The following is a 222,518-nucleotide window of genomic DNA, read 5'->3' as shown; positions in this document are numbered from 1 at the left end:
GGCGATGCAGCGCGTGCTGCTCACCGCCACCGCCGAGGGCCTGGCGACGTCGTTCCTGTCCCAGCCGTTCGAAACGCCGCGGACGCGGGAGGCGCTCGACCATCTCTTCGCCGGGCTCGGGCAGCCGCACACCCTGCTGCGCATCGGCTACGGCTACCCCACCCGGCTCACCGCCCGTCGCCCGGTGGGGGAAGTGCTGACCCACCGGACCGGGCCGGACGTGCCGGCGAGCTGACGGGTCAGGCGTGCTGCCCGCGCAGCACGTCCTGGAAGGTCACCATGCCGACCACGTGCCCGCCTTCGACGACCGGCGCCGACCGGACCCCGGCGTCGGTCATCAACCGCGCCAGCTCGCGCACGTCGGTACCGGCGGACACGGCCACACCGGACGTCCGCATGACCGCCCCCGCGGTGCGTGCCCGGCTGTCGAGGATCACGCCGGTGTCCGGGTCGCCGGCCGGCTCGGGTGCCCGCAGGATGTCCGCTTCGGACAGCAGACCGAGCAGCCGCCCGTCCGGGTCGACCACCGGCATCGTCGTGAACCCGTGCGAGGTCATCATCTTCGCGGCTTCGTCGAGCGTCGCCGAGGGCGACAAGGCGAACGTCGGGGTGGTCATGATGTCGCGTGCGCGCATGGCCCGTGCTCCGTTTCCTTCGGGTGCCCCGACGATCTCGCTCTCCTCTTCCGCCGCACAGGGTCCTAAGTCCCCGGCACGCCCGCCGACGGGCTCGAGGCCGGGGCCCAAGGCCTCTTCGGGCCGGCCCCGGAATCGAAGATGCTTGACGGGGAAACGACTCCCGGCGCTGAAAGGGCAGGAACCATGAGCACGTCGTCGAACCCGCTCGCGCGGATGTGGCACACCGTCCTGCCCCGGCGTGGTTCGGTGGCCCGCGGCTCCGACCGCTTCCAGGCCGGCCTGCTGGTCTTCGTGGTGCTGCTCGTGCTCGCGGCGCTGCCGGTGGCCGCCAGCTTCGGCTCGGAAACCTATGCGCGGCAACAAGGACAGTCCGCACAACAGCTGGGGGAGCGCACCATGGTGACCGCGACCCTGCTCGCCGACGGCCCGGCCATCACGGTGAACTCCCGCGCCGGTGTCGCCGGCAGCGGCGAACCCACCGACGCGACCTGGACGCTCCCGGACGGAACCCGCCGCGTCGGCGAGGTCGTCGCCGACCAGGGCACGGTCAAGGGCGACACGCTGGCCGTCTGGGTGGACCGGGACGGCTCCGTGGTGGACCCGCCGCTCAGCGGCGCCGGTGTGGTCATCGACGCCGTCGGTGTCGGGCTCGGCCTGTGGCTCGCCACGCTGACGCTGCTGGCGGCCGGCTACCGGCTCGCCGTGTTCTCCCTGAACCGCGCCCGGTTCGCCCGGTGGCAGCAGGAGTGGTTCCAGGAGCAGGACCGCAAGACCCGTTCTTGAGACAGAGGAAGGTGAAACCGAAATGACCACGGCAAACCAGGGCGACATCGTCGTCGGTGTCGACCATTCGGCGGTCAGCGTGGCCGCCCTGCGCTGGGCGGCGGCGGAAGCCGCGGAAAGCGGCCGTCAGGTCGTCGCGCTGCGGGCTTGGACGTTCGAGCCGGTCTACGACCTCGGCGCGGCGGTCGCCGGGACGCCGCAGACGGTCGCCGAACGGGAGCGGAAGCAGCTCGACGACGTCCTCGGCGAGGTGCGGACCGAGCACCCGGGCGTCGTCATCCGGGCCGAGCTGGTCGAGCACTCGGCCACGGTGGCGCTGGAGGAGGCGTCGAAGACCGCGGCGATGCTCGTGCTCGGCAGCCACGGCCGCGGCCGGCTGCTGAAGCTGCTCGTCGGCTCGGTCGCCGAGCACTGCCTGCGCGAAGCGAGCTGCCCCGTGGTGGTGATCCCGGCGCGGACCGTTCCGGAGCCGGAAAAGGAGAAGGCTCCGGCCGCGGAGCCCGTGGGCACCTACTACCCCGGGCCGCTGCTGTGAAGGAGATCAAGATGCCCAGTCGCCGCAAGGTGGGTTCGGTCATGACGACCGACGTCGCCACCGTCGGGCCGGACACGCCGTTCAAGGCTGTCGCCGTCCTGCTGGCCTCGTGGAACATCAGCGGTGCGCCGGTCGTGGACGAAGACGGACAGGTGCTCGGTGTCGTGTCGCAGGGTGACCTGCTCGAGCACGAGGCCCCGCACGGTCTGCTCAAGCCCGGCTCGCGCCAGGCGAAGCGGAAGGCCGGGGCGGCGTTCGTCGCCGACCTGATGACCAGCCCGGCGGTGGTCGTGCGGACCGGTGACGACGTCGCCGTCGCCGCGAAACTGCTGGAGGAGCACCACTTCCACCGCTTGCCCGTCGTGGACGACGCCGGGAAGCTGGTCGGCGTCGTCTCCCGGTCGGACCTGCTGCGGGTGTTCTTGCGCACCGACCAGGAGATCCGTGACGAGGTCCGTGACGAGGTGCTCCTGCGTGACATGGCACTCGACCCGTCCGCGCTGTACATCGCGGTGCACAACGGCATCGTGACGCTCAACGGCACGGTCGAGCGGGAGAGCATGGTCCCGGTGATCGTCGCGCTGATCCGCCGGGTCGACGGCGTGGTCGAGGTGCGGCAAACCCTGCGAGGGCACTTCGACGACCGCGGTGTGTCGCCGATGCCGCCGGGGCAGGTCGGGGTGCTGAGCCCGCACAAGCCGCACAACTGAAGCTCCGCGGCGAAAGGGGCCACCGTCCGAACCGGACGGTGGCCCCTTCGACGTGCTCAGCTGCGGAACAGCGCGACCTTCAGCGCATTGCTGTCCTGCGGGTGGGCGAAGACGTCATAGGCCTCGTCCATCTCGTCCAGGCCGAACCGATGGGTGACGAACCGGCTCGTCTCCAGCCGGCCGGCCGCGAGCATGCGCAGCAGCATCGGTGTGCTGGACGTGTCGACCAGCCCGGTCGTGATCGTGACGTTCTTGATCCACAGTTCCTCGAGGTGCAGGGTGGCCGGCGCGCCGTGCACGCCGACGTTCGCGACGTGCCCGCCCGGGCGGACCAGCTTCGTGCACAGCTCGAACGTCTCCGGGACACCGACCGCCTCGATCGCGACGTCGGCGCCGAGCCCGCCGCTCGCCTCGGCCACCGCGGCCGCCGCTTCGTGCGGCCGCACCATCAGGTCGGCGCCGAACGACTTCGCCGCGTCGAGGCGGGCCGGTTCCTTGTCGACCACGATGATCGTGCTGGGGGAGAACAGCTGGGCGTTGGTGATCGCGGCCAGCCCGATCGGCCCGGCGCCGACGATCACCGCGATGTCGCCCGGCTTGACGCCGCCGTTGCGGACGCCGACCTCGTACGACGTCGGCACGATGTCGGCCAGCATGAGCGCGGACTCGTCACTGACCCCGGACGGCAGCACGTACGTCGACGTGTCGGCGAACGGGACGCGCGCGTATTCGGCCTGGACTCCGTCGGTCGTGTGCCCGAGGATCCAGCCACCGCCGCCGAGGCACTGGCCGTAGGAGGCGGTCCGGCAGTACTCGCACCGGCCGCACGCGGAGATGCAGGAAACCAGGACCCGGTCGCCGGGCTTGACGGCGGTGACGGCGGACCCGGCCGCGACGATCGTGCCGACCGCTTCGTGGCCGAGGATCCGGCCGCGCTCGACCTCCGGGACGTCACCCTTGAGGATGTGCAGGTCGGTGCCGCAGATGGTGACCGCGTCGACCCGGATGATCGCGTCGGTCGGGGCCGTGAGCTCGGGGTCGGCGTGGTCGGTCCAGCTGCGCCGGCCGGGGCCGTCGTACACGAGTGCCTTCATTTGGTCTCCTTCGTCGTCGGGACAGCCGAAAGGGCGCCCGCCGGTCGGCGGGCGCCCGTGGAACGGATCGCTTTCAGCGCAGCCACTTGCGGTCGCCGACGAGCTCGGCCCAGCGGCGGCCGAGTCCCCACGTGTTCCCGGCCGACGCGGCGGCCAGCGCGATGAGGATCAGCGCGTAGATGATGTGGTAGTCGACGATCGGGTTAGTCGAGTGCGTCGCCTCGCCGGTGCTCATGCTCTGCGCGAACGGCCATTCGGCGGCCCACATCATGAGCATCATCAGCGAGCCCGCGGCCGCGCTCAGGCGCAGCCCGATGCCCGCGATGACAGCGATGCCGACACCGGCCAGGCCGAGCATGAACAGCGTGTCGGCCCACCAGGTGCCGGCCCACGCGTGGAACATGGACTCGAACGGGCCGACGTGGACGCCGCTCAGGAAGCCCTTGGTCGGCGACCCGCCGCTGATCCAGGCGCCCTTCGCCGGGGTCGCGTAACCCAAGCCGAACAGCTTGTCCAGGAACGCCCACAGGAACACGAATCCGGTGACGACCCGCAGGGCGGCCAATGACCTCCCGGCGATCGTGGGCCCGGCGACGAAATCGGGGATCGGCGCCGGCTCGGTGACCCGGTGACCCTGGTTGGTCTTCTTCTCGTCCGGTCGGATGGACATGGGGAAACCTCCGTTCTTTTCGGTGCTGCGGTCAGTTTGTTCCGGTACCCCGACGGTTTCTGGGGCCGAAGGTCCCCGGCTGGGAGGCCCTTGGGCGCCGGTTGACAGGGACCGCGGGAAGAGGACCGAAGTCCTCCTGGGCGAGGGCCGAAGCCTCGCGCCGCCGACGGCTTCGGTCGGTTGACTTTCCAGCGTCGAAGGGAGAATCGGATGAGCGGCACGGAAATCGTGGTCGGCATCGACGGCTCGGCCGGAGCACTCACGGCGGTCCGGTGGGCGGCTCGCGTCGCACGGGAGCGGAATTTCGGCCTTCGGCTGGTCCGTGCCCTTCCGGGACTTCCCGCGCCCTACCCGAGGGCCGATCTGGTACACAAGCAGCTGCTGGAAGCGGCCGCAGGGCAGAGCCGGGCTTTGCTGGCCGAGGCTCGTGACGCTGTTCCGGATGTGCGCGTGAAGACGGTGTTGCGGCCCGAACTACCGGCCGACGCCCTGGTCGCCGAGTCCGAAGACGCGGCGATGCTCGTGCTGGGCACGCCGGGATTGCGGCCGCTGGGCCGGATCCTGCTCGGGTCGGTCACCGTGGCACTCACCGCGCACGCGCACTGCCCGGTGGCCCTGGTCCGCCCGCACGCAGGTGAAGAAGAGCCGCCCACCGAAGGACCGGTGGTGGTCGGCATCGACGGCAGCTCGGCCAGCGAGGAGGCCATCGCGACCGCGTTCGAGGAGGCGTCTTGGCGGGGCGGCCGGTTGATCGCGGTGCACTGCCGTCACGACGGCTGGTGGGACGGAGGCGAGTCGGCCGAGCAGTACGGGCATGAGCTGCTGGCCCAGCGGCTGGCCGGCTGGCAGGAGAAGTATCCGGACGTCGTGGTCGAGCGTGAGGTCGTGACCGGGCGCCCGGCTGAGCGGTTGCTCGACTTCGCCGACCGCGCGCAGTTGCTGGTGGCCGGCAGCCGCGGCCGGGGCGGGTTCGGCGGCTTGGCCCTCGGTTCGACGAGCCAGGCGTTGATGTCCTACGCGCTGTGCCCGGTGGTCGTGGTCCGGCCTCGGGTGAAGTAGCGCAGCGGATCGACGAAGGGGCGAAAGACCTCCTGCCCGGTGACCGTCGCCCGCGGCGCCCGACCGCACGGCATTCCTACTGTGAGCCAAAGCCTTTCGACGGAGGTGTGCCATGCGCGGTCCGCTGGTGTCCGACCTGATGACCTGGCCCGTGGTGTCCGCCGGACCCGGGACGCCGTTCAAGGAGCTGGTCTCGCTGCTGGCCGAGCACGCCATCGCGACGATCCCGGTCATCGACGAGCACCGGCGGCCGATCGGGTTGGTCGGTGAGGCGGATCTGCTGGCCCACCACAGCCGGGACGCGCACCGGCCGGAGCCGGTGTTCCGGAAGCGCCGGGTGTGGACCAAGGCCCAGGGGCTGACCGCGCGCGAGCTGATGACCCGCCGCGTGCCGACGGTCGCCAAGGAGGAGCCGGTGACCGGCGCGGCTCGCCGGCTGGTCGAGACGAACCTGCGGTGCCTGTACGTGGTCGACGGCTCGGGGAGGCTGGTCGGCGTCCTCGCGCGGCGGGACGTCCTGCGCGCCTTCCTGCGGCCCGACGACGAGATCAAGGAGACCGTCGAGCGGGAGGTGCTGCGGCGGTCGATCTGGGCCGACCCCGCGACGGTCGCCGTTCAGGTCGACGACGGCGTCGTGACGTTGAGCGGGGTGATCGACCGGCGCAGCGAAGTGGAGCGTGCCGAGTGGCTGACCGGGTCGGTGCCCGGCGTCGTCGCGGTGCGGAACCGCCTGAAGTACGCCCAAGACGACGGCGCGGCCGCCGAGTTGCACTGACAGGAGTGAAGTGATGAAACGCATTGTCATCCTGGGTGGCGGAACCGGGGGTACCCTCGCGGCGAACCGCCTGCGCCGCGACTACGGCGACGGCGCGGAAATCACCGTCGTCGACCGGGACGACCACCACGTGTACCAGCCGGGGCTGCTGTTCGTGCCGTTCGGCATGGCCGACGCCGAGGACCTGGTCCGCTCGCGCCCGCGGCAGCTGGCCGACGGGATCGGCTACCACCGCAGCGAGGTCGAGCGGGTCGACATCGACGCCGACCGTGTCCACCTGGCCGACGGCACCGTGCTCCGCTACGACGTCCTCGTGATCGCCACCGGCGCCCGGCTCATGCCGGAAGAGACCGAAGGGCTGACCGGCCCGGGCTGGCGTTCGCACGTCGACACGTTCTACGACCTCGACGGTGCGGTCGGCCTCGCTTCGGCGCTCGCGGCGTTCGACGGCGGCCGACTCGTGGTGAACGTGATCGACCTGCCCGTGAAGTGCCCGGTCGCGCCGCTGGAGTTCTGCTTCCTCGCCGACTGGTTCTTCACCGAGCGCGGCATCCGCGACCGGGTCGAACTGACCTACGTGACGCCGCTCGACGCCGCGTTCACCAAGCCGGTGGCCGCGCGGACGCTCGCCGGGATCCTGGAGGCCAAGGGCGTCGAGCTGGTCACCGAGTTCACCACCGGCGAGGTCGACGGCACCGGCAACCGGCTGGTGTCCTTCGACGGCCGCGAGATCGCCTTCGACCAGGCGGTGGTCGTCCCGCTGCACGGCGGGGCGTCCTATGTGGACCGGTCACCGGGGCTGGGCGACGAGCTCGGGTTCGTCCGCGCCGACGAGCACACCCTGCGCTCCAAGGTGAAGGACAACATCTTCGTCCTCGGTGACGCCGCCTCCGTGCCGACGTCGAAGGCCGGCTCGGTCACGCACTTCGAAGGCGAGGTGCTGGCCCGCAACGTCGGCCAGTTCCTGGACGGCAGGCCGCTGGACGCGAGCTTCGACGGGCACACGAACTGCTTCATCGAAAGCGGGTTCGGCAAGGCCCTGCTCATCGACTTCAACTACGAAACCGAACCGCTGCCCGGCCACTACCCGGCCGAAGCGGGGCTGCCGCTGCTCAAGGAGTCGCGGCTCAACCACCTCGGGAAGCTGATGTTCTCGTGGCTGTACTGGCACAGCCTGCTTCCCGGCCGGGACCTGCCCGGCGTGTCGAGCGCGATGCCGCGTGCCGGCAAGCGCTTCCCGGAACCCGCCGAACGATAGGAATCCCATGTCCACGAAGGTGTACGCGGGTACGGAAGTGCCCGTGAACGACGAAGGTTTCTTCACCGACCCCGCGTTGTGGCGTGAGGAGATGGCGCCGGAGATCGCGGCCGAGGCCGGTGTCGGCGAGCTGGGCGAACGGCACTGGCAGGTGCTGAAGTTCGTCCGCGCCGAGTTCGCCGAGAAGGGGACCGGCCCGACGGTCCGCGTCCTCGGGAAGACATCCGGGGTCGCGGTCAAGGAGCTCTACCAGCTGTTCCCGAAAGGGCCGGCGAAGCTGGCGGCCCGCATCGCCGGGATCCCGAAGCCACGCGGCTGCATCTGAGAGGCGCATCATGACCGACAAGATCGAAAAGATCTCCATCATCGTGTCGAAAGGTTCCTTGGAGGGGATCTACCCGGCGCTGATCATGGCGAACGGCGCCCGGGCCGAGGGCATCGAGGCGAACCTGTTCTTCACCTTCTTCGGTCTGGACGCGATCCACAAAGCCCGCCACGAGCACATCAAGCTCGCCACGGTCGGCAACCCGGGCCTGCACCTGGCGACGTGGGCGGGCGGCCTGCCCGGCCTGTCGTCGGTGATGACGCACTACATGGCGCGCAAGATGGAGGCGCTCGACATCCCGTCGATCCCGGAGTTCGTCGAGATGATCGCCGACACCGGGGCCGGGCTCTACGCGTGCCAGGCGTCGGTCGACCTGTTCGGGATGGAGAAGTCCGACTTCATCGACCAGGTGAACGGGATCATCACGGTCGGCGAGTTCTACGACCTCGCGGCGGGTGGCCAGATCATCTTCACGTGACCGGGTGATGGGGACGGGTGCCCGCCGGGCCGTACCACCGGCGGGCACCCGGCGCACTACGCCAGCGAGCGCCCGATCAGCTCCACCAGCTCCACCGTGCGGGTCGCGTAGCCCCACTCGTTGTCGTACCAGCCGAACACCTTCGCCAGGTGCGAATCGGCCTTCGTCAGCTCCGCGTCGAACACGCACGACGCCGGGTCGCCGATGATGTCGCGGGACACGACGGGCGCTTCGGTGTACCGCAGGATGCCCTTGAGGTCGCCGTCGGCGGCCTCGGCGAACGCGTGGTTGACCTGCTCCGCGGTCACCGGGCGCTCGAGCTCGACCGTCAGGTCGGTCAGCGAGCCGTCTTCTACCGGGACGCGCACGGCGACGCCGTCGAGCTTGCCGGCCAGCTCCGGGAGCACCAGCCCGATCGCCTTCGCGGCGCCGGTGCTGGTGGGCACCACGTTGACCGCCGCGGACCGGGCGCGGCGCGGGTCCTTGTGCGGGCGGTCGAGCAGCGCCTGGTCGCCGGTGTAGCTGTGGATCGTGGTGAGCAGCCCGCGCCGGATGCCGAACGTCGTGTGCAGCACCTTGACCATCGGTGCGACGCAGTTGGTCGTGCAGGAGGCGTTCGAGATGATGTGGTGCTTCGCGGGGTCGTAGTCGTCTTCGTTGACCCCGAGCACGATCGTCGCGTCGACGTCCTTGCCGGGCGCGGAGATCACGACCTTCTTCGCGCCCGCGGCCAGGTGGACGCCCGCGGCTTCGCGGGTGCGGAACTTGCCGGTCGACTCGACGACGACGTCGACGCCGTACTCGCCCCACGGCAGTTCGGCGGGGTCCGCGGTGGAGGTCACCTGGATCAGGTGGTCGCCCACGCGCAGGGCTTCGCCGTCGACGACCTCGACCGGGATGCGCAGCCGGCCGTAGGTGGAGTCGTACGCGAGCAGGTGCGCCAGCATCTCCGGCGACGTGATGTCGTTGACCGCGACCACTTCGATGGGGCTGTCCGGCGTTTCCAGCACGCACCGGAGGATGTCCCGCCCGATCCTGCCGAAGCCGTTGATCCCGAGCCGTACCGTCATGGGGTTCTCCCTGTCTTCGTCTGGTCATCCGATGGTCGGCCGCCGGGGTGTGCCGGTCGTAGGGCCCAAGTTCCCCAGCGGGAGAGCCGAACTTCCCCGGCCGGTGACCTTCGGCCCTAGGACCGCGTACCGGGACCGGCTTCCCTGGAGGGGGCGAAAGGGGACTGCCGATGGCGGCCGCAATCCGCGTGCTCGACCGCGCCGGGCTCGACCGGCTGGTCGAGGTGCTGCAGGGGGAGGGCTACCGGGTCGTCGGCCCGGTGGTCCGCGACGACGCGATCGTGCTGGCCGAGCTGGGATCGGCGGCCGAGCTTCCGGCGGGCTGGGGCGTGGAGACCGCGCCCGGCCGGTACCGGCTGCGCCGCCGGGCGGACGCCGCGGTGTTCGGCCATTCGGCGGGACCCCAGTCGTGGAAACGCTTCCTGTACCCGCCCCACCGGGCGCTGTGGCACAGCGGCCCCGACGGCGAGTACGTCCCGGCGGAAGAAGACGTGCCGCGGTACGCGTTCCTCGGCGTCCGTGCCTGCGACCTGGCCGCGATCTCGGTGCTCGGCACCGTCCTGGCCGTGAGTAGGTCGTTCGAGCGACGGCGGCAGGGACTGTTCACCATCGCGGCGAACTGCACCGAACCCGGCGAGGTGTGCTTCTGCGCTTCGATGGGCACCGGGCCGGGCGCGACCGCCGGGTACGACCTCGCCCTCACCGAGCGGCTCGACGACGACGGTCACCGGTTCGTCGTCGACGTCGGGTCGGCCGAAGGCGGCCGGATCCTCGAGCTGGTCGCCACCCGCGAAGCGGCGGACGGCGAAGTAGCCGCCGCGCGAGCGGACGTCGAGGTCGCCGCGGCGAAGATGGGCCGCGCGATGCCGCCGGGTGACCTGAGGACACTGCTGCGGGACTCGCGCGAGTCCCCGGTCTGGCCGGAGATCGCGAGCCGGTGTCTGACCTGCGGCAACTGCACGATGGTCTGCCCGACCTGCTTCTGCACGACGACCGAGGACGTCACGGACGTGACCGGCGAGCACGCCGGGCGGGCCGAGCGCTGGGCGTCCTGCTTCGAGCTCGACTTCTCCTACGTGCACGGCGGCAGCGTGCGCGAATCGGGGGACAGCCGGTACCGGCAGTGGATGAGCCACAAGCTGAGCACCTGGCACGACCAGTTCGGCACGTCAGGCTGCGTCGGCTGCGGGCACTGCATCGCCTGGTGCCCGGCCGGGATCGACATCACCGCCGAAGCCGCTCGGCTCGCGGGGGAAGGAGCCGGCCGTGTCGGCGGTTGACCGCTTCACCGCGTTGCCCCCGTTCTCGCGCCTGACGCCCGCGGAGACCGCCCAGCTGACCCGCGCCACGCGCGAAGTCGCGTTCGCCGCGGGCGAGTGGCTGTGCGAGGAAGGCCGCCCGGCCGACCGGCTCTGGGTGCTCGAGAGCGGCCGGGTCGAGGTCGGCACCGCGGTGCCCGGCCGCGGCGACGTCGTCGTGCAGACGCTCGGGGCGGGCGAGCTGCTCGGCTGGTCGTGGCTCGTCCCGCCGTACCGCTGGGACTTCGGGGCCCGCGCGGTCACCACGGTGACGGCCGCCGAGCTGGACGGGCACCTCCTGCGCGACCTCGCCGACGAGGACCCGGTGTTCGGCTACGCCCTGACCCGCGCGATGGCCGAGGTGCTGGCGCACCGGCTGCGCGGCACCCGGGCCCGCCTGCTCGACCTCTACCGGAGTGGTCGTGACTGAGCCGATGCTGCCGGTGCCGTACCGGGTCGAGCGGCGCACGCCGCAGACCCGGGACACCGCGACGTTGCGGCTCGTTCCCACCGGTGGCGGCCTGCCGAGGTTCCGGCCCGGGCAGTTCACGATGCTCTACGCCCGCGGTGTCGGCGAGGTCGCCATCTCGATCAGCGGCGATCCGTGCACCGAGGACGGTGTGCTGGAACAGACGATCCGGGACGTCGGCGCGGTGAGCCACGCCCTGCACGACGCCGGGCCGGGCACCGTGCTGGGCGTGCGCGGGCCGTTCGGGCGCGGGTGGGACGTCGAGTCGGCCCGCGGCCGGGACGTCGTGATCGTCGCCGGGGGAGTCGGGCTGGCGCCGTTGCGCCCGGTCGTGCTGGCGGTGCTCGCCGACCGGGCCGCCTATGGCCGCGTGGTCCTGGTCGCCGGGGCCCGCACGCCCGGCGACTTCCTCTACCGCGACGAGTTCGCCGCGTGGGAAACCTCGCTCGAAGTCCGCCGGACCGTCGACCAGCCCGCCGAGGGCTGGACGGGCGAGGTCGGCTTCGTCACCGAGCCGCTGGCCCGGGTGAAGCCGGTAGCCGGCCGGACGACGGCGTTCCTCTGCGGCCCGGAGCCGATGATGCGCTTCAGCGCCCGGGTGCTGCTGGGCGACGGGCTCGCGCCGGAAGACATCCGCGTCTCGCTGGAACGGAACATGCAGTGCGGCACGGCCCTGTGCGGGCACTGCCAGCTGGGCCCGCTGCTGCTCTGCCGCGACGGCCCGGTCGTGTCCTACGCCGAGGCCGAACCCCTCCTCCTGGTCCGGGAGCTGTGACATGAGCCTGCCCACCCTCGCCGTCTGGAAGTTCGCCTCCTGCGACGGCTGCCAGCTCACGCTGCTCGATTGCGAGGACGAGCTCCTGGACCTCGCCGGTCGCGTGAAGATCGCCTACTTCACCGAAGCGACCAGTGCGGTGCTGCCCGGTCCCTACGACGTCTCGCTCGTCGAAGGCTCGATCACGACACCCGCGGACGAACGGCGGATCCGGGAGGTCCGCGAGAAGTCCCGGGTGCTCATCACGATCGGCGCGTGCGCGACCAGCGGGGGCATCCAGGCCCTGCGGAACTTCGGGGACGTCGCCGAGTTCGCCGCGTCGGTCTACGCGAGCCCGGAGTACCTGTCCACCTTGGACACTTCGACCCCGATCAGCGCGCACGTGCCGGTGGACTTCGAGCTGCGCGGCTGTCCGATCGACCGCGGCCAGCTGCTGGAGACGCTCACCGCGTTCCTCGCCGGGCGCACGCCCGACCTGCCGGACACCAGCGTGTGCACCGAATGCAAGCGCCGCGGCCTCACCTGCGTCACGGTCGCCGACGGCACACCGTGCCTCGGCCCGGTCACCCACGCGGGGTGCGGTGCGCTGTGCCCGGCGCACCGCCGGGGGTGCTTCGGGTGCTTCGGGCCGATGGCGAAACCGAACACCGCCGCCCTCCTGCCGATCCTGCGGACCTGCGGAATGGGTGAGGACGCCATCGGCCGCGTCTTCGCCACGTTCAACGCGGCCGCGCCCGACTTCGCCGCGGTCTCCCGGGAGCGGCGGTGACCGCGCGCCGGCTGGCCGTCAACGCGATCGCCCGCGTCGAAGGCGAAGGCGCGCTGCGGCTCGTCGTCGAGGACGGCCGAGTGCGCACCGCCGAGCTGAACATCTACGAACCGCCCCGGTTCTTCGAAGCGTTGCTGCGCGGCCGGTCCTGGACCGAGCCACCGGACATCACGTCCCGGATCTGCGGCATCTGCCCGGTCGCCTACCAGACGAGCGTGTGCAACGCGCTGGAGGCGGCGTGCGGGGTCGAGCTGACCGGGCCGCTCGCGGACCTCCGGCGCCTGGTGTACTGCGGCGAGTGGATCTCGAGCCACGCCCTGCACATCCACCTGCTGCACGCGCCGGACTTCCTCGGCTACCCGGACGGCATCGCGATGGCGGCCGGGCACCGCGGCGCCCTCGAACGCGGCCTGGCGCTCAAGAAGACCGGCAACGCGCTGATGGAACTGCTCGGCGGCCGGGCGATCCACCCGGTGAACGTGCGGGTGGGCGGGTTCTACTCGGTACCCTCGCGGGCTGATCTCGCTCCGATGCGCGAGCGGCTGCTGGGCGCGCTGGACCAGGCTCGTGGCGTGGTGCGGTGGGTGTCCGGGTTCGACTTCCCCGACTTCGAGACCGACCACGACCTGCTTTCGGCGAGCGAGCCCGGGCGGTACCCGATCGACCGCGGGACCGTCGTCACGAGCACCGGGGAGACCTTCACCGCGGCGGAGTTCCCCGACCACGTCGTCGAGCGGCAGGTGCCGCACTCCACCGCGCTGCACGCGAGTCTCGACGGCCGCCGGTACCTGACCGGCCCGCTCGCCCGGTACTCGCTCAACTCGGCGCTGCTCGGCCCGGCGGCGCGCGAAGCGGGCGCCGAGGCGGGGCTGGGCGCGGAATGCCGCAACCCGTTCCGGTCCATCGTGGTCCGGGCCGTCGAAGTCGTGTACGCGGTCGAGGAAGCACTGCGGCTGATCGACGGCTACGAGCGGCCCGACCGGCCGTGCGCCGAGGTCGTCCCGCACGCGGGCACCGGGCACGGCGTCAGCGAGGCACCGCGCGGGCTGCTGTACCACCGGTACACCCTCGACGAAGCCGGGCTGGTCACCGCGGCGGCGATCGTGCCGCCGACGTCGCAGAACCAGGCGGCGATCGAGGACGACCTGTGCCGGCTCGCGAGCACCCGGCTCGGCCTCGGCGACGACGCGCTCGCGCTGTTCTGCGAGCGGGCGATCCGCAACCACGACCCCTGCATCTCCTGCGCCACCCACTTCCTCGACCTGACGGTCGTCCGGCGATGACGGACGTGGTGCTCGGGCTGGGCAACCCACTGTGCGGCGACGACGGAATCGGCCCGGCCGTCGTCGCCGCCCTCCCGCCCCTGCCCGGGGTGCGGGCCGTGCCGCGGATCGCGGACCCGGCGGACCTGGTCGAGGCCTGGGCGGGTGCTGGGCTCGCGGTGCTCGTCGATGCCGTGCGCGGTCCCTTCGCGGCGGGCGAGATCATCCGGTTCGCCGGCGAGGGCGGCTGGCCCGGCGGTGCCGGGCGGGGCGGCCACACCCTCGACGTCGCGGCGGCCGCGCGGCTGGGCGCGGTGCTCGGCCGGCTGCCGCGGCGGCTCGTGGTGCTCGGCGTCACGGGGCGGGATTTCGGTGCGGGACAGGGGCTTTCGGCCCCGGTCGCCGCGGTGCTTCCGGCCGCGGTGCGGGCCGTGCTCGCGGAAGGCCTTTGGTCCTCGCAGGTCGGGTAGAACTCCTGCTTCGCTGCACGTCCCGGGCGAGTTCGCTGGAAGCCGGAGGGGACTGTGACCGAACGGAGCAGCGATGACGGAAGCAACCGCGAAGAGCCGGATCGTGGTCGGCGTCGACGGGTCGGATGCGGGCACGGCAGCTCTCGTCTGGGCGGCCGGGCAAGCGGCGGCCACCGGCGCCGAACTGGACGTCATGACGGTGTGGATGCACGACGAGATGCTCGACGAGGCGTCGGTGAACCGCAGTCTCGAAGAGGCCAGGCGGGTGCACTTCCACGAACTCGAGAAGCTGGTCGCCGCGGTGACCAAGGACCTCACCGGCGTGACCGCGCGGTGCTCGGTGCCGGACGGTGATCCCGCCGGGATCCTGGTCGACCGGGCGAAGGACGCGACCATGCTGGTGGTCGGCTCGCACGGCAAGGGCAAGCTGCGCGCGGCACTCGCCGGCTCGGTGAGCAGCGCCTGCCTGCGGCACGCGACCTGCCCGGTGGCCGTGATCCCGCCGCCGGCCCGGACGGCGGAAAGGCCGCTGGGCCGGCGGCTGGCCGAGGTCACCCCGGGAAAGGCCTGACCCCGCCGTGACCGCCACCGCCGAGCGACCCGCCGACCTGTCGTCCGCCGAGCCGGCCGGGACGCCGTTGCTGCGCGTCCGGGGCGTCACCAAGCGGTTCGGCCCGGTGCAGGCCCTGGCCGGAGTCGACCTGGACATCCCGGCCGGGCAGGTGACCGCGCTGGTCGGCGACAACGGCGCGGGCAAGTCCGTGCTGATCAAGTGCATCGCCGGGATCCACGTGCCGGACGCCGGGGAGTTCATGTGGCAGGGCCGGGAAGTGCGCATCCGCAGCCCGCGCGACGCCGCCGCGCTCGGGATCGAGACCGTCTACCAGGACCTCGCGCTCCGCGACAACCTGGACGTTGTGCAGAACATGTTCCTGGGCCGGGAAAAGCTGCACCACGTGACCCTCGACGAGGACGCCATGGAGCTGGCCGCGAAGGAGACCCTGCACAGCCTGGGCGTGACGACGGTGACGTCGGTCCGCCAGCCCGTCGGGTCGTTGTCCGGCGGTCAGCGGCAGGCGGTGGCGATCGCCAAGGCCGTGCTGTGGCACTCGAAGCTGGTGATCATGGACGAGCCGACCGCGGCGCTGGGAGTGCAGCAGACCGAGGTCGTGCTGCAGCTCGTCGGCCGGCTGGCCGATCGCGGCCTCGGGGTGGTCGTCGTGTCGCACAACATGAACGACGTCTTCGACGTGGCCGACCGCATCGCGGTGCTGTACCTCGGCCGGCTGGCGGGCGTGTTCGCCACCGGCGAGCTGACCAAGGAAACGGTCGTCGACCTGATGACCGCGGGCCGCTCCGACCGCTGGGGCGACCCGACCCGAACGAAGGGAGTCGCGTCATGACCGGCTGGCTGATCGTCGCCGCGGTCGTCATCGTCGTGCTGGCGCTGTCGATCCGGATCGTCAAGCAGTACGAGAAGGGGGTGCTGTTCCGGCTGGGCCGGGTCGTCGGGGTCCGCGAGCCGGGGCTGCGGTTCATCATCCCGGTGGTCGACGTGCTGCGCCGGGTGTCCCTGCGCATCGTCACGATGCCGATCCAGTCGCAGGGCATCATCACGCGCGACAACGTGAGCGTCGACGTCTCGGCGGTCGCCTACTTCCGCGTCGTGGACGCGACGAAGTCGGTGGTCGCGATCGAGAACGTCCACGCGGCGATCGACCAGATCGCCCAGACGACGCTGCGGAAGGTCGTCGGCCAGCACACCCTCGACGAGACGCTGGCGGAGACCGACAAGATCAACTCCGACATCCGGCAGATCCTCGACGTGACGACCTCCGATTGGGGCGTCGACGTGACCCTGGTGGAGCTGAAGGACATCCAGCTGCCGGAGACGATGAAGCGGGCCATGGCCAAGCAGGCCGAGGCCGAGCGGGAGAAGCGAGCCAAGATCATCAACGCGGAAGGCGAAGCCCAGGCCGCGGCGGCGCTCGGCGCGGCATCGGACACGATGATGGCGCACCCGCTGGCGTTGCAGCTGCGCAACCTGCAGACGCTGATGGAGATCGGCGTCGACCACAACAGCACGGTGGTGTTCCCGGCACCGCTGATGAGCACGATCGGCGAGCTGGGCACGTTCCTGGCCCGCGAGGCGGCCGCGGCCGTTCCCGCTTCCGCCGCGGGCGACGTCGCCGCCAGGGTGGTGCCCAACGGCGAACCCACGGTTCCGGCACCCCGCTGACCCTGTGGTGCGCGAGTCGGTCGTCTCGAGGAGCTCGGAGTTCCTGGAGACGACCGACACGCGTAGGCGTTGATCCGGTCGAAGCCGCCGGCCCACGGCGTGTCGTCCCGCGCGAGACCGCGCATCGCGAGCGAAGACGCGATGCCGAAGCCCCCCGTCACGAGCGCGTAGCCGCGGAACCGGCCGGGGTAGGCGACGGCCGAGAGGACCATGTAGCAGTCGTACCGCGAGGCGGGAGAGGGGGTCTCCGGCGGCGTACACCGCGACCGCGGCGGCCACCGCCGGGACCAGGAAGCGATCGCTCACCGAGCCAGCCAGCGGGTCGCCCCGCGCAGGCCGAATGCCATCGCGTCCCAGCCCGTGCCCGTGAGCACCGGCAACCCGGCGCGGAACCGGCCGCGCACGTAGGTGCCGAAGGCCTTCTTGGCCACGCGCCAGGCCGCCGACGTGCCGACGCGGTAGGCGTCGAGCCGCTCCGGGTCGACGACCACCGGGTGGGCCGGGTCGCCGGTGACGGACAGGGGCACCTGAGCGAAGGCGGCTTTGTCGAACATCTCCAGCACGCCGACGCTCACCGGCTCGAACCCGGGGCCCGGCAGGTGCACGCCGATGTCGGCCGCGATCTGGCGGCCCACCGCCTGCGCCTGCAGCAGCGCCAGGAAGTCCTGCTTGACCGGGAAGTCACCGGCGTCACCCGGGGCGTACACGTTCGGGTACCCGAGCACTTGGCGCGTGCTCTCCTCGCAGACGAGGAACCCGCGCTCGTCGGCCGGGAGTCCGTCGAAGCGCTGGGCCGCGACGTGCGGCGGGTACGCCACGAGCAGGGTGAACTCCTGCGCGGTGCCGTCGGTGTAGGCGATCTCGAGCTCGCCGATCTTGTCGGGTGACCTGCCCGTGTGGCCTTCGATGCCGCGCTTGGCGAACTCCGCGGCCACGACGTCGTGCAGCTTGGGCCCGAACGCCGATGCGTAGCTGTGCTCGGCCGTGGTGAACGCGAGCTGGACGTTGTCGCGGACCTCGCGGCGGCGCAGCCACGTGTCGAGCATCAACGCGATCTCGTACAGCGGTTCGGCGCCCCTGGTGCCCGGCGGCACCAGGAAGAGGACCTGCTGCAGCCGGGCGTGGCTCGCGTTCTGCGCGCACCACTGCAGTTCCTCGCCGAGGGCGTGCAGTTGCCCGGGGGTCCGGACGGGGCGACCGTACTCGGCCAGGCCGGGCACCTCCTCCGGCCGCACCGCGGCCCCGGTGGCGACGACGAGGTGGTCGTAGGGGACCGGGCCACGCGAGGTGTGCACGACGCCGCGACCGGTGTCGACGCCTTCGGCCGTGGCGATCCGCAGGTCGATCGCCCGGCGGCGCAACGGTTTCGCCAGCGATACGTGCAGCGGCGACTCGGCCGCGCCGAAGGGCAGGTAGACGGTGTCGGGCCGGAAGAGGAAGTCGTCCCGGTCGGAGACCAGGGTCAACCGGGCTTGGTCCGGGCTCGCGAGGGCGCGCAGCGCGAACGCGGTCTCCAGCCCCGCGAACCCGCTGCCCAGCACGACGACGTGGGTGGGGGACATGAATTCCTCCGATGCTCCAGAGTTTCGGCCGATGTCTCCACGATGCGGCCCGAAGGATGGGCGAGGCAGGGCCCTCGGCCGTGCGCGCGGAGGACTTCCGGCCCTTTTTCTGGCATCCGGCGCGGACGGACAGTGGGCATGTGCTGAACACGCGAAAGCTCGCCGGACCACATCGCCGGATGCCCGCGCAGGACAGCCTGTGGCTGCACCTGGACCGGCCGGAGAACCTCATGGTCGTCACGTCCGTGCTCTGGACGCGGACGCCGGTGGATCCGGCGCGGCTGCGGTCGGTCGTCTCCGACCGGCTGCTCGCCCGGTACCCGGTGTACTTCCAGCGAGCCGTGCCGCACGGCCGCGGCCTCTCCTGGGAGACCGATCCCGGCTTCGACCTCGGCAAGCACCTGGTCGTACGGGACCTCCCGGCGCCGGCGGACCAGGCGGCCCTCCAGGAGTTCGTCGCCGCGCGGCGGAGCGAACCGCTCGACCCACGACGTCCACTGTGGACGATCGATCTGCTGCAGGGCTACCGCGGTGGCAGCGCGCTGGTGTGCCGCACGCACCACGCGATGGCGGACGGGATCCGCCTGACGCAGGTCCTGTTCAGCCTCCTGGACCCGGTCGACGGTGAATCCGCGCCGCACGCGAAAGTGGGTGGCGCCGCGCCGCACCGCGAAGCCGTGGCGCAGCCGGTGGTCCGGCTCGGCGCCGCGATGCTGCGCGCGCTCGGCGACACCGGCGCCAAGGCCCAGCAGCGGGCCGCCCGGGTGCACCCGGTGCTGGAGTCCGCGGTGGCGCTGCCGGTGCTCGGCGCGAGCGCGGCGGTGGGCGCGACCGGGGCCGTCGCCGGCTTCGTGTCGTCGGCGTTGAGCGGCGGGCCGCGCCGCGCGGTCGACGCGGTCGCCGGCGCGGCGACGACGCTCTGGCACAGCGCCACCGGCACCGGCGACCTGCTCGGTCCGTCCACCGCCACCGGCTTGTGGGAGGGCGATCCCGGCGTCGAGAAGACCGCCGCCTGGGGAGACCCGGTCCCACTCCTCACACTGGCCCGGATCGGCCACGAAACCGGGACGACGCTCAACGACGTCTGCACGGCGCTCGTCGCGGGCGCGCTCGACCGGTACTTCACGGCGCACGGCACCGCCCGCCCCGACCCGTCCGACCTCGGCTGGATGATCCCGGTCAGCCTCTCGTCCTTCGACGAAGAGCTGCCGGCGGACCTGGGCAACCACTTCTCGCTCGTGCTGGCGCAGCTGCCGCTCGGACGCCGGACGTTCGCCGAGCGCCTCGCCGAGGTGCACCGGCGGGTCGCCCGGATCCGTGACTCCTACGAGCCCGTGCTGACCTTCGGCGTGCAGTACGCGATCGCGCAGAGCCCGGCGGCGTTCGGCCTGCCGGTCAGCCGGTTCTTCGCCGGCAAGGCGGTCGGGGTGCTCACGAACGTCCCGGGCCCGCGCCGGCCGATGACCCTGGCGGGCGCACCGGTCGAGGGCATCGTCGGCTGGGCACCGTGCAGCGGCCGCCAGGCGATCACGATCTGCATCTTCAGCTACGCCGGCGAGGTGCGGTTCGGCTTCGGGACGGATCGGAAGCTGATCCCGGACCCGGAGGCACTGGTCGACGCGCTGGCGGCGGAGTTCGCCGCGGCCGCCGGGCCGAGCCGCCGGGTGATCGACGTTCCGGCACCGAGCGGACTCTGACGGCTCAGCGGGCCGCGTCGCGCAGCGCCGGGATCTCCCGCTCGATCGCCTTGACGAGGACCTCCGTGTCCGGCATCGAGTCGGCGTCGGAAGTGATCCCGAACGTGACTTGCCCGGCGTAGCTGAGCATCGCCACGCCGATCCGCACCCGCAACGCGATCGGGACGTACGGGAAGATCTCCACGATGGGGCGCCCGAGCGCGGACAGCGGTTCGGCCGGCCCGCGCACGTTCGTCGTCACCGTGACGATGTTGCGCTGCGGCAGGTGGGCGGCCGCCCGGATCGCCCACGCCACGGGGGCGAACGGCTCGTGCGCGGCCGTCGCGGTGAGCAGCGCGCCGGCGGCGGCTTCCTGGCCTGCCTTCAGCGCGCCCAGGCGGTGGCGCACCCGCACCAGGCGCTGGGCCGGATCGGCCAGGTCGACCGGGAGCAGCGGCAGGAGCAGGGAGACCTCGTTGTCCAGGGCGGTCCCGATCCGCACGGACACCGGCACCAGGGACCGCACACTGTCGGCGGCCGGTGTTTCCCCGCGGTGCAGCAGCAGCTCGCGGAACCCGGCGGTGACCGCGGCCAGCAGGACGTCGTTCACCGTGACGTCGTAGGCTCGCGCCACGGCCTTGATCTCGGCCAGCGGCACGGAAGCGGTCGCGTAGTGCCGATCGCGGCCGAGTGATCCGGTCAGCGGGGTCGGTGACACCGGCAGCAGCGCCGAGGTCATCGCCGCGAGGCCGCGGGCGGCGTCGCTGACCCGGCGCGCCAACCGGTTCGGGTGCAGGAGTTCACGAGCGGCCAGACGCGCTTGCTCCCACGGATTGCGCACCAAAGAACCCATGGCTTCCAGCAACAGTTTCACCGTGCCGGGGTCGGGCGCCTCGACGCGAGGATCCGGGTCGGCCGGCGCGTCCCCGAACAGGACCGTCTGCAGCCGGGTCGCGGCGAGCCCGTCGGCCAGCGCGTGGTGCACCTTCGACAGGATCGCCCAGCGCCCGTCGGGCAGGTCCTCGATCACCCAGAACTCCCACAGCGGCCGGTCGCGCTCGAGCCGTTCGCCCATCAGCAGGGCGACCAGCTCGCACAGCGCAGCCCGGTCGTGCGGCGCCGGGAGCGCGACCCGGCCGAAGTGCGCGGGCGGGTCGAAGGCGGGATCGTCCACCCAGGCCGGGGGCCCGAGGTCGAACGGCACCGTGCGCACCTTCTGGCGGTAGCGCCGGATCCCGGCCAGCCGCGCCAGCACGGCCACCTCGAACTCGTCCTGAGCGGGCGCTGGTCCTTCGGCGATCGCCACCGAGGCGATGGCCAGGGACGAGCTGGGGTCTTCGTCCTCGATCTGGAGGAAGGCCGCGTCGAGCGGGCTGAGCCGGTCCATGACGTCCTCTCCGTGGGTGATGTCAGCCCGCCCGCGCCAGGGCGTCGCGACGGCGTTCGTACTCCTCTTGGTCGATCTCGCCGCGGGCGAACCGTTCGTCGAGGATCCGCCGGGCGGTGTCGGCCGGGTTCGGGGCCTGCGGCCCCCGCCGGGCCAGCACGACGGCGAGCGTGATGACCGCGGCGAGCACCAGCGCCATCAGCACGAGCATGCCGATGCCGCCGGCCCAGCCCATCATTCCGGGGTTGTGCCACCAATACGGCATGACGACTCCTTTCCTAGTGAGCCTGGAAATGCTTCGGGGGAGCTTCCAGCGGCTGCAGGACGTCGGCGAGTTCGCGGCGCGGTGTCGCGGGCAGCGGGTCGGCGTTGGCCGGCGCCCAGCCGATGCGCAGCACCATCTGCGGGAACGACCCGCCGGTGACGCGCTCGGTCACGGACTCGCGGACGTCGCGCAGCTCCAGCGGCTCGGTGAGCGGGCACGACGACAGGCCGAAGGCGTTCGCCGTCAGCAGCACGGCGCTGGTCGCCTCACCGGCGCGCAGTCGCGACATCCGGTCGTCCGACGCGGTGCTCAGCACCAGCAGCACCGTCTCGTCGTCTTCGGCCTTGGCATCGGGCGGCTGGACGAGGAGAGGGTCGGCGAACGGCCTGGCCCGCAGCGCGCCCGGCGTGTCGTCGGGCGCCGGGGTGTTGCGCGCGGGCACGCCGTCCGGCGAGAGATGACGGCCGCTCCAGGCCGCCAGCTCGGTGCGGTAGGCCGGGTCGGCGGCGTGGCGACGCGAAGCCTCTTCGATGGCCGTCCCCAGGTAGTAGCGCGCCGAGTTCTCGGCGACCTGAAGCACGGTGCCTTCCGACGCCGCGGCCTTGGCCATCGCCTCGACGTGCCCGCGCGGCACGGTCCACGAGCTGTGCCGGCGGCGGTCGGTGCGCCGGCGCGGGATTGCCGCCGCCATCGCGATCTCGTCGTTCTCCGGGTCGTGCCGGTGCAGCGTGATCGCGGCCAGGTGGTCGGGCTCGTCCGGGTTCGGCAGCCGGTGGACTTCGGCGCCCCAGCCGAGGGCGGCGAAGCCCACCCGGAGGTGGTGCAGCGCCGCGCCGCAACTGAGAATCAGGTCCCGGCCGTCCGGGTCGGTTTCCCGCAGCAGCCGGTCCCGGTCGGCGTAGAGGTGCAGAGAGCTGTGCCCGATGCGCCAGTACCAGGGCTGGGAGTTGTGCACCGACGGCGCACGGACCGCCATCGCCACCGCGGTCTTGACGGTGAAGTCGTCCGGAAGTCCTCGCTCCATCATCGGCCTGCCTCGGGATCGGGGGTGTCATCGGCTTCGACCTTCGCACCGCGGCTCCGGTCGCCGGGAGGGCCGGAGTGCCTCTGCCCGAGGGACTTTGGGTGCTCGGGCACCAGCGAAGCGATCGCCCGCGCGAGAGAGTCGGCCGGGCTGCCGGTCGTCGGCAGCGGGTGCGCCTCGGGCCACGGGTCGGAGTCCGTGGCCATCCGGTGCGCGATCTCCGGAGTGGCGTCGGACAGGGCGCCGGTCCGGGTCGTGATCCGGCGCGCCGCGGTCTCTTCGGGGACGTGGCACCGCACGGCCAGGAGCGGGCTGTCCGTCCGCTCGGCCACACCGGCGGCGAGCGCGCGGTGCCGGGCGGCGGTCCAGGACGCGTCCAGCACCACGGTCTCGCCGAGGGCCAGCAGTTCGCCAGCCCGGCGCACGAGCTCCGCGTAGGTCGCGTCCGTGTGGGCGACGTCGTAGAGGCCCTGCCGATACCCCTCCGCGGGCCGCCGGACCGGGGCGAGCCCGGCCAGCTCCTTGCGCAGCCGGTCCGACTGCAGCAGCGTGGCACCGGTCCGGTCGGCCAGCCCGGCGGCGATCGTGGACTTCCCCGTGCCGGGTTCCCCGCCCACGAGGAGCAGCCGTACCCGGCCCAGCCGCAAGTGCCAGATCGCGAGATCGGCGTACTCCCGGGCCAGCGCGGCCGCGTCGGCGTCGCCCTGGGCGTGGCGCAGGCAGGCCACCTTGACCCGGACGAACGCGCGGTAGGCGAGGTAGTGGTGCACCAGCGCCGGGGGAGCGGGGTCGCCGGTGAACTCGCGGTAGTCGGCCAAGAGCTGTTCACCCAGTTCCGGCGCGTCGAGGCGTTCCAGGTCCATGGCGAGGAACGCGATGTCGTCGAGGACGTCGACGTGCCGGAGGTGGTCGTCGAACTCCAGGCAGTCCAGCACGCGGGGGCCGTCGTCGAGGCAGAAGACGTCGTCGGCGAGCAGGTCGCCGTGCCCGTCGACGACGTGCCCCTCGGCGATCCGCCGGTCGAACAGCGGCTCCCGGCCGGCCAGGAACTCCTCGGCGAGAGCCTCGATCTCGAGGGCGGTGGCCGGATCGAGGACGTCACCGTGGAACGGCCGGACCTGCTCGAAGCTGTCCCGCCACCGGCCGCGGACGGCGTCGCGGGTCTCGTCGGCGTCGATCTCCGGCCCGCGCGCGGCCCGGGAGTGGAAGGCGGCGAGCTGCCGGGCCAGCCGCCGGACCGTCACGTGCAGCGGTGCCCGCCGACGGACCAAAGTGGACATTCGCCGGTCCTCGGGCATCCGGCGCATGACGACCAGGTGGTCGCACGGCTCGCCGTCCGGACCGGTGACGTCGGCGACGCCGAGGTAGACGTCCGGCGCCAGCCGCCGGTTCAGCTCCACCTCCCGGTGGCACACCCGTTCGCGGGCTTCTCGCGTCGAGAAGTCCAGGAAGCCGAGGTCGACGGGCTTCTTCAGCTTGTAGGCGAGGTCCCCGACGAGGAAGACCGCGCCGATGTGGGTTTCGTGCACATCGGCCCAGGGTCCGTTCATGCCCCGAGCATCGGCCTCGGCCCTGGTCGTGCACCGGGGACGAAAGTCACCGGGGCCGGGGACCCCGGCCACCTGTCGCCGGCCGGGCGGGCGCCCACCATGGATCCGTCGAGAGCGGAGGAACGACGTGGACGAAGCGGCGATCGAGGTGGCCGGCCTGCGGTTCCGCCGCGGCGGGCAGGAGGTGCTGCGCGACATCGGGTTCACCGTCCGCCGCGGCACGGTGACCGGCTTGCTCGGCCCCAACGGCTGCGGCAAGAGCACGCTGATGCGGTCGATCGTCGGCGTGCAGATCGTGGAAGCCGGGCAGGTGACCGTGCTCCGCCGACCGGCGGGGAGTCCCGAGCTGCGCCGGCGGATCGGCTACGCGACCCAGGAACCGGCGATCTACGCGGACCTCACCGTCCGATCGGACTCCGGTGTGGCGTGGCCATCGTTGCTTTGGCGCGGCGGCAGCGCCAGGCGTCACCGCGACGCCCGGCGCTGCGTGGTGACCCCGCGCCGGAGATCGCCAGGCAACGGGCGGACCCGCTGGAGGTCCCGGCGAGTCGTCGAGTGCAGCTGCCAGGGGACGCTGGTCACCATCACCCCGGGTTCGAACAGCAGCCGCCCCTTCAAGCGCAGAGAACTCTGGTTGTGGAGCGCATTTTCCCACCAGCGGCCGACGACGTACTCGGGGATGTAGACGCACACGACGTCGCGGGGGCTCGAGCGCCGCAGGGTCTTGACGTACTGCACCACCGGCCGGGTGATCTCGCGGTACGGTGATTCGATGACCTTGAGCGGGATCTTCATCCCGCGCTGCTCCCACTGACGCTGCAGTTCGCGCGTGTCGGCGTCGTCGACGTTGACGGTGATCGCGGCGAGGGTGTCGGGCCGGGTCGCCCGGGCGAACGCGATCGCGCGCTGACTCGGTTTGTGCAAAGTGGATACCAGCACGACGGCGTGGACCCGGCTGGGCAGCAGCTCGCTCTCCTCGTCCGGCAGGAGCTCCTCCCGGACGTGGGTGTAGTGCCGGTGGATCGTCCGCATCAGGACGAACAGGGCCGGGATCGCAATCACGACCAAGTACGCGCCGTGGCTGAACTTCGTGACCAGGACGACGATCAGGACGATCGCGGTCAGTGCCGCGCCGACGGCGTTGATCAGCCGGGAGCGGTGGATCGACCGGCGCTCGCGGGCGTCCGTGCTGCCGGCGAGCGCGCGGTTCCAGTGCCGGACCATCCCGGCCTGGCAGAGGGTGAACGAGGTGAAGACGCCGAGGATGTAGAGCTGGATCAGGCGGGTGGTCGAGCCGTCGAAGGCGAAGATCAGGATCCCGGCGACGACGGCGAGCGCGACGATCCCGTTGGAGAAAGCGAGCCGGTCGCCGCGGGTGTGCAGCTGGCGCGGCAGGTAGCGGTCCTGGGCGAGGATCGAGGCGAGCAGCGGGAACCCGTTGAACGCGGTGTTCGCGGCGAGGATCAGGATCAGCGCGGTGGCGGCCTGCATGAAGTAGAACAGGACGGAGTGGTCGCCGCCGAACACGGCGGCGGCGATCTGGCTGATCACGGTGCGCTGCGGGTCGGTGGTGCAGTCGCCGCGGAACCCGGTGAGGTCGCACGTGTTTTCGGCGATCCGGACGTGGCTGATCATGGCGAGCGCGGTGATGCCGCCGAACATGACGACGGCGGTCGCGCCCATCGCGGTCATCGTCTTGGCGGCGTTGGTGCTCTTGGGCTTGCGGAACGCGGGCACGCCGTTGGAGATCGCTTCGACGCCGGTGAGCGCGGTGCAGCCGGAGGAGAACGACCGGAGCAGCAGGAACACCAGTGCCAGGCCGGTCAAGCCGGCCTGTTCGGGGCGGACGTCGTAGCCGGCGCTTTCGGCGACCGGCGCGTGGCCGGTGACGGCCTGGCCGAGGCCGAGGGCGATCATCAGCATGACCCCGCCGATGAACAGGTAGGTCGGGATGGCGAAGGTCCGGCCGGACTCGCGGATGCCGCGCAGGTTCATCGCCATCAGCACCAGGACGAAGCCGAGGTTCAAGGCGATGCGGTAGTCGTTGAGCTCGGGTACCGCGGAGATGATGTTGTCGACGCCGGACGCGACCGACACGGCCACGGTCATGATGTAGTCGACCATCAACGCGCCGGCCACGACGAGTCCCGCCGAGCTGCCGAGGTTGCGCGAGGCGACCTCGTACGAGCCGCCGCCGCTGGGGTAGGCCTTCACGACCTGGCGGTAGGACAGCACGACGACGGTCAGCAGCACGGCCACCGCCAGGCCGATCCACGGCGCGAGCGTGAGGTACGCCAGGCCGCCGATGCTCAAGATCAGCAGGATTTCCTGCGTCGCGTAGGCCACCGAGGAGAGCGGGTCGCTGGCGAAGATCGGCAGGGCGAGCCATTTCGGCAGAAGCGTCTCGCCGAGGGTGTCGCTGCGGAACGGCCGTCCGAGTACCAGCCGTTTGAGCCATGAAGTGGGTGCCGGCACGTATCGGAGCGTGCCTGACCGGCCGGGGGAGCGGCATATGGAAACCGTCAAGATTCCGGCCTGCGCGTAGGGAAACCGTATAGGCGGCGGGGCCGGTCGTCAGGGTTGCGTCAACGGTCCTTCCCCGCCGGGTCGAGCTGCCTAGGGTCGCGCGGTGGCAGACGACCGCCTCACCCGCGTGATCTGCTGCCCCGGCGCGGCGGAACTGCTCGACGAGCTGGCGATCGAACCCCGCCGGTTCGGCGAGCTGCGCGGGGTCGTCCCGCCGCGATCGCTCGAACCGGCGTTGCGCGTCCTCGCGGCGGAAGGCGCCGTGTCGCGCCGCACCGCCGGAAGCTGGGACGGACGCCCGGGCGGCGACGCGGTTTTCGCACTCACCCGCACCGGACGCCGGCTCGTCGACGAATTGTCCGATTTGGACGTGTGGGTCGCGGTGTACGACCGGTACCTGAACGGTTAGCCCGGTCAGGAAGGCGTCGACGGATCGAAGAGGCGTCGGCCAGTTGCAGGTCGCGCACCTGGCCGTCGAGGGTCACCACCACGGAGATCGCGCCGTCGCGGCTGCTGTGGCTCACCTGGACGGTGCTCGGCCGGGGACGAGACGCTCGGATGTCGGGCTCGGCCGCCAAGGAAAGAGCGGCCCCGAATTCCGGCCGATGCGAGCCGTTCACGCTGCCGACGCCGATTTGTGACCAAGTCCGAAATGGACGCTCGGTGATCGTTGGTTCTCCACCGATTCCCTCGATCGGGTGATGGATGTTTCTCTGCGTAGTCGTCGGCGTCAAGAACGCGTCAACGCGGTGTGAAGCCGCATCAAGACTCTGTCAGGTGACATCCGGTCCGGAACTCCGGGAGGCACGCTTCCGCCAGCCGGGTCACCATTCGGTCGACCTCTGTCCGGTTTGCGTGAGAAGGGAGCAGTCGTATGGCCGATCTGGCCTATGTGCTGCTGGCGATCGTCGTGTTCGCCGTGCTGGCCTTGACCCTGCGTGGATTGGAGCGGTTGTGAGCGGCACCGGCGTGTTCGCCAACGTCCTCGGCGGTGTCCTGGCGCTGGCCCTGATCGTCTACCTGTTCATCGCGCTGATCAAACCGGAGAAGTTCTGATGTCCTCGACGTGGGCCGGCCTCGGGCAGGTCGGCCTCCTCCTGCTCGCCCTGGCACTGGTATACCGGCCGCTGGGCGACTACATGCACCGCGTGTTCACGAGCACGAAGCACTGGCGGCTCGAGAAGGCCGTCTACAAGATCGTGCGCGCCGACCCCGAGTCCGAGCAGCACTGGAAGACCTACGCCTCGGGCGTGCTGGGCTTCTCCTTCGTCTCGGTGCTGTTCCTCTACCTGCTGCAGCGCATCCAGCCACTGCTGCCGCTGAACTTCGGCCGCACGGTCGACCCCGGGGTCGCGTTCAACACCGCGATCAGCTTCGTGACCAACACGAACTGGCAGTCCTACATCCCCGAGGGCGTCATGGGCCACGTGGTCCAGATGGCCGGGCTGACCGTGCAGAACTTCGTCTCCGCCGGCGTGGGCCTGGCCGTGGCGATCGCGCTCACCCGCGCGTTCGTCCGGTCGAAGAGCGACCGGCTGGGCAACTTCTGGGTCGACCTGACCCGCGGCACGGTCCGCGTCCTGCTGCCGCTGTCGTTCGTGTTCGCGATCGTTCTGGTCGCGCTCGGCGTCGTGCAGAGCCTCAAGTCCGGCGTCGTGGTGACCAACCCGGACGGCTCGGGCAGCACCATCGCGCTCGCCCCTGCCGCGAGCCAGGAAGCGATCAAGGAACTCGGCACGAACGGCGGCGGCATCTTCAACGCCAACTCGTCACACCCGTTCGAGAACCCGAACTCCTGGTCCAACCTGATCGAGATCTTCCTGCTGCTGGTCATCCCGGTCAGCCTGACCCGCACGTTCGGCAAGCTCGTCGGCAACACCAAGCAGGGCTACGTCCTGCTCAGCGTCATGGGTGCGTTGTGGGCCGGCATGCTCGCGGTGATCTGGTGGGGCGAGACGCACGCGAACGGCGCGGCCGCGCGGCTGGCGGGCGCGGCGCTGGAGGGCAAGGAAACCCGCTTCGGAGTCGCGGCGTCGGCGTTGTTCGCGGACTCGACGACCGGTACCTCGACCGGTGCGGTGAACTCGATGCACGACAGCTTCACCGGGCTCGGCGGCTTCGGGACGCTGCTGAACATGATGTTCGGCGAGCTGTCGCCCGGCGGCGTCGGCACCGGCCTCTACAGCATCCTGGTGATGGCGATCATCGCGATGTTCCTGGCCGGGCTGATGGTCGGGCGCACCCCGGAGTACCTGGGCAAGAAGCTCGGCAAACGCGAAGTCACCTGCTCGGCCATCGCGATCCTCGCCATGCCGACGGTCCTGCTGATCGGCGCGGGCGCGGCCCTGCTGGTCCCGGGCAACACCGACGCGTTCAACAACCCGGGCGCGCACGGCTTCTCCGAGCTGCTCTACGCCTACACCTCCGCCAGCAACAACAACGGCAGCGCTTTCGCCGGCATCACCGTGACCAACGACTGGTACCAGTCCACGCTCGGCGTCTGCATGGCTCTCGGCCGGTTCATCCCGATCCTGGCCGTGCTGTGCCTGGCCGGTTCGCTGGCGGCGCAGAAGAAGGTGCCGGAGACCGCGGGCACGCTGCCGACCACCAGCCCGCTGTTCGCCACCATGCTCGCCGGCACGGTCGTGCTGGTCGCGGCGCTCACGTTCATCCCCGCCCTGGCCCTCGGGCCGATTGCCGAGGCTCTCGCATGACCATGACCACCGAACGTTCCCCCGAGGAAGTCACCCAGCACCACGTCGAAAACGCGGGCCGGGTCGGCGCGGGAGTGTTCAACCCCCGCCAGCTGTGGACGTCCCTGCCGGACGCCTTCCGCAAGCTCAGCCCGCGCCACCAGCTGCGCAACCCCGTCATGTTCGTGGTCTGGGTCGGGTCGGTGCTGGTCACCGTCTTCGCGATCACCGACCCGGGCGTGTTCAACATCGGCGTCGCGGTGTGGCTGTGGTTCACGGTCCTGTTCGCGAACCTCGCCGAAGCGGTCGCCGAAGGGCGGGGCAAGGCCCAGGCCGAGTCCCTGCGTCGCACCAAGAAGGACACCGTCGCCCGGCGCCTCACCGAGGACGGCTCCGAAGTCCGGGTGCCGGGCACCGAGCTGAAGATCGGCGACCTGGTCGTCGTCGAGGCCGGCGAAGTCATCCCGGGTGACGGTGACGTCGTCGAAGGCATTGCGACGGTCGACGAGTCGGCCATCACCGGCGAGTCGGCCCCGGTCATCCGCGAGTCCGGCAGCGACCGGTCGGCGGTCACCGGTGGCACGACGGTGCTGTCCGACCGGGTCGTCGTCAAGATCACGACCAAGCCGGGCGAGTCCTTCGTGGACCGCATGATCGCGTTGGTGGAAGGCGCTTCGCGGCAGAAGACGCCGAACGAGATCGCGCTGACGATCCTCCTGGCCGTGCTGACGATCATCTTCGTCCTCGCCGTCGTGGCGCTGCAGCCGATGGCCCGCTACTCCGGCGGCCTGGTATCGGTGATCGTGCTGACCGCGCTGCTCGTCTGCCTGATCCCGACGACGATCGGCGCGCTGCTGTCCGCGATCGGGATCGCGGGCATGGACCGGCTGGTGCAGCGCAACGTCCTGGCGACGAGCGGTCGTGCGGTCGAAGCCGCGGGCGACGTCTCGACGTTGCTGCTCGACAAGACCGGCACGATCACCTTCGGCAACCGGCAGGCCACCGAGCTGCTGCCGGTCGGCTCGTCCACGATCGACGACCTGGCGATCGCGGCCCGGCTCTCCAGCCTGGCCGACGGCACCCCGGAGGGCCGCAGCATCGTCGACCTGTGCGCGCGTGAGCACGTCCTGCCGACCGAGGCGAGTGAAGCCGAGAAGTCCGGCGAGTTCGTCCCGTTCACCGCGCAGACGCGGATGAGCGGCATCGACCTGAACGGCCGGGTCGTGCGCAAGGGTGCGGCCAGTGCCGTGCGGGCGTGGGTCGCCGAGCACGGCGGCACGGTCCCGGACGAGGTGCACGCGGTCGTCGACGCGATCAGCGCCGACGGCGGCACTCCGCTCGTCGTGGCCGAGCAGGTCGAAGGCGTCGCCTCGGTGCGCGGGGTGATCCGGCTCTCGGACGTCGTCAAGCCCGGCATGCGGGAGCGCTTCGCCGAGCTGCGGACGATGGGCATCAAGACCGTCATGATCACCGGCGACAACCCGCTCACCGCGCGGGCCATCGCCCGAGAGGCCGGGGTCGACGACTTCCTCGCCGAGGCCAAGCCCGAAGACAAGATGGCGCTGATCAAGAAGGAGCAGGAGGGCGGCCGGCTGGTCGCGATGACCGGCGACGGCACCAACGACGCCCCCGCGCTGGCGCAGGCCGACGTCGGGGTGGCGATGAACACCGGGACCATGGCGGCCAAGGAAGCCGGCAACATGGTCGACCTCGACTCCGACCCGACGAAGCTGATCGAGATCGTGGAGATCGGCAAGCAGCTGCTCATCACGCGCGGCGCGCTGACGACGTTCTCCATCGCCAACGACCTCGCGAAGTACTTCGCGATCCTGCCCGCGATGTTCGCGGCGATCTACCCGCAGCTGGGCGGGCTCAACATCATGGGCCTGCACTCGCCGAACTCCGCGATCCTGTCGGCGGTCATCTTCAACGCGCTGGTCATCGTGGCGCTGATCCCGCTGGCGCTGCGTGGCGTGCGGTACAAGCCTTCCACCGCGAAGGCGTTGCTGCGGCGCAACCTGCTGGTCTACGGCCTCGGCGGCATCGTGACGCCGTTCGCCGGGATCTGGCTGATCGACCTGCTCGTCCGACTCATCCCGGGAATGTGACCATGAAGGTGCTGTACAAGCAGACCATCGCCGGTCTGAAGATGCTGCTGGTGCTGACCGTGCTCCTCGGCGTGGTCTACCCCCTCTCCGTGTGGGCGGTGGCCCGAATCCCCGGCCTGTCGGATCGGGCCGAAGGCTCGATCGTCACGCAGAACGGCCAGGCCGTCGGGTCGTCGCTGATCGGCGTCGACCCGGTGGCGAAGGATCCGGCGCACGACCCGTTCTTCCACAACCGGCCCTCGGCGGGGTCGAAGGACCCGCTCGGCCCGGGCGACCCGTCGACCTCGGGTGCCTCGAACAAGGGCACCGCCAACGAAGACCTGCTGGCCACGGTCAAGGAGCGGCAGGAGCTGATCGCCAAACGCGAAGGCGTCGACGTCTCGAAGATCCCGGCCGACGCCGTGACCGCGTCCGCCTCGGGGCTCGACCCGCAGATCAGCCCGGCCTACGCCGAGCTGCAGGTGCCGCGGGTCGCGCGGGAGAACGGCCTGAGCGAAGACGAGGTCCGCAGGATCGTCGCGGACAACACCACCGGGCGCGGAATCGGCGTGCTCGGCGACCCGGCGGTGAACGTGCTGGGGATGAACCTGGCGGTCGCGGCGGCCAGGCACTGACCGTGACGACGGAAGACGCGAGCTCGCCCGGCAGACCCCGCCGCGGCGAGCTGCGGATCTACCTCGGGGCCGCCCCGGGCGTGGGGAAGACCTTCGCCATGCTCGGGGAGGCCCGTCGCCGGCTCGACCGCGGCACCGACGTCGTGGTCGGGCTGGTCGAGACGCACGGGCGCCGCAAGACCGCCGAGCTGCTGGACGGGCTGGAGGTGGTGCCGCGCAAAGTCCTGGACTATCGCGGGCACCCGTTCGAGGAGATGGACGTCGACGCCATTCTCGCCCGGGCGCCCGAGGTCGCCGTCGTCGACGAACTCGCTCACACCAATGTCACGGGTTCTCGCAACGCGAAGCGGTGGGAAGACATCGACGACCTGCTCGACGCCGGTATCGACGTGCTGTCGACGGTCAACGTGCAGCACATGGAGAGCCTCAACGACGTCGTCGAGCGGATCACGGGCATCGCCCAGCAGGAGACCGTGCCGGACGAGGTCGTCCGCCGCGCCGAGCAGCTGGAGCTGGTCGACATCACCCCGGAGGCGCTGCGGCGGCGGCTCGCGCACGGCAACGTCTACCCGGCGAACCGGATCGACGCCGCCCTGGGCAACTACTTCCGGCCCGGCAACCTGACCGCACTGCGGGAGATCGCTCTGCTCTGGGTGGTCGACCAGGTCGACGTCGCCCTGCAGCGCTACCGCTCCGAACGCGACATCACCGACACCTGGGAAGCCCGGGAGCGGGTGGTCGTCGCGATCAGCGGCGGCCGGGAGAGCGAGACGCTGATCCGGCGGGCGCGGCGCATCGCGAAGCGGGCCGGTGCCGAGTTGATGGTGCTGCAGATCCTGCGCGGTGACGGTCTCGCCGGCGTCTCCCCGCAGGCGCTCGCGGAGTACCGCAAACTGGCCGAGGACGTCGGTGCCTCCTTCCACACGGTCGTCGGCGACGACGTGCCGACCGCCCTGCTCGACTTCGCCCGCGGGGTGAACGCGACGCAGGTCGTGGTGGGCACGTCCCGGCGTTCCCGGGTGGCGCGGCTGTTCGACGAGGGCATCGGCGCCACCGTGGTGCAGGAGTCGGGGCCGATCGACGTGCACATGGTCACCCACGACGAGTCCGGCGGACGGCTGCGCGCCAGGTTGTTCCCGCGCAGCTCCCTCGCCCGGCGCCGGCTGATCCTCGGCTGGGTGCTCGCGCTGGCCCTGCCCGTGGTGGCGACCCTGATCGGCGTGCTGCTGCGGCAGACGCTGATCCTGTCCACCAACGTCATCGACTACTTCCTCGCGACGATCATCGTGGCGCTCGTCGGCGGGCTTGGGCCCGCGTTGTTCGCCTCGATCACGAGCGCGCTGCTGCTCAACTTCTTCTTCACGCCACCGCTGTACACGCTGACCGTCGACGCCCAGCAGAACGTCATCACGCTGGTCGCGATGGTCGTGGTCGCCGTGGCGTTCGCGCTCGTGGTCGACCGCGCTTCCCGGCGGGCGGACGCGGCGGCACAGGCCCGGACAGAAGCGGCGCTGCTGGCTTCCTACGCCCGGACCGTGCTCGGGCACGACGAGCCGCTGCAGCGGCTGCTGGAGAAGGTGCGGGAGAACTTCGGGCTCGAATCCGTTTCCCTGCTGGAGAAGCAGGACGACGAATGGGTCCGCGCGGCCTGCACGGGCGAGCGGCCGTGCGACGATCCGGACGAGGCCGACGTGGACGTGCCCGTCACCGATGACGTCCACCTCGCGTTGCGCGGCCGGACACTGCCGGCCCACGACCAGCGGGTGCTCGAAGCCGCCGCGGGCCAAGCCCTCATGGCGCTGCGGCAGCAGCGGATGGCCGCCCAGACCCAGCAAGCACAACGCCGGGCCGAGACGACCGAGCTGCGTACGGCGCTGCTGTCGGCCATCGGACACGACCTGCGCACCCCGCTCACGTCGATCAAGGCCGTCTTCGGTGGCTTGCGCGCCCACGACGTCAGCCTGTCCGAGGAAGACGCTGAGGAGCTGCTGGCCGCGGGGGAGGAGTCCACCGACCGGCTCTCCGGGCTCATCGACAATCTCCTGGACTCGTCGCGGTTGGCGACCGGCGCGGTGCAGCCGGTCCTGCGTCCGGTCGGGTACGACGAAGTGGTCGCGACGGCGCTGACCGCGGTGGAGGGCGGCGGCAAGGTCGTGGTCGACGTCGATCCGGGGTTGCCCGCGGTGACGGCCGACGCCGGCTTGCTGGAACGGGCGGTCGCGAACGTGATCGACAACGCCGTGCGCCACGGCGGAGGCGACGTCGCCGTGCGGGCCAGCGCGTACGCCGGCCGGGTCGAGCTGCGGGTGGTCGATCACGGCCGGGGCCTGCCGAAGGGAACCGCCGAGTCGGCGTTCGCGCCCTTCCAGCGGCTCGGCGACCGCAACACGACCACCGGGGTCGGCCTGGGGCTGTCGGTGGCCAAGGGGTTCGTCGAGGCGATGGACGGCACGATCCGTGCCGAGGACACCCCCGGCGGTGGCTTGACCCTCGTCGTGTCCCTGCCCGTCGCCGCCGAGGTGGTGCCATGACATCCGTGCTGGTGGTCGACGACGAGACCGCGCTCGTGCGGGCCTTGCGGATCAACCTCACCGCCCGCGGCTACTCCGTGGTCACCGCCACCGACGGCGCCTCCGCGCTGCTCGCCGCGGCAACCGAGCACCCGGACCTGGTCCTGCTGGATCTGGGGCTGCCCGACATCGACGGGATAGAAGTGATCCGGGAGCTGCGCACCTGGAGCGCGATGCCGATCATCGTGCTGTCCGCGCGGCACGACCCGGCCGACAAGATCCAGGCTCTCGACACCGGCGCCGACACCTACGTGACGAAGCCGTTCGGCATGGAGGAGCTGTTCGCGTGCCTGCGCGCCGCGGAACGCAGGCTGGCCCTGGGCGCGCAGCCGGAGCCGGACGTCGTCGTCGAGACCGCCGCGTTCACCGTGGACGTCGCGTCGAAGATCGTCCGCCGGGGCGATGCCACGGTGCACCTCACCCGGACGGAGTGGGCGATCCTCGAGCAGCTCGTCCGCAACCCCGAGTCGCTGATCAGCGGCAAGCACCTGCTGACCACGATCTGGGGGCCGGACTGCGCCGACCGGGCGCACTACCTGCGCGTGTACATGGCGCAGCTGCGGCGCAAGCTCGAGCCCGAGCCGTCGCACCCGCGGTACCTGCTCACCGAGCCGGGCATCGGGTACCGCTTCGTCCCGGAGGAGACGTCGTGACCGATCCCGACGTGCAGATCGAACTCGCCGCCGAGCGGGGCGATGCCGGCGAACTACGGCGGTGGGCCGCCCAGGGGTACCCGGACGCCGTCGACCTGCTCGTCGAGCTGGCGACCGAGCGGGAGGACCTGGCCGAGCTGCGTCGCCTCGCCGACGGTGGTAGCCAGACGGCGGCCGAAGTGCTGGCCGAGCTCGAAGGCGAGTGCCGCTAGGAATCCGCAAGTTCGGCACGGACGGCCTTCCCGCCGAGCCGCCTGTGGGTTTTCCTGGTGTGCATGGGCAGAGGTGACGTTCGTGGGTACGCGCGGGGCGTGCGCCATGACGACCGGCCGCCTGATCCGGGCCCGGCCGGTGCTACGCCGGTCCCCGGCGGTCCACCGGCCGGTCACCGACCCCTGCCCACCCGGCGCCTTCCCCGCGCCGATGAGTCCACTGTGGATGAACCATGCCCGAAAACCCCGTGATCATGGTGACCGGCACGAGCGAAGGGCTCGGCTACGAGACCGCCCGGTTGCTGGCCACCGGAAGCGCCACTGTCATCGTCCATGCCCGCAGCCGCGAAGAAAGTGATGTGGCGTTCGAGAAGCTCGTCGGCTCCGGCGTCGACGAACGACGTCTCCAGCCGGCGGTCGCCGACTTCACCGACCTGCGCCAGGTCGCCGACCTGGCCAAGGCGATCGCCGAGCGCTACCCCCGCGTCGACGTCCTGGTCAACAACGCCGGCACCGCGGGCGCCGGTGGCCGGAGCGTCACCAAGGACGGCAACGAGCGGGTGTTCCAGGTCAACTACCTGGCGCCCTATCTGCTCGTGCGGCTCCTGGAGGACGCGCTCGCCGCGTCGCCGGTGAGCCGCGTGGTCAACGTGTCTTCGTCCCTGCACCGCGGTGGCCGGATCAACTGGGGCGACCTCGCCTTCAAACGCCGTTACCACCGAGGCGCCGTGTACGCCCAGTCGAAGCTCGCGCTGACGATGCTCACCACGGCGCTGACCGAGTTCCGGCCGAAGGTGCGCGAGGCGGTCAGCGTGCACCCGGGCATCCTCACGACGGCGATGCTGTCGCACTACAGCTACCGTGGCCGCCCGGTGGTCGAAGGCGCCGAAGTCGTAGCGCGGCTGGCGAATCGGGAGACGAAAGTGATCAACGGCGCCTACTACGACGGCAGGCTGCCGGCCAAGGCCGCCGCGGCCGCGGCCGACCGGGACGCGGTGACGAAGCTGTGGCAGCTCAGCGAACGGCTGACCCTCCCGGCCAAGCACCGCGCCTAGCTCCGCTCATCGTGGTTCACCCGCGCCGGCGCGGCCTCGTCCCGGCGCGGGTGAACCTCGCACCAGCGTTCCGCCGCGCGCAACACCACGGTCAGCACGACGAAAGCACCGATCAGCATCAACGTGTAGGCCAGGTCGCTCATCGAAATCCTTCGGTCCGGCGTAGGGCGTCACCGAACGATGGCGCGGTGCCGGCGGCCGCGCACACCGCGCCGTTGGTTCTTTCACGCCGTGCTCCCGGATGTTTACGCCGGATTGATCCGCCGTCGGGCCCGGGGGAATCTGAGGGGGCGGTACCCGTGTCAGGACGGAGTCAGGGTGCTGTCAGGAGAGACGCGGACAGTGGCCGCATGACAAACAGCAACGCTTCGCCGACCGCCTCGACCTGGACCGGCATGGTGCCGGTCGAAGACACGGCGTTGGCCGTCACCGACACCGGCGGTTCCGGTGTCCCGGTCCTCTATTCCAACGGCCAATTCGCCACCCAGGGCTACTGGCGCCGGGTCCTCGCCGAGCTCGGCGGCGAGTTCCGGCACATCACCTTCGACGAGCGCGCCCGCGGCAAGTCGGCGCGTTCGGCGGACTACTCCTTCGAGGCTGCCGTCCGCGACGTCGACGCCGTGCTCGCGGCCCGGGGTGTCGACCGGGCGCTGGTGGTGGGCTGGTCCTATGGCGCGGTCGTCGCGGCGCACTGGGCCGAGCGGAACCCGGAACGGGCAATGGGCGCGGTCCTGGTCGACGGTGCCTACCCCTACGACTGGCTGGACGAGGCCATGGAACGACGGATCAGGAAGCTGTTCAAGCGGCTGAACTGGGTCATGCCGTTGCTGCGGCCGACCGGGCTGACGCCGCGGATGACCGCTGCGCAGCAGGCGGAGAGCAACATCGAACTCGGGGTGCTGTCCCGCGAGCGCGAGCTGGGCCCGGTGCTGGACGGCATCACCGTTCCGGTGCGCTACGTGGTCGCTTCGGGGGTGTCCTTCGGCAGCAAGGGCGACGAGCAGGAAGTGCTCCGCACCAGCCTCGACGGCGTGACCGCCCGCAACCCGAACATCGAGGTGAGCGCGAAGGTCGCGAGCAACCACGGCGCGATCCTGAAGAAGGACGCTCCGGCCATCGCCGCGGCCGTCCGCGAGGTCGCGGCACTGGGACGCTCCGGTAGCTGAGGAGTGTGAGCGGCGAACGGCCATGAGAACCGCTTGCCGGAGGGGTACCCGACCTCCCCGAAGCCACCGCGTCGAATTCCCGTCAAGACGCTGGACTCGGGCGGTCCCGATTGGACAGTGTGGACCCATGTGCACGACCACGGACCTCCTGCGGCTGACCCGGGACACCGCTGCCGCGATGGAGCAGGCCACCCTTGCCTTGGAGGAAGCCGACGTCACGCTGGCCGACGACATCGTCGCCGGCTCGGTCCGGCTCGATCGCGACCGCGAGGAGCTGACCCGGTGGACGTACGCGGAGCTCGCGCTGCGGGCACCGGCCGTCACCGTGCTCGCGACCATCCACGCGCTGACCGAGCTGGAGCGGATGAGCGGGCTCGTGCTGCAGGTCGCCCGCAGCGTCCAGCGGAGCTATCCGCACCCTGCGGTGCCGCACGCGCTGACCGGCGAATTCGTCGAGCTGGGCCGGATCGCTGTCTGGCTGGCGGATGTGGCTGCCGGTGGTGACTACGTCCGCGCGCTGTACAGCGCCGAAGACGACTTCGACGACCTGCACCGCGTCTTGGCGTCGCTCCGCGAACACGACGAGGTCGCGGTGCTGAGCCGTCACTACGAGCGGTTCGCCGGCCACGCGGTCGTTCTCGGCCGCCTCATCAAGTCCGCGGTTCCCCGTAGCCAGGCGACGGGAACAGCGGCCTGAGCGGGTCCGCGGACCGTCTGGGGGCGGACCGCGGACCCGTTCGGTTCTCGCTCACCGGCGCCGGAAGTACGTCCGCGCCGACGGCAGCGCCAGCAGGACGACCACCAGCAGCGAACCGGCCGTGGCCAGCACGAGCTTGGCGCCGTCGACCACCGGCAGCCACCCGGGCATCGCCTGCGCGGCGGCGTCGACCAGCTTGGTGACATCCACCCGCCGCAGCAGCGGATCGCCGGAGCCGCCGAAGCTCGCGGCGAGGAAGGTCGCGGTGAACAGCTGCGCCGGGACGATCAGCGCCCCGGCCACAGCGAGGATCGGCTGGAAGACCCACGACAGCACCTGACCGGCCCGCCGGCCGGCGAGGTTCAGCAACGCCAGGACGACGAGCACCACGATGATCCCCGCCGGCAGCGGCGTTTCGGCCGTGCCGGAGCCGAAGCTGATCCCATGCGCGGTGAGCAAGGACGAGGGCAGGCCCTGGCGGACGAGCTCGTCTTCGGCCGCCGCCTGAGCCCCGGCTCCGGAAGTCCAGACGACGACGATCGACAGCAGGAACGGCAGCGCGGTCAGCAGCTGCGTCAAAGCCGCGAAGACCACGGCACGCGGCCTCGGTTTCGTGACTGTCCCGGCCACGGCAACCCCCTTGCTCGGATCGCCCGATTCTCGGGCCGAACCCGGCCGAACGGCGGGAAACCGGCCTGAAACCAGGGTGAAACCAGGGTCGCGCACCCTCGCCTCAGCCGTGACCGTCCGGGTCGTGGCAGACGAGAGGAGCACCGTGACCACCCCCGCGATAGCGGCCACCGGGCTGCGCAAGTCCTTCGGCGGGCTGACCGTGCTCGACGGCATCGACCTGGCCGTTGCCGAAGGCACGATCTTCGCCCTGCTCGGGCCCAACGGCGCGGGCAAGACCACCGCCGTGCGGATCCTGTCCACCTTCATCCACTCCGACGGCGGGCAGGCGTCGGTCGCCGGGCACGACCTCGCCACCGACCCCGACGGAGTCCGTGCGGCGATCGGCGTCACCGGCCAGTTCTCCGCCGTCGACAACCTGCTGACCGGCCGGGAGAACCTGCTGCTGATGCGCCTACTCCGGCGGGATGCGGCGGCGGCTCGACCCGCGCAGCCGGCACACGATGTGGCGGATCATCCGCGACCTGGTCGCCGGCGGTGTCACCGTCTTCCTCACGACGCAATATCTGGACGAGGCCGCCGAATTGGCCGGCCGCGTCGCCCGTTCTCGATCACGGCCGCGTGGTCGCCGAAGGCGCGCCTGAGGATTTTCCGGCAATGAACAACTTCGACGAATGGTAACGTGAACCGTGCGTGCAATAGTGATCTGGTGCAGCCTCGCCACGTTCGGCTGCCTGGCCGGAATCATCGACTCGCTCACCGAAGGAGCGCCCCACCTTCCCGAAGCCCTGTGGGTAATCCCATTGATCGGTGTCTTTCCCGTAGCGCTCGCCGTGGTAAAGAATCTGCTGCTGCGGGGTCGGCGTGAGTCACCTGCGCACGTTCTGGCCGAAGTGGCGAAGTCGCTGTCGGCGGGCGAGCGGTGGAGCGCAGGACTGCTGGTCATCGTCGCCGTGGTTGTCGCCGTGGTCGCCGCCGCGGGCCTGCGTAACGGCGCGCCCGAAGTGACCGCGACCGGCTATCAGCTCTACACCCGCCTTGGCAGCACGGCGATCACCCGCGATGAGTACCTGGGAGAACTTGCCGGCAGTCAGCGGCTGTTCGCCGCGCTTGGATTCGGTCTCAATGTCCTGTTCGCCGCCCTTGCCGTGGGATCCAGGCGGACGAAGACACCGACCCGGCAAGACATCATCGCGTAGCCTCGGCGTCCACGAGGGGATGGCCGTCATCTGCGTCAGGTCGTGGTAGTGGCCTGTGCGGGGTCAGCGGAAGATTTCAGCGGGAAGGTCGGGATCGTCGAGAGCGAGGCTGATCGCCGAGATGGCCTGGGCGACGGCAAGCGCCGCGTGGGCGGTGACCAAGTCATCGAGTGCGCCGTAGCGGCGGTGACCGGTCTGCGGGGGTCACGCCGGCCAAAGCGGACGCGACCGGCACCCCGGATCGCTTCCGCGTCCTCGATCACCGATGCGCGGCGGGTCCGATGTCGAGGCGCTGCTGCGGATGAAGTACCTGATCGAGCAGGGCTTCACCACGGAGAACGCGGCGGCGCGGGGGTTCAGCCCCGGCGGTATGACCGACGCGGTGACGTTGCTGGCCGCGGTCCGGCAGCTGAAGATCGACACCGCGACGGCACTGCTCGACGCGCACCTGGCCGTTCACGACGTCATCGAGACCTGGGACCGTCGCTGCCAGCCGAGCCGAATGCTCTGCAACCTGCCGGCCGGCAGAACCCAGGGACGGACGCGCTCACTCAAGCTGCAGGACGGTGGTGAACTTGAGGGTGGGGTTATAGATCAACTCGGCCCTCGGACACTTCCCATAACCCCAACTGTGCGCATCGAGACTGATCTCGATGCGCACTAGTCGTTTACCGGGGCGGTAGGTCGCGCGCAGCTGGAGCTGCCGGTGGACCTCCGCTTTGCGGTCAGGTTCGGCGGCGGCCAGAATCTTCCGAATGTCACCGAGCCGCTCGACCGGCGAACCGGGGGACTGGAAACTCGACGATTCGGCAGCGCTGGGTGACGGCAGGACCGTCGACAAAGGGGGCGAGCCGGTGCTGATCGGGGAACGCATCGAACGGGACCGGATTGGGTCGAGTCGTGCGTGCTCGGTGGTTTGGGTGCTCGATGCCGGCAGTTGGCAGCGGGGCGAACTGGGCTGTCCCAGGGAACAGGTCAGTGTTGCGGCGAGCCTGCGGGACGGCCGAGTGCTCCTGGCGAGTAGCCGTGACCTCTGGGTCCGGCCCTGAGGTGTGAAGGGCGCCTTCAGAGCATTCGGTGGAACGATGGCGTGACGGATTTATGCGGTCGTCGCACCATGCTCTGTGTGCTGCGGGCGTTCATGGTTCACGTGGCCGACCACGGTGCGGCCGCGGTCGCCCGGCGCTGGGCTTCACCGACCCGTGCTTCAGCCGGGCGTTCCATGCGCTTCAGCCTGCCCAGCGCCGTGGGCAATGATCGACCGTTCAGTGCCAGCCGAGCTCGGCCAGCTTTTTTGCGGCTTTGCCCACGGGCCAGAAGCTCAGCTTGTCCAGCCGGCCCGACTCGGTCCGGAACTTGACGCCGCGGCTGAACGGGCCACGCACCCAACGCAGGCCGGTCACCTCGGCGCGGGCGATCCGGATCGGCACAAGGACCCGGACGCGCAGCTCGATCTGGTTTCGGCTGACCAGCAGGGCGGCGATCGGCCAAGTCACGTTGATGCCGTTGACCCAGGCCCCGCCCCGCAGAACGAGGTCGTAGTCCTCGTCCCGCAGCGTGGTAATCCGGCGCCCGTACTCCGGGGCCGGTGGCGGGACCTGGCCGAGGCCTCCGGTCTTCTCCCGCCGCCGGATCCCGGCGAACACCGTCGTCACCAACAGAGCGCAGATCACCAGCACGACGATCCCCACTTCCGCACCGGGACTCATCGACATCCTTCCCGCATCACCGGCGAAGTATCTCAGTGCTGAACGACGCCGACCACGTGTCGGACACCCCGCCGCCACTCAGCCCACCGATATGGACCGGACGCTCGCTGGCGAGGCGTGCCGCGAGTGAAATCCGGCGCATCGTGCGTCGTAGATCCGGTGCGCTGGTCGCCCCGCGCACCGCCGGATGGGCTGAGGCGTCCTGGTGCTGGGCGTGGTCACGCCGTCGACGCCATCGGACCGAAGGGTGGTGCACTTCGCCTCGCGCATCGCCAGCCTGATGCGCGGAAAGGACCGCCGGTCGCCGGCTGTACACCCGCCTCAGCCGTTGCTAGCCTAAGTGAGTTCAGTTCAATCCTCGACGAGGAGGGTTCATGGGCGGTACCCGGCGATGGCGCGCGTTGTCCACCGTGATCACCGGCGTGCTCGTCGCGGCGCTGGTCGCCGCCGGGCAGGCATCCGCTCAGGCGGGCGGCCACGGGCCGGCACCCTGGCCAGGCCGACGGTGGGAGCCGGGCCCGGCCCGCTACGGAATGACCGTCGTCTCGAGCGTTCCGGTGCGGATGGACGACGGCGTGATTCTCACAGCGACGGCCGCCTACCCGGCTGACCCCTCGACCGGGCGACGCGCGCCCGGCAGGTTCCCCGTGATCTTGCAGCAAACTCCGTACACGGACGAGGTCGATCCGTACTTCGTCCACTTCGGATACATCTTCGCGACCGTTCGGTCGCGGGGCACCGGTACGTCCGGAGGGCAGTTCGGGTACGTGTCGGAGCGCGATCACCGGGACGGTGTGCGGACCGTCGGCTGGGCCGCTCGCGAGCTGACCGGCTCGAACGGCGCCGTCGGCGGGTACGGCTGCTCCTACGCCGGCGAGACCCAGCTCTACACCGCCGCGAACATCGGCCGCGACTCACCCCTGAAGACGATCATTCCCACGTGTACCGCACAGGACTACCTTCGCGAAACCTTCCTGGTGGACGGGATTCTGACGGGCGACTTCCCGTCCTGAGCCGCGCGGCCGCCTCCGTCGGCGACACACCGTCGGCGAAGTCCTTCTTCGCCGGCCTGGTCGACGAGATCCAGACCGGCGGGGACGCCGCCTACAATCGCGAGTTCTGGCGCACCCGCCAGCCCGCCCGGTTCGCGAAGTCCATTGCGGACAACGGTATCTACGCGGCTCTGCAGAACGCGTACCGCAACCGCCCCGTCCAAGCTCCGATGGCTCCCGGCCAACCGGCCACGGGCCGCTACCAGATCATCGTCGGCCCGTGCACAAGAACACCGGCATCGACCAGACCCGTACCCCGATGCACCTCTACGAACTCCGCGGCGACGGTTGGATCAACACGGCACGCTACCCCCTCGCTGACGACTACACCACGTACTACTTGGGCCCCGACGGGAAGCTCGGATCCACCCGATCGGCCCGCGGCAGCCGGCAACACCAACCTCATGCTGATCGCCACCCTCTCCGACGTCGCACCCGACGGGACGGCGGCGCCCATCACCTTCGGCGCGGTCCTCGGCAGTCAGCGCGCTCTCAGTCCACTCGAGACCTGGCGTGACCGCGACGGGACGGTGATCCGCCCTTACACCGCGCAAACCCGCGACGACTACCTCCACCCCGGTGCGGTGACCCGCTTCGACGTCGCGCTCCATCCGCGCCTGTGGGCGGTGCTCCCCGGGCATTGGCTCCGTCTCACGCTCACGACCCAATCCGCCGTGACCCCCTGCGCGGGCTTCAACATCCTCCCGTGCGGCCTCACCGCGCCGGCGCGGGACAGCGTGCCCGGTGGCACGTACCGGGTCCAGCGCAGCTCGACGTGGCCGTCGTCGGTGCACCTGCCGCTCCTGGAGGCCGGCTGCTTCGGCACGGCGAGGAGCTCGGTCACGCCGACGAGCGGCGGCTTCTCCGAACCCGTGAACTGGTCTACCCCAAGGGACTCCGCATGTCGTTCGTACTGATCCACGGCGCCACCATGGGCGCCGGCTGCTGGGACCGCCTGACCCCGCTGCTCGACGGCGAAGTGCTCGCCGTGGACCTGCCCGGCCGCGGCACGCGCGGCGATGTCGACGTGCGCACCGTGACGCAGGACGACTGCGGCAGGGCCGTGGCCGCCGACATCGTCGAGCGCGACCTGACCGACATCGTCCTGGTCGGCCACTCGTTCGGCGGCGTCACCGTGCCTCGGGTCATGGCGCTGGTTCCGGAGCGCATCCGGCGGGTGGTGCTGCTGTCGGCGGTGGTGCCGGAGGACGGCACACGGGTGCTCGACCAGATCGACCCGGACGTGCGAGCCTCGGTGGAGGCGGGCATCGCGGACGGCACCTACACCGTCGACGCCGAAGCGGCACGGGCGATGCTCTGCAACGACGCCGACGAGGAACAGGCGCAGTTCATCCTCGGCAGCGTGGTCGACGACGCCGCCGCACTGCTGTCCGAGACCGTCGACCTGAGTGGCTACCGGCTTCCCGTTCCGCGGACGTATGTGCTGCTGACGGAGGACCGCTGCTACCCGCCCGAGCTGCAGGCCGAGTCGGTGCGCCGGACCGGCGCGGACGTGACCCCGCTCCGGTCCGGCCACATGGCGATGGTGACGATTCCGGACCAGGTCGCCGCGGTCCTCGATTCGTGACGCGTAGCCGATGCTGTAGCCCGTCCACGGTCCCATCCTCACTTGCCAAACTGAAATCAGTTCGAGCGCGGGTCGAAGTTGCCGGTGATCATGGCGTAGCGGTCCCGCGCGATTAGTTCGGCAGGATCGGCTGGAACCGTTCGTTGAGGAAGCCGTAGCAAGGGTTCTGGACGAGACGGCGGTAGTTGCTGGTGGTGATGCCGTCCACCGACAGGCACAGGCCGCTGTTGACGTTCTGGAACTGCGCGTCTCCGTAGTAGTAGTCCCAGATCATCCGCCACTGCTGGTTCGTGCCGACGAGACAGTCGTACTGGATGATCGGGTTCCCCTGATCCATTCCGTACCCGGCGTCGTCCAGGCACTTGGCGGTGGCGACGTTCTGCAGCCAGAAGACGTCGGGGTCGTCGGTGGCCTGTCCCATCCGCCATCTCTGGTTGTTCTTGTACTCGCAGGTGAACTGGTCCACCGGGGCGGCGTCGTCGTAGCGTCCCTTGTCGACCTGCACGCACTTGAGGCCGGTCGAAGGGCTGCTGCTGAGGGGCTGCCAAGCCAGCACGTCACCGCTCACCGGCGGCATGACGGTCCGGTCGGCGTAGGCGGGGGCGGCGCCCGTCAGCGCCACGACGGCGATCACGAGCGGAACCAGGATCGCGCGGGGCGAAGGCAGCATGGGTCTCCTCGGAAGTACGAATGCGGGCAGGGACCCGCCGCAACGCGGGGAACACTAGGGATCACCACGGCGGGACTCCAGGAGGAACCGGCGGAAAAGCCGGCGGAACTCAGCGGCCGCCGAGGTGGACGCGGATGCGGGCCTGGTCCGGAAGGCCGATCGGGAACGTCAGTGCCTCGCGCAGCAGGGCGTCGCCGCGCGGGTCGTCGGTGGCGACGGCGGTCTCGCCGAGCGCGAGCAGCGCGAGCCCGGTTGCCTGGGCGTGCTCGGCTTTGCGAGCCAGGTCCAGCGCTCGCACGCCGGTTGCCGTCGCGTCGGCCCAGCGGGTCTGGCCGGCGTGGGCCTGGGCGAGCAGCGCCAGCGCGAAAGCCTCGGAGCCGGGTTCGCCGAGGGCGGCGAACGTTGCCGCGGCTTCGGTCAGCAGGATCGCGGCATCGGCGTGGTCGCCGGTGTCGTTCTGCACGGCACCGAGGTTGAGCTGTGCCACCGCGACGCCGCGCCGGTCGCCGAGCTCGTGCTTCCGGCGCAACGCGGCAGCGTGATATTCGATCGCTTGCGCGAAGTCGCCGCGGTCGTGCGCGAGCGCGCCCAGGTTGTTCAGCGCGATCGTCTCGCGGCGCGCGTCGCCGGTGGTCCGGGCCTGGTTCAGGACGTCGGTGTACGCGGCCGCGGCGTCGGCGTACCGGCCGGCGAACTTGTGGGCGTTGCCGATCAGGGTCAAGGTCGCCGCCCGGCCGTCCGGATCGGCGCCGAAGGCCTCGGCTGCGGACGCCGCCAGCGCCAGCGCCGCCTCCGGGTCGCCGTTCTGGTTGGCGGTGACCGCGGCGCCGTGCCAGGCCCACGCCCGGGCCTGCTCGGTGGGCGCGGCGGCGGCCGCCCCGGCGAGCATCCGGCGTCCCTCGGCGAACCGGCCCCGGGCGACGTAGTGGCCGGTCAGCGCGCGCACGGTCGCCACATGCAGCAGGGTAGGCGCGGTGTCGACGGCGTGCTGGACGGCGGCACGGACGTTGTCCTGCTCGTCACCCAGCCGCGAATCGCCGTCGCGGACCAGGCGGAGGAAGTGGTCCGCGTGCTCGTCTCGATCGCCCGCGCTGGTGAGCTGGTCCTCGACGACCTCCCGGATGGTGTCCAGCATGCCGACGCGGGGATGGTCCGTAATGGTGATCAGGCTGTGCGCGGCCAGCGTCGCCAGCGAATGCGGCGGGGCACCGAACACGGTCTCGACATCGACCGGGTCGGCGCCACCGGCGAACGCACCCAGCAAGCCGAACAGCCTGCGGTCGGTATCGGTGAGCCCGCGCGTGCTCCACTCGACCGTGCGGCGCAGGCTCAGGTGCCGGTCGGCCAGATCCACCGTGTCGCCGTGCAGGTCACGGACCTGGGCGAGCACCTGCGACGGCGTCTGGGTGCGCAGCCGCGCCGCGGCCAGCTCCAGAGCCAGCGGCAAACCGTCGAGCCGGCGGCACAGCGCGGCGATCGCGGCGGCGTTGTCCCGGGTGAGCGCGAATCCCGGCCGGACCGCGACGGCGCGCTCGACGAGGAGTGCGACCGCCGTGTTGCCGGCCAGGGCCGCCGGGTCGTCACTATCCGGAGTGGACAGTGGGGTCAGCGGCCACAGGTGCTCGCCCCGCAGCCGCAGCGGCGCCCGGCTGGTCACCAGCACGGTCAGCCGCGGGCACCCGGCGAGCAGCGCGGCGACGGTGGTGGCCGCCGCGGCGACGTGTTCGAAGCTGTCGAGCACCAGCAACCATCGCCCGTCGCCGATCACCGTGGCCGGATCGGGCGTGTGCAAGGATTCCGCCAGCGCCTGCGGGACGTCGTCGGACTCCCGCAGGGCACTCAGGTCGAGGCCGTGCACGGTCTCGAACCGGCTCGCGGCCTGCCAGCCGGCCTCCAGCGCCAGGCGCGTCTTGCCGACCCCGCCGGTGCCGGTGATCGTGACCAGCCGCACCGCGGGATCCTGAACCAGCCGAAGCACGGCGGCGAGGTCGTCGGACCGGCCGACGATCGAGGTGACCGGCGCCGGCAGTGCCGGACGCGCGGTCCGCCGTCGACGCGTGTCCGGCGGCGGCGCGGTGCGGGCGGTCCGCGCGAAGGCCTCTTTTTCGTCCGGCGTCAGGCCGAGCGCGCCGGCGAGTGCACGCAGCGTCTCGCGCTGCGGGCGCCGCGTAGCGCCGCGCTCGATCTCCCCGATGGCGCGGACGCTGATCCCGCTCCGCTCCGCCAGCTGCTCCTGCGACAGGCCGCGGCTGCTCCGCAGTCCTGCCAACATCTCGGACAGCGTCTGCCCCGATTGCACCGCGCCATAGTAGTGACGCCGTGCGAGGGTGCACGAGTTCGGTGGGGTGACGTCGGCGCGGCGCCGTCGCTCTGGAGCGGGCAGGATGTGGGGCAGGGGAGTCGTGCATGTCGGACGTGCGATCCCTTACCCGGCCTGAGGATAGGACGCAATGGGACGCTCGTCGGTGTTCACTTTCCAGTACATCGCCATCGACACGGAAGCTGGTGTCACGCCGGAGGAGTTCGAGACCTTCGTGCGTGATGAGGGCGTTCACCTGCCCTTGTACCCGGGGTGGCGGTGGACTCTGCTGCGCGGGTTGCGCGGGGAGCGGACCGGGCAGTACCTGATGTTGTACGAGATCGACAGCGCCGAGCAGCGCGACCGCTACGTCACGGCCCGGGGTGAGCAGACCGAGCCGGCCCGGCAGTTCTGGGCGCGGCACCCGGAGGCGGAGGCGGTGCTGGCGCGGTGGCGGCGGCTGGGCACGTTCGGTGAGCTGCCGACGTTGTTCACCGACTACCGGCTGCTGGCCGACAATCCGCGGAGCACGGTCACGCCCGGTCCCCGCTACCGCGACCGTCCAGGGGAGGAGCCCGTCGCCCGGGTCGTCGGGATCCACAACCTGGCGTTGCGCGCCGGGGTGACCGAGGAGATGTTCGACCGCTTCATCGCCGAGAACCACCACCGGATCGACGACTACCCGGACTGGCGGTTCCACGTGCTCAAGGGCGAGCGGGGCAACCGCCTCGACCAGTACGTGATGATGATGGAGATCGCGAGCCTGGACGCGCTGGACGTTTTCTACCCCGAGCCCGACATCGCGACCGGCGAGGCCGCGGAGTTCGCGTCCGCTCACCGCGACACCAAGCAGATGTACGAGGAGTGGAAGCGGCTGGCCTCGTTCTCGGGGTCGCCGCAGATCTACACGGACTACCTCGCTGTCGCGGAGAACCCGGCGTAGTCCCGCACGACCGGGACGGGTCCGGGGTTTCGTTGAGGATCTCGCGGCGGGCGTCCCGCCTTACAGCCGTGAAAGTAACACCTGCTACATTTGTACTCGTGACAGATCGGTCGGGCAAGTGGCAGGTGCTGGTGGTGCGGGTACCCGCGGAGCCGTCGCGGCACCGGGTCGCGGTGTGGCGGGAGCTGCGCCGGATCGGTGCGCTGTCGCTGGGACAGGGGACCTGGACGGTGCCGGACGTTCCAGGCTTCGCCGACGGGGTCGGCCGGGTGATCGAGCTGGCCGAGCGCGGTGAGGGCGAGGTGGTCGTGCTCGAGGCGGCCGGTCGCGGCGAACGGGACGCCGCGCGGTTGGAGGCGCTGTTCACCGCCGACCGTGAGGACGAGTGGCGGGAGTTCCTGGCCGACTGCGGCAAGTTCGACGCCGAGATCGACAAGGAAATCCGCGTCGGGAAGTTCACGGTGGCCGAACTCGAAGAGGAAGAACAAAGCATGGAACGCCTGCGTCGCTGGCACCGCGAACTGAAGGTGCGCGACGTCTTCGGCGCGCCGTCTCTCGCGGAGGCCGAGCAGCGGCTCAAGCACTGCGCCGACCGGCTCGCCGACTACACCGAGCGGGTTTTCCAAGCCCTGCACCAGATGTGAGGAGTGGACCGGGGTGACGGGACGTCTGGCGCCGCTGCCGGATCACCACGGCTACCCGGCGATCGCGGGCGGCAACATCGGCTACGCGATCGGCCGCTTCGGGGGCCGCCGACTGGTTCTGCGGTTCGGCCGGTACGTCCTGTTGACCGAGAAGCGGGTGAACTCGGCCGAGCGGTTCCTCGCGTTCAACGCGCTGGGCGCCGTGCTGTGGGGGGCGTGTGGGCCGGGCCGGGTGGTCGTGGCCGCACTGATCGTCCGGCACGTCGTCCGGAGGCGCCGGCCGGGAGAGGAACCACGCGCATGAGCACCGAGCCCTCCGAGCACATCACCACCGGTTCGGCCGCGCGGTTGCGGCCGTTGTACGCGGCCGGGTTCGTGACCGCGTTCGGCGCGCACAGCATCGCCGCCAGCCTGGGCGCCTACACCCACGGCGAGCACGCGTCGCTGCTCACGCTGGGGCTGCTCCTGGCCGTGTACGACGGCGCCGAGGTGGTTCTCAAGCCCGTCTTCGGCTCGCTGGCCGACCGGATCGGGCCGCGCCCGGTGCTCCTGGGCGGACTGCTCGCCTTCGCCTTCGCGTCCGCGGCGTTCGCGGTCGCCGGAAACCCGGCGGCGGTCGGGCTGGCCCGGCTCGGCCAGGGTGCTGCCGCGGCCGCGTTCTCCCCGGCGGCCGGCGCCCTGGTCGCGCGGCTGTCGCCGGCCAAGCGGCAGGGCCGGGCCTTCGGCGGCTACGGAGCGTGGAAGAGCGTCGGCTACACCCTGGGCCCGCTGCTGGGCGGGGTCCTGATCACCGTCGGCGGCTTCACCCTGCTGTTCGCCACGCTCGCGGTTCTGGCGGTCGTCGTCGGCACGTGGGCGTTGCTCGTGGTGCCCGTCGTGCCGCCGCTGCCGCGCACCCGCCAGACCGTGCTCGACCTGGCCCGCCGCCTCGCGCACCCGGGCTTCCTCCGTCCCACCGCGACGCTCGCCGCGACGACCGCGGCGCTGGCGGTCGGTGTCGGGTTCCTGCCGGTGACCGGCGCCGGGGCCGGGTTGACGACCCTGGTCACCGGCGCGGCGGTGTCCCTGCTGGCCCTGTGCTCGGCGCTGGTGCAGCCGTGGTCGGGCCGGGCTCGCGACGCCGGACGGCTGCGTGACGGGGTCGGCATGGCCGGCGGGCTCGGCCTGGCCGCGGCCGGAATGGTGCTGGCGGCGCTCGTGCCCGGCGTCGTCGGCGTCCTGGCGGCGGCGATCGCGATCGGCGCGGGAGTCGGGCTGGCGACGCCACTGGGCTTCGCGCACCTCGCCGCGGCCACCCCGCGGGAACGACTCGGGCAGACGATGGGCGCTGCCGAGGTCGGCCGCGAACTCGGCGACGCGGGCGGCCCCCTGCTGGTCGGCGCGCTCGCCGCGGCGGCCACCCTCGGTGCCGGGTTCCTCGGCCTCGCCGCGCTCCTGGTCGTGGCCGCGCTGGCCGTCATCGGCGCGCGGACGGAAGGGCCGGCCTGACCGGCTCGCGGTGATGAGCCAGTCGCAGATGGGTTTCCTTCGCGCCGGATCCAGCGCATCCGCAGCTGGTACGTGTCGAGCACGCCGGGCACCGCGCGGACGGCGCTCTCGGCGGGGTCAGCGTCGTCGCCAGTGCCGCGAGGCCGGGGTGCCACCAGTGGTGCGGGATGCGGATCGGCGGCGCATGGTCTTCGGCCATCCGGTTGCCCCAGGTCGCCATCGAGTCCGATTTACCCGCGTCAACTCGCGGTTCTGTTCTTGGAGCCGCGCAGGTTTGCCTTCTTCGCCCGGTTGCCGCAGGTTGCCATCGAGCACCAGCGGCGGTTGCGTGGCCGGCTGGTGTCGACGAACAACGTCCCGCAGCCGGGGTTGGCGCAGGTGCGGATCGGGTTGTCGCCGCCGAGGGTGTCGACGGCGTCGACCGCGATCAAGGCCAGCGCCGCGTGCACGGGCTTGTCGGCGGGGAACGCCCACGTGGTCCGGCCGCGGTCCAGCACCCGTGTCGCGCTGCAGCGGGCGGCCCACTCGTTCAGCGTCGCCTCGTCCCGTCCGTCGGGGACCGCGCCCGCGGCGACGGCGACGCCCGCCCGCTGGATCGCCTCGCGCAGCTCACGAGCTTGCGCCAGTAGCTCGGGTTCGATGGCTCGAGGAGCGCCGGTGAACAGCCCGGTGACTTCAAGCCATCGGAACAGATCGGTGTCAGTAGCGATCCTGTCCACGGGCCGGGCACCGCGCTCCCGCACCGTGGCGGTGAAGGCGAAGCAGAGTGGTGGGGGAGCCGCGTCGGGCACCGGGCACTCCTGGATGCGAACCGTCAGTGGGCGGCCTTCCGGCCGTGGACGAACCACACCGCTTCGGCCGGGACGTCGCCCCGGTTCGTCAGGCGGTGCGGGGTCGTGGAGTCGAACGCGATCGAGTCGCCCGCGTGCAGCTCGTAGGTCTCGAACGCCAGCGCGACCTCGAGCGTGCCGCTGATGATGTAGCCGTACTCGATGCCGGAGTGGCGGGTCAGCTTCTCGTCGGGCACCGAGCTGCCGCCCACTTCGTAGTGCACGCGGAGGAAGTCCACGGAGCTGTCGTGCACGGGGGACAGCTGCTCCCAGGTGACCCCGGAGTCGAGCACGAGCTGACGGCGCTCGCCGGGACGCAGCATCGGGCTCGCCCGGTCCGCCGGTTCCTCGTTGAGTTTCGCCAAAGCGCCGTGGAAGCTGTGCTTTTCCGGGGCGGCCACCGGCGCCGCGGCCGCGCCGGCGCTGCTGAACAGCTCGTCGATGGAGACGTTGAGGGCGCTGCACATCGCGTACAACGTCGCCACCGACGGCTGCGACTTGTTGTTCTCGATCTGGGAGACGAACGCGGCCGAGACGCCGAGGTCGCGCGCGAACTGCCGCAGCGAGAGCCCGGCCGCCTGCCGGCGGGCGCGCAGCTGCTCGCCGATGTTCGCGGCCGCCGGGTGCTCGGCTTCCGCGTCGTTCTTCCCCGCCACGTCGTGCTCCTCCCCATCGATCAACGCTGTTCACTGTAGCTTGACGCCGGCTCGGGTCAAGCCGCCGGGTCGCCGACGAGCCGGTCCCGGACGAACTCCAGCTCCCGGACCACGTAGTCGGTGATGTCGCCGCTCTTGAGGTCGTCGGGCAGTACGTCCCACGTGTAGGTCTCGATCTCCAGGTGGGTCGACTGCGGCTGTGCCCGGTGCCGGTCCAGGGCCTGTTCGACGGCGAACCTCGTGGTGCGGAACGGGCCCAGGTCGTCCAGGAAGACCGGGACGTGGAAGTGGGTGCGCCACTCGCGCGGCCCGCCGGGATTCCGTTGCCAGGCGGCGATCGCGTCGGTGAGGTTGAGGTACCGCTTGAGAACTCCGTCGCGCAGTTCGGACGTCTGGCTCAGGTAGATGGTGTGGGTGAAGCGTTCGAGCTCGCGGACGACGTCGCCGGTCACCTCGGGCACCCAGAGTGCGGCGGCCTGCTGGAGCTTGAAGATCGGCACGCCGGCCTCGGCGAGCAGGTCGAGCGAGGCCGGGATGTCGTCGAACTCGACGGCCTGGTGGCCGATGTCGAACACGATCCCGACGTGCCGGCGCACCGCCCCGTAGGCTTCGGCCAGCGGCAGGTCCGCGAGCTCGGCGAGCATCTCGGCGCCGGCACGGGAGTACAGCCGCGAAGTGAAGTAGCGGACCGTCTCCTCGATGGTTTCGAGGTAGCAGAACGGTTCCGGCTCGAGGGCGAGCTTCACGCGGCGCCCGGTGCGGCGTTCCAGCCGGACGAGGTGGGCCGCCACCCGCAGTACGTTGCGGGTGAACAGGTCCACGTAGGGTTCGCCGGTGACCTTGGGCCGGTACGCCAGCGGCACCGACTGGATCGTCGGCTCGACCCCGTCCGCGGCTATGTCGGCGAGCACGTCGGCCACCCGCGTCGTGTAGGTGACGCGTTCCTCCGTGCTCCAGTCCGGTTCGTACACGTTCTCCATCACCGAACGGCCCTTGAACGGTCCGTGCGGGAACGCGTTCACGGTGTAGACGTACAGATCGTTCTCGGCCAGGTACCGCTTCACCTTCTCCCGCGCGGCGACGTCGCCCGCGAGCTGGTCGGCGGAGGCGCCGGACAGCCGGAGCGACACCCCGAACGGCGCGTCGGGGGACACTCGGCGCTTCACTTCGGGCAAGTACGTCGTGAGGCTGCTGCTCATCTCGTCCCAGGTGTCGCCGGGATGCACGAGCGTCGAGTAGGTCAGGTGGCCCAGCCGGGATCCGAGGTCCATGCGTCTCCTCCGTGCGTTTGCCAGCAGTGAACAGCGCGAGTTTGGTCGATGTCAAGCCTGAACAGTCGCTGACCTCGTGTTTCGCAGAATTTGCCGGTCCGGTCTTGACTCCGGAGAACCCGCGCTGTTCACTGTGGCTGCACAACGGCGTCGGACGGGGTTCACCCGGGTCACCAGACGCCCCGTCCGCGCCCGGAACACGGCTGCGCGGGCCTCCGTCCGGTACGAGGAGAGAAGCATGCGCGCCGCGGTTTTCCACGACAAGCACGACATCCGGGTCGAGGACGTGCCCGAGCCCGCCGGGGTCGGGGCGCGCGAGGTGCGCGTCCGGCCGGCCCTGTGCGGGATCTGCGGCACCGACCTGCACGAGTACGCCGCCGGGCCGATCGTCATCCCCACCAGCCCACACCCGCTTTCCCGCGCGTCGGCCCCGCAGGTCCTCGGGCACGAGTTTTCGGGGCAGGTACTGGAGGTCGGCGCCGAGGTCACCGGCATCCGGGTCGGCGACCGGGTCGCGGTGATGCCGCTGATCTACTGTGGACACTGCTACTACTGCCGCCGCGGGCTCAACCACCTCTGCCCGGAGATGGCGTGCACCGGGCTCAGCTGGCACGGCGGCGGGATCAGCGAGCAGGTGGTGGTCCCGGACTACCAGATCGCCGTGCTGCCCGAGTCGGTCACCGACGTGCAGGGCGCCCTGATCGAGCCGGCCGCGGTCGCCGCGTACGGCGTCGACCGCACCGGCTTCCGTCCCGGGGACACGATCCTCATCACCGGTGCCGGCCCGATCGGCGGTCTCGCCGCGCTGTACGCCCACGCGGCCGGGGCGGCGCAGGTGATCGTGAGCGAACCCAACCCCCGGCGGCGGGCTCTGCTCGACGCCTTCGGCATCGCCACCGTGCTCGACCCGCTGGCCGAGGACGTGCCGGAGGTGGTCCGCGCCCTCACCGGCGGGGTCGGCGCCGACGTCGCGGCCGAGTGCTCGGGCTCGGAGGCCGGGCTCGCCGCGGCACTGGCCGGCCTCCGGTCACACGGCACGGCGACCCAGGTGGGCCTGCACGTCCGCCCCGCGAAGATCGACCCGATGGCCCTGTCGCAGCGGGACCTGAGCCTGGTCGGCACGTGGTGCTACCCGGTCTACGACTTCCCGCGCATCATCTCGCTCGTCGGCACCGGCCGCTTCCCGGTCGAGCGGGTGCTGACCGAGGTGATCGACGTCGCCGACGTGGTGCCGCGCGGGTTCGACCGGCTGCTCGACCCCGACGGCGACGCCCAGAAGCTGCTGGTCAAGGTCGGCTGATCCCGCCGCGGGGAACCGCCCGCGGCCGCCCTTTCCCGAGTGTCCACTCCGTTCCACTGTGGACACGATTCGTCCTGCCCGCGAACCGGTGCGAGCGAGCACCCGAGGAGCACTGCGATGACCGACACGACAGGGGTTTCCGTGATGGCCACCGAGCCATCCCCGGCTCCGGGGACCGCGAAGCCGTCCGCCCGGCCCGGCCCGTTCCGGCGGACGACGCCGGTGCGTGCCTCGCGCGGCTTGGTCACGATCCTGGTCGCGACCCTGCTGCTGTTCCTCGTCAGCCTGGTGCTGCAGCCGGAAAGCCTGGGCCGCAGCTCGCTGCAGGGCATGCTGCCCTTCGCGGCCGTGCTGGCCGTGGTCGCGCTCGGGCAGACGCTGGTCGTGCAGCAGGCCGGGATCGACCTGTCGGTGCCGGGCACCGTGTCCCTCAGCGTCATCATCGTGACCCACTACCCCAACGGGGACAACGGAAAGCTGCTTCCGGCGATCCTGCTCGCCTACGTCGCGGCGCTGGCCGCGGGGCTGCTCAACGGGCTCGTCGTCAGCCGGCTGGGCATGTCCGCCATCGTGATGTCGCTGGGGACGAACGCGCTGCTCTACGCCGTGGTGCTGGGGGTGTCCGGCGGCTCGCCGGCGAGCACGACGGCCGCGCTGCACTCGATGGCCACCGGCCGGTTCCTCGGCCTGCCGTACTCCGTCTGGTTCGCCGCGGTGCTCGTCGCGGTGACCGGGTTCGTGATGAAGCGCATGGTGGCCGGACGCCGGTTCGAAGCGGTCGGCGACAACCCGGCCGCGGCGGACCTGGCGGGGCTTCGCGTGCGGCGCCACCAGCTCGGCGCGTACGTGGGTGCGTCGCTGCTCTACGGCACCGCGGGCATCCTGCTCGCCGGCGTCGTGACGACACCGGGGGCGTTCCAGGGCGACTCGCTGCTGCTGCCGTCGGTCGCGGCCGTGGTGCTCGGCGGGACGTCGCTGCTCGGCGGGAAGGGCAGCCCGGTCGCGAGCGCGGTCGCCGCCCTGTTCCTGAGCCAGCTCGACCAGTTCGTGCTGACCCTCGGGGTCAGCCCCGCGACCAACAACATCGTCCAGGCGGTCGCGCTCGGTGCGGGCGTCGCCGTCTACACCGTCGACTGGGCCGTCGTGCGCGGGTGGTTCCACCGCGCTCCGGCCGCCCGGATCCAGCCCTAGAAAGGTTTCCCATGGCTCCCTCGTACTTCCGCAGGACAGTGCTGTCCTGCGCGGCCGCGGCCACCCTCGTCGCCGGCGGCTGCGCGGTCGACGACAACGGCTCCGGCGGCAGCCCGGCCGGCAAGCCCGCGAGCGCGAACGGGCCGTCGTGGTGCGGCTCCAAGCAGGTCTCGCTCGGGCTGGCCGACGGCTTCGGCGACAACAACTGGCGGAAGGTGACCACCGCCGAGGCCAAGGCCGAAGTCGCCCAGTGCCCGAGCGTCACGTCGTTCACCTACACCGACGGCCAGGGCAACACGCAGAAGGCGATCTCCGACATCCAGGGCCTGGTGGCCAAGGGAACGCAGGCGATCGTGGTGTTCCCGGACGCGGGCCAGGCCGTGCTGCCCGCGCTGCGCAGCGCGCACAAAGCCGGCGTCGTGACCGTTCCGTACCGGGTGAACCCCGGTGGCACCCCCGGCCAGGACTACGACACGTTCGTCAGCACCGACTTCGAGCAGGCCGGCGTGCTGTGGGCCAACTGGCTGGTGAAGGCCTTGAACGGCAAGGGGAAGGTGCTCAACCTCGGCGGCCCGCCCGCGAACTCGCAGAGCCTCGACGAGTACAAGGGCATGCAAAGCGTGCTCAAGGACCACCCGGACATCCAGTTCGTCGGCACCACGCCGTACGAAGTGACCAACTGGGACGCCGCGCAAACGCAGAAGGTGATCACCGCCGCGCTGGCGAAGAATCCGGAGATCGACGCCATCACCACCGACTTCGGCGCCGCGCTGGCGAGTTCGTTCTCCGCGTTCGCCCAGGCCGGGCGGAAGATCCCGGCGATCGCCACCGAGGACGCCAACCAGCTCGCCTGCAACTGGCAGCAGCAGAAGGACGCCGGCAGCGCGTTCCCCCTGTTCACCGTTTCCTCGCAGAACGCCATGTCCCGGCTGGCGATCCAGGTCGCGGTCGCGAAGGCGACCGGTGGGGTGGCGCCGCAGGGCACGGTCTACCCGCAGTCGCCGTTCGAGGACTCGATCACCGGCCAGCCGCACCCGGTCACGTGCGACAAGGAGCTTCCGTCGGACGCGTTCGTGTCCAGCTCCCTGTCCAAGACCGACCAGATCGCGGCCCTGAAGTAGAGGAAGCAGACCATGACCGAGGTTCCGGCGCTGAGCCTCTCCGGCGTCTCCAAGCACTACGGGCCCGTCCGGGCGCTCTCCGACGTGTCGCTCGACGTCCTCGGCGGACGCGTGCACGCGCTGCTCGGCGAGAACGGCGCGGGCAAGTCGACGCTGATGGGCATCGCGTCCGGCGCCGTCCGGCCCGACGAGGGCCGGATCACCGTCGCCGGCGAACCGGTCCCCGTCCTGACCGCCGACCAGGCGAGCCGGCTCGGCATCGCGATCGTGCACCAGCACCCGGCCGTGCTGGCCGACCTGACGGTCGCCGAGAACATCCGGCTCGCCGTCCCCGCCGAGCGGATGCCGGCGGGCGACCCGAAGGTGTGGATGGTCGACCTGCTGCGCAGCGTCGGTTCCGACCTGCGGCTGCAGGACCGCGTCGACGACCTCGGCGTGGCGCAGAAGCAGCTGCTCGAGCTGGCGAAGGCCATTGCGCTCGAGCCCAAGGTCCTGATCCTCGACGAGCCGACGGCGCCACTCGGCCCCGAGCAGACGGCGATCCTCTTCGACCAGGTGCGCCGGGCGACCGCACGCGGGACCGCGGTCGTCTACATCACCCACCGGCTCGCCGAGGTGCGGGAGATCGCCGACGAGGTGACCGTGCTGCGCGACGGCCGCGCGCGCGGCCACGCGAACGTCGCCGACCTCACCGACGACGAGATGCTCCGGATGATCGTCGGCCGGGAACTGGCGTCGACGTTCCCCGCGAAGCACCCCGACCCGGCGGGCGCGAAAGCCGCCCTCGAAGTCGACGGTCTGTCCGGGGCCGGCTTCCACGACGCGCGGCTGGTCGCGCACCACGGGGAGATCGTCGGGCTCGCGGGCATCGTGGGCAACGGCCAGAGCGAGTTCCTGCGTGCGCTCGCGGGACTGCGGCACTCCACCGGGTCGATCGAGCTCGACGGCAAGCGGCTCAGCGGTCGCGCCCTGGTCGGGGCGACGGCGTACATGCCGGCCGACCGGCACACCGAGGGCCTGTTGCCCGCGATGTCGGTCCGGGAGAACGCGGCAGTCGGCGCGTTGCCGTCGTTCGCCCTCGGCGGAGTGGTCGCCGGGAGCCGGGAACGCGCCGCCGTGGACGCCGAGCTGGCGAAGCTGTCGGTGAAGACGGCCTCGCCGGAAGCGAACGTGATGGCCCTCTCCGGCGGGAACCAGCAGAAGGTGGTGATGGCGCGCGCCCTGCTCGCCGCACCGCGGCTGCTGCTGGCCGACGAGCCGACCCAGGGTGTCGACGTCGGTGCGCGCTCCGAGATCTACACGATCATGCGCGACGTCGCCGCGTCGGGCGTGCCGGTGGTGGTCGTCTCCTCCGACGCCAAGGAGCTGGAGGGCCTCTGCGACCGCGTCGTGGTGTTCTCGCGCGGCCACGTCGTCGCCGAGCTGACCGGCGACGACGTCACCGAGGAGAAGATCACCGGCGCGGTCGTCAACGCCACGACCCATCGTCAGGAGACGCTGACCGCGAAGGCGGCCAAGGCGACGCGCCTGCGTGACCTCGCCAAGGGCGACTACGCGCCCAGCCTGGTGCTGGCGCTGGTGATCCTGGCCCTGGGCGCGTACACCTTCGCGCACAACGTCCGGTTCCTCGCCCCGTTCAACGTCACCTCGCTGCTGACCCTGCTCACCGCGCTGGCCTTCATCAGCCTCGGCCAGACGATCGCCATCATGACCGGCGGCATCGACCTCTCGGTCGGCCCGCTCGCCGGGCTCCTGGTGGTCATCGCGTCGTTCTTCGTGACCGACGGCCGGTCCCCGGTCGTGATCGCGCTGGCGTTCGTGATCATGCTCGCCGTGGCCGTGGTGTCCGGGCTGCTGAACGGCGTCCTGGTCCGGTTCGGCGGGTTCACCGCCGTCGCCGCGACCCTGACCCTCTACATCGGACTGCAGGGGATTTCCCTGCTGCTGCGGCCCTTCCAGGGCGGGTTCATCAGCGCCTCGGTCACCGACGTGATCACGGCGACCGTCGGGTTCGTGCCGATCGCGTTCATCGTGGCCGTGGTGGTCGCCGTCGCGCTGGAGCTGGCGCTGCGGTTCACCCGGTGGGGCCACGGGCTGCGCGCGGCCGGGTCGAACGAGGGGTCGGCGCGCCGGCTCGGCCTGAAGGTCGACCGGATCCACGTACTCGCCTACGTCGGCTGCGCGGTGCTCACGTTCTTCGGGGCGCTGCTGCTCATGGCGCAGATTGGCGTGGGCGACCCGACCCAAGGGGTGAGCTACACGCTCACCAGCATCACCGCCGTCGTGCTCGGCGGCGCGAGCCTCGCCGGTGGGCGCGGGTCGTTCATCGGGACGCTGCTGGGCGCCACGCTCATCCAGGAAGTCCTCAACGCCACGACGTTCCTGAACCTGAACCAGAGCTGGCAGTACTTCTTCCAGGGTGTCCTGATCCTCATCGCGGCCGCGATCTACACCCGGGTGCGCCGCCGCACCCCGGCCCTGGCCTGAACCGAAAAGGAAAGAGAACGTGAGCGAATCAGCACTCGTCGTCGGGGTCACCGGGATCGCCGGGGCCGCGGTGGCCGCACGGCTGGCCGAACGCGGCTGGGCGGTCACCGGGGTCTCTCGGAGCCCGTCCGGCCTCGCCGGGGTCAGGTCGGTCCGGGTGGACCTCGAGGACCCGGCCGCCCTGGAGGCGGCCCTCGCGGACGTCGCGCCGACGCACGTGTTCCTCACCGCGTGGTCGCGCCGTCCGACCGAGGCGGAGAACATCGAGGTCAACGCGGGCATCGTGCGCAACGTGCTGGCGGCGGCCGGCGGCAGCGCCCGGCACGTCGCCCTGATGACCGGGCTCAAGCACTACCTCGGCCCGTTCGAGGCCTACGCGGCCGGGGCCCTGCCGGACACGCCGTTCCACGAAGACGAGGCCCGGCTGGACGTGCCGAACTTCTACTACGCCCAGGAAGACGAGCTCTTCGCGGCCGCCGAGCGGCACGGCTTCACCTGGAGCGTCCACCGCGCGCACACCGTGATCGGGCACGCCGTGGGCAACGCCATGAACATGGGCATGACGCTGGCCGTCTACGCGGAGATCTGCCGGGAGACCGGCCGGGAGTTCCGGTTCCCCGGCTCGGAAACCCAGTGGAACGGGCTCACCGACATGACCGACGCGGGCTTGCTGGCCGAGCAGATGATCTGGGCCGCGACCACGGACGGCGGTCGCGACGAAGCGTTCAACATCGCCAACGGGGACGTCTTCCGCTGGCGGTGGATGTGGCCGCGGATCGCCGCGCTGCAGGGCGTGACCCCGGCCGGGTTCGACGGCAAGCCGGCACCGCTGGAGCAGCAGATGCTCGACGCGGGCCCGGTGTGGCACCGGATCGCCGAGCGGCACGGGCTGCGCGAGGCGGACGTCGGCCGGGTCGCGTCCTGGTGGCACACCGACAGCGACCTCGGCCGGCCCATCGAGTGCCTGACCGACATGAGCAAGAGCCGCAAGGCCGGCTTCACCGGCTACACCAGCACTTTGGACGCGTTCGCGCGGCTGTTCGAAACGCTGCGGGCGGAACGCGTCATCCCGGCCGGAGCCCCGTCGTGACCGCCCGGTTGGCCGGCCGGACGATCGTGGTGACCGGCGCGGGCCGCGGGATCGGTGCGGCACTGGCACGGGGGATGGCGCTGGAAGGCGCTGCCTTGGTCGTCACCGACCGGGACGAACCCGAAGCCGCCGCCGTCGCCGAGTCCATTCGCGACAGTGGCGGCCGCGCCGTCCACGCGCGGGTCGACGTCACCGACCGCGACGAGGTCCGCGCCGCGATCGCGCTCGCCGCGGCGGAGTTCGGCCGGCTGGACGCGTACTTCAACAACGCCGGGTTCAACGAGCCGGAGAAGTTCCTCGACATCACCGAGCCGGTGTGGGACCGGATCTTCCGGGTGAACGCCTTCGGGGTCGTCGTGGGCAGCCAGGAGGCCGCCCGCCAGTTCCTCCGGCAGGGCACCGGCGGCAAGATCGTGAACACCGCCTCGATCGCCGGACGCCAAGGCTTCGCCAGCTTCGCCCCGTATTGCGCGAGCAAGGCCGCCGTGATCTCGCTGACCCAGGCCGCCGCCCGGGCGCTGGCCGAACACCGCATCACCGTCAACGCGTTCTCGCCCGGCGTGGTGCGGACTCCCTTGTGGGAGAAGCTCGACCGCGATCTCGAGCGGATCGGCGAAGGGGACTCGGGGTTCGACGCGATGGCCGGCGACATCCTCCTCGGCCGCCCCGCCGAACCCGAAGACCTCGTCCCCACGGCCGTCTTCCTAGCCGGCCCGGACTCGGACTACATCACCGGCCAGGTGATCCCCATCGAGGGCGGGATGGTCCTCGTCTGAGCGGGTCAGCACCCCTCATCTACTCCGGCGGTTCCCGCCGCAGGAAAGGAAAGCACATGCCGATCGCCACCTTCGGGACGAACGCCGTCGACTGGGAGAACCGGATCGACCACGACCGCCTGCGCACGCAGCGGCTGCAGCGCCTGCGCGAGCAGCTCGACAAGTCGAGCCTTGGCGCCGTCCTCGCGTTCGACTTCACGAACATCCGCTACATGTCCGCCACCCACATCGGCACCTGGGCCATGGACAAGCTCATCCGGTTCTCGCTGCTGACGCGCGCCAGCGACCCGATCGTGTGGGACTTCGGCTCGGCGGCCAAGCACCACCAGCTGTACAACCCGTGGCTCGCGACCACCACCGCGGAGGCGGACGCCGACCCGCACGCGCCGCACCACGGCGCCGTCCGACCCCGGGCCGAGTCGGGGGCGCGGGCCGGGATCTCGACCCTGCGCGGCGCGTTCCACCCCGACGCCGGCATCGCCGACGCGGTGGCGGCCAAGATCAAGCGGGAGCTGGAGAAGTTCGGCCTGCTGGGCGAACCGCTCGGCGTCGACGTGATCGAGCTGCCGATCCTGGCCGCCCTGCAGCGCGCGGGGGTGACCGTCACCGACGGGCAGCAGGTCTTCATGGAGGCCCGCCGGGTCAAGACGGCCGACGAGATCTCGCTGCTCACCCAGGCCTGTTCGATGGTTGACGCGGCTTACGACGACCTGTACCGGTTCCTGCGTCCCGGCGTGCGCGAGAACGAGTGCGTGGGGTTGGTGTCGAAGTCGCTCTACGACCTCGGTTCCGAGTACGTCGAAGGCGTCAACGCGATCTCCGGCGAACGCTGCTCGCCGCACCCGCACGTCTTCTCCGACCGGCTGATCCGGCCGGGCGACCCCGCGTTCTTCGACATCCTGCACAGCCACCAGGGCTACCGCACCTGCTACTACCGCACGTTCGCGGTCGGCTCGGCCAGCAGCGCCCAGCGCGACGCCTACGTCCGGGCGCGCGAGTACATGGACCGCGCCATCGCGCTCGTGCGTCCCGGTGCCACGACCGCGGACATCGTCTCGGTGTGGCCGACCGCGCCGGAGTTCGGTTTCCCCGACGAGGAAGCCGCGTTCGGCCTGCAGTACGGCCACGGCGTCGGGCTGTCCATCTGGGAGAAGCCGATCTTCTCCCGGCTCGTCTCGCTGGAGCACCCGGAGACCCTCGAAGTCGGGAACGTGTTCGCGCTCGAGACGTACTGGCCCTCGGCCGACGGCATCGGCGCGGCGCGGATCGAGGAGGAGCTCGTGGTGACTCCGGACGGCTGCGAGGTGATCACCAAGTTCCCGGCCGAGGAGCTGCTGATCGCCGGACCGCGCTACATCGCCGTGAACGGCGTCCTGCCGACCGCGCGGGAGTCCCAGTCGCACCTGAACACGGCCGCGGGCCGCGGGGAGGCCATCGCATGACCCTGCCGCTGCAGCAACACCCCTACGGCGAGCACCCCGTGGTGCTCCCACCGCTGGAGAACCGCGACCTGGACCGCGCCGACATCGCGCCCGAAACGCGCCGATCGCTGTACCGGCGGCTGCAGGAGCTGCGCCAGTTCGAGAAGCGCGCCTACGACCTGTTCATGCGGAACCTGGTCAAGGGCACGAGCCACCTGTCGCTGGGGATGGAGGCGATCTCGGCCGGGTTCGGCGAGGCGATGCGGGCCGACGACTACACGTTCGCCACCTATCGCGGCCACGCCCACACGCTGTCCCGTGGCGTGCCGATGGCACCCGTGCTCGCCGAGCTCATGGGCCGCTCCACCGGCCTGCTCGGCGGCAAGGGCGGCTCGATGCACCTGACCAGCGTCGAGCACGGCATGCTCGGCTCGTACGCGATCATCGGCGCGCACCTGGTGATCGCCAACGGCGCCGCGCTGTCGGCGCAGCTGCGCGGCAGCGGCCAGGTCGCGGTGTGCTTCTTCGGCGACGGCACCACGAACATCGGTGCTTTCCACGAGGCACTGAACTTCGCCGCGGTGTACGCGCTGCCGGTCGTGTTCGTCTGCGAGAACAACCTCTACATGGAGTACACCGCGATCGCCGACATCACGGCGGTGGCGCGCCCCGCGGCCGACCGCGCGGCGGCCTACGGGCTCGAGGCCCGGACGGTGGACGGCAACGACGTCGACGCCGTCTACCTGGCCGCCCGGGAGCTGCTCTCGCACGCGCGGTCGGGGGAGGGCCCGTGCCTGCTGGAGGCGACGACGTACCGGCACGGCGGCCACTCCCGGGCCGACCCGGGCAAGTACCGGCCGGACAAGGAGGTGCGGGCGTGGCTCGACTACGACCCGATCACCCTGTACCGCAACCGGCTCGCCCGCACCGGCGTGCCGGAGTCCGAAGTGGACACCATCGACGCGGAGGTCGCCGCCGCGGTCGACAAAGCGACCGAGACCGCGCAGAACGGCCCCGAGCCCGACGGCTCGGCGGCGCTGACGGACGTGTGGGCCGACGGAGGATCGTCATGGCGGAACTGACCTACCGCGCGGCCGTCGCCCGCGGCATCGCGCAGGAGATGCGCCGCGACGAGCGGGTCCTGCTGCTCGGTGAAGACATCGCCGGTGCGGGCGGCGTCTTCAAGACCACGCCCGGCCTGCTCGACGAATTCGGTCCGCGGCGGGTGATCGACACCCCGATCGCCGAGCAGGCCATCCTCGGTGCCGCGATGGGCGCCGCGATGACGGGGCTGCGGCCGGTCGCCGAGATCATGTTCTCCGACTTCTTCGCCGTCGCCTGGGACATCGTGGTCAACCAGATCGCGAAGACCCGGTACATGACCAACGGGCAGGTGACCCTGCCGCTGGTGATCAAGACCGGCAACGGCGGCAACCTGCGGTTCGGCGCGCAGCACTCGCAGTCGATCGAGAACTGGGCGATGGCCGTGCCCGGGCTGAAGGTCGTCACGCCGTCGAACCCGCGTGACGTCGTCGGGCTGATGGCCGCGGCCGTCCGCTCAGAGGACCCCGTGCTCTTCTTCGAGCACAAGGGCATGTACGCGAGCAAGGGCGAGGTACCCGACGGCGAGATCGTCGACAGCCTCGGCACCAGCGTGGTGCGGCGAGCCGGGTCGGACGCCACTGTGCTCGCGCTGGGTCTGATGGTGCCCCGCGCCGTCGAAGCGGCCGAGGCGCTGGCCAACGAGGGCATCGACCTCGAGGTGATCGACGTGCGTTCGCTCGTCCCGTTGGACACGCGCACGATCCTGGGATCGGTGGCGCGCACCGGACGGCTGTTCACGGTCGAGGAGAACCCGCAGCTGCTCGGCTGGGGCGCGGAGATCGTGTCCCTCGCGGCCGACGAGGTGTTCTGGGACCTCGACGCGCCGCCCGTCCGCATCACGTCCCCGCACGTGCCGCTGCCGTCGGCCGCGGCGCTGGAGGACTCGGTGATCCCCAGCGTGGACCGCATCGTGCAGACGATCCGCAAGAGGCTCGGATGAGCGTGACGACGCCGTATCCCCGGCCCGCCACGCCGCGCGGCGGCCCGTGGTCGCCGGCCGTCCGGCGGCTGCTGCACGAGCGCCGGATCGACTCCGCCCGCTTCGACATCGGCCCGCACCGGCTCACCGCGCGCATCCTGACCGCGCTGCTGGCCACGCCGCCGGCCGTTGGATCCGCGACGCCGACAGCCGTCCACCAAGCGGCGGCCGAGGTCCCTGACGTGTCCCCGGACCGGCTGGCGCAGCTGCTCGACAGCGCTATCACGCGCGTCTGGCCGGGTCCGGTGCCGCGGGTCGTCGTCGGCTCGGTGCCCGGGGTCCGGACGGCCCCGGCCGCGGCACCCGGCGAAGCCGTGCTCGCCGCCGGGGTGCCGACGCTCGACGTCGTGCCGGTGCGCCTGCCCGACGGCCAGCCCGCGCTGGCCTGGCGCACCCGGGTGCCGCTGACCCTGGTGGCACCCGGCGACCTCGACGGCGCCGGGCTGCTTCGCGCGATCGCCGACCAGGTCTCTTCCCCCGACAGCAACGGAGTTCGATGATGAAAGCGATGCGGTTCACCGCCGCCGACACGGTGTCCGTCGACGAGCTGGCGGTGCCGCGGATCGCCGCGGACGAGGTGCTCGTCGCGGCCCGGTCGGTCGGCATCTGCCACTCCGACATCGAACTGCTCGAAGGCCGGTACATCATCCCGTTCAGCTACCCGATCATCCCCGGCCACGAGTGGTCGGGCGAGATCGTCGAAACCGGCGCCGCGGTGACGGCGTTCGCGCCGGGCGACCGGGTGGTGGGGGAGTGCGTGATCGGCGAGGACCACTTCGGCTTCTCGGTCAGCGGCGCGGCCGCGGAGTTCTTCGTGGCCAAGCCCGCCTGGCTGCACCGGCTGCCGGACTCGCTGTCCTACACCGACGGGGCGCTCGTCGAGCCGTTCAGCTGTGGGTACAACGCGCTCGTGAAGGCGGGCAATGTCAACGCGAGCGACACCGTGGTGGTGTTCGGGGCCGGGCCGATCGGCCTCGGCGTCACGGCCGGGGCGGCAGCGCTGGGCGCGCGCACCATCACGGTCGAGCCGGCGGCCGGGCGTGCTGACGCGGCGCGGAAGCTGGGTGCCGAACTGGTCCTCGACCCGACCGTGGCCCCCATCGCCGACCAGGTGGCCGAGGCGACCGGCGGCACGGGCGGCACCGTGGTCGTCGAGGCGACCGGCCGGACGGCCGTGATGGCCGACGCGCTCGAGGTCGCCGCCCACCGCGCCCGGGTCGTCTACGTCGGCATCGACGTCGGCGGCAGTTCGCCGGCGAAGCTGGGCCTGCTGCAGTCCAAGGAACTGAGCGTGCGGGGCATCGCCGGATCACCCGGGGTCTGGCCGGACACGCTCCGGTTCATGCATCGCGCCGGCATCGACCTGGCCGACCTGGTGACCAGCCGGTTCCCGGTCGACCGCGCGGCCGAGGCCATCGCCGCGTCCCGCGACACGGCGGCGACCATCAAGGTGCACCTCGAGTTCGGCGCGGCCCGATGATGCGCGCGGCGGTCTACCACGGGCGTCGGGACGTGCGGATCGAGCACGTTCCGACGCCGCGCCCGCGGTCCGGCGAGGTGCTGCTCGCCGTCCGGCGCAGCGGGATCTGCGGCTCGGACGCCACCGAGTGGGCCGCGGGCCCGAAGATGGTGCCGCTCACCCGGCGCCACCCCGGCAGCGGCCATCTCGGCCCGATGATCATCGGCCACGAGTTCGTCGGCGAGGTCGTCGAGAGCTCGAGCGGTTTCGCGGCGGGTGACCTGGTGACCTCCGGGGCCGGTGTCTCTTGTGGACAGTGCGACCGCTGCCGGGAGGGCCGTACCAACCTGTGCCGCGGGTACTACACGCTCGGGCTGAACGCGCCGGGCGGGCTCGCCGAGTACGTCGCCGCGCCGGCGAGCACCCTCCGGCGGATCCCGGACGGGGTGTCGCTCGACCACGCCGGGCTGGCTCAGCCGCTCGCCGTCGGCCTGCACGCCGCGCGGCGTGCGGGCGTCCGGCCCGGCGACTCCGTGGTCGTCATCGGCGCCGGTGCCATCGGCTCGTTCGTCCTCGCCGGGCTCCGGCACCTGTACGACGCCGAGGTGACGGTGATCGACTTCGCCGGCGACAAGCTGGATCGCGCGAAGCGGCTGGGTGCGGCGCGGACGGTCGACGCCGCCGACGACGTCGTCGAAGCAGTCCGCGGCGCCGACGTGGTGATCGAGGCGAGCGGTGCGCCCGGGCAGTTCGAGAACGCGGTCCGGATGGTCACCGACGGCGGCCGGGTCCTGGCGGTCGGGCTGCCCAAGCAGGCGCCGACGGTCGACCTGTTCGGGTTGGTCCTGCGGGAGATCACCGTCGAGTCCACCGTCGCGCACGTGTGCGGCGAGGACCTGGCCCCGGCGCTGGACATCCTCGCCGCCGGAGTGCTCGGCACCGAGCTGCTCGACTCCGTGATCGGGCTCGACGAGCTCACCGATCGCGGGCTCGCCCGGCTGGCCGCCGGGGAAGTGGACGGCAAGGTTCTCATCGATCCCGGGAGGCGCTCATGAAGGTCGCGGTGCTGGGTCTGGGCGCGATGGGCTCGCAGCTGCTGCTGCGCCTGATCGACCAGGGCGTGGACGTCACCGGCTGGAACCGCAATGCCCTTCGGGCGGAGCGGGCCGGGATCCCCGGGCGGTTCGTCGCGGCCTCGGCCCGGGAGGCCGTGGCCGGGGCCGAGGTGGTGCTCACCATGCTCGCCGACGGCCCGGCCGTGCGCGCGGTCCTCGGCGACGTCGCCGACGTGCTCGGCGAGGGCACGCTGGTGCTCGACATGAGCACGTCCGGCCCCGCGATCTCCCGTGAGGTCGCGGAAACGCTGGCCGGGCGGCGCATCCGGTTCGCCGAGGCACCGGTGTCGGGTTCGGTCGGCGCGGCCCGGGGCGGGACGTTGACGGTGCTGTTCGGAGGCGCCGAGGAAGACCGTTCCGCGGCGGAACCGGTCCTGCGTCACCTGAGCAAGAAGACGATCCTCCTCGGGCCCGTGGGCGCCGCCTCCACGTTCAAGCTCTGCCTCAACGCGCTGCTGCACACCTTCAACGCCACCCTCGCCGAGGTGCTGGGGGCCGCGACGCGCGCGGGCATCGACCTGCGGACGGCGTACGACACGATCGGCGAGTCCGTGATCGCCGCGCCGTTCGTGCACTACAAGCGGGACGCCTTCCTCGCGGACGGCATGCCACCGGTGGCCTTCGCCGTCGACCTCGTGCGCAAGGACCTCGAGCTGTTCCTCGCCGCGGTCACCGACCCGGGCCGCGACGCCCCGACGGTCGGTACGGCCGCCGGGGTCGTGCGGCGGGCTCAGGAAGCGGGCCTCGGCCAGGAGGACATGGCTACCCTCGCGCGGCTGTACCGGCCGTGACACCGGCGGCTGCCGGGGGCGACCGGTCAGGCCTGGTCGACGGCGTGGGCGGCCCGGTAGGCGAACGCGATGATCGGCCCGAGCGTCGCTCCGCCGGCCCAGTAGGCGCGGCCCGACGCGGAGGCCACGCAGTTGCCGACCCCGTAGAGGCCGGGGATCGGGGCGCCGAGGTCGTCGAGCACCCGCCCGTCCGGATCGGTGCGCGGGCCGCCCTTGGTGTCGAGCGTGCCGCCGGTGACCAATGCGGCGTAGTAGGGCCCGGAGGTGCTGATCGGCCACAGGGTCGGGTTGGCGCGGCCGGGCTCGTCCTTCACCGGGCCGTTGAACACCAGCTGGATGGCGGTCTCGCCGCGGGCGAAGTCTTCGTCCTTGCCGTTCGCGGCGAACTTGTTGAAGCGGTCGATCGTCCCCGGCAGGTTCGCGGCGAAGTCGTCGGCGAGGGTGAAGCCGCCGGTCTCGGCGGCGAGGGAGGCGAGCCGCTCGCGGATCTTCGTGGTGAGCTCGTCGAGGGTCGGCGCCTGGAGCACGTGGGCGTCGTCGGTACCCGGCGGGACGATCAGGCGGCCGTACTCGTCACTGGCGGAGTGGTCCTGGCTGCGCTGGTCCCAGAGCTGGACGAGCACCAGGTTCGGGTAGCTCCCGGTGGCCGGGTCCCAGTGGAAGAACGTCCGCGCGGCCTCGTTGTAGGGCAGCTTCTCGTTGGCGACGCGCTCGCCGTGCCGGTTCACGAAGATCATCGAGTCGCCGGCCACCGAGAACATGCCGACCAGGTCGGGCCGCCCGACCTTCTCCAGCGGCACCGGGCACATCCAGGCGTGGTTCATGGTGCCGAGCTGCGTGCCCACGGTCGACGCGATGCGCAGGAAGTCGCCCTCGTTGGTGATCGCCGCGCACCCCGGATAGGCCGGCACGCCGAGGTGCTCGCGGCGCAGCTGGTCGTCGTGGGTGAAGCCGCCGGTCGCGAAGACAACGCCCTTGCGCGCGAGCACCCGGACGGTGTCCCCGGCCGCCGTCGTGGCCTCGACCCCGGCAACACGGCCGCCGTCGAGGATGAGCCGCTGGACCCGGTGTCCCGTGCGCACGTCGACGCCGTCACGCTCGGCCGCTGCGGACATCTGCTCGACCGCGCGCACACCGCCGTCGGACATCGACTCCCGCGCGTCGGCGGGCACCAGCACGCGGCCGGTCGGCGCCTTGTCCTCCGGCAGCTCCGACCAGTAGTCGGGCACGTCCGGGCAGTGCCGGTAGGTCAGCGCCCCGCGTTCGGCGAGCAGCTCGGCGGCGGGGCTCGCGCTCGTGTGGATGGCGCGGACCATGTCGGCTTCCCACGCGGTCAAACCGGCGGTCGGGCTGTCCGGGTCGTACCGGGTCGGCTGGGAGAGGCGCGCGACGTAGCGGAGGAAGTCATCGAACCGGTCCTCGATGCCGAGCGCGCGCATGGGCTCGTTGTCCGGTACCCAGTACCAGAACGCGGCTTTGCGGGCCGTGCCGCCGAGCTCGGGCGCCTTCTCCAGCAGGACCACGTCGTTGCCGAGCCACCGGCTGAACAGCGCGGCGGGCAGCCCGGCCCCGCCGCCGCCGACCACGACCACATCGGTTTCGACGTCCGCGGAGGTGAGCGGCGCCGGCCGGGCAGTCTCCCGGCGAGGTACGGAATCCGTCGTCATGCCCCCAACCTTGACGGGCCGGCGACGTGCGCGGTTGTCTCACAATGAGACAGGCGGTCCGGTGACCACAATGGAGTGACCACGGATGGGCTACGAGATCGACACGCGCGACGGCGTCGCCCGGCTGCGCCGCGCCAGGGAACTCTTCCTCACCGACCGGCGGCTGCCGGAAGACCTGCCCGCGTGGCTGTCCGCGGCGTGGCGCCGGTCGTGTTTCGCCGAGCTGGACGTCACCCGCGACCACGTGCCCGCCGTGCCCGTCTCGCTGGAGACCCCGCTGGTCCGCGCCGCGACCCCGGTGCTGGCCAAGCTCGCCGGCGACCTGGCCGGGCTCGGCGCCGCGGTGGTGCTCGGCGACCGGCACGCCCGCGTCGTCGGCTGTTGGGCCGACGAAGAGGCAGTCGGCGCCCACCTCACCCGGATCGGCACCCGGCTGGGGACGGACCTGTCGGAGCGTTCCACCGGGACGAACGGGATCAGCCACGTCCTGGACACGGGCGGTCCGTGCGTGATCGGCGGCCCCGAGCACCTTTTCGAGCTGTACCAGCACACGGTGTGCGCGGGCGCTCCCGTGACCGACCCGGTCACGCGCGGAGTCGTCGGCGCGGTCGCGGTGGTGTGCGAGCTCGACGCGCCGCTGCGGGTGCTGCACGCGATCACGACCACGGCGACCGGGGCGATCGAGCGCGAGCTGGTGCACGCCGTGTCAGCGCACGAGCACCGCCTGCTCGAGGCCTACCTGCGTGCCGGGCCCGGCAAGTACCCGATCGCCGTGCTGGACGGCCGGACCAGGCTGGTCAGCGATGCCGTCGCAGGCTTGCTGCGGCCGCGCGACATCGAGACGTTGGAGTCCTACGCGATCGAGGCGGCCCGGGACGGCGCATTGCCGACGACCGAACTGATCTTGGACGACGGGGTGAAGGTCCGCCTCCACCCCGCGTTGCCGGGTGACGGCGGGGGCCTGCTGGTCGTCGTCGAACCACCCCGGCCGCGTCCGGCGCGCCGGCACGCCAGGCTTTCGCTCTTCGCGGACGCGGGGCTGTCCGGTAGTTCGCCGGCCTGGCGGTCGTTGGAGCGGTCCGTGGCGAGGGCCGGCTCCCGGCCGATGGTGCTGTTCGGCGAACCGGGCGTGGGCAAGACCGAAGTGGCCCGTGCCGTACTCGGCGACCCCGTCGTCCTCGACGCGGCGGACGACGACGGCTGGCGGGAGGCGCTCGCACAACCTGCCGGTGCGGTGCTGCTGCGTCACGTCGAACGCCTGCGCCCCAGCCTCGCCGGTCGGCTCGCTTCCCTTCTCACCGAGCATCCGGGGCGGGTGATCGCGACGTTGACCACCGGTACCCGCCCGGGAGGCGCGGAAGTACTGCGCACCGGATGGTCGCCGGTCGAGATCCGGGTGCCCGCCCTGCGCGAGCGGACGGCCGACATCCCCGAGCTCGCACGGCGGTTCGGCGGTGGCGCGCACCTCACGCAGGACGCGCGAGCGATGTTGCAGCGCCACGACTGGCCCGGCAACGTCACCGAGTTGAAGGCCGTGATCGCGTCGGCGCGAGCGGAGGCCGCCGGCCCGACCGTCAGCGCACGCCACCTCCCGGGACGGCTGCGCTCGGCACGGGTGGATCCGCGGTTGACCGAGCTGGAGAAGGTCGAGCGGCTGGCCATCTCGGACGCGCTGCTCGCGGCGGACGGCAACCGCGTCCAGGCGGCGGCGCTGCTCGGTATCGGCCGCGCGACGCTCTACCGCAAGCTACGGCGTTACCGGCTCAAGTGATCGTTCACCGGCGGCGCACCTCGAACTCAGGTGGAAGCCGTCCGGTGTTCCGCTCTCCGAGTCACCCGTCCGTTCGGTCCCTGGTTGACACGGGGATGGTCGTCCGTTAACTTTTCTGCAACCGATCTCAGCAACCGATCTCAATGAGGGTTCATGACCACTGCTCCTGGTGCGCGGACATGAACGAAGCCAAGACGATCATCCTCGGTACGTCGCACTGGCACGTGCCCCTGTGCGCGGACCGGATCGCCGAGCGGCACGATGTCGTGGGGGTCAGCGACCCCGACCCGTCGCGCACGGAGCACCTCGCGCGTCTTTGGGACGCACCTCTCTACCAGTCTTGGGAGGAAGTGCTTGCGGCCCACGGGGACGCCGAGCTGGCGTACGTCTTCGTCCCGCACGACGAGATGCGCGAGGTCTGCCTCGCTCTCGTCGCCCGGCGCATCCCGCTCGTCGTGGAGAAGCCGGCCGGGGTCTCGTTGGAAGAGCTGGTCGACGTCCGCGCGGCCGCGGACGCCGCCGGGGTACCGATCGCCGTGCCTCTCGTGCAGCGGGGCGGCCCGACCGACCGCTGGCTGGCCAGAGCCGGCCGCTCGGTGTACGAGAGCGTCCAGTTCATCGCGGGCCCGCCCGACCGCTACCTCGCCGGCGGCAGCCCGTGGATGCTCGACGCCGAGCGCGCCGGCGGCGGGTGCCTGGTCAACCTCGCTCCGCACTTCGTGGATCTCTTCCTCCGCTCGGCCGGTACGGCGGAAGTGGCGGTGACGGCGGCCCTGTCGTCGACGCTGCACCGCCGCGACGTCGAGGACTACGCGTCGATGACGCTGACCACGGCCGACGGACGGATCGCCACCATCGAGGTGGGATATGCCTTCCCCGGGTCGCCGCTGAAGCGGCACTGCTCCTTCATGCGGATCGGCGCCGCGGGGACCGCGACCGTCCGGTCCGACGGGAACGCGTCGTTCACCTCCGTCGACGGCGTCACGGAGACCGCGGTCTTGGTCGTGGACAGCGACCCGTTGTACGGATTGTTCGTCGACCGGGTGGCCGAGCAGCTGAGACATGATTTCGTGGACCTCCCGCGCATCAGCGATCTCGAGACCACGATGGCTGTCATCTGGGACGCGTACGCGCACGGCCGACAGGAGAGAAACCGGTGTCCACACCCAGCATCGATGAGGTAGCGGCGGCAGCCGGGGTCCACAGGTCGACGGTCTCGCGGGCGTTTTCCCGCCCCGAGGCCGTCAAGCGGGAGACCCTGGAGCACGTCCGCCAGGTGGCGGCCTCAATGGGCTACCGGATGAGCCCGCTCGCCCAGGCGCTGCGAACCAAGGTCAGCACCCTCGTGCCGCTGATCGTCCCCGACATCACCAACCCGTACTTCGCCGAGCTCGCGAAGGCCATGACGGCCGCCGCGGGGGAGCGTGGCTACCAGCTGGTGCTGTGCGTGACGGAGAACGAGGCGGACGCCACGGCCCGGTACCTCGACGCCATGCACGCGATGTACGCGCCGTTCGCGGTGATCGCGCCCTACACCCGGGTCTTTCCCGCCGAGTTCGAGTCCTCGGGCTTCGGAAAACGCCTGGTCGTCATCGACCGGGTCGAGTCCGGCGACCAGACGTCCACGGTGACCGTCGACAGCGCGACCGGGATCGCGCTCGCGTTGGACCACTTGTCCGAGCTCGGGCACACGTCCATCGCCTACGTCTCGGGGATCGCGGGGACGCACACCGCCGCGGACCGGCGCCAGGCTTACCGGACGCTGGCGGAGAAGCACGGCATGACGCCGATCGAGCTCGACAGCAGCGGCGTCGGCGTCGGTGCCGGCGAACGTGCCGCGGAAGAGCTCGTGAGCCTCCGCGTGCGGCCGACAGCCGTCATCGCGGGCAACGACCTGGTCGCCTTCGGGCTCATCAGCTCGCTCGGCTCGCGGGGGATGTCGGTCCCCGGCGACGTCTCGGTGGTGGGCTTCGACGGCCTGGCGTTCGGCGCCCGCAGCAACCCGCCCCTGACCTCGGTGCAGCAACCCATCGCCGAGATGGGCCGCATCGCGATCCGGCTCGCCGAGCAGGTGGCGAACGGCGGCCCGGTCGAGCACGTGGTGCTCCAGCCGCAGCTGCTCGTCCGCTCCTCGACCAGGTCGGTCCGGTGACCGGCCGGCTGCTGCCCGGGCTCCGTCACGTGGACCATGCCGCGTACACGGTCCCCGAACTGGACGAGGCGGTGCGCTTCTTCGTCGAGGTCCTCGGGGCGGAGGAGCTCTACCGCTCCCGGCGCGGTCCCGACCCGTCGTTCATGCCGGCGCACTTCGACGTCCCGCCGGACGCGGTCCTCGAACTCGCCATGCTGCGGCTCCCGCCGAACCTGAACGTCGAGCTGTTCGAGTGGCAGTCCGCGGACCAGCGGACCCAGCACCCTCGCCACAGCGACCGGGGCGGTCATCACCTGTGCTTCGTCGTCGACGACGTCGACGCGGCGATCGCCCACCTCGGCACGATCCCGGACGTCCGGGTCCTCGGCGGCCGCAAGGAAGTCGGTCCCGACAGCCCCCTCGTGGCCGGCAACCGGTGGACGTACTTCGTCACCCCCTGGGGCCTGCTGATGGAGCTCGTGGACCGGTCCCGGGTGCAGCGCCCCCCGAACCTCGTCGGCCCGGCGGACTGGAACCGCCCGCCCATAAGGAGCACGCCCCACTCATGATCATCGCCGGACACACGCTGGGAACCCCGGGCCGTGACCTCGCCGAAGCGCTGCGCCTCTTCGGCACGGCCGGTCTCGACGCCGCCGAAGTCATCTACCAGGACGACTACCCGGCGGCCATCAGCCCGTCGGACCCGCGGTCGGCGCGGCAGGCCGCCGCGATCGCCGACGCCGAAGGTGTCCCGATCGTCGCGCTCACCCCGTACACGACCTCCCTCAACAGCGTCGACGCGGCGAGCCGGCAGCGGGGGATCGACGAATTCCGCGCGTGCCTCGAGGCCGCGCACACCGTCGGTGCGACCCGCGTCCGGGTGTACGCCGGCGCCTGGCACCCGGGGGACACCGATCACGCCCGGCACTGGGAGCGGCTGCGGAGCGCGCTGACGGTCCTCGCTCCCGAGGCCGCGCACGCGGGCGTCGTGCTCTGCGTCGAGAACCACTTCGGCACCATGACGCAGACCGCCGCCGACACCGCCCGTCTCGTCGGCGAGGTCGGCCTCCCTTCCGTCCGCGTCCTGTACGACCAGGCCAACCTGACCTTCACCCACGACGAGACCTGGCAGGAGGCCTTTGCCGTCCAGGGCGAGCTCGTCGGCCACGTGCACGTGAAGGACCTGGTCTTCAAGGACCCGGAGGCGCCCTTCCGGGCCTCGGACACCGCCCGGGTCAAGGCCGAGGAACGCGCCGTCCGGTCCCGGGTCGTCGGTACGGGCGTCGTGCCGTGGCCGGACATCCTCGCGGAGCTCGTGCGCCGCGGTTACGACGACGTGCTTTCACTCGAGTACGAGTACCGGTGGCATCCGCAGGACCTGCCCGACCCCGCGATCGGCTTCAAGGACTCCGCACTCGCGCTCCGCGAGATGCTCGCCACGGTGGTGCCCGCGTGACGAGTCCGGACGTGCTGCGCATCGGTGTGGCGGGCGCCGGCAACATCGCGAGCATCGCCCAGCTCCCGACCCTCGTCGCGCGCGACGACGTGGAGCTGCGGGGCCTGGTCACCCGCAAGGACGACCCACAGCCCCTGATGCGGCGCTGGGGCTTCCGCCGTGCCTACCCGACGGTCGAGGCGGTGCTCGAGGCGGAGGAGCTGGACGCGTTGTTCGTCCTCACGCCCCGGTCGGAGCACGTCCACGCGACGCGTCTCGCGCTGGAAGCCGGCGTCGACGTCTTCTGCGAGAAGCCGCTGGCGACGAGCGCGTCGGACGCGCAGTCTCTCGCCGAGCTGGCCGCCGCCCGGGAACGGGTGCTGATGGTCGGGTTCAACCGCCGCTTCGCTCCAGTGTACGAGGCCGGCCGCGCGGCTTTCGGGCAGAGCGGCGCGAGCTTCTGTGTCGCCCAGAAGAACCGGGCGGGCTCCGAGTACCGCGCCACCTTCGAGAACGCGATCCACATGGTCGACCTGCTGCGCTGGTACTGCGGGGGCGAGCCCGTCGACGTCAGCGCGCACGCGGCCGGCGAGGACCGCTGGCAGGAGGACGGCGTGGCCGCGCTCGTCCGGTTCGACAACGGTCACACCGGCGTGCTCGTGGGGGCCCGCGACGCCGGCGGCTGGAGCGAGAAACTCGACGCCCACGGAGCCGGGACGAGCGCGAACGTCACCGCGCCCGACCGGATCTCGATCACCCGGCCCGACGGGACGACCGTGCGCGAGATGTCGCCCGAGGCCTTCGGCTGGGCGACGGCGACGCAGACGTTCGGCTTCGCCGGAGCGGTTCACCACTTCCTGGACCGGGTCCGGGACCGCGGTGAGCCCTTGACGTCCGGGGCTGACGCGGTGAAGACCCAGCTCCTCCTCGATCGCATCCTCGCCGCCGCCGGGCTCCCCACCGACGAGCAACCGGGACGGGCCTGGAGCAGCCACGCCAAGAAGTGAGGGATTTCGACGTGATCATCAACACGTTTTCGTATCTATGGTCGTCGACGGCGATCGATGCAATTGCGGAATTGGTCGACAACGGGTACAAGACTTTCGAAGTTCCGATCAGCTCTCCGCACTGTTGGCCGGATGAACTGGCCGGCTCGGAGCGCTCGGCCATAAAGGCAAGGCTCAGTGATTACGGTGCGAGTATCCGATCGCTCAATGCCGGTGGATATGACATCAATCTGGCGAGCCCCGGTGCGAATATGCGTCGTAAGAGTATCGAACACGTCAAGTCGGTGATCGACTTGGCTGTGGCTTGGGATGTCCCCGAGGTGGTGATATCTCCCGGTACCAGGCGCCCGATGATTTCACCTTCGCTCGAAAAAGCGTACGGATGGATGTACGAGAGCCTGGGCGATCTGATTCCACTGGCCAAGCAGGCCGGCACGCGGCTCCTTCTGGAAAACACTCCCTACTGCTTCACTCCTACCGTTCGGGACCTGGCGGGTATCGTCAGTACGGTCGACGATGATGCGCTCAAGATCGTGTACGACGTCGCCAATGCCGCCTACATCGAAGAGGATCCCGTGGCGGGTTTGCTCTCGCATCAGGAATCTATTGCACTCGTGCATATTTCTGATACGGGCTTGGAAACCTGGGGTCATGATCCGATCGGCACTGGAGTGGTGGATTTCGAAGGGCTGGGGGCCGCTGTCGAAGCGACATGCGGGGTAAGCAATGTCGTGCTCGAGGTGATTCGCGAAGAAAACACCCTGCATGAGTTCAGTCAGGCCATGCACGACCTCGGAAATAAGGGCTGGAAGCTGGGAATCTAGCTCTCAAGAGCCGGAGCTCGGCCGACCGGGAATGTGGCTGAGAATGGACTTCGAGAAGCCGCCGTCGACACAGATGTCCTGCCCCGTGACATAACCCGACAACGGGCCCACCAGGAACTCGATCACATTCGCGATGTCCGCGGGATCCCCGATTCGCGCCAGCGGAATGATGCCTTCCCTTGCTTTCTTGATCTGGGGGTCGGCGTACATCTTCTCGGTCATCGATGTATGAGTCATGCCGGGGGACACCACGTTCACGCGAATACCGTCGGGAGCCCACTCCAGGGCGAGCGTCTGGGCCAGCATCGTCAAAGCGGCTTTGCTGGGGCTGTAAGCACCTGATCCGGCATGGGGTAGCTGCCCGGACATCGAGGACGTGAAACAAGCCGAACCGCGACTGCGCTTCAGGTGCGGGTAGCTTGCTTTGGCGAGAAGCCACGCGCCGCGGAGGTTGACGGAGAACATGTCGTCCCAGGCCTCGACGGACAAGTCGCAGATCGCGCCGGGGCTCGCGATTCCGGCGTTCGCCACCAGCCCGTCCAGGCCGCCGAATTCGGCCACCGCGGCTTCCACGAGTTGACCTGGCACGTCGGGATCACCGAGGTCACCCGCCAATGCGATGGCAGTACCGCCCAGTGACCGGATCGAACGGACGATCTGTTCTTGACCGGTGGTCACTTTGTGTCCGCACACGGCGATCTGCGGCCGCTCGCCCCGGGCGAGAGCCGCCTCCGCGAGCCTCACGCAGGTGGACGCGCCGATGCCGCTGCTTCCACCACTGACCAAAGCCCTCATCGTGCACACTCCAATAGCCGGGAATCACTAGGACGGGAGCTGCGCGGCCGCGCGCAGATCGTTGGGTGTCGCGCCTTCGAAGCCGAAGAACTCCAGGTAGGCGGGAATCAGCTCGAACAACATGTCGCTGCCGACCTGGATCGTGCAGCCCTTGTCCCCGGCTGCCCGCAGGAACGGGGTCATGTCGGTCTTGAGCACCACGTCTCCGACGTACGAACCGGAGGCGATCCGGTCGACGTCGACGGGCAGCGGATCGCCGTCGTTCATTCCGATGGGCGTGGCGTTCACGATCAGGTCGTAGCCCTCGGGATCCCTCGACCCCAGCACGACCCGCACGTCCGAGTAGTGCCGGCCGATGCGCTGGGAGAGCGCTTCGGAGGCGGCTGCGTCGGGATCGAACAAGCCGATCCCGGCCAGGCCGAGGCCGGCCAGCGACGCGGCGATCGACGAACCGACCCCGCCGTTGCCGACGACCAGCGCGCGTTTCCCGGCCGGGTCGAACCCCTTGCGCAGCATGCCGCGGACGAAGCCGGCGCCGTCGAACTGATCGGCGAGGAGCGACCCGTCCTCGCGCTTCAGGACGGCGTTCGTCGCGCCGGCGATCGCGGCGGTCGGGCTGATCTCGTCCACCAGCTCCATGGTGGCAACCTTGTGCGGCATGGTGACCAGCGCGCCGCGGATGTTGGTGAGGGTGAAGATCGACCGGAAGAAGCCCGGGTAGTCCCCGGCCTTGATCCCCATCGGGACGACGACGGCGTCGATGCCGTTCTTCTCGAACCAGGGATTGCAGATCAGCGACGACTTGAACGTGTGCGTGGGGTGGCCCAGGTGCGCGACGAGCGTGGTCGTTCCGCTGATCATCGGGGGCCTCCATCCGTGCCGGTCCCTGGCTCCTGCGCGTCGTTGGAGAGCTCGGACATCCGTACGCCGCTCCACGCGCACCGCAGCCCGCCGTGCACGGCCCAGTACTCGTCCCAATGGGCGAGCTTGACCTGGTCGCGTTCGAGGCCACGCTTGCGCAGCCGGTCCTGCAGCGTCCTCGGGGAGACGCGGACCCGTACCACCTCCACGTCGATCGGCGGCCAGTCGAAGCGCTCCGCGGCCGCGGTGATGAAGGTGGGGTCGGACAGGTAGGGGCTGAAGGGCGCGTCGACCACCACGGGGCGGCCGAGGCGGAGGTTGGCCCCGGCGACGTCGAGCAGCGAGTCGTACTCGAGGGGCAGGATGGTGTCGCGGTAGAACGGGTTGGCCTCGCGGTCGCCGGGGTCGTACCCGGCCGACACCAGGGCGGCCTCGACGAACCGCGCGCTCATCGCGTCCTTGTCGAGGTACGCGGCGCCGTGCTGCCGCGCGAGGCGCCGGGCGATCGTCGACTTGCCGGAGCCCGCCGTGCCGATGACGATGCGCAGGGTCGGCGCGTTCATCCGCGCGCGTCCCGCACCGCCGTCAGGAAGTCGCGGGCGGCGGTGGTCACCCGGGTGAAGTCGCCGTCGGGCTGCCACGCCTTGGTGACGGCGCTGCCCACGCCGACCCCCGCCACGCCCGCGGCGAACCACTCCTCGACGTTCTCGGCGGTCACCCCACCGGCGGGCATGATCGGCAGGTGCGCCAGCGGCGCGAGCACGGCCTTGGCGTAGGGGATACCCGCGTTCTCGGTGGGGAACAGCTTGACGATGTCCGCGCCCGCCTCGGCGGTCTCGAGGATCTCGGTCGGGGTGAAGGCCCCGCTGATCGTCGGCACCTGGTAGCGGTTCGCGACGCGGATCATCCCGGAGTTGAGCTGCGGGCTGACCAAGAACGCGGCACCGGCTCGGATGCACTCGTACGCGGCGTGGCCGTCGAGGACGGTTCCCGCTCCCACGGCGACCCCGTCCGGTGCGTACCGCGTGGCCAACCGCCGGATGAGCTCGACGGCCCCCGGGATGGAGAGCGTGATCTCCAGGGCGCGGAACCCGCCCTCGATCGCGGCGTGCGCGACGCGCTCCGCGCTGTCCGCGTCGGGCAGCCGAACGATGAGCACGGCGCCCGACTCGTCGATCGAGCGCAGTGTCGCAAGCTTGGTGAACACCTGTGTCCCCTCTGGACGGGAGCGTGATTGACAAATACTCGCACGCTCCTTACGGTCTCTGCAACCGATCTCAGCAACCGATCTCATTGTGGAGCGCTCAATGACGACGAACTCCTCAGACGCCTCCGGGACGTCAAGCCCTCCCGAGCTCTCCGAGGTTCTGGACCGCCCTCGCCGCCCGGTCAACCTGGTGGCGGGCACGATCGGCCACTTCGTCGAGTGGTACGACTGGTACATCTACGGGTTGCTGGCCGCGGTGTTCGCTCCGCAGATCTTTCCCAGCCACTCGCCGTTCGCCTCGCTCATCGCGGCGCTGCTCACGTACGCGATCGGGTTCGTCGTCCGCCCCTTCAGCGGGATCATCGTCTCGCCGCTGGCCGATCGCTACGGCCGGCGGGTCATCCTCACCCTGTCCGTGTCCGGGATGGCGCTCGGCGCCCTGATCATCGCGCTCACCCCCGGGTACGAACAGATCGGCTACGCGGCGCCCATCCTCTTCGTGGTGGCCCGGATCCTGCAGGGCATCTCGGCCGGCAGCGAGCAGCAGAGCGCCATCTCGTTCATGGTCGAGCACGCGCCGCCGAACAGGAGGGGCCTGTTCGGGTCCTTCTCGAACATGGCGAGTGGCTTGGCGACCCTCGCCGCGACCGGGGCCGCCGCGATCATCACCTCGGCCTTCTCCCCGGACGAGCTCGCGGCCTGGGGCTGGCGCATCCCCTTCCTCGTGGGCGGCCTCCTGGGTGTGGTCGGCCTCGTCCTGCGAGCCCGCGCCGACGAGACCTCCGAGTTCGAGGCCAGCTCCCTCGTCGACAAGAAGTCGGCACCCGCACGGCTGATGGCGCTGCTCCGTGAGCATCCGAAGGCCCTGCTGCAGACGGCGGCGCTGTCCGCGCCGGCCGTGGCCTACTACACCTGGGCGACCTTCCTGCCCACCTACGCCCAGCTCACCAGCGGACGGGACAAGACCTCCACCTTGGTCGGCAGCGTCATCGGGCTCACGCTGCTGGTCATCGTCGTGCCGATCTGCGGCGCGCTGTCGGACCGCCTCGGCCGGCGCAAGATCTTCCCCGTCGTGGGTGCGGTCGGCATGATCGTGCTCTTCTACCCCCTGCTGCTCCTCCTCGACCGGCCGGGCTTCTGGGTCTACGTCGTGGTGGCCGCGTCGGGATGGATCGTCCTGGGCATCTGGCAGGCGGTGTACCCGACGATCCAGGCGGAGCTGTTCCCGGCATCGGTCCGGGTGGCCGGCATCGGCTTCTCCCACCAGCTGGTGATCGCCCTCTTCGGCGGCACGGCCCCGCTGATCGCCGCCGCGTTCGTCGGCGCCGGGCACCCCAGGTTCGTCGCTCTCTACATGATCGTGATCATCGTCGTCTGCCTCGCCGTCTACTTCACGCTTCCGGAGACGGGCAGCAAGACACTGCGAGCGACCGTCGCGCTGAAGGACCCGGAGGTCGTGGAAGGTGGGCTGGAGGAGGCCACGGTGCGCACCCCGACGAGGGGTTCCGTGTCGTAGGCGGCTCTCCGTGAGCTGCACGCTCTGCGGAGGGGCGTGGAGCTGCGGCGGACCAGGTCGCCGAGCAGGGGCGTCGGCCGTGGCCGCTCAGCGGACTCTTCGCGGGGCACGTCGGGCGGGTGCCGTCCTCGATGTCGGCCGCGGGCTCATCGAGCGCCGGGGCGGTCGCGGCGCGGCAGCCGCTCGACGACCAGGTCGTAGGAATTCTCGACGGCGTCGGTGATCAGTCGCTTGGTGATGCCAGGGCCCGGCCCCAGTGAGATCCAATGCCGTTTGTCGAGATAGCGGCCCGGGGTGATCGAGGCGTGGCCACGTTCTTGCGCGCGGGCGTATTCAGGTTCGCACTTGACCGTGATGATCTGGTCGTCCGGGTCGTCGGTGACGATCAAGAACACCTTGCCCGCCACCTTGTACACGTCCAGGTGCTCGGTGAACGGGTAACCGTGGTCGGTCCCGGGCAGGGCGAGGGCCGTGGCGCGCGCGGCGTCTTGGAGCCGGTCACCGGCCGCGCTCACCTGGCCGCCCGGGTGCCGCTGCCGTAGGTGCGCGGGTCGACGGGCCGCTCGGCCTTGGACAGGTGGGAGACCACGAGCAAGTAGGAGTCGGTGACGAGCTCCTCGACCAGCCCTTCGTCGACGCCTTCCCCGGCCTCCAGCGTGATCCAGTGCTTCTTGTTCATGTGGTAGCCGGGGGTGATGTGGCGGTACTGCTCCCGCAGGGCGAGGGCCTCGCCGGGGTCTGCCTTGAGGATCACGACGGGGCGCCCCGGAACCTCGGTCATCAGCATGAACACCTTGCCGCGGACCTTGAAGACCTCCCAGTCGGGGCCGAAGGGATGCTCCAGCCGAGCTCCGGGAAGTCCCTCCGCACGATCGGCGGCGGTCTTCTGCAAGTTCATCGTGATGGCCTTCTCGGGTGGTGACGGGCTGGGGCAATGATGCTCCGGTACGTTGACAGGGTACAGATGTTCTGTCTAACGTACCGCCATCTGAAACCGCTGTTCAGCTCATCGAGGAGCGCCGCATGCCGCACGTGTACGAGATAGATGTCCGGATTCCGATGCGTGACGGCGTCGCCCTGGCGGCCAACGTGTGGCGCCTGGCCGAGGGCGAGGGGCCGACGCTGCTCGTGCGTCTCCCGTACGGCAAGGACGCCATGGGCATCACCCAGTCGGTCATGCCCGACTTCCTCGCTTTCCTCGAGGCCGGCTACGCGCTGGTGGTGCAGGACTGCCGGGGTACCCATCGCTCGGAAGGCGAGTTCGTCCCGCACATGGCCGATCGCGCCGACGGCGAGGACACTCTCGCCTGGATCGCCGGTCAGCCGTGGTCGGACGGAACGGTGGGCATGTACGGGCCGTCCTACCTCGGGATGGTCCAGTGGGAGGCCGCCGCGACGGGATCTCCCGCGTTGAAGGCGATCGCGCCGTCGGTCACGTCGATCGACAACTACGAGGCTCCCTGGTACTCCGCGGGCGGTGCGCTTTCCCTGAGCCTGGTCACGTTTTGGAACTCCATGATGTACGCGGCCGACGCGCAGCGGTCCTTGGCGCTCGGCGAAGGCTCGTTGTCCCAGGTGCGGGAGCTCGTCCAGGCGGTACTGACTCAAGAGTCCCTCAACGAGGTGCTGCCGACGGCCGAGGTCCCGGTCTTGGCGGCGTACGGGAAGTGGTGGGACGACTGGATGGCCCACCCGTCGCACGACGGGTACTGGGACGCGATGGAGCTCACGTCCGAGCTGAAGAACGTCACCGCCCCGGCCCTGAACATCGGCGGCTGGTACGACCTCTACATCGGACAGACCGTCCGCACCTTCACCGCCGCCCGCCGGAACGCCGGCAGCGAGCAGGCGCGCGAGGGACAGCGGCTGATCATCGGTCCGTGGGACCACCTCTCCGCGGACGGCGTCTATCCCGACCGGTCCTTCGGCCCGATGGCCACGGCCCAGCTGATGGGCCTGACCGACCTGCACGTGAAGTTCTTCGACCACTGGGTCAAGGGCGAGACCACCGCGTTGGACGGTGTGGCGCCGGTGAAGATCTTCGTGATGGGCATCGACCAGTGGCGCGACGAGCAGGACTGGCCGCTGCCCGACACGCGGTGGACCGACTTCCACCTCGGCAGCGCCGGCCACGCCAACACCGCCAGCGGCGACGGCATGCTGACCACCGAGCCGGCGGCGATCGCCGAGCACGACACCTACCTCTACGACCCGCGCCGCCCGGTGCCCACGGCCGGCGGGGCGTGCCTGCCGATGACCCCGGGCTTCGGCGGCCCGGTCGACCAGCGGACCGTCGCCGGCCGCGAGGACGTCCTGTGTTTCAGCGGTCCCGTGCTCGAGGAGCCCGTCGAGGTCACCGGACCGGTCTCCGCGAAGTTGTTCGTCTCCTCGTCCACTGTGGACACCGACTTCACCGCCAAGCTCGTCGACGTCTTCCCCGACGGCAAGGCGATCAACCTGTGCGACGGGATCCTGCGCGCCCGCTACCGCAACGGCCTCGCCACGGAAGAGCTGATGGAGCCCGGCACGGTCTACGAAATCACCGTCGACCTGACCGCGACCTCCAACGTCTTCCTTCCCGGGCACCGCATCCGCCTGGACGTCTCCAGCAGCAACTTCCCGCGCTACGACCGCAACACCAACACCGGCGGCGTCATCGCCCGCGAGACCGAAGCGCAGATGGTTCCCGCGATCAACCACATCCACCACGGGCCGAGCCACCCCAGCCGGCTCGTCCTGCCGGTCATCGACCGGACGGAGCAGCGGTGAGCGCCGCGGACCGGGTCGCCGAGCTGACCGCGGAATTCACCGCCCCGGTCCTCGACGTGGCGTGGCTGCTGTGCGATCGGCACCCCTCCGATCGCGTCGCGTTCACCGTCGTCGACGGCGAGCCGTTCACGCTGTCCTACGGAGAGCTGGCAGCGCGCTCGCACCGCTACGCGCGCGCGTTGCATGGGCTCGGCGTCGGTCCCGGCGACCGGGTGGCGACCTTGATGGGCAAGAGCACCGACCTGGTCACGCTCATCCTCGCGATCTGGCGGCTCGGCGCGGTCTACGTCCCGCTGTTCACCGCGTTCGCGCCGCAGGCCATCGCCCTGCGGCTGGAGGGCTCGGGTGCGCACGTCGTGGTCGTCGACCCGGATCAGCGCCACAAACTCGACCCGGGTCCCGACCTGCCGCACGACCCTCGGCGCCGCGTCGTCACCGGCGCGTCGCTGGCGGACCTGGCCGCCGCCGCGTCCCCGGAGCCGGTGGCCCGGGTCACCACGAGCGGGGACGGGCCGCTGGTGCACATGTTCACCTCCGGCACCACCGGCAAGCCCAAGGGAGTGATCCACCCCGTCTCCTACATCGCCGGCTGGCAGATCTACCTCGAGTACGCCTTGGGTGTCACCCAGGCGAGCAGCTACTGGTGCGCCGCCGATCCCGGCTGGGCCTACGGGCTGTACTCCGCCATCGTCGCTCCGCTGGCCGCGGGCATCCCGAGCCTGCTGCTGGCCGGCGGATTCTCCGTGGAGACGACCTGGCGCACACTGCTCGAGCACTCGGTCACCGACTTCACCGCCGCCCCGACGGTGTTCCGGGGGCTGCGCGCGTCCTCGGTGCCCGTGCCACGGGGGCTGAGCCTGGAACGGGCGTCCAGCGCGGGGGAGCCGCTGACCCCCGAGGTCAACGACTGGGCGCGGGCCGCACTCGGGCTCGCCGTGCACGACCACTTCGGCCAGACCGAGGTCGGCATGCCGTTGGCCAACCACCACCATCCGGACCTCGCCCGTCCCCTGAAGGCCGGGTCGATGGGCCGGCCGGTGCCCGGCTGGAGCCTCACCGTCCTGGCCGACGACCAGGACGAGCCCGTCGAACCCGGCGTGCTCGGCCGGGTCGCCATCGACGTCGCCGCGAGCCCGTTGATGACCTTCCGCGGGTACCAGCTCCCCGGGCAGAGCGACGCCAAGTTCACCGACGGCGGACGCTGGTACCTCACGGGCGATGCCGGGCGGTTCGACGCGGACGGCGACTTCTTCTTCTCCTCCCGCGACGACGACGTCATCATCATGGCCGGGTACCGCATCGGGCCGTTCGAAATCGAGAGCGTTCTCGTCCAGCACCCCGCCGTCGCCGAGTGCAGCGTCATCGGCGCCCCCGACGACGTCCGCGGGGAGGTCATCGAGGCCTACGTCGTCCTCCGCGACGGCCACGACGCCTCGCCGGCGCTGGCCACCGAGCTCCAGCAGTTCGTCAAGACCCGCTACGCCGCCCACGCCTACCCGCGCACCGTCCACTTCATCGAGGCCCTGCCCAAGACGCCCAGCGGCAAGACTCAGCGCTACCTGCTGCGCCGGCGGCGAGCGGAACTGACCGCGGGGACACGGTGACCGAACCGCTTCTCGTCGAGCAACGCGGCGCCGTCCGGTGGTTGCGGCTCAACCGCCCCGAGCGGCGCAACGCCCTCGACGTCACCCTGATCGAAGCCCTGGACAAGCAGATCACCAGCGCCGAAGCCGATCCCGCCACCGCGGTCGTCGCGGTGGCGGGCACCGGGCCGAGCTTCTGCGCCGGCGGCGACTTCCACCAGTTCCTGGAGCTGCACGACCGGGGCGAGAACCCCGTCGGCTTCCTGACCGACGTGTCGGCCTGCTTCACCCGGATCGCGGCCGCCACCAAACCGTGGGTCGCGGTGCTGCACGGCCACGCCGTCGCCGGCGGCCTCGAACTCGCCTTGGCCTGTGACGTCGTGGTCGCCGCCGACACCACCCTCATCGGCGACGGTCACCTCACCCGCCGGCTCGTCCCGGCGGGCGGATCCAGCGTCCGGTTGCCCGGGGCGGTCGGGCGCGGGCTGTCGCGCTGGCTCCTGCTCACCGGCGAGCTGCTGCCCGCGACCGCGTTCGCGGGTACCGGCTGGCTCCGCGCGATCGTCCCCGAAGCCGATCTGCACGACACGGCCGACCGCGTCTGCCGTCAGCTGGCCGCGCGTGCCAGTCCGGCCCAGCAGCGGCTCAAGACCTTGCTGCACCGCATCGACGGTGTGGCGCCCGAACCCGCCCTGCGCGAGGAACTGGCCACCTTCGCCGACAACTGGCCCGCGAGCTCAGTAGCTGAGGCCCTGCGCGCGTTTCTCGAGACCGGAGACCACCGATGAACCGCTACCACGGACGTGTCGTCGCCATCACCGGTGGCGCGCAAGGCCTGGGCCTCGCCATGGCGACCCGGTTCGCCGCCGAAGGCGCCACTGTCGCGGTGGCCGACGTCAACGGCGAAGCCCTGGCCGGTCCACACCGCGCCGACGTGGTCGACGTGACCGACTCGGCCGGGGTGAACGCCTGGATCGCCGCCGTCGTCGAGGACTTCGGCCGCCTGGACGTGCTGGTCAACAACGCCGGCATCATCCGCGACAACCGGGTCGAGGACATCACCGACGACGACTGGCACGCGGTGCTCGACGTCAGTCTCACCGGCAGCTTCCACTGCGCGCGCGCCGCGTTCGGGCCGATGAAGCGCCAGGGCTACGGACGCATCGTCAGCTTCTCGTCCATGTCGTGGCGCGGGAACTTCGGGCAGGCCAACTACGTGGCCGCCAAGGCCGGCATCGTCGGCCTGACCCGCACCCTCGCCCTCGAGGGCGCGCGCCACGGCATCACCGCCAACGCCATCGCCCCGGGCCTCATCGAAACCCCCATGCTCGCCTCCATGAACGGCCCCGCCCGCGACAAGCTCACTGGCAAGATCCCGATGCGCCACACCGGCCGGCCGGAGGACATCGCCGAGGCCGCGGCGTTCCTGGCCAGTGAGGCTGCCGGCTACCTCACCGGCGTCGTCCTGGACGTCGACGGCGGCATCTCCATCGGCTCGTCAATCCGATGATTGTGGCGCGCTGAGCCCGTGGAGCAGGAGATCAGCCATTTCGGTGTACGCCTCACCCGCGCTCAGGCCGCCCTGCAGGAGCACTCCGGACTGGACCCCTTCGATGGCCAGTGCCACGAGCTGCCCGGCGAAGTTCCCGTCTATCGAGCGCAGCGCGCCTTCCTTGACGCCTTCGGCGATCAGCTCCCGGACGCGCCGGGCCGCGGCCGCGGAGTTCGTCCGATAGATGCTCGCGGTGGACCGAAAGCCGATCATGTCGGCGTAGAACTGGGTCGAACACCGGCTCATCGCGCGGCCGACCCCTGACAGGTAGGCCGGAATGCGCAGCCGCGGGTCGGCCACCTCGGCCAGGGCCTGCTCGATCTGCTCGGTCGCCTGCCGGAAGAATCCCTTGGTCAGGGCCACCACCAGCTGTTCCTTGTTCCCGGCCACGCTGTAGAGCGTCGCCTTCGAACAGTGGAGACGGTGCGCCAGGTCGTCCATGCTCAGCGCCATGAAGCCCTCGGCGAGCACGAGTTCCTCGAGGTCCCTGAGCAGCTGAGCGCGGCGTTCGGGGTCGACCCGGCGGCGTCGCGCCGAACCGTTGCCGGTGTCGTCCAGTGCGGTCATCAGGGGCCCCGTCGTCACGGACCCAGTATGACCCGGGGGAGAGGTCCGGGCCCGGGCGGCTTCGCCGGCCCTCGGGTCTGGACCGGCGAAGCCTGATTCCGGGGTTCCTGCGCGCCGAAACCCCAGAACTGGAAGTCTGACTACCCACTTGTGCGAAAATCACACCGATTGGGGGATCGGCGCTGCGCCGTCCGGGGGAATTCGTCGATCGTCGGGCGATGGCACCTGGGGCGTGTTCGAGCAGCCGGCCGGCCGAAAGCCGATCGGGGGCCGCGTCCTGCCTCGCGCTTGGGTGACGAGGCGTTCCGCTGTTCTGCTTCGCCCGCGGCGGGATCTTCGTCGGGAACCGCTTCGTCCGACTCGACCGCATCCTCTCGTGCGTCAGCGCCTCGGCCTGCAGTCCCACGCGTCTCAGAAAATCTATGCCGACTGAAGTAGACATTGGGTGGCGGGTGTGTGTAGTGTTCTACTCGTAACGAGGAAGACAACGTCAAGCAGGCGCGGGAGAGGACGTAACTACCCGCGAGGTGAGACAAGGCGGTCAGGCAGCGCGGAGCCGATCACGGAACAAGGTTTCGGCTGGTGGCCGCGAGTTCGGCAGTACCGATAGTGAAGATCAGCAGTACTCGTAGTTGTTTGTGCAAGTCGCAAGTGCAGTGGCAGGACCGGTCAGGTGGCCGGAGCCGATCAATGAACGGGGCTTCGGGCAGTGGCCAGCGGCGTCAGCGTGCTGGGACCGATCAGTGGAAGGGTTCCAGCCGTGGCGCCGGTAGCAGTCAACGCAGTACCGGAAGTAGCAGCAGTACCCAGTAAGTGGAAAACACAGGAGAGAAGGGATCGGGAGCATCATTGGATCGCCCGCAGCGGCTGGGTAGTAGCGCCGCGCGGGTGCCGCAGTCCCATCGAGTTCGGAGGTGGTGCTCGGTCACGAGTAAGCGATCCCCGCGACACCCGGCTTTCGGCCGGACGCGGGTGCAGGAAGCCGGCGGTCGCGCCGGTGGACAATGGTGAAACCCAACCCTTGAGGACCCCGGGTGCCGTGCGCGGCACCCGGGGTCCTTTGTGATGTGGAGGTCGGATGATCCCTGAGCAAGCAGGACCGGCCACGCCCGGCGCGGCCGACAAGTTCGACGACGAGCACTACCCCGCCTACACGATGGGCCGGGCCGCCGACCTGCTCGGCACCACCCAAGGCTTTCTGCGCAGCCTCGACGAAGCCGGGCTGATCACGCCGCAACGCTCCGCCGGCGGGCACCGCCGCTACTCACGGCAGCAGCTGCGACTGGCCGCCCGCGTGCGCGAACTGGTCGACCGGGGAACCGCCATCGACGCCGCCTGCCGCATCGTCACCCTCGAAGACCAGCTCCACGAAGCCCAGCGCCTCAACACCGAACTCCGCGCCGGAAACTGAGCTCCACACCCGAGCCGGCCGCGTGGAGATGCTGCTCCTGGAGCGCGGCCGCAGTGTGCGCGGCCGACTCGGCGGTCCGGCGGCTGTAGAGGGTGATCGCACCCGGCATCGGCTTTGACTTGCGACTCGGCAGGATCGTCGTGGCCGGCAGTGAACCGAACCGCTGGGCCGGCGGTCCATCCGCGGCGACGCCGCAGCGGTCGATCACCCCGATCCTCCTCAGCGCACCGTCACGACGACCTTGCCTCTGGCGCGTCCTTTGTCGACGTACGCCATGGCGTCGTTGGTCGCGTCGAAGGGGAAGATCCGGTCCACGACCGGCTCGATGACACCGGCGTCGATGAGGGAGGTGATCTCGCGGAGCTGGGGGCCGTCGGCGCGCATGAAGAGGAACGAGTAGTCCACCTGGCGGCGCTTGGCCGCGGTCCGGATTCCGTGGCTCAGCACGCGTGTCGCCGGGCGCAGGATCCACGGCTTTCCCATCTCCCGCGCGAAGTCCGGGTCGGGTGGGCCGGAGAGGGAGATGAGCTTGCCGCCGGGCTTCAGGATCCGCAGGGACTTCTTGAGCGCTTCGCCGTCGAGGCTGTGCAGGACCACGTCGTAGCCGTGCAGGACGTCTTCGAAGTCGTCCTTGCGGTAGTCGATGACGACGTCCGCGCCGAGGCGCTCGACCAGGTCGACGTTCGCCGTGCTCGTGGTCGTGGCGACGGTGGCGCCGAGGTGCTTCGCCAGCTGGATCGCGAATGTCCCCACGCCGCCGGAACCCGCCTGGATGAAGACCTTCTGCCCCTTGCGCAGCCGGGCACGTTCGATCAGTGCCTGCCAGGCGGTCAAACCGACGAGCGGGACGGAAGCGGCTTCCTCCATCGTGAGCCGCTTCGGCTTCAGGGCCAGGTCGTCTTCGTGGACGGCGATGAACTCCGCGAAGGTGCCGATCCGGTCCTTGTCCGGGCGCGCGTAGACCTCGTCGCCGGGCTTGAACTCGCGCACGCGGGCCCCGACGCGGAGCACGACGCCGGCCACGTCGTGGCCCAGCACGAACGGCGGGCGGTAGGGGAGGAAGAGCTTGAACTCCCCGTCCCTGATCTTCGAGTCCAGGGCGTTGACGCCGGCGGCGTGCACCTCGACCAGCACGTCGTGCTCGCCGACGGCGGGCTCCGGCACGTCGCCCGCCCGCAGTGTGTTGCCGTTCTTCCCGTAGCGATCGACGACGAACGCCTTCATCTCAGTCACCCATCTTTAGATTATGATCGTACTACAATATGACCGGGCGGGTCGAGGTGCAAGGGGTCGGCCGCACTTAGATTATGATCGTACTAACATAAGGGCTTCGGTCCCGGTGAGTGGAGGCGCGCGTGGTGCGGTACGCGAAAGAGCACAAGCAGGCGACGCGGCAGCGGATCATCGAGACGGCCGGGCGCCGGCTCAAGCGCGACGGGATCGACGGCTCCGGCGTCGCCACGCTCATGAAGGACGCGGGCCTGACCAACGGCGCCTTCTACGCCCACTTCGAGTCCAAAGAGGACTTGGTCGCCACCGTGGTCTCCGAGCAGCTGCGCGGTCAGCGCGAGTGGCTCACCTCGTTCCCGCCCGGCCGCGACGGCGTCGAGCAGATGGTGCGTACGTACCTCTCGCCCGAACACCGCGACAACCCCGAAGAGGGCTGCCCGTCCGCCGCGCTGCTGGACGAGATCGGCCGCTGCGCGGATCCGACCAAGGAGACCTACACCGGCAGCGTGCTGGCCGTCATCGACGACATCGCCGCCCGTCTGGCCCCGCACGACCCGCCGTCGGCGCGCGTCAAGACGCTCAGCATCTACGCCCTGATGGTCGGGACCCTGCAGCTCGCTCGCGCCCTGGCCGACCGGCAGCTCTCCGACGGCGTCCTGGAGCAGGGGATCCGCAACGCGCTGACCGTGCTGGACGCCCCGCCGGCCGGCTGAGCCGCCGCGTCACGAACGGGAGTGCTTGCACCGCTCATAGAATTATGGTCATAATATAAAGCATGACCACGTACACGGCTGACACCCTCGAGAACCACACCGCCGCGGGTCCTTCCGCGGTCTTCACCTACCGCCGCACCGGACCGCGGGGTGGCGTGCCCCTGGTCCTGCTCATGCGGTTCCGCGGCACCATCGACTGGTGGGACCCGGAGTTCGTCGACCGGCTCGCCGCGGACCGCGACGTGATCCTGTTCGACAACGTCGGCATCGGGTACACCGGCGGCGAGCCGCGCGACACCGCGGAGGGGTTCGCCGACGGCGCGATCGAGTTCATCGAGGCCCTCGGGCTGGGGCCGGTCGACCTGCTCGGCTGGTCGCTCGGCGGCATCGTGGCGCAGCTCGTGGCGCTCCGGCGGCCCGGTCTCGTGCGCAAGATCGTCGTCGCCGGCAGCAGCGGGCCGGGTGTCGCGCCGGGCACCCCGGCGATGGGGGAGCGGGTGCTGTCCATCATGGCCAAACCGGACGCGGACGCCGAAGACCTGCTCTACCTCTTCTACCCGGAAACCGACCAGGCTCGGGCCGCGGGCCTCGAGCACCTCGGGAAGGTGGCCAAACGCCTCGAAGCGGGCGGTCCCGCGGTCACCGAGGACGCCGCCCAGGGCCAGCTCGCCGCCGTCGGACGCCTCCTGGCCGTGGAATGGGACCAGCTGAAGGCCCAGCTGCGGGCGATCGGCCGGCCGGTCCTGTACGCCAACGGGATCCACGACGTGATGATCTCCGCCCTCGGCTCCTACAAGGCGGTCGAAGAGGTCGCCGACTCCACGCTGGTCCTCTACGGCGACGCCGGCCACGCCTTCCTGTTCCAGCACATCGACGAGTTCGCCGCCCAGGTCGACCTCTTCCTCGGCAAGTGAAGGACGAACCATGACCAGCAACCAAGACGTCGTCCTGTCCTATCGGGACGCACCGACCCGCACCGTCTCCGCCGGCGGCGTCGACTTCGCCTACCGCGAGCTCGGCCCGAAGACCGGGGTCCCGGTCGTCTTCCTGACCCACCTGGCCGCGGTCCTGGACAACTGGGACCCCCGCGTCGTCGACGGGATCGCCGCGCACCACCGGGTCATCGCCTTCGACAACCGCGGTGTGGGCGCGACCACCGGCACTACCCCGAAGTCGATCCAGGCGATGGCGGCCGACGCCGTCACCTTCATCCGCGCGCTGGGCTTGACGAAGGTCGACCTGCTCGGGTTCTCGATGGGCGGCATGATCGCGCAGGTGATCGCCCAGACCGAGCCGGACCTGGTCCGCAAGCTGATCATCGCCGGCACCGGCCCCGCCGGGGGCGAGGGCATCAAGAACGTCACCCGGATCTCGAACCTCGACACCGTCCGGGCGCTGCTGACGCTCCAGGACCCGAAGCAGTTCCTCTTCTTCACCCGGACGCCGAACGGCAAGCGGGCGGGCAAAGAGTTCCTGGCCCGGTTGAAGGAACGCACGAACGACCGGGACAAGGCGATCGCGCCGAGGGCCTACCTCGCCCAGCTCAAGGCCATCCACCGGTGGGGCCTGGAGAAGCCGTCCGACCTCTCCGGTATCCGGCAGCCCGTGCTGGTCGCCAACGGCGACCACGACCGGATGGTGCCGACGAAGAACACCCACGACCTGGCTCGTCGCCTGCCGGACAGCGAACTGGTGATCTACCCCGACGCCGGCCACGGCGGCATCTTCCAGTTCCACGCCCGGTTCGTCGACAAGGCCCTGGAGTTCCTGGCGCGATAGTGCCGGATGCACCGCGCGGGGCGAATCGGGGTGCGGAGTGTCGTACCCAAGGACGATCGCGATGGAGACAGTGGAGCCTCACGATCGACCGACAAGGACAACCAGATGCCGGATTTGACGCCCCCTCGGCGAAGAGTGCGTGGTGCTGCTGCCGCCGCCGGCGCGGTCGCGGTCGTCACGGTCATGATCGGGAGCACCGCCCGCCGGCGTGGCGAGTCGTTCGGTCTGCACGCTCCACGCCGCAGGACGCGGGTCGCTTCCCCGCAGGCCCAGCAGCAGGTGAAGAGCCGGTGGCTGGTCCTTCTCGCCTACGGGCTGCTGGCGGCCGCGAGCCAGACACTCTTCGTAACCTACGCGCCCGTGACCGGGGACGCCGCGCGGCACTTCGGCGTTTCGGTCGGGGCGATCGGCTGGTTGTCGCAGGTCTTCCCGCTGGTCTACGTGCTTCTCGCGATCCCGGCGGGCCTCGCACTCGACCGGTTTCTCCGGCCGGCCCTCGTCGCCGGCGCGGTCCTCACCGCCGCCGGGGCGTTCCTGAGGCTGGCCGCCGACGATTTCACCTGGGCCTTCGTCGGGCAGGTCGTCGCCGCGGCCGGGCAGCCGTTCGTCCTCAACGCCATCCCGGGGCTCGCCGTGGGCTATTTGTCCGAAAAGGACCGAGCCACCGGCATCGCCGCCGCGTCCTCCGCCACCTTCGGCGGCATGGTCGTGGGGTACCTGCTCGGGGCGTGCCTGCCCGGCGAAAGCAACATTCGCACTCTCACGCTCATCACCGCGCTGATCGCCCTGGACGCCGCGCTGTGCCTCGTCGGAGCGCTGCGCTTCGCGCCGGCGCAGGCGAGCCCCGTCGGCGGCCTCCGAGCCGTGCGTGCGGCGTTCGGCAACCGGTACATCCGGCGGTTGTGCGCGGTCGTCGCCGTCCCCATGGGCACGTTCATCGCCCTCGCGACGTTCGCGCAACCGCTGCTGGCGCCGGCCGGAGTCCCGGAATCCACCGCCGGGCTCATCCTCGCGGGCACCATGATCGCCGGGGTGCTCGGCTGCGCCGTCGTGCCGGTGTGGGCGGACCGGCGCGGCCGCGAGGTCGGGCTCATGGGCGCGGGGATCGCGTTCACGGCCGTGGCATGCCTGCACCTGGCCCTGGTGCCCAGCACGCCGATGGCCTTCCTCACGCTGCTCGGAACGGGTTTCGTGCTGCTGCCGGCGCTGCCCATCGTGCTCTCGCTGAGTGAGCGGCACGCGCCCGACGCCGAGAGCACCGCCGCCGGCCTGATCTGGATGGCGGGCAACCTGGGCGGGGTCGTGCTGGCGACGGCGATCGGGTTCCTCGTGACCAGCCCGGCCATCGCGTTCGTGGCGCTGTCCGGCGCGACCCTGCTGGCCCTGCCGGCCCTGCGCTGGTTCCGGAAGCTGCGGTGAAGCTCAGCCGACCATGATTTCGGGCGCGATGTCCAGGACGAGCAGGGCCGCCGCGACATGGGTGGGGTTGTCCTCGACCTTGACGACCGCGAGCTCGTTGGCGCGGGAGACCCGCCGCTCGACGGTGTTGCGGTGGGCGTAGAGGGCCGCGGCGGCCCGGGTGGTGTTGAAGCCGCACTGCACGTAGGTGAGCAGCGTCCGCCGTAGCTCCGGGTCGGCGTCGGCCAGCGGACCGAGGGTGTTGCCGACGAACCGGCGGGCGCTCGCGCGGTCCTTGGTGAGGGCGTCGATCAGCTCGACGTCGGCGTAGGCGGTGAACCGCCGGGCGGAGCCGAGCCGAACGACCAGAGCTTGGGCCGAGAGGGCGTCCTGGTGGCTGGACCGGAACCCGTCGAGCCCGCGTCCCGGCCTGCCCACCGCCACGCGAACCTCCTCGGCCACGACCTCCTCGACCTTGGGCAGGTCGACTGACTCCGTGCCGGACAGCCAGATCCAGCGCGACGTGGCACTGGCACGGGCCACCAACGTGCTCCGGTCCGCCGTGGCGGAGCGCACGGCCGTGGTCGCCTCGTCCAGCGCGTCGTGCCGCCCGGGATCATCGACCCACAGCACCAGGCCCACGTGCCACCGCGCCATCCGGTAGCGCAGGCGTCCCTCGGCGAAGTCCTCCGACATCGGCGCGCCGCCGGCGATCATCTGGATCAGGGCGATCGCCTCGGCGTCCGCGTTGCCCATCGCCGCGGCGAGGCTCACCTCGCGCAGGACCGAGACCGAGTCGAGGGCGTACTGCACCAGCGACTTCGCCGACACGTCCAGGACCCCCACGAGCAGGTCGCGATCCGCGCAGTGCGCCGCGCACTCCTCCAGCCACCGGCGCCAGCCGATCCCCAGCGCCGCCCGCCACCCGCCGGCGAAGTCGGGCGCGATGCCGCGGGCCACGAGATCGCCGATGTACGCGGTGATCCTCGGCCCGACGTAGGGTTCCACCCGCCGCCCCGGGTGCTGGATGTTCGAAGTCAGCCACTGCACCAGATCCGAACGGTTGAGGTGGCGGTCCTCCTCGACCAGCGACGCGTCCGAGAGCAGCGCGGGGTCGTCCTGCGCCGTGAGCGCGAGCGTCGAGATGGCGTCGGTCAGCGCGTCCGTGTCCGCCAGGAGCCGCTGGCACACGGACCGGATCGCGTCGGCGACGTCGAGGGGCGGCGCCGGCCACAGCTCTTCCATCCCCGAAGTGTGCACCGTGCACCAGCTCCGCGCGAACCCTGTGCCCGCTGTCGTTGTGACCGCGGCCATGGCTTGGCGACAGTGAACCCATCACAAAGCCGGCTCGGCGAGGAGAGGCAGACCATGGCAGCTGAGGTGCTGGACGCCGACGAGGAGTTCGACGTCGTCGTCATCGGCGCGGGGATTTCCGGGATCGGCGCGGCGACGTATTTCAGCCGGGAGCTGCCCGGCAAGTCCCTCGTCGTGCTGGAGGGTCGCGACAACATCGGCGGGACCTGGGATCTCTTCCGGTACCCCGGTATCCGGTCGGACTCGGACCTGCACACCTTCGGCTACGAGTTCAAGCCGTGGCGCCACGAGGCCGCGATCGCCGACGCCCCGCTGATCCGGGAGTACCTCCGGGAGACGGTCGAGGAGAACGACCTGGCGCGCCTCATCAGGCTGCGCCACCGGGTGGTCCGGGCGGAATGGTCCTCAGTGGACTCGAAGTGGACGCTGCGCGTCGAGGCTCCGGGGTCCGTCAAGACGATCCGCGCGCGCTGGGTGTTCGCCGCCACCGGCTACTACCGGTACGACAAGGGGTTCTCCCCGGAGTTCCCCGGACAGGACGACTTCGCGGGCCGGATCGTCCACCCGCAGCACTGGCCCGAGAACCTCGACCACAGCGGCAAGAAGGTCGTCGTCATCGGCAGCGGCGCGACCGCGATCACGCTGGTGCCGGCGATGGCCACCGGGGCAGGCGCTGCCCGGCACGTCACGATGCTGCAGCGCACTCCGACCTACGTCATGGCGCTGCCCCGCGTCGACCGGGTCGCGACGACGCTCACGAAGCTGCTCGGCGAAAAGCGCGGGTACGCCGCGACGCGGTTCAAGAACATCTGGATCGAACACGCGACCGTCAAGGGCCTGCGGGCGTTCCCCCGGCTCGGGCGAGCGGTGATCCGCCGCGAGAACCGCAAGCGGCTGCCGAAGGGCTTCGACGTCGACAAGCACTTCACCCCGCCGTACGACCCGTGGGACCAGCGGCTGTGCCTGGCACCGGACGGCGACTTCTTCGACGCGATCAAGGCCGGCACCGCTTCCGTCGTCACCGACACGATCACGAGGTTCAGCGAGCGTGGCGTCGTCCTGGCGTCGGGCGAGGAACTGGAAGCCGACATCATCGTCACCGCGACCGGGTTGACCATGCGCCTCTTCGACGGGATGCCGATCGTGGTCGACGGGCGCGAGATCGACCTCGCGGACTCGGTCTCCTACCGCGGGATGCTGCTGAGCGGGATCCCGAACTGGGCGATGGCGATCGGCTACACGACCTCGTCCTGGACCCTCAAGGTGAGCCTGATGTGCCGCTACTTCATCGACCTGGTCCGGCACATGGACGCGCACGGCCACGACCGGGTGGTCCCGGTCGCGCTCCCGGGCACGCCGCGCCGGCCGGTCATGGACCTGCAGGCCGGCTACGCCAAGCGCGCCGAGAAGATCCTGCCCAAGCAAGGAGATGTCGCCCCCTGGCGGATGGCGATGTCCTACCCCGAAGACGCCAAGGCGCTGCGCGGCCCGGTCGCCGACGAGAACCTCGAGTTCGGCACCGCGCTGTCCGCCGGACGGCGGTCCGCCCGTGTCTGAAGACCACTACGCGGCGCTGCCCTCCGGCACGACCATCTGCTACCGCGACCACGGCGACCAGGCCAGTCCGGCGATCCTGCTCATCGCCGGATTGGGCGAGGACCTCACCTTCTGGACCGGCTCGTTCGTCGACTCGCTGCTGGCCCGGGGTTTCCGGGTCGTCACGATGGACAACCGCGACGTCGGCCGGTCCACGTTCGCGACCACGCCACCGCCCTCGTTGTGGCGTCAGCTGCTCGCGCGCCCTCGTCGTGACGCCTACTCGCTGGCGGACATGGCCGCCGACGCGCTCGGCGTCCTCGACCACCTCGGGATCCGGCAGGCCCACCTGGCCGGCCGGTCCCTGGGCGGGATGATCGCCCAGACGGTCGCCGCGACCGAACCCGCGCGTGTCCTGTCCCTGACGTCGATCTTCTCGACCACGGGGGCGAAGAAGGCCGGTCAGCCGGCCCGGTCGACGCTCCTGCTCCTCGCCGGCCCACCGGCCCGGACCAGAACCGCGGCGGTACGCGCCCACCTGCGGATCACCAGCCACATCGCCGGCACGGGATTCCCCATCGACGACGCGGCCGAGGCCGCCATGGCGGCAGGGGGCTGGGACCGAGCCGCCGGCGACCTGGCCGCGGGCGCCGCTCGGCAGATCCAGGCGATCCAGGCATCCGGGGACCGGACCGCCCAGCTGCGCCGGATCACCGCGCCCACCCTGGTCGTCAACGGCGACCGGGACCTGCTGGTCGCCCCCAGCGGCGGCGCCGCGACGGTGAAGGCGATCCCCGGCGCCCGGCATGTCGTCATTGACGGCATGGGCCACCACATCCCCGAGGCCCTCGTCGAGCCCATCACCCGGCACATCTCGGACCACGCCGGCCGCGTGACGGAAGGAGCATCATGAGGATCGACAACGTCGAGTGCGGCACCTTCAGCGGCTGGATTGACCCGCCCACCGACGTCCTGCCCAGCCTCGACGGCGACCTCACGTGCGACGTCGCGGTCATCGGCGGGGGCATGGGCGGCATGGCGACGGCGTTGCGGCTCGCCGAGCGCGGTCAGGACGTGGTGCTGCTGGAGGCCGAGTTCTGCGGCTACGGGTCCAGTTCGCGCAACGGCGGCCAGATCGCGAGCGTCCCGGGCGGGGACCTCCGCCTGCTGAGCCTCTTCTACCCCAAGAAGGTGCCGGGAATGGTGCGCCTGGCCGAGAATTCCGCGAGCTTCGTGGAAGACCTCATCAAGACCCACGCCATCGACTGCGACTACGAGCCCAACGGCCTGGCGTTCGCCGCGGTGGGACCCGGGCAGATGCTGCGCATCCGGACTTTAGCCGCGATCCTGCGGCGCGCCGGCGGACGCGGTCACGTCGGCACGAGCGAGCAGCTCGGCATTCCCCGCGGCTTCGTCGGCGGCATGCGCGAGGCCGTGGGCGGCATGCTGAACCCCGGCAAGCTGAGCCGGGGCGTGCGCGGCGCCCTGGTCTCGTCGTCGGTCCGGGTTTTCGAACGGACCAAGGTCACCGACGTGACGCAGCGGGGCGGCCAGGTCGTCATCTCAACCCCCGGCGGCACCGTGCGGGCGAACAACGCGGTGCTCGCGACGAACGCCTACTCGGGGGAGTGGGACATCACCCCGAAACGGCTCTCGGTGCCGCTGTGGCTCATCGAGATGGAGACCGAGCCCATCGCCCCGGAGCGGCTCGCCGCGCTGGGGTGGAGCAGCCGGTCGGGCGTGATCACCCAGCACCAGGTCATGGAGCACTACCGCCTCACCGCGCGCGGCACCATCGTGTTCGGCGTCCGGCGCGTCGAGCGCGGTATGACCTACCCCCTGCCGGCGAAGGCCCCGGACCGCGAGCTGGTCGAAGAGCTCGCCGGCGCGTTCGCGAGCCGGTTCCCCACCCTCGCCGACGTCGCCGTCGAGCGGGCGTGGGGCGGCTGGATCGCGATCACGTCGTCCTGGCTGTCGATCGCCGGCCGGATCGAGGACAACGTCTACTACTCGATCGCGTGCAACGGGCACGGCCTCGCCCAGGCACCGTACGTCGGATCACTCATCGCCGACTCCATTGTGGACGGATCGCGGCACGAGGACCTCGAGGGCATCTGGGCGGAGAAGCCGAAGTTCCCGCCCTTCGCGATGGTCGGCCCGCGCAGCCTCCGTCTGGTGTCGGCACTCGACCGCTTCACCGACTCGATCAACGGCAGCCGGCGCCGTGCCCTGCGTGCGGCCGCCCGTGTGCGCTGAAAAGGAGAAAATCATGTCGCCCTCTCGTGAGCGCCGTCCCGCGGCCACCTCGGTCGACGTCGTGGTCGTCGGTGCCGGGTTCGCCGGCCTGAGTGCCGCCGAGCGGCTGGTGAGCACCGGCCGGTCCGTCCTCGTCCTGGAAGGGCGTGACCGGGTCGGCGGCCGATCGCTGTCCGGCGAGGTGGCGGGCGTGCCGGTCGACTTCGGCGCGACGTGGGTCGCCCGGCGGCACACGGCGATCCGCGATCTCGCCGACCGCGTGGGGTGCACCACGACCGGCCAGTTCGCTCAGGGACGCAACGTCCTGTGGATGGCCGGCCGGCGCCGCACCTACCGCGGCACCATTCCCAAGGTCTCGCCGGCGGCGCTGGTCGACATGGCCCGCGTCCAGATGGCGCTGCAGAAGCTGGTCGCGGCCGTCGACGTCGACGCGGCCTGGGAGTCGCCCCGGGCCGGCGAGTTCGACGCGATCTCGTTCGGCGAGTGGCTCGACCGGAAGAACGCGCTGCCGGCCACCCGTGCCCTGATGACCGTCGTCAGCAAGGTGCAGTGGGGCTGCAGCCCGGGAGACGTCTCACTGCTGCACGCGTTGCGCTACATCCGCGCGGCGGGCGGCGTGGACCACATGCTCGACGTGGAGGGCGGCCAGCAACAGGACCGCTACCTCGAAACCACCCAGGAAATCGCGAAGCGGGTCGCGGAGCGGCTCGGTGACCGCGTCGTCCTGGGGACACCGGTGCGCTGGATCAGCCAGGACGACAACGGCGTCATGGTCCGCACCGACTCGGACGAGATCACGGCGAAGTACGCGATCGTCACCGTCGCGACGGCACACCGCGCGGGTATCGCGTTCCACCCGGCGTTGCCCGAGCCGGCCGAAGGGCTCGTGAAAACGTGGCGCATGGGCGTCCTGAGCAAGGCGTTCGTCGCGTACGACAAGCCGTTTTGGCGGACCAACGGGCTTTCGGGCGAGGCGGTGACCGACACCGGGACCGTGTTCGTCACCTTCGACGTCTCGCCCGACGGTGGCCCCGGCGTCTTGATGGCGTTCTGCGACCCGCGCGTGTTCGACGGCTTCAGCCCCGAGACCCGGCGCAGCATGGTTTTGCGGCAGCTCGTCCAGCTGTACGGCACGCAGGCGAGCGCCCCCCTCGACTACGTCGACCACTGCTGGGGAGCCGAACCGTTCGCCCCGGGCGGCCCGAACCCGGCCGTCGCCCCGTACGCGACCACGACCTACGGCCCCGCGCTCACCGAGCCCCACGGCCGCGTCCACTGGGCCGGCACGGAAACCGCGGGCGAGTGGGCGGGGTGCATGAACGGTGCCGTCCTGACCGGTCAGCGCGCGGCCGAGCGCGTCGCGGCCCTGGTTTCGCGCGAGGTGGCGCTGCGATGAAAGATGTGTTCTTCCTGCTCGCCGACCTGTGGATGATCTTCGTCGGCTACTTCTTCGGCTGGCGGTTGATCCGCCGCTACGGCAACTACCTGCTCGGTCTCGAATGGATGGTCGTCGCGACTTCGGGCAGCAACTTTCTCCTCTGGTCGTTGCTCGGCGGCGACAAGAGCAGCGTGCTGTACGGCGTGGCGTACTTCTTCGACGCCTTCTCGCGGTCGGTCGGCATCACGCTCATCCTCGTCATGGGCTTGCTGAAGGTCACCCGTGGCTACAAGCCGTCCGTCGCCGTCGACGTCGGAGTGTTCGCGCTCGCCACCGCGGCCGGGCTGGTCCTCCGGCACTTCCACGGCGAAGACCCCTACGCCGACCATGCCGCGTTCGCCGTCGCCGCGTTCTACGTCGTGGCCAACCTCGTCACGGCGGTCTTCCTGGCGCACTTCGCCAAGCGGCTGTGGGACGTCGGCGCGAGGTGGCCCGCGATCTGGACGGGCCTGGTCACCGCGGCCGGCACCACCATCGCGATCGTCTACGACTTCTTCCCCTTCCCGTTCGACGACGCGAACCGCACGTTCTTCTACACCGCCGCTTTGGCGACGTGGGGCACGCAGGGATTCGTCTACTTCTTCGCCTACCGCGCGCTGCACGACCACAACGTGGCCTCGAGCGCGAAACCGACCCAGGAAGCGGGTGCGTCTTCATGATGGACCGGGCGCTCGACCTGGCCGAGAAGGCCTATCGGTCGAAAGCGACCACGGTGGCTCAGCGTGCCGAACTGCTGCACTCCGTCGCCGCCCTGCACACCGCGCGCAGCGGCGAACTCGCCCGCCTCGCGCACGAGGAGATGGGCAAACCTCTGGACGAGGCCGTCGCCGAGGTCGAGTTCAGCGCGTCCATCTACGCCTACTACGCGGCGAACGCGGAGACGTTCCTCGCCGACGAGCCCGTCGAGCTGATCGAGGGGGCGGGCACGGCGTTCGTCCGCCGCCAGCCGATCGGCGTGCTGCTGGGCATCATGCCCTGGAACTACCCGTACTACCAGGTCGCCCGGTTCGCCGCGCCCAACCTCGCCCTGGGCAACACCATCGTGCTCAAGCACGCGCCGCAATGCCCGGACTCGGCCGCGGCCCTGCAGCGGATCTTCACCGACGCCGGCTACCCCGAGGGCTGCTACGTCAACGTCCGGGCGACCAACGAACAGGTCGCCGACGCCATCGCCGACGCCAGGGTGCAAGGCGTGTCCTTCACCGGTTCCGAGCGAGGCGGAGCGCAGGTCGCAGAAACGGCGGGCCGCAACCTCAAGAAGGTCGTGCTCGAACTGGGCGGCTCGGACCCGTTCCTCGTGCTGTCCACAGAGGACCTGGATGCCACGGTCCAGGCCGCGGTGGACGCCCGGTTCGAGAACACCGGGCAAGCGTGCAACGCGGGCAAGCGGTTCATCGTCGCCGACGACATCTACGACGAATTCCTCGGCAGGTTCACGAAAAAGGTGCTCGCCAAGACCGGCGAGCTGGCTCCGCTGTCGTCGGTGACGGCCGCCGAGCGCCTCGAAGAACAGGTCCGGCGGGCCGTCGACGAAGGCGCGACCCTGGTCTGCGAAGGACGGCGCGAAGGCGCGTACTTCCCGCCGGGCGTCTTGACGGGTGTGTCGCCATCTTCGCCGTCGGCCGCGGAGGAATTGTTCGGCCCCGTCGCGACCGTCTACCGGGCGGGATCCGAAGCCGAAGCCGTCGAGCTGGCCAACAGCACCCCGTACGGACTGGGCTCCTACGTCTTCACCACGGACCCCGAGCAGGCGATGCGCGTCGCCGACCGGATCGAGGCGGGCATGGTCTTCGTCAACGGCGTCGGCCTGGAAGGCCCCGAACTGCCGTTCGGCGGGATCAAGCGGTCCGGCTTCGGCCGTGAGCTGGGCCGGGCGGGGATCGACGAGTTCGCCAACAGGAAGCTGATCCGCGGGGGGACCTGGTCGTGACCATCGAATTCGACGCCGCCGTCTTCAGGACGCCGGACGCGCCGCTGACCGTCGAGCGGGTTTCGCTTCCCGCCACGCCGCCGGGTGAAGTTCTGGTGCGGCTCAAAGCGAGCGGGGTCTGCCACAGCGACCTGCACGTGCTCGTCGGCGAATGGGAGGTGCCGTCGCCGATGATCCTCGGCCATGAAGGCGCCGGAATCGTCGAGAGCGTGGGCGAAGGGGTCACGACGCTGGCGAAGGGCGATCACGTCGTGCTGTCCTGGACACCGTCGTGCCGCCGGTGCCGCTACTGCGTCAGCGGCAGGCCCGTCCTCTGCGACCTGGTCAGCCGGCACTCGGCCAACCACCTGTCGTTCGACGGCCGGACCCGCGTCACGGCGGACGACCGGGACGTCCACAGCTTCGCGGGCGTCGGCACGTTCGGCCAGTACGCGCTCGTGCCCGAGTCGGGCGCCATCGCGATCCGGGACGACGCCCCGTTCGAGCAGGCGGCCCTGATCGGCTGTGCGGTCACGACCGGGATCGGGGCGGCGGTGAACACCGCGAAGGTCCGTCCGAGCGACACCGTGCTGGTGCTGGGCTGCGGCGGCGTCGGGCTGAACGCGATCCAGGGTGCCCGCCTGGTCGGCGCGCGGAAGATCATTGCCGCGGACATCGCCGACCCCAAGCTCGAGCAGGCCCGCGTATTCGGCGCCACCGACGTGATCAACAGCGCGCGGGAGGATTTCGCGGAGCGGGTCGCCCAGCTCACCGGAGGACGCGGCGTGGATGTCGCCATCGAGGCCATCGGGCTGCCCGGCACCATCGAGTCGGCCTACTCGGTGCTGGCGCGCGGCGGAAGGGCCGTCGTGGCCGGGCAGGTGGCGGACGGCGTGCGCGTTTCGATCGATCCGTTCGTCCTGTCCGATCGGGAACTTTCGCTCGTCGGCTCCAACTACGGCTCGAGCAAGCCCGCCGTCGACTTCCCGTTGCTGGTCGAGCACTACATGAACCACCGCATCGATCTCGACTCGCTGGTGACGCGCGTGATCGATCTGGCGGACGTCAACGAGGCGTTCGACGAGATGAAGCGCGGCGTCGGAATCCGGACGGTGATCAAGTACTGATGGCTCTGGAATCGTCCCGTCTCGCGTTCGAACGAACCCGCCGCAGCGTCGGTGGCGGCGTGGGGTCGGGCCTGCGCGCCGCGATGCGTCCCCACCCGCTCTTCGTGCGGGAGGCCCGAGGCGCGCACGTGTGGGACCTGGACGGCGACCGGTACGTCGACTACGTGATGGCGTGGGGGCCGCTCGTGCTCGGCCACGGCGACCCGCGCGTGCTGTCCGCCGTGTCCGACGTCGCGAAGAAGATGCAGGTCGTCGGCACCGGCCACGCCCTCGAGTACCTCGCCGCGGAGGCGGTCCTCGACGCCGTGCCCCACGGCGAGCGGCTGCTGTGGAGCAACACCGGAACCGAAGCGGTGCAGGTCGCCCTGCGTCTCGCTCGGGCCGCGACCGGGCGGCGCCGCGTCCTCAAGTTCGCGAAGAGCTACCACGGCTGGCACGACACCGTGCACGCCGGAATGTCCGAAGAGGACGGTGACCGGCCCGCGCGGCCGGGCGGGAGAGGGCAGTCGGCGAGCGTTCTGGACGACTTGGTCGTCGGGCGCTTCAACGACGTCCCGCTGACCGAGCGCCTCCTGGGCGAGCCCGACCTCGCGGCGGTGCTCGTCGACCCGGTGATGAGCAACGCCGGTGTCGAGGCGCCGTCGCCGGAATTCCTGGCCACGCTGCGGAACCTGTGCGACCGCCACGGCGTCGTCCTCATCTTCGACGAGGTGATCGCCGGGTTCCGGATCGCACGCGGCGGCGCGGCCGAGAGGTACGGCGTCCGCCCCGACCTGTCCGTGTTCGGAAAGGCGATGGCCGGGGGCTTCACCCAGAGTGCCGTCGTCGGCCGGGCGGACCTGATCGACCAGGTGACGGCCGGCGTCGTCCACGCGGGAACGTTCAACGCCAACCCGATCGCGCTCGCGGCCGTCGAGGCGACGATGCGCGTGCTGGCGGACCCCGCGGTCTACGAGGCGCTCGAGAAGACGTCATCGGAGTTCGAAGCTCTCGTCGGCGGCGCCCTCGGTTCGGGCCGCTTCAACCGGGTCGGCTCGCTCCTCCAGTACGTCCCGGCGGATGGGGCGACCGGACTCCACGGCACCGGCGGGCTCTGGACGGTGATCCTGGAGGGGATGCTGCGCCAGGGCTTCCTGTTCATGCCGTCCGGCAAGGTCTTCCTCAGCACAGCGCACACCACCTCGGACATCGAGGCAACGGCCGGGGCACTACCCGCGCTCCCCGCCCGCTGACCGGTCGGCTACAAGTCCGTGGCCTGGCTCTGGTGAGCAGCCTCGTACTGCTCGTCCGTGACCGCTTCGAGCCAGGTCGTGCCGTCGCCGTCGTCGGTGCCTTCGAGCATGGCGAGGTGGCTCATGCAGGTGGTGTTCGTGCCGCCGTGCCAGTGTTCTTCGCCGGGTGGGGTCCAGACGGTGTCGCCCGCGCGCATGCGGATGACCTGGCCGTCGCGGTTGGCGACGTAGCCGGCGCCCTCGGTGACGTGGAGGGTCTGTCCGTTGGCGTGGGAGTGCCAGTGGGTGCGGGCGCCGGGGGTGAACCGGACCAGGGAGGCGATCAGGTGTGAGGCGGGTTCGGCCTTCTTGATCGGGGTGACGTAGACGTCACCGGTGAAAGCGGCCTCCGGTGCCTTGGCGGTGTCGTTCACGGGGGTGAGTTCCACTGGTGTCCTTCGGTTATCGGATGTGCTGGTCGGTGGTGTGGGTGGCGGCCCAGCTGGCGAGCAGTGCCAGTGCGTCCGCCGCCGGAGTACCGGGTTCGGCGGTGTAGGCGGTGAGGGTCAGCTTGTCCGCGGTGTCGCTCGGTAGGTCCAGGGAGTCGAAGTCGAGGTCGAGGTCACCGACGACGGGGTGGTGGAAGCACTTCAGCCCGGCGCGGTGGAGGCGGACGTTGTGGGCGCCCCAGCGGGTGCGGAAAGCGTCGCTGCGGGTGGCGAGCTCGCCGACGAGGTCGGTGAGCTCCCGGTTGTGCGGGTCGCGGCCGGCTTCGGTGCGCAGCAGCGCGACGGTGGTGTCGCACGCCGCGTCGACGTCGGGGTAGTAGTCCCCGGCGGCCGGGTCGAGGAAGTTGAACCGCGCGATGTTGCCGCGGTGGGCGGGGTTGTCGAGGACCGGTGCGTAGAGGGCGTGGCCGAGCGGGTTGGTGGCGAGGATGTCCAGCCGCCCGTTGCGGACGAACGCCGCGGTCGTGGTCATCGAGTCGAGGATCCGCTGCACGCTCGGCCGCAGCTGCGGTCTGGCGCGCCGGCGCGGGGTTCGGCCGGGTTTGGCGGCGCGGGCGAGGTTGAACAGGTGGGTGCGTTCGGCTTCGTCGAGCTGCAGGGCGCGGGCGACGGCGTCGAGGACGTCGTCGGACACGCCGGCGATGTGGCCCTTTTCGAGCCGGATGTACCAGTCGGTGCTCACGCCGGCGAGCACGGCGACTTCCTCGCGGCGCAGCCCGGGTACGCGGCGTCTTCCGGCGCCGCGGGGCAGCCCTGCCTGCTCGGGCGTGAGCTTCGCCCGCCGGGTGGCGAGGAACTCCCGGATCTCGGCTCGCTGGTCCATGTACCTCACTCTACGTCGATCGTGGTCACGTGGGAGGTCGAGCTTCCACCCCCATAAACCCGATCTCCCACGCGCTTGCGAAGTGGGGTTTCCTCGACGGTGACCAATGGATCCCCGGGGTCGACCAGTGAGGAGACCATGACCAGTGAAGTAACTGAAAGTAGTCGCGTCGCGGACGGAGCACCGGCTTCCGCGCACCCGCACAGGGCCCTGGCAGCGGCGGTCCTCGGGTTCTTCGTCATCACTCTCGACGCGGTCATCGTCAACGTCGCGTTGCCGGCCATCCGCACCGACCTCGGTGGCGGGATCGGCGGGCTGCAGTGGGTGGTCGACGGCTACACGCTGATGTTCGCCGCCCTGCTGCTGACCGCGGGTTCGGTGACCGACCGGTTCGGGGCACGCCGCGCGTTCGCCGCCGGGATGGTCCTGTTCGTCGTGGTGTCCGCCGCCTGCGGGACGGCGCCGACGCTGCCGGCGTTGGTGGCCGCCCGGTTCCTGCAGGGGACCGCCGCGGCGGTGCTGATGCCGTCGTCGATGGCGCTGATCCGGCAGGCTTATCCCCACCCGGTCGCTCGCGGCCGGGCGGTGGCGGTGTGGGCGATGGGCGGCGCGCTCGCGTCGACGTCCGGGCCGCTGCTCGGCGGCGTCCTGGAGCTGCTGGACTGGCGGTGGATCTTCGCCGTGAACCTGCCGGTCGGGGCGGCCGCTCTGGCGCTGGTGGCCAGGGTGGCGCCGTCGCCGCGGCGGGCCACGCCGGTGGACTGGGCCGGCCAGGTCACCGCGGCCGCCGCGATGGGCGGGCTGACCTACGGCGCCATCGAGGCCGGCACGGCCGGATTGACCGCGCCCCGGGTCCTTCTGGCGTTCGCCGTCGCGCTGGTCGCGCTGGCGACATTCGTGCGGGTGCAGGCGCGGGTGACGCACCCGATGGTGCCGCCGCGGTTGTTCCGTTCCCGCACGGTCGTGATCGTCGTGGTGACCGGGTTCGCGTTCATGGTCGGCTACTACGGCCTGCCGTTCGTGGCGAGCCTGTTCCTGCAGCAGCAACGCGGGCTGTCCCCGCTGGGCACCGGGCTGGTGTTCCTGCCGATGATGGCGATCGGCGCCGCGCTGACGCCGTTCTCGGCGCGGCTGGCTGAACGCCTCGGCCGCCGCACCTTGATCACCGCCGGCCTCGCCGCGATGACCCTCGGTCTGCTCGCCCTCGGTCTGCTGCCGGCTTCGGCGCCGCTGTGGGCGTTCTCGGGGCTGATGGTGCTGGTCGGGCTCGGCGGCCCGCTGGTCGCCCCGCCCGCGACGGCGGTGCTGCTCGACGCCGTCCCCGGGGAGCTGGCAGGCACCGCGTCCGGGGTGTTCAACACCAGCCGCCAGGTCGGCGGCGCGCTCGCGGTGGCGGCGTTCGGTGGCCTGCTCGCCGACCCCGCGACGTTCACCCGGGGCGTCCAGACGAGCCTGCTGCTCGCCGCGGCCGTCTTGGCCGTCACCACCGCCGCGGCCCTTCGGCTGCGGCCGACCCTCGTGAAGGAGAACCCGTGACCGACTTCGACATCGTCGCCGCGGCCGACGAACTGGAGATCACCACCATCCGTCCCGACGGGACACCGCGGCCCTGGGTACCGATCTGGGTCGTGCGCGCCGGCGACCAGGTCTATGTCCGCTCCTACCGCGGATCCGGCGGCGCCTGGTACCGGCACGCCGCCGGTACCGGCCACGCCCGCGTGCGCGCCGCCGGTGCCGAAGCCGACGTCACCGCCGAGCACGCCGGGCAGGACGTCGATGCCGCGGTGGACGCGGCCTACCGCGCCAAGTACGCCCGCTACGGCCGCACTTACCTCGACCCGATGCTCGCCGCGAGGGCGGCGACCCTGCGGCTCGCGCCGCGCTGAACGAAAGGAACAGCTGATGCCCGACAACGAACCCTCCGGAGCCCGAAAAGCCTTCGGCGACTTCGCTCCGACGTTGGTCGACCTCACCGACACCGTCCTTTTCGGACAGGTCTGGCCCCGCGAAGTCCTGTCGCCGAAGGAACGCAGTCTCATCACCGTCGCCGCGCTGGTCACCGGCGGCAACACCGAGCAGCTGCGCTTCCACCTCGGCCTGGCCAAGGACAACGGCGCCACCGAGGACGAGCTCGTCGAAGCCGTCACCCACCTCGCCTTCTACGCGGGCTGGCCCAAGGCCATGTCCGCCATGACCGTGGCCAAAGAACTCTTCGCCTGACCCGAAAGGACCATCGATCCCACCGACGCGATCGTCCGCCTGTCTCGCCGTGTCCGGTCGGGGTGATGAAGCCCGAGGTGTCGATCGCCTACGGCATGACCGAGACGTCACCGGTGTCCTGCCCGACGATGGCCGACGACGACCTCGATCGCCGGACCGCCACCATCGGCCGCGTCGACCCGCACATCGAAATCACGATCGGCGTCATCGCGCTGATGGACGCTCTGAAGATCGATCAGGCGGGCTCGCCCGGGGCGAGGCCCTGCCGCCACCGGTAATTGTGGACGACGATCGCGACGTGGTCCGGGTTGGTGAAGTCGTGGCGGTACCGGTCGCAGCCGAGGGCGCCGCGCTCGGTGCACGCCCCAGTCGAACCCGCCGAGCAGTACGACGTCTACAAAGAGAAGCTCGCGTCCGCCCCGGTGATCGGGGTCCCGACGATCACGATCGGCAGCGACTTCGACGGCGCAGCTGCGGAGGGCAACGCTTACCGCGGCAAGTTCTCCGGGAGGCGCGCGAGTTCAGGTGCCTCTCGACTTCGCCGAGCTGGTCGAGCATCGCGTACACCTCCGCCACGTCGACCGCTTGCCTGTTCGGCAGGTGCTTCAGCTCCTCCATGGCCGCCCGACGCTCGGCCTGCGCGCGGTTTCATCGGCTCGACGAAGTCGAGGGGTCCACGCCCGCTTCGATGGCTGCCAGGTGTCTACGGCGTGACGTTGTCATGGTCGAACGCCGCAGTGCGCGCGTCGGCGTCTGGGGGGGGATTGCGGTTTCAGTTGCAGCAGTCCTCCGGCTTGGCCGTTTCGGCGTTGGGTGTGCAGCACGTTGCCGGGGTGACCAGCGCTGCGCTGTCGGTGCCGTACGTTGTCGAGTCGCCCTTTACCGTGTAGACCTCCCAGGGCTCCTTGCCCGGGCCGTGGACCCACACCTTGTCCTGTACCGCGTAGCAGCACGTCGTGTCGTCCTCAGTCAGCGTCTCGAGGCCTTCGCCGGTCAGGCGCTGGGTTGCCGCGTTGACCTGGTCGGTCGACTCCACCTCGACCCCGAGGTGGTCCAGCGCCGTCTCCTGGCCTGGCTCGCCCTCCAGGAGCACCAGCTTCAGTGCCGGCTCCTCGATCGCGAAGTTCGCGTAGCCCGGCCGGAGCTTCGCCGGCTCCGTTCCGAACAGCTTCGAGTAGAAGTCGATCGATCCGGACAGGTCTCCGACACGCAAGGCCAGCTGTACTCGTGACATCTCCGCTACCTCCTTGGATAGACATCTGTCTAACTAGGCGAACTTAGATTGCCGTCTATATGTGAATCTGTCAATATAGAAGCATGTCGAAGCAACTGCCGCTCGTCGCGATGGATGCCTGCTGTGCGCCTCTGGCCCGGGAGCCGCTGACGCAGGACCAGGCGGTCGAGCTGTCGCACCTGTTCAAGGCGATGGCCGACCCCGTCCGGCTGCGGTTGCTCTCGTTGATCGCCTCCCACGCCGGCGGTGAAGCGTGCGTCTGCGATCTCACCGACGCCTTCGACCTGACCGGTCCGACCATCTCCCATCACCTCAAGGTCCTGCGCGAGTCCGGGCTGATCACCGGCGACCGGCGCGGCACCTGGATCTACTACCGCGTGCACCCCGAAGTGCTGACGCGACTCTCGGCGGTGCTCACGACCACCGGTGAAACGGTCACCGCGTGACCGCGGTCGACACGCGGAGGCCACGGCTGTCCACTCTGGACAAGTTCCTGCCGGTCTGGATCGCCGCCGCGATGATTGCCGGGCTGCTGGCCGGCCGGTGGGTTCCCGGGCTGAACGCCGCGCTGTCCGCGGTTCAGGTCGACGGCATCTCGCTGCCGATCGCGCTCGGGCTTCTGGTCATGATGTACCCGGTGCTGGCGAAAGTCCGCTACGACCGGCTCGGCACGGTCACCCGCGATCGGCGGCTGCTGTGGCCGTCGCTGGTGCTGAACTGGGTCGTCGGCCCGGCGCTGATGTTCGCGCTCGCCTGGTTGCTGCTGCCCGACCTGCCGGAGTACCGGACCGGGCTGATCATCGTCGGGCTCGCCCGCTGCATCGCCATGGTCATCATCTGGAACGACCTCGCCTGTGGCGACCGCGAAGCCGCTGCCGTGCTCGTCGCGCTGAACTCGGTGTTCCAGGTGCTCGCGTTCGGTTTGCTCGGGTGGTTCTACCTCGCAGTCCTCCCCGGTTGGCTCGGTCTTCCGCAGACCGACCTCGCCGTGTCCGGGTGGCAGATCGCCAAGAGCGTGCTGATCTTCCTCGGCATCCCGCTGGTCGCCGGTTACCTGAGCCGCCGCTTCGGGGAACATGCCAAGGGTCGTGACTGGTACGAGAAGGACTTCCTGCCGAAGGTCGGACCCGTCGCGCTCTACGGGCTGCTGTTCACGATCGTGATTCTCTTTGCCCTGCAAGGAGAACAGATCACCAGCCGCCCACTCGACGTCGCCCGCATCGCGGTTCCGTTGCTCGTCTACTTCGGACTGATGTGGGCCGGCTCCTACGTGCTCGGCAAGGCCGTGGGGCTCAACTACGAGCGCACCACCACGCTCGCGTTCACCGCGGCGGGCAACAACTTCGAGCTCGCCATCGCCGTTGCCGTCGCGACGTTCGGCGCGACCAGCGGCCAAGCGCTCGCCGGGGTCGTCGGGCCGCTGATCGAAGTCCCCGTGCTCGTCGGGCTCGTGTACGTTTCGCTCGCTCTGCGGCATCGAGGGGAGAACACCCGTGACCGGCAAGCCTGAAGTCCTGTTCGTCTGCGTGCACAACGCCGGCCGTTCCCAGATGGCCGCCGCGCTGCTCGCCCACCATGCCGACGGTGCGGTCGACGTCCGCTCGGCCGGCTCCGCACCCGCCGACAGCGTCAACCCCGCCGTGCGCGAGGCGATGGCCGAGATCGGGCTCGACCTGTCCCGCGAGGTACCGAAGATGCTGACGACCGACGCGGTCGAGGCCGCCGACGTCGTGATCACGATGGGCTGCGGCGACGCCTGCCCGGTCTTCCCCGGCAAGCGGTACCTGGACTGGCAACTGGAGGACCCCGCGGGCAAGGGCGTCGAGGACGTCCGGCCGATCCGGGACGAGATCGATCGTCGGGTGCGGGAGCTGCTCGCCGAGCTCCGTTGACCGAGCGCAAGCCGGGGACGGTGCTGGCCGTCTTGTGCCTCACCGAGATCGTCAGCTGGGGCGTGCTGTTCTACGGTGATCCGGGCCGCGCCGAGGATCTTCGGCGAGGTCGCGGGCGAGCTGGCCGCTCTCGTCGCCGCCGGGGTCGTCCTCCCCGCCGACCCCGTCACCCGTGACCTGGCCGACGGGCCGAAGGTCCTCGCGGACCTGGCCGGCCGGGTGACCGTCGGCAAGATGGCCCTGATCCCGGCCCGCTGACCTGCGTTTCGATTCCTTTCCCGCGGTGTGCCGGTCGTACCGGGCGACAATGTCGATCGGCCGGGACGAGGAGCGACGCATGGTGAACGGGCAGACCGCGGCGACGAGCGCAGGGGAGGCGGCGGACCGGGACCGGTTCGCCGCCGAGGCCGCCGGATTCCGCCGTGAGCTGCTGGCGCACTGCTACCGCATGGCCGGTTCGGCGCACGACGCCGAGGACCTGGTGCAGGAGACCTACCTCCGGGCATGGCGGGCATACGGCGGTTTCGAGGGCCGTTCGTCGATCCGGTCGTGGCTCTACGCGATCGCCACCAACGTCTGCCTGACCGCTCTGCAGCCGCGTGCTGCCCTCGGGGCTGACCGGTCCCCATGACGGACCCGATCGGCCGCCGAGCCAAGCCGCACCGGGGGAGGTGTCGTGGCTGGAGCCGTTGCCGGACCACTGGGTCGCCGACCCGGCGGCGGTCGTGGTGGCGCGTGAGTCCCTCCGGCTGGCGCTCATCGTCAGCCTGCAGCACCTGCCGCCGCGGCAGCGCGCGATCCTGATCCTGCGGGAAGTGCTGGCGTTCACCGCACCCGAAACCGCCCGGATCCTCGGTACCACCACGGCTGCGGTGAAGAGCGGCCTGCAGCGCGCCCGAGCCCGGCTGGACTCCGTCGAGGCACCGTCCGAGGACCTGCTCGAACCGACCGACCAGCGGGCGCGGGCGCTGCTCGAGGGCTACATCGCCGCGTTCGAACGCTCCGACGCCGGTCTGCTGGAACGGGTGCTGCGCACGGACGCCACGTTGGAGGCGACCCCGTTCCGGCAGTGGTATTCGGGCCGGGCGCACTGCCTGCACGTGCTCGGCGCCCACGTGCTGGGCGCGCCGGGCGACTGGCGCCTGACCGCGACGACGGCCAACGGCCAACCGGCGGCCGCCGTGTACCACCGTGACACCAGCGGCACTCTCCGGGCGCACGGCATCGTGGTCCTGACCGCGACGATCACCGGGGTCTCCCGCGTGGTCGAGTTCCACGACCCGGCGCTGGTCTCGACGTTCGGCTTCCCGGAGAGCCTCGCGACGTGATCCGGACGCGCGAAGGTCGACCGGCGCGCCGTTGTGGAAGGTGGCGTTGTCGCGCAGGGTGAACAAGCTGTCCGACCCGGACGCCCGGCTGACCCTCGAGCTGGCGCTGCGCGCGGATCTGCTTCTCGAACCCGGGCCACCGCGCTGACGCAGGGGCGATGCAAACGCAGGCCGAACGGCCGACCCGAGCAGCCAAGGGCGGATGACTTCGCGCAGGCAAAAGCGCAGCTAGACTGCGTATCTGCCCCGGCGAACGCCCGCCGGGTCTGCATCGCACCTGGAGCGCCTATGGCGACGATCTCCCCACCGAAGATGTCCGCGGTGCGCGCCCAAGTACGGGACGCTCTCTTCGCGCGGGTCGCAGGCCCGGACGGTCCCCGCAACCGGGCGCGCATCCACGACAGCCCCGGGCCTCGGTGGTTCGAACCCGACAGTCCGATCCGGCGGGTGCACGGGGACACCGCGATGTTCGTCGGCGGGCTGCGGGCGTTGCTCCTGCAGTCGCTGCATCCCCTCGCCATGGCCGCCGTCGCCGCGCACTCCGGGTACCGCGGTGACCCGTGGGGGCGGCTGCAGCGCACCAGCACCTTTCTCGCCGTGACGACCTTCGGTACCGCCGATGACGCCGAGGAGGCCGTCTCGGTGGTGCGGGGCGTCCACGCCCGCGTGTCCGGAGTCTCCCCGGACGGGCAGCCGTACCGGGCCGCCGATCCGCACCTGCTGGCCTGGGTGCACGTCGCCGAGGTCGACAGCTTCCTGCGTGCCCACCAGCGTTATGGCGCGCGCCCGCTCGACGACGAGGGCTGCGATCGGTACGTCGCCGAGACCGCGGTGATCGCCCGCAAGCTCGGTGTGCTCGAGCCGCCGCGGACGCGGGCCGAGCTCGACGACGCGCTTGCCACGTACCGGCCGGAACTGCGTGGGACCGAGCAAGCGCGTCAGGCGGCTCGGTTCCTTCTCCTGACTCCGCCGATCCCGTGGGCCGCAAGGGTTCCGTACGCCGTGCTGGCCGCTTCGGCCGTCGGGATGCTGCCGGCCTGGACCCGGCCGCAGCTGCGGGTGCCGTACGCGCCCCTGGCCGAGGCGACGGCCGTCCGGCTGGCCGGGCGCACCCTGGTCAAGGCGGTGCGGTGGGCGATGACCGCGCCCCTGTGATTCGATTCCCGTTTCCGACGGCGGAGGAGGCCGGGTGGGCAGCACGTCCGGGACGCGGTCGCTCAGCTCGAGCGAGGTCGCGCGGGCGCTGGGCGTCTCCCAGGTGACCCTGCGCACCTGGGAGCAGCGGTACGGGATCGGCGCCACGCTGCGCGAGGAGAACGGCCGCCGCCGGTACACGCCCGCGGACGTCGAACAGCTGCGGCGCATGCGCGCACTGCAGGCCCAGGGGACCGGCGCGCGCGAAGCCGCCCGGCTGGTGCTGTCGCGCTCCGCAGCGGCCACGACCGCGCACCAGCGGCAGGAAGGGCTCGCCGAGGCCGCCGAGCTCCTCGACCTGCCGACGATGGGCGGCCTGGTCGACGACGCGCTCGGCAGCCTCGGCGTCGCGAAGACGTGGACCGACGTCGTCGCGCCGGTCCTGCGGGCGATCGGCGAACGCTGGGCCCGTCGCGGCGACCGCAACGCCATGGCGGCGGAATGGGCGCTGGCCACGGCGGCGTCCGGCGCGCTGGACCGCTACCCGGCCCCCGCGCCCGTCCGGGCGGGGCAGGCACCGGTGCTGTTCGTGTGCGGGCCCGCGGAGCGGCACGAACTGCCGGTCAAGATGCTCAGCACGGCGTTGAGCGACAACGGTGCCCCGGCGATGTTCCTGGGCGGACTCGTGTCGCTCGACGTGCTGCGGGTGGTCACGACCCGGTTCGTCCCGAGCGACGTGGTGGTGTGGTCGATGACCTCGCAGTCCGCGGACGTGCGGATCCTGCACGCGCTGAGCGCGGAGGGAGTGTCGGTCCGCCCGGCCGGCCCGGGGTGGCGGGGACTGCCCACGGCGGGCGAACCCCTGCCGCCGTCGTTCGCCGGGGCGCTGGCGGCCTTCGGCGGCTGACAACGCGGGCGCAAGCATCTGCATCGGAGATGCATCGAAGATGACGTGCTGATTCGGCACTTTTCGTGCACATTCGTTACCGTGGAAACACGATGAGTCGAATGTGCATCGGAGGTCTGGATGAGCGTGGAGTTCTCCGGCGTCGTGCCCGCGCCGCTGGACGAGGTGTTCGCCTGGCACGGCCTGCCCGGGGCGATCACGCGGCTCGCCCCGCCGTGGCAGCCCGTGCGCGTCGGCGCGGAAGCCGACTCGCTGCGAGACGGTTCGGCCCGGCTCGTCCTCCCCGGCGGGCTGCGCTGGACCGCGGCGCACGAGGCCGCCGGCTACCGGCCGCCGCACCAGTTCGTCGACCGGCTCGCCACGCCGGTCCTGGCGACGGTGCTGCCGTGGCGGCACACCCACCGGTTCGACGCCGACGGTCCTGATCGGACAGTCGTCACCGACCGCGTCGAGACGCCGCTGCCGGAGTCGGTCCTGCGGCCGATGTTCGCCTACCGGCACCGGCAGCTGGCCGGCGACCTGGCCGCGCAGCGGCGGTACTGGCACGAGCCGCTGACCGTCGCCGTGACCGGGGCGAGCGGTCTCGTCGGCTCGGCGCTGACCGCGCTGCTGACCACCGGCGGGCACCGCGTGGTGCGCCTGGTGCGCCGCGAAGCCCGCACCGCCGACGAACGGACGTGGCGGCCCGGCGAGCCCGACGAGAAGCTGCTCACCGGAATCGACGCGGTCGTGCACCTGGCCGGCGCCTCGGTCGCCGGGCGGTTCGACGACCGCCACCGGCGCGCCGTGCGCGACAGCCGCCTCGGCCCGACCCGCGCGCTCGCGGAGCTGGCCGCCCGCACGCCCGACGGCCCCGGCGTGTTCGTCTCGGCCTCGGCGGTCGGCTACTACGGCCCGGAGCGCGGCGACGAGGTCCTCGGTGAGGACGCGGCCCGCGGTGACGGTTTCCTGGCCGGCCTCGTCGACGCGTGGGAGGCGGCTACGGCGCCCGCGGCCGAGGCGGGGATCCGCGTGGTCCGGGCGCGCACCGGGCTGGTGCTCAGCCCCCGCGGCGGCCTGCTGCGGCTGCAGCACCCGCTGTTCGCCGCCGGGCTGGGCGGACCGCTCGGCGCCGGCCGGCACTGGACGCCGTGGATCGGCCTCGACGACCTGACCGACATCTACCTGCGCGCGCTGACCGATCGCGCGCTCGCCGGCGTCGTCAACGCGGTGAGCCCGGAACCGGTCCGGAACGCCGAGTACACGCGGGTGCTGGCCCAGGTCCTGCGGCGGCCGGCGGTGCTGAAGGTGCCGAGCTTCGGCCCCCAGTGGGTGCTCGGCCGCGACGGCGCCCGGGAACTGGCCTTCGCCGACCAGCGCGTCCGGCCGGACGCGCTGATCGAGGCCGGGCACGTATTCCGGTATCCGCGGCTCGAAGACGCGCTCGCCCACCTGCTCGGCCGGGCTCCGTTCCCGGCCGGCCGCCCGACCGTAGGAGAACCGGCATGACGACCGTGCACCGTTCCGCCCCCGCGCCGATCGTCCTGGCCGGGTTCGTCGCCGCCGTGGCGGTGGTCGCCGCGATCGGCAGTCTCGCCGCCGTGCGGTCCCGCGCTGTCTACGAAGGACTGAACCAGCCGTCGTGGGCTCCGCCCGGGTGGCTGTTCGGTCCGGTGTGGACGGTGCTGTACCTCCTGATCGCGTTGTCCGGCTGGCTGTTCTGGCGCGCGGGCGGCACCCGGCGCGAGTTCGCCTGGTACGCGGCCGGTTTGGTGCTGAACGCGGCGTGGACACCGTTGTTCTTCGCGGCCGGCGCCTACACTCTCGCCTTGGTGGAGATCGTGGTCCTGGACCTGGTGATCATCGGGACGGCGCTGGTGTTCCGCCGTCGTTCACCGGCCGCGGCGGCGCTGCAGCTGCCGTATCTGGCGTGGACCCTGTTCGCGACGTCGCTCAACGCCGCGATCGTCGTGCTGAACTGACCGGAAGGACCGCATGCTGCTCGACACCGTGCTCGACCGAACCGTGCTGCTGGGCTACTCCCGCGTCGGCTACGCGCTGCGGCGCCGCACATGGGCGAGCGACGACCCCGCGCCCGGCTCCCTGGCCGGCCGCGTCGCTCTCGTGACCGGCGCGAGCTCCGGCCTGGGGGAAGCCACGGCGGCCGGACTGGCGCGGCTCGGCGCCGAAGTCGTCCTCGTGGTGCGCGACCTCGAACGCGGCGAGCGGGCGCTGGCCCGCGTCCGCGCGGCGGCGCCGGAAGCGAACCTGCGAACGGCCCGCTGTGACCTGGCCGACTTCGGTTCGGTGCGGGAGTTCGCGGCCACAGAGCCGAAAGTGGATGTCCTGGTCCACAACGCCGGCGTGCTGCCCCCGGCGCGTCAGGAGAGCGCCGACGGGCACGAGATCACTTTCGCGACCCACGTGCTCGGACCGCTCCTGCTGACCGAACTGCTGCTCCCGGCCCTGCGAGCCGCCGATGACGGCCGGGTGGTCATGGTGTCCTCGGGTGGGATGTACACCCAGCCGCTGGCCGTCGACGACCCCGAGTACCGGAACGGGCGCTACCGCGGCGCGACGGCGTACGCGCGCACCAAGCGGATGCAGGTCGAGCTGACACCGCTGCTCGCCGAACGCTGGCGGCCGGACGGAGTTTCCGTGCACAGCACCCATCCCGGTTGGGCCGATACCCCGGGGCTGGCCGGCTCGTTGCCGGCGTTTCGCCGGATCCTCGAACCGGTCTTGCGCACGCCGGCCCAGGGCGCCGACACCGCGGTCTGGCTGGCCGCGACCCGCCCCGGACCCGTCCCGGGCGGCTGGTGGCACGACCGGCGGGAGCGGCCCCGCCACGTCATTCCGGGCACCCGCCCGAAACCGGGCGAAGCGGAACGCCTGCTGCGGCACTGCCTGGACGCGATCGGCCGGTGACCCGCGACGCGCGGACGGGCCCGGGCGGGGTGCCCGGGCCCGTCTCACCTGCCGGTCAGGACCAGTTCGAGCAGTGCATGTCGTAGTCGTCGGTGTCCGTGGCGATGCCGCCGACGTAGATGGTCGCGTGCTTGCCGCTCGGGCAGGAGTCGTTGAAGTCGCCCCAGCCGAGCGACTGCTCGTGGATGGTGTTGCCGAACGGCTCCATCCGGACCTGCCAGTGGATCCACGCCACGTTCGCCGGCACGAAGAACGTGCGGTGGCCGGTGTGGCCGAGGCTGCCGCTGAAGTCCGACCAGACTTGCCGGTTCGACGAGTCGTAGGCCTGGATGTCCGCGTACGCCCAGTAGTAGCCCTCGTTGTGGAAGTGGACGTCCACCACCTTCGTCGAGTCCGCCAGCGCCGGGGTGCCCCCGGTCGCCATGATCCCGAACGCGACGGCGATCGCCGCCAGCAAGCCGAAAACGCGATTCCGCACGGAGTTTCCTCTCCCTCGTGGTTCCGCGGCGCCCGCTCCGGCGGGCCGTCCGCGTTGACGGACACACGATCCCGCGCGCGGCGGGTCAGCCGAATCGGGGAAAACACGTAAGGTCGAGGTCGACGACCTGGACGAGCTGGGTCCGGGAGCGGACGCCGACCTTGCGGTAGATGTGCGAAAGGTGCGTCTCGACGGTCCGCCGGCTGAGGAACAGCGCGGCGGCGACTTCGTCGTTGCTCCGCCCGGCGGCGACGAGCGCGGCGACCCGGTGCTGCGCCGGGGTCAGCCGGTCCGGCGCGGTCCGCCGCAGGCCGAGGCTCCGCAGCTCGGCCGCCACCCGGTCGTGCCACTGCTTCGCGCCGAGCCGGTCGAAGATCTCACCGGCCCGGTCCAGGACGTCCGCCGCAGCGCGCTTTTCCTTGCGCCGCCGGAGGATCTGACCCTGGACGAGCAGCGTCCGAGCGCGTTCGAACGGCAGCGGCAGCTCGGTGTCCGCGACGTCGATGAGGTCGGCGCGGGCGAGGCCCAGCAGGGCACGGCTTCGGGCGGCGACACAACGCCAGTACGGCGATCCGGCGCGCCGCTCCAGCTCCGCGACCACCGCCGCCGCCCGGTCCACCGCACCCAGCTGCAGCAGGGCTTCCACGTGGTCGCCGGCGAACGTGCCCGGCGCGGCCGCCCGGGTGAAGTGGCGGTCGGCGGCTTCCGGGGCACCGCGGGAAAGCTCCGCGAACCCGAGCACGGCCAGGTTCCGCACAGCTGTCGCTTTGTCCATTATGGACTCGGCGTGGGCCAGGCCTTCGGTGGCCGCGGTAATCGCCATGTCGACTTCGCCGCGATGGGCGGCCACCAGCGCGGTCACGTGCAGCGCGTGGGCACGCCACCGGCGTCCGGCGAGTTCGGTCAGCTCCCCGGCATATCGAGCGGCGACGTCGAGTTCGCCCAGGCGGCACTCGATCTCGGCGAGCTGCGCGAGGGTGTGCGGAAGAGTGGTGTCGTCCGCCACCTGGTAGCGGGCCAGCCACTCGGCGCGGGTGCGCAGGATGTCCGGGCTCTCGGCCCAGCTGTCGGACCGCCGCAGCACGTCGTGGTCGGTGACGGACGTGATGCGCTCGTGGAGCGTGTCGGCCAGTTCCCGGCCTTCGCTGAGGGCCTCCCGCAGCGTCGCGACGGCCGCGCGGGGACCGTCGTCGTAGAAGCGGATCGTTCCCAGCCACAGCAAAGCCCGCGCGCGATGGGGTCCCGGTTCGGCCGCCGCCGGTTCCAGGACCGTCCGCGCCCCGGGCGTGTCACCGGCGGAGAAGAGGCTTTCGGCCGCTGAGACCGCGCGTCCCCAGGCGGCGGGGTCGCCGGGCGGCGTCCGGTCACGGGCCAGCAGCCACAGTTCGGCGGCCACTTCGGGACCCTGCGCCCGGCCGGCCGCTTCGGCCACTGCGTCGGCGACGCCGGCGTCGGGACCGTCCACCGCTCGCGCCAGGTGCCGGGCGCGCTCGTCGGGATCGTCGACGAGCGTGGCGAGCCGCGCGTGCAGCGTCCGGCGGTCTTCGGCCGGGGCGCGCGCGTAGACGGCGTCGGCAAGCAGGGGAGGAATGAAACGGACGTGCCCGTCGCGGATTTCGATCAGACCCGCGTCCTCCGCGGCCTGCAAAGGGCCATCCGCGGCGGGAGTCCGGCTCGCGGCGGCGACGAGCAGCGCCTCCCGCGTCTCGGGTGGCAGCCGGTCCAGGCGTTCGACGAGGGAACCGGGCAGCCGCAGGGGTTCGTGTGCCAGCTCGAGCGCGTAGCACGGGTTGCCGCCGGTCGCGTCCGCCAGCCGCCGCAGCGCGCGTCCGGTGAGGTGTGGGCCACGGCGCCGGACCAGCCGCCGCAGGTCGGCCGGTGGCAGCCCGGCGAGCCGGAGGCAGCGGATCCGGTCGGGCTCCAGGCCGAACGGCACCCGGGTCCCGCGGGCCGCGGCCAGCAGCCCGACCCCGCGCCCGAGCACCCGGCGGGCGACGTGGCCGAGCACGTCCGCGCTCGCCGGGTCGAGCCACTGCGCGTCGTCGACGGCCAGGACGACCGGGCCGCCGCCGGCGAGCAGCCGCACCAGCGCGAGCGTGGCCACGCCCACCGCGCGCGGGTCCGGCACCGGGCCCGCCGCGCGCAGCAGCGCGACCTCCAGCGCCTGCCGCTGGAACGCGGGCAGCGGGCGGAACTCCTCGTCGGGGACGGTCTCGAGGAGATCGGTCAGCCCCGAATACGGCAGCGCGCGGTCGGGTTCGCCCGGCCGGCACGTCAGCACGCGGCAGCCGCGGTCGCGCGCGCGTGCGGCCGCGTGGCGCCAGAGCGTCGTCTTGCCGATGCCGGCGTCGCCCAGGATCACGTACGCGGCGTCCGTTACGCCGTCCAGTGCCCGGAGCTCGGCCGTTCGGCCCACGATGTGGTCGGTGTCCACGGATTCCCCCTGCGCGCGAGCCGGGCGGCCCGCTCCCGGCCACCCTCGCCGGACCCGGTGGCCGATAGCATCCGCAGAACTACGTACCGGGGGAAGGCAGCGTGGCACCGACGTCGTTCGTGGGCCGTCAGCGGGAGCTCGCACTCCTCGACCGGCTCCTGGCCGAAGGCGCCGCCGGGGTGTCCCGGACCGTCGAGATCGCCGGCGAGCCCGGCATGGGCAAGACGCGGCTGCTCGCCGAGCTGGCGGCCCGGGCTCGGGAAGCCGGGTGGCTGGTGCTGTCCGGGCGCGCGGCGGAGGCGGAGCGGCACGTCCCGTTCTCCGTGCTCACCACGGCGCTGGAGGAAACCGACCTGGCCGGGCTCGCGCCGGACGAGGCCGACCTGCTGCGTTCGGCGTTCCCGGCGCTGTCCACCGGTGCCGCGCCGCCCGAGATCTCCCCGGCCGAGCGCTACCGCCTGCACCGCGCGGTCCGCCGGCTGCTGGAAACCCTGGCGGGGCCGGCCGGGCTGCTCGTGCTGCTCGACGACCTGCACTGGGCCGACGAAGGCACCGCCGAGGTCGTCGACCACCTGCTGCGGCGCCCGCCGGACGCCCGCCTGGTGCTGGGCCTGGCCCACCGGCCCCGGCAGACGTCGAGCCTGCTGCGCCGCGCCCTGGCCCACGCCGGCGACGTCCACCGGCTCGAACTGGAACCGCTGACGCCGGCCGACGTCGCCGAGCTGGCCCCCGCCGGCGGCGCGGCCCTGTACAGGGCGAGCGGCGGAAACCCGTTCTACGTCCAGGCTTTGGCGGGTCCGTACGGCGAAGTGCGGGCCGCGGGAGACAGCGGCGCCGGCATCCCGGAACCCGTGCAGGCGGCGCTCCTCGCCGAGCTGCACACGTTGTCCCCGCAAGAACTCCTGGTGGTGCAGGCCGCGGCCGTCGCCGGTGACGGCGTTCCCGCCGGCCTGATCGCGCACACCGCCGGCGCGGCCCTCGACGACGTCCTCCCGGTCCTGGACGACCTCGTCCGCCGTGACCTCCTCCGGCCGGCACCGGGCGGCCGGTTTCCCTTCCGGCACCCGCTGGTCCGCCGCGTCACCTACGACGCGGCGGGCGCCGGCTGGCGCGTCGCCGCCCACGCGCGGGCCGCGGCCGCGCTGCGCTCGGGACCGGTCACCGAGCTGGCCCACCACGTCGAATGCTCGGCGGCCCCGGGTGACGCGGCGGCCGTCGACGTCCTCCGGCGGGCCGCGGCGGTTTCCCTGCACCGGGCGCCGTCGGCGTCGGTCCACTGGGTTCAGGCGGCGCTGCGGCTGGTCCCGGAGCCGTCGCCGGCCCGGATCGAGCTGCTGCTGATGCGCGCCCACGCGTACGGCCTGACCGGCCGGTTCCGCGACTGCCGGGCGACCCTGCACGAGCTCCGGCGGCTCCTCCCGGCCGAGCTGACCGAGCAGCACGCGCAGATCGCGGCGTTCTGCGCGCTGATCGAGCGGTTCCTGGGCCGCCACGCCGAGGCGCGCGCCCAGCTCCTGGCCGAGCTGACGGCCCTGACCGACCAGCACGGCAAGGCGGCGCTGGCCCTCAAGCTCGGTCTCGCGAACGGTGTCGCGCTGAGGGCCGACCGGGACCGGAGCCGCGACTGGGCCGCGGAAGCCCTCGAGACGGCCCGCCGCCACCCGGAGCGCCCGGCGGTCGCGGCGGCACTGGCGATGTCCGCCCTCCAGTCCCATGTGGACGGCCGTGTGGACGACCGGACGGTGGCCTGGCTGGACGAGGCCGCCCAGCTGGTCGACGCGACCACGGACGCGGAGCTGGCTCCGGTGGTCGAGACGGTCGGCCTCCTGGGCTCGGCCGAGCTGTGCCAGGAGCGCTTCGACGATGCGGTCCGCCACCTGACGCGCGCGTTGCAGATCGTCCGCGCGACGGGCCAGAGCCACGTGGTGACGCACCTGTACTCGATGTTGTCGGGCGTCGATCTCATGCGGGGCACCCTTTCCCGCGCGGCCGGTCACCTCGCCGACGAGCTGGATTCGGCGCACCTGACGGGAAGCCCGGCGTTGCGGAGCTTCGCATTGCGGAGCCACTGCCTGCTGGCGATCTCGAGGGGCGATGCGGAGACGGCGGTCCGCCTGGGCAAGGAGGCACTGTCCATCGCCGACGAGGCGAAGCTCCCCGAGATCGGCATGGTCGCGGGCACCCTGGGTTTCGCCTGCTTCCTGGCGGGCGACGCGGCGACGGGCGTGGAGCTGATGACGAGCGGCCCGGACCTGTGGGAGGTCTACCCCGTCGAGCGCCCCAACTGGTACGAAACCCTGGCCGCGGCCGAGGCCGCCCTGGGCCACGAGAAGGAGGCGGCGGAGTGGGCCCGGCTCGCGTTCGCCCAGGCGGCCGGCCTGCCCCGGCGCACCGGCTTGGCCCACCTCGCCGAGGCGCACGCGCTCCTGCCGTCGGATCCTCGCGGCGCCGCCGCGGCCGCGGTCCGGGCTATCGACTCGCTGCGCGTCGCCGGTGACCGCCTGGGGGAGGGGCGGGCGCACGTCGTCGCCGGGACGGCGTTCGGCGCGTTCGGGGAGATGGGCTCGGCGCGCGCGCACTTCGGCGAGGCCTGCGTGCGGTTCGAGGCCTGCGGGGCGCCGTTGCGGGTCGAGGAGGTTCAGCGCGTTCAGCGCCGGGTGAACGCGCAGCAGCCCCGTGGTCACGGCTTCGACACCCTCACCGGGCGTGAGCGGCAGGTGGCCGAGCTGGTCGCGAAGGGGCTGACGAACAGTGAGATCGGGAAAGCGTTGTACGTGAGCCCGAAGACAGTGGCCGTCCACGTCGGACGGGTGCTGACGAAGCTGGGGGTGTCGCGCCGGGCGGGCGTCGCGAGCCGGCTGACTTCGGAGCCCTGAGCGTCAGGCGTCCCACTCGGCGACGACGGCCTCGGTGTCCGCGCCCGGCCTCGGCGGCGGGGCCGGGCGGCCCATGGCCGTGCGGGAAAAACGCGGGGCCGGGGCCGCCTGCTCGACTCCGTCGATCTCGATGATCGTCTCGCGCGCGGCCAAGTGCGGGTGGGCGGCGACCTCCTCCGGGGCCAGGACCGGTGTCACGCACGCGTCCGTGCCGGCGAAGACCGCCGCCCACTCGTCGCGGGGGCGGGTGAGGAACGCCGCGGCGAACCGGGCGCGCAACGTGGGCCAGCCCGTGCGGTCGAGCCGGCCGGGCAGGGTGGCCGGGTCGAGGTCCAGGCCCGTCAGGAGCGCGCTGTAGAACTGGGGCTCGAGCGCGCCGACGGCGACGCAGCGGCCGTCCTGGCAGACGTACGTGTCGTAGAACGGGGCGCCGCCGTCCAGGAGGTTCGTGCCGCGCCCGGCCGACCACGTGCCCTGGCCGCGCATCGTCCACAGCATCTGCAGGAGCACGCTCGTGCCGTCGACCATCGCCGCGTCGACCACCTGGCCCTCGCCGGACCGCTCGCGCTCCCACAGGGCGGCGAGGATGCCCGTGACGAGGAACATCGAGCCGCCGCCGAAGTCGCCGACCAGGTTCAGCGGGGGCACCGGCCGCTCGCCGGCGCGGCCGATCGCGTGCAGCGCGCCGGTGAGGCCGATGTAGTTGATGTCGTGGCCGGCCCGCGCCGCCAGCGGCCCGTCCTGTCCCCAGCCGGTCATCCGCGCGTAGACCAGCCGCCGGTTCCGCTCCCGGCACGCGTCCGGGCCGACGCCGAGCCGCTCGGTGACGCCCGGGCGGAAGCCTTCGACGAGCACGTCGGCCTTCGCGATCAGCCGCAGCGCCAGCGCCCGTCCCGACTCGGATTTGAGGTCCGCGGCCACGGACCGCCGGCCGCGCAGCAGGTGATCAGGCTTGCCGCCGGTCAGGTCGAGCGTGCCCTGAGGGCGTTCGATCCGGACGACGTCCGCGCCGAGGTCGGCCAGCACCATGGCCGCGTGCGGCGCCGGCCCGAGGCCCGCCAGTTCGACCACGCGCAGTCCCGTCAGCGGCCCGGTCACGAGGTGAACTCCGGCGGCCGCTTCTCCAGGAACGCCGACACGCCTTCACGGCCGTCCGGGGAAGCGGCCCGCGCCCGGATGGACACGGCTTCCCGCCGCAGCGCGACCTCGGCCGCGGGGACGGCCGTCTCGCGCAGCAGCCGTTTCGTCGCGACCTGGGCCGCTCTCGACCCGGCGGCCACGCGCCGCACGACTTCCTCGGCCGTGGCTTCGAGCTCGTCGTCCGGGTGGACCTGGGCGACCAGCCCGAGCTCGCGCGCCTCGTCCGCGGTGACGACCGGGTTCAGCAACGCGATGCGCAGCGCCCGGTGCAGGCCGAGGGAGGCCGTCAGCAGCGAAGCGCCGCCGTCGGGGGAGAAGCCGAGTTTCGTGTAGGCCAGGGTGAACCGCGCCGACGCGCCGGCGAGCACCAGGTCGGCCGCCGCGGCGAGCGAGAGCCCGGCGCCGGCCGCGGTGCCCTGAACGACCGCGACGACGACGGCATCCATCCGGTGCAGGTCGCTGATCGCGCGGTGGAGGGCGTCGGCCAGGTCGTCGACCAGGACACCCACGTCGCCGGCCGCGGCGAACGCCGAAACGTCGCCTCCGACGCTGAACGCACGTCCCTCGGCGGACAGCACGACGACGTGCGCGTCGTCGGTCCGGGCCTGCCGCACGGCCTGTCCCAGAGCGTCCACAGTGGACAGCGTGAGGGAGTTTCCGCGATCGCCGTCCGACAGCCGGATCCGGGCGACGCGCCCGTCGAGGGTGTAGGTGACCGCGCTCATCGGGCGGCCGCCACCGGGTTGCCGGTGCAGGTCCAGCGGTCCCTTCAGCGTGGTCATGGTCGGCCTTCCTGTGCGGGGGTCACGAAGCGAGGGCGGCGTGGCCGCGGTCGACGAGCGCGGGGACGAACGCGCCGAGGCGGTCGAACCCCTCGCCCACGGTGAGTCCCCGCTGGGCGCGGTAGTGGATGCCTTCGAAGATCGCGGCGATCTTGTAGAACGCGAACCCGAGGTACCACGGCAGGGCGGACAGGTCCCGGCCGCTGCGCCGGGCGTAGGACTCGACGAGGAAGTCGCCGGACGGGAACCCGGGGACCGCGCCGGGCGTGGCGGCGACCGGGGTGGCCGGGCCGTCCCACCAGACCACGGCGGAAGCGAGGTCGGCCAGCGGGTCGCCCAGGGTGGCCATCTCCCAGTCGAGGACGGCGAGGACGTTCCCCTCGGCCGGATCGACCACGATGTTGTCCAGGCGGTAGTCGCCGTGCACGATCGCCGCCGCGCCGGACTCCGGGATCCGGCGGGCCAGGCGTTCACCGAGCGCGGTCAGCTCGGGCAGGTCCCGGCTGTGGGAGTCGCGCAGCTGCCGCGCCCAGCGTCGCAGCTGGCGCTCGAGGTAGCCGTCGGGGCGGCCCAGGTCGCTCAGCCCGACCGTCGCCGGATCGGTGTGGTGCAGCCGGGCGAGGGTCTCGACGAGCGCGCCGGCCAGGCGGGTGGCCTCCGCGCGGCCGAAGGACTCGAGCTGGTGCTGGTCACGCAGGACGCTGCCCTCGACGAACTCCATGACGTAGAAGGGCGCGTCGGCGACGCCTTGCACGATCGGCTCGGGCACCGGCACCGCGCTCGGGTGCAGCGCGCGCAGGACGCGGAACTCGCGGTCCATGTCGTGCGCCGTGGCCAGGACGTGGCCCAGCGGCGGGCGGCGCAGCACCCGGCGGCCGGACCCGTCGGTCAGCAGGTAGGTCAGGTTGGACCGGCCGCCCGCCAGCAGCTCCACGCGCAGCGGCCCGGAGAGCAGTCCGCGCTCGCGGAGGAACGCGGCCAGTGCGGGAACCGAAACTCCCGGTGGGCTCGACATAGCCAAGAACCTTTCGATACCGAGCGATCGAACGGTAAAACTGAACAAGATGTCGAGTACCATCCCCGAGGCGGTCGGAACTGTCAAGCGCCGAGAGGACGGACCCGTGGGGGCACGTGGGATAGCGCCGGAGGAGCTCGACGCCCGGAAGGAGGTGGGCGCCCGGCTGCGCGACGCCCGCCGGAGCGCCGGGCTGACCCTGCGTCAGGTGGCGCAGGCCCTCGACGTCAGCGCCGGCACGTGGAGCGCGGTGGAGAACGGCGGGACGAAGCTCGACGACGCCCGGCTCGCGCGGGTCGCGGACGTCCTGGGCACCGACGTCGCGACCCTGCGCGGCGCGCCGGTCGCCGGGAGCTGGCGCGACTTCGCGCCGCTGCGGCTCGAACCGCCGCTGGCCGGGGCCCTCGCGGCCTTCGCCGAGCTCGGGTACCACGGCTCGACCATCCGCGACATCGCCCAGCGCGCCCGGCTGTCGGTCCCCGGCGTCTACCACCATTGGCCGGCCAAGCAGGACCTGCTGGTCGCGTTGCTCGACCTGACGATGGCCGACCTGCTGACCCGCGCCCGCGCGGCGCGGGCCGAAGTGGACGGTCCGGTCGAGCGGTTCACCCGCCTGGTCGAGTGCCTGGCGCTCTTCCACACCCACCGGCGCGAGCTCGGGTTCATCGGGGCGAGCGAGATGCGCAGCGTCGAGGAGCCCGACCGGTCCCGCATCGCGGCCAGCCGCCAGGAGATGCAGCACATGGTCGACGACGAGGTGGTGGAGGGCTGCCGCCGCGGGGTGCTGGCCACGCCGCTGCCGAAGGAGGCCGCGCGGGCCGTGGTCACGATGTGCACCGCGCTGCCGCAGTGGTGGTCGCCGTCCGGGCCGTCGTCGCCGGAGACGGTCGCGCGCCAGTACGTCGGGTTCGCCTTGGACGTGGTGCGGCTCGCGCGTTGACACCCGGCGTGGCCGATCGTACGGTCATTCCGACCAATCGCTCGGTTGCGTTCAGGAGTATCTCGTGCCGGATTACGCTCTGCCCGCCCCCTCGGCCCACGCCCGCGAGCTCCACGACCGGATGCTGGCGTTCGTCCGCGACCGCGTGCTCCCGGCCGAAGCCTCGTACCTGGCGCACCGCCGCGCCGCGGGGCCGGACGACCACGGCGTCCCGCCCGTCGTCGAGGAGCTGAAGACGGCGGCCCGGGCCGAAGGGCTGTGGAACCTGTTCCTGCCCGCCGAGTCGGGGCTGACGCAGCTGGAGTACGCGCCGATCGCGGAGCTGTCGGGCTGGAGCCTGGACCTGGCGCCCGAAGCCATCAACGGCCAGGCGCCCGACACCGGCAACATGGAGCTGCTGCACCTGCTCGGCAGCGACGAGCAGAAGCGCGACTGGCTGGCGCCGTTGCTGGCGGGGGAGATCCGGTCGGCGTTCGCGATGACCGAGCCGGACGTCGCCAGCAGCGACGCGACGAACATCGCCACGCGCATCGTGCGCGACGGCGACACCTACGTCATCACCGGCCGCAAGTGGTGGACGAGCGGGGCGATGGACCCGCGGTGCGCGTTCTTCATCGTGATGGGCAAGACCGACCCCGAGGCCGCGACGCACCGGCAGCAGACCATGGTGCTGGTGCCGCGCGACACGCCCGGCGTGACGATCGTGCGCGACCTGCCGGTGTTCGGCCACCACGACCAGCACGGCCACGCCGAGGTCCGCTTCGACGACGTCCGGGTGCCGGTCGAGAACGTGATCGGCGAGGAGGGCGGCGGGTTCGCGGCCGCGCAGGCCCGGCTCGGCCCGGGCCGGATCCACCACTGCATGCGCGCGCTCGGCGCGGCCGAACGCGCCCTGGCGCTGATGGTGGCGCGGGCGCGCGACCGGGTGGCGTTCGGCGGGCCGCTGGCCGAGCAGGGTGTGGTGCAGCAGCAGATCGCGGAGTCCCGGCTGGAGATCGAGCAGGCGCGGATGCTGTGCCAGCGGGCCAGTCACGTCATCGACGTCGCGGGCAACAAGGCCGCGAAGGACCTGGTGGCGATGGCGAAGGTGGCGGTGCCCCGGGCGGCGACCCGGGTGATCGACCGCGCGATCCAGATCCACGGCGGCGCGGGCGTCACCGACGTGACGCCGTTGGCCGCGATGTACGCGTGGCACCGCGCGATGCGGCTGTTCGACGGGCCGGACGAGGTGCACCTGCGGTCCATCGCGAAGGCCGAGCTGCGGGCGACTCCGGTGCTGCCCCCGGACGTGTCCCCCTGAGTGCGCTGGTCGTCCATCGGCTGGTGGCGTATCCGCGGGGCGCCCGGAGTGCCGGCGGTGGTCAACTTCGGCCCGGAACCGGCGGACTTCGGCGGTTTGGTGCCGGTCCACCTGCATGCGACGGCCGGGGCGGAACCGATCGGGCCGGGCCGGCTGTGGGTGCCAGGGTGCGGGTTCCGGTGGCTGACCTTCGCCCTCTGACCCGACGCGGCTGGGTGTGCACCTTCTACACCTCACCCGCCGCAAAGCCGGTCGGGGCGATGGGCCGGAGGCCGGCCAGCAGGAGGTCCAGCAGGCGGCCGGCCTTGGCTTCCTGCTCGGGCAGGGGAGCCACGGTGAAGATGCCGATGAGGGACGCCGCGATGTCCTCGGCGCTGACGTCGGAGCGGAGGTCGCCCGCTGCATGACCGGCGGAGAGGATCGTCGTGATCGCCGCCAGTAGCTCGGTGCGGGTCTGCGCGTGGGCGATCTCGCCGGACTCGACCATCGCGAGCAGCGTGTCGAGCATGCCGTTCTTGGTCGCGATCCAGTCCCCGAACAAGTCGGTCCAGCGTCGCAGCGCCGCGGCCGGGGGTAGCCGGCCGAGGAGCTCGTGGGCGCCGGTCGTCAGGCGGGCGACCTGGTCTTGGTAGACCGCGTCGACCAGGGACTCGCGGGTGGGGAAGTGGCGGTAGAGCGTCGCGATGCCGACGCCGGCCTCGCGGGCGATCGCTCGCATCGACGGCTCGGCGTCCGCCGATGCGAACACGCGGGTCGCCACCGCCAGCAGCTGGTCGCGGTTGCGGGCCGCGTCCGCCCGCGGTGCGCGCATGTCACTCAAAACGGAACACGCTCCGGTTGTGTTATCGTCGTCCAGGTAAACGGAGCATAGTCCGTTTTACCGGAGGACAGGTGTACATGCAGGCACACAGCAGCAGAGCAGTCCGGCTCGACGCCTTCGGCGGTCCCGAAGTGCTGGACGTCCGTGAGGTTCCGGCTCCGGAGGCCGGTCCGGGGCAGGTCCGCGTGCGGGTCACCGCCGCCGGCCTGAACCCGATGGACTGGATCATGACCGCCGACGCCGATACCGCCGGCCGGTTCGGGTTGAGCCTCCCGGCCGGGTTCGGGACCGACTACGCGGGCGTCGTCGACCAGGTCGGCGACGGCGTCACCGGCTTCGCGCCCGGTGACCGGGTGTTCGGAAGCGCTCTGTCCCGGGCGGTCGCCGACTTCGTCGTGGTCGACGCGGCCGGGGCGATCGCGGCGAACGAGGCCCATCACACCCCGGACGGCGTCGACGACCGCACCGCCGCGACCCTCGCGATCGCCGGTCGGACGGCGTCCGCCGCCCTCGCCGTGGTCGATCCCGGCCCGGACGACACCGTGCTGATCGGCGGCGCCGCGGGCGGGGTCGGGGTGTTCGCCGTCCAGCTGGCCCGGATCGCCGGCGCGCGCGTGATCGGGACGGGATCCGCGACCTCGGCCGATTTCCTGCGTGATCTCGGTGCCGAGCCGGTCGGCTACGGCGACGGCCTCGCCGACCGGGTCCGAGGCCTCGGCGTTGTCACCGCCGCCATCGACCTGCACGGAACGGAGACCGTCCACGCGGCGAGGGAGCTCGGCGTCCCGGACGGCCGCATCTGCACGATCGCCGCGCAGGTCGACGGCGCGTCGGCGGCCAACGGCGCGAACGTCGCTCCCGGCGCGCTGGAGGAGATCGCTCGCCTCGTGGCGGCGGGCCGGCTCCGGGTGCCGATCGCGGCGACCTTCCCGGTCGAGCAGATCCGTCGCGCGACCGAACTGCAGGCCGGCCGGCACGTGCACGGCAAGGTCGTCATCGATCTCTAGCTCACGACGGTGACGGCGGCCAGAGGTCCCGGAACCGGTCCGACACCACGGCGTTCGACATCCTGACGCCGGTGATGGCGTGGAAGGAGAGCGGCCGGCAGCTGGGGCGGACGGGACGCGGCTGCTGTGCCGGGCCGCCGAAACCTGGCTGACGCGCAAGGCCGCCGCACCCCATCGCTCATGAGGGGAGTTCGAGGGCTCGGCGCCAGTAGCCGGTGACGCTGCGGCGCACCTGGTCGACGTCGACTCCGCGCGGGTCCAGCAGCCGCTGCAGGGCGATGCCGCGGAGCTGGCCGACGAGGGCGATCGCGACGTCGTCGGGCCGCAGGCCGGGGTCGATGTCGCCGTCCGTGATGCCGGCCTTGACGTCGTCCCGCAGGTCGGCGCGGAAAGCTTCGTCGCGCTCGCGGAAGATCGTCGCCAAGTCGGGTTGGGTGGCCGCCTCGGCCCACAGCAGCAGGAACGCCTGGTTGAAGACGCCGAGGCGGGCGAGTTCGCCGAGGTAGCCGTCGATCAGCCGCAGGAGCCGGTCCAGGCCGGGCGGTAGGTCGCCGAGACCCGGGACGAACCCGGCCTGCGTCGCCCGGGCCAGCCGTTCCACCAGTGCCTGCTTGCCGCCGAAGTGGTGCGTGACGATGCCGCGGCTGTACCCGGCGCGTTCCCCGACCCGGGCCAGCGTGAGCGAGCGGACGCCGTGCTCGACGACGAGCTCGGCGGCGGCGGTCAGCAGTGCGGCTTCGGCCTGGTCCCGGCGTTCCTGCTGGGTACGGCGGGTCGCGGTCATGGCGCGGAGTCTAGCATCAGAAACTTGCGTGTCGACCAACAAGTATGTGTAGGGTGGGAGTCGTGAAAGCAGAGTCGCGCGACTTCTCCGAGTGCGACCGGCCGGCGATCGCGGTCTCCTCGCGCAGCTATTGGGACCACTTCGCCCCGGGCGACCGAGTGCTGGTGTTCGGCGCGCCCGACCCGGTTCACGGCCGGCGCCGAGTCCGGCGTGGGACGGTGCTCGCCCCGCTTGCGCCCGACGTCATCAGGATCGACTTCGGGGACGAAGGGCTTGGTGAGTTCTCACCGGCCGATCCGATCCGGGTCAGTCACGCCGCCGGCGCGTGCCGGTGCGTGGTGGCGCTCTCGTGAACGCTTACCTGTTTCTCGCCAAGGCTTGCTTCACCGTCCGCTGCCGGGGCTGACGGGGGTCGCGGACGCGCCACGTCATTCCCTGCCACCAGATCCCGAGGGCGGTGAGCGAGCCGGCGACGAGGACGATCGTCGCCGCGTAGGCGACAATGCCGGCGACGTCGGAGAAGCGGTCGTGGCTGGTGAGCCAGGCGGCCGTCGCGACGAAGGCGATCGCGGTGGCGAGCGTGATCGGCCAGTGCCGCAGCGACACCACCAAGCGCCGTCCACGGCCGGGCTTGCGTGGTGGGGGTGAAGGGCCCGGTAGGCGAGCGAGAACCCGATCCCGGGCAGCACCACGGTGCCGGCGATGAGCCAGAGCGTGCCGGAGCCGCCGGTCGGCTCCAGGGTCGAGTCGTAGGTCAGGAACCGAGGGCCGAAGGACGACACCAGCCGGTCCCCGGTGCTCACCATCCCCGCGAGCACGGGCAGCACCCCACGCCGCATCATCGATCCTCCCGCACTGGCCGGCCGGGGAAGATTCTCCCAGGGCGCGGGAAGAAGCAAGCCGCCGGAATCGCTGTCTCGCAAGGAAATGACGGGTTGCCGGCCGCCGTTCACTTCACCGGCGTACCCGGTAGCGCAGGTGAAGCACCCGATCACCCTGCACCACCTCGGGATCCTCCAGCAGGTGCTGCGCCTGGACCGACCCGAAGTAGCGCTTGCCTCCTCCGAACACCACGGGGACGACGTCCATGCGCACCTCGTCGACCAGGCCCGCCGCGAGCACCTGGCCGCCGACGTCGCCGGCCGCTACCTCGACCACGCGGTCGCCCGCGAGCTCCTGTGCCTTGGCCATGGCCGCCTCGACGCCGTCGACGAAGTGGAACGGTGCCTCCGGGTTCCAGCCCTCGGGTGCAGGCCGGTGGGTCACGACGACCACGTGGTCGATTCCGCCCGGTGGCTTTCCGTCCCAGCCGTCCGTCATGTCGAAGACGTGGCGGCCGGCGATCGTCACCCCGATTCCGTCCCAGTACGGCCGGGTGTGGTCGTAGGACGTCTGGGACACCTTCAGCGCGCCGCTCTCGTCCAACGGGACGTCGCCGCCGGACAACCAGTCGAACAGGGGTCCCGGCTGGTCATTCTCGTCCGCGACGAAACCGTCCACGGACACCGAGCTGTACATGACCACCTTGCCCACGGGACTCTCCTCTGCTTCGGGATGCCCAAATTAGCGTCTCGTGAGCCGTCGTTCTTGTAAGAAATCAATCGACCGGCAGCGGCCAGCCGTCCAGTGCGTGGCCGGGGTGCTCGCGCAGGAACCGGCGCCGGACTTCGAGGTAGCGGGTCGGCGTGAGGCCGGTGAACGCCCGGAACTCGTGGCCGAAGTGGGCCTGGTCGAAGTAGCCCGCGCCACCGGCGACGTCGCTCCAGTCGATCGGTCCGGCGGGGTCGATCGCCAGCACGGTGGCGGCGAAGCGGTGGGTGCGGGCCAGCCGCTTCGGCGTGACGCCGACGAGCTCCTTGAACCGCCGCGCCAGATGGGTGCCGCTGACACCGGCGGCGACGCTCAGGTCGCCGATCGCCACCGCCCCGCCCGTCGCCGAGATGACGCCGCCGGTGTGGCGGATCAGCCCGAGGCCCGGGGTCTCGCGCAGGCGTCGCATCAGCTCCTCCTCGAGCAGCGTCAGCATCGCGCGCGGTCCGTCCGCCGTGGCCAGCCGGTCTCGCAGCTCGGCGACGGCGGGCCGGCCCCAGACCTGCTCCAGCGTCACCGGCCGGTCGCACAGCTCGGCCGAGGGCATCGGCAGGAACGGCGCCGGCCCCCACGGCTTGAAGTGCACGCCGACGGACCGGGTCCGGCGGGGGTAGCCGAACTCCACCGCGCGGGTGGGCGTGGTGACCACGCAGCCGTCGGCGTACTCGGCCGGCTCGACGTCGGTGCCGCCGCGGATGCGGAACGGCGCCCCGAGGTTGACGATGAGAAACGCGCCCGGCATCGGCGGCAGCGTCAGCCGGGCGTACGGCGACGTGCCCGCCAGGTAGTAGAGGTCGTCGACCAGCCCGTCCAGCGGCGGTCGCGGCACTCGGGACACGTACTCCACGCGCCCAGCATCGCCGACGCCCCGCCGGTGGTCCAGCCGCCCTCGCTCAGGCGTAGCCGCGCTTGAGCAGCATGCCCGCGGCCTTGTCGAACTCGGCGCCGGTCGGGATGGCGAAGCCCAGCGCGTTGGCGTAGCGGGTGACGATGTTGAACAAGGCCGCGACCGCGGCCGCGTCGTCGAGTTGCCGCCGGGTGACCCCGGCGGCCAGCGCCGCTCGGACTTGCCCGCCCTCCAGCTCGCCGGGGCGCGAAGTCATGGTCTCCAGGACGGCGAGCGTGGCGCGCAAGGGATCCGAGATCGGTGCGGTGTGGTAGTCGGCGAGCGCGGCGTCCGCCACCGCCTGGTCCATGCCGCGCACGGCGATGGCCCTGTGAGCCCCGACGCAGAAGGGACACGAGTTCCACTTCGCGACCATCGCGGCCATCAGCTCCCGCTCCGCGACGGACCATTCGCTCGGCCCACGCATCGCGGCCTGCGTCCACGCGCCGAGCGCGGTGCCGACGAAACCCTTGTGGTAGAAGGCAACCCGGGCCGCGTCCGGGAGGCGTGCGCGCAGGGCCAAGGTGATGACCCGGATCAGCAGCCTGGTGCGGAGACCGTCACCGCGTTCGACTTCAGGCAGGCGCATCGGTCGCCTCCGCGATCACCCGGGCGGCGGCGTCCCACCGTGCGAGGCCTGCCCCGATACAGGCGGACATGACGATCTCGAACGCCGCCTTGTCGCTGCCGGTCGCCTCCCGGACGGCGTCGACGTCGGCATCGGTCACCCGGTAGGAGGCCTCACCGATCCGCCGGGCCAGGTCGTCGTACGGTTCGGCGACGGGCGGCCCGCCTGCCGCTCGGGCCGCTACCGCCGTCCGCAGGGCACTTTCGGTGATTCCGGTGTGCCCGGCCATCGCCTGGCGCACCGTTTCCGCGCGGTGGCGGTGCGAGTCGTCGCTCATCGGGGTCCTTCCAGTGCGTGGATCCGACCGGCGAGGAAGCGCTGGTCGGCGGGGTTGGTGGCGAGATCGTGAGCACGCCGGTACGCCGTGATCGCGTCGGCCGCGTGGCCCAGACGGCGCAGGAGGTCGGCGCGGGCGGCGTGCAGCAGGTGGTAACCCTCCAGGCCCTCGATCCGGTCGATCAGGGCCAATCCCTCGCCCGGAGTGGTGGCCATGGCGACCGCCACGGCGTGGTTGAGCGCCACCACCGGCGAAGGCGTCAACCCGAGCAGCTGCTCATACACCGCGGCGATTGCGGGCCAGTTCGTCTCCTCGGCCGTCCGCGCCTGGGCGTGCAGGACCGCGATGGTCGCCTGCAGCAGGTACGGCCCGGATGTCGCCCACCGCAGGGCTCGGTCCAGCAGCCCGACGGCTTCGGCGATTTCGGCGCCGTCCCAGCGGGACCGGTCCTGGTCTTCGAGCAGGACCAGGTCGCCGGTCGACGCGTACCGGGCGGCCGAGCGCGAATGGTGGACCAGCAGCAGCGCGACCAGGGCGAGAGCTTCCGGCTCGTCGGGCATGAGGGTGGCGACGAGCTTGGCGAGGCGGATCGCCTCCCGCTGCAGCTCGCCGTACTCCGGCCGGTCGCCGCTGGCGGTGTAGCCGCGGGTGAAGATCAGGTAGATCACCGCGAGGACGCCGTCGAGCCGCTCGGGCAGGAGGTGGTCGGCGGGGACGTCGAGGCTGATGCCCGCGTCGCGGATCTTGCGCTTGGCACGGACGAGCCGCTGGGCCAGCGCCGGCTCCGCGATCAGGAACGTCCGGGCGATCTGCCCGGCCGTCAGTCCGGCCACGGCCTGCAGCGTGAGGGCGACCCGCGCCTCCTCGGCCAAGGCCGGATGGCAGCAGGTGAAGATGAGGCTGAGCCGCTCGTCGCCGACGCCGAGCAGGCGTTCTTCGCCGAGGTTCACGGTCACCTCCGGCCGCCCGGCGAGCTGGGCCAGCTTGTCCCGGCCGTTCCGGGCCCGCCGGAGCCGGTCGATCGCGGTGTTGCGGGCCGCGGTCAGCAGCCAGGCCACCGGGTCGTCGGGTGGCCGGTCGTCCCAGGTGCGCAACGCGAGCGCGCACGCGTCCTGCAGCGCGTCTTCGGCGAGCTCGAAATCGCCCAGTACGCGGACCAGGGCGGCGAGCATCTTCGCGCGGTGCTCGCGGTAGGCCTCCGACAGGACGGGCGCGGCCGTCATACGCCCGTCGACGCGCGGTGGTCGAGGTCCGGGACGCCGGCGATCGGCCGGACCTCGATCGTGCCGTCCGCGGCCATCGGGCAGAGCGCGGCCAGCTCGAGGGCTTCGTCGAGGCCGCGGCAGTCGAGGATGTAGGCGCCGCCGAGGTGCTCGTGGGTCTCGGGGAACGGGCCGTCGGTGATCAGCGTCTTGCCGTCGCGGACGCTGACGGTCGTCGCCGTGTGCTCGCCCTGCAGCGGGTGGCCGGCGACGAACGCGCCTCGCCGGCGGCATTCGTCGGCGAAGGCGTTGACCCGGGCCAACGCGTCGGGGAAGGCCGGGTCACCGGGCTCCGGACGGTCGCAGTTGTAGATCAGCAGCATGTAGTGCACGTGTCCTCCAGCTCACTGCTCGGGTGCGTCCCAGAGGATGACGAACGGAACGGCCGCATCTCGACAGTACTTCCGGAGATTGCCGGCGTCGCGTCAGTGCGCCTCCGGCTCGGAGCCGATCCGGTAGGCCACCGGCTGCCCGTCCGCGTCCCGCACCGGGACCGGCCGGCCCTGCGCGTCGACGATCTTGCCGTCGACGACCTTGTCGCCGTTTTCGAGCCGGGAAAGAGCCTTCAGGTCGGAGTAGTCGATCACCCGGGTCGCCGTCGCGAACACCGACGGCTCGGTGCCCGCCTTGCCCGGTTTCAGGTGGTTGAACACCAGGTTCAGCACGACGGCCAGGAGCGCGGCGGAGCTGATCCCCGAGTGGAAGATCGTGCCGACCCACGACGGGAACCGGTCGTAGAAGTCCGGCACCGCGATCGGGACCATGCCCAGGCCGACGGAAGCCGCGACGATCACCAGGTTGAGGTTGCCGTTGTAGTCCACCTTGGACAGTGTCTTGATGCCGGACGCCGCGACCGTGCCGAACAGCACGAGACCGGCGCCGCCCAGGACCGGGTACGGGATGGCGGCGACCACCCGGCCCAGGACCGGGAGCATGCCGAGGACCACCAGGACCCCGCCGCCGGCGGTCACCACGAACCGGCTCCGGACCCCGGTGATCGCGACGAGGCCGACGTTCTGGGCGAACGCGCTCTGGATGAAGCCGTTGAAGATCGGCGCGATCGCCGAGGACGCCATGTCGGCGCGCAGGCCGTCGCCGATCCGGCGCTTGCCGACCGGCGTGCCGACGATTTCCCCCACGGCGAGGATGTCGGCCGTGGTTTCGGTGAGGGTCACCAGGATGACGATGAACATCGACACGATCGCGGCGACGTCGAAGGTCGGCGCGCCGAAGCCGAACGGCGTCGGCACCGCGAAGATCGGGCCGTTCCCCACCTGCGAGAAGTCGGCTTTGCCGAGCACGGCGGCCAGCGCGGTGCCCACCACGATCGACAGCAGGATCGAGAGCCGGGAAACCGCCGGAATGGCGACCTTGCTCAGCAGCAGCACGATCACCAGCGTCAGCGCGGCCAGCCCGATGTTGGACACCGACCCGGAGTCCGGTGCCTTGGTGTCGTTGCCCATCGCCCAGTGGGCCGCGACCGGCATCAGGCTGAGCCCGATCACCGTGATCACCGTCCCGGTCACGACCGGCGGGAAGTACTTCACCAGCCGGGAGAACAGCGGAGTGATGAGCAGGCCGAGCACCGCGGACGCGATCACCGAACCGAACACCGCGGGGAGCCCGCCGTCGGCGACGATCGCGGTCATCGTCGCCACGCCGGCGAACGAGGTGCCCTGCACCAGCGGCAGCCGGGAGCCGAAGAAGGGCACGCCGTAGGACTGCAGGATCGTCGCCAGCCCGCCGATGAACAGGCACGACGCGACGAGCAGCCCGATTTCGCCGGGCGACACGCCCGCGGCGCTGCCGATGATCAACGGCGGCGCGATGATCCCGCCGTACATCGTCAAGACGTGCTGGACGCCGTAGGCGAAGCTCTTGCCGATCCCGAGCCGTTCGTCCTCGGGCTTGCTCACCGCGTCATCCTTCGCCATCGAACCTCCCGAAGTTCCGTTCTGCGGAGGTTAACTTCCACATGGCAGAATAAGCAACACCTGGGCCGCAGACTGTCGAGCAGGCCGACTGGGTGCTGGGCGATGCGTGCGAGGTGTCGATCCTGGAGGAGTCCGGGATCGAGCAGTGCGACGTCGTGATCGCCGCCACCGGCGACGACAAGGCGAACCTGGTCGTCTCCCTGCTGGCCAAGACGGAGTTCGCGGTGCGGCGCGTGGTGGCGCGGGTGAACAACCCGGCCAACGAGTGGCTGTTCACCGACGCCTGGGGCGTCGACGTCGCGGTGTCGACCCCGCGGATGCTCGCGGCGATGGTCGAGGAGGCGGTCAGCGTCGGCGACCTGGTGCGGCTGATGACGTTCCGCCAGAGCAACGCGAACCTCGTCGAGCTGACGCTGCCGGCGGAGACCCCGCTGGCCGGCAAGCCGGTGAGCGAACTTTCGCTGCCCCGCGACGCGACGCGGGTGACCGGGTGGCCGGGTGACCGTGCCGCAGCCGGCCCTACGCGCGCGGAGGGGATCGCCGTCAGCCCGGGTGGGGCGACTCCACCGTCCACGGCATCGCCACGTCGAGACCGGCGGCGAGGGTGACGATCGCGTCGAGGACGGTCACGACCTCCTTGCGCGGTTCGGAGCGGGTGGTGCGGTGGCGGGCGATGAGGGTGCGGGTCCCGAGGCCGGGCAGGGACACGGCCTTCACCCCGTCCGGCACGGCTTCGCGCACCGCGAGCGCGGGCACGATGGCGATGCCCAGGCCGCCCGCGACCATCGACAGCGCCACGTTGTAGTCGTAGTAGCTGTGCCCGGGCGCCGGTGCGGACGGAAGCCCGCCGCGGGTGCGTTCGGTGGCCGCGTGGGCCGCGGTCTCGGAATCGACGCCGAGCCAGGTGTGGTGTTCCAGGTCGGCCGTGCTCACCGGGTCCGCCGTCCCGGTGGGCAGGACGACCAGCCAGGGCTCTTCCAGCACCGGCACGTCACGGGTGCCGCGCGCCGGTTTCCCTTGGCTCGCCGGGCTTTCCGCTTCGAGGAGGAGCAGGTCGACCGCCCCCGACCGCAGGGACTGCAGTGCCTTCCGGGTTTCCATTTCGCGGATCACCACCTCCAGCGCGGGGAACTGCTCGCGCAGCTGGTGCAGGAGCGGGATCAGCAGCGTCCGGATGACCGACTGGAAGGCGGCGATGACGACCGTGCCGGTGACGTCTTCCTGAAGCGCCGCAAGGGCTTTGCGCGCGTCGATCAGCTCGGATTCGATGTGTTCGGCGGCTTCGGCGAGCACCCGCCCGGCGGGGGTCAGGACGGCGCCGGTGGGCTGGCGGTCCAGCACCGCCACGCCGATCGCCTCCTCGAGGCGGGCGATCTGCTGGGACACCGCCGACGGCGTCAGGTGCAAGAGGTCGCCGGCGGCGAGCACGCCACCGGCGCGGTGCACGGCCAGCAGGACGGCGAGCCGGCGTGGATCGATCTGCATTCAGCGGAGCTTAACCCCCGGAGCAGATAACTTCGATTGCGCTGCACCCCCGACGGCAGTCACGATGGCGGCATGGAGGAAATGATGTCCCTGGCCGCCACCGCGGCCGGGTGGGTGGGCGCACTGGGTACCGCGGCGGCGTACGGCCTGGTTTCGCGCCGCGTGATCGAGCCGGACTCGGCCCTGTTCCAGACGCTCAACCTGTCGGGTGCCGCCCTGCTGGGTGTTTCGGCCGCCGCCAACGGCGCGTGGCCCGCCGTCGCGGCGAACTTCGTGTGGGTCCTGATCAGCGTCATGGCGCTGGTCAGCGCCCGCGGCGTCCTGGACGCGGTCCGCCGGCGCCTGCGCCCCCGTCGTGCCGGTGACCAGCAGCTGGTGTGCGCCGCGCCGGGCCCCGAGCCCACCGCCCCTTGACCTTGACACCGTGACAAGGTCTTCACTGGCGGCCGGAGGTGATCTCGATGAACGCGTACCCACACCTGGCCGCCGCCGACCCGTCGACCCGCTTGGAAGCCGCTCTCGCGGCCGGCACGCACGCCGACCCCGGGCTCGTCGACGCGCTCGTCGGCCGGTGCGCGGTCGAGCCCGACTTCTTCGTGCGCGACATGCTCACCTGGGCCCTGACCCGGCTGCCGGCGGCGGTCACTGTTCCCCGGCTCCTGGCCGAGCTGCGTTCGGAGCACGCGCAGGCCAGGAGCCAGGCGCTGCACACGCTGTCGAAGATCGGCGACCGGACCGCGTGGCCGGCGATCACGCCGGCGCTGCTCGACGACGCCGACGACGACGTCAAGCGCAGCGCGTGGCGGGCCGCCGTCGTCCTCGTGCCCGACGGTGACCGCGCGGAGCTGGCGGTCCGGCTGGCCGCCCGGCTCGGCCGCGGTGACCGGGACACGCGGCTGAGTCTCAGCCGCGCGCTCGTCGCGCTCGGGGACGTCGCCGAGCCGGCGGTGCGGACGGCGCTGACCGACGCCGACCCGGTGGTGCGCGCGCACGCCCGTGCCACCGAACGGCTCCTGCGTGACCCGGACGCCGGGTTCGACCTGGCCGTCGAAGAGGCGAAGCGGGTCGTCGCGCTCGGTCCGGAGCGGGCCGGGGGCGCGGCGTGCTGATCGGTGAGGTGGCCCGCCGGTCCGGGGTGAGTGCGCGGATGCTGCGGCACTACGACTCCCTCGGGCTGGTGCGCCCGACCGGCCGGACCGTCGGGGGCTACCGCGAATACACCGAGGCGGACATCCGCCGGATCTTCCACGTGGAAGGCCTGCGGTCGCTGGGGTTGTCGCTGCGGCAGATCGGCAGCGCGCTGGCGGACGCGGACCTCGCGCCGGCCGCCCTGGTCGGCGACCTCATCCGGCGGACGGAGGACCGGCTCGAGCGCGAGCAGGAGCTGCTCGAGCGGCTCCGGGCGATCGACGCCTCGGCGCCCGACGGCTGGCCGGACGTCCTGCGCGTCGTCGAGCTGCTGCACGGGCTGGAGTCCCCGCACGCCGCGCGCCGGCAGCAGGCGGCCCTCGCCCCGGCCGAAGACGGATCGGTGCCCGCCGACGTGCTGGCCAAGGCGGTCCTCGCCGAGTCCGATCCGAACGTCGCCGGCGCGCTTCGCTGGGCGCTCGCGCGGGCCGGGAGCGACGCCGTGGCCGGCGTGGCGGCCGGTCTGCGCTCGGCCGACGCGGGCGTCCGGCGGCGGGCGGTCCTCGCGCTGGCCGAGCTGTCCGGCGACGAGGCGACCGCGGAGCTCCTGGGCGCGGTCGGCGACCCGGACCCGGCGGTGCGCCGGCCCGCCGCGCTGGCCGCGGGCAGCCGAGGTGCGAGCGTGGCGGTGCCGGTCCTCGTCGCCATGGTGGTCGAGGGAGCGAACGACGTCGAGGCGGCCGAGGTCCTGAGCACGCTGGCGACCGACCACGGCTGCGCGGACCAGGTCATGAGCGCGCTGACCGGCGAGCCGGCGGCCGATTCCGCGGTGCGGATCCGCCTGGTCCAGGCGCTGGCGGAGCTGCCGGCGTCCCTCACGCACGACGTCCTGCGGCAGCTGGCGCACGACGACGACCAGGCCGTCGCCCGTCTCGCCGCCGCCCTGTCGGCGAAGGAGCACTGACCGGTAGACGGCCGGGAGACGGCGGACGCGGCAAGATGGCCGGCATGACGTTGCCTGCGCTTCCCGAGGAGTCCTTCCGCCGCGTGCTCTGCGTCGTCGCGCACCCGGACGACATGGAGTACGGCACGTCCGCGGCGGTCGCCCGCTGGACGGCGCGCGGCATCGAGGTCGGCTACCTGCTGCTCACCCGCGGCGAGGCCGGCATGCCGAACCCGCCGGAGGAGACGGCTCGCCTGCGCGCCGCCGAGCAGCGCGCCGCCTGTGACGCCGTCGGCGTCGAGCAGCTGACGATCCTGGACCACCCGGACGGGGTGCTCGTCTACGGCCTGGACCTGCGCCGGGACATCTGCCGGGAGATCCGCCGCTTCAAGCCCGACGCCGTGTTCGGCACCGGGTTCGCCGTCGAAACGCCGTACGGCTTCGACCAGGCCGACCACCGCGCGGCCGGGCTCGCGACCCTGGACGCGATCCGCGACGCGGGCAACCGGTGGGTCTTCCCCGAGCAGGTCGAGGACGAACACCTCGAACCGCACTCCGCGCGCTGGTACCTCACCTCCGGCATGACCGACGCGACCCACGGCGTCGACGTCACCGGTGAGCCGCTGCGCCGCGGCGTCGCCTCGCTCGAGGCGCACGGCGCGTACCTGGCCGCGTTGCCGGACCACCCGGCCCCGGCGGACTTCATCCCGCAGATCGCCGCGATGGGCGGCCAGGCCATGGGGGTCGAGCACGCGGTCCTGTTCCGTGCCTACGACCTGCAGGCACGACCGGAGGTCTAGCGTCGGGTGGCGAGTGCCCGGCGCACCTCGTCCGCGCCGAGCACCACGGGGGAGCGCAGCGAGCCGACCTCGCCGATCTCGATCTCGACCACGTCGCCCGGCCGCAGTCCTTGATCGAGCCCGGGCACGACGGACGTGCCCGTCGAAAGGACGGCGCCGTCGGGGAAGTCGTTGTCCCGCCACAGGTATTCGACCAGTTCGGCCGGTTCGCGGTTCAGCTGCGCGGTACTGGCTTCGCCGGCGAACACCTCCTGACCGTCGCGCAGGATGCGCATGCGGAGGCCGAGCGCCAGCGGGTCCGGCACCTCCCACGCCGGTCGCACCCGGGCCGACACCGCGCACGAACCGGTGTAGATCTTGGCCTGCGGGAGGTACAACGGGTTCTCGCCTTCGATGCTGCGTGAGCTGACGTCGTCGACCACGACGTACCCGGCGATCTCCCCGGTCCCGGTCAGCACCAGGCCGAGCTCCGGCTCCGGCACGTCGTTCGCGGAGTCGGCGCGGATGGCGATCGGCTCGCCGTCGGTGACCACGCGCCAGGCGGCCGACTTGAAGAACAGCTCGGGCCGCTTCGCGCGGTACACCCGCGCGTAGACGTCCTCGTCGGCGCTCTCCTCGCGGCGCGCCTCCTCGGACCGCAGGTAGGTCACCCCGGCGGCCCACACCTCCATCCGCCCGTCCAACGGCGGCAGCAGACGCGTCCCGGCCGAGGGCACGGGCTCTCCGGCGGCCTCGGCCAGCTCGCGGATCTCGGCCACCGACCGGCGCAGCAGGTCACCCATCGACGCCACCGCGAGCGGCCGCAGCTGCTCATCGGTGAGCAGGCCGACTCGGACGTCGCCGGCTCCGTCGGCGAACCGCACCAGGTGGCTCATCCCGGACCTCCTCGTTCAATGACCCCGACCCGCGCTCGGTGTCGAACCTACGGAGTGCGGAGCGGGGTGGTCAACGAGTGCCGGGTATTGCCGGAAGCCGGTGACGGTGGTCCGGTCGTACGGCCGCGGGCCGCAAGCGGGCGGGCCGCAATTCGCCACCGGCGGTGCGCTCGGTCGTGGAGACGGTGCGGAGCCGGCTTGCCGAGGTGGCCGAAACGGGAATGTCCTTTTTGGAGCGCTGATGGGTCACGTCGACGTTCGTCTGGGACAACGGCGGCACGCCGAACATCCTGACCGACGGGACCACCAGCTACCTCTACGGTCCCGGGCGGCTGCCGATCGAGCAGATCGGCGCCGCGGCGAGCTCCTGGTTCGTCCACGACCAGATCGGTTCCAACCGGACCGGCCTCAGCTTCTGGGACAGCCTCGGGTGGGGGCTCGCGATCGGCGGCGCGATCATCGGCGGCGTCGGCTGTGCGATCCTCGAACCGTGCGGCGCGATCGTCGCGGCGGGCGTCGGGGTGGCTGCGGTCGGCTCGGAAGTGGCGGTCGGCGTCGCCGCCCTGGCCACCACGGGAGCCGCCGTCCTCATGGGCGGCACGTTGTACGCTGCGACCAGCGGTGGTGGCGGTCTCGACGACTCGATCCTGCGCGACTGGGACAAGGGCGACAACTACGACGACGACGGCAGGACGACGTCGAAGAGCCGGGAGTACCAGCAGAAAGAAGTGGACGGCGCTTGGAACGAGATCGTCCGGCGGGTGCGACAGCTCACGGGGAAGACGCTCACCAACGCGGACCGGCGGGCCTGGCACGGGAACATCCACGATCTGGGCGGCCGGTACCAGGAAATCCTGCGAGAAGGACTGCGCATGTTCGGATGTGGTGAATGACCTCGATGGCGGGAGCGGTCAAGGCGCTGGAAGGCATGCGCCTGATCGAGATCAGGCGGATCGTGAACATGGTGGTCGTGGTGTTCCGGCCCGACGACGGGGTAGACCACACGATCCACGCGCAGTGCCCGTTCCGCGTCGTGCACGGCGAGGTGATCCTGCTCGGTTCGCGGGACCTGAACTGGCCGCGTGATCGCGGCACCGATCGCGACGAGGCGTTCGAGAACGGCTCCACGAAGTACGACGCGCAGGCGGAATTCCTGACGGCACGGTTCGCGGAGGGGGACTTCCGGGTGACCGGCACCGAATTCGGTCCCGGCGGTCTGCTGGTCGTCGAGGCCGCCAACGATGGGGATGCGATCCGGCTCGAGATCTTCCCGGACTGCTCCGGGCCGTGGATCGAAAGCTGGCGCCTGTTCGGGCTCGGCGACGACGATCAGCACTGGGTGTACCCGGAAGCCGCCGGTCGCGACTGAAAGTGCCGGGTTCAGCGTGGGGGAGCGGTCGTGCGGCGGGGGACCAGTTTCGGTGACAGCTTGATCTGGGCCGCCGGGCGGGTCCGGTCGGCGATGCGCTCCAGCAGGAGCCGGGCGGCGGCCGTGCCGATGTGGTGGCCCGCCTGGTCGACGCTCGTCAGCGAAATCGGGCCGAGGGCGGCGAAACTGGTGTTGTCGTAGCCGGCCAGGGAGATGTCGGCCGGCACTGACAGGCCCGCTTCGCTGAGCGCCGTCAGCGCGCCCATCGCGACGATGTCGGCGCCGGCGAAGATGGCGGTCGGATGTTCTTGCCGGGCGAGGATCTGCTGCGTTCCCAGGTAACCGCCTTCCTGGGTGTAGCTTGTGGACACGATGTCGACCGGCAATCCCCGGTCCCGCATGGCTTTCCGGTAGCCGTCGGCGCGGACCGCGTTGGGCATTTCGGCCAGGCGGGCGGGTTCGGTCTCGTGGTGTTCGATGTGCGCGATGCGGCGGTGGCCGAGGTCGGCGAGGTGGCCGACGACGAGCTCGGCGCCGGTCGTGTCGTCGTCGGTCACCGTGTCGTAGTGCGCCGACCGGGAGTGGCGGCCCACCACGACCGTCGGGACGGTCTTGGCGAGCCGCTCGAGACGCGCCTGCGACATCACCGGCGCGATGAGCACGAGGCCGTCCATGCCGCGGTCGACCATCGCGTCGGTCAGCTTGCCTTCGTCGGTCTCGTTGTCGCAGCTGGGCCCGAGCAGGACGTGGTAGTCGGTGTCGCGCAGCGTGTCGGTGAGGCCGTCGAGGATGTCCGGGAAGAACGGGTTCCGGATGTCCGGCAGCATGACGCCGATGGTGTAGGTCTGGCCACGCAGCCCGCGGGCCGCCGCGTACGGCCGGTAACCCAGCTCCTCGATCGCCTGCTGCACCTTCGCGCGCATCGCGGGGCTCGCGCCGTAGGCGTTGCGAAGCACCTTCGACACCGCGGTCGTCGACACGCCCGCGTGGCGCGCGACGTCGACGATCGTCACCCGTCGTTGCTGCTCCGCTCGGTCCATATGGGAAACGTTACCTGTCGGACGCAAGCTCGGCACCAGGTGTCTTGACGCGCCCTCGCCGGACTCTTAAAGTCGTCCGCACCCTTCAGTGGGCAACGTTACCCAAAGCGTCTCGAACCAGGTCAAGCGGCCTGGCCGCAATGTTGAAACGTTCAAACAAGGTGGGCGCCAATGACTGTCGCCATCAAGGAACCGCACCCGGACGTCGTCACGGCCACGCCGAGCCGTCGTCGCGGCGCGGTGAGCCGGCGGGGTGCCCCGTGGTGGTTCACCGTGCCGGCCCTGCTGCTCTTCGCGTTCGTGGTGCTCGTCCCCAGCGCGCGCGGCGTCTACTACGCCTTCACCGACTGGGACGGCCTGTCCCCGGACTTCTCCTGGGTCGGGTTCGGCAACTTCGCCGCCATGCTCGACGATCCCGCGGCCACCCAGGCGGTCGGGCACACGCTGGTGATCGCGGTGGCCATCACGGTGATCCAGAACGGCGTCGGCCTGCTGCTCGCGCTCGGCGTCAACAGCATCATCAAGTCCCGCAACGTGTTGCGGGTACTCCTGTTCGCCCCGGCCGTGGTCACGCCGATCGTGTCCGCCTACCTGTGGCGCAACATCCTCGGCCCGGACGGCGCGGTGAACAGCCTGCTCGACGCCGTCGGCCTCGGCTCGTGGCGGCAGGACTGGCTCGGCGACCCGGACATCGCGCTGTGGTCGGTCGTGGGCGTGATCGTGTGGCAGTTCGCCGGCTACTCGATGGTCATCTTCCTCGCCGGGCTGCAGTCGATCCCGCGGGAGGTCCACGAAGCCGCGGCGATCGACGGCGCCGGAGCCATCCGCCGGTTCTGGTCGGTGACGCGGCCGCTGCTCGCGCCGGCGTTCACGATCAACCTGATGCTGTCGATCATCGGCGGGATCAAGCTGTTCGACCAGGTGTACGCGCTGACCGGCGGCGGTCCGGGCCACGCGACCGACACGCTCTCGACGTTGATCTACAAGGACGCCTTCACGTTGGGGGAGTTCGGTTACAGCATCGCCCTCGCCGTGGTGCTGACCCTCGTCGTGTCGGTGGCCTCGACCGGGCAGTACCTCGGGCTGTCGCGAGCCGAGAAGGCCGTGTCGTGAACCGCTACCGCGGCCGCACGCTGACCCTGGAACTGGTGATGATCGCCGTCGGGCTGGTCTTCGCGTTCCCGGTGTACGTGCTGGTCAACCTCGCCATCCGGCAGCCGTCGGACACCTCGTCGCCGATCGCGCCGACGACCTCGCCGACCTTCGACAACTTCACGCAAGCCTGGCAGCAGGGCGCGCTCGATGGTGCGCTGGCCAACAGCGTCCTGGTCACCGTGGGGTCCGTGGCGGTCATCCTGGCCGTCTCGGCGCTCGCGGCCTACCCGCTGGCCCGGGTCGCCGCCCGGTGGTCGCGGTGGACGTTCCTGCTGATCATGCTCGGCCTGGTGCTGCCGTTCCAGCTGGCCGCTTTGCCGCTGTACCAGACGATGCGCGACCTCGGCCTGCTCGGGACGCCGTGGGCGCTGATCCTCTTCTACTCCGGGCTGCAGGTGCCGTTCACGACGTTCCTGTACGTCGGGTTCCTGCGCGCGGTCCCGCGCGAGTTCGAGGACGCCGCGCTGATCGACGGCTGCACGACGTTGCAGGGCTTCCGGTACGTCGTGCTGCCGATGCTCAAGCCGGTGACCGTGACCGCGCTGGTGCTCAACGCGGTCGCGGTGTGGAACGACTTCTTCACCCCGCTGCTGTACCTCAGCGGCGGCGCGCAACAGACGTTGCCGGTCGCCATCGCCGGGTTCGTCGGCCAGTACGTGTCCGACTGGAACCTGATCTTCGCCGCGCTGGTGATCAGCATCGTGCCGATCCTGGTCGTCTACTTCGCCTTGCAACGCAGCATCATCAACGGTTTCGCCGGAGGGCTCAAAGGATGACCGACACCCTGACGCCGTACGCACTTCAGGCCGAACAGCGCCACGAACCCCTCGGCCTCGGCGAACCCCGGCCACGGCTGTCGTGGCGGCTGGCGAGTGATCGCCACGGCGCCGCGCAGAGCGCCTACCGGATCACCGCCGCCGAACGCGCGGCCGACCTCGACGACCCCGCGCGGCTGGTGTGGGACAGCGGCCGCCGCGAGTCCGGCGACGGTGTGCTCGTGCCCTGGGCCGGGCCGGTCCTGCGCTCGGCCACCCGCTACCACTGGCGCGTCGAGCTGTGGGACGAGACGGGTACCGCGGCGGGCACCGGGGAGAGCTGGTTCGAGACCGGGCTGCTGCACCGCGACGACTGGACGGCCGCGTGGATCGGCCGCGACGCCCACGCCCAGCCCGTGTTCGACCCGCCGACCGACCACGACCAGCCTCGCGGCGAGCCGCCGCTGAACCTGCGCCGGGAGTTCGAGCTGACGCGGGAGCCGGTGCGCGCACGCTTGTACGCCACCGCGCACGGCGTCTACGAGGCGTCGCTGAACGGCGTGCGCGTCGGCGACGTCGAGCTGGCGCCGGGGTGGACCGAGTACCACCACCGGCTGCAGTACCAGACCTACGACGTCACCTCGTCGCTGCGGACCGGCGGCAACACACTCGGCGCGGTCGTCGCCGACGGCTGGTGGTCCGGGTTCGTCGGGTTCGACGAGCGTCGGCCCGCGCGCCACTACGGCGAGCACCCGGAGTTCTTCGCGCAGCTCGTCGTGGACTTCGCCGACGGCTCCCGCCAGGTGGTCGCCACCGACGCCGGCTGGACCGAGCGTCCCGGCGCCGTCCGCTTCGCCGACTTGCTGATGGGGGAGCACGTCGACGCGTCCGGTGTGGACGGACCCGGCCGGCCGGTGGCGGTGCTCGGTACCGAGCCGGGACCGCTGGTGGCCGAACCCGACGCGCCGATCCGCGTCACGCGCGAGGTGCCGCCGATTTCCGTGGTGGAAAGGGAACCCGGGCGGTTCATCGTCGACTTCGGACAGAACCTGGTCGGCCGGGTGCGGCTCACCGTCCGCGACGCACCCCCCGGCCGACGGATCGTCCTGCGGCACGCCGAGATCCTCGACGACGGCGAGCTGTACGTGACGAACCTGCGGCGCGCCACGGCCACCGACAGCTACACCAGTGGCGGCGAACCGGTCGAGGTGTTCGAGCCGCGGTTCACGCTGCACGGCTTCCGGTACCTGGAAGTCACCGGACACGCCCTCGCCGCGGAGGACGTCGTGGCGCGGGTGCTGCACAACGACACGCCGTGGACCGGCACGTTCGAGTGCTCCGATCCGCTGGTCACCCAGCTGCAGGCCAACATCCGCTGGGGCCAGCGCGGCAACTTCGTCGCGGTCCCGACCGACTGCCCGCAGCGCGACGAACGCCTCGGCTGGCTCGGCGACGCCCAGATCTTCGCCCCGACCGCCAGCCGCAACGCCGACGTCGGCGCGTTCTTCGCCCGCTGGCTGGCCGACGTCGTCGACGGCCAGGACGCCGACGGCGCGTTCGGCGACGTCGCCCCGCGCATCGCGATGCCCCGCGAGGCCGCCCCGGCCTGGGGCGACGCCGGCGTGATCGTCCCGTGGCACCTGTGGCGCACCTACGGCGACCGGCGCGTGCTCGAGCGGAGCTTCGACGCGATGGTCGCCTGGGTCGCCCACATCCACCGCCACAACCCGGACCTGCGGTGGCGGCACCGCACCGGCAACTCCTACGGCGACTGGCTGCAGATCGACGTCACCACCCCCCGGGACGTCCTCTCGACGGCCTACTTCGCCCGCAGCGCCGAGATCGTGGCCGACGCCGCCGAGGTGCTGGGCCGCCCGGACGTCGCGGCCGGGCACCGGGCTCTCCACGCGTCGATCCGCGCCGCGTTCATCGAGTCCTATGTGGACGAAGACGGCACGGTCGAGGGCGGGACCCAGACCGCGTACTTGCTGGCGCTGGCGTTCGGGTTGGTCCCGGACGATCTGGTGCGGGCCGCGGTGGACCACCTCGCGGCCGACGTCGAGAAGCGCGGCAACCGGCTCACGACCGGGTTCGTCGGGGTCGCGCTGCTCTGCCCGGTGCTCGCCGACCACGGCCGCGACGACCTGGCGTACGCGTTGCTGCAGCAGGAGGAGTTCCCGTCGTGGGGCTACTCGATCCGCCAGGGCGCCACCACGATCTGGGAACGCTGGGACGGCTGGACCGAGCACGGCGGGTTCCAGTCCGCGGCGATGAACTCGTTCAACCACTACAGCCTCGGCAGCGTCGGCGACTGGCTCTTCGGCCGCGTCGCCGGCATCGACCAGCCCCCGTCGTCGGTCGCCTACTCCGAACTCCTGCTGCGTCCCCTGCCCGGTGGCACGCTCACCTGGGCCCGGGCCGAGCAGGAAACCGCACGCGGCCGCGTCGCCTGCGGGTGGGCCCTCGACGGCGACCGGATCACCGTCACCGCCGTCGTCCCGCCGGGGACGACCGCCGTCCTGGAAGTCCCCACCACGGACCCGGCGAGCATCGCGAGCGAGACCGGGGGCCGGAGCGGCACCACGCTCCGGCTGACCTCGGGCCACCACGTTGTCACCGCCACCTTCTCGAAGGAGCTGCCATGAAGATCCGCCACGTCCTGCTGGCCGTGACGACCGGCGCCGCGCTGGTCGCCTGCAGTGGAGGCACGAACGCCGCGAGCACCGGCGGCACGCAGACGCTGTCGCTCGCCTCGGTCGACCAGGGCTCGGTCGAGGACGTCGTCAAGGCGTTCGAAGCCGCCAACCCGGGGGTGAAGGTGAACTTCACGACGAGTGGCGCGGACCAGTTCCAGCAGCAGATCCGCACCCAGCTGGCGTCCGGGACCGCGCCCGACGTGATGTCGGTGTGGCCGGGCAGCGGCAACCCCGGCACGGTCACCGTCCTGGCCAAGGGCGGCTACCTGAAGGATCTCTCGGACCAGCCGTGGGTCGCGAAGTTCCCCAAGGTGGTCAGCGACGTCGCGCAGTACGGCGGCAAGACGTACAACGCGATCTACGGGATCAACGGCATCGGCGCGGTCTACAACCAGGAGGCGATGACCAAGGCCGGCCTCACGGCGCCGGCGACGTGGACCGAGCTGCTCGCGTTCTGCCGCGCGGCGAAGGACAAGGGCACGCCCGCGTTCGCGCTGGGCATCCAGGACAACTGGGTCACCCAGGTGGCGTTGTACCCGCTGGCCGCCACCCTGGTCTACGGCCCGGACCGCGACTTCGAGAAGAAGATGGCGGCGGGCCAGACGTCGTTCGCGAGCTCGCCGTGGGCGGCCGCGTTCGCCAAGTACGGCGAGATGGACCAGGCGGGCTGCTTCCAGGAGAACCCGCTCGGCACGAGCTACGAAGCGAGCCAGAAACTGGCCGCGACGGGCAAGACGCTGGGCATCATCCAGGGAAACTGGGTGATCTCGCTGCTGAAGAAGCAGAACCCGGCGGGCACGTTCACCCTCAAGCCGGTCCCGGCCACCGACGACCCGGCCCAGACGATCATCCCGGCGGCGGCCGGCGCGGGCTACGGCGTCAACGCGAAGGCGAAGAATCCCGAGCTGGCGATGAAGTTCATCAGCTTCGTGATGTCCCCGCAGGGGATGAACCTGTTCGCGGAGAAGCAGGGCGGGCTGCCGGCGCTGCCGGACACCGGGTTCAAGCTCGACGCGTCGCTGACCGAGCTGTCGACGTACATCAACCAGGGCAAGACGGTCCCGTTCATGGACCAGCTGTGGCCGAACCCGAAGGTGCAGCAGACGATGCTGACGGGCATCCAGGAGGTGTTCAGCAAGCAGTCCACCCCGGACAAGGTGCTGGCGTCGATGGACGCCGACTACAGGTCTGGCGCCTGACGCCGGGACCACTGCGCCGCGTCCGGCGTCGAGCGTGACCACCTGCTGCGGGAACATCAACTCGACCGTCGGCGCGGACGGCGTCTTCCTCGGCCGCCGATGGGCTACTTCTTGAGCCGGCGGCTGCCCGCGTGCCAGTCCTCGGTCTTGCCCGTCTCTCCGGTCGTGACGCCGAACGACGGCAGCTGCGGCTGCTCGCGCAGGCTGCGCTTCAGCTCGGCGAAGCCGGGGAACCGGGCGAGCCCGACGACGTGGTCCCACAGCTCCCCGGCCTGCTCCTCGCTCGGCAGCCTGCTGATCACCGGGCCAAAGAACGCGACGCCGTGCGGGGGTTCGAAGTGGATGATCGGGGTGCCGACGTCCTTGCCCGTCAACGACAGCGCCTCGTCGGACTCGGCCTGGATCTCGGCGTCGCGGCTCGTGTCGTCGAGGAACTCCGCGAACGTGGTCGGCAGGCCGGCGGCGGTGAGCGCGTCGGCGGCGAGTTCGGGGGTGCCCTGCCAGCCGAAGGGCTTGCTCCCGTCGGGAGCGGCCTCGAGGATGCGCGCGCCGAAGGCCTCGTAGAGCGGGCCGATCGCCTCGCGGCCGTGGTTCTCCCGCACCGCCGACGCCACCCGCAGCAGTCGCAGGCCCGCGGTGTGCTGGGCCTCGTACTCCGGCGGGAAGTGGGTGTCGTAGTCGAGGTGCGCGTTGATCAGCCGCAGGGAGATGAACCGCCAGTCGACGGTGTAGTCACGTTGCGCCTGCACGATCCGGATCCACTTGCTCGTCATCCATGCGAACGGGCAGATGGGGTCGAAGTAGAAGCTGATGTCGGTCATCGGGTCCTCCTCGGGAAGGCGTGAGTGCGGGCGGAAACGACGATGAGCACGGTCGTCACGACGGCGAGCACGAGCGACTCGCTGCCGAGGCCGGCGAGCAGCAGGCCGCCGGTCGGCCCGCCGAGGCCGATGCCCACGTTCCACATGGTCACCATCATCGGCTGAGCCGCGTCGGCGTGCTCGCCCGCTCTGCCCGACCCGCTCGACGAGGGGCTCGTCGCCGGTCCGGGGGTCCGTTGTGATTTGTACCTCTCGGTACAGAACCGGCCGCCGGAAATCTCGGCCGCACTGCAACAGGGCGCCGGGGCAGCGGCATCTTAAGAGGTGTGCAGTTCGAAGAGTTCTCGCGCGAACAACTGCCGGGCCTGGTGCGGTTCGCCGCCGTGCTGACCGGTGACCGTGAGCTGGCCCAGGACGTCGTGCAGGACGCGCTCGTGCGCGCGCACCAGGGCTGGCGGCGGGTGGCGGCGGTGGATCGGCCGGACCTGTACCTGCGGAAGATGGTCGTCAACGGCTATCTCGGCTGGCGCCGCCGCTGGTACCAGCGCTCGGTGCACCCCACCGCCGACGTCACCCGGTTCGACCAGCCCACCGCGCCCGATCCGGCGTGGCGGATCGCCGACGCCGACCAGCTCACCGGCCTGCTGGCCGGGCTGAGCCGCGCCCAGCGGGCCTCGATCGTGCTGCGGTTCTACGAGGACCGTGACGACGAAGAGATCGCCGCGGTCCTCGGGTGCGCGACCGGAACGGTGCGCAGCCACATCTCGCGCGGCCTGAGCTCGCTGCGCGTCCAGCTCAAGGAAGGTAAGGAAAGCGTGTGATGACCGACCTCGACGAGTTGCGCCGGGTGCTGCGCGCCCAGGCGGACCTGGCCCCCGATCCCGGCGAGGTGCTCGCCGTCGCGACGCGGCGGATCCGGCGTCGCCGCACGGCCGGCGTCGCCGCGGTGGCGGTCGCGGTGCTCGCGCTGGGAGCGGGTGCCGTCGTGGTGCTGGACCGCGGGAGTGCGGCGGTGCCGCCGGCGACGCTCGCGAGCTCGGCACCCACCACGCCGCCGGCCGGCGGGAAGGTACCTCCGGCCGCGCCGGCGCTGAGCCTCCAGGACGGCTCCTGGGATCTGGCGATGTGGGCCGTCCAGCCGCACTTCGCGGCCCTGCACTACGCGCAGGACCACAAGTACGCGTTCGAGATCGACGTCCGCGACGGCGCCGCGCCCCGGGGCGCCCTGGCCGCGAAACCCTCGGCCGCCGGTCAGATCGCGCACCCGCAGTCGGTCATGTGGCAGGACGGGCCGGACCGCTGGATCTGGGCGCAGACGACGAAACCGGTGACGGCCGCGGAGATGTTCGCCCTGCTGGCGAAGATCGGCGCGACACCGCCGGTGGTCGCGTCGCCGCTGAAGTCGGTGCAGGTCCCCGACGGGCAGCAGGTCACGACGTTCACCAGCGAGCCCGAGACCAACACCCTCGTGCTCTGCCCCGACCCCGAGGCGAACCGGGCCCCGCTCGACGTCCGGTGCTTCTCGTTGACCGTGTCGCTGACCAGCCGGGCCGGGGACAGCGCGTTTCCGGAGGACCCCCTGCCCGTGCATCAGCACCGGGTGATCGGGGCCTACACCGTCGAAGTCGACAGCTCGCGCGCCAACGAGCGGCCCGCGCTGGCCCTGCTGAACTCCGTCCAGCTCACCAGGTGACCTCGCGGTGCGCGTTTCCGTGGTCGTCCTTCTGGTGGTCGTCACCTTCGGGGCCCTCGCCGCGGCGGTCTGGCTTCGCCCCGCCGGCGAACCGGCCCCGGCGGACAGGCCTGTCTCGTACGTGCCGTCGGCCTTGAGCGGTCCTCCGGTCGCGTCGCGGCCGGAGGACCTCAAGGTGACGGTCGAGGTCCGGGGCGAGTGGTCGTGGGCGCTGCGCGAGCTCGACACCGGAGTCGTGGTCGGCGACGGAACCCTGCGCACCACGACCGAGTCGATGATCAAGATCTGGCTGGCCGTGGACTTCCTCGCCTCCCGGAAGTCCCGGATCCCGGCCGCGGACGAGGATCGGGTGACCCGGATGATCCGGGCGAGCGACGACCACGCCGCGCAGGTGCTGTACCTCCGGCTCGGCGGGGACGACTCGATCACGCGGATGATCCGGACCTGCGGGCTGCGGGACACCCGCGTCCACCCGGACTGGTGGTCCAAGACCACGATGTCCGCGACCGACGCGACCCTGCTCGGCCAGTGCGTGGCCCGTGGTCCGGGCCTGAGCCCGCAGTGGCGAGACAGGCTGCTCGACCTCATGCGCTCGGCGGATCCCGGCGCCGCGTTCGGCATCCCCGAGGCGCCGGCGCTGGCGGGCACGCACCCGGCGGTGAAGAACGGCTGGACCCGGCACGGGACCTGGTGGGTGGTGAACTGCCTGGCGGTCTGGGACCACTGGGTGCTCGCGGTGCTGGTGCACTACCCGGACCAAGGCGACGAGCACCGGTACGGGGCCGAGGTGTGCAAAAGCGTTGCCCAGCAACTGTTCGGCCGGATGGACATCAGTTTCGCCCGGTAGTGCCTCCCGGGCCGATCAGGCTGAGGACCACGGCGGTCACCCGCATCGGGCGTCACCACGTGACGGGCAGGCTCGTGACCCCGCGCATCAACCCGTCGCGGCGCCACTCGATGTCTTGCGCGGGGATCGCGAGGCGCAGCCCCGGCAGACGGCGAACCAGGGTCGACAGCAGGCCGCGCAGCTCCAGCCTCGCCAGTGGCGCGCCGACGCAGTGGTGCACGCCGAAGCCGAACGCGACGTGGTGGTTCACCTTGCGGCCGAAATCCAGGTCCCCGGCCGAGGCGAACACCGATTCGTCGCGGTTGGCCGAGTCCAGCTGGACCAGGACCGCGTCGCCGGCGCGGATCGCCTGGCCGCCGAGCTCGAGGTCCTCCTGGGCGATCCGCGCGAGGTCCGCGACCGTCGCCAGCGGCACGAACCGCAGCAGCTCCTCCACCGCCGACGGGATCAGCTCGGGACGCTCGACGAGCGCCGTCCACCGGTCGCGGTCGGACAGCAGCTCCACCAGGAAGCTGCCGGTCAGGTTCGCCGTGGTCTCGTGGCCGCCGGCCAGCAGGGCCACGCCGAGCATGAGCAGCTCGTTGTCCGTCAGGCGGTCTTCCTCGTCGCGGGCGGCGACGAGCGCGGTCAGCAGGTCGCCGGTGGGCTCCGCCCGGCGCTGCGCGATCAGCGTGTTCAGCGCACCCGCCAGCTTCGCGCGTGCTTCGGTGACGTCCGCGGGTGTCACGGTTCCGCCCGAGGCGAGCAGCGTTTCGGTGCACTCGCGCACCATCCGGCGTTCGCTCGCCGGCACGCCGAGCAGTTCGCTGATCACGAGCACGGGCAGCTCCCACGCCACCGCCGAGGCGAAGTCGACGGGCGGGCCGATGCCGTCGAGGAGGGTGTCGACGATCTCCTGGATCCGGGGCTGGAGCAGCTCCACCCGGCGGACGGTGAACGCCTTGGCCACCAGGGCCCGGATCCGGTGGTGCTCCGGCGGGTCCATGGCCAGCAGGTTGCCCGCCGGTTCGAGGCCGGGACGCCCGCGCGGCACGTCCGCGCCGGCCGCGGCGGCGCGGGAGAACCGCGGGTCCGACAGGACGACCCGCGTCTGCTCGTAGCGCGTCACCAGCCAGGCGTCGCCGCCGTAGGGCATCGTGACGCGGACCGGCGTCCCGGACTTCCGCAGCTCGGCGAAGCGCGGGTGGAGTCGTAGAGCTTCGACGTCCCCGAAGGGGTAGGGAGCGGGCTGGACCTCCATCGCCTCATCGTGCGGCACGCGTACGTCGCGGCGTACCGCCCAACGGCGGCCCCGGACCGAACGTTGTTCACGGCCGGTCCCAGGTGCTATACCGGCAGCTGCCCGGTGTCGCGACGACGCGACACCACGAGCGAGCGGAGTGTCCGGTGGCAAACCGTGCTTTCGTCGTGGCCGCCCTGACCGCGCCGGTGCTCCTGCTGGGGACCGCGACCGCCGTGGCCGGCACGCCACCGGGGCGGCAGCTGACGATCGAGACGGTGTCGAACCCGCGGCCCGCGCTCGTCAGCGGGGGACAGGTCCTGGTCAAGGTCGTCGCGCCGGGGAGAACGCGGGTCACCGTCACCGGCAACGACCACGACGTCACCGCGAGCTTCCGCGCACAGCCGGACGGCAGCCTGCTCGGCCTGGTGACCGGGCTGCGCGACGGCGTCAACGACCTCAGCGCCCGGACGAGCGGCCACGGCCCGGACCAGCGCGCGAACCTGCGCGTCACCAACCACCCGATCACCGGGCCCGTCTTCTCCGGCTCGCAGCAGCGTCCGTTCTACTGCGAGACCCAGGCGTTCGGCCTGCCCCCGGCGTCCCAGCCGTTGTGCAGCGCCCCGACCCAGGTGAGCTACCAGTACAAGACCACCGCCGGGGCGTTCGCGCCGCTGGCGGACCCGGCGACCCGGCCCGCGGACCTCGCGACGGCCACGGTGAACGGGCACGCGGTGCCGTACGTCGTCCGCGTCGAGCGGGGCACGATCGACCGCGCCGTCTACGAGATGGCGGCGCTCTACGACGGCGTGCCGTCGCCCGTCGCGCCGGACACCAGCTGGAACGGGAGGCTGGTCTACACCTTCGGCGGCGGCTGCAACGCGGGCTACCACCAGGGCAACTCGACCGGCGGGGTCGTCAACGACCTGTTCCTGGCGCGGGGGTACGCGGTCGCGTCGTCGAGCCTGAACGTGCTCGACAACAACTGCAGCCCGATCATCTCGGCCGAAGCGGCGATGATGGTCAAGGAGCACTTCGCCGAGACCTACGGCCCGATCGCCCACACCATCGGCTGGGGTGGCTCGGGCGGGGCGATCCAGCAGTACGACATCGCCGAGAACTACCCCGGCATCGTCGACGGCATCATCCCCGGCGTCTCGTTCCCGGACCCGCTGAGCGTGGGCGGCCCGGTGTCGGACTGCCGCCTGCTGGACCGGTACTTCGCCGGGCCGGGCGCGTCGTTCACCGCGGCACAGAAGCAGGCCGTCGCGGGGTTCGCCAGCTACGACACCTGCACCTCCTGGGACGCGACGTTCGCCAGCCGCGCCACCGCGACCGGCAGCTGCAACGCGGCCATCCCGGTCGCGGCGCGGTGGGACCCGGTCACCAACCCGCGCGGGGTGAAGTGCAACTCGAACGAGCAGCTGGTCAACCAGCTCGGCCGGGACCCGAAGACCGGGTTCGTGCGCAGCCCGCTGGACACCACCGGCGTGCAGTACGGCCTGGCCGCGCTGAAGGCCGGGACGATCACCGCGGCGCAGTTCGCCGACCTCAACGCCGCCATCGGCGGCCTCGACTACACCGGAGCGCCGGTGGCACAGCGGATCGCGGCCGATCCGAAGGCGCTCGAGGCGGCTTACGCCGACGACATCCTGAACTCGGCGTCGCAGGGCCTGCGGGAGACGCCGATCATCGACCAGCGCACCGACCTCGACTTCGCCGGGTTCGGCAACGACATCCACACCACCGAGTGGTCTTACGTGATGCGGCAACGACTTCTGCGGGCCAACGGCACCGCGGGCAACCAGGTCATCATCGAAAACCACCCCACCGCACCCGAAGCGGCGGCCGCGAGCGTGTACGAGCTCGACGCGATGGACCGCTGGCTCACCGCGATCGACGCCGACGGTTCCCACCGGAGCCGCCAGCAGAAGGTGCTGGCGAACCGCCCGCGCGACCTCGGCGACGGCTGCTACCTTTCCGCGGCGTCGCGGATCACGGAGAAGCTGACGTACCCGGCAAGCGGCCAGTGCGGCGCGCAGTACCCGGTGGCGGCCAACACCCGGATGGTCGCGGGGGAGAGCCTGGCCCTCGACGTGCTGAAGTGCCGGCTGAAGCCGTTGGACTTCCGGGAGTACCCGGTGGCGTTCACGACGGCGGACCGGAAGCGGCTGCGGGCGACGTTCCCCGATGGGGTGTGCGACTACAGCCGTCCGGGAGTGGGGCAGCGTCCGCCGGTCGGAACGTGGCTGAGCTACGGCGACGGGTGGACGGGTGCCACGCCGTCGACGAAGCCGCGGTGACGGTTGCGGTTCCGGGCGGCGCCCCGGCTCTTGCCCGCGACCGAATGGGCTAACACTCCTTGCGGCACAACATCATCCGCGCACATTCGAGAAAAACTCGGGCAATCCGGCTGCCTCAGCGTGCCGAATGTCTGGGGAGCGGGCGGTGCGGACGCCCACAGCAGTGAGGAGTTGGCTCATGGCAAAGGAAGATCAGGCCGCGCCCGGCGGGGGCGTCTCTCGGCGGCGGGCGCTCGTGGCCGGGGGCGGGCTTGCCGCGGCCGGGTTGGCCGTCGGTGTGGTGGGTCCGTCCGTGGTCTCCGCCGTCGCGGAATCCGATGGCCCGGTGGAAAACCCGGCTGATCCCGTCATGGTGCACCTGCGGGACGCCGGCTCGGGGGAGCTCGACGTGTTCGTGGGCGACCGCCGGATCCAGGTCATCGATCGCGCCTTCGCCGCGCGCTTGGCGAAGATCGTCAACGCCGCCTGAGCGGCCGCATTCCCAGTGCCGGCCCTGTTGTCCGGCTTCCTTTTTCCAAACCCGTGAGGTTGAACCATGTCTTCACACCGTGAGGCGCCCGAAATCTCCAAAGACCCCGTCGCCGACTCCAGTGATGTCTACGCCTTCGTCAGCCCGGACAGACCGGACACCGTCACCCTGATCGCGAACTACGTGCCGCTGCAAGCGCCGGCCGGCGGGCCGAACTTCTACGAGTTCGGCGACGACGTCCGGTACGCGATCCACGTCGACAACGACGGTGACGGCAAGGCGGACGTCAGCTACGAGTTCCGCTTCACCACCCAGGTGCGCAACGAGAACACCTTCCTCTACAACACCGGCCCGATCCAGGCACTGGACTCGCCGAACTGGAACCGCCGGCAGTTCTACTCGGTCACCCGCCGGGACGGCAAGGGCCGTGAGCAGCTGCTCGGGCGGAAGTTCCCTTGCCCGCCCTGCAACATCGGCCCACTGTCCACACCGGACTACGGTGCGCTCGCCGACGCGGCGGTGCGCGATCTCGGCGGCGGGCGGAAGGTGTACGCCGGGCAGCGGGCCGAGGGGTTCTACGTCGACCTGGGTGCCATCTTCGACCTGCTCGACCCGCGGCCGTTCGCCGACGCGCACGCGCACTTCGGGCTGACCAAGTTCCCGCAGTCCGGGGAGGGGGTCAACGCCACCAAGAACCTCAACGTGCACTCCATCGCGCTGCAGGTCCCCATCACCGACCTGACCCGGGAAGGCCGGCCGGGCCGCGACGTCACCGACCCGCGCGCCACCATCGGCGTGTGGACGACCGCGAGCCGCCAGCGCGTGCGCATGCTCGACGCCGACCGCGACAACACCTGGAGCACCGGGCCGCAGCGGCAGGTCTCGCGGCTGGCCAACCCGCTGTTCAACGAGGTCATCGTGCCCATGGGGCGCAAGGACTTCTGGAACACGCAGTCTCCCGACGGTGACAGCCGGTTCGCGAAGTTCGTGGCGAACCCCGAGGTCGCGTCGCTGCTGCCGGGCCTGTTCCCGGGCGTGTTCCCGAACCTCGACGTGCTGAACAAGTCCGGCAAGCCGCGCGCCGACCTGCTGGCCATCCTGCTCACCGGCATCCCCGGCGGGCTCATCCCGGGCTTCCAGAACTTCACCGGCAAGACCCAGGCCGACCTGATGCGCCTGAACACCGCCATCCCGCCGTCGGCGAAGCCCAGCATCTTCGGGCTGCTCGGCGGCGACCTCGCCGGGTTCCCCAACGGGCGCCGGGTGTTCGACGACGTGGTCGCGATCGAGCTGCGCGCGATCGCGGGCGCCACCTATGCCCTGGTGGACAAGACCTACACGCCCGACCCGGCGGCGGCGAAAGTGGACGACGGCGTGACCCCGGACGACCTCGACATCCCCTACCTCGACCGCTTTCCCTACCTCGGCGTGCCGAACAGCGGCTTCACCACCCCGAAGGCCTGAACGGAGAACCCACCATGGACACCCTGATCCTCGACATCGGCGGCGACGTCGGCGCGCTGGTCATCCACACCGGCCAGCAGCACTGCGAACGGGAGATCGAAATCAGCCCGGGAGCGGACTCCGAAACGCCGCGCAGCCACAACGTGGTGCACGCCCGGCACAACCGGGAGCGGACGGCCTACACCGCCGTGTTCCCGAGCGTGCCGGCCGGCGACTACACCGTCTGGCACCCCGACGGTGCACCGCACGCCACCGTGACCGTCCACGGTGGCCAGGTGAGTCAGCTCCAGCTGTGAACCCGGGACAGCTCAAGGCAAGCGTGCGCACCGGCTTGACCCGGCAGGATCGCCGCCGGCTGGTCGGCATGGGCGGCTTCGTCGTCTTCCTGCACCTCTTCGGTGTGGGCATGCTGCTGCTGGCGGCGAGCGGCGGTGGTGCCCAGGGCTTCGGGGCCGGGATCGGCGTCACGGCCTACGTCCTGGGCATGCGGCACGCGTTCGACGTCGACCACATCGTCGCGATCGACAACACCACCCGGAAGCTGCTCGGCGACGGGCGCCGGCCGCTGTCGGCCGGGTTCTGGTTCTCACTCGGCCATTCGACGGTCGTGTTGCTGCTCTGCGTCGTGCTGGGTCTGGGCTTCCGGGCGGTCGCCGACAGCGTCGTCGACGACTCCTCTCTGCTCCACGACGTGACCACGGCCGGGGGTGCCCTGATTTCGGCGGGGTTCCTCCTGCTCATCGGGGTGCTGAACGCGCGGGCCTTCACGGGCGTCCTGCGGGTGGCGAGGCAAGCCCGCGACGGCGGTCACGACGAGGCGGAGCTCGAACGGCAGCTGAACTCGCGCGGGCTGGTCGCCCGCCTGCTCGCCCGGCTGACCAGGTCGGTCGGCCGGGAATGGCACCTGTACCCGATCGGGCTGCTGTTCGGCCTCGGGTTCGACACCGCCACCGAGGTCTCCCTGCTCGTCCTGTCGAGCAGTGTCGCGCCGGCCGTGCCCTGGTACACGTTCCTCGCGCTGCCGGTGCTGTTCGCCGCGGGGATGAGCGCGTTCGACGCGGCGGACGGGGTGGTGATGACCGCCGTCTACGAGTGGGCGTTGCTCAGCCCGGTGCGGAGGATCCGCTACAACCTGCTGGTCACCGGGATTTCGGTGGTGACCGCGCTGCTGGCCGGCGGCTTCGGGCTGGCCGGCCTGCTCGGCACCACGTCCGGGCCGCTCGCGTGGGTCGGGGACATCGACCCCGGTTACGCGGGGCTCGGCATCGTCGCGCTGTTCCTCTTGACCTGGCTGATCGGTGTGCTCCTCTGGCGGGCCGGGCGGCGGGTCAGCTCCTCGTAGGCCGCGGTGAACGCGTCGCCGATAGGGGCGATGAGGGAGGCGAGGCGGCGGGCGCCCGCCGCGCCGATCGGGGCCCACAGCGGCGCGCAGAGCCGGTCGGTTTCGCCCTCGATCCGTTCACGGGCCGCGAGGCCGGCCTCGCTCGCGGTGCCGTTGGCGGTGAGCCAGCCGCGCGCGACGAGACGCGCCGTCGCCGCGGCCCATTCCTCGTCGTCCCAGCCACGGGTGGCGCGGACGACCGCTTCGGGGAGCCGGCCCGTCGCGGTGTGGAGGACGTTGCAGTCGCAGGGCCCGAGGTCGTTGCCGGCCAGCACGGCGACGTGCGCGTCGCCGCGCCATTCGCGGGCCACGGTGAGCTGCTGCCACAGCGCGGCCAGCGGGTCGGCCGGCAGCGGGACCGACGCGTTCGCGGCGGCCAGCGTCTTGCCCGCGTAGTCGGCGTGGGCGACGACGGGATCGATCAGCGACCGCGCCTCCGCGATCCGGCCGGCCGTGAGGTTCACGCCGACGCGGTGCAGCGCAGCCACTGCGGCCGCGAAGCGGGCAGCCTGCCATCGGCCGGGTGACGCGGCGTTCCACACCCCGTCCATGGCGCGCACCGCCCGCGGGCTGAAGTTGTAGAAGGCCGCGAGCGTGACCTGCCACGGAACCGCGCCCATGGCGGCCGACCGGAAGGCGAAATACCGCTGCCCGCGGTCGGTCACGCCGAGTTCCGCGGCCTCCTTTTCGGACTCGGGGACCAGGTAGATGAACGTGTGGGCCGCGGAGACGGCGAGGCCGGCCTCCCGCACGGCGGTGCTCATGCGGGCGTTTCGGCGGTGGCGGTCAGGACCGCGCGGCCGAGGATGTGGCCCGCCATGGTGAAGCCGAGGACGGCCGGGGTGGCGTCGGCGGGGACGCCGATGGCGGCGACGTCGAGGGCGTGCACCACGACGAAGTAGCGGTGCGGGCCGTGCCCGGCGGGCGGGGCGGCACCCAGGAAGCGGGGCACGCGGGCGTCGTTGGGCAGCTGGAAGGCGCCCTCCGGCAGGCCGGACCCGGTGTCGTCGCCGGCGCCCTCGGGCAGCTGCGCGACGGTGGCGGGGATGTCGGCGACTGCCCAGTGCCAGAACCCGGAGCCGGTGGGGGCGTCGGGGTCGTAGACGGTGACGGCGTAGCTCTCGGTGCCTTCCGGTGCGCCGCTCCAGGACAGCTGCGGGGAGACGTCCTCGCCGCCCGGGACCCCCGAAGAGAACTGCGCGCGGGGCCAGGCGGCGCCGTCGGTGACGGTGGTGCTGGTGACGGAGAAGGCGGCCGCTTCGGGGAGTCGGGCGAAGGGGTCGTTGACGGTCATCGGGGATCCTTCCGGGGAGGTGACGTCATCGACGATAGCACAGATAATCGATTATTGACGCCAACATCTATGCTGAGGGCATGGGTCAGATGCTGTCGGAGCAGGTCTACGCACACCTGCGGGACGCGATCATGCGCGGCGACTACGCCCCCGGTGAAGCGCTCAAGCCCCAGGACCTCGCCCGGGACCAGGGCGTGAGCCTGGCCGTCGTGCGCGAGGCGCTCGTGCGGGTGGTCGGCGAGGGCCTGGCCGACCGGCTGCCGAACCGCGGCTTCGCCGTTCCGGCGTTCTCCGACCGGCGCTGGCAGGAGATCACCGAGGCGCGCCGGACCGTCGAGCCGGTCGTGCTGCGCCTTTCCGTCGAGCGCGGCGACGTCGACTGGGAGGCTCGCGTGCGGGCCGCGCACCACCGCCTGGCCCGCACGGAACCGTATGCGCCGGGCGAAGGCGAGTACTACAGCAGCGCCTGGTCCGAAGCCCACCGGAGCTTCCACCGCACCCTGCTGGAGGGGTGCGGCAACGCCGCCCTGCTCGAGACCTTCGACCGGATGTGGGCGGCGAGTGAGCTGGCGCGCCGGTGGTCGGCGCAGCGCGCGCCGGACCGGGACGCCGCCGGCGAGCACCGCCGCCTGGAGGAAGCGGTCCTGGACCGCGACGCCGACGCCGCGGCCGAGCTGCTCGCTCGGCACCTCACCCTGACCGCGGCGGCACTCGACGGCTGATTCCTCGCGGGCGCTGACCAGCGCAGCTGCGTCGAGGTTGCCGTTTCCGGGCCACGAGAACAGGTTTCGGGGAGGGGCGAAACGTTTTCGGGTCGGTTGACGCTGTTCGCGCGCCGCTGGCACGTTCGATCTTGCGAGAGCTCCTTCACTCACCTGGGGGATGAAGGCGCTCTCGGTGACTGGGGAAGGCGGAAGACCGCATGGCGAAGAGCGATGGCCGACGTAGGGGATCACGTCGGCACCGCGCCGGGGGAGGCCGGTGAAGGTCGCCGGCAGTTCCCGCCCAGGCGCGGGAACCCACTGATCGACCCGTTCCGGGAGTCCGGCCGCCGTCGAACGCGCGCGGCCGGCCGCGAGCGCGGGCACGAGAGCTGAGCGGTACCTGTCCGGCGGAGTCGCGTCACATCCTTTGACACCAACGAAGTGATCGTGGCGGACGACGCCGTCTTCGTCGTGCCGGTGGTGCCTCACCGGCCGAAAAGTCTTCTGCGGATTTCCCCGCTGTTCCGGCAAACCGAGAGAAAGTGTGTTGTCGTCATGAACTTGAGATCGAGAGTTCTTGCACTCCTCGCGATGGCCCTGCCCGCGGTCCTGCTCGGCGCCACGCCGGCGCCGGCGGCCACGGCCCAGACCGTGGAGATCGCCGCGCCGGCGAGCAGCGGCCTTCCGCCCTACGTCGCCGTCATCAAGACGGTCACCGCGGAACGGCTCGCTTCCAGCTGGCACGAGGGCTGCCCGGTCGGTCCCGACCAGCTGCGGCTGGTGAGCCTGAACTTCCTCGGCTTCGACGGTGCGGTGCACCGGGGCGAACTGGTCGTCAACGCCGACCGCGCCACCGAGGTCGCCCGCACCTTCGCCGACCTGTACTTCGGCCGGTTCCCCATCGAGCGGATGGAGACCGTCGAGAAGTACAACTCCGACGACGACGCGTCGATGGCGGCGAACAACACCTCGGCGTTCAACTGCCGGGCGATCACCGGCGGCACCGCGTGGTCCAACCACTCCTACGGGCGCGCCATCGACATCAACACCGTGCAGAACCCGTACATCTCCGGCAGTGGCGCGGTCTACCCGCCCAACGGCGCGCCGTACGTCGACCGCACGCTCACCACGCCCGGCATGATCCACGCGGGTGACGTCACCGAGCAGGCGTTCACCACCCGCGGCTGGACCTGGGGCGGCTCCTGGGACACCCCGATCGACTACCAGCACTTCGAGAAGCCCTGACGCCGTAACGAAAATTCGCCCGGGATCGTCGCCGGACAGGTCGGCGGCGGTCCTGGGCGGATCGTCGATCCCGAAAGGTGCGGGCAGGGGATTGCTGGAAGCCACGGTGCTCGGTCCCGTCGGCGCGCGGGTCCGGGGGACGCCGGTCCCGGTCAAGGGACGGCTGGGGCGCACGGTGCTCGCCGCGCTGGCGCTCGCCTGCCGGCGGCCGGTGTCGGTGGAGCGGCTGATCGACGCCCTGTGGGGTGAGCTGCCGCCGGCCACCGCGCGGACGCAGGTGCACATCCAGGTGTCCAAGCTCCGGGCCTCGCTCGACCGGGCGGGCGCGGCGGGAGCCGTGGTCACCGTGTCGAGCGGGTACCTGCTGGACTGCCTCGTCGACGTCGACGAGGTGCGGCGGCTGATGGGCACGGCCGGTGCGGCCGGGGATCCCGCGGACACGGCCGTCCTGCTGCGGTCCGCGCTCGACCGGTGGACCGGGACGCCGCTGGGCGGGGTGACCCCGCACCTGGCCGGCGCGGAGCTGCCCCGGCTGGAGGAGCTGCGGATCTGCCTGGTCGAGGAGTGGATCGACGCGGAGATCCTGTGTGGACGGTCCGCGCGGCTGCTGCCCGAGCTGACCGCGCTGGTCCGAGCGCACCCCCTGCGCGAAGGCCTGCACCGCCGGCGGATGCTGGCCCTGCACCGCGCCGGGCGGCGGGCCGACGCGCTGGCGGCGTTCCAGGAGGCCCGGCGCGTGCTGCGCGACGAGCTGGGGATGGATCCGCCCCGGGAGCTGCTCGCGCTGGAGGCGGAGATCCTCTCCGTCGAGACGCTGCCGGCCGCGACCGTGGTGCCCGCGCAGCTGCCGCCGCGGACGTCCGGGTTCGCCGGGCGCGACGCGGAGTCGGCCGCGGTCCGGGCCGCGGTGGCGCGCCGCTCCGACGCGCCGCCGCTGGTACTGGTCACCGGTATGCCCGGGATCGGCAAGACGGCGCTGGCCGTCCACGTGGGCGCGGCGTCCGTGCACGCCTACCCCGACGGGCAGCTCTACGCCGACCTGCGGGGCGCCGACGCCCGGCCGGCCGCGCCGCACGAGGTCCTCGCCGGCTTCCTGCGGGCGCTGGGGGTGCCGGTGCGGTCGATGCCGGCCACCGTCGAGGAGCGCACGGCCGAGTTCCGCAGCCGCACCGCGGGAAAGCGGGTGCTCGTGCTGCTGGACAACGCCGCCACCGTCCGGCAGATCGAGCCGCTGCTGGTCGCCGACCCGGGCTGCGCCACGATCGTGACCAGCCGGTCGCTGCTGCCGGAGGTCGAGCCGACGGTCCGGGTGCCGCTCGCGCCGCTGTCCGACCAGGTGGCCGGGACGGTGCTGGCGAACGTCGCGGGGGCGGCCCGGCTGGGGGAGCGCGAGGACGCGGTTGCCACGGTGATCGAGGCGTGCGGGGGTGTGCCGCTCGCGTTGCGGATCGCCGGGGCGCAGCTCGCCGCGTACCCGAAGCTCAGCGTGGCGGAGCTGGCCGCGCGGCTGTCCGACGAGTCGACGCGGATGCGGGAGCTGGTGGTCGGGCAGCGCAGCGTGCGGGACAGCCTCGACGCCAGCTTCCGGTTGCTGGACCGGGACGAGCGGACCGCGATGCTGGCGCTGGCGGCGATCGGGGCGCCGACGTTCACCGGCTGGCCGCTCGCGCCGGTGCTCGACGTGCCCCTGGCCCGCACCGGCGAGGTGCTGGCCCACCTGTGCGCGATGAACCTGCTCGACCAGGCCGGGCCGGGGCGCGACGGGGTGCCTCGCTACCGGATGCACGACCTGGTGCGGGCCTACTGCCGCACGGTCGGCCCGTCACTCGACCCGGGCGCCCTGGACCGGCTGGCCGGGTGGGCGGTCGCGCTGACCGGGCACGCCTACGAAGGCATCCTGGGCCTGCGGGCCGGGTACGCGGTGCTCGCCGAGACCGCCGCGCCGCTCGACCGGGACGTCATCGGGCGCGTGGTGCGGGAACCCCTGCCATGGGTGGGCGCGGACGTCGACGTCCTGCTCGCCGTGTTCGGCCTGGCCGTGCGCGGCGGCCGGCCCCGGGCCGCGGCGGCGCTGCTGCTGGTGCTGCGGGCGCCGCTCGTGCGGCTCGACCTGTCCGACCACGGCGCCCGGGCGGCCGCGCGCCTGGCGAACGTCGCCGGCCCGGACCCGGTCGTGCGGGTGACCGCGGCGCTGGTCGCGGCGACGGCGCGGATGCACCGCGGCCGGTACGCCGACGTCGTCGCCATCCTGAGCGAGGTGCCGCTGGCCGACGTCGACCTCGCGCTGCGGGCGGAGGTGCTGACCAAGCTGGGCGACGCGTACGAGCGGTGCCGCGACTGGCACCGCGCGATCACCGCCGTGCGCGAGGCGATCGTGTGCCTCCGGAAGTCCGGCAACCTGGCGGGGATGTCGGGCTGCCACGCCACGCTGGCCGCCCTCTACCGGGACCACCTCGGCGACCTCTGCGCGGCGAAGGTACACGGCACGAAGGCCCTGCGGCTGGCCGACGCCGCCGCCGACTGGAAGGGCCGCGCGCAGGTGCGGCTCGTGGTCCTGCGCACCGCACTGGCCTGCGGCGACGCGGTGACCGCGGCCGCCCTCGCCGACCAGGCCCGCTGCCTGGCGGAGCAGAACGGCGACCTGATCGGCCAGACCTGGTGCCTCACCGCCGAAGCCGACGCCCACCGCGCGAACGGCGACCTGGACGCCGCCCGGAGATCCGCGGACCGGGCGCTGGGCCTGGCCCGCCGCACCCGCCGCCCGGACGCCGAGTCCGCCGCGCTGCTCGCACTGGCCTCGATCGAGCTGGCCGCCGGTGACCGGGCCGCCGCCCGCCGCGTCGCCCACGCGTCCCTGCGTCTGCAGGACGAGTTCGACAGCCCGGTCGAACGGGCCGGGGTGGAGAAGGTGCTGGCGGAGATCGACTGTCAGCTGCCCTCCGGCGCGGGGCGGTGAGGGACCGCGCCGGCCACGCGGGCGACGTCGATGTAGCCGAGCTGGCGGGAATCCTCGCTGTGGCCGGTGTTGTCGCCGGCCACCACCACGCGGCCGGCCGGGACGACCGGGTGGTCCGCCGCCAGCCAGGCGGGGACCGGGTCGCCGGCGACCGCGGCGACCCGTTTGATGCGCCAGGCGACATCGATCGTCTCGGACCGCGGCCGGAAGACGATCACGTCGCCGACGCGGTAGTGCCGCCGCCGGGTCGCGACGACCCGCTCGCCGTCGTGGAAGGTCGGGGCCATGCTGTGACCCCGGACGTGGGCCACCACGAACCGGCGGCGCAGTACGACCACCAGGACCAGCAGCACCAGCGCCGCGAGCACGACCCCCGCGGCCATCATGCTTCCACCATCGCGTATCCCTTGGCCTGCAACGAGAACAGCCGGGCGTACTCGCCGCCCGCGGTGAGCAGCTCGTCGTGGGTGCCCTGCTCGATCACCCGGCCGCCGCCGAGCACGACGATCCGGTCCGCGCCGCGCAGGGCGGACAGGCGGTGGGAGATCAGCACGCTCGTCCGGCCGGCCCGGTGGGCGCGCAGGGCCTCGTGGGTCCGGGTTTCGGCGTCGGCGTCCATGCCGGAGCTGGGTTCGTCGAGGATGAGCAGGTCGGCTTCGGCGCGCATGAGCGACCGGGCCAGCGCCACCCGCTGCCACTGGCCGCCGGACAACGCCGCGCCCGCCTTGTCGTCGACGTCCAGGAACGCCCGGGACAGCAGGGTTTCGTAGCCGCGCGGCAACGCCGACAGCGCCGGGTCGATCTCGGCCAGGCGGGCCGCCGCGCGAATCCGGTCGAGATCGCCGAGGCGCGTGACGTCGCCGATGCCGATGTTGTCGGCCGCGGTCAGGTCGTAGCTGGTGAAGTCCTGGAACGTGGCGCCGATGCGGGCCCGCAGCTCCGCCGGGTCGCAGGAGCGGATGTCCACGCCGTCCCAGAGGATCCGGCCGCGGTCCGGGTCGTAGAAGCGGCACAGCAGCTTCACGAGCGTCGACTTGCCCGCGCCGTTCACCCCGACCAGCCCGACCGCCGCGCCGCGGGGGATCACCAGGTCGACCCCGCGCAGCACCCACGGGCCGGTCGGGTCGTAGCGGAACCACACGTCACGCAGTTCGATGCCGGCCGTCAGCTCGGGCACGGCGTCCGTCCCGGAGACCAGGTCCGGCGCGGTCCTCACGACTTCGAGGTAGTGCCGGAACAACCCGAGCGAGCCGCCGGCCCGGCCGACCTGGCCCAGCAGCGCGCTCACCGGGGACTGGATGCCGGCCACCGCGGCCGTGAAGAGGGTGACGTCGCCGATGGACAACGACCCCCGGGCGGCGCCGGTCGCGGCGACCACGAGGGCGACGCCGGCCACCACCGCCGACACGATCGCGGCGGTGACCCCGGCGACCGCGATCCGGCGCTGCATCGCGCATTCGCCGTCCGTGGCCCGGCGGACCGCGGCCACCATGCGTCCCCGGAACAGATCCGTGAGACCGAAGAGCCGGATCTCCTTGGCCGCCCGGATGTCCGAGCACAGCGAGCGGAACAGGAAGCGCTCCCGGTGGGTGGCCATCATCGCCTCGGCCTCCCGCACGCGCAGGCGGGACAGGGTCAGCTGGGAGATCGCCGCCGCGGCCAGTGACGCGGCCAGGAGCCCGGCCATCGGCGGCCACACGAGCAGGACCGCGCCGCCGAACGCGAGGACGGCGACCCCGGCGCGCACCGACTCGACGGTCAGCGCCAGCACCGCGGGCGTCGCCTCCTGTGCGCCCTGCTCGGCCAGCCGCACCTGGTCCAGGAACGCCGGGTCCTCGAGCCGGCGCAGCCCGGGCAGCGCGCCGACCGCGCCGACCAGCCGGTCCTCCGCCTCGATCGCGGACTTGGCCCGCACGACCGAGGTGCAGTACGAGGCGATCGCGGTGATCGCGGTCGCGAGGGCGAGGCCGGCCGCCGAGCCGATGGCCAGCAGCACGATCAGGCCCCGGTCGCGGCCGCCGACCAGCTCGTCGAACAGCAGCTTCCCCAGCCAGGCCGACACCGCCGGCACGGCCGCGGCGAGCACCGCCAGCGCGATCGCGCCGCCGGTGGCCGCCCGCGACGCGCGCCAGGCGATGCCGAACGCGGGGCCCGCCGTGCGGAACAGGTTCATCGGGCGTGCTGCGGGCGCACGGCGTCGAGGTCGTGACCGGCGGCGGCGATCCGCCGGTCACGCACGCGGATCAGGGTCGGGGTCACGTCTCCGGCGTCGAACGCGGCCGACACGGGGCTGCGGTCGCCGACGAAGGCGACGCGCACCGCGGGGCCCAGACCGGCCGCGTACTCGACGGCCTTGTCCCGGTCACCGCCGTCGAGCACGAACGCGACGGTCGGCTCGGTGAGCTTGCCGGCGAGGCGTTGGCACGGCCCGCAGGTCGGCGAGAGGAAGGCGACGAGCGCGTCGTCGAGTTCGCGGTCGGTGACGGTCACGCCGTCGGCGTCGGTCACCTCGAACGCCCCGATCTCGGTGCCCACCGCCGGCAACGCGGGCGTCGCCGGCCGCCGCTGCTCGTTCAGCATCCTGATGATCGCCGAGGACAGCAGGAGGTTGAGCACCGTCAGCACGGCCAGCACCGCGACCACGGCCACCAGGAACGACATGAAGAACCTCTTTCTGTGTTTTCGCTCAGCCGCGGGCGGTGTCCGGCTTGCGTATCAGGCCGGCCAGGCTGTCCCAGTTGATCGCGACGAGCGCGGCGGACGCGCCGACGAGCACGGCGGCCGCGACGGTGTCGAGGCCGAGCGCGGGTCCCGCCGGGACGGCGAGTGCGGCGGCGGCCCACGCGGCGAGCAGGGTGTTGCGGACGAGGTGGGTACGGCCGAGCACCGCCCCGGAGCGGCCGAAGCAACGGCAGGTGACGCGGCGGTCCAGCCGCATCGACCGGGCGATCGCGACGCAGAACACGAGCATCACCGCCGTCGCCAGCCCGAGCCCGAGCCGGTAGGTGGCGGGGAACGCGACGAGCACGGCGACGGCCAGTTCGGCGACGGCGGTCCCGGCGGCGATCGGCAGCCAGCCCACCGGCGACCGGCCGAGCGGCGCCAGCGAGTCGGCGAACTCCGCCAGCCGCACCCGCCCGGCGAGCTTGCCGACGGCCGCGACCGCGAACACCAGCCCGACCAGGACCCGGGCGGCGAGCACGAACTGGGCGCCGATCATCGGTGGATCTTCCTTTCGGTGCGGGCAAGGCACCGCCTTTCCCGCCACGAGGGCCGCGGCGGGAAAGGCGTGGGCGCCGTGGTTACTTGCAGCTGCCGTAGCAGTCGTAGTGGAACGTCTTGCAGACCTGGCCGTGCTCGGGGACGCAGGCGCCGGCCTTCACCTCGCGCAGGAACAGCCCCAGCAACCGGTCACCCAGGGTGTTGATCATGCGAGCCATGATCACTCCTCTCACTAGCGGGAATCGACCGGGAGATCGTGGCTCAGCCTCGCTATCCGTTCGCTATCGCGGCGAGGCCGGGCACGGCTCCCGGCCGTCGACGGCGATGCCGAGCTGCCGGGCGGCGCCCGCGGCCTGGCGGCGGGAACCGACGGCGAGCTTGGCCAGGATCGCGGCGACGTGGTGGTCGACCGTGCGGACCGACAGCATCAGCTGGGCCGCGATGTCGGCGTTGCGCAGTCCGTCGGCGAGCAGGGCGAGCACCTCCAGCTGCCGCGTGGTCAGGTTCGCCGGGTTGGCCACCGTGGCCGGGCGGGGCCCCCGCGGTACGCGCAGGCCGCCGAGCCGCCGCAACCGGCGCCGCAGCCGGCGTGCGGCCGCCGTGGCGCCGAGCCGGTCGAACGTCTCCAGCGCGCGCAACGACGCGGTGTCGTCGCTGCCGCCGGCCAGGGCCTCGGCCTCCTCGTACGGGCAGTTCAGCTCCGCCCACGCCGCCGCGGCTTCGCGCCAGTCCCCGGTGAGCAGCAGCCGATAGGGCTCCGCGTACCAAGCGGAGACCTCGGGCTCGGCCCCGGCGCGGCGCAGCCACCACGCCAGTTCGCCCGCGTACCAGGGATGACCGGCCCGGCGCGCCAGCTCGAAAGCGGCGGTGAGCTCGGCCGTCACCGGGATCGCCGCGTGCCCCAGCCACGTGTGCTCGGCCTGCGCGGCGGCGACCAGCGCGATGCCTCGCACCTCTCCCATCGCCCGGGCCGGGACGGCCGCCTCGCGGAGCAGCCCGGCCGCGGAAGCGTGGCCACGCCGGGCTTGCAGCCGTCCCAGCGCGCACAACGCCGGAACCACGATCGCGCCGGCCGGCCGGCGCCGTCCCAGTACGGCCAGCGCGTCTTCCTGCGCGCCGGGCCAGTCGCCGTGACCCAGGCGCTGCCACGCGCGCAGCGAGAGCACCTGCGTCGCGATGCCGGGCAGGTCGTGCCCGGTGGCGAAGCCGAGCGCCCGGTCGAGGTCCCCCGGGCGGGGATCACGGCGCGCGACGCCGTCCGCCGCGAGGTTCACCCACGCGCGGGCGGCGTCCTCGACCAGCCCGTGCTCCCGCGCGAGCGCGTGGCCTTGGTTCAGGTCACGACGCCCGGCGGCGTCACCGGCGGCGAGCCGTGCGGTACCGAGGTCGATCAGCGCCGGAGCCAGGCTGACCGGATCGTCGAGCCGCGCCGCCATCCGCATCGCTTGCCCACCGCGCGCGAGCGCCGCCGCGGGGGAGTGCGCGAGCGCGTCGAGCTGGGCCAGCGTTCCGTACGCCAGCGCGAGCTGCGGGCCGTCACCGCCGGGCTCCAGCGTCTCGACGGCGCGGTGCGCGGCCGCCTCCGCCTGCTCGCGGTGGCCGGTCCACCAGTAGAGGCGGGACAGCAGGCGCAGGTTCTCGCCGATCTTTTCCCGCCGGCCGGCCGCTTCCCGCAAGGAAAGCGCCGTCCGGCGGGCGGTCACGGCCTGTTCGGCGTCACCGGCGAGGAACAGGTGCAGCGCGAAGGACTCGAACAGTTCGGCACCGCTGTGCCCGGGCAGCCGGACCGCCGCCCGCGCGTACCGCAGGACCGCGGCGGTGTCGTTGCACTCCCCGGCGTGGTGGACCAGCCGCGCCGGGTCCACCTCCCCGCCGGACGGCCGCGACGAGAGCACGCCGAGAATCCGGCGGTTCAGCTCGCACCGGGCGAAGGCGGGCAGCGAGTCGTGCACCATCCGCCGCAGCAGTTCGCGCCGGAACCGGATCCGGTCACCGGTGCTGGACAGCAGACCGGCGCACAGGCACTCCTCGAGCACCGCGGGGCCGGCCGCCCCGGCGCCTTCGAGCAGCCAGGGTTCGGCCCCGTCCGGACTGACCGCCACGAGGCGGACGACGTCCTGGGCCGCCGCGCTCAGGCCGGACAGCCGGGACCGCACCAGAGCCCGGATCTTCGGCGGTGCGTCATTCCCGGCCGCGAGCAGTTCGGTGACCAGCAACGGGTTCCCGCCGGTGAGCCGGTACAGCTCGGCGCCGTCGTGCCCGGCCCGCCGGCCCAGCGCGGTGACCGCGTCCCGGGACAGCGGCGGCAACCGCAGGTACGACACGTGTTCCGACGGGAGGCTGGCCAGCACCGCGTGCAACGGGTGGTGGACGCCCAGTTCGTCGTCGCGGTAGGTCAGCAGGATCAGCGCCGACGTGCGATCGAGCCGGCGGCCGAGGTACGCCAGCAGAGCGAGGGTGGCGTCGTCGGCCCAGTGCACGTCCTCGACCACGACCACGATCCGCCGGTGCGCACGCGCGAGCCCGCCCAGGAACGCGGCGAACGCCTCGGCGCGGTCGCCGGTGGCCGGCAGGGCCGCAAGCCCACCACCGACCTGGGCGTCGATGTCGTGCAACGGACCCAGCGGGCGTGACCGCGCCAGCGGGTCGCACAGCCCGACGAGGACCTCCGCTCGGCCCGTCTGCCGCTGCGCGAACGACCGCACCAGCGCGGACTTCCCGCTCCCGGCCTCGCCGGTCACCAGCGCGATCCGGCCGGTGGGCCGGTCTTCGTCCGACGCGCGCTCGAGTTCGGCCAGCAGCGTGTCGCGCTCGAGTAGTTCACCAGTGCTCGAAAACGCCCGTGCCGGTTCCCGCGCCATCCGGGTCAGCGGTTTCACGAAGTCCCCCTAGATTCGTGTGGCAACGCATCTCAACCCTCCCGTGATCCGTCGACAACCTGTCGACAGTCGGGATGCACCGCAGGTCGTGCCCGCCCAAAATGGGCAACGGGGCGGCCAAAACAGGCAGTGTTCACCGATCCCGCGACCGGCGACCCGCGCGACGCTTGCTCCGGCATCCGATGGCGCAGAACCGGAAGAGGGTGTTCCCGCATGCGGTTCCTCCACGATCTGCTCACGGTCCAGGCCCGGGAAAGACCGCACGGGACCGCGGCCGTCCTCGGCGGCGACTCGAGCACGTTCGGTCAGGTCGACGCCGCGGCGTCCCGGGTCGCCGCCGGTCTGGCCGCGCTGGGGGTGCGGCCGGGCGAGCGCGTCGGCCTGCACCTGGACCGCTCGCTGAACCTGCTGCCCGCACTCTTCGGGCTGCTCCGGGCGGGCGCGGTCTGCGCGCCGGTCGACCCGGACGACCCGCCCGAGCGGCGGTCCGCGATCCTGGAGTTCTCCCAGGCCGGCCTGGTCCTGACCGAGCGCGCTCTGCTCGGCGCTCCCTACCCGGCGGGCGTGCGCACGGTGGCGGTGGAGGACCTGCTCGACGCCGGCGGCGGTCACGAACCGGTGGACCTGCCGGCGGACGCGCTGGCGTTCATCTTTTACACCTCCGGCTCCACCGGTGTGCCCAAAGGCGTGATGCTCACCCACCGCGCGTTGCTCAGCGGCCAGCAGTGGCTGCAGCACAGGTTCGCGCTGCGGCCCGGCGACCGGCACCTGCTGCGCACGACGCTCAGTGTCACCAACCTGGTCCGCGAAGTGTTCTGGCCGATGTTGTCCGGCGGGACCACGATCATCGTGCCGCCCGGCGAGCACAAGGACCCGGACCGGCTGGTCGAGCTGGTCACCGGCGCCGGGGTGACGACGGTGATGGTGGTGCCCGCGTTGCTGTCCGGCATGCTCGACAGTCCCGGTTTCGCGGCGAACACGTCGCTCCGGCACGTGTTCTGCAGCAGTGACGCGATGCCGGGCGAGCTTCCGGAGAAGTACTTCGCCACCGGCCTGCCCGCTCGGCTGTACAACATCTACGGGCTCACCGAGGCGCTCTACGGAGCTTGCTGGGAATGCCTGCCCGGTGCGGAGTACGAGGGCTTCGTCCCGATCGGCTTCCCGGCCGAGCTGGACCTCGCGGTGCTCGACGCGGACCTGCGTCCCGTCGCCGACGGGCGGACCGGCGAGCTGTGCCTGTCCGGCGTGGGCATCGCCGAGGGCTACGACCGGCTGCCCGAGCTGACCGCGGCGAAGTTCGCCGAGACGGCCGCGGGCCGGGTGTTCCGCACCGGTGACCTCTGCCGGCGCGTCGGCGACGGCCCGTTCGAGCTGCTCGGCCGGATCGACGACCAGGTCAAGATCGCGGGCCACCGGGTGGAGCTGGGCGAGGTGGAGGCCCGGCTCAAGGAGGTGCCGGGCATCACCGGCGCGGTGGTCTCCGGACGCCGCGGCGCCGGCGGGCACCAGCGGCTCGTCGCCCACCTCACCTGCGCGGACGAGCCGCCCGGCCCCGCCGCCCTTCGCGGATACCTGGCCCGGCACCTGCCCGAGTACATGATCCCCGCGTCGTTCTCGGTGCTGGACGCACTACCGCTGACCCACAACGGCAAGGTGGACCGCCGGGCCATCGGGGAGCTGGCGGGAGCCCGCCTCGAGCTCGCCGAGGAGTACACCTCTCCCCGCACCGAGCTGGAAGCCGAGCTGTGCCGGTTGTGGGCCGACGTGCTGTCGCTGCCCCGGGTCGGGGTGCATGACAACTTCCTGGCCCTCGGCGGCGACTCCATCCAGGGCTTCATGATCAGCGCGCGGGCCAACCGGGACGGGCTGGGGCTGACCGCGACCCAGGTCTTCGCCACGCCGACCGTCGCGGAGCTGGCGGCGCACATCGGCGAGCTGCGCCGCACCGGCGCCCGGCAACCCGACTTCGTCCCGGCCGGCTTCGCGCCCGGAGACCACGACGCCGACGACTCCGGCGACATCGAGAAGGTCTACCCGCTCACCGAGATGCAGAAGGGCATGCTGTTCCACTCGCTGCTCGACCCGGAGTCCGCGGTCTACGTGGAGCAGTTCCTCTTCACCCTCGACGGCGAGCTCGATCCGGAGGCCTACCGGCAGGCCTGGCAGCGGGTGGTCGACCGGCACGAGATCCTGCGCGTCCGGATCGCCACCGACGGGTCCGCCGAGCCACGGCAAGTGGTGCAGCGCCACGCCGAAGTGGTCTGGACGGTGCTGGACTGGTCCGGCGACGACCCGGCCGGCCAGCGCGCCAAGCTCGTGGAATACCTGTCCGAGGACCGGCAGCGTGGCTTCGCGTTCGAGCGGGCACCGCTGTTCCGGCTGATCCTGATCCGGGTCGGCGACGCCCGGCACCGGCTCGTGCTCAGCTACCACCACCTCATCCTCGACGTGTGGTCGCTGTTCCTGATGCTGCGCGACTCCCTGGAGTTCCTGCGCGCCGGGCACGCCGGCGAAGCACCCCGGCTGACGGCGACCCGCGCGTTCGGCGACTACGTGTCCTTCATCGGCCAGCAGGACACCGGCCCGGCCCGCGAGTACTGGCTCGACCAGCTCAGCGGGTTCCGCGGCCCGACCGCCATCGGCCGGGCGGTGCAGCGGGGGCTGTCCGCGAGCGGGCACGAGCTGCACGCGGCGGCCGGCTACCCGATCGCGGCGGACGTGACCGACCGGCTGACCGCCTACGGCCGCGAACACCAGCTGACGCTCAACTCGCTGGTGCAGGCCGCGTGGGCCGCGGTGATCGGCGGGATCAGCGGCCGCGACGACGTCTGCTTCGGCATGACCGTCACGCATCGCCCGGTGGCGCTGGCCGGCGTCGAGGAGATGGTCGGCATCTTCGTGAACATCCTGCCGATGCGCTTGCCACTGGACGCCGACCAGCCTCTCGAGCACTGGCTGCGGCAGGTGCAGCGGACCCAGATCACCGCGCGCGCCAACGACAACTACCCGCTGCCGCTCATCCAGCAGGACCCCGGGCTGCCCAGCGGCCACCCGCTGTTCGAGTCGCTGCTGATCTTCGAGAACATCCCGCACGGCATCGGCTGGGCCGAGCTCGGCGACGTGCGGGTGCGGCACGAGGAGAACTTCGGCTGGACCAACTACCCGTTCACCGCCGGGGTGACGGCGGCCGGTGGCCGGCTGTCCTTCCAGGTCGAATACGACCTCGCCTACTTCGACGCCGGGTCGGTGGACCGGGTGATGACCGCGCTGAGCGAGGTCCTCGACGCGATCGGCCGGGCGACCGGCACCGATTCGGTCGGCAAGCTCGTCGGCCTGGTCGAGGGCGCCCAGCCCGGGTGGTCGGCGCCCGACCCCGCACTCGCACCCGTCCGGGCCGACGTCGAGGCGGCGCCGCCGGAGACCCCGCGAGAGGTCGAACTGGCCGGGGTCGTGGCCCAGGTGCTCGGACTGGACCGGGTCGACGCGCGGACACCCTTCCTCGAGCTCGGGGGCAGTTCGCTCGCGGCACTGAAGCTGGTGGCGCTGGCGAAGGAGAAGGGCTTCACCCTCGCGCTGCGGGACCTGTTCACCGGCGAGGGCACGGTCCGCCGCTTGGCGGCCGGCTAGCGGTACGGCCAGGGGGGAGAACGGAATGACCACGCCAGCCGGACCGGTCCGGCGCTACAGCCTGCTCGGCGTCGGGTTCGGCCCCTCGCACCTGTCGCTGAGCGCGGTGTGCGAGTCCACCCGCGACCCGGCCGTGCGGGCCCGCGTGCACTGCATCGAGGCGAAGCCGGAGTTCGCCTGGCACCCGGACATGCTGCTCGACGGCGCCCGGATGCAGGTGGCCTTCCTCAAGGACCTGGTCACCCCGCACGACCCGACCAGCTCGTACTCCTTCGCCAGCTACCTCGTCCACAAAGGACGGCTGGAGCAGTTCCTCAACCTCGGCACGCTGCACCCGACCCGGCGGGAGTACGCCGACTACTTCCAGTGGGCCGCCGAGCGGCTCGCGCACTACGTTTCCTACGGCTGCGCGGCCCAGCACGTGCGCCCGGCCGCCGGCCGCGACGGCGTCGTCACGCACCTGGAGGTGGATCACCTCGACGGGCGGGGTGAGCCGCGCACGGTGCTCGCCGAGAACTTGTCCCTGGCGCCCGGCGGACGGCCGAAGATCCCGTCCGGGGTGGCACCGGCCGCCTTGGCGAGCGGCGCGGTGTTCCACAGCGGCCGGTTCCTCGACGGCATCGAGCGGTTCCGCCGGCGGAACCGCCTGCTGCCGTACCGCTTCCTCGTCGTGGGCGCCGGCCAGAGCGCCGCGGAGATCTTCCGGTACCTGGCCGGGGAGTTCCCAGCCGCCCAGATCACGTTGGCGCACCACGGTTTCGCCCTGCAGCCCGCGAACAGCAGCCCCCTGGCCAACGAGATCTTCGACCCGGAGTCGGTGGACCTGTTCCACGGCGCCGGGCCCGATCGGCGCCGCGCGATCCTCGGCGAGCTGCGGACGACCAACTACGGGGCCGTCGACGACGAGGACATCCACTCCATCGCCCGGCTGCTCTATGACCAGCGCGTGCACGGCGGCGACCGGCTGCGGCTGCGCCGGCTCACCGACCTCGCCGGCGCATCGACCGACGGCGCCGGCGGCACCCTGGTCCGGGTCGCACTGCGCGACCTGCTCACCGGCCGCACCGCGCACGACCGCTACGACGGGGTCGTGCTGGCCACCGGCTACGACTTCCGGGAGGCGCGGGACCTGCTGACCGGGATCGACCCGTACCTGGTCCGGGACTCCGCCGGCGCCTTGAAGGTCCGCCGGGACTACTCGGTGGAGACCACCGCGCGCTTCCGGCCGAAGGTGTTCCTGCACGGTGCCGCGGAGCACACGCACGGCCTGTCCAGCACGCTGCTGTCGGTGCAGGCGCACCGCGCCGCGGACATCCTGGCCGCCACGTTCGGCGAGCGGACCGACCGGCCCGCCGGCGGTCCGCCGCCCCTGCCGATCCACCTCGAAGGAGCCGACAAATGAGCAGCATCCAGATCCAGCGTCGCGCGGAGGCCGTGACCCGCGAGGAGTACGGCTGCGCGTTCCGCCGGATCCTGCCGTGGGGGCGGACCGGCCCGTCGGACACCGGCCTCGGGGTGTGCGTCGTCGCGCCGGGCGCGGTGTCCACCCCGCACGCGCACGTCGACCACGAGCAGTTCTACGTGGTGCGCGGCGCGGGGCTGGTGCACGTCGACGACGAGGTGACCGCGATCGCGCCCGGGGACGCGCTGGTCGTGGCGTCCCGCCAGGTGCACTGGTTCGAGAACCACTCGGCGGCCGACGAGCTCGAACTGGTGTCGGTGTGGTCCGCGGGGCCGTTCGGGGAGCACCCGTGAGACGCTTCCTGGTCACCGCGACCCCGCCGACCACCAACGGCGACCTGCACGTCGGTCACCTGGCCGGCCCCTACCTCGGGGCCGACGTGTTCTGCCGCGCCCAGCGGCTGCTGGGGCACGAGGCGCTCTACGCCAGCGGCGGTGACGACCACCAGACCTACGTGGTGACCACCGCGCAGGCGCTGGACCTGCCCCCGGCCGAGCTGGCCGCCCGGTGCGGCCGGGACATCCGGGAGACGCTGCGCCTGGCCGACATCGACATCGACGCGTTCACCACCGTCGACGAGGTGTACCTGGCCCGCGTGCGGGCGTTCTTCACCCGGCTGCACGACCGAGGTGCCCTGGTCCGTCGCAAGTGGACGTTCCCGTACTGCGAGCGGACCGGGCGGTACCTGCTGGAGGCGTTCGTCACCGGCTACTGCCCGGAGTGCTTCGCCACCACGTCCGGCGCGATCTGCGAGAGCTGCGGGCACCCCAACGACCCCGGCTCGCTGCTGTTCGGCACCGGCACCGGAGCCCCCGCGCGCGGCCGGGTACGACCGCGCGAGGTCGAGATCCTGGTGCTACCACTGGAAGACCACCGCGAGCGGATCGCCGCGTTCTTCGCCGGCCGCCGCGAAACCATGCGGCCGCGGGTGCTGCGGTTCGTCGACGAGATGCTCTCGCGGCCACTGCCGGACTTCCCGGTCACCTACCCGGCGGACTGGGGCGTGCCGGTGCCGTTCGCGGGGTTCGCCGGGCAGGTGGTCAACGTCTGGGCGGAGATGCTGCCCGGTCTCATGCACATGGCCGAAGTGGCGCGTTCGCGACGCGCACCGGAGCCGGCCGCGGGGGTGTGGGCGGCGGACTCGGGCTACGAGCTGGTGCAGTTCCTCGGCTACGACAACACTTTCTACTTCTCGCTGGCGCACCTCGGCCTGGCTTTCGCGCACGGTGACCTGCTCGCGCCGGCGGCGATCGTCACCAACGAGTTCTACCACCTGGACGGCGCCAAGTTCTCCACCAGCAGGCGGCACCTGGTGTGGGCCCGCGACCTGGTCGCCGCGCACGGGGCCGACAGCGTGCGCTTCCACCTGGCACTGCACAACCCGGAGCAGCAGCCCGCGAACTTCACCGAGCCGGAGTTCCGCAAGACCGTGAGCGCCCGGCTGTGGGAACCGCTGGCCGCGATCGAGGCCGCGGCCGGGGCGCGGCCCGCCGGCGGGAGCCCGGAGCCCGCGTTGCTGGCCCGGTACCGCGACCGCATGCGGCGGGCCTACACGCTGGAGACGTTCAGCCTGCGGCAGGCCGCCGAGTCCACCGCGAACCTGCTCGCGCTGCTGGCGGCGCGGGCCGGCACCGATCCGGCGCTGGCCGGGCACGGCCTGCGGGCCGTCGCGGAGCTGGCGGCACCGCTGCTGCCGGCGTTGACGGCGCGGCTGCGTGACGAGCACGGGTGGTCATGAACCTCTTCTGCTTGCCTTACGCGGGTGGGTCCGCGCGCGTCTTCGCCGGCTGGCAGGAGACGCTGCCGGCGTCGATCCGGCTGCGGCCACTGGAACTGCCCGGCCGCGGCCTGCGCTACCGGGAACCTCCCGCGACCGACCTGCCCGCGCTGGTGCGGGACCTCGCCGGAACCGTGCTGGCGGAGGCCGGCGAACCGGTGGCCGTGCTCGGCTACAGCTTCGGCGCCTTCCTCGCCTTCGAGCTGGCCATCGCCCTGGAGCGGGACCACGGCGTCGCGGTGCGGCACCTGATCACGGCGTCGGCGCGCGGCGCGGTGTGCCCGCCCCGGAACCCGTCCGGTCAGGTCCGGGGCGCGCGGGAGCTGCGTGAGCGGCTGGCGGCGATGAACGGGACCCCGCCGGAGGTGCTGCGCAGCGAGGAGCTGATGGAGATCATGCTGCCGGTGCTCCGCGCCGACTTCGGGCTGGCGGACCGCTACCAGTACCGTCCCGGCCCGCTGCTGGACTGCCCGATCACCGCGTTCGGCGGCGCCCGCGACGCGGCCGTGAGCCTGCCGTCGCTGCTCGCCTGGCGTGAGTGCACGACCGGACGGTTCCGCGCGCACCAGCTCCCGGGCGACCACTTCTTCCTCCACGCCGCCCGGTCGCGGTTCCTCACCCTGATCGCCGGCGAGCTCGAGCGACCCCGCACCACCGAGGAGTGACGATGACCCGGCAGGCCGGCGGCAGACCCGCACGCGAGTCCCACGACCGGGAGATCCTGCGGCTGGCGGTGCCCGCGTTCGGCGCACTGGTCGCCGAACCCCTGTTCCTGCTCACCGACTCGGCCATCGTCGGGCACCTGGGCACCGCCGCGCTGGGCGGGCTGGGCGTCGGCGGTCAAGCACTGGGCACGCTGCTCAACATCTGCGTGTTCCTGGCGTACGGCACGACCGCGGCCGTGGCGCGGCAGGTGGGCGCCGGCAACCTGCCCGCCGCGATCCGCCAGGGCGTGGACGGCATCTGGCTGGCGGTCGGCATCGGGCTGGCCGTGATCGTGGTGGGCTGGCCGCTGACCCCGTGGATCGTGCACGCGTTCGGCGCGTCGTCCGCGGTCGCCCCGGCCGCCGTGACCTACCTGCGGATCAGCCTGTTCGGCGTGCCCGGCATGCTGGTCACCCTGGCGGGCACGGGCGTGCTGCGCGGTCTCCAGGACACCCGGACGCCGCTGGTGGTCTCGGTCGGCATGTTCGCGGCGAACGCGGCCCTCAACGCCGTGTTCGTGTTCGGGTTCGGCTGGGGCATCGCCGGCTCCGCGCTCGGCACGGTGCTCGCGCAGACCGCTGGTGGCCTGGTGTACGGCCTCGCGGTGCTGCGCAAGGCACGGCGGCACGACGTCCCCGTGCGGCCGGACGCCGCCGGGCTGCGCGCCGCTGCGAGAGCCGGTTTCACCCTCGTGCTCCGCACCCTGTCGCTGCGGGTCGTGCTGGTCGTGAGCACCGTGGTGGCCACCAGGATGGGCGACGCCGAGATCGCCGCGTACCAGGTGGGCTTCCAGGTGTGGTGGCTGCTGGCGCTGGCGCTGGACGCCATCGCGGTGGCCGGGCAGGCGATCACCGGCCGCTACCTGGGCGCCGGGGACGCCGGGCGCGCGCGGACGGCCACCTGGCGGATGACCCAGTGGGGACTGGCCTGCGGCGTGCTGTTCGCCCTGCTCCTGCTCGCCACCCGGGGGCTGCTGCCCGCCTTGTTCACGGCCGATCCCGCGGTGCGGGTGCTGCTTGCCGACAGCCTCCTCGTGGTGGCCCTGCTACAGCCGCTCGCGGGTCCGTTGTTCGTGCTCGACGGCGTGCTGATCGGTGCGGGCGACCTGCGCTTCCTCGCGGTGGCCGGGGTGGTCACCACGGCGGTGTTCCTACCCGGCGCGCTGCTGGTATTCCTGCTCGGCGGCGGGCTGGTCACCCTGTGGCTCGCGATCGGGGTGTGGGTGGTGGCCCGCCTGGTGACGCTGGTGTGGCGGGCCCGCGGCAGCGCGTGGCTGGTCACCGGAGCGGTGCGCGGCTGACACGTCGGCCAAGCGGGGACGCGCCGGGCCGGTCTGCGCGGCGAGCAGCCCGGCGAGGATCAGCACCGTCCCCAGCACCTGCGGAAGCGACAGGCGTTCGCCGAGCAGCAGGGTGGCCAGCGCGGCCGCGACCACGACCTCCAGCGTCGCGAACTGGCTCACCACCGCCGGAGCCAGGTGCCGCTGAGCGCTCACGCCGGTCAAGTACGCGAGCACGGTGCAGACCACCGCGATCCAGCCCAGCAGCACCCAGACCGGCACCTGGAACCGGCCGAGCTCGGCGTGGCCGTGCCACGCGAGGGCGAACGGGAAGGCCGTGACCGGCGAGAGGACGTCCAAGGTGAGCGCGCCGACGGTGGTGCCGAGCGCGGCCAGTGCCACCGGGCCGCGCGAGCGCAGACCCCGTTCGGAGAGCAGGAACCGCGCGGTCAGCGCCCCGGCCGCGCCGACGCCGGCCAGCACGCCCAGGCCGTCGAGCCGGAAGCCCGACCACACCTCGACGACCAGCATCAGCCCGGCGACGACCGCGCCGACGCCGAGCCAAGCCCGTCTCGCCAGCGCCGTGCGACGCACGAACCGCACCCAGAGGACGATCATCACCGGGGCCAGGTACAGCAGGACGAGGGCGATCCCGACCGGCAGCCGGCCGACCGTCACGGTGTAGAGCGTCTGGTTCGCGCAGAAGGCGAGGATGCCGAACGCGGCCACCAGCGGCCAGTCGGAGCGGCGGACGACGAGTTGCCGCGGCGTGGTGACCAGCGCGAGCGCCAGCAGCACCACCATGGCGAGGCTCATCCGCGCCTGGGCGATCTCCAGCGCGGACAGGCCCGTGGAGGCCAGTGCCTTGGTGGCGGGTGCGCCGCTGCCGAAACAGCACGCGGAGCCCACGGCCCGGACGACCCCGCCCACCGCCGTCCGCCGGGTGAGCGGTGTCAGTGTGTGCGGCATCGACGGTCAGGAGGCCTCGTCGATGAACGTCTTGTCGGTGCTCCCCAACGGAACCAGGTCGTCCCACCACTGGACGGCGGGATCCCACTTCGCGTGGAACGGCCGGCCGACCAGGGCCGGATCGCGCGCCTGCAGGAAGTGCAGCGCGAACGCCCTGCCGTGCGGCAGATCGACCACCCCGTCGATGACGACCTTGCCCGGCGTGGCCGACATGACCGGCCCGCGGGCCGTCCGGGCGAGGCCGGACACCTGGCTGATGGCGTCCCGGTAGATCTCGTGGGCCCGGGTGAGCGGAAGCCCGAAGTAGTGCTGGGCGCCGGTGTCCCGTTCGACGAACATGTAGTACGGGTGGATCCCGGCGTTGACCTGGTTCGTCCACATCCGGGCCCAGACCGCGGCGTCGTCGTTGACGTGCCGGACGACCGGGGCCTGGGACCGCAGCTGCGCCCCGGTGTCCCGCAGCCGCCGCAACGCGGTGCGGGTCAGGTCCGGCTCCAGCTCCCTCGGGTGCGAGAAGTGCAGCATGAACGCGAGCTGACGACCACTGCCGACCACGCTTTCCGCCAGCCGCACCAGCTCCTCGGCGTCGGCGCCGACCGCCACCCTCGCCGGGTGGAAGGAGAGCGCCTTCGTCCCGATCCGGATCGTCCGGATGTGCTCGAGCCCCGGCCGCAGCAGCGCGTCGACGTACCGGGCGAGCCGATCGGTCTTCATGATCAGCGGGTCGCCACCGGTCAGGAGCACGTCCGTGACCTCGTGGTGGGCCCGGAGGTACGCGGCCATCTCCTCGGGGTCGTCCATCGCCAGCTTCAGTCCCGGCTCGCCGATGAACTGCGCCCAGCGGAAGCAGTAAGCGCAGTACGAGTGGCAGGTCTGCCCCTGCTTGGGGAAGACGAGCACCGTCTCCGCGTACTTGTGCTGCAGACCGGACTGGTCCCGCGGCACGTTGCGGGTGAGCTGACCACCGGGGTGCGGGTTGAGCCGGGCCCGCACGCCGGCGACGACCTCCCGCAACCGGTTCGGCTCGCCGAGTGCCCGTTCGACCAGTGCGAAATCCTCCGGCCGGAGCATGTCCCGATGCGGGAACAGCAAGCGGTACAACGGGTCTTCCGGCGCGGCCCGCCAGTCGATCAGGTTCTCGACGACGTGCGCACTGACCTTGAACGGCAGCACCCGGCCGACCACTTCGACGTCGTGGGCCAGGTCGTCGCCGCACCGCGCGCGGACCAGGTCCACCATGCGTCTGCCGGAGATCGGGTTCACCGCCCGCTCGGTCAGTTCGATCGTCGTCATTTCTCCCCCAGAGAAAGGTCTGTGCGTGGTGGTGACTTCGCGCCACGAGTGGCATCACGGACGCGGAAAAGCATGCCGCGTCCCGGTTCCGACCGGATCGGCGATCGCTGCCCACATTGACCGGCCCGCTGCCCAGGTTGGGGTGACAGCCCCGGGTCGACGGCGTGTCCGGCCCGGTCTGCTCCGATCGGGTGTACGGCCGTGTCAGACTGCCTGGCGATGCTCACCCCAGCCGATCTCGCCGACCTGCTCGAATGCGAACACCGCAGCGTCCTGAACCAGGCCGCGGACCTGCCCGGCGCGCCGCGGTCCGTGCCCGACCCGGGCGCGGCCCGGCGAGCGCGTGCGGCCGCGCGGGCGATGCTCGCCCGCCTGCGCGGGGAAGGCCACGACGTCTTCGAGATCGACCCCCGGGACCCCGTCGCCGCGGCCGAGACCACCGCGGCGGCGTTGTGGTCGGGCGCGGCCGTGATTTACCAGGCCGTGCTGCACGACGAGGACTTCTCCGGCGTGGCGGACTTCCTGGTCCAGGACGGCGAAGGCCGCTACGAGGTCTACGACGCGGAGCCGGCCCGGCAGGCGAAGCCCGCCGCCGTCGTCCGGCTGACCGCGTTCGCCGACGCGTTGCGCCGGGCCGGCTGGCCGACCGGCCCGAACGTGCACCTGCGCCTCGGCGACGGCGGCACCCGGACGTTGCGGGCCGAGGACTTCCGGCCCCTCGTGGACCGGCTGCGCGCGCGGCTGAGCGGCCGCACGCCGATGCTGCCGGCGACGCTGTGGGCCGACGAACGCCCGGCCTGCGCCGGCTGCGGTTACGCCCGCCACTGCGCGTCGGCCCGCGAAGCCGACCGGGACCTCCTGCTCGTGGCCGGGATGCGCGGCGACCAGCGCCGCAAGCTGGCCGCCGCCGGGATGGGCACCATCGAGGCGCTCGCGGCGGCGACGCCGGGCGACCGGCCGCGGGACCTGTCCGTCACCGCGTTCACCGCCCTGCGGGCGCAGGCCGCGCTCCAGCTGCGGCAGGACACGACCGGCGAGGTCAGCTACGAGGTCGTCGACCCGGACGTGCTCGCCACGCTCCCGGAACCCGCGCCGGGAGACGTCTTCGCCGACCTCGCCGGCGATCCGCACGCGCTGGCGGGCGAGGGACTCGAATTCCTCTTCGGTGCGCTCACCCCGGACGGCGACCGGCGCTTCACCCCGTTCTGGGCGCACAGCCGCGCCCAGGAGAAGCGGGCCTTCGAGGAGTTCGTGGACTTCGCCGCCGCGCGGGTCGCCGAGCACCCCGGCGCGCACGTCTACCACTACGGGCCGTACGAGGTCACCGCGATCAAGCGGCTCGCCGCGGTGCACGGGACCCGTGAGGAGACCGTCGACCAGCTGCTGCGCGGGGGCGCGTTGGTGGACCTGCACACGGTGGTCCGCAAGGCGCTGCGGGTCTCGCAGCGGTCGTACTCCATCCGGCACCTCGAGCCGCTCTACCGGCCCGGCACCCGCGAGGGTGACGTGAAGACCGCGCTGTCGGACGTCGAGGCCTACGAGGAGTACCTGGTGCTCGCGCGGGCCGCCGAGCCGGGCCGCGCGGAGGAGGTCCTGCGCGGCATCGCCGGGGACAGCGAGGAGGACTGCGTCTCGGCGCTGCGGCTGCTCGAGTTCCTCTACCAGGTCCGGGCCGAGGCCGGCATCGAGCTCGTGGCCCCGCCGGAGGAGTCGCCGGAGGACGCGTTGCTGCGCGCGGCGGAGGAGGACGTCGCCGCCGAGCGCCGGGCCGAACGCGCCGCGCGGCTGGCCGCGTTGGTCGACCCCCTGCTCGAGGGGCTGCCCGACGACCCCGGCGAGTTCACCGGCGACGAGCGGGCCCGCGCGCTGCTGGCGGCGGCGGTCGGCTACCACCGCCGCGAGACCAACCCCGCGTGGTGGGAGTACTTCCGCCAGCTGGCCGCCCCGCTCGGCGACCTCGAGGTCGACACCTCGTGCACCGTGCCGGTGTCGCTGGAGGCGGGCGAGTGGGTCCCGCCGGCCGGGCGCGTCCGCACCGCGAAGCGGACCCTGGTCCTGGCGTGCGACCCGGACCGGCCGCACCCGTTCGCACCCGGCGACGAGGTGCGGCTGCGCTACGCCGGAGCCACCCGCGACGCCAAGGTCACGACCGCGTCGGCGGTGGAGCTCACCCTGGAGGAGAGCTGCCCGCCCGACGCCACCACCGCCGACCGGCCGTCCGCGGTGCTGCCCGGCAGCCCGGTGCGCCCGTCGCCCAAGGACGAGGCGGTCGCCGACCTCGCGCAGCTGGTCGTCGACGCCCTCCCGGTCCTGCCGCGCCACCCCGGGGTCGACCTCCTCCGGCGGACCCCGCCGCGGCTGCGCGGCGCGACGGCCCTGCCGGAGCCGGAGGACGACCTGATCCGCACGGTGATCGACGCGGTCGAAGCCCTCGACGGCTCGACGCTGGCGGTGCAGGGACCGCCGGGGGCGGGCAAGACGTTCCTGGCCGGGAAGCTGATCGCCCGGCTCGTGCGGGCCGGCCACACCGTCGCCGTCACCTCCACCAGCCACAAGGCCGTGGAGAACGTGCTGAGCGCGGCGAAGAAGAGCGCACCCGAGCTGCCGTGCGCCAAACGCGCCAAGCGGACCCCGGACCCGGCCGCGCCGTGGGACCAGCCGAAGAGCAACCCGGCGCTGGCGAAGTGGCGGGAAGAGCACGACACCGGGCACCTGGTCGGCGGCACGGCGTGGACGTTCGCCAACGCCGCGGTCCGCGAGGAGCCCTTCGACCTGCTGATCATCGACGAGGCCGGCCAGTTCGCCCTGGCCGACGCGCTGGCCGTGTCGATGTGCGCGAAGAACCTGCTGCTGCTGGGCGACCCGCAGCAGCTCCCGCAGGTGGTGCAGGGCACGCACCCGGCGGGCGCGGAGGCGTCGGCGCTGGGCCACCTGATCGGCGGAGCCGACATCATGCCCGCGGACCTCGGCTACTTCCTCGACGAGACCCGGCGCATGCACCCCGCGGTGTGCGAGCCGGTGTCGAAGCTGTCCTACGCCGGCCGCCTGCGCGCCCACCCGTCGGCCGCCGAGCGCGCCCTCGAGGACGTCCCCGCCGGGCTCTACCTGGCCGAGGTCGACCACCACGGCAACACGACCCGGTCGGTGGAGGAAGCCGCGGCGGTGGTCGACATCGTGACGGCGGTGCACGGCCGCCAGTGGACCGACCACGGCCGCACGCGCCCGCTGACCGACGCCGACATCGTCGTCGTGGCCCCGTACAACCTGCAGGCGCGGACGGTGACGCGGGCGCTGGAGAACGCCGGCTTCCCGGGCGTGCGGGTGGGCACGGTCGACCGCTTCCAGGGCCAGGAGGCCCCGGTGGTGATCACGACCATGACGTCGTCCTCGGCGGTCGACCTGCCCCGCGGTCTCGACTTCCTGTTGTCCCGCAACCGGTTGAACGTCGCCCTGTCGCGGGCGCAGGTCCTCGCGGTCCTGGTGTGCTCGGCCAAGCTGGTGGAGGCCGACATCCGCACGGTGGAGCAGATGCGGCTGGTGGCGGGCATGATCGGCTTGCTGAGCGGAGCCCGGCGCTGGCCGCCGGTCACGGCCACAGCAGCGGGAACGCCTTGACCAGCGCCCAGCCGATCAGCGCGAGCCAGCCGGCGATCCAGACGAAGCCGGGGATGTGGGTCTCCGCCGCGAGGCCGGCGGCGTCGTCGGTGCCGGAAACCTCGCCCTGCCACCGGGCCGCGACGAGGTGGGCGACGCCGGAGAGCTCGCTGGTGAGCAGCAGCCACGCCTCGAGGTAGGCGATCGTCGTCCGCGCCCACGGCGGTGCCCAGGCCAGCGCGGCGAAGGCGACCAGGCCGATCCCGGCGACGATGGCGAAGGTGAGCAGGTCGGCGGACAGGAACAGCAGCAGGCCGGCGGCGACCACGGTGAGGGTGAGCACGGCGGCGGCGTGCCCGCGCTGCAGCTGCACGGCCGCGCCGAGCCCGGCCAGCGACGGCATCGCGTACCCGGCCGCGCCGGTAAGGATCGAGGAGAACCGCGAAGGCACCCAGGACCACGTCACTCCGGACTCCGGGCTGGAGATCCCGAGCCGGTACACCCCGCCGCCGGTCACGACGCTCATCAGCGCGTGGCCGCCCTCGTGGACGAACGTCCCCAGCACGTTGAAGCGGGTCAGCAGGCGTCCCCGTCCGGTCAGCAGCGCGGACACCGAAGCCAGCGCCACGGCCGCGGCGGTCAGCCCGGTCGCGAAGACCAGCCACCACCCGGGTGCCGGCACCGTCGCGTTCACGACGTCGTCGAGTTTCCCGCGCAGCATCGGTCAAGCTCACCAGCCGGCCGGCGGCGGCGGAACCGCCCGGGCGACGTTGTCACGAAGCTGTCAACCCGCGCGTTGTCCCTCTCGAGAGCTACCGCGGGTGTCCGTCACGGAGTGACGCGGTGCGCCACGTCCCGCTCGTAATCTCGCCGCACCAGGAAAGCCCGGCGAGAGGAACCCCGATGACCAGCCCCACCGAGCGGAAGCCGGCGCTGCTGCGCTTCCGGTTCCCCGTCCTGCTCGTCGCCACCGCCGTGCTGCTGGTCGCGGCCCGCGGGCTCGACACGCTCGTGGCGGGTGTGGCGGTCCTGCGGCTCCTGGTCGGGATCGGCGCGGCCGCCGGGGCCGTCTTCGCCTACCGGTGGGTGACCCGGCGGGTCGAAAACCGCGACGAGATCACGGAACTGGCCGCGTCCGGGCGCTGGGGCGGTCTCGGCCGCGGCGCGCTCATCGGGGCCGGCGCCTTCCTCGCGACCATGCTGCTGTCGTTCCTCTTCACCGACGCCGACGTCTCCGGTGGCTCGTTCTGGGCCTGTCTCGGCGTCGCCGGTTCGATGGCTTCGGTGGCGGTGACGGAGGAACTGCTGTTCCGCGGCGTGCTCCACCGCATCCTCGAACAGCGCGTGGGCAGCGTCCTCGCGATCGTCGTCTCGTCGCTGCTCTTCGGCCTCACACACCTGATCAACGGCAACGCCACCCTGTGGGGCACGCTGGCCATCGCCGTCGAGGGCGGCGCCATGCTCGCCGTCGCCTACACCGCCACGCGGTCGCTGTGGGTGCCGATCGGCCTGCACTTCGCGTGGAACTTCCTCCAGGGCGGCGTGTTCGGCACCGCGGTCTCCGGCGCCGACAGCGAACCCGGCCTGCTGCGGACCGTCCTTTCCGGACCGGACGCGCTCACCGGCGGTTCATTCGGCCCGGAAGCCGGCCTGTTCGCGTTGCTGTGCTGCGGGGTCGTGACGGCGCTGCTGCTGCGCCGCGCGAAGCTCATCCCGCGGCGCTGACGAGCCCGGTCCGGTAGGCCAGCACCACGGCCTGCACCCGGTCCCGCAGGTCGAGCTTGGTGAGGATCCGCGAGACGTACGTCTTCACCGTCTCCACGCTCAGCACCAGCTCGGCCGCGATCTCGGCGTTCGACAGGCCGCCGGCGATCAGCTCCAGCACTTCCAGCTCCCGCGGCGCGAGCCGCTCCAGGGGGCCACCGGCGGGCGCCACCGGCTGGATCCGGTCGGCGTACCGGCCGATCAGCGTCCGGGTCACCGCGGGGGCGAGCAGCGACTCGCCGCGCGCGACCGTGCGCACCCCTTCGGCCAGCTCGTCCAGCGGCGCGTCCTTGAGCAGGAACCCGCTCGCCCCGGCCCGCAGCGCGTCGTAGACGTACTGCCCGACGTTGAACGTCGTGACGACCAGGACCTTCGCCGGCGTCGCCGCGTCGGGGCCGGCGACGCGGCGGGTCACCTCGATCCCGTCCAGCAGCGGCATCTGGATGTCCATCACGACGACGTCCGGGCGCAGCCGGCCGATCTCGGTGAGGGCGTCGCGGCCGTTCTCGGCCTGCCCCACCACCTCCATGTCCGGCTGGGCGCCGAGCACGGCCACGTACCCCGCGCGGATGAGCTGCTGGTCTTCGCAGATCAGCACCCGGATCGGGCCGTCGGTCATCGGTCGCTCCTGGCGTGGCTCTCGGTGGTGGGGAACTCGGCGCTGACGCGGAACCCGTCCTCGGACGGGCCGGCGGTGAACCGGCCGCCGAGCGCGTCGACCCGGTCGCGCAGCCCGGCCAGCCCGCGCCCGCCGGAGCCGAGCGCGCCGGCCGAGGTCGCCGGACCCTCGGTGGTCACCTCGATTTCGAGGAGGTCCGCACCGTAGCCGACGCGCACCGTCGCGGGCCGGCCGGCGGCGTACTTGGCCGCGTTGGTGAGGGCCTCCTGCACGATCCGGTACGCGGTGAGCTCGGTTTCCGCCGGCAGCGCCGGGCGTTCGCCCGCTTCGACCAGCTCGACCACCCGGCCCGGCTGCTCGACGAGACCCCGCAGGGCGCTCAGCCCCGGCGTGCGCGCGCCGGTCGCTTCGAGGACGCCGAGCAGGAAACGCAGCTCGGTGAGGGCGTCGCGGCCCGAGCCGGTAATGGCGGCGAAGACCTCGGGGGCGTTCTCCGGCGGGAGGTACCGGGCGGCGTCGGCCTGGACCACCATGGCCGTCACGTGGTGGGTGACGACGTCGTGCAGCTCGCGGGCCAGCCGCGCCCGCTCGTCGGCCGCCGCGGCCAGGGCGGTGAGCCGCCGCCGTTCGGCCTCCTCCCGCCGTCGCTGCCGGACCAGGGTGCCCAGCAGCCAGAACAGCGCCAGGACCGCGTAGTAGAGGACGAAGGTCAGCAGGTCCGACGGCGACCCGCGCAAGACGACCAGCACCGCGAAGACGGCGTATCCCGCCGAGACCGCCACGGGCAGCGCCCGGCGGAACCGTTCTTCGCGCGCTCCGGCCGAATAGAGCGCGAAGTACAGCGCGAGACTGCCGATCGAGGGGGAGTACGCGAGCACTTCGTGCGCCGCGAAACAGGTCGCGATGACCGCCAGGGTCGCCGCGGGCCACCGGCTGCGCACCGCGAGGGGGAGCGTCTGCCCGAGCACCAGCACGACCGCGGGGAAGCCGCCGTCGTGCCTCGGCAGATCGCCGAACTGGGCGCCGAGCATGGCGAGTCCCGGCACGAACGCCGCGACGGTGACGCCCGCGGCGAGCGCCCGGTCCCGGACCGGCGGGGTGACGCGCGCCCAGCGGTTCCGGAGACGTCCGAGCTTCGGCATGGCGGGGAGCCTAGCGAGGCCGGGCCCGTCCGGTTCGTCCTGGCGGGCAAGGTGTTCACGCGGCGAAGCCCGGACAGGCCACGAGTGCGGGAATCGTGGTCTGCCCGGGCAACGCGGTGCCGAATCCGCCGCGGGGGAGGAGCGGCGGCCGGCTGCACCGCCCGGCCGGGTCCGGCTCGGAGGTGCCGTCGACGCGCGGCCGCGAGTCAACGGGCGCGGCCGCGCGTCCCCGAAGCGCGGCCGTTCAGTGCCGTGCGACGTCGGTGCAGTCGAGGTCCTGGTCCGGCAGCTTGCCGGTGTCGAGGAAGCTCGCCGTCGCGTTGTCCGCGCACGCCGAACCTTCGTGGTAGACGTAGTGGCCGCCGTTGTCGACGCCGACGAAGGCGGCTCGGTTGCCCAAGGCGTGGCGCAGGCCGATGCCGGAGTCCCACGGGGTCGCGTGGTCGCGGCGGTTCTGCAGGATCAGCGTGTTGCGCGCGCCCTTGTCCGTGGCCGTGACCGGCTTCTCGATCGGCTGCGGCCAGAACGCGCACGGCCAGATGTTCGCCGGCATGCCCGCGGTCAGCGGCCAGGCCTTCCGGTCGGCCGCGGTGGCACTGGCGTAGCTGCCGACGTCGTGGGACCACTCGGCGTCCCCGCAGGTGAGGGCCAGGAACATGGTCGCCTGGTTGTCCGCGGGCACGCCCGGGGCGGCCGGGGTGTCGGCGAACACCTGCTGGAGCACCTTGCCGTCGGCCTCGGTGACGTGACCGTCGGCGAGGTCCGCGGCCGCCTTCCAGACCTGGGCGAGCACCGGCAGGGTGTCGTTGTGGATCAGCAGCGCGTAGGTGACGCCGCGCAGCAGCGCCCCGGTCACCGCCTGCGGTGTGCCCGGCACCGGCGCCGGGGTGCGGTCGAGCCGGTCGGCGAGCGCGAGGTAGGTCCGCGTGACGTCGGCGGGGGTGGCACCGAGGCCGAGCGCGGCGTTCTGCCCGGCGGCGACGGCGGCCGCGTCCGGGAACCGGTCGGCCATGCCCTTGCCCCAGCTCGCCGCTTCACCGGCCCAGACGTGGGCGGGATCGACGTTGCCCTCCAGGACCATCCGGTCGACCCGGTCCGGGTACAGCGAGCCGTAGACGGTCCCGAGGTAGGTGCCGTAGGACTGGCCCCAGTAGGAGATCTTGGCTTCGCCGAGGGCCTCGCGGACGCGGTCGAGGTCGCGGGCGGTGTTGGCGGTGGTGAAGAACCGCAGGTTCTCCCCGGCCTGAGCGGCGCACTTCCCGGCCGTGGCGCGGGCGGCCTGGACGTTCGCGTCGATCGAGCCGTCGGCGGCGGGGTAGGGGAACAAGGCGACGACGCTGGGGTTTTCGAGGCCGCAGCTCTGCGGGGTGCTGGTCCCGACGCCGCGCGGGTCGAAGCCGATCAGGTCGTAGCCGTCCAGGACGGGCTTCGGCAGCGTCGGCGCCATCGCGGCGGGCGTGTCGAGACCCGGCAGTGCCGGGCCGCCCGGGTTCAGCAGCAGGACACCGTGCCGCTTCGCGGGATCGGCCGCGCCGAGCTTGGAGATCACGACCTCGATCGACGTGCCGTCCGGGTGGCCGTAGTCGAGGGGGACCTTGACCTTCGCGCAGGTGAGCCGGGGATCCCGGGGCGCGCCCGGCGCCGCCGCCGGGCACGGTCCCCACGCGAGCGCCGCGGCCGCCGGGCTGTCTTCGTCGTCCGCGCTGTCGCAGGCGGCCACGCCGAGAACGGTCAGTGTGGTGACCGCCAGGGCCGCGGCGAACCGATGGCCGCGTGTCTTCCTCATGGTGCTCGCCCTCCGATTTCCGCGGCGGCGGGCCCTTCTGCGCCGCCGTCCGCGTTGACGGCCACGAAGTTAGCGAGAACCGGACAGCGAAAACGTCACCCCGGAGCGAGCAGTTCCGGTAGCTCTCCCGAGGGACAACGGCGCGATCTTCAGGCGGGGACGGCGTAGGCGATGTCCCGTCCGACGCGCTGCCAGACCACGTCGTCGCAGTTCAGGCCCTCGGCGGAAAGCCGCCGTTTGAGGACCTTGAACGTCGACGTCCGCGGCAGCTCCCGGACCGTGCGCACGTAGGCGGGCACCTGCTTGGGCCCGAGATCGGGCTGGCCGGCGAGAAAACGGCCGAACTCGGCGGGGTCCAGGGGAGTGCCGTCGGTGACGATCGCGGCCATCACCTGGTCCCCGGTCACCGGGTCGGGCACCGCGTAGACGGCGGCGTCGGTGATCGCGGGGTGCCGTAAGAGAATTCGCTCGATCGGCGCGGTGCCGAGGTTCTCACCGTCGACGCGGAGCCAGTCGCCGAGCCGTCCGGCGAAGTAGCAGAACCCGGCCGCGTCGGCGTAGGCGAGGTCGCCGGTGTGGAACAGCCCGCCGCGCAACCGTTCCGCGTCCGCTTCGGGGTCGCGGTAGTAGCCGGCGAACCAGCCGGCGCCGGTGGTGTTGACCAGCTCGCCGACGGCCTCTTCGGCGTTGCTCAGCCGGCCGTCGGGATCGAACTCGGCCGGCGGGCACGGCCGGCCGGTGTGCGGGTGCAGGATGGCGACGTCGCCGGCCGGCCGGCCGAGTGAGCCGGGCGGCGTGTCGTCGGTGCGGGCGAAACCGACCCCGCCTTCGGTGGAGCCGAACGCGTCGATGACCTTGCAGCCGAAGCGTTTCTCGAACGCGGCGAGGTCGGCGCTCGCTCCTTCGTTCCCGTAGACGAGGCGCAGGGGGTTGTCCGCGTCGTCCGGTTGCGGGGGAGTGGCGACCACGTAGGACAGCGGCTTGCCCACGTAGTTGGCGTAGGTCGCGCCGAACTTCCGCACGTCGGGCAGGAAGCCGGACGCGGAGAACCGGCGGCGCAGGGCGATGCCCGCACCCGCCGCGAGCCCGACCGCCCAGCCGGCCATGACGGCGTTGGAGTGGAACAGCGGCATCGTGACGTAGACCGTGTCCGATGTGGATAGTCCGAAGCGCTGGGCGAGCATCGCGCCGGGGAAGGCGATCTTGCCGTGGGTGCAGCGCACGGCCTTCGGGTCGCCGCTGGTGCCGGAGGTGAAGATCAGCATGAGCAGGTCGTCCGGCGAGGCGGCGACGGGGTCGAGCGGCGCATGCGCCGACGGCGGCGCGTCCAGATCGCGCACGTCGATCCCGCCGAGGTCCAGTCCTTCCAGCAGGGGCCGGTACTTCCGCTCGGTGAGCACGAACTGGCAGTCGGCGAGCCGGATGTCCCGCGCGAGGGCCGCTCCGCGCCGCGTCGGGTTGAGGCCGACCAGGACCGCCCCGGCGAACGCGCAGGCGCCCAGGAGGACGGAGAAGGCCGGCACGTTGTCGGCCAGAACGCCGACGTGGGGCGGTTTGCCCCAGTCCAGCGTCTCCCGGAGGTCGGCCGCGCGGATCGCCGACGCCCGGACGTGCTCGGCCCACGAGTACGTCTCGTCCTCGAACCGCAGGCCCGGGCGCTCGTCGCCGGCGCGGGCCAGCAGCAGCTCGGTCACCGTCGGGACGCTCATCCACGCACCTCCCGGCTCCGGTGGGCAAAAGTGGAACAGGTTCTATTTCTACCACGATGGTGGCCGGCTTGACCACGCGTCGTCTTCGCGGCTGATTCAGCTCTACGATCGCTGAATGGAGCTGAGGCAGGTCGAGCACTTCCTCGCGGTGGTGCGGTGCGGGAGCTTCACCGCGGCGGCGCAGGAGGTGCACGTGGTGCAGTCGGCGTTGAGCGCGTCGGTCCGCAAGCTCGAGGCCGACCTGGGCCTGCCGCTGTTCGAGCGCACGACGCGCCGGGTCACGCTGACCGAGGCCGGGCGGGCGCTGGTGCCGATGGCGCACCGGATCGTCGCGGACGTGGAGGCCGCGCGGGGTGAGGTCGCGTCGCGGGCCGGGCTGACGAGCGGGCGCGTGTCGATCGGGACGATCCAGGCCCTGAGCGTGCTCGACCTGCCCGCGAAGCTCGGCGAGTTCCGGAACCGCCATCCGGGGATCCGCATGCACGTCCGCGACGGCACGGTCCCCGACCTGGCGGCCGCCGTCGCGAGTGGCGAGCTGGACCTGGCGTTCCTCGCCGGCGACGAGCCGCTGCCCGGCGAGCTGACCGGGTTCCGGGAGTGGAGCCAGCAGCTCGTGCTGCTCAGCCACCCGGGCCACCGCCTCGCCCGCCGTCGCCGCGTCCGGCTCGCCGAGCTCGACGGCGAGCCGTTCGTCGACTTCAGCGGCAGCGGCATCCAGGTGATGGTCGCGCGCCGCTTCGCCGACGCGGGTGTGCGTCAGAACCGCGTCTGCGAGGCCACGCACCTGCCGCTGCTGGTCGAGCTGGTGGCGGCCGGCCTGGGGGTGTCGATCGTGCCGCAGCCGGTGGCGGAGCGGTCCGGCCTGCCGTTCGCGCGCTTCGAACAGCCCGCCATCAGCCGGGCGATCCACCTCGCGGGCCGCGGCCCGGAGCCGGTCAACCCGGCGGCTCGGGCGTTGCTGGCGCATCTGCTGACGTGACCCGCCGCCGTCCGACGGGAGCGAACAGCAACGCGCAGCCGGCGAGCGCCAAGGCCATCGTGACGGTGGTGAACCCGACGAGCGCGGCAACCCCGGCCAGCACGAGCGCGCGGACGCCGAACTGCCGCAGCAGCCGGGCGAGGTCGGTGGTCTCGGTGTCCGCCATGGTTCGAGTATCGGTCCGGGACGGTGGCGAGTCCAACGCATGATTTCGCTCGGATTCAGCTTGGGAATCGCTGAGTGCCGGCGGGAACCTCAGCCGGGGGAGGGGCAGCCGAGCATCCGGGCGGCGAGTTCGGCGTAGGACTCACCGAGGTCCTCGGGGGAGTCCGCGCCGTCGAGGCGGTACCAGCGCACCAGGTCGATGCCGAGCGACAGGATCGCGCGCACCGCCCGGCCGATGTCGGGGACGTCGAAGACGCCTTCCCCGACGCCGCGTTCGACGGCGGTCTGCACCATCGCCGAGAACCGTTGCCGGAGCACGAGGATCTCGCCGAAGTGGTCCGGCTCGAGGGCCGCCAGTTCGTACTGGCAGACCCTCGCCACGGTGTGGTGGCGAGCGTGCCACGACACGTGCCCGGCCACCAGCCGCCGGAGGTGGTGCCGGGTGTCGCCGTCGTCGTCCTGGGCCGCCAGCGTCGCGAGGGCGCGCTCGTGACCGGTCCGGGCGATGTGGAACAGCACGGCTTCCTTCGAAGCGAAGTGCACGTACAGCGAACCGGGACTGAGACCGACGACGGCGGTGATGTCGCGGGTGGTGGTCGCGTGGAAACCCTTGCGGGCGAAGCACTGCACGGCCGAGGACAGCAGCGCGCGAGCCACCGGGGAAGTGTCCTCTCCCCAGAACTCGCCCGGGACCGTTTCGGGCCCGAGGGTGGTCGTCAGCTCCATGGCGGCCGCCGCCGGATATCGCCCGCCGCCGCGACGGCGGTCCTTTCCGGACATCGCAGCTCTCCCCTCGCCGGGTGCCGGACTTGACACCTCCGGGCCTCGCGGTCATGGTAACTGTGCGCTCAGTCAGCCGAAACCAACGTCGACGAAGACGTAAGGAGGGTCGCGATGGGTCAGCCCGCGACCAGGCAGCCGGCCGTCGTGCTCGACGGCTTCTCCTACCTCGAATGCCCGCGGTGGCACGACGGCAGGCTGTGGGTGTCGGACTTCTACACCGAAAAAGTCGTGACGATCGACGGCCGCGGCGAGACCGAGGTCGTCGCCGAGGTTCCGGGACAGCCGTCGGGCCTCGGGTTCCTGCCGGACGGGCGCCTGCTCGTCGTGTCGATGCGCGACCACCGCGTACTCGTGCGCGACGCGTCGGGAGGGCTGACGGAGCACGCCGACCTGTCCGAGGTGGTGTCCGGGGTGCTCAACGACATGGTCGTCGACGACCGCGGCCGCGCGTGGGTCGGCAACTTCGGCTTCGACCTCATGGGCGGCGCCGCGCTGCGCTACACCACGCTCACCCGCGTCGACGCGGACGGGAGCGTCGCCGTCGCCGCCGAGGACCTGGGTTTCCCCAACGGCATGGTGATCCTGCCCGGCGGCGTGCTGGTCGTCGCCGAGACCTTCGCCGCGCGGCTGACCGCCTTCGACATCACCGAGGACGGCGAGCTGAGCGGACGCCGCGTGTGGGCGCAGTTCGGGGAGACTCCGCAGACCGACGACGTCGGCGAAGCCGTGCAGCGCCTCGAAGTGGCCCCCGACGGCATCTGCGCCGACGCCGAGGGCGCGATCTGGGTGGCCGACGCCGTCCACAACCGCGTCATCCGGGTCCAGGAGGGCGGCCGGATCCTCGACGAGATCGACGCCGGCACGGGGGTCTTCGCCTGCATGCTCGGCGGCGACGACGGACGCACGCTGTACCTCTGCGCGGCGCCGTCCTTCGCCGAGCACGAACGCCGTCCGGTGCGCGAGGCCCAGCTTCTTTCGGTCGAGGTCGAGGTCCCGCACGCCGGCCTGCCCTGACCGGCCCGTCGAAAGGAGGGGCCTCGTGGAGGTCTCCTGCGCTTTCCCGACCGCACTGGACTCCCCGGACCACATCGCCGTGGCCGAAGAGCTGGGCTACGCGCGGGCGTGGGTCTACGACACCCCGCAGCAGAGTCCCGATGTGTGGATGACCCTCGCACTGGCCGCCGAACGCACCGAGCGGATCGGGCTCGGCCCCGGCGTGCTGGTGCCCAGCCTGCGGCACCCGATGGTCAACGCCGCGGCGACCGCGACGCTCGCCGCGCTGGCGCCGGGCCGCGTCGCGATCTCGTTCGGCACCGGGTTCACCGGCCGCCGCGCGATGGGCTACGGCGCGGTCACCTGGTCCTACATGGAGTCTTACATCCGGGCCTACCGCGGCCTTCTGCAGGGCGACGTCGTCGAGTGGGAGGGGGCGCGGATGCGGATGCTGCACCCCGCCGGGCACGCCCCGGCCCGGCCCGTCGACGTCCCGATCCTGATCGGCGCGCTGGGGCCGAAGGGCCACCGGGTCGCCAAGGAGCTCGGCGACGGGCTGTACGTCACGCTGCAGCTGCCCGAGTTCATGAGCGAGTACTCGTGGGTGCCGTACCTCGTGTGGGGCACGGTGCTCGACGAGGGAGAAGGCACCGACACCGAGCACGCGCGCCAGGCCGCCGGGCCGGGGTGGGCGTTGGCGTACCACGGTGCTCACGAGTTCGGCGGCGCTTCCGCCGTGCGGGCACTCCCGGGCGGCGAGGAGTGGCTGGAGGTGGTGGAGCGGACGCCACCGGACCGGCGGCACCTCGCGGTCCACACGGGTCACTGCGTGGAGCTGGGCGAGGCCGACCAGGCGGCATGGCAGGCCGGCGGCCACGAGATGCTGCGCGACGTGACGATGAGCGGCACCCGGGACGAGATCCGGCGGCGGTTGGACGAGGTCGCGGCCCGGGGAGTCACCGAGATCGTGTTCCAGCCGTGCGGGCCCGACACCCGGGCCGAGCTGGAGCGGTTCCTCGAAGCCGCGAAGAGCTAGCCGGTAGCGCCCCTTCGCCGCGCCAGATCAGACTCGGCCCTGTTCAGCCGGCGACTGGACCTCGGACGCGCGACGCCAGATCAAGACAGCTAAGCGGCGTTGTACCGCCGCGCGGCCGGGGTCTCGTCGATGGTGACGCGGCCGAGGTGGGCCAGGACGTCGAGGTGGGCCTCGATCTCCATCACCGCGGACAGCTGGTGTTCGAGCTGGAGCGCGTCCAGCTGACGGCGGTGCCTCGTCCACGGCAGCCGCCGCGCGACCTCGTACGCCGTGGTCGCGCCGGCCACCAGGAGCTCGTTGACCTCGTCGAGCCGCTCGCGGTGGTGGTCGAGGAGCTCGCGGACCCGGGCGTGCGTGCTCGGGCCGGCCGCGCCGTGGGCCGGCAGCAGCACCTGGTCGGGCCGGTCGAGCAGGAGCTTCAGGGACGCGGTGAACGAGCGCAGCGGCGTCGCCTCGGGCGCGACTTCGAAGCCCAGCGAGGGGGTGATCCTCGGCAGCACGTGGTCGCCGGCGAACAGCACGCCCGCCGCCGCGTGGGTGTAGACGACGTGGCCGCGAGTGTGGCCCGGGGTCGCGACCACCTCCAGCTCGCCGTGCCGCAGCGGGATCCGGTCGCCGTCGCGCAGCCAGCCGTCGGGGGGCCCGTACGGTGTCTCGGCGCCGGACATGTTGATGGCGAGCACTCGCTCGGCCAGCTCGTCGGCCCCGCACCGCGCCAGGAGTTCCGGGTGCCGGGGGAACGGGTTGGTGGTGTCGAAGCCCTCGATGCTGAACCGCTCGTTCTCGCCGATCAGCAGCCGGACGCCCAGCGGCTCACGCCACGCGAAGGCCTGCGTGTAGTGGTCCCAGTGGTGGTGCGTCGCGAGGCAGGTCCGGACGTCGCCGAGCCCGTGTCCCAGCTCGGCCAGCGCGGTCGTGACGGCGCGCTCGTTGGCCGGGCTCACCCAGCCCGGGTCGATCAGCACCAGGCCGTCCGGGCCCTCGAGCACGTAGGCGTTCACCGTGGACAAGCCCGCGATCGGCAGTGGCAGGGGGATGCGGTGGATGCCGGGCGCGACCGGGTGCGCTCCGGGCGTGGTCCAGTCGTCCGGCTGGTCGATCGCGTTCGCGGGCATGTGCCTGTCCTGGTTGGTTGTGGAGCCTATGCAACGACTTTAGTGGCTGACCCGGCCCGCGTGCGTGTGACATATCTCGTGGCGGTCAGGCCTCGTCGTAGCGCGGGACGACGGCGAACACCTCGAGGTCGCCTGGCGCGCCCTTCGCGCGGAACCGGCGCCGCCGGACGGTGAACCGCTCGGTGTCGACTCTCGCCAGCACGTCCCCGGTGACGAGGACTTCGCCGCCGGCGGACGCGTCGGCGACCCGGGCTGCGATGTTGACGTCGACCCCGAAGTAGTCGCGGCCGACCTTGCGCGACCGTCCGGTGTGCAGGCCCGCCCGCAGCCGGGGGCGGTAGCCGTCGAGGTCGATCGCGCTGACCGCGCCGCACGTCTCGTACGCCGCCTCGACCGCGGCCGCCGGCTCGCCGAAGACGGCCATCAAGCCGTCGCCGAGGCCCTTGACCACCCGGCCGCGGTGGCGGGCGATCGTGGCCTCGCTCGCGGTCGACACGGCACGCAGCAGCTCGAGCGCCCGCGCGTCGCCGACGTCGAGGGCCCAGCTCGAGAAGCCGACCAGGTCGGTGAACACGATCGTCGTCTCGCCGGTGTCGCCGTCGCGGCCCTGGGCGACGGCCTGCCAGACCTGCACGGCCGCGAGCCCGAGCTCCCGCATCGTGCTGGGCTGCTCGTCCTTCGCTTCGGCCAGCAGCCGGGCGACCCGGTCCGACGGGTGACCCGCGGTCGTCGACAGCGCGTCGCCGAGGTCGCGGTCGCCCGGGATCAGGCGCCGCACGGCGCGGGCGGAGCGGACCAGGCCCGGGCGCCGGTCGGCCGCCCGCAGCCGATCGACGAAGCGGGCCCCCTTCCGGACACGGTCCGGCCGGTCGTCGTGGCTGTCGGTCACCGGCCGCATGCTACCGGCCGGTCCGGGACCGGACCTCGCGAAGCAACGCGGGTCACGTGCCGGTGGCGCACGGCGTCCCAGCGGTGTCCCACGGGGGTGGCGTTCCCGCTGGTCCGGCGGGGTGGGACTGTCCCGGCGTCCCGAGTCGGCCGCGGACCGGCGACCGGCGCGGCGGCCGCTGCCAGCCTCCTCGCCATGCAGAAACTCGCTCTGGCCGTCGCGGTGCTGCTGGTGTTCCCCACCTCAGCCGCCACCACCGCCGCGGCCGAACCCGTCGCGGTGTGCGGGCACACCAGTGCCCAGCCCACCCTGAAACAAGGGGCGTCCGGCGCCGAGGTCGCCGAGGCCCAGTGCGAACTGAACCTGGCGACCAAGGCGAGCCGGTACTCGCCCATCGGCGCGGACGGCTCCTTCGGCCCGGCGACCGACGCCCGCGTGCGCGTGTTCCAGAAGTGCGCCGCGCTGAGCGTGGACGGCGAGATCGGGCCGAACACGTGGGCCGCGCTGAACTCGTGGTCCGCGCGGCCGCGCAAGTGCGCCACCCAGGGCACGGCGGGCACCGCGCAGAGCGTGGTGTGCGGCCTGTCCACCGCCCGCCCGACCCTGCAGAGCGGGTCCACCGGCACGGAAGTCAAGGAACTGCAGTGCCGGCTGAACCTCGCCATGGAGCCGGGCCACTACCCGCCGCTGACCGTGGACGGCAACTTCGGCGACGGCACCCGCAACCGCGTGATCCAGTTCCAGCACTGCGTCAACGCCAGTGCCGACGGCGTCGCCGGGCCCACCACGTGGGCGAAGGTCACCGACTGGTCCAGCCGCAACACCTACTGCACGCCGCCGAAGCCCGCCGGGCACCCGATCGACGGCGTGGACACGGCGAAGTACCAGCACCCCGGCGGCGCGGCGATCAACTGGGGCGCGGTGAAGGCGTCCGGGGTCGAGTTCGCGACCGTCAAGGCGACCCGCGGCCTCAACGTCACCGACGACTACCTGGCCACGGACCTGCCCGCGGCCCGCAACGCCGGCCTGGCCGTGGGGCCGTACCACTTCTACACGGGCACCGCGGCCGGCACCGGTGGTGCGCAGGCGGACCGGTTCATCGCCGCCGTCAAGGCCACCGGGTACACCGGCAAGCGCGCCGGTGACCTGCCGCCCGTGTTCGACCTGGAGTGGAAGGACGACGGCTCCGGCGGCTGCCCGCCGTTCGTCACCGTCGCCGACGCCAAGGCGTGGCTGGACAAGGTCCAGACGGCGTTCGGCCGCACCCCGATCATCTACACCCAGAAGTCGTTCCTGGACGCCTGCCTCGGTGGCACCACGGCGCTTTCCGCCTACCCGATGCAGCTCGCCGACTACCGCCAGTCCGTCACGGCTCCGGCGCTGCCGGCCGGGTCGAGCACCTGGCTGATGTGGCAGTACACCGACGCGGCCATCCCCGACGGCATCCCCGCCCCGGCGACCGGGGACGTCTTCAACGGCACCCAGGCCGATCTCGACCAGCTCGCCAACCGCTGAATCCCCGCTACGAAAGGACGAGAATGAGTCTCCCCATGAGCCGCCGCACGGTGCTGCGCGGCGCGGCGGTCATCGGCACCGCCGCGGTGGTCAGCCCGCTGCTGCTGGCCGGCACCGCCCAGGCGTACCCGTGGTCCCGCACCCTCGTGCAGGGCAACACCGGCGCCGACGTCACCGAGCTCCAGATCCGGGTCGCGGGCTGGGCGGCCGACTCGCCGAGCCACAGCCGGGTCTCGATCGACGGCGAGTTCGGCCCCGGCACGGCCGCGGCGGTCCGCCGGTTCCAGGCGGCCTACGGCCTGGGCGCGGACGGCGAGGTCGGCCCGGCCACCCAGAGCGCGCTCAACGCGCTGGAGCAGAGCGACGGGTCCACGGCGCACTTCAACTTCAGCGAGTTCACCGACCGGGTGAGCGGCACCTTCAACGGCGGCAAGGTCAGCGCGGCCACCGCCAAGGAGAACGCCCGCCGCTGCATGTACAAGCTGGAGGCGGTGCGCAAGAAGCTCGGGAACAAGCCGATCACGGTGAACTCCGGGTTCCGCAGCATCGCGCACAACGCGGAGATCGGCGGCGCCAGCGACAGCATGCACATGTACGGCACCGCGGCCGACCTGGACGTGCCGGGCGTGGCCAACAAGACCGTCTACCAGAAGGCCGAGACCAGCGGGTTCTCCGGCCTGGAGACCTACAACACCGACCACCAGCACGTGGACAGCCGGGCCGACCTCGGCCGCGCGTGGTGGTGGGAGAACGGCACGGTCTGACCGGCGGCTGGGGGTCTGACGCCGGAAACCCCGCCCTCGGGGGTTTCCGGCGTCAGCGTGCCGCGAAGCCCGTGCCCTCCGGCCCCGCCCGCCGGGGCCGCCCCTCGCGGAGGGCGCGGGCTTCGCCCTTTCCCGGCCCCAGCGCGACAGGCTCAGTGGGACAGCGGGTTCTGGAGCGCCGCCGAGCAGGCCGGCCAGTCGTGGAAGTCGTGGTGCGCGCTCCACAGGCGGTGCGCCGCGTCGATGTTCCAGGCCGGGTCGAACGCCCGCAGCGGCGTGCCGTCCAGCTCCAGCAGGCGGCCGTCGGAGATCTGGAAGATCCCCCAGTTGCGGCTGCCGTTCGTGTTCGGCAGGACCCACAGCGGATCGAGGAACGAGGCGCAGCGGGCGATCGCGACCGCGGTGTCCGGCGCTTCGGTGAACACGGCCCGGATCCGCTGCTCGACCATGGTCGTCGACCAGCCGGCCAGGCTGGTCCGGTGGTCGTACAGCGCGGTCTTGGTGGCCTCGTCGACGACACCGCGGGCGGGCAGGCCGGCCAGTACCTGGAACGCGGTGACCCGGCGCAGCGTCTCCGGGCCGAACGAGCCGTCGACCGAAAGCCGTCCCTGGGCCGAGACCAGCAGGTTCTGCACCTCGGTGACGCACTCGTCGTGCTGGCCCATGCTCACCGGCGGCTGGCAGCCGGGGGAGAACAGCACGCGGTCGGCGTACCGGCCCGGTGCCTGCTCGGAGCCGTCGGCGGTGACCCAGACCAGGCCGCCCGCCAGCAGGACCACGATCGCGATGGCCACCGCGACGTACCAGCGCCGCCGGGGTGACCGCGCGGCGTCCTCACCGGGTGCCCGCGGCGGGGTCTCGGCGGGCTCCGCCGGAACCTCGTCGGCCCGGTCGGCGTCGGCCAGCGCCCACAGCTGGTGCAGTTCGCGCAGCTCTTCCGCGGACGCGCCGCAGACCTTGGCGAACGAGTGGACCACGCGGTAGTCGGCGGGCACGCTCTTGCCCGAGCAGTACCGGTGCAGGCTGGAGCCGCTGGCCCCGGCCAGCCGGCCCAGCCGTTCGTAGCCCTGCCCGCTGCGGTCCTTCAACATGCGCAGGTACGCGGCGAACTTGTCCATGTGCGGTGTCACGGTGACGGGACCACCTCGCTCGGGCAGCGGATGAGGGACGGAAGTTAACACCGTCCCGCGGCGAGCCGGGCGGAAACCCACGGATTGCGCCACCCGGCCGAGCGGTGACCGCCCGTGTGGTGGCCACCCGCCGGCATGCCGACGGATCCCGGTCGCCGTCCGCCGGCGATCCCTTATGGGTGATTCCCCGCGCCACGACGCCGACACGCGGGGCGGGCGGGCGCGGACCTGATTAGGTCTCGCCCGGGCCGCCCGGCGTGGGCGGCCCGTCGTCGTCGGGGAAGGGAACGGGCCGAAGAGAAATGGCCGATCGGACATCGGTGCTCATCGTCGGCGCGGGACCCGCCGGACTGGTGCTCGGGAACCTGCTGCGCGCGGCCGGGATCGACACGCTCGTCCTGGAACGCGGCGGCCGCGAGCACGTGGAAGCCCGGGCGCGGGCGGGGTTCCTCGGCGCGAACAGCGCCCGGGTGCTGACCGAGCACGGACTCGGCGCCGGGATGCTGCGGCACGGCCGCACGCACGGCACCTGCGCGTTCCGCGACGAAGCCGGCGAGTTCGAGCTGCGGTACGACCGGCTCGGCCGCGGTGAACCGCACACCGTCTACCCGCAGCAGCTGCTCGTCGCCGACCTCATCGCCGAATACGTCGCCCGCGGCGGCGAACTGCGTTTCGGCGTGACGGTCACGGACGTCGACGCCGAGACCGCGACCGTGCGCTTCCGCGACGAGCGGGGCAGCACCGGCGAAGTCGCCGCCCGGTTCCTCGCGGGCTGCGACGGCGGCAACGGCGTCACCCGTCGGGCCGTTCCGGCGCCAAACCGCTACGCCCGCGACCACGGGATCTCCTGGCTGGCCGTGCTCGCGGAAGCACCCCAGAGCATGCCGGCGGTCACCTATGCCTTGCACCGCAACGGGTTCGCCGGGCACATGGCGCGGGGACCGGCGGTCACGCGCTACTACCTGCAGGTCCCGCCCGGCGACGACGCCGCGGCCTGGACCGACGAGCGGATCTGGGCCGAGCTGGCCGTCCGGATGCGGACCGGGGAGTTCGGCCCGCTGCGGCAGGGGCCGGTCACCGAGCGCCGGATCGTGCGGCTGCGGTCGGACGTCGTCGACCCCGTGCGGCACGGCCGGCTCTTCCTCGTCGGCGACGCCGCCAGCCTGATCAGCCCGTCGGCCGCCAAGGGCGCCAACCTGGCGATCATGGCCGCCGAGGTACTGGCGGCCGCGCTCACCGACGCCCTGCTGCGCGACGACGAGCGCGGCCTGGCCGCCTACTCGCGCACCTGCCTGCCCCGCATCTGGCGGGCGCAGGAGTTCTCCCACTGGATGATCGGCCTGCTGCACGACGCGGCCGACGGCCCGGAGGCGCGGTTCGGGTCCGCGCTGCGTCGCGCCCGGCTCGACAACCTGCGCGAATCCCGCGCCCACCAAGATTTCTTCGCCGAGAACTACGTCGGCATCTGAGCAACTGGAGTGCCCATGACCGCGACGATCGCCCCCGCGCTCGCGCCGGAGGACCTCGACCGCCTCACGGCGGCCAATGACCTCGTCCGTACCGTCGACACCGACGCGGTGCTCGCGGCGGCCCTGCCGTCGCTGCCCGCCGCCGAACGCGCCGCCCTCGCGGCGCACGCGCCGTTCTCCCACGTGGCGCTGCTGATCTTCCCGGGCACCCTCGAGGGGCTCGGTGAGGAACTGGCCCGCCACGGCCTCGAAACCGGGCCGATGCGGCCCAGCGTCGTCGTGCGGGAGCGGCTGAGCCGCCGCTACGGCGTGCCCGCCGCCGACCTGACGGTCGGCATCCTGCGCGCCCCGGTGACCGACCGCGCCGGCCGGTCGTGCTCGCTGGAGATCTTCGTCCTGCTGACCCCGCCGGAGCTGGCCCACGTCGCCGCCGACGAACGCCGGCGCGGCCACGAAAGCCACTTCGCGCTCGCGGTACCCCGGGCCGACCCGGTCGTCCTGAGCGGACTGCGCGCGGCGATCGCCGGGCAGCTGCGCCCGGACGGGGGCGGGTACAACGGCCACGAAGACGCCACCGTCCTCTACTTCCGCGACGCCGACCACCCCGCGCCCGCCTACCGGCGGCTGGAACTGCTGTGCACCGGCGAGTTCCCGGGGGTGCTCGCCGCGCACCGGCGCGAGTCCGAGCCCGGCACGGAACTGCTCGGGCTGCTGACCGGCGCCTGGGCCACGCGGGCCGTGGCCACGGCCGTCGAGCTGCGCCTGCCGGACCACCTGGCCGCGACCGCCGACCTCGCGGATCTCGCCGCGGCGACCGGCGCCGACCGGGAGAGCCTGGGCCGGCTCCTGCGCTACCTGGGCACCCTCGGCGTCGTCCGCGCGACACCCGCGGGGTACGCGCTCACCGACCTGGGCGCCCTGCTGCGCTCGGACGTCGACGGCTCCATGGCGGCGCTCGCCCTGATGTACGGCGGCCCGTTCTACGAGTCCTTCGCCGCGCTCACCGAAGCCGTCCGCACCGGCGAGGAGTCGTACGCGAAGGTCTTCGGCGCGCACCACTTCGCCCACCTGGCGGCGAACCCCGCGCTGGCGGACCTGTTCCACCGGTCCATGGCGGCCAGCAACGCGATGTTCGCCGAGCTCACCCACGTCGTCGACTTCTCGGGTGCCCGGGTCGTCGTCGACGTCGCCGGCGGCAACGGCGCGTTGCTGTCCCGCGTCCTCGACGCCTGCCCGGCGGTCGACGGCGTCCTCATGGACCGTCCGGAAGCACTGGCCGTCGCGGAGCCGGCGCTGGCGCGGTACGCGACGCGCTGCACCCTGGTCGCCGGCGACTTCACCGAGGCCGTCCCCGGCGCCGGCGACGTCTACCTCCTCTCCCGCGTCCTGCACGACTGGGACGACGCGCGGTGCCACACCATCCTCACCGTCTGCGCCGCGGGCATGCCGGACGACGCGGAGCTGCTGATCGTCGAGCGCCTGCTGCCCGAGGCCGACGGGACCGCCTCGCTGGCGGTGCCGTGGGACATCCACATGCTCTGCAACGTCGGCGGCCGCGAACGCACCGAGTCCCACTACCGCGTGCTGCTGGCCGGCGCGGGTTTCGAGCTGGCCGACGTCCGCCCGCTGGCGCTGGACGCCCACGTACTGCGTGCCCGCAAGGGGGTGCCGCGCCCGGGGAGGCTAGTTTGCCCGGATGAGTCTGAGTCTCCATGACGTGGCCGAGCGCGACGGCTGGCGCTGCTGGGTGTGCGACGAACCGGTCGACCCCGGGATGTCGGTGAACGACCCGCGGGGGCCGAGCGTCGACAGCCGGACCGCCGACCGGAAGGCCAAGGTCGCCGAGCGGCTCGCGCACCGCGGGTGCAACACCCGCAAGGGCGCGGTCAAGGTGGTCATCGCCTGGCCGGACCGGCTGCACGTGGCCGAACCCGCGCCGCTGATCACCGTGGCCGGCCGGCTGGAGCGCAAGGGCGGCCGGGAGATGGTGGCCCGTTCGCCGACGAAGAAGGACGCCCAGGAAGCGGCGGACTGGCTGGTGGACCGGTTTTCCCGGCTCGTGCCGGGACTACCGGTGACGGCCAACGTCGAGCCGGGCGGCGGCCAGTTCCTCGTCATCCTGGCCACCGGCCGCCGGTGATCGCGGTGGCCGGAACACATCCGTCCACCGGGGAGTTGAGCGTGGCATGAGTCAACTCGTGGACCGCACGATCGCCGCCCTCCGCTCCGAGCACGACACGCTCGCCGACCTCGTCCGCACCCTCACCGACGATCAGCTGGCCACCACCAGCGGCGCCTCGGAATGGACTGTCGCGCAGGCGTTGTCGCACCTCGGCAGCGGTGCGGAGATCGGCCGCGCGCCCATCGCGCGGGCCGCCGGCGAGACCGTGGCGGCCGAAGACAACCCGACGATCTGGGCCCGCTGGGACTCGTCCGCGCCGCGGGCGCAGGCCGAGGGCTTCCTGGAGCACAACGGCCGCTGGCTGGAGACGGTCGAGGCGCTCACGCCGGAGCAGCGCTCGTCGCTGACCGTCGACCTCGGCTTCCTGCCGGAGCCGGTGCCGCTGTCGACCGCCGTGGGCATGCGGCTGTCCGAGGTGGCCAACCACTCGTGGGACGTGCGCGTGGCCTTCGACCCCGAAGCCGGGGTGGACGCCGGCTCGGCCGACGTGCTCCTCGAGCTGCTGTCCGGGCCGGTGGGGTTCATGCTGAGCTTCCTCGCGAAGCCGGCCGAGCTCGCGAACCCGGTGTCCCTCGCGGTCCCCGGCGGCGGCTTGGTGATCGACGACGGGGTCACCGTGGTGGACCACCTCGAAGGGCCGTCCGCGACGTTCGACGGGCCGGCGGAAGCGTTCGTCCGGCTGGTCAGCGGCCGGCTCAAGGCGCCGTACGACAAGGGTGTCACCGTCGAGGGCAACGTCACGCTCGACGAGCTGCGCCGCGTGTTCCCCGGCTTCTGACCGGCCGCCCCGTGCGGTGCCGGTAGAGGAGCCACACGAAGTACGGCGCCCCGATGATCGCGGTCATCAACCCGGCCGGCAGCTGGCCGGGGGCGATGACCGCGCGTCCGGCGGTGTCGGCGGCGCAGACCAGGATCGCGCCGAGCAGGGCCGCGGTGGGCAGCAGGCGGGCGTGCCTGCTGCCCACGACCGCGCGGGCCGCGTGCGGGGCGACCAGCCCGACGAACGTGAGCACGCCGATGCCCGCGACCGCCGCACCGGTCAGCAGCACGGCGCACGAGAGCAGCAGCAAGCGTGACCGCGCCACGGGGACCCCCAGTACCCGTGGCGTTTCGTCGTCCAGGGACAGCAGATCGAGCTCGTTCCGCATGCGGACCAGCACCGGGGCGACCAGCAGCAGCACGAGCGCCATCGGCACGAGGTGGGTGAAGGTCCGGCCGTAGGTCGAGCCGCCCAGCCAGGTCAGCGCCTTGGTCTCGTTCCACGGGTCGGACAGGGTGATCAGCAGCGTCACCAGCGCCTGCGACGCCGCGTGCACGCCCAAGCCGATCAGCACCAGGCGTTCGCTGGTGAAGCCGCCGCGGGCCGCCACGGCGAAGACCAGCGCCATCGCCAGCGCGGCACCGGTGCCCGCGGACCCGGCCAGGGTCCAGAACCCGACCCCGGAGACCAGGGTGATCACGGCGACCGCGCCGAGGCCCGCTCCGCCGACGACCCCGATCATCCCCGGCTCGGCCAGCGGGTTGCGCGCGACCGCCTGGGTGAGCGCGCCGCCCAGCGCCAGCGCCGCGCCCGCCAGCAGCGCGGCCACCACGCGGGGCACGCGGGTGTCCAGCACGCCGGTGACGATCGGGCCGGCCTGGCCGGTCACCCAGTTGACGACATCGCCCAGTAGCAGTTTCGCGTCCCCGAGCAGGACCGCGCCGACGGCGACGCCGACCGTCGCGAGCGCCAGCACGGCCAGGATCACGCGGTACCGGACCGCGCTCAGCCCGCCTCGCGCGCCGGCCGCGGGCGGTTCGGCGGTCGCGGCGGTGATCCGGGCGGTGCGGGCCAGCACCACGAGGAAGAGCGCGCCGAGGATCGTCGTGACGACTCCCGTCGGCACCTCCAGGGCCCGTTGCGGGCTGATGATCGTGCGGAGCAGGACGTCGGCGCCCAGCAGGAGCGCCGCGCCCAGCGCGGCGGAGAACGGGAGCAGCGCGGCGTGCCGGTGCAGGCCCGGCACCACGACCGCGAGCAGCCGGGCCAGTGCCGGCGCGGCCAGGCCGACGAACCCGATGGGGCCGGCCAGGGTCACCGCCGCCGCGGCGAGCAGCACGGCCAGCGCGATCGAGGCGAAGCGGACGCGTCCGACGTGGACCCCCAGCGCCCGCGCGTGGTCGTCGCCGACGTGGACCAGGTCGAGCCGCCGGGCCATCCCGAGCAGCGCGGTCACCGCCAGGCCGACGAGCGGGCCGAGCGTGCGGATGCCCCCGAGCCCGTTCTGCTCCAGCGATCCCTCGCCCCAGGCGAACAGGCCGCGGGTTTCCTGGGCGTACAACAGGAGCAGGACCTGGGTCACCGAGATCAGGGCCAGTGCGATCGCGGTGCCGGCCAGCACCAGCCGCACGATCCCGGTGCCGCCGGTGCCGGACAGCGCGAGCACGAACACGGCCGCGCCCAGCCCGCCGGCGAACGCGACCCCGGTCGCGCCGAGCAGCGGCAGCGAGACGCCGAACGCCGCGACGGCGACGACCGCGAGGTGCGCGCCGGCGTTGACGGCGAGGGTGTCCGGCGACGCCAGGATGTTGCGGGACACCGACTGCAGCACCGCGCCGGCCACGCCGAGGGCGGCGCCGACGACCAGCGCCGCGAGCAGCCGCGGCAACCGCGACTCGACGACCACGGCGGTCGTGTCGCCGGTCGCGCCGCCGAACACCAGCCGCAGCACGTCGAGGGCGTGCACGTTCGCGGTGCCCTGCGTCAGGTGCACCGCCGAACCCAGCAGGAGCAGGGCGGCGAGCCCGATGCCCAGCAGCGCGAGCCGCCCGTGGCGCCGTGCGGTGGCCACGGGCGGCTCGGTCAGGGTGACCACCGCTAGTTCTTCAGCGCGCCGACGGCCGCGTCGACGAACTGCTCCATGGACTTGGGCCCGCCGAACATCCACAGGGCGTCCGGGAAGCGGTGCACCTTGCCGCTCTTGACGAACGGGAGGTTCTTCCAGATCGCGTTGCCGGCCAGCTCCTGCTGGTACGGGTCGCCGTCGGCGTTGTTGGCGATGTACCAGAACCGGACGTCGGGCAGCTGGGTCAGGCCCTCGACGTCGGCCTGCGCGAGCCCGTAGACGGGGTCGCCGTCCATCGGCCACGCGGTCTCGAGGCCGAGCTTGCCGAACACCGCGGAGACCAGCGCGCCCTTGGTGTAGGGCCGGATGCTGACCGAGCCGGAAGTGACGTAGGCGTCGGAGAACGCGACCTTCTGGCCCAGCGCGCCCAGCTTCTCGACCTCGGCCCGGCCGGCGGTGAGCTTCCGCTCGAACCCGGACTTCAGCTGCGCGGCCTCGGCTTCGGTGCCGGTGGCCTTCGCGATGGTGTCCAGGTTGGTGTACATCCCGGCGATCGGGTCCTGGGCGGTGCCGCCCTTGAGGACGATCACCGGCACCTTCGCCTCGATCTGCTCGAGGGCGCCTTCGGTGACGCTGTCGGTGACGACCACGAGGTCCGGGCTCAGCGAGCCGAGCGTGTCGAGGCTCGGCTCGCCGCGGGTGCCGATGTCCTTCGGCGTGCTGTCGAGCTTCTCGGCGCTCACCCACTGGCCGTAGCCCTTGATGTCGGACACGCCGACCGGCGTGACGCCGAGCGAGACGAGGTGCTCGACGCCGTTCCACTCGGTCGCGGCGACGCGCTTGGCCGGGTGGGGCAGCTTCACCTCCTTGCCGCGCGAGTCGACGACCGTGACCGGGCCGGCGTCGCTCGTGGCGGCCGCGTCGCTCGCGGGCTCCTCGGTGGTGCCGCAGGCGGCCACGAAGAACGTGGCGGCCGTGGCCAGGCCGAGGAACAGCCGGGTGATCCGCATGTTTTCTCCTGGGGTTGGGCGATGACGGCGTACCGGTCAGACCGACGCGGTGCGCGCTTCCGAGTCGTTGAAGCGGCCGACCGCACGGGTGTGGATCCGCCCGTCGGCGCGGTCGTGCACGACGTCCACGCGGATGCCGTAGGCCCGGCTGAGGTTCGCCGGGGTCAGCACGTCGGCGGGGGAGCCCTCGGCGGTGACCCGGCCGTCCTCCAGCAGGAGCACCCGGTCGGCGACCGCGGCGGCCTGGTCGAGGTCGTGCAGCACGACGCCGACCCCGACGCCGTGCCGGTCGGCGAGGTCGCGGACGACGTCGAGGATCTCCACCTGGTAGCGCAGGTCGAGGAAGGTCGTGGGTTCGTCGAGCAGCAGCAGCGCGGTGTCCTGGGCCAGGCAGGCGGCGAGCCAGACTCGCTGCGCCTGCCCGCCGGAGAGGGCCTGCACCGGCCGGTCGGCGAGGGCGGCGAGGCCGGTCAGCTCCAGCGCGCGCTCGACGGCGGCGGGGCCTTCGGGGTCGCGGCCGCCCCAGCGGGACCGGTGCGGGTGCCGGCCGAACTCGACCAGCTCCCGGACGCACACGCCGCCCGGCGCGGTCCGCTGCTGCGACAGCAACGTGATCCGCTTGGCGATGTCCTTTCCGGACAGTGCGCGCAGGTCCGCCCCGTCGGCGAAGGTGACGGAGCCGGCGACCGGCGGGTGCAGCCGCGCGAGCGCGCGCAGCAGCGTCGACTTCCCACTGCCGTTCGGGCCGATCAGCGCGGTCACGCTGCCCGCGCGCAGGGAGACGGACGCGGCTCGCACGACGACGTCGCTGCCGTAGGCGACATCGATCTCACGCGCGTGCACACCGGTCTCGGCGCGCTGGGGGACGAAGGACACGGAAGGACAATAAGGGCAGGCTCACCTAACTACAAGATTTGTGGTGGCCGGCACACCGGTGGATCCCGGGGATGCGCTGGTCAGGGGTGGACCGCGTCGGCGAGGGTGGGGTAGACCGCCAGTACTTCGTCCACGGCGGCGACGCTGATGGATCGCAGGGCGGCACCGGTCGCGACCACGCGCACCTGCGTGCCGTCTCCGGCGTCGTGCCGGGCGTCGAGCAGGACGTGCAAGCCGGCCGCGGCCAGGAAGCCCACCTCGGTCAGGTCGATCACCAGCTTGGCCGGCCGCCGCGTCAAGGCGGCCGCGACCGCATCGGCCAGCCGTGCGACGGTGTGCAGGTCCACCGTCCCCTCGGCCGCCACCACCTGCACCCCGCCGAGCCGGCGAACCGACACCGCCAGGTCGTCTCGCGGGTCGGCGGGGAGACCCTCGGGATCGGGACGAGTCACCCGTCCATTTTGCCCGCCCGCGCCGTCGGATGCACCCTGATGCTCCTGTTCAGGCGTGGCGGCCGGAGGTGAGGGTCGCCCAGACGACCTTGCCGCCCGACCAGCGTCGGCTGCTGCCCCAGGCCTGTGCGGTCTGGGCGACGATGCGCAGGCCGAGTCCGGGATCGCGCAGGCCGGTGCGCTCGAGGAGGGTCGCGGGCCGGGGACTGTCGTCGGCGACCGAGATGGTGAGCAGGCCCCGGCGGAGGTCGAGCCGCACCTCGGGCGAGGACGTGGTGTGCTGAAGCGCGTTGGCGACGAGCTCGCCGACGATCAGGGTGCCGTCGTAGACCAGCTCGGGTACGGCCCAGTCCGCCGTGAGCTCCCGGAGGAACGCGCGGGCGAGCTTCGTCGCGCTGTCCGTGCGGGGGAACACCCGTTGGGCCCACCGGCGGATCGGGACCGTCTGCTCCCGTTCGGCTGCTTCGACGTCGGTGTGCACGGCGACGAACCGGTCGATGCCGTAGCGGTGGAAGGCATCCAGGTGGGTCGGCTGCCGGGTGATCAGGGAGAACGGGATGCCGGGCCAGTTGCCGATCCGGCGTGCGATCAGGGGGAACACGGCGGTCGGGGACAGCTCGTCGATGAGCAGCCCGTCGACGTCGGCGATCAGCCCGGGTGGGCCGTCGGCGGCGACCTTCAGCAGGCCGTCGCGCAGGAAGCCATAGCCGGGGAGGTCGAGTTCCCCGGTAACGGTGACCACGGTGCTGGCGAGCCGGGCCGAGAGCTCCAGCGTGACACCTCGGTCACGGCGTCCGGTCACGGTCCCTTGCTGACCGCGCTGGATCGATGTCGGGGGTCCACCACCTCAAGCTACTCCCCGCCGGGTCACGGGGACAGCGGCTGAGTTTCTTCCATGAGCAGCAGGGCGCCCTGGCTTTGGCTGCCGGACGAACGCAATGCGCTGCACAGCAACCTGACGATCGCCGGCCGGCCCCGGCGGTTGATCGCGTTCAGCGTCAGCTCGGTCTGGAAGCCGGCGTCGGCCAGCGCGTCGCGAACGGCCGGCCGGAGCTCGGTCAGGGGCAGCCCGATGTCGAGGTTGAGCAGGTGCGCGCCCTCGGCCTCCTCCCGGCGCAGTCCCCAGAGGTCTTCGGCGCCGCGGTTCCAGGCCTTGATCCGCATTTCGGTGTCGACCACGACGATCCCGGCCTGGATGGAAGTCAGCACGGACTCCAGGAAGTCGTTCAGCTCGTCCAGCTCGACACTGCGGTCGCGGAGGGCGTCGTTGATGGTCTGCAGCTCGTCATTGGTCGACTGCAGCTCCTCGTTCATGGTCTCGAGCTCTTCGTTGGTGGACTGGAGCTCCTCGTTGGTCGTCTCCAGTTCCTCCACTGTGGACTGGAGCTCCTCGTTCGTGGTCTCGAGCTCCTCGTTGGTCGACTGGAGCTCCTCGTAGGCGGATTCGAGCCGGCGGTTGGTGTGCTCCAGTTCGAGCAGCAGCAGCCGCGCCCAGCTGACGTCGTGGAACACCACCGACACGCCGAGCAGGCTCTTGTCGCGGCCCACCAGCGGGTTCACGTGCACCTCGTACCAGACCGTGTCGCCCGCGCGCCGCCACTCGACGTCCTTCACGCGCAGCGACCGTCGTTCCAGCCGGGCTTGCTCGACGTACGGGCGCAGGCCGACCGGCCGGTAGGACACGTCGAGGTCCCACAGCTTGCGCCCGATGTCGCGGTCGTTGAGCCCGAACGAGAGCTCCGCCTGCCGGTTGATCAGGGCGACCACCTCGTCGGCGGTCACCACCAGCTGAGCCACCGGGCTCGCGGAAAAGGCGTGTTCCCGCAGCTCGTCCAGCCCCGACATGTCGATCGACTTCCGTCCGGGCGGGCCGGGGGAGACGAAATGGCTGTAGCCGGCCGGGCTGCCGGCGACCTTGCGGAAGACGCGCCGCTTGAGGTCGAGCGGCTCGAAGATGCGGGTGTGGCTGAGCAGCATCTCGGCTTTGCCCAGGAACATCAGCCCCCGGGGCGCCAGCGCGAAGTGGAACCGCTCGAGGATCTTGGTCTGCGTCTCGGCGTTGAAGTACATCAGCGTGTTGCGGCACACGAGCAGGTCGATCCGCGAGATCGGGGCGTCCTGGACCAGGTCGTTGCGGCCGAAGATCACCGACCGGCGCAGGTCCTTGCGGAAGCTGTACCGGCTGCCCTGCAGTTCGAAGTACCGCTCCAGCTTGTCCTCGGGCAGCCCTTCGACCTCGGTCGGGGTGTAGGCCGCGTGCCGGGCCTGCGCGAGGGCTTCTTCGTCGACGTCGGTGGCGTAGATCTTGACGCGCTGTCGGAACGCTTCGACCCCGATCGCGTCGGCGAACGCGATGGCGAGGCTGTAGGCCTCCTGACCGGCGGCGCAGCCGGCGCTCCACACGCGGATCGGCTCCTCCGGGCTGCGCTCGGCCAGCAGCGCCGGGATGGCCTGGTCGCGCAGGTACTCCCAGGCCTCCGGGTCGCGGAAGAACCCGGTGACGTTGATCAGGATGGTGTTGAACAGGGAGACGAACTCGTCGGCGTTGACCTGGAGCTGGTCGATGTACTCGGCGTAGTTCTCGGCCCCGGCCTGGGCCATCCGGCGCTGGACCCGCCGGCGCAGGCTGCTGCGCTTGTAGCCGGTGAAGTCGAAGCCTCGCGACTCCTTGAGGTAGGCGAGGACCGACTCGAACTCACCGTCGTCTTCCGGCTGGGGCTCCGTCACGCTCCGCACGCTACCCGCCGAGGTCGCGGTGGGATCGGCCGCGCCGGGCGAGCACGGCCCACACGACCTTGCCCCCGCTCCAGGACCGGCTGCACCCCCAGATCCGGGAGGTCTGGGCGACCAGCCGGAGCCCGAGCCCGTGGTCCTTCCGCGCGGGCAGCTCGAGCAGCACGGCGGCCCGGGGATCGTCGTCGGCGACCGCGACGGTGAAGACGCCCCTCCGCAGCTCCAGCCGGAGTCGCGGGTGCGACGTCGTGTGCACGATCGCGTTCTCGACCAGCTCGGTCGCGATCACGAGCGCGTCCTCGGTGTGTTCCGGCACGCCCCACTGCGCGCAGACCCGTTCGACGAACGCCCGGCCCATGGCGGACGCGCGCGGCGACGCGGCCAGCAGCTGGATCGCCCGCCGCCGGGGCGGCCGGTCGCGCGCCTGTTCCGCCGCGGCGACGTCGGCGTGGACCGCCACGAACCGGTCCACCGTCCGCGCCGCCAGCCGGGCGAGGTGGTCCGGGCGGTCGGTCACCACCGCGAACGGGATCCCCGGCCACACGCCCATTCGCATCGCGATCACCGAGAACACCGTCAGCAGGGTGTCGTCGTCGACCTCGAGGCCCTGGATGTCGGCGATGACGCTCTCCGGCGCTTCCGCGGCCACCTTGAGCACGCCGTCGCGCAGTTCGGGGTAGGCGGCCAGCGTCAAGGTGCCGGTCAAGGTCGCCACGGTCGACTCCGCCCGGTACCTCGGTACCAGCAGCAGGCCGTCTTCGGGTATCACGGGTTCGCCTCGGTCTCCGGGGAGAGGGACACGAGGAACCGGCGCAGCGTTTCCGCGGCGGTCGCGCATTCCTCGGCGGTGCTGCCGTAGCGGCCGGTGAGGCCGGAGTGCCCGCGGCCGGCCGCGTCCTGTTGCATGCGCTGGGCGAGGGCAGCTTTTTCGTCCAGTGAGCGCAACGCCGTCCACAGCGCTCGTTCCAGTTCGATGTCGCGCGCGGTCAGCAGGGCCTCAGCCGACCAGGCGTGGCCGATCCGGCAGCGGTACTGGCCGGGCTGCCGCCCGATCTCGAGCAGGGAGCCCTGGCAGTCCGGGCAGCTGTACCCGGACGCGCCGGTGGGCTCCTCGGCGACCGCGCCCCGCCGGACGCCGTCCCGCGCGATCCGGTCCTCCAGCAGCAGAACCGGTGTGGGCGGGTCGACCGGCCGGGCGCTCGCCGCCGTGCGGACCACCCGGTCGAGCACCTTGCCGAGCACGTCGGCGGGGTAGACGTGGTCCGTGCTCACGTGGGCGAGGGCGCTTTCCGGCATCCCCGGGTAAAGGGCGTCCGCCGGGTCCTGCACCATCGCGAGGCCACCGCGTTCCACGACCGCGGCCAGACCGGCGGCACCGTCGTGGAGAGCCCCCGAAAGGATGACGCCGATCGCCCGTGGTCCGGCCGCGACCGCCGCGGACCGGAAGGTGGCGTTGATCGCGGGACGGTGCCCGTTCTCGGTCGGGCCGTGGCTGAGCATGAGCGCGCCGTCGTCGATGAGCAGGTGGTGATCGGGCGGTGCCACGTGGATCACGCCCTTGGCGAGCGGCGCGGCGTGGGTCGCCGGGACCGCCCGCAACGGCCCGGCGCGCGACAGGATCTGCGGCAGCGCCGTCGGTGCGCCGCGAGCGAGGTGCATGACCACCAGGACAGCGGCGGGGAAGTCGGCGGACAGCGACCGCACGGTCTGGCGCAGCGCCTCGACACCACCCGCGGATGCGCCGATCACCACGACATCGCGTTCGAAGGCCATGGCGGTCACCTCCTCACCCCCGTCACGGTAGTCGCATCCGCGCCTGCAGGTAACACCGCCGACACGAAGCGAAACACGGGGACCCGCCGCCGGCCCGGCCCGCACCGGAATCTCCCGCCACGAGCCCGGCGTTCTCGGGCCGATGTTCCCCCGCGAGGAAGCCGGTGCCGGTGCCGAACTCGCCTCCGATGCCGTAGCCGCGGCGTATGCTCGAGGGCGATCGGCCGGCGGCCTCCGCGGCTTCGTCGATGACCTGGTTGGCGGCCGGGCGGGCCTCCGGCGGGAAGAACGGCGAGCCCGGGATCCAGCCGTCGGCGAGGGCGCCGGTCAGGCGCAGCAGCCGCGGCCGGTAGGCGCCGAACCAGATGCCCATCTCGTGCGGCGGTGCCGGTCCCGGCTTGGCGCCGGCCAGCCGGTAGTGCTCGCCGGCGAAGTCCACGTCCTCTTCGGACGTCCACAGTGCACGGATGAGGCGGACGGCCTCGGCCGGCGCCTCGATCGACTCGCCGGCCGTGCGCCGCGGACCGTCTTCCGCGACGATCGACTCCCACTTCCCGGGTGCGCGAAACGTGGGTTCGGTAGCGCCCGGTCCGGTGCAGCCTGAGGCTGTTCCGCGGACGAGCCGCCGGAGCTCCTCGAGAAGCCGGAGTACCGCCATGCCCCCTGTGCCGGACATCGCCGCGCCGTCCCACCGCGGCCCGGTCGCGCTCGCCCGCGGGTTCCTGACCGGCGGCGTCGTCGGGGCGACGCCGAGCGCCTTCGTCGTCGGCATCATCGTCGAGCGGGTGCCCCTGATCCTGGCCGCGCTGGGACTTCCGCTCGTGTACGGCGTGCTGCGCTTCGTCGCCGGCATCCCGCGGCGGGCCCGCGAGGCCGCGATCGTGCCCAGGGTGGCGCTCGCGAAGGTCGAGAGCATGCGCGCCGGCGGCACCGAAACGGGCGACGTCCCGGTCGACTTCGTCCTCACGGTCGCCCCGGACGGCGCGCCGTCGTTCCGGGTCGAGGTGACCCACTCCGTCAACTTGGTCGACCTCCCCGGGTGGCGCCGGGGCGACCTCCTCGTCGTCGAATACCCGCCGGACCGGCCGTGGCGGGCCCGGATCGTGACGCGCCCGGCGCCGGAGTGGGAACGACGGCTGGCGACCGCCGCCGTCGCGTCCGCGCCCGAGTCCGCCGTGGTGAACGCGCCGCCGGAGGGCTGTGCGTTCGGCGCGGTCACCTTGGTGGGGTTGCTGCTCGCCGCGGCCGCAATCCCGTTCCTGTTCCGGGCCGAGCTGTTCGGCCCGGAGACCGCCGAGCGGCCGGCCGAGTCGTCGTCCACGTCGGTCACGTCCTCCTCGGACTCCGCCACGGTCACCGTGGGACCGGACCGGACCCTGCTGGACGCGGGGGAGCTGCGCCGGGTCGTCGACGCCCTGGCGCGCACCACGGACGTCTCGCCGGTGCTCACCGCGGTCGTCGAGGAACGGCGGCTGTCGGTGGTGTTCGCGCCGACCGCCGCGGACGTCCCGCGGTTCGACCTGCGCACGCTGCCCTTCGACCGCATCCCGGACCTGGTCGGGGAGGCCACGCGCACCCTGGACGTCGGCACGCCGCAGACCTGGCAGGTCGTCGCCGACCCCTTCGCCGTCCGCGTCACCGTGACCGGCCCCCGCGGAAGCTCCTCCCTGCCGCTGGGTTAGGCGAGGCTGGCGGCTGCGATCGCCCCGCCGGATGGAGCGATCCGCCACCGGCGCGGTCCCGGCCCGGCCGGGCCTGGTCCGATCGGCTGACGCGGGTACTCGGGCGCCGCGCCACGAACACCTGGAGACACAGGTGCTTCGTGGTCACCGAGGGTCCGGGGGGACGACGTGCCACAGTTGCGGATCCACTTCACCGATGCCGATCTCGCGCGGACGCGGCTGAAACCGGAGATCGATCTCCTGTGGGAGGTCGTCGGCAGCGCCCAGGTCCTGCAGCACGGCGACGGCGGTTTGCCGCTGAACCACTGGCGCTGCCGCGTGCGTCGCCGCATGCACGAGGCGCGGGCGGTCCGGCTCGCCGTGCACACGGTGACGACGGTCGCGCCGCACGCGGCCTACTTCCCGGATTTCCTCACGCCCACCGAAGAAGTACGCGGCATCGGCGAAGGCGTCGAGGCGGTGCTGTCGGCTTCGCCGCGGCGGAGGCGCGAGGAGCTCGCGCGGGTCCGGCCGGCCACGGCGCCCGCCGCGAGGTGGCTGGAGGAGCTCGCCCGCGGGAAGACGCCCGCGGTGCGGCACCTGCGCCGGGCGTTGCACGTCTACTTCGAGGCCCTGCTCGCACCGGACCTCCCCGTGCTCGGCGACGGGGTGCGCATCGCGTGCGCCGGTGGCATCCAGCGGTACCTGCGCAACGGTCCCGAAGGCCTGCTGCGCTGGCTCGGCCCGGCCGTGCGCTGGCGGCCGCCGGTGCTCGCCGTCGACTACCCGGTCGATCGCGACCTGCGGCTCGAAGGCCGCGGCCTGCTGCTCGTCCCCAGCTACTTCGGCGTGTACCACCCGGTGGCGCTGGCCGACCCGCGGCTGCGTCCGATCCTGGTGTTCCCGATCGAAGCCGGAGCCCGCCTGCTCGCCGGCGACCACGGTGCCGGCGACCGCGTGAGCGCGTTGCTGGGTCCCACCCGCGCCACGATCCTGCGCTCGGCCGTCACCGGCGGCACCACCACCCGCCTGGCGCGGCAGGCGGGCGTCGCCCCGGCGACGGTCAGCCACCACACGAGCGTCCTGCGCGACGCGGGCCTCATCACGACCGACCGGCACGAGAACCTCGCGACCCACCGCATCACCTCGCTCGGGCTGGCGGTGCTCGCCTCCGGGGACGCCTAGCTGTTCTGTCCGGGGAGTCTTTCGAGCGAGGTCGAAGGAGGCCGTTCGCCGGGGGGCCCGGTGCCAGAGTCTTTCCCGGATCTCCTGGTCCGGAAAGACGATCCGAGTGGAGGGTGAGATGAGGTTGCTGAAGTGGGGGGCTGTCGGCGCGGCGGCGATCGGCGCGTCGGGGCTGCTGGTGCTGGGCGCTCCGGTGGCGGGGGCCGCGAACGCGGGGGACGTCGCGACGCCGTCGCTGAACGGGCGCCCGGCGGCGCTTCCCTGTGAGAACTGGACGCTCAAGAGCACCGAAGGTCACGCGTCGGGGACGTGGTGCACCAACTACACGACCGTGAGCGGGACGGTGACCGACGACAAGGCCGACGGCCGGTGCCCGTACGTCCGCTCGCACTGGAGCAACGGCGGGGTCAGCGACAGCGCCGCGATCGGCCCGAAGGGCGCTTCCCGGTCGTTCACGCTGTACGCGCCGTCGGGGACTACGTCGTCGTCGGTCAGCATCCACTACGTCTTCTGCTGAGCGCGTCGGTCGTTCGAGGGGCCGCGCGGCCGGTGCCGCGCGGCCCTCTTGACTTCAAGTGCTTGAAGTTCTGCATGCTGTTCCCATGGCGGCGGGAGTTGCGGGCGAGCAGGTGTGGCTGACGATCCTCGAGGCGTCGCGGCGCAGCGGGCTGAGTGAGCCGACGTTGCGCTACTACGAGCAGATCGGGCTGGTCGGCCCGGTGCCGCGCGACCCGAGCAGCGGGCACCGCCGGTACGACGCCGCGACCATGGACGTCGTCGACTCGCTCGGGTGCCTGCGCTCGGCCGGGCTGCGGGTCGAGGACCTGCGGCGCTACCTCGACCTGCTGGCCCGCGGGGACGCGGCCGCGGCCGAGCAGCGCGAGCTGTTCGACCACCACGCCGACCGGCTGGAAGCCGAGATCGAGCGGTTGCGGCTGCGGCTGGACTACCTG

The 222,518-nt window shown here is 72.0% G+C and carries 218 protein-coding genes and 5 pseudogenes (2 of these 223 running past the window's edge); 141 read left to right on the top strand and 82 right to left on the bottom strand.

What is annotated here, in order from left to right:
- A protein-coding gene (locus ACZ7PG_RS33875; protein ID WP_470243215.1) for an Acg family FMN-binding oxidoreductase crosses the window boundary here: on the top strand, positions 1-235 show its final stretch. Its footprint begins 752 nt before the window's first position; the window shows 235 of its 987 coding nt (coding positions 753-987); the start codon falls outside the window, past its left edge; it ends in the stop codon at positions 233-235.
- A 4-nt stretch (positions 236-239) separates the two neighbouring features.
- On the opposite strand, the gene ACZ7PG_RS33870 is transcribed toward ACZ7PG_RS33875, so the two are convergent.
- Positions 240-635 carry a CBS domain-containing protein gene (locus tag ACZ7PG_RS33870; protein ID WP_470243214.1) on the bottom strand — a complete coding sequence of 132 codons (396 nt, stop codon included), beginning with the start codon at positions 633-635 and terminating at the stop codon, positions 240-242.
- A gap of 186 nt (positions 636-821) precedes the next feature.
- Here ACZ7PG_RS33870 and ACZ7PG_RS33865 point away from each other — a divergent pair, with 186 nt between their 5' ends.
- The 3 genes from ACZ7PG_RS33865 to ACZ7PG_RS33855 are packed head-to-tail and all read left to right on the top strand — an operon-like array spanning position 822 to position 2,666.
- Positions 822-1,421, top strand: a complete 600-nt coding sequence (locus ACZ7PG_RS33865) for an Rv1733c family protein (RefSeq protein ID WP_470243213.1) — start codon at positions 822-824, stop codon at positions 1,419-1,421.
- A gap of 22 nt (positions 1,422-1,443) precedes the next feature.
- Positions 1,444-1,956: a universal stress protein gene (locus tag ACZ7PG_RS33860; protein ID WP_470243212.1), complete on the top strand. Its 513-nt coding sequence runs from the start codon at positions 1,444-1,446 to the stop codon at positions 1,954-1,956.
- Positions 1,957-1,967: 11 nt separating this feature from the next.
- On the top strand, positions 1,968-2,666 hold the full coding sequence (locus tag ACZ7PG_RS33855) for a CBS domain-containing protein (protein ID WP_470243211.1): 699 nt from the start codon (positions 1,968-1,970) through the stop codon (positions 2,664-2,666).
- A 56-nt stretch (positions 2,667-2,722) separates the two neighbouring features.
- Here the strand turns inward: ACZ7PG_RS33855 and ACZ7PG_RS33850 are convergent, their stop codons facing one another.
- The gene (locus tag ACZ7PG_RS33850) at positions 2,723-3,760 is read right to left on the bottom strand and encodes a zinc-dependent alcohol dehydrogenase family protein (RefSeq protein ID WP_470243210.1); all 1,038 of its coding nucleotides are present in this window, start codon (positions 3,758-3,760) and stop codon (positions 2,723-2,725) included.
- 73 nt (positions 3,761-3,833) lie between these two features.
- Positions 3,834-4,430: a DoxX family membrane protein gene (locus tag ACZ7PG_RS33845; RefSeq protein ID WP_470243209.1), complete on the bottom strand. Its 597-nt coding sequence runs from the start codon at positions 4,428-4,430 to the stop codon at positions 3,834-3,836.
- A 210-nt stretch (positions 4,431-4,640) separates the two neighbouring features.
- Between ACZ7PG_RS33845 and ACZ7PG_RS33840 the strand changes: the two genes are divergently transcribed.
- From ACZ7PG_RS33840 to ACZ7PG_RS33820, 5 genes are all read left to right on the top strand, one after another.
- On the top strand, positions 4,641-5,489 hold the full coding sequence (locus tag ACZ7PG_RS33840) for a universal stress protein (protein ID WP_470243208.1): 849 nt from the start codon (positions 4,641-4,643) through the stop codon (positions 5,487-5,489).
- 112 nt (positions 5,490-5,601) lie between these two features.
- Complete coding sequence (locus ACZ7PG_RS33835) at positions 5,602-6,264, top strand: CBS domain-containing protein (RefSeq protein ID WP_470243207.1); 663 nt, start codon at positions 5,602-5,604, stop codon at positions 6,262-6,264.
- A 13-nt stretch (positions 6,265-6,277) separates the two neighbouring features.
- Positions 6,278-7,522 carry a type III sulfide quinone reductase, selenoprotein subtype gene (sqr, locus tag ACZ7PG_RS33830; protein WP_470243206.1) on the top strand — a complete coding sequence of 415 codons (1,245 nt, stop codon included), beginning with the start codon at positions 6,278-6,280 and terminating at the stop codon, positions 7,520-7,522.
- Positions 7,523-7,529: 7 nt separating this feature from the next.
- Positions 7,530-7,847 (top strand): TusE/DsrC/DsvC family sulfur relay protein, encoded by a 318-nt coding sequence (locus ACZ7PG_RS33825; RefSeq protein ID WP_470243205.1) that lies wholly within the window; start codon positions 7,530-7,532, stop codon positions 7,845-7,847.
- Positions 7,848-7,857: 10 nt separating this feature from the next.
- A complete protein-coding gene (locus ACZ7PG_RS33820; RefSeq protein ID WP_470243204.1) occupies positions 7,858-8,325 on the top strand; it encodes a DsrE/DsrF/DrsH-like family protein in 468 nt (155 codons plus the stop codon).
- Between the two features lie 56 nt (positions 8,326-8,381).
- On the opposite strand, the gene gap is transcribed toward ACZ7PG_RS33820, so the two are convergent.
- Positions 8,382-9,395, bottom strand: a complete 1,014-nt coding sequence (gap, locus tag ACZ7PG_RS33815; protein WP_470243203.1) for a type I glyceraldehyde-3-phosphate dehydrogenase — start codon at positions 9,393-9,395, stop codon at positions 8,382-8,384.
- A 170-nt stretch (positions 9,396-9,565) separates the two neighbouring features.
- Between gap and ACZ7PG_RS33810 the strand changes: the two genes are divergently transcribed.
- The 9 genes from ACZ7PG_RS33810 to ACZ7PG_RS33770 all read left to right on the top strand — a co-directional run bounded on the left by ACZ7PG_RS33810 (position 9,566) and on the right by ACZ7PG_RS33770 (position 16,677).
- The gene (locus ACZ7PG_RS33810) at positions 9,566-10,675 is read left to right on the top strand and encodes a 4Fe-4S dicluster domain-containing protein (RefSeq protein WP_470243202.1); all 1,110 of its coding nucleotides are present in this window, start codon (positions 9,566-9,568) and stop codon (positions 10,673-10,675) included.
- Entirely contained in the window at positions 10,662-11,123 is a 462-nt protein-coding gene (locus ACZ7PG_RS33805) for a Crp/Fnr family transcriptional regulator (protein WP_470243201.1), read from the top strand. Before ACZ7PG_RS33810 ends, ACZ7PG_RS33805 begins: the two co-directional genes overlap by 14 nt.
- A complete protein-coding gene (locus ACZ7PG_RS33800; protein ID WP_470243200.1) occupies positions 11,116-11,937 on the top strand; it encodes an FAD/NAD(P)-binding protein in 822 nt (273 codons plus the stop codon). Before ACZ7PG_RS33805 ends, ACZ7PG_RS33800 begins: the two co-directional genes overlap by 8 nt.
- A gap of 1 nt (position 11,938) precedes the next feature.
- Entirely contained in the window at positions 11,939-12,706 is a 768-nt protein-coding gene (locus tag ACZ7PG_RS33795; protein ID WP_470243199.1) for an NADH-quinone oxidoreductase subunit B family protein, read from the top strand.
- Positions 12,703-13,989, top strand: coding sequence for a Ni/Fe hydrogenase subunit alpha (locus tag ACZ7PG_RS33790; RefSeq protein WP_470243198.1), 1,287 nt, complete (start codon positions 12,703-12,705; stop codon positions 13,987-13,989). The genes ACZ7PG_RS33795 and ACZ7PG_RS33790 overlap by 4 nt, the downstream gene beginning before the upstream one ends.
- Positions 13,986-14,438, top strand: coding sequence for a hydrogenase maturation protease (locus tag ACZ7PG_RS33785; RefSeq protein WP_470243197.1), 453 nt, complete (start codon positions 13,986-13,988; stop codon positions 14,436-14,438). The genes ACZ7PG_RS33790 and ACZ7PG_RS33785 overlap by 4 nt, the downstream gene beginning before the upstream one ends.
- A 73-nt stretch (positions 14,439-14,511) precedes the next feature.
- The gene (locus ACZ7PG_RS33780; RefSeq protein ID WP_470243196.1) at positions 14,512-15,009 is read left to right on the top strand and encodes a universal stress protein; all 498 of its coding nucleotides are present in this window, start codon (positions 14,512-14,514) and stop codon (positions 15,007-15,009) included.
- A gap of 7 nt (positions 15,010-15,016) precedes the next feature.
- On the top strand, positions 15,017-15,841 hold the full coding sequence (locus tag ACZ7PG_RS33775) for an ATP-binding cassette domain-containing protein (RefSeq protein WP_470243195.1): 825 nt from the start codon (positions 15,017-15,019) through the stop codon (positions 15,839-15,841).
- The gene (locus ACZ7PG_RS33770) at positions 15,838-16,677 is read left to right on the top strand and encodes a slipin family protein (RefSeq protein ID WP_470243194.1); all 840 of its coding nucleotides are present in this window, start codon (positions 15,838-15,840) and stop codon (positions 16,675-16,677) included. The genes ACZ7PG_RS33775 and ACZ7PG_RS33770 overlap by 4 nt, the downstream gene beginning before the upstream one ends.
- Before the next feature lie 302 nt (positions 16,678-16,979).
- Here the strand turns inward: ACZ7PG_RS33770 and ACZ7PG_RS33765 are convergent, their stop codons facing one another.
- A complete protein-coding gene (locus ACZ7PG_RS33765) occupies positions 16,980-18,239 on the bottom strand; it encodes an NAD(P)/FAD-dependent oxidoreductase (RefSeq protein ID WP_470243193.1) in 1,260 nt (419 codons plus the stop codon).
- Between the two features lie 140 nt (positions 18,240-18,379).
- Between ACZ7PG_RS33765 and ACZ7PG_RS33760 the strand changes: the two genes are divergently transcribed.
- Positions 18,380-19,936 (top strand): WS/DGAT domain-containing protein, encoded by a 1,557-nt coding sequence (locus tag ACZ7PG_RS33760; protein ID WP_470243192.1) that lies wholly within the window; start codon positions 18,380-18,382, stop codon positions 19,934-19,936.
- Between the two features lie 4 nt (positions 19,937-19,940).
- Here the strand turns inward: ACZ7PG_RS33760 and ACZ7PG_RS33755 are convergent, their stop codons facing one another.
- Genes ACZ7PG_RS33755 through ACZ7PG_RS33740 form a run of 4 tightly spaced genes read right to left on the bottom strand, consistent with a single transcriptional unit; the run spans position 19,941 to position 24,141 of the window.
- Complete coding sequence (locus ACZ7PG_RS33755) at positions 19,941-21,302, bottom strand: wax ester/triacylglycerol synthase family O-acyltransferase (protein WP_470243191.1); 1,362 nt, start codon at positions 21,300-21,302, stop codon at positions 19,941-19,943.
- Between the two features lie 22 nt (positions 21,303-21,324).
- Positions 21,325-21,567: an SHOCT domain-containing protein gene (locus ACZ7PG_RS33750; RefSeq protein ID WP_470243190.1), complete on the bottom strand. Its 243-nt coding sequence runs from the start codon at positions 21,565-21,567 to the stop codon at positions 21,325-21,327.
- Positions 21,568-21,580: 13 nt separating this feature from the next.
- Positions 21,581-22,591: an Acg family FMN-binding oxidoreductase gene (locus tag ACZ7PG_RS33745; RefSeq protein ID WP_470243189.1), complete on the bottom strand. Its 1,011-nt coding sequence runs from the start codon at positions 22,589-22,591 to the stop codon at positions 21,581-21,583.
- On the bottom strand, positions 22,591-24,141 hold the full coding sequence (locus ACZ7PG_RS33740; RefSeq protein WP_470243188.1) for a bifunctional aminoglycoside phosphotransferase/ATP-binding protein: 1,551 nt from the start codon (positions 24,139-24,141) through the stop codon (positions 22,591-22,593). The genes ACZ7PG_RS33745 and ACZ7PG_RS33740 overlap by 1 nt, the downstream gene beginning before the upstream one ends.
- 127 nt (positions 24,142-24,268) lie before the next feature.
- Between ACZ7PG_RS33740 and ACZ7PG_RS33735 the strand changes: the two are divergent.
- Positions 24,269-24,550, top strand: a pseudogene (locus ACZ7PG_RS33735) (ATP-binding cassette domain-containing protein); the annotation flags it as partial.
- Between the two features lie 56 nt (positions 24,551-24,606).
- Here the strand turns inward: ACZ7PG_RS33735 and ACZ7PG_RS33730 are convergent.
- On the bottom strand, positions 24,607-26,616 hold the full coding sequence (locus ACZ7PG_RS33730; RefSeq protein ID WP_470243187.1) for an APC family permease: 2,010 nt from the start codon (positions 26,614-26,616) through the stop codon (positions 24,607-24,609).
- Between the two features lie 154 nt (positions 26,617-26,770).
- Here ACZ7PG_RS33730 and ACZ7PG_RS33725 point away from each other — a divergent pair, with 154 nt between their 5' ends.
- The 9 genes from ACZ7PG_RS33725 to ACZ7PG_RS33685 all read left to right on the top strand — a co-directional run bounded on the left by ACZ7PG_RS33725 (position 26,771) and on the right by ACZ7PG_RS33685 (position 36,572).
- Positions 26,771-27,076, top strand: a complete 306-nt coding sequence (locus ACZ7PG_RS33725) for a hypothetical protein (protein ID WP_470243186.1) — start codon at positions 26,771-26,773, stop codon at positions 27,074-27,076.
- Between the two features lie 545 nt (positions 27,077-27,621).
- Positions 27,622-27,723 (top strand): K(+)-transporting ATPase subunit F, encoded by a 102-nt coding sequence (gene kdpF, locus ACZ7PG_RS33720; protein ID WP_206794294.1) that lies wholly within the window; start codon positions 27,622-27,624, stop codon positions 27,721-27,723.
- A complete protein-coding gene (gene kdpA / locus ACZ7PG_RS33715; protein WP_470243185.1) occupies positions 27,723-29,381 on the top strand; it encodes a potassium-transporting ATPase subunit KdpA in 1,659 nt (552 codons plus the stop codon). The genes kdpF and kdpA overlap by 1 nt, the downstream gene beginning before the upstream one ends.
- Positions 29,378-31,468, top strand: coding sequence for a potassium-transporting ATPase subunit KdpB (kdpB, locus tag ACZ7PG_RS33710; protein ID WP_470243184.1), 2,091 nt, complete (start codon positions 29,378-29,380; stop codon positions 31,466-31,468). The genes kdpA and kdpB overlap by 4 nt, the downstream gene beginning before the upstream one ends.
- A gap of 2 nt (positions 31,469-31,470) precedes the next feature.
- On the top strand, positions 31,471-32,082 hold the full coding sequence (gene kdpC / locus ACZ7PG_RS33705; RefSeq protein ID WP_470243183.1) for a K(+)-transporting ATPase subunit C: 612 nt from the start codon (positions 31,471-31,473) through the stop codon (positions 32,080-32,082).
- Positions 32,083-32,084: 2 nt separating this feature from the next.
- Positions 32,085-34,613, top strand: coding sequence for a sensor histidine kinase (locus ACZ7PG_RS33700; RefSeq protein WP_470243182.1), 2,529 nt, complete (start codon positions 32,085-32,087; stop codon positions 34,611-34,613).
- Positions 34,610-35,305 carry a response regulator gene (locus ACZ7PG_RS33695; RefSeq protein ID WP_470243181.1) on the top strand — a complete coding sequence of 232 codons (696 nt, stop codon included), beginning with the start codon at positions 34,610-34,612 and terminating at the stop codon, positions 35,303-35,305. Before ACZ7PG_RS33700 ends, ACZ7PG_RS33695 begins: the two co-directional genes overlap by 4 nt.
- On the top strand, positions 35,302-35,517 hold the full coding sequence (locus tag ACZ7PG_RS33690; RefSeq protein ID WP_470243180.1) for a hypothetical protein: 216 nt from the start codon (positions 35,302-35,304) through the stop codon (positions 35,515-35,517). Before ACZ7PG_RS33695 ends, ACZ7PG_RS33690 begins: the two co-directional genes overlap by 4 nt.
- A gap of 233 nt (positions 35,518-35,750) precedes the next feature.
- The gene (locus tag ACZ7PG_RS33685; protein WP_470243179.1) at positions 35,751-36,572 is read left to right on the top strand and encodes an SDR family NAD(P)-dependent oxidoreductase; all 822 of its coding nucleotides are present in this window, start codon (positions 35,751-35,753) and stop codon (positions 36,570-36,572) included.
- Here the strand turns inward: ACZ7PG_RS33685 and ACZ7PG_RS33680 are convergent.
- The gene (locus tag ACZ7PG_RS33680; RefSeq protein ID WP_470243178.1) at positions 36,569-36,715 is read right to left on the bottom strand and encodes a hypothetical protein; all 147 of its coding nucleotides are present in this window, start codon (positions 36,713-36,715) and stop codon (positions 36,569-36,571) included. The two genes, ACZ7PG_RS33685 and ACZ7PG_RS33680, sit on opposite strands and share 4 nt — an antisense overlap.
- Before the next feature lie 207 nt (positions 36,716-36,922).
- Between ACZ7PG_RS33680 and ACZ7PG_RS33675 the strand changes: the two genes are divergently transcribed.
- Together ACZ7PG_RS33675 and ACZ7PG_RS33670 are read left to right on the top strand one after the other, a co-directional pair.
- Positions 36,923-37,738, top strand: a complete 816-nt coding sequence (locus ACZ7PG_RS33675; RefSeq protein ID WP_470243177.1) for an alpha/beta fold hydrolase — start codon at positions 36,923-36,925, stop codon at positions 37,736-37,738.
- 127 nt (positions 37,739-37,865) lie between these two features.
- Positions 37,866-38,435: a PhoU domain-containing protein gene (locus ACZ7PG_RS33670; RefSeq protein WP_470243176.1), complete on the top strand. Its 570-nt coding sequence runs from the start codon at positions 37,866-37,868 to the stop codon at positions 38,433-38,435.
- 51 nt (positions 38,436-38,486) lie between these two features.
- On the opposite strand, the gene ACZ7PG_RS33665 is transcribed toward ACZ7PG_RS33670, so the two are convergent.
- Positions 38,487-39,065, bottom strand: a complete 579-nt coding sequence (locus tag ACZ7PG_RS33665; protein WP_470243175.1) for a hypothetical protein — start codon at positions 39,063-39,065, stop codon at positions 38,487-38,489.
- A gap of 145 nt (positions 39,066-39,210) precedes the next feature.
- Here ACZ7PG_RS33665 and ACZ7PG_RS33660 point away from each other — a divergent pair.
- The 3 genes and pseudogenes from ACZ7PG_RS33660 to ACZ7PG_RS33650 all read left to right on the top strand — a co-directional run.
- Positions 39,211-39,713: pseudogene (locus ACZ7PG_RS33660) on the top strand (ABC transporter ATP-binding protein); the annotation flags it as partial.
- A gap of 41 nt (positions 39,714-39,754) precedes the next feature.
- Positions 39,755-40,264, top strand: a complete 510-nt coding sequence (locus tag ACZ7PG_RS33655) for a hypothetical protein (protein WP_470243174.1) — start codon at positions 39,755-39,757, stop codon at positions 40,262-40,264.
- 301 nt (positions 40,265-40,565) lie between these two features.
- The gene (locus ACZ7PG_RS33650; protein WP_470243173.1) at positions 40,566-40,928 is read left to right on the top strand and encodes a hypothetical protein; all 363 of its coding nucleotides are present in this window, start codon (positions 40,566-40,568) and stop codon (positions 40,926-40,928) included.
- Between the two features lie 601 nt (positions 40,929-41,529).
- On the opposite strand, the gene ACZ7PG_RS33645 is transcribed toward ACZ7PG_RS33650, so the two are convergent.
- Positions 41,530-41,973, bottom strand: a complete 444-nt coding sequence (locus tag ACZ7PG_RS33645; RefSeq protein ID WP_470243172.1) for a hypothetical protein — start codon at positions 41,971-41,973, stop codon at positions 41,530-41,532.
- Between the two features lie 410 nt (positions 41,974-42,383).
- Here ACZ7PG_RS33645 and ACZ7PG_RS33640 point away from each other — a divergent pair, with 410 nt between their 5' ends.
- From ACZ7PG_RS33640 to ACZ7PG_RS33630, 3 genes are all read left to right on the top strand, one after another.
- A complete protein-coding gene (locus ACZ7PG_RS33640; RefSeq protein WP_470243171.1) occupies positions 42,384-42,986 on the top strand; it encodes a CocE/NonD family hydrolase in 603 nt (200 codons plus the stop codon).
- Between the two features lie 443 nt (positions 42,987-43,429).
- Positions 43,430-43,942 carry a CocE/NonD family hydrolase C-terminal non-catalytic domain-containing protein gene (locus tag ACZ7PG_RS33635; RefSeq protein ID WP_470243170.1) on the top strand — a complete coding sequence of 171 codons (513 nt, stop codon included), beginning with the start codon at positions 43,430-43,432 and terminating at the stop codon, positions 43,940-43,942.
- On the top strand, positions 43,927-44,613 hold the full coding sequence (locus ACZ7PG_RS33630) for an alpha/beta fold hydrolase (protein WP_470243169.1): 687 nt from the start codon (positions 43,927-43,929) through the stop codon (positions 44,611-44,613). Before ACZ7PG_RS33635 ends, ACZ7PG_RS33630 begins: the two co-directional genes overlap by 16 nt.
- A 112-nt stretch (positions 44,614-44,725) precedes the next feature.
- On the opposite strand, the gene ACZ7PG_RS33625 is transcribed toward ACZ7PG_RS33630, so the two are convergent.
- Positions 44,726-45,283, bottom strand: a complete 558-nt coding sequence (locus ACZ7PG_RS33625) for an RICIN domain-containing protein (RefSeq protein ID WP_470243168.1) — start codon at positions 45,281-45,283, stop codon at positions 44,726-44,728.
- A gap of 109 nt (positions 45,284-45,392) precedes the next feature.
- Complete coding sequence (locus ACZ7PG_RS33620; RefSeq protein WP_470243167.1) at positions 45,393-47,555, bottom strand: ATP-binding protein; 2,163 nt, start codon at positions 47,553-47,555, stop codon at positions 45,393-45,395.
- Between the two features lie 178 nt (positions 47,556-47,733).
- Between ACZ7PG_RS33620 and ACZ7PG_RS33615 the strand changes: the two genes are divergently transcribed.
- From ACZ7PG_RS33615 to ACZ7PG_RS33600, 4 genes are all read left to right on the top strand, one after another.
- A complete protein-coding gene (locus ACZ7PG_RS33615) occupies positions 47,734-48,525 on the top strand; it encodes a hypothetical protein (RefSeq protein WP_470243166.1) in 792 nt (263 codons plus the stop codon).
- A 98-nt stretch (positions 48,526-48,623) separates the two neighbouring features.
- Positions 48,624-49,169, top strand: coding sequence for a Chromate resistance protein ChrB (locus ACZ7PG_RS33610; RefSeq protein WP_470243165.1), 546 nt, complete (start codon positions 48,624-48,626; stop codon positions 49,167-49,169).
- A gap of 13 nt (positions 49,170-49,182) precedes the next feature.
- Positions 49,183-49,473 carry a hypothetical protein gene (locus ACZ7PG_RS33605; RefSeq protein ID WP_470243164.1) on the top strand — a complete coding sequence of 97 codons (291 nt, stop codon included), beginning with the start codon at positions 49,183-49,185 and terminating at the stop codon, positions 49,471-49,473.
- Entirely contained in the window at positions 49,470-50,657 is a 1,188-nt protein-coding gene (locus tag ACZ7PG_RS33600) for an MFS transporter (RefSeq protein WP_470243163.1), read from the top strand. Before ACZ7PG_RS33605 ends, ACZ7PG_RS33600 begins: the two co-directional genes overlap by 4 nt.
- 239 nt (positions 50,658-50,896) lie before the next feature.
- Here ACZ7PG_RS33600 and ACZ7PG_RS33595 read toward each other — a convergent pair whose 3' ends face one another.
- The 3 genes from ACZ7PG_RS33595 to eboE are packed head-to-tail and all read right to left on the bottom strand — an operon-like array spanning position 50,897 to position 53,414.
- On the bottom strand, positions 50,897-51,448 hold the full coding sequence (locus ACZ7PG_RS33595; RefSeq protein ID WP_470243162.1) for a CGNR zinc finger domain-containing protein: 552 nt from the start codon (positions 51,446-51,448) through the stop codon (positions 50,897-50,899).
- A 23-nt stretch (positions 51,449-51,471) separates the two neighbouring features.
- The gene (locus tag ACZ7PG_RS33590) at positions 51,472-52,167 is read right to left on the bottom strand and encodes a helix-turn-helix domain-containing protein (protein WP_470243161.1); all 696 of its coding nucleotides are present in this window, start codon (positions 52,165-52,167) and stop codon (positions 51,472-51,474) included.
- A gap of 32 nt (positions 52,168-52,199) precedes the next feature.
- A complete protein-coding gene (eboE, locus tag ACZ7PG_RS33585) occupies positions 52,200-53,414 on the bottom strand; it encodes a metabolite traffic protein EboE (RefSeq protein WP_470243160.1) in 1,215 nt (404 codons plus the stop codon).
- Positions 53,415-53,652: 238 nt separating this feature from the next.
- Here eboE and ACZ7PG_RS33580 point away from each other — a divergent pair, with 238 nt between their 5' ends.
- The 13 genes from ACZ7PG_RS33580 to ACZ7PG_RS33520 all read left to right on the top strand — a co-directional run bounded on the left by ACZ7PG_RS33580 (position 53,653) and on the right by ACZ7PG_RS33520 (position 68,248).
- Positions 53,653-54,714: a 2,3-butanediol dehydrogenase gene (locus ACZ7PG_RS33580; RefSeq protein ID WP_470243159.1), complete on the top strand. Its 1,062-nt coding sequence runs from the start codon at positions 53,653-53,655 to the stop codon at positions 54,712-54,714.
- Between the two features lie 117 nt (positions 54,715-54,831).
- Entirely contained in the window at positions 54,832-55,905 is a 1,074-nt protein-coding gene (locus ACZ7PG_RS33575; RefSeq protein ID WP_470243158.1) for an ABC transporter permease, read from the top strand.
- An 11-nt stretch (positions 55,906-55,916) separates the two neighbouring features.
- Positions 55,917-57,026, top strand: coding sequence for a substrate-binding domain-containing protein (locus ACZ7PG_RS33570; protein ID WP_470243157.1), 1,110 nt, complete (start codon positions 55,917-55,919; stop codon positions 57,024-57,026).
- Positions 57,027-57,038: 12 nt separating this feature from the next.
- The gene (locus tag ACZ7PG_RS33565) at positions 57,039-59,513 is read left to right on the top strand and encodes an ATP-binding cassette domain-containing protein (protein WP_470243156.1); all 2,475 of its coding nucleotides are present in this window, start codon (positions 57,039-57,041) and stop codon (positions 59,511-59,513) included.
- A gap of 19 nt (positions 59,514-59,532) precedes the next feature.
- Positions 59,533-60,603, top strand: coding sequence for an SDR family oxidoreductase (locus ACZ7PG_RS33560; RefSeq protein ID WP_470243155.1), 1,071 nt, complete (start codon positions 59,533-59,535; stop codon positions 60,601-60,603).
- A complete protein-coding gene (locus ACZ7PG_RS33555; RefSeq protein WP_470243154.1) occupies positions 60,600-61,379 on the top strand; it encodes an SDR family NAD(P)-dependent oxidoreductase in 780 nt (259 codons plus the stop codon). Before ACZ7PG_RS33560 ends, ACZ7PG_RS33555 begins: the two co-directional genes overlap by 4 nt.
- A gap of 56 nt (positions 61,380-61,435) precedes the next feature.
- On the top strand, positions 61,436-62,821 hold the full coding sequence (locus ACZ7PG_RS33550) for a M24 family metallopeptidase (protein WP_470243153.1): 1,386 nt from the start codon (positions 61,436-61,438) through the stop codon (positions 62,819-62,821).
- Positions 62,818-63,882 (top strand): thiamine pyrophosphate-dependent dehydrogenase E1 component subunit alpha, encoded by a 1,065-nt coding sequence (locus ACZ7PG_RS33545; protein ID WP_470243152.1) that lies wholly within the window; start codon positions 62,818-62,820, stop codon positions 63,880-63,882. The genes ACZ7PG_RS33550 and ACZ7PG_RS33545 overlap by 4 nt, the downstream gene beginning before the upstream one ends.
- On the top strand, positions 63,870-64,844 hold the full coding sequence (locus ACZ7PG_RS33540) for an alpha-ketoacid dehydrogenase subunit beta (RefSeq protein WP_470243151.1): 975 nt from the start codon (positions 63,870-63,872) through the stop codon (positions 64,842-64,844). The genes ACZ7PG_RS33545 and ACZ7PG_RS33540 overlap by 13 nt, the downstream gene beginning before the upstream one ends.
- A complete protein-coding gene (locus tag ACZ7PG_RS33535; protein WP_470243150.1) occupies positions 64,841-65,383 on the top strand; it encodes a hypothetical protein in 543 nt (180 codons plus the stop codon). Before ACZ7PG_RS33540 ends, ACZ7PG_RS33535 begins: the two co-directional genes overlap by 4 nt.
- 8 nt (positions 65,384-65,391) lie before the next feature.
- Positions 65,392-66,363: a zinc-dependent alcohol dehydrogenase gene (locus ACZ7PG_RS33530; protein ID WP_470243149.1), complete on the top strand. Its 972-nt coding sequence runs from the start codon at positions 65,392-65,394 to the stop codon at positions 66,361-66,363.
- Positions 66,360-67,397 (top strand): zinc-dependent alcohol dehydrogenase, encoded by a 1,038-nt coding sequence (locus ACZ7PG_RS33525; protein WP_470243148.1) that lies wholly within the window; start codon positions 66,360-66,362, stop codon positions 67,395-67,397. The genes ACZ7PG_RS33530 and ACZ7PG_RS33525 overlap by 4 nt, the downstream gene beginning before the upstream one ends.
- Positions 67,394-68,248 (top strand): NAD(P)-dependent oxidoreductase, encoded by an 855-nt coding sequence (locus ACZ7PG_RS33520; protein ID WP_470243147.1) that lies wholly within the window; start codon positions 67,394-67,396, stop codon positions 68,246-68,248. Before ACZ7PG_RS33525 ends, ACZ7PG_RS33520 begins: the two co-directional genes overlap by 4 nt.
- 26 nt (positions 68,249-68,274) lie before the next feature.
- On the opposite strand, the gene ACZ7PG_RS33515 is transcribed toward ACZ7PG_RS33520, so the two are convergent.
- Positions 68,275-69,915, bottom strand: a complete 1,641-nt coding sequence (locus tag ACZ7PG_RS33515) for an FAD-dependent oxidoreductase (protein ID WP_470243146.1) — start codon at positions 69,913-69,915, stop codon at positions 68,275-68,277.
- An 85-nt stretch (positions 69,916-70,000) separates the two neighbouring features.
- On the opposite strand from ACZ7PG_RS33515, the gene ACZ7PG_RS33510 reads away from it, so the two are divergent.
- The 7 genes from ACZ7PG_RS33510 (at position 70,001) to ACZ7PG_RS33480 (ending at position 77,083) form a co-directional block, all read left to right on the top strand.
- On the top strand, positions 70,001-71,686 hold the full coding sequence (locus ACZ7PG_RS33510) for a sigma-54-dependent Fis family transcriptional regulator (protein ID WP_470243145.1): 1,686 nt from the start codon (positions 70,001-70,003) through the stop codon (positions 71,684-71,686).
- 179 nt (positions 71,687-71,865) lie between these two features.
- Positions 71,866-72,870 carry a Gfo/Idh/MocA family protein gene (locus ACZ7PG_RS33505; RefSeq protein ID WP_470243144.1) on the top strand — a complete coding sequence of 335 codons (1,005 nt, stop codon included), beginning with the start codon at positions 71,866-71,868 and terminating at the stop codon, positions 72,868-72,870.
- Positions 72,843-73,838, top strand: a complete 996-nt coding sequence (locus ACZ7PG_RS33500; protein ID WP_470243143.1) for a LacI family DNA-binding transcriptional regulator — start codon at positions 72,843-72,845, stop codon at positions 73,836-73,838. The genes ACZ7PG_RS33505 and ACZ7PG_RS33500 overlap by 28 nt, the downstream gene beginning before the upstream one ends.
- Positions 73,835-74,386 carry a VOC family protein gene (locus ACZ7PG_RS33495; RefSeq protein WP_470243142.1) on the top strand — a complete coding sequence of 184 codons (552 nt, stop codon included), beginning with the start codon at positions 73,835-73,837 and terminating at the stop codon, positions 74,384-74,386. The genes ACZ7PG_RS33500 and ACZ7PG_RS33495 overlap by 4 nt, the downstream gene beginning before the upstream one ends.
- Positions 74,383-75,273, top strand: a complete 891-nt coding sequence (locus tag ACZ7PG_RS33490) for a sugar phosphate isomerase/epimerase family protein (RefSeq protein WP_470243141.1) — start codon at positions 74,383-74,385, stop codon at positions 75,271-75,273. The genes ACZ7PG_RS33495 and ACZ7PG_RS33490 overlap by 4 nt, the downstream gene beginning before the upstream one ends.
- Positions 75,270-76,259: a Gfo/Idh/MocA family protein gene (locus ACZ7PG_RS33485; protein ID WP_470243140.1), complete on the top strand. Its 990-nt coding sequence runs from the start codon at positions 75,270-75,272 to the stop codon at positions 76,257-76,259. Before ACZ7PG_RS33490 ends, ACZ7PG_RS33485 begins: the two co-directional genes overlap by 4 nt.
- Before the next feature lie 11 nt (positions 76,260-76,270).
- Entirely contained in the window at positions 76,271-77,083 is an 813-nt protein-coding gene (locus ACZ7PG_RS33480; protein ID WP_470243139.1) for a sugar phosphate isomerase/epimerase family protein, read from the top strand.
- 3 nt (positions 77,084-77,086) lie between these two features.
- On the opposite strand, the gene ACZ7PG_RS33475 is transcribed toward ACZ7PG_RS33480, so the two are convergent.
- From ACZ7PG_RS33475 to ACZ7PG_RS33460, 4 genes are read right to left on the bottom strand one after another with little or no spacing between them, the layout of a single operon-like run.
- Positions 77,087-77,878: an SDR family NAD(P)-dependent oxidoreductase gene (locus tag ACZ7PG_RS33475; protein WP_470243138.1), complete on the bottom strand. Its 792-nt coding sequence runs from the start codon at positions 77,876-77,878 to the stop codon at positions 77,087-77,089.
- Between the two features lie 27 nt (positions 77,879-77,905).
- Positions 77,906-78,739 carry a shikimate dehydrogenase family protein gene (locus ACZ7PG_RS33470; protein WP_470243137.1) on the bottom strand — a complete coding sequence of 278 codons (834 nt, stop codon included), beginning with the start codon at positions 78,737-78,739 and terminating at the stop codon, positions 77,906-77,908.
- A complete protein-coding gene (locus ACZ7PG_RS33465; RefSeq protein WP_470243136.1) occupies positions 78,736-79,302 on the bottom strand; it encodes a P-loop nucleotide/nucleoside kinase family protein in 567 nt (188 codons plus the stop codon). Before ACZ7PG_RS33465 ends, ACZ7PG_RS33470 begins: the two co-directional genes overlap by 4 nt.
- Positions 79,299-79,946: a bifunctional 4-hydroxy-2-oxoglutarate aldolase/2-dehydro-3-deoxy-phosphogluconate aldolase gene (locus tag ACZ7PG_RS33460; protein ID WP_470243135.1), complete on the bottom strand. Its 648-nt coding sequence runs from the start codon at positions 79,944-79,946 to the stop codon at positions 79,299-79,301. Before ACZ7PG_RS33460 ends, ACZ7PG_RS33465 begins: the two co-directional genes overlap by 4 nt.
- A gap of 100 nt (positions 79,947-80,046) precedes the next feature.
- Here ACZ7PG_RS33460 and ACZ7PG_RS33455 point away from each other — a divergent pair, with 100 nt between their 5' ends.
- Positions 80,047-81,462 carry an MFS transporter gene (locus tag ACZ7PG_RS33455; RefSeq protein WP_470243134.1) on the top strand — a complete coding sequence of 472 codons (1,416 nt, stop codon included), beginning with the start codon at positions 80,047-80,049 and terminating at the stop codon, positions 81,460-81,462.
- 146 nt (positions 81,463-81,608) lie between these two features.
- Here the strand turns inward: ACZ7PG_RS33455 and ACZ7PG_RS33450 are convergent, their stop codons facing one another.
- Entirely contained in the window at positions 81,609-81,977 is a 369-nt protein-coding gene (locus ACZ7PG_RS33450; RefSeq protein ID WP_470243133.1) for an MmcQ/YjbR family DNA-binding protein, read from the bottom strand.
- The gene (locus ACZ7PG_RS33445) at positions 81,974-82,360 is read right to left on the bottom strand and encodes an MmcQ/YjbR family DNA-binding protein (RefSeq protein WP_470243132.1); all 387 of its coding nucleotides are present in this window, start codon (positions 82,358-82,360) and stop codon (positions 81,974-81,976) included. Before ACZ7PG_RS33445 ends, ACZ7PG_RS33450 begins: the two co-directional genes overlap by 4 nt.
- A gap of 125 nt (positions 82,361-82,485) precedes the next feature.
- Here ACZ7PG_RS33445 and ACZ7PG_RS33440 point away from each other — a divergent pair, with 125 nt between their 5' ends.
- From ACZ7PG_RS33440 to ACZ7PG_RS33425, 4 genes are read left to right on the top strand one after another with little or no spacing between them, the layout of a single operon-like run.
- Positions 82,486-84,231, top strand: a complete 1,746-nt coding sequence (locus tag ACZ7PG_RS33440) for a CocE/NonD family hydrolase (RefSeq protein WP_470243131.1) — start codon at positions 82,486-82,488, stop codon at positions 84,229-84,231.
- Positions 84,228-85,835: an AMP-binding protein gene (locus ACZ7PG_RS33435; RefSeq protein WP_470243130.1), complete on the top strand. Its 1,608-nt coding sequence runs from the start codon at positions 84,228-84,230 to the stop codon at positions 85,833-85,835. Before ACZ7PG_RS33440 ends, ACZ7PG_RS33435 begins: the two co-directional genes overlap by 4 nt.
- Positions 85,832-86,602: an enoyl-CoA hydratase/isomerase family protein gene (locus ACZ7PG_RS33430; RefSeq protein ID WP_470243129.1), complete on the top strand. Its 771-nt coding sequence runs from the start codon at positions 85,832-85,834 to the stop codon at positions 86,600-86,602. Before ACZ7PG_RS33435 ends, ACZ7PG_RS33430 begins: the two co-directional genes overlap by 4 nt.
- A complete protein-coding gene (locus ACZ7PG_RS33425; protein WP_470243128.1) occupies positions 86,599-87,324 on the top strand; it encodes an SDR family oxidoreductase in 726 nt (241 codons plus the stop codon). Before ACZ7PG_RS33430 ends, ACZ7PG_RS33425 begins: the two co-directional genes overlap by 4 nt.
- Here the strand turns inward: ACZ7PG_RS33425 and ACZ7PG_RS33420 are convergent.
- Positions 87,313-87,951 (bottom strand): TetR/AcrR family transcriptional regulator, encoded by a 639-nt coding sequence (locus tag ACZ7PG_RS33420; RefSeq protein WP_470243127.1) that lies wholly within the window; start codon positions 87,949-87,951, stop codon positions 87,313-87,315. The two genes, ACZ7PG_RS33425 and ACZ7PG_RS33420, sit on opposite strands and share 12 nt — an antisense overlap.
- Positions 87,952-89,011: 1,060 nt before the next feature.
- On the opposite strand from ACZ7PG_RS33420, the gene ACZ7PG_RS33415 reads away from it, so the two are divergent.
- Positions 89,012-89,344, top strand: coding sequence for a helix-turn-helix domain-containing protein (locus tag ACZ7PG_RS33415; RefSeq protein ID WP_470243126.1), 333 nt, complete (start codon positions 89,012-89,014; stop codon positions 89,342-89,344).
- Between the two features lie 219 nt (positions 89,345-89,563).
- Here the strand turns inward: ACZ7PG_RS33415 and ACZ7PG_RS33410 are convergent, their stop codons facing one another.
- A complete protein-coding gene (locus ACZ7PG_RS33410) occupies positions 89,564-90,568 on the bottom strand; it encodes an NADP-dependent oxidoreductase (RefSeq protein ID WP_470243660.1) in 1,005 nt (334 codons plus the stop codon).
- A 134-nt stretch (positions 90,569-90,702) separates the two neighbouring features.
- Here ACZ7PG_RS33410 and ACZ7PG_RS33405 point away from each other — a divergent pair, with 134 nt between their 5' ends.
- From ACZ7PG_RS33405 to ACZ7PG_RS33390, 4 genes are all read left to right on the top strand, one after another.
- Positions 90,703-91,287 carry a TetR/AcrR family transcriptional regulator gene (locus tag ACZ7PG_RS33405; RefSeq protein ID WP_470243125.1) on the top strand — a complete coding sequence of 195 codons (585 nt, stop codon included), beginning with the start codon at positions 90,703-90,705 and terminating at the stop codon, positions 91,285-91,287.
- 62 nt (positions 91,288-91,349) lie between these two features.
- A complete protein-coding gene (locus ACZ7PG_RS33400; protein WP_470243124.1) occupies positions 91,350-92,201 on the top strand; it encodes an alpha/beta fold hydrolase in 852 nt (283 codons plus the stop codon).
- Positions 92,202-92,211: 10 nt separating this feature from the next.
- Entirely contained in the window at positions 92,212-93,066 is an 855-nt protein-coding gene (locus ACZ7PG_RS33395) for an alpha/beta fold hydrolase (RefSeq protein WP_470243123.1), read from the top strand.
- 105 nt (positions 93,067-93,171) lie between these two features.
- Positions 93,172-94,485, top strand: coding sequence for an MFS transporter (locus ACZ7PG_RS33390; protein ID WP_470243122.1), 1,314 nt, complete (start codon positions 93,172-93,174; stop codon positions 94,483-94,485).
- Positions 94,486-94,488: 3 nt separating this feature from the next.
- Here ACZ7PG_RS33390 and ACZ7PG_RS33385 read toward each other — a convergent pair whose 3' ends face one another.
- Positions 94,489-95,709, bottom strand: coding sequence for a helix-turn-helix domain-containing protein (locus tag ACZ7PG_RS33385; protein ID WP_470243121.1), 1,221 nt, complete (start codon positions 95,707-95,709; stop codon positions 94,489-94,491).
- A 123-nt stretch (positions 95,710-95,832) separates the two neighbouring features.
- On the opposite strand from ACZ7PG_RS33385, the gene ACZ7PG_RS33380 reads away from it, so the two are divergent.
- From ACZ7PG_RS33380 to ACZ7PG_RS33345, 8 genes are read left to right on the top strand one after another with little or no spacing between them, the layout of a single operon-like run.
- Positions 95,833-97,335 (top strand): flavin-containing monooxygenase, encoded by a 1,503-nt coding sequence (locus ACZ7PG_RS33380; protein ID WP_470243120.1) that lies wholly within the window; start codon positions 95,833-95,835, stop codon positions 97,333-97,335.
- The gene (locus tag ACZ7PG_RS33375) at positions 97,328-98,227 is read left to right on the top strand and encodes an alpha/beta fold hydrolase (RefSeq protein WP_470243119.1); all 900 of its coding nucleotides are present in this window, start codon (positions 97,328-97,330) and stop codon (positions 98,225-98,227) included. Before ACZ7PG_RS33380 ends, ACZ7PG_RS33375 begins: the two co-directional genes overlap by 8 nt.
- On the top strand, positions 98,224-99,570 hold the full coding sequence (locus tag ACZ7PG_RS33370) for an NAD(P)/FAD-dependent oxidoreductase (RefSeq protein ID WP_470243118.1): 1,347 nt from the start codon (positions 98,224-98,226) through the stop codon (positions 99,568-99,570). Before ACZ7PG_RS33375 ends, ACZ7PG_RS33370 begins: the two co-directional genes overlap by 4 nt.
- 13 nt (positions 99,571-99,583) lie before the next feature.
- Positions 99,584-100,966 carry a flavin monoamine oxidase family protein gene (locus ACZ7PG_RS33365; protein WP_470243117.1) on the top strand — a complete coding sequence of 461 codons (1,383 nt, stop codon included), beginning with the start codon at positions 99,584-99,586 and terminating at the stop codon, positions 100,964-100,966.
- The gene (locus ACZ7PG_RS33360) at positions 100,963-101,667 is read left to right on the top strand and encodes a transporter (RefSeq protein WP_470243116.1); all 705 of its coding nucleotides are present in this window, start codon (positions 100,963-100,965) and stop codon (positions 101,665-101,667) included. The genes ACZ7PG_RS33365 and ACZ7PG_RS33360 overlap by 4 nt, the downstream gene beginning before the upstream one ends.
- Positions 101,664-102,938, top strand: coding sequence for an NAD-dependent succinate-semialdehyde dehydrogenase (locus ACZ7PG_RS33355; RefSeq protein ID WP_470243115.1), 1,275 nt, complete (start codon positions 101,664-101,666; stop codon positions 102,936-102,938). The genes ACZ7PG_RS33360 and ACZ7PG_RS33355 overlap by 4 nt, the downstream gene beginning before the upstream one ends.
- Complete coding sequence (locus tag ACZ7PG_RS33350) at positions 102,935-104,044, top strand: Zn-dependent alcohol dehydrogenase (RefSeq protein ID WP_470243114.1); 1,110 nt, start codon at positions 102,935-102,937, stop codon at positions 104,042-104,044. The genes ACZ7PG_RS33355 and ACZ7PG_RS33350 overlap by 4 nt, the downstream gene beginning before the upstream one ends.
- Positions 104,044-105,276 (top strand): aspartate aminotransferase family protein, encoded by a 1,233-nt coding sequence (locus tag ACZ7PG_RS33345; RefSeq protein WP_470243113.1) that lies wholly within the window; start codon positions 104,044-104,046, stop codon positions 105,274-105,276. Before ACZ7PG_RS33350 ends, ACZ7PG_RS33345 begins: the two co-directional genes overlap by 1 nt.
- An 8-nt stretch (positions 105,277-105,284) precedes the next feature.
- Here ACZ7PG_RS33345 and ACZ7PG_RS33340 read toward each other — a convergent pair whose 3' ends face one another.
- Both ACZ7PG_RS33340 and ACZ7PG_RS33335 read right to left on the bottom strand, forming a co-directional pair.
- Positions 105,285-105,704 (bottom strand): (R)-mandelonitrile lyase, encoded by a 420-nt coding sequence (locus ACZ7PG_RS33340; RefSeq protein ID WP_470243112.1) that lies wholly within the window; start codon positions 105,702-105,704, stop codon positions 105,285-105,287.
- A 13-nt stretch (positions 105,705-105,717) separates the two neighbouring features.
- Positions 105,718-106,587 (bottom strand): helix-turn-helix transcriptional regulator, encoded by an 870-nt coding sequence (locus ACZ7PG_RS33335; RefSeq protein ID WP_470243111.1) that lies wholly within the window; start codon positions 106,585-106,587, stop codon positions 105,718-105,720.
- Between the two features lie 138 nt (positions 106,588-106,725).
- Between ACZ7PG_RS33335 and ACZ7PG_RS33330 the strand changes: the two genes are divergently transcribed.
- The 4 genes from ACZ7PG_RS33330 to ACZ7PG_RS33315 all read left to right on the top strand — a co-directional run bounded on the left by ACZ7PG_RS33330 (position 106,726) and on the right by ACZ7PG_RS33315 (position 109,085).
- Entirely contained in the window at positions 106,726-108,123 is a 1,398-nt protein-coding gene (locus tag ACZ7PG_RS33330) for an MFS transporter (RefSeq protein ID WP_470243110.1), read from the top strand.
- On the top strand, positions 108,120-108,473 hold the full coding sequence (locus tag ACZ7PG_RS33325; protein WP_470243109.1) for a DUF2255 family protein: 354 nt from the start codon (positions 108,120-108,122) through the stop codon (positions 108,471-108,473). Before ACZ7PG_RS33330 ends, ACZ7PG_RS33325 begins: the two co-directional genes overlap by 4 nt.
- Positions 108,474-108,489: 16 nt before the next feature.
- Positions 108,490-108,807: a carboxymuconolactone decarboxylase family protein gene (locus tag ACZ7PG_RS33320; RefSeq protein ID WP_470243108.1), complete on the top strand. Its 318-nt coding sequence runs from the start codon at positions 108,490-108,492 to the stop codon at positions 108,805-108,807.
- 65 nt (positions 108,808-108,872) lie between these two features.
- Positions 108,873-109,085 (top strand): hypothetical protein, encoded by a 213-nt coding sequence (locus ACZ7PG_RS33315; RefSeq protein WP_470243107.1) that lies wholly within the window; start codon positions 108,873-108,875, stop codon positions 109,083-109,085.
- Between the two features lie 494 nt (positions 109,086-109,579).
- Here ACZ7PG_RS33315 and ACZ7PG_RS33310 read toward each other — a convergent pair whose 3' ends face one another.
- Complete coding sequence (locus ACZ7PG_RS33310) at positions 109,580-110,041, bottom strand: ArsI/CadI family heavy metal resistance metalloenzyme (RefSeq protein ID WP_470243106.1); 462 nt, start codon at positions 110,039-110,041, stop codon at positions 109,580-109,582.
- 83 nt (positions 110,042-110,124) lie between these two features.
- Here ACZ7PG_RS33310 and ACZ7PG_RS33305 point away from each other — a divergent pair, with 83 nt between their 5' ends.
- The 10 genes and pseudogenes from ACZ7PG_RS33305 to ACZ7PG_RS33260 all read left to right on the top strand — a co-directional run bounded on the left by ACZ7PG_RS33305 (position 110,125) and on the right by ACZ7PG_RS33260 (position 118,209).
- Positions 110,125-110,487 carry a metalloregulator ArsR/SmtB family transcription factor gene (locus tag ACZ7PG_RS33305; protein WP_470243105.1) on the top strand — a complete coding sequence of 121 codons (363 nt, stop codon included), beginning with the start codon at positions 110,125-110,127 and terminating at the stop codon, positions 110,485-110,487.
- On the top strand, positions 110,484-111,551 hold the full coding sequence (gene arsB, locus ACZ7PG_RS33300) for an ACR3 family arsenite efflux transporter (RefSeq protein WP_470243104.1): 1,068 nt from the start codon (positions 110,484-110,486) through the stop codon (positions 111,549-111,551). The genes ACZ7PG_RS33305 and arsB overlap by 4 nt, the downstream gene beginning before the upstream one ends.
- A complete protein-coding gene (locus ACZ7PG_RS33295) occupies positions 111,535-111,933 on the top strand; it encodes an arsenate reductase ArsC (RefSeq protein WP_470243103.1) in 399 nt (132 codons plus the stop codon). Before arsB ends, ACZ7PG_RS33295 begins: the two co-directional genes overlap by 17 nt.
- A 75-nt stretch (positions 111,934-112,008) precedes the next feature.
- Positions 112,009-112,191, top strand: coding sequence for a hypothetical protein (locus ACZ7PG_RS33290; protein WP_470243102.1), 183 nt, complete (start codon positions 112,009-112,011; stop codon positions 112,189-112,191).
- 79 nt (positions 112,192-112,270) lie between these two features.
- A pseudogene (locus ACZ7PG_RS33285) lies at positions 112,271-113,261 on the top strand (RNA polymerase subunit sigma-70).
- A gap of 447 nt (positions 113,262-113,708) precedes the next feature.
- Entirely contained in the window at positions 113,709-114,416 is a 708-nt protein-coding gene (locus ACZ7PG_RS33280; protein WP_470243101.1) for an oxygenase MpaB family protein, read from the top strand.
- Positions 114,417-114,450: 34 nt separating this feature from the next.
- On the top strand, positions 114,451-115,302 hold the full coding sequence (locus tag ACZ7PG_RS33275; protein WP_470243100.1) for a MerR family transcriptional regulator: 852 nt from the start codon (positions 114,451-114,453) through the stop codon (positions 115,300-115,302).
- Between the two features lie 120 nt (positions 115,303-115,422).
- Positions 115,423-116,790 (top strand): TIGR01777 family oxidoreductase, encoded by a 1,368-nt coding sequence (locus ACZ7PG_RS33270; protein ID WP_470243099.1) that lies wholly within the window; start codon positions 115,423-115,425, stop codon positions 116,788-116,790.
- On the top strand, positions 116,787-117,263 hold the full coding sequence (locus ACZ7PG_RS33265) for a TspO/MBR family protein (RefSeq protein ID WP_470243098.1): 477 nt from the start codon (positions 116,787-116,789) through the stop codon (positions 117,261-117,263). Before ACZ7PG_RS33270 ends, ACZ7PG_RS33265 begins: the two co-directional genes overlap by 4 nt.
- Positions 117,264-117,276: 13 nt before the next feature.
- Positions 117,277-118,209, top strand: coding sequence for an SDR family NAD(P)-dependent oxidoreductase (locus ACZ7PG_RS33260; protein ID WP_470243097.1), 933 nt, complete (start codon positions 117,277-117,279; stop codon positions 118,207-118,209).
- Between the two features lie 55 nt (positions 118,210-118,264).
- Here ACZ7PG_RS33260 and ACZ7PG_RS33255 read toward each other — a convergent pair whose 3' ends face one another.
- Together ACZ7PG_RS33255 and ACZ7PG_RS33250 are read right to left on the bottom strand one after the other, a co-directional pair.
- The gene (locus tag ACZ7PG_RS33255; protein ID WP_470243096.1) at positions 118,265-118,687 is read right to left on the bottom strand and encodes a hypothetical protein; all 423 of its coding nucleotides are present in this window, start codon (positions 118,685-118,687) and stop codon (positions 118,265-118,267) included.
- A gap of 85 nt (positions 118,688-118,772) precedes the next feature.
- The gene (locus ACZ7PG_RS33250; protein ID WP_470243095.1) at positions 118,773-121,121 is read right to left on the bottom strand and encodes an AAA family ATPase; all 2,349 of its coding nucleotides are present in this window, start codon (positions 121,119-121,121) and stop codon (positions 118,773-118,775) included.
- Positions 121,122-121,222: 101 nt separating this feature from the next.
- On the opposite strand from ACZ7PG_RS33250, the gene ACZ7PG_RS33245 reads away from it, so the two are divergent.
- Positions 121,223-123,997, top strand: a complete 2,775-nt coding sequence (locus ACZ7PG_RS33245) for a helix-turn-helix transcriptional regulator (protein WP_470243094.1) — start codon at positions 121,223-121,225, stop codon at positions 123,995-123,997.
- A gap of 3 nt (positions 123,998-124,000) precedes the next feature.
- Here the strand turns inward: ACZ7PG_RS33245 and ACZ7PG_RS33240 are convergent, their stop codons facing one another.
- Genes ACZ7PG_RS33240 through ACZ7PG_RS33230 form a run of 3 tightly spaced genes read right to left on the bottom strand, consistent with a single transcriptional unit; the run spans position 124,001 to position 126,934 of the window.
- Complete coding sequence (locus ACZ7PG_RS33240; RefSeq protein ID WP_470243093.1) at positions 124,001-125,095, bottom strand: CaiB/BaiF CoA transferase family protein; 1,095 nt, start codon at positions 125,093-125,095, stop codon at positions 124,001-124,003.
- On the bottom strand, positions 125,092-125,919 hold the full coding sequence (locus ACZ7PG_RS33235; protein WP_470243092.1) for an enoyl-CoA hydratase-related protein: 828 nt from the start codon (positions 125,917-125,919) through the stop codon (positions 125,092-125,094). Before ACZ7PG_RS33235 ends, ACZ7PG_RS33240 begins: the two co-directional genes overlap by 4 nt.
- Before the next feature lie 22 nt (positions 125,920-125,941).
- A complete protein-coding gene (locus ACZ7PG_RS33230; RefSeq protein WP_470243091.1) occupies positions 125,942-126,934 on the bottom strand; it encodes a phosphotransferase family protein in 993 nt (330 codons plus the stop codon).
- A 106-nt stretch (positions 126,935-127,040) separates the two neighbouring features.
- Between ACZ7PG_RS33230 and ACZ7PG_RS33225 the strand changes: the two genes are divergently transcribed.
- Entirely contained in the window at positions 127,041-127,874 is an 834-nt protein-coding gene (locus ACZ7PG_RS33225) for a TetR-type transcription factor C-terminal domain-containing protein (protein WP_470243090.1), read from the top strand.
- A gap of 121 nt (positions 127,875-127,995) precedes the next feature.
- Positions 127,996-129,174: an acyl-CoA dehydrogenase family protein gene (locus tag ACZ7PG_RS33220; RefSeq protein ID WP_470243659.1), complete on the top strand. Its 1,179-nt coding sequence runs from the start codon at positions 127,996-127,998 to the stop codon at positions 129,172-129,174.
- A 226-nt stretch (positions 129,175-129,400) separates the two neighbouring features.
- On the opposite strand, the gene ACZ7PG_RS33215 is transcribed toward ACZ7PG_RS33220, so the two are convergent.
- Complete coding sequence (locus ACZ7PG_RS33215; RefSeq protein ID WP_470243089.1) at positions 129,401-129,985, bottom strand: TetR/AcrR family transcriptional regulator; 585 nt, start codon at positions 129,983-129,985, stop codon at positions 129,401-129,403.
- Positions 129,986-130,071: 86 nt separating this feature from the next.
- On the opposite strand from ACZ7PG_RS33215, the gene ACZ7PG_RS33210 reads away from it, so the two are divergent.
- The gene (locus tag ACZ7PG_RS33210) at positions 130,072-131,001 is read left to right on the top strand and encodes an NADP-dependent oxidoreductase (RefSeq protein ID WP_470243088.1); all 930 of its coding nucleotides are present in this window, start codon (positions 130,072-130,074) and stop codon (positions 130,999-131,001) included.
- Positions 131,002-131,179: 178 nt separating this feature from the next.
- On the opposite strand, the gene ACZ7PG_RS33205 is transcribed toward ACZ7PG_RS33210, so the two are convergent.
- Positions 131,180-131,785: a TetR/AcrR family transcriptional regulator gene (locus ACZ7PG_RS33205; RefSeq protein WP_470243087.1), complete on the bottom strand. Its 606-nt coding sequence runs from the start codon at positions 131,783-131,785 to the stop codon at positions 131,180-131,182.
- A gap of 62 nt (positions 131,786-131,847) precedes the next feature.
- On the opposite strand from ACZ7PG_RS33205, the gene ACZ7PG_RS33200 reads away from it, so the two are divergent.
- A complete protein-coding gene (locus ACZ7PG_RS33200; protein WP_470243086.1) occupies positions 131,848-132,138 on the top strand; it encodes a hypothetical protein in 291 nt (96 codons plus the stop codon).
- A 4-nt stretch (positions 132,139-132,142) separates the two neighbouring features.
- Here the strand turns inward: ACZ7PG_RS33200 and ACZ7PG_RS33195 are convergent, their stop codons facing one another.
- The 8 genes from ACZ7PG_RS33195 to ACZ7PG_RS33160 form a co-directional block, all read right to left on the bottom strand.
- Positions 132,143-132,397, bottom strand: coding sequence for a hypothetical protein (locus tag ACZ7PG_RS33195; RefSeq protein WP_470243085.1), 255 nt, complete (start codon positions 132,395-132,397; stop codon positions 132,143-132,145).
- 342 nt (positions 132,398-132,739) lie between these two features.
- On the bottom strand, positions 132,740-133,318 hold the full coding sequence (locus ACZ7PG_RS33190) for a dihydrofolate reductase family protein (RefSeq protein ID WP_470243084.1): 579 nt from the start codon (positions 133,316-133,318) through the stop codon (positions 132,740-132,742).
- A gap of 64 nt (positions 133,319-133,382) precedes the next feature.
- A complete protein-coding gene (locus ACZ7PG_RS33185) occupies positions 133,383-134,204 on the bottom strand; it encodes a helix-turn-helix domain-containing protein (protein WP_470243658.1) in 822 nt (273 codons plus the stop codon).
- Positions 134,205-134,268: 64 nt separating this feature from the next.
- Positions 134,269-134,850 (bottom strand): carboxymuconolactone decarboxylase family protein, encoded by a 582-nt coding sequence (locus ACZ7PG_RS33180; protein WP_470243083.1) that lies wholly within the window; start codon positions 134,848-134,850, stop codon positions 134,269-134,271.
- A complete protein-coding gene (locus ACZ7PG_RS33175) occupies positions 134,837-135,166 on the bottom strand; it encodes a hypothetical protein (RefSeq protein ID WP_470243082.1) in 330 nt (109 codons plus the stop codon). Before ACZ7PG_RS33175 ends, ACZ7PG_RS33180 begins: the two co-directional genes overlap by 14 nt.
- A complete protein-coding gene (locus tag ACZ7PG_RS33170) occupies positions 135,163-136,389 on the bottom strand; it encodes an RNA polymerase sigma factor (protein ID WP_470243081.1) in 1,227 nt (408 codons plus the stop codon). The genes ACZ7PG_RS33175 and ACZ7PG_RS33170 overlap by 4 nt, the downstream gene beginning before the upstream one ends.
- Positions 136,386-136,760: a YciI family protein gene (locus ACZ7PG_RS33165; RefSeq protein WP_470243080.1), complete on the bottom strand. Its 375-nt coding sequence runs from the start codon at positions 136,758-136,760 to the stop codon at positions 136,386-136,388. The genes ACZ7PG_RS33170 and ACZ7PG_RS33165 overlap by 4 nt, the downstream gene beginning before the upstream one ends.
- 93 nt (positions 136,761-136,853) lie before the next feature.
- Positions 136,854-138,362: a nucleobase:cation symporter-2 family protein gene (locus ACZ7PG_RS33160; RefSeq protein ID WP_470243079.1), complete on the bottom strand. Its 1,509-nt coding sequence runs from the start codon at positions 138,360-138,362 to the stop codon at positions 136,854-136,856.
- A 65-nt stretch (positions 138,363-138,427) separates the two neighbouring features.
- On the opposite strand from ACZ7PG_RS33160, the pseudogene ACZ7PG_RS33155 reads away from it, so the two are divergent.
- Positions 138,428-138,868, top strand: a pseudogene (locus ACZ7PG_RS33155) (potassium channel family protein); the annotation flags it as partial.
- Positions 138,869-138,905: 37 nt separating this feature from the next.
- On the opposite strand, the gene ACZ7PG_RS33150 reads toward ACZ7PG_RS33155, so the two are convergent.
- The gene (locus ACZ7PG_RS33150; protein WP_470243078.1) at positions 138,906-139,847 is read right to left on the bottom strand and encodes a LysR family transcriptional regulator; all 942 of its coding nucleotides are present in this window, start codon (positions 139,845-139,847) and stop codon (positions 138,906-138,908) included.
- Positions 139,848-139,919: 72 nt separating this feature from the next.
- Here ACZ7PG_RS33150 and ACZ7PG_RS33145 point away from each other — a divergent pair, with 72 nt between their 5' ends.
- Genes ACZ7PG_RS33145 through ACZ7PG_RS33130 form a run of 4 tightly spaced genes read left to right on the top strand, consistent with a single transcriptional unit; the run spans position 139,920 to position 142,718 of the window.
- The gene (locus ACZ7PG_RS33145; protein ID WP_470243077.1) at positions 139,920-140,261 is read left to right on the top strand and encodes a CBU_0592 family membrane protein; all 342 of its coding nucleotides are present in this window, start codon (positions 139,920-139,922) and stop codon (positions 140,259-140,261) included.
- Positions 140,262-140,308: 47 nt separating this feature from the next.
- Positions 140,309-140,956 (top strand): HEAT repeat domain-containing protein, encoded by a 648-nt coding sequence (locus tag ACZ7PG_RS33140; protein ID WP_470243076.1) that lies wholly within the window; start codon positions 140,309-140,311, stop codon positions 140,954-140,956.
- A complete protein-coding gene (locus ACZ7PG_RS33135; RefSeq protein ID WP_470243075.1) occupies positions 140,950-141,939 on the top strand; it encodes a MerR family transcriptional regulator in 990 nt (329 codons plus the stop codon). Before ACZ7PG_RS33140 ends, ACZ7PG_RS33135 begins: the two co-directional genes overlap by 7 nt.
- A 35-nt stretch (positions 141,940-141,974) precedes the next feature.
- The gene (locus ACZ7PG_RS33130; RefSeq protein WP_470243074.1) at positions 141,975-142,718 is read left to right on the top strand and encodes a PIG-L deacetylase family protein; all 744 of its coding nucleotides are present in this window, start codon (positions 141,975-141,977) and stop codon (positions 142,716-142,718) included.
- Here ACZ7PG_RS33130 and ACZ7PG_RS33125 read toward each other — a convergent pair.
- Positions 142,715-143,593, bottom strand: a complete 879-nt coding sequence (locus tag ACZ7PG_RS33125; protein ID WP_470243073.1) for a fumarylacetoacetate hydrolase family protein — start codon at positions 143,591-143,593, stop codon at positions 142,715-142,717. The two genes, ACZ7PG_RS33130 and ACZ7PG_RS33125, sit on opposite strands and share 4 nt — an antisense overlap.
- A gap of 316 nt (positions 143,594-143,909) precedes the next feature.
- Positions 143,910-144,185, bottom strand: coding sequence for a hypothetical protein (locus tag ACZ7PG_RS33120; RefSeq protein ID WP_470243072.1), 276 nt, complete (start codon positions 144,183-144,185; stop codon positions 143,910-143,912).
- Between ACZ7PG_RS33120 and ACZ7PG_RS33115 the strand changes: the two genes are divergently transcribed.
- A complete protein-coding gene (locus ACZ7PG_RS33115; RefSeq protein ID WP_470243071.1) occupies positions 144,184-144,486 on the top strand; it encodes a hypothetical protein in 303 nt (100 codons plus the stop codon). The genes ACZ7PG_RS33120 and ACZ7PG_RS33115 overlap by 2 nt on opposite strands.
- Complete coding sequence (locus ACZ7PG_RS33110) at positions 144,483-144,962, top strand: hypothetical protein (RefSeq protein WP_470243070.1); 480 nt, start codon at positions 144,483-144,485, stop codon at positions 144,960-144,962. Before ACZ7PG_RS33115 ends, ACZ7PG_RS33110 begins: the two co-directional genes overlap by 4 nt.
- 11 nt (positions 144,963-144,973) lie before the next feature.
- Here the strand turns inward: ACZ7PG_RS33110 and ACZ7PG_RS33105 are convergent, their stop codons facing one another.
- Positions 144,974-146,002, bottom strand: coding sequence for a LacI family DNA-binding transcriptional regulator (locus ACZ7PG_RS33105; RefSeq protein ID WP_470243069.1), 1,029 nt, complete (start codon positions 146,000-146,002; stop codon positions 144,974-144,976).
- Between the two features lie 171 nt (positions 146,003-146,173).
- Here ACZ7PG_RS33105 and ACZ7PG_RS33100 point away from each other — a divergent pair, with 171 nt between their 5' ends.
- From ACZ7PG_RS33100 to ACZ7PG_RS33085, 4 genes are read left to right on the top strand one after another with little or no spacing between them, the layout of a single operon-like run.
- Entirely contained in the window at positions 146,174-147,115 is a 942-nt protein-coding gene (locus ACZ7PG_RS33100; protein ID WP_470243068.1) for a carbohydrate ABC transporter permease, read from the top strand.
- Positions 147,112-147,933 (top strand): carbohydrate ABC transporter permease, encoded by an 822-nt coding sequence (locus ACZ7PG_RS33095; protein ID WP_470243067.1) that lies wholly within the window; start codon positions 147,112-147,114, stop codon positions 147,931-147,933. The genes ACZ7PG_RS33100 and ACZ7PG_RS33095 overlap by 4 nt, the downstream gene beginning before the upstream one ends.
- Complete coding sequence (locus tag ACZ7PG_RS33090) at positions 147,930-150,557, top strand: alpha-L-rhamnosidase (protein WP_470243066.1); 2,628 nt, start codon at positions 147,930-147,932, stop codon at positions 150,555-150,557. The genes ACZ7PG_RS33095 and ACZ7PG_RS33090 overlap by 4 nt, the downstream gene beginning before the upstream one ends.
- The gene (locus ACZ7PG_RS33085) at positions 150,554-151,807 is read left to right on the top strand and encodes an ABC transporter substrate-binding protein (protein WP_470243065.1); all 1,254 of its coding nucleotides are present in this window, start codon (positions 150,554-150,556) and stop codon (positions 151,805-151,807) included. Before ACZ7PG_RS33090 ends, ACZ7PG_RS33085 begins: the two co-directional genes overlap by 4 nt.
- Before the next feature lie 104 nt (positions 151,808-151,911).
- Here ACZ7PG_RS33085 and ACZ7PG_RS33080 read toward each other — a convergent pair whose 3' ends face one another.
- A complete protein-coding gene (locus tag ACZ7PG_RS33080) occupies positions 151,912-152,628 on the bottom strand; it encodes a mycothiol-dependent nitroreductase Rv2466c family protein (RefSeq protein ID WP_470243064.1) in 717 nt (238 codons plus the stop codon).
- On the bottom strand, positions 152,625-152,774 hold the full coding sequence (locus ACZ7PG_RS33075) for a hypothetical protein (RefSeq protein WP_470243063.1): 150 nt from the start codon (positions 152,772-152,774) through the stop codon (positions 152,625-152,627). Before ACZ7PG_RS33075 ends, ACZ7PG_RS33080 begins: the two co-directional genes overlap by 4 nt.
- A gap of 180 nt (positions 152,775-152,954) precedes the next feature.
- Between ACZ7PG_RS33075 and ACZ7PG_RS33070 the strand changes: the two genes are divergently transcribed.
- From ACZ7PG_RS33070 to ACZ7PG_RS33060, 3 genes are read left to right on the top strand one after another with little or no spacing between them, the layout of a single operon-like run.
- Entirely contained in the window at positions 152,955-153,449 is a 495-nt protein-coding gene (locus ACZ7PG_RS33070; protein WP_470243062.1) for a SigE family RNA polymerase sigma factor, read from the top strand.
- Positions 153,449-154,321 carry a hypothetical protein gene (locus ACZ7PG_RS33065; RefSeq protein ID WP_470243061.1) on the top strand — a complete coding sequence of 291 codons (873 nt, stop codon included), beginning with the start codon at positions 153,449-153,451 and terminating at the stop codon, positions 154,319-154,321. Before ACZ7PG_RS33070 ends, ACZ7PG_RS33065 begins: the two co-directional genes overlap by 1 nt.
- Positions 154,322-154,328: 7 nt before the next feature.
- The gene (locus ACZ7PG_RS33060; protein ID WP_470243060.1) at positions 154,329-155,168 is read left to right on the top strand and encodes a serine hydrolase; all 840 of its coding nucleotides are present in this window, start codon (positions 154,329-154,331) and stop codon (positions 155,166-155,168) included.
- Between the two features lie 52 nt (positions 155,169-155,220).
- Here ACZ7PG_RS33060 and ACZ7PG_RS33055 read toward each other — a convergent pair whose 3' ends face one another.
- Entirely contained in the window at positions 155,221-156,408 is a 1,188-nt protein-coding gene (locus tag ACZ7PG_RS33055) for a cytochrome P450 (RefSeq protein WP_470243059.1), read from the bottom strand.
- 146 nt (positions 156,409-156,554) lie between these two features.
- Here ACZ7PG_RS33055 and ACZ7PG_RS33050 point away from each other — a divergent pair, with 146 nt between their 5' ends.
- The 5 genes from ACZ7PG_RS33050 (at position 156,555) to ACZ7PG_RS33030 (ending at position 161,965) form a co-directional block, all read left to right on the top strand.
- Complete coding sequence (locus tag ACZ7PG_RS33050; protein ID WP_470243058.1) at positions 156,555-158,690, top strand: DUF6351 family protein; 2,136 nt, start codon at positions 156,555-156,557, stop codon at positions 158,688-158,690.
- Positions 158,691-158,868: 178 nt separating this feature from the next.
- The gene (locus ACZ7PG_RS33045) at positions 158,869-159,159 is read left to right on the top strand and encodes a hypothetical protein (RefSeq protein WP_470243057.1); all 291 of its coding nucleotides are present in this window, start codon (positions 158,869-158,871) and stop codon (positions 159,157-159,159) included.
- Positions 159,160-159,225: 66 nt separating this feature from the next.
- The gene (locus tag ACZ7PG_RS33040) at positions 159,226-160,623 is read left to right on the top strand and encodes a DUF4331 domain-containing protein (RefSeq protein WP_470243056.1); all 1,398 of its coding nucleotides are present in this window, start codon (positions 159,226-159,228) and stop codon (positions 160,621-160,623) included.
- 14 nt (positions 160,624-160,637) lie between these two features.
- A complete protein-coding gene (locus ACZ7PG_RS33035) occupies positions 160,638-160,919 on the top strand; it encodes a hypothetical protein (RefSeq protein ID WP_470243055.1) in 282 nt (93 codons plus the stop codon).
- The gene (locus tag ACZ7PG_RS33030; RefSeq protein WP_470243054.1) at positions 160,916-161,965 is read left to right on the top strand and encodes a HoxN/HupN/NixA family nickel/cobalt transporter; all 1,050 of its coding nucleotides are present in this window, start codon (positions 160,916-160,918) and stop codon (positions 161,963-161,965) included. Before ACZ7PG_RS33035 ends, ACZ7PG_RS33030 begins: the two co-directional genes overlap by 4 nt.
- Here the strand turns inward: ACZ7PG_RS33030 and ACZ7PG_RS33025 are convergent.
- Positions 161,872-162,768, bottom strand: a complete 897-nt coding sequence (locus ACZ7PG_RS33025; RefSeq protein ID WP_470243053.1) for an SCO6745 family protein — start codon at positions 162,766-162,768, stop codon at positions 161,872-161,874. The genes ACZ7PG_RS33030 and ACZ7PG_RS33025 overlap by 94 nt on opposite strands.
- A complete protein-coding gene (locus ACZ7PG_RS33020) occupies positions 162,765-163,298 on the bottom strand; it encodes a YbhB/YbcL family Raf kinase inhibitor-like protein (protein WP_470243052.1) in 534 nt (177 codons plus the stop codon). Before ACZ7PG_RS33020 ends, ACZ7PG_RS33025 begins: the two co-directional genes overlap by 4 nt.
- A gap of 89 nt (positions 163,299-163,387) precedes the next feature.
- Here ACZ7PG_RS33020 and ACZ7PG_RS33015 point away from each other — a divergent pair, with 89 nt between their 5' ends.
- From ACZ7PG_RS33015 to ACZ7PG_RS33005, 3 genes are all read left to right on the top strand, one after another.
- On the top strand, positions 163,388-164,020 hold the full coding sequence (locus tag ACZ7PG_RS33015; protein WP_470243657.1) for a GntR family transcriptional regulator: 633 nt from the start codon (positions 163,388-163,390) through the stop codon (positions 164,018-164,020).
- Between the two features lie 537 nt (positions 164,021-164,557).
- Positions 164,558-165,247: a M15 family metallopeptidase gene (locus ACZ7PG_RS33010; protein ID WP_470243051.1), complete on the top strand. Its 690-nt coding sequence runs from the start codon at positions 164,558-164,560 to the stop codon at positions 165,245-165,247.
- Positions 165,248-165,338: 91 nt separating this feature from the next.
- Positions 165,339-168,203 carry an AfsR/SARP family transcriptional regulator gene (locus tag ACZ7PG_RS33005; protein ID WP_470243050.1) on the top strand — a complete coding sequence of 955 codons (2,865 nt, stop codon included), beginning with the start codon at positions 165,339-165,341 and terminating at the stop codon, positions 168,201-168,203.
- Here ACZ7PG_RS33005 and ACZ7PG_RS33000 read toward each other — a convergent pair.
- The 6 genes from ACZ7PG_RS33000 to ACZ7PG_RS32975 all read right to left on the bottom strand — a co-directional run bounded on the left by ACZ7PG_RS33000 (position 168,176) and on the right by ACZ7PG_RS32975 (position 174,304).
- Entirely contained in the window at positions 168,176-168,589 is a 414-nt protein-coding gene (locus ACZ7PG_RS33000) for a S26 family signal peptidase (RefSeq protein WP_470243049.1), read from the bottom strand. The two genes, ACZ7PG_RS33005 and ACZ7PG_RS33000, sit on opposite strands and share 28 nt — an antisense overlap.
- Complete coding sequence (locus ACZ7PG_RS32995; RefSeq protein ID WP_470243048.1) at positions 168,586-170,376, bottom strand: ABC transporter ATP-binding protein; 1,791 nt, start codon at positions 170,374-170,376, stop codon at positions 168,586-168,588. The genes ACZ7PG_RS33000 and ACZ7PG_RS32995 overlap by 4 nt, the downstream gene beginning before the upstream one ends.
- On the bottom strand, positions 170,373-170,864 hold the full coding sequence (locus ACZ7PG_RS32990; protein ID WP_470243047.1) for a TlpA family protein disulfide reductase: 492 nt from the start codon (positions 170,862-170,864) through the stop codon (positions 170,373-170,375). Before ACZ7PG_RS32990 ends, ACZ7PG_RS32995 begins: the two co-directional genes overlap by 4 nt.
- A 25-nt stretch (positions 170,865-170,889) precedes the next feature.
- Positions 170,890-171,423, bottom strand: coding sequence for a MauE/DoxX family redox-associated membrane protein (locus tag ACZ7PG_RS32985; RefSeq protein ID WP_470243046.1), 534 nt, complete (start codon positions 171,421-171,423; stop codon positions 170,890-170,892).
- An 82-nt stretch (positions 171,424-171,505) separates the two neighbouring features.
- Complete coding sequence (locus ACZ7PG_RS32980) at positions 171,506-171,643, bottom strand: hypothetical protein (RefSeq protein ID WP_392777392.1); 138 nt, start codon at positions 171,641-171,643, stop codon at positions 171,506-171,508.
- 63 nt (positions 171,644-171,706) lie between these two features.
- A complete protein-coding gene (locus ACZ7PG_RS32975) occupies positions 171,707-174,304 on the bottom strand; it encodes an ATP-binding protein (protein ID WP_470243045.1) in 2,598 nt (865 codons plus the stop codon).
- Positions 174,305-174,517: 213 nt separating this feature from the next.
- Between ACZ7PG_RS32975 and ACZ7PG_RS32970 the strand changes: the two genes are divergently transcribed.
- The 6 genes and pseudogenes from ACZ7PG_RS32970 to ACZ7PG_RS32945 all read left to right on the top strand — a co-directional run.
- Entirely contained in the window at positions 174,518-177,931 is a 3,414-nt protein-coding gene (locus ACZ7PG_RS32970; protein WP_470243044.1) for a condensation domain-containing protein, read from the top strand.
- Positions 177,932-177,956: 25 nt separating this feature from the next.
- The gene (locus ACZ7PG_RS32965; protein WP_470243043.1) at positions 177,957-179,333 is read left to right on the top strand and encodes a lysine N(6)-hydroxylase/L-ornithine N(5)-oxygenase family protein; all 1,377 of its coding nucleotides are present in this window, start codon (positions 177,957-177,959) and stop codon (positions 179,331-179,333) included.
- The gene (locus ACZ7PG_RS32960) at positions 179,330-179,686 is read left to right on the top strand and encodes a cupin domain-containing protein (protein WP_470243042.1); all 357 of its coding nucleotides are present in this window, start codon (positions 179,330-179,332) and stop codon (positions 179,684-179,686) included. Before ACZ7PG_RS32965 ends, ACZ7PG_RS32960 begins: the two co-directional genes overlap by 4 nt.
- Complete coding sequence (locus tag ACZ7PG_RS32955) at positions 179,683-181,131, top strand: class I tRNA ligase family protein (RefSeq protein WP_470243041.1); 1,449 nt, start codon at positions 179,683-179,685, stop codon at positions 181,129-181,131. The genes ACZ7PG_RS32960 and ACZ7PG_RS32955 overlap by 4 nt, the downstream gene beginning before the upstream one ends.
- Positions 181,128-181,835, top strand: coding sequence for a thioesterase II family protein (locus ACZ7PG_RS32950; protein ID WP_470243040.1), 708 nt, complete (start codon positions 181,128-181,130; stop codon positions 181,833-181,835). Before ACZ7PG_RS32955 ends, ACZ7PG_RS32950 begins: the two co-directional genes overlap by 4 nt.
- A 2-nt stretch (positions 181,836-181,837) precedes the next feature.
- Positions 181,838-183,019 (top strand): annotated as a pseudogene (locus ACZ7PG_RS32945) (MATE family efflux transporter); the annotation flags it as partial.
- Positions 183,020-183,025: 6 nt separating this feature from the next.
- On the opposite strand, the gene ACZ7PG_RS32940 reads toward ACZ7PG_RS32945, so the two are convergent.
- Positions 183,026-184,123, bottom strand: a complete 1,098-nt coding sequence (locus tag ACZ7PG_RS32940; protein WP_470243039.1) for a DMT family transporter — start codon at positions 184,121-184,123, stop codon at positions 183,026-183,028.
- A gap of 6 nt (positions 184,124-184,129) precedes the next feature.
- Positions 184,130-185,416 (bottom strand): KamA family radical SAM protein, encoded by a 1,287-nt coding sequence (locus ACZ7PG_RS32935; protein WP_470243038.1) that lies wholly within the window; start codon positions 185,414-185,416, stop codon positions 184,130-184,132.
- A 219-nt stretch (positions 185,417-185,635) separates the two neighbouring features.
- Here ACZ7PG_RS32935 and ACZ7PG_RS32930 point away from each other — a divergent pair, with 219 nt between their 5' ends.
- Positions 185,636-189,031, top strand: coding sequence for a TM0106 family RecB-like putative nuclease (locus ACZ7PG_RS32930; protein ID WP_470243037.1), 3,396 nt, complete (start codon positions 185,636-185,638; stop codon positions 189,029-189,031).
- On the opposite strand, the gene ACZ7PG_RS32925 is transcribed toward ACZ7PG_RS32930, so the two are convergent.
- Entirely contained in the window at positions 189,003-189,731 is a 729-nt protein-coding gene (locus tag ACZ7PG_RS32925) for a M50 family metallopeptidase (protein ID WP_470243036.1), read from the bottom strand. The two genes, ACZ7PG_RS32930 and ACZ7PG_RS32925, sit on opposite strands and share 29 nt — an antisense overlap.
- A 182-nt stretch (positions 189,732-189,913) precedes the next feature.
- On the opposite strand from ACZ7PG_RS32925, the gene ACZ7PG_RS32920 reads away from it, so the two are divergent.
- The gene (locus ACZ7PG_RS32920) at positions 189,914-190,735 is read left to right on the top strand and encodes a CPBP family intramembrane glutamic endopeptidase (RefSeq protein ID WP_470243035.1); all 822 of its coding nucleotides are present in this window, start codon (positions 189,914-189,916) and stop codon (positions 190,733-190,735) included.
- On the opposite strand, the gene ACZ7PG_RS32915 is transcribed toward ACZ7PG_RS32920, so the two are convergent.
- The 4 genes from ACZ7PG_RS32915 to ACZ7PG_RS32900 all read right to left on the bottom strand — a co-directional run bounded on the left by ACZ7PG_RS32915 (position 190,719) and on the right by ACZ7PG_RS32900 (position 196,030).
- Positions 190,719-191,393 carry a response regulator gene (locus tag ACZ7PG_RS32915; protein ID WP_470243034.1) on the bottom strand — a complete coding sequence of 225 codons (675 nt, stop codon included), beginning with the start codon at positions 191,391-191,393 and terminating at the stop codon, positions 190,719-190,721. The genes ACZ7PG_RS32920 and ACZ7PG_RS32915 overlap by 17 nt on opposite strands.
- On the bottom strand, positions 191,390-192,535 hold the full coding sequence (locus ACZ7PG_RS32910) for a sensor histidine kinase (RefSeq protein ID WP_470243033.1): 1,146 nt from the start codon (positions 192,533-192,535) through the stop codon (positions 191,390-191,392). Before ACZ7PG_RS32910 ends, ACZ7PG_RS32915 begins: the two co-directional genes overlap by 4 nt.
- A 244-nt stretch (positions 192,536-192,779) precedes the next feature.
- The gene (locus ACZ7PG_RS32905) at positions 192,780-194,321 is read right to left on the bottom strand and encodes an alpha/beta hydrolase (RefSeq protein ID WP_470243032.1); all 1,542 of its coding nucleotides are present in this window, start codon (positions 194,319-194,321) and stop codon (positions 192,780-192,782) included.
- A gap of 149 nt (positions 194,322-194,470) precedes the next feature.
- Positions 194,471-196,030: a long-chain-fatty-acid--CoA ligase gene (locus ACZ7PG_RS32900; RefSeq protein ID WP_470243031.1), complete on the bottom strand. Its 1,560-nt coding sequence runs from the start codon at positions 196,028-196,030 to the stop codon at positions 194,471-194,473.
- A 115-nt stretch (positions 196,031-196,145) separates the two neighbouring features.
- Here ACZ7PG_RS32900 and ACZ7PG_RS32895 point away from each other — a divergent pair, with 115 nt between their 5' ends.
- Entirely contained in the window at positions 196,146-197,009 is an 864-nt protein-coding gene (locus ACZ7PG_RS32895) for a LysR family transcriptional regulator (RefSeq protein ID WP_470243030.1), read from the top strand.
- Here the strand turns inward: ACZ7PG_RS32895 and ACZ7PG_RS32890 are convergent.
- Together ACZ7PG_RS32890 and ACZ7PG_RS32885 are read right to left on the bottom strand one after the other, a co-directional pair.
- Entirely contained in the window at positions 196,966-197,175 is a 210-nt protein-coding gene (locus ACZ7PG_RS32890; protein WP_470243029.1) for a hypothetical protein, read from the bottom strand. The genes ACZ7PG_RS32895 and ACZ7PG_RS32890 overlap by 44 nt on opposite strands.
- A gap of 89 nt (positions 197,176-197,264) precedes the next feature.
- A complete protein-coding gene (locus ACZ7PG_RS32885) occupies positions 197,265-197,954 on the bottom strand; it encodes a TetR/AcrR family transcriptional regulator (protein ID WP_470243028.1) in 690 nt (229 codons plus the stop codon).
- 114 nt (positions 197,955-198,068) lie between these two features.
- On the opposite strand from ACZ7PG_RS32885, the gene ACZ7PG_RS32880 reads away from it, so the two are divergent.
- Positions 198,069-198,971, top strand: coding sequence for an SMP-30/gluconolactonase/LRE family protein (locus ACZ7PG_RS32880; protein ID WP_470243027.1), 903 nt, complete (start codon positions 198,069-198,071; stop codon positions 198,969-198,971).
- 25 nt (positions 198,972-198,996) lie between these two features.
- Entirely contained in the window at positions 198,997-199,986 is a 990-nt protein-coding gene (locus tag ACZ7PG_RS32875; protein WP_470243026.1) for an LLM class flavin-dependent oxidoreductase, read from the top strand.
- 89 nt (positions 199,987-200,075) lie between these two features.
- Here ACZ7PG_RS32875 and ACZ7PG_RS32870 read toward each other — a convergent pair whose 3' ends face one another.
- Positions 200,076-201,101 (bottom strand): MBL fold metallo-hydrolase, encoded by a 1,026-nt coding sequence (locus ACZ7PG_RS32870; protein ID WP_470243025.1) that lies wholly within the window; start codon positions 201,099-201,101, stop codon positions 200,076-200,078.
- An 85-nt stretch (positions 201,102-201,186) separates the two neighbouring features.
- A complete protein-coding gene (locus ACZ7PG_RS32865; protein ID WP_470243024.1) occupies positions 201,187-201,990 on the bottom strand; it encodes an adenylate/guanylate cyclase domain-containing protein in 804 nt (267 codons plus the stop codon).
- 195 nt (positions 201,991-202,185) lie between these two features.
- On the opposite strand from ACZ7PG_RS32865, the gene ACZ7PG_RS32860 reads away from it, so the two are divergent.
- Positions 202,186-203,505, top strand: coding sequence for a GH25 family lysozyme (locus ACZ7PG_RS32860; RefSeq protein WP_470243023.1), 1,320 nt, complete (start codon positions 202,186-202,188; stop codon positions 203,503-203,505).
- A gap of 23 nt (positions 203,506-203,528) precedes the next feature.
- Positions 203,529-204,269, top strand: coding sequence for a D-Ala-D-Ala carboxypeptidase family metallohydrolase (locus tag ACZ7PG_RS32855; RefSeq protein ID WP_470243022.1), 741 nt, complete (start codon positions 203,529-203,531; stop codon positions 204,267-204,269).
- Between the two features lie 152 nt (positions 204,270-204,421).
- Here ACZ7PG_RS32855 and ACZ7PG_RS32850 read toward each other — a convergent pair whose 3' ends face one another.
- Positions 204,422-205,399, bottom strand: coding sequence for a helix-turn-helix domain-containing protein (locus ACZ7PG_RS32850; RefSeq protein WP_470243021.1), 978 nt, complete (start codon positions 205,397-205,399; stop codon positions 204,422-204,424).
- 302 nt (positions 205,400-205,701) lie between these two features.
- On the opposite strand from ACZ7PG_RS32850, the gene ACZ7PG_RS32845 reads away from it, so the two are divergent.
- The 4 genes from ACZ7PG_RS32845 to ACZ7PG_RS32830 are packed head-to-tail and all read left to right on the top strand — an operon-like array spanning position 205,702 to position 209,828.
- Entirely contained in the window at positions 205,702-206,868 is a 1,167-nt protein-coding gene (locus ACZ7PG_RS32845) for a 4-hydroxybenzoate 3-monooxygenase (protein ID WP_470243020.1), read from the top strand.
- Positions 206,869-206,883: 15 nt separating this feature from the next.
- The gene (locus ACZ7PG_RS32840) at positions 206,884-208,584 is read left to right on the top strand and encodes a methyltransferase (protein ID WP_470243019.1); all 1,701 of its coding nucleotides are present in this window, start codon (positions 206,884-206,886) and stop codon (positions 208,582-208,584) included.
- Complete coding sequence (locus ACZ7PG_RS32835; RefSeq protein ID WP_470243018.1) at positions 208,565-209,008, top strand: hypothetical protein; 444 nt, start codon at positions 208,565-208,567, stop codon at positions 209,006-209,008. Before ACZ7PG_RS32840 ends, ACZ7PG_RS32835 begins: the two co-directional genes overlap by 20 nt.
- 46 nt (positions 209,009-209,054) lie before the next feature.
- The gene (locus tag ACZ7PG_RS32830; protein WP_470243017.1) at positions 209,055-209,828 is read left to right on the top strand and encodes a maleylpyruvate isomerase family mycothiol-dependent enzyme; all 774 of its coding nucleotides are present in this window, start codon (positions 209,055-209,057) and stop codon (positions 209,826-209,828) included.
- Here the strand turns inward: ACZ7PG_RS32830 and ACZ7PG_RS32825 are convergent.
- The 9 genes from ACZ7PG_RS32825 to ACZ7PG_RS32785 form a co-directional block, all read right to left on the bottom strand.
- A complete protein-coding gene (locus ACZ7PG_RS32825; protein WP_470243016.1) occupies positions 209,788-211,905 on the bottom strand; it encodes an iron ABC transporter permease in 2,118 nt (705 codons plus the stop codon). The genes ACZ7PG_RS32830 and ACZ7PG_RS32825 overlap by 41 nt on opposite strands.
- A gap of 2 nt (positions 211,906-211,907) precedes the next feature.
- Positions 211,908-212,885, bottom strand: a complete 978-nt coding sequence (locus ACZ7PG_RS32820) for an ABC transporter substrate-binding protein (RefSeq protein ID WP_470243015.1) — start codon at positions 212,883-212,885, stop codon at positions 211,908-211,910.
- Positions 212,886-212,921: 36 nt separating this feature from the next.
- Positions 212,922-213,761: an ABC transporter ATP-binding protein gene (locus ACZ7PG_RS32815; protein ID WP_470243014.1), complete on the bottom strand. Its 840-nt coding sequence runs from the start codon at positions 213,759-213,761 to the stop codon at positions 212,922-212,924.
- A gap of 80 nt (positions 213,762-213,841) precedes the next feature.
- Positions 213,842-214,213 (bottom strand): STAS domain-containing protein, encoded by a 372-nt coding sequence (locus ACZ7PG_RS32810; protein WP_470243013.1) that lies wholly within the window; start codon positions 214,211-214,213, stop codon positions 213,842-213,844.
- A gap of 49 nt (positions 214,214-214,262) precedes the next feature.
- Positions 214,263-215,015, bottom strand: a complete 753-nt coding sequence (locus tag ACZ7PG_RS32805) for an ATP-binding protein (protein ID WP_470243012.1) — start codon at positions 215,013-215,015, stop codon at positions 214,263-214,265.
- A gap of 65 nt (positions 215,016-215,080) precedes the next feature.
- A complete protein-coding gene (locus ACZ7PG_RS32800; RefSeq protein WP_470243011.1) occupies positions 215,081-216,940 on the bottom strand; it encodes a CheR family methyltransferase in 1,860 nt (619 codons plus the stop codon).
- A gap of 10 nt (positions 216,941-216,950) precedes the next feature.
- On the bottom strand, positions 216,951-217,661 hold the full coding sequence (locus ACZ7PG_RS32795) for an ATP-binding protein (protein WP_470243010.1): 711 nt from the start codon (positions 217,659-217,661) through the stop codon (positions 216,951-216,953).
- A gap of 50 nt (positions 217,662-217,711) precedes the next feature.
- A complete protein-coding gene (locus tag ACZ7PG_RS32790) occupies positions 217,712-218,719 on the bottom strand; it encodes a chemotaxis protein CheB (RefSeq protein WP_470243009.1) in 1,008 nt (335 codons plus the stop codon).
- A 22-nt stretch (positions 218,720-218,741) separates the two neighbouring features.
- Positions 218,742-219,377, bottom strand: coding sequence for an LLM class flavin-dependent oxidoreductase (locus tag ACZ7PG_RS32785; protein WP_470243008.1), 636 nt, complete (start codon positions 219,375-219,377; stop codon positions 218,742-218,744).
- Here ACZ7PG_RS32785 and ACZ7PG_RS32780 point away from each other — a divergent pair.
- The 4 genes from ACZ7PG_RS32780 to ACZ7PG_RS32765 form a co-directional block, all read left to right on the top strand.
- On the top strand, positions 219,376-220,401 hold the full coding sequence (locus ACZ7PG_RS32780; protein ID WP_470243007.1) for a hypothetical protein: 1,026 nt from the start codon (positions 219,376-219,378) through the stop codon (positions 220,399-220,401). The genes ACZ7PG_RS32785 and ACZ7PG_RS32780 overlap by 2 nt on opposite strands.
- Positions 220,402-220,569: 168 nt before the next feature.
- Entirely contained in the window at positions 220,570-221,565 is a 996-nt protein-coding gene (locus ACZ7PG_RS32775; protein ID WP_470243006.1) for an ArsR/SmtB family transcription factor, read from the top strand.
- A gap of 118 nt (positions 221,566-221,683) precedes the next feature.
- Positions 221,684-222,082 (top strand): hypothetical protein, encoded by a 399-nt coding sequence (locus ACZ7PG_RS32770; protein ID WP_470243005.1) that lies wholly within the window; start codon positions 221,684-221,686, stop codon positions 222,080-222,082.
- Between the two features lie 85 nt (positions 222,083-222,167).
- Positions 222,168-222,518, top strand: the 5' portion of a protein-coding gene (locus ACZ7PG_RS32765; protein ID WP_470243004.1) for a MerR family transcriptional regulator. It continues 99 nt past the right edge of the window; only the first 351 of its 450 coding nucleotides appear in the window; it begins with the start codon at positions 222,168-222,170; its stop codon lies beyond the right edge, outside the window.

Source organism: Amycolatopsis sp. NPDC114504 (assembly GCF_055633595.1).
Note: the sequence above shows the minus strand (reverse complement) of the source record. Positions and strands in the feature narration are given on the sequence as shown.

Excerpts from the sequence above, each read along its gene's own strand:
- ACZ7PG_RS33870 (WP_470243214.1), bottom strand. The coding sequence starts at position 635 with ATGCGCGCACGCGACATCATGACCACCCCGACGTTCGCCTTGTCGCCC.
- ACZ7PG_RS33865 (WP_470243213.1), top strand. The coding sequence starts at position 822 with ATGAGCACGTCGTCGAACCCGCTCGCGCGGATGTGGCACACCGTCCTG.
- ACZ7PG_RS33860 (WP_470243212.1), top strand. The coding sequence starts at position 1,444 with ATGACCACGGCAAACCAGGGCGACATCGTCGTCGGTGTCGACCATTCG.
- ACZ7PG_RS33855 (WP_470243211.1), top strand. The coding sequence starts at position 1,968 with ATGCCCAGTCGCCGCAAGGTGGGTTCGGTCATGACGACCGACGTCGCC.
- ACZ7PG_RS33850 (WP_470243210.1), bottom strand. The coding sequence starts at position 3,760 with ATGAAGGCACTCGTGTACGACGGCCCCGGCCGGCGCAGCTGGACCGAC.
- ACZ7PG_RS33845 (WP_470243209.1), bottom strand. The coding sequence starts at position 4,430 with ATGTCCATCCGACCGGACGAGAAGAAGACCAACCAGGGTCACCGGGTC.
- ACZ7PG_RS33840 (WP_470243208.1), top strand. The coding sequence starts at position 4,641 with ATGAGCGGCACGGAAATCGTGGTCGGCATCGACGGCTCGGCCGGAGCA.
- ACZ7PG_RS33835 (WP_470243207.1), top strand. The coding sequence starts at position 5,602 with ATGCGCGGTCCGCTGGTGTCCGACCTGATGACCTGGCCCGTGGTGTCC.
- sqr (WP_470243206.1), top strand. The coding sequence starts at position 6,278 with ATGAAACGCATTGTCATCCTGGGTGGCGGAACCGGGGGTACCCTCGCG.
- ACZ7PG_RS33825 (WP_470243205.1), top strand. The coding sequence starts at position 7,530 with ATGTCCACGAAGGTGTACGCGGGTACGGAAGTGCCCGTGAACGACGAA.
- ACZ7PG_RS33820 (WP_470243204.1), top strand. The coding sequence starts at position 7,858 with ATGACCGACAAGATCGAAAAGATCTCCATCATCGTGTCGAAAGGTTCC.
- gap (WP_470243203.1), bottom strand. The coding sequence starts at position 9,395 with ATGACGGTACGGCTCGGGATCAACGGCTTCGGCAGGATCGGGCGGGAC.
- ACZ7PG_RS33810 (WP_470243202.1), top strand. The coding sequence starts at position 9,566 with ATGGCGGCCGCAATCCGCGTGCTCGACCGCGCCGGGCTCGACCGGCTG.
- ACZ7PG_RS33795 (WP_470243199.1), top strand. The coding sequence starts at position 11,939 with ATGAGCCTGCCCACCCTCGCCGTCTGGAAGTTCGCCTCCTGCGACGGC.
- ACZ7PG_RS33785 (WP_470243197.1), top strand. The coding sequence starts at position 13,986 with ATGACGGACGTGGTGCTCGGGCTGGGCAACCCACTGTGCGGCGACGAC.
- ACZ7PG_RS33780 (WP_470243196.1), top strand. The coding sequence starts at position 14,512 with ATGACGGAAGCAACCGCGAAGAGCCGGATCGTGGTCGGCGTCGACGGG.
- ACZ7PG_RS33770 (WP_470243194.1), top strand. The coding sequence starts at position 15,838 with ATGACCGGCTGGCTGATCGTCGCCGCGGTCGTCATCGTCGTGCTGGCG.
- ACZ7PG_RS33765 (WP_470243193.1), bottom strand. The coding sequence starts at position 18,239 with ATGTCCCCCACCCACGTCGTCGTGCTGGGCAGCGGGTTCGCGGGGCTG.
- ACZ7PG_RS33755 (WP_470243191.1), bottom strand. The coding sequence starts at position 21,302 with ATGGACCGGCTCAGCCCGCTCGACGCGGCCTTCCTCCAGATCGAGGAC.
- ACZ7PG_RS33750 (WP_470243190.1), bottom strand. The coding sequence starts at position 21,567 with ATGCCGTATTGGTGGCACAACCCCGGAATGATGGGCTGGGCCGGCGGC.
- ACZ7PG_RS33745 (WP_470243189.1), bottom strand. The coding sequence starts at position 22,591 with ATGGAGCGAGGACTTCCGGACGACTTCACCGTCAAGACCGCGGTGGCG.
- ACZ7PG_RS33740 (WP_470243188.1), bottom strand. The coding sequence starts at position 24,141 with ATGAACGGACCCTGGGCCGATGTGCACGAAACCCACATCGGCGCGGTC.
- kdpA (WP_470243185.1), top strand. The coding sequence starts at position 27,723 with ATGTCCTCGACGTGGGCCGGCCTCGGGCAGGTCGGCCTCCTCCTGCTC.
- kdpB (WP_470243184.1), top strand. The coding sequence starts at position 29,378 with ATGACCATGACCACCGAACGTTCCCCCGAGGAAGTCACCCAGCACCAC.
- kdpC (WP_470243183.1), top strand. The coding sequence starts at position 31,471 with ATGAAGGTGCTGTACAAGCAGACCATCGCCGGTCTGAAGATGCTGCTG.
- ACZ7PG_RS33695 (WP_470243181.1), top strand. The coding sequence starts at position 34,610 with ATGACATCCGTGCTGGTGGTCGACGACGAGACCGCGCTCGTGCGGGCC.
- ACZ7PG_RS33685 (WP_470243179.1), top strand. The coding sequence starts at position 35,751 with ATGCCCGAAAACCCCGTGATCATGGTGACCGGCACGAGCGAAGGGCTC.
- ACZ7PG_RS33680 (WP_470243178.1), bottom strand. The coding sequence starts at position 36,715 with ATGAGCGACCTGGCCTACACGTTGATGCTGATCGGTGCTTTCGTCGTG.
- ACZ7PG_RS33675 (WP_470243177.1), top strand. The coding sequence starts at position 36,923 with ATGACAAACAGCAACGCTTCGCCGACCGCCTCGACCTGGACCGGCATG.
- ACZ7PG_RS33670 (WP_470243176.1), top strand. The coding sequence starts at position 37,866 with ATGTGCACGACCACGGACCTCCTGCGGCTGACCCGGGACACCGCTGCC.
- ACZ7PG_RS33650 (WP_470243173.1), top strand. The coding sequence starts at position 40,566 with ATGAAGTACCTGATCGAGCAGGGCTTCACCACGGAGAACGCGGCGGCG.
- ACZ7PG_RS33645 (WP_470243172.1), bottom strand. The coding sequence starts at position 41,973 with ATGAGTCCCGGTGCGGAAGTGGGGATCGTCGTGCTGGTGATCTGCGCT.
- ACZ7PG_RS33635 (WP_470243170.1), top strand. The coding sequence starts at position 43,430 with ATGCTGATCGCCACCCTCTCCGACGTCGCACCCGACGGGACGGCGGCG.
- ACZ7PG_RS33630 (WP_470243169.1), top strand. The coding sequence starts at position 43,927 with ATGTCGTTCGTACTGATCCACGGCGCCACCATGGGCGCCGGCTGCTGG.
- ACZ7PG_RS33625 (WP_470243168.1), bottom strand. The coding sequence starts at position 45,283 with ATGCTGCCTTCGCCCCGCGCGATCCTGGTTCCGCTCGTGATCGCCGTC.
- ACZ7PG_RS33620 (WP_470243167.1), bottom strand. The coding sequence starts at position 47,555 with ATGTTGGCAGGACTGCGGAGCAGCCGCGGCCTGTCGCAGGAGCAGCTG.
- ACZ7PG_RS33615 (WP_470243166.1), top strand. The coding sequence starts at position 47,734 with ATGGGACGCTCGTCGGTGTTCACTTTCCAGTACATCGCCATCGACACG.
- ACZ7PG_RS33600 (WP_470243163.1), top strand. The coding sequence starts at position 49,470 with ATGAGCACCGAGCCCTCCGAGCACATCACCACCGGTTCGGCCGCGCGG.
- eboE (WP_470243160.1), bottom strand. The coding sequence starts at position 53,414 with ATGGACCTCGGATCCCGGCTGGGCCACCTGACCTACTCGACGCTCGTG.
- ACZ7PG_RS33580 (WP_470243159.1), top strand. The coding sequence starts at position 53,653 with ATGCGCGCCGCGGTTTTCCACGACAAGCACGACATCCGGGTCGAGGAC.
- ACZ7PG_RS33575 (WP_470243158.1), top strand. The coding sequence starts at position 54,832 with ATGACCGACACGACAGGGGTTTCCGTGATGGCCACCGAGCCATCCCCG.
- ACZ7PG_RS33570 (WP_470243157.1), top strand. The coding sequence starts at position 55,917 with ATGGCTCCCTCGTACTTCCGCAGGACAGTGCTGTCCTGCGCGGCCGCG.
- ACZ7PG_RS33565 (WP_470243156.1), top strand. The coding sequence starts at position 57,039 with ATGACCGAGGTTCCGGCGCTGAGCCTCTCCGGCGTCTCCAAGCACTAC.
- ACZ7PG_RS33550 (WP_470243153.1), top strand. The coding sequence starts at position 61,436 with ATGCCGATCGCCACCTTCGGGACGAACGCCGTCGACTGGGAGAACCGG.
- ACZ7PG_RS33545 (WP_470243152.1), top strand. The coding sequence starts at position 62,818 with ATGACCCTGCCGCTGCAGCAACACCCCTACGGCGAGCACCCCGTGGTG.
- ACZ7PG_RS33540 (WP_470243151.1), top strand. The coding sequence starts at position 63,870 with ATGGCGGAACTGACCTACCGCGCGGCCGTCGCCCGCGGCATCGCGCAG.
- ACZ7PG_RS33535 (WP_470243150.1), top strand. The coding sequence starts at position 64,841 with ATGAGCGTGACGACGCCGTATCCCCGGCCCGCCACGCCGCGCGGCGGC.
- ACZ7PG_RS33530 (WP_470243149.1), top strand. The coding sequence starts at position 65,392 with ATGCGGTTCACCGCCGCCGACACGGTGTCCGTCGACGAGCTGGCGGTG.
- ACZ7PG_RS33525 (WP_470243148.1), top strand. The coding sequence starts at position 66,360 with ATGATGCGCGCGGCGGTCTACCACGGGCGTCGGGACGTGCGGATCGAG.
- ACZ7PG_RS33520 (WP_470243147.1), top strand. The coding sequence starts at position 67,394 with ATGAAGGTCGCGGTGCTGGGTCTGGGCGCGATGGGCTCGCAGCTGCTG.
- ACZ7PG_RS33515 (WP_470243146.1), bottom strand. The coding sequence starts at position 69,915 with ATGACGACGGATTCCGTACCTCGCCGGGAGACTGCCCGGCCGGCGCCG.
- ACZ7PG_RS33510 (WP_470243145.1), top strand. The coding sequence starts at position 70,001 with ATGGGCTACGAGATCGACACGCGCGACGGCGTCGCCCGGCTGCGCCGC.
- ACZ7PG_RS33505 (WP_470243144.1), top strand. The coding sequence starts at position 71,866 with ATGAACGAAGCCAAGACGATCATCCTCGGTACGTCGCACTGGCACGTG.
- ACZ7PG_RS33490 (WP_470243141.1), top strand. The coding sequence starts at position 74,383 with ATGATCATCGCCGGACACACGCTGGGAACCCCGGGCCGTGACCTCGCC.
- ACZ7PG_RS33475 (WP_470243138.1), bottom strand. The coding sequence starts at position 77,878 with ATGAGGGCTTTGGTCAGTGGTGGAAGCAGCGGCATCGGCGCGTCCACC.
- ACZ7PG_RS33470 (WP_470243137.1), bottom strand. The coding sequence starts at position 78,739 with ATGATCAGCGGAACGACCACGCTCGTCGCGCACCTGGGCCACCCCACG.
- ACZ7PG_RS33465 (WP_470243136.1), bottom strand. The coding sequence starts at position 79,302 with ATGAACGCGCCGACCCTGCGCATCGTCATCGGCACGGCGGGCTCCGGC.
- ACZ7PG_RS33455 (WP_470243134.1), top strand. The coding sequence starts at position 80,047 with ATGACGACGAACTCCTCAGACGCCTCCGGGACGTCAAGCCCTCCCGAG.
- ACZ7PG_RS33445 (WP_470243132.1), bottom strand. The coding sequence starts at position 82,360 with ATGAACTTGCAGAAGACCGCCGCCGATCGTGCGGAGGGACTTCCCGGA.
- ACZ7PG_RS33440 (WP_470243131.1), top strand. The coding sequence starts at position 82,486 with ATGCCGCACGTGTACGAGATAGATGTCCGGATTCCGATGCGTGACGGC.
- ACZ7PG_RS33425 (WP_470243128.1), top strand. The coding sequence starts at position 86,599 with ATGAACCGCTACCACGGACGTGTCGTCGCCATCACCGGTGGCGCGCAA.
- ACZ7PG_RS33415 (WP_470243126.1), top strand. The coding sequence starts at position 89,012 with ATGATCCCTGAGCAAGCAGGACCGGCCACGCCCGGCGCGGCCGACAAG.
- ACZ7PG_RS33410 (WP_470243660.1), bottom strand. The coding sequence starts at position 90,568 with ATGAAGGCGTTCGTCGTCGATCGCTACGGGAAGAACGGCAACACACTG.
- ACZ7PG_RS33400 (WP_470243124.1), top strand. The coding sequence starts at position 91,350 with ATGACCACGTACACGGCTGACACCCTCGAGAACCACACCGCCGCGGGT.
- ACZ7PG_RS33395 (WP_470243123.1), top strand. The coding sequence starts at position 92,212 with ATGACCAGCAACCAAGACGTCGTCCTGTCCTATCGGGACGCACCGACC.
- ACZ7PG_RS33390 (WP_470243122.1), top strand. The coding sequence starts at position 93,172 with ATGCCGGATTTGACGCCCCCTCGGCGAAGAGTGCGTGGTGCTGCTGCC.
- ACZ7PG_RS33385 (WP_470243121.1), bottom strand. The coding sequence starts at position 95,709 with ATGGAAGAGCTGTGGCCGGCGCCGCCCCTCGACGTCGCCGACGCGATC.
- ACZ7PG_RS33380 (WP_470243120.1), top strand. The coding sequence starts at position 95,833 with ATGGCAGCTGAGGTGCTGGACGCCGACGAGGAGTTCGACGTCGTCGTC.
- ACZ7PG_RS33370 (WP_470243118.1), top strand. The coding sequence starts at position 98,224 with ATGAGGATCGACAACGTCGAGTGCGGCACCTTCAGCGGCTGGATTGAC.
- ACZ7PG_RS33365 (WP_470243117.1), top strand. The coding sequence starts at position 99,584 with ATGTCGCCCTCTCGTGAGCGCCGTCCCGCGGCCACCTCGGTCGACGTC.
- ACZ7PG_RS33360 (WP_470243116.1), top strand. The coding sequence starts at position 100,963 with ATGAAAGATGTGTTCTTCCTGCTCGCCGACCTGTGGATGATCTTCGTC.
- ACZ7PG_RS33355 (WP_470243115.1), top strand. The coding sequence starts at position 101,664 with ATGATGGACCGGGCGCTCGACCTGGCCGAGAAGGCCTATCGGTCGAAA.
- ACZ7PG_RS33345 (WP_470243113.1), top strand. The coding sequence starts at position 104,044 with ATGGCTCTGGAATCGTCCCGTCTCGCGTTCGAACGAACCCGCCGCAGC.
- ACZ7PG_RS33335 (WP_470243111.1), bottom strand. The coding sequence starts at position 106,587 with ATGGACCAGCGAGCCGAGATCCGGGAGTTCCTCGCCACCCGGCGGGCG.
- ACZ7PG_RS33330 (WP_470243110.1), top strand. The coding sequence starts at position 106,726 with ATGACCAGTGAAGTAACTGAAAGTAGTCGCGTCGCGGACGGAGCACCG.
- ACZ7PG_RS33320 (WP_470243108.1), top strand. The coding sequence starts at position 108,490 with ATGCCCGACAACGAACCCTCCGGAGCCCGAAAAGCCTTCGGCGACTTC.
- ACZ7PG_RS33315 (WP_470243107.1), top strand. The coding sequence starts at position 108,873 with ATGAAGCCCGAGGTGTCGATCGCCTACGGCATGACCGAGACGTCACCG.
- ACZ7PG_RS33310 (WP_470243106.1), bottom strand. The coding sequence starts at position 110,041 with ATGTCACGAGTACAGCTGGCCTTGCGTGTCGGAGACCTGTCCGGATCG.
- ACZ7PG_RS33305 (WP_470243105.1), top strand. The coding sequence starts at position 110,125 with ATGTCGAAGCAACTGCCGCTCGTCGCGATGGATGCCTGCTGTGCGCCT.
- ACZ7PG_RS33270 (WP_470243099.1), top strand. The coding sequence starts at position 115,423 with ATGAGCGTGGAGTTCTCCGGCGTCGTGCCCGCGCCGCTGGACGAGGTG.
- ACZ7PG_RS33265 (WP_470243098.1), top strand. The coding sequence starts at position 116,787 with ATGACGACCGTGCACCGTTCCGCCCCCGCGCCGATCGTCCTGGCCGGG.
- ACZ7PG_RS33260 (WP_470243097.1), top strand. The coding sequence starts at position 117,277 with ATGCTGCTCGACACCGTGCTCGACCGAACCGTGCTGCTGGGCTACTCC.
- ACZ7PG_RS33235 (WP_470243092.1), bottom strand. The coding sequence starts at position 125,919 with ATGACCACGCTGAAGGGACCGCTGGACCTGCACCGGCAACCCGGTGGC.
- ACZ7PG_RS33230 (WP_470243091.1), bottom strand. The coding sequence starts at position 126,934 with ATGTCGAGCCCACCGGGAGTTTCGGTTCCCGCACTGGCCGCGTTCCTC.
- ACZ7PG_RS33220 (WP_470243659.1), top strand. The coding sequence starts at position 127,996 with ATGCTGGCGTTCGTCCGCGACCGCGTGCTCCCGGCCGAAGCCTCGTAC.
- ACZ7PG_RS33215 (WP_470243089.1), bottom strand. The coding sequence starts at position 129,985 with ATGCGCGCACCGCGGGCGGACGCGGCCCGCAACCGCGACCAGCTGCTG.
- ACZ7PG_RS33210 (WP_470243088.1), top strand. The coding sequence starts at position 130,072 with ATGCAGGCACACAGCAGCAGAGCAGTCCGGCTCGACGCCTTCGGCGGT.
- ACZ7PG_RS33205 (WP_470243087.1), bottom strand. The coding sequence starts at position 131,785 with ATGACCGCGACCCGCCGTACCCAGCAGGAACGCCGGGACCAGGCCGAA.
- ACZ7PG_RS33180 (WP_470243083.1), bottom strand. The coding sequence starts at position 134,850 with ATGCGCCTGCCTGAAGTCGAACGCGGTGACGGTCTCCGCACCAGGCTG.
- ACZ7PG_RS33175 (WP_470243082.1), bottom strand. The coding sequence starts at position 135,166 with ATGAGCGACGACTCGCACCGCCACCGCGCGGAAACGGTGCGCCAGGCG.
- ACZ7PG_RS33170 (WP_470243081.1), bottom strand. The coding sequence starts at position 136,389 with ATGACGGCCGCGCCCGTCCTGTCGGAGGCCTACCGCGAGCACCGCGCG.
- ACZ7PG_RS33160 (WP_470243079.1), bottom strand. The coding sequence starts at position 138,362 with ATGGCGAAGGATGACGCGGTGAGCAAGCCCGAGGACGAACGGCTCGGG.
- ACZ7PG_RS33150 (WP_470243078.1), bottom strand. The coding sequence starts at position 139,847 with ATGCAGATCGATCCACGCCGGCTCGCCGTCCTGCTGGCCGTGCACCGC.
- ACZ7PG_RS33145 (WP_470243077.1), top strand. The coding sequence starts at position 139,920 with ATGGAGGAAATGATGTCCCTGGCCGCCACCGCGGCCGGGTGGGTGGGC.
- ACZ7PG_RS33140 (WP_470243076.1), top strand. The coding sequence starts at position 140,309 with ATGAACGCGTACCCACACCTGGCCGCCGCCGACCCGTCGACCCGCTTG.
- ACZ7PG_RS33130 (WP_470243074.1), top strand. The coding sequence starts at position 141,975 with ATGGCCGGCATGACGTTGCCTGCGCTTCCCGAGGAGTCCTTCCGCCGC.
- ACZ7PG_RS33125 (WP_470243073.1), bottom strand. The coding sequence starts at position 143,593 with ATGAGCCACCTGGTGCGGTTCGCCGACGGAGCCGGCGACGTCCGAGTC.
- ACZ7PG_RS33115 (WP_470243071.1), top strand. The coding sequence starts at position 144,184 with ATGGGCGGCACGTTGTACGCTGCGACCAGCGGTGGTGGCGGTCTCGAC.
- ACZ7PG_RS33120 (WP_470243072.1), bottom strand. The coding sequence starts at position 144,185 with ATGAGGACGGCGGCTCCCGTGGTGGCCAGGGCGGCGACGCCGACCGCC.
- ACZ7PG_RS33110 (WP_470243070.1), top strand. The coding sequence starts at position 144,483 with ATGACCTCGATGGCGGGAGCGGTCAAGGCGCTGGAAGGCATGCGCCTG.
- ACZ7PG_RS33105 (WP_470243069.1), bottom strand. The coding sequence starts at position 146,002 with ATGGACCGAGCGGAGCAGCAACGACGGGTGACGATCGTCGACGTCGCG.
- ACZ7PG_RS33100 (WP_470243068.1), top strand. The coding sequence starts at position 146,174 with ATGACTGTCGCCATCAAGGAACCGCACCCGGACGTCGTCACGGCCACG.
- ACZ7PG_RS33090 (WP_470243066.1), top strand. The coding sequence starts at position 147,930 with ATGACCGACACCCTGACGCCGTACGCACTTCAGGCCGAACAGCGCCAC.
- ACZ7PG_RS33085 (WP_470243065.1), top strand. The coding sequence starts at position 150,554 with ATGAAGATCCGCCACGTCCTGCTGGCCGTGACGACCGGCGCCGCGCTG.
- ACZ7PG_RS33080 (WP_470243064.1), bottom strand. The coding sequence starts at position 152,628 with ATGACCGACATCAGCTTCTACTTCGACCCCATCTGCCCGTTCGCATGG.
- ACZ7PG_RS33075 (WP_470243063.1), bottom strand. The coding sequence starts at position 152,774 with ATGTGGAACGTGGGCATCGGCCTCGGCGGGCCGACCGGCGGCCTGCTG.
- ACZ7PG_RS33065 (WP_470243061.1), top strand. The coding sequence starts at position 153,449 with ATGACCGACCTCGACGAGTTGCGCCGGGTGCTGCGCGCCCAGGCGGAC.
- ACZ7PG_RS33055 (WP_470243059.1), bottom strand. The coding sequence starts at position 156,408 with ATGGAGGTCCAGCCCGCTCCCTACCCCTTCGGGGACGTCGAAGCTCTA.
- ACZ7PG_RS33045 (WP_470243057.1), top strand. The coding sequence starts at position 158,869 with ATGGCAAAGGAAGATCAGGCCGCGCCCGGCGGGGGCGTCTCTCGGCGG.
- ACZ7PG_RS33040 (WP_470243056.1), top strand. The coding sequence starts at position 159,226 with ATGTCTTCACACCGTGAGGCGCCCGAAATCTCCAAAGACCCCGTCGCC.
- ACZ7PG_RS33035 (WP_470243055.1), top strand. The coding sequence starts at position 160,638 with ATGGACACCCTGATCCTCGACATCGGCGGCGACGTCGGCGCGCTGGTC.
- ACZ7PG_RS33025 (WP_470243053.1), bottom strand. The coding sequence starts at position 162,768 with ATGAGCACCGCCGTGCGGGAGGCCGGCCTCGCCGTCTCCGCGGCCCAC.
- ACZ7PG_RS33020 (WP_470243052.1), bottom strand. The coding sequence starts at position 163,298 with ATGACCGTCAACGACCCCTTCGCCCGACTCCCCGAAGCGGCCGCCTTC.
- ACZ7PG_RS33015 (WP_470243657.1), top strand. The coding sequence starts at position 163,388 with ATGCTGTCGGAGCAGGTCTACGCACACCTGCGGGACGCGATCATGCGC.
- ACZ7PG_RS33010 (WP_470243051.1), top strand. The coding sequence starts at position 164,558 with ATGAACTTGAGATCGAGAGTTCTTGCACTCCTCGCGATGGCCCTGCCC.
- ACZ7PG_RS33000 (WP_470243049.1), bottom strand. The coding sequence starts at position 168,589 with ATGATGGCCGCGGGGGTCGTGCTCGCGGCGCTGGTGCTGCTGGTCCTG.
- ACZ7PG_RS32995 (WP_470243048.1), bottom strand. The coding sequence starts at position 170,376 with ATGAACCTGTTCCGCACGGCGGGCCCCGCGTTCGGCATCGCCTGGCGC.
- ACZ7PG_RS32990 (WP_470243047.1), bottom strand. The coding sequence starts at position 170,864 with ATGTCGTTCCTGGTGGCCGTGGTCGCGGTGCTGGCCGTGCTGACGGTG.
- ACZ7PG_RS32985 (WP_470243046.1), bottom strand. The coding sequence starts at position 171,423 with ATGATCGGCGCCCAGTTCGTGCTCGCCGCCCGGGTCCTGGTCGGGCTG.
- ACZ7PG_RS32980 (WP_392777392.1), bottom strand. The coding sequence starts at position 171,643 with ATGGCTCGCATGATCAACACCCTGGGTGACCGGTTGCTGGGGCTGTTC.
- ACZ7PG_RS32970 (WP_470243044.1), top strand. The coding sequence starts at position 174,518 with ATGCGGTTCCTCCACGATCTGCTCACGGTCCAGGCCCGGGAAAGACCG.
- ACZ7PG_RS32965 (WP_470243043.1), top strand. The coding sequence starts at position 177,957 with ATGACCACGCCAGCCGGACCGGTCCGGCGCTACAGCCTGCTCGGCGTC.
- ACZ7PG_RS32960 (WP_470243042.1), top strand. The coding sequence starts at position 179,330 with ATGAGCAGCATCCAGATCCAGCGTCGCGCGGAGGCCGTGACCCGCGAG.
- ACZ7PG_RS32950 (WP_470243040.1), top strand. The coding sequence starts at position 181,128 with ATGAACCTCTTCTGCTTGCCTTACGCGGGTGGGTCCGCGCGCGTCTTC.
- ACZ7PG_RS32940 (WP_470243039.1), bottom strand. The coding sequence starts at position 184,123 with ATGCCGCACACACTGACACCGCTCACCCGGCGGACGGCGGTGGGCGGG.
- ACZ7PG_RS32935 (WP_470243038.1), bottom strand. The coding sequence starts at position 185,416 with ATGACGACGATCGAACTGACCGAGCGGGCGGTGAACCCGATCTCCGGC.
- ACZ7PG_RS32930 (WP_470243037.1), top strand. The coding sequence starts at position 185,636 with ATGCTCACCCCAGCCGATCTCGCCGACCTGCTCGAATGCGAACACCGC.
- ACZ7PG_RS32925 (WP_470243036.1), bottom strand. The coding sequence starts at position 189,731 with ATGCTGCGCGGGAAACTCGACGACGTCGTGAACGCGACGGTGCCGGCA.
- ACZ7PG_RS32920 (WP_470243035.1), top strand. The coding sequence starts at position 189,914 with ATGACCAGCCCCACCGAGCGGAAGCCGGCGCTGCTGCGCTTCCGGTTC.
- ACZ7PG_RS32915 (WP_470243034.1), bottom strand. The coding sequence starts at position 191,393 with ATGACCGACGGCCCGATCCGGGTGCTGATCTGCGAAGACCAGCAGCTC.
- ACZ7PG_RS32910 (WP_470243033.1), bottom strand. The coding sequence starts at position 192,535 with ATGCCGAAGCTCGGACGTCTCCGGAACCGCTGGGCGCGCGTCACCCCG.
- ACZ7PG_RS32905 (WP_470243032.1), bottom strand. The coding sequence starts at position 194,321 with ATGAGGAAGACACGCGGCCATCGGTTCGCCGCGGCCCTGGCGGTCACC.
- ACZ7PG_RS32900 (WP_470243031.1), bottom strand. The coding sequence starts at position 196,030 with ATGAGCGTCCCGACGGTGACCGAGCTGCTGCTGGCCCGCGCCGGCGAC.
- ACZ7PG_RS32895 (WP_470243030.1), top strand. The coding sequence starts at position 196,146 with ATGGAGCTGAGGCAGGTCGAGCACTTCCTCGCGGTGGTGCGGTGCGGG.
- ACZ7PG_RS32890 (WP_470243029.1), bottom strand. The coding sequence starts at position 197,175 with ATGGCGGACACCGAGACCACCGACCTCGCCCGGCTGCTGCGGCAGTTC.
- ACZ7PG_RS32885 (WP_470243028.1), bottom strand. The coding sequence starts at position 197,954 with ATGTCCGGAAAGGACCGCCGTCGCGGCGGCGGGCGATATCCGGCGGCG.
- ACZ7PG_RS32880 (WP_470243027.1), top strand. The coding sequence starts at position 198,069 with ATGGGTCAGCCCGCGACCAGGCAGCCGGCCGTCGTGCTCGACGGCTTC.
- ACZ7PG_RS32870 (WP_470243025.1), bottom strand. The coding sequence starts at position 201,101 with ATGCCCGCGAACGCGATCGACCAGCCGGACGACTGGACCACGCCCGGA.
- ACZ7PG_RS32860 (WP_470243023.1), top strand. The coding sequence starts at position 202,186 with ATGCAGAAACTCGCTCTGGCCGTCGCGGTGCTGCTGGTGTTCCCCACC.
- ACZ7PG_RS32855 (WP_470243022.1), top strand. The coding sequence starts at position 203,529 with ATGAGTCTCCCCATGAGCCGCCGCACGGTGCTGCGCGGCGCGGCGGTC.
- ACZ7PG_RS32845 (WP_470243020.1), top strand. The coding sequence starts at position 205,702 with ATGGCCGATCGGACATCGGTGCTCATCGTCGGCGCGGGACCCGCCGGA.
- ACZ7PG_RS32840 (WP_470243019.1), top strand. The coding sequence starts at position 206,884 with ATGACCGCGACGATCGCCCCCGCGCTCGCGCCGGAGGACCTCGACCGC.
- ACZ7PG_RS32835 (WP_470243018.1), top strand. The coding sequence starts at position 208,565 with ATGAGTCTGAGTCTCCATGACGTGGCCGAGCGCGACGGCTGGCGCTGC.
- ACZ7PG_RS32830 (WP_470243017.1), top strand. The coding sequence starts at position 209,055 with ATGAGTCAACTCGTGGACCGCACGATCGCCGCCCTCCGCTCCGAGCAC.
- ACZ7PG_RS32820 (WP_470243015.1), bottom strand. The coding sequence starts at position 212,885 with ATGCGGATCACCCGGCTGTTCCTCGGCCTGGCCACGGCCGCCACGTTC.
- ACZ7PG_RS32790 (WP_470243009.1), bottom strand. The coding sequence starts at position 218,719 with ATGGCCTTCGAACGCGATGTCGTGGTGATCGGCGCATCCGCGGGTGGT.
- ACZ7PG_RS32780 (WP_470243007.1), top strand. The coding sequence starts at position 219,376 with ATGCCCCCTGTGCCGGACATCGCCGCGCCGTCCCACCGCGGCCCGGTC.
- ACZ7PG_RS32785 (WP_470243008.1), bottom strand. The coding sequence starts at position 219,377 with ATGGCGGTACTCCGGCTTCTCGAGGAGCTCCGGCGGCTCGTCCGCGGA.
- ACZ7PG_RS32770 (WP_470243005.1), top strand. The coding sequence starts at position 221,684 with ATGAGGTTGCTGAAGTGGGGGGCTGTCGGCGCGGCGGCGATCGGCGCG.